The 202631-nt window shown below is 55.9% G+C and carries 158 protein-coding genes and 4 tRNA genes; 111 read left to right on the plus strand and 51 right to left on the minus strand.

The window, feature by feature from the left end:
- Nucleotides 1-197: 197 nt before the first annotated feature.
- From KUV22_RS08580 to KUV22_RS08590, 3 genes are all read right to left on the minus strand, one after another.
- A complete protein-coding gene (locus tag KUV22_RS08580) occupies nt 198-3092 on the minus strand; it encodes a TonB-dependent receptor (RefSeq protein WP_261319278.1) in 2895 nt (964 codons plus the stop codon).
- A gap of 134 nt (nt 3093-3226) precedes the next feature.
- Nucleotides 3227-4282, minus strand: a complete 1056-nt coding sequence (locus KUV22_RS08585) for a FecR family protein (protein WP_222230145.1) — start codon at nt 4280-4282, stop codon at nt 3227-3229.
- Nucleotides 4283-4704: 422 nt separating this feature from the next.
- Nucleotides 4705-5235, minus strand: coding sequence for an RNA polymerase sigma factor (locus KUV22_RS08590; protein WP_222230146.1), 531 nt, complete (start codon nt 5233-5235; stop codon nt 4705-4707).
- 354 nt (nt 5236-5589) lie between these two features.
- Here KUV22_RS08590 and dnaX point away from each other — a divergent pair, with 354 nt between their 5' ends.
- From dnaX to KUV22_RS08640, 10 genes are all read left to right on the plus strand, one after another.
- Nucleotides 5590-7782 carry a DNA polymerase III subunit gamma/tau gene (gene dnaX / locus KUV22_RS08595; RefSeq protein WP_222230147.1) on the plus strand — a complete coding sequence of 731 codons (2193 nt, stop codon included), beginning with the start codon at nt 5590-5592 and terminating at the stop codon, nt 7780-7782.
- A 71-nt stretch (nt 7783-7853) separates the two neighbouring features.
- Nucleotides 7854-8201 (plus strand): YbaB/EbfC family nucleoid-associated protein, encoded by a 348-nt coding sequence (locus tag KUV22_RS08600; protein ID WP_222230453.1) that lies wholly within the window; start codon nt 7854-7856, stop codon nt 8199-8201.
- A gap of 106 nt (nt 8202-8307) precedes the next feature.
- Nucleotides 8308-8931 (plus strand): recombination mediator RecR, encoded by a 624-nt coding sequence (gene recR / locus KUV22_RS08605; protein ID WP_222230148.1) that lies wholly within the window; start codon nt 8308-8310, stop codon nt 8929-8931.
- Nucleotides 8932-10092 carry a ribonuclease D gene (rnd, locus tag KUV22_RS08610; RefSeq protein ID WP_222230149.1) on the plus strand — a complete coding sequence of 387 codons (1161 nt, stop codon included), beginning with the start codon at nt 8932-8934 and terminating at the stop codon, nt 10090-10092.
- The gene (locus KUV22_RS08615; RefSeq protein WP_222230150.1) at nt 10089-10382 is read left to right on the plus strand and encodes a YcgL domain-containing protein; all 294 of its coding nucleotides are present in this window, start codon (nt 10089-10091) and stop codon (nt 10380-10382) included. Before rnd ends, KUV22_RS08615 begins: the two co-directional genes overlap by 4 nt.
- A 30-nt stretch (nt 10383-10412) precedes the next feature.
- A complete protein-coding gene (locus tag KUV22_RS08620; protein ID WP_222230152.1) occupies nt 10413-10865 on the plus strand; it encodes a YcgN family cysteine cluster protein in 453 nt (150 codons plus the stop codon).
- A gap of 121 nt (nt 10866-10986) precedes the next feature.
- The gene (locus KUV22_RS08625) at nt 10987-11349 is read left to right on the plus strand and encodes a hypothetical protein (protein ID WP_224917788.1); all 363 of its coding nucleotides are present in this window, start codon (nt 10987-10989) and stop codon (nt 11347-11349) included.
- Nucleotides 11350-11557: 208 nt separating this feature from the next.
- Complete coding sequence (locus KUV22_RS08630) at nt 11558-12238, plus strand: YEATS-associated helix-containing protein (RefSeq protein ID WP_077401181.1); 681 nt, start codon at nt 11558-11560, stop codon at nt 12236-12238.
- Nucleotides 12239-12388: 150 nt separating this feature from the next.
- Entirely contained in the window at nt 12389-13234 is an 846-nt protein-coding gene (locus KUV22_RS08635; RefSeq protein ID WP_222230156.1) for an AAA family ATPase, read from the plus strand.
- Between the two features lie 9 nt (nt 13235-13243).
- Entirely contained in the window at nt 13244-14425 is a 1182-nt protein-coding gene (locus KUV22_RS08640; RefSeq protein ID WP_222230158.1) for a vWA domain-containing protein, read from the plus strand.
- A gap of 163 nt (nt 14426-14588) precedes the next feature.
- On the opposite strand, the gene KUV22_RS08645 is transcribed toward KUV22_RS08640, so the two are convergent.
- Entirely contained in the window at nt 14589-16070 is a 1482-nt protein-coding gene (locus KUV22_RS08645; protein ID WP_261319279.1) for a peptide MFS transporter, read from the minus strand.
- Between the two features lie 226 nt (nt 16071-16296).
- On the opposite strand from KUV22_RS08645, the gene hrpA reads away from it, so the two are divergent.
- From hrpA to KUV22_RS08680, 7 genes are all read left to right on the plus strand, one after another.
- Nucleotides 16297-20211, plus strand: coding sequence for an ATP-dependent RNA helicase HrpA (gene hrpA, locus KUV22_RS08650; RefSeq protein ID WP_222230159.1), 3915 nt, complete (start codon nt 16297-16299; stop codon nt 20209-20211).
- 307 nt (nt 20212-20518) lie between these two features.
- Nucleotides 20519-20848, plus strand: a complete 330-nt coding sequence (locus tag KUV22_RS08655; protein ID WP_077401193.1) for an HvfA family oxazolone/thioamide-modified RiPP metallophore — start codon at nt 20519-20521, stop codon at nt 20846-20848.
- A 29-nt stretch (nt 20849-20877) separates the two neighbouring features.
- Entirely contained in the window at nt 20878-21759 is an 882-nt protein-coding gene (locus KUV22_RS08660; RefSeq protein WP_222230160.1) for an HvfB family MNIO-type RiPP peptide maturase, read from the plus strand.
- A complete protein-coding gene (locus KUV22_RS08665) occupies nt 21749-22579 on the plus strand; it encodes an HvfC family RiPP maturation protein (RefSeq protein WP_222230162.1) in 831 nt (276 codons plus the stop codon). The genes KUV22_RS08660 and KUV22_RS08665 overlap by 11 nt, the downstream gene beginning before the upstream one ends.
- 141 nt (nt 22580-22720) lie before the next feature.
- A complete protein-coding gene (locus KUV22_RS08670) occupies nt 22721-23683 on the plus strand; it encodes an MlaA family lipoprotein (protein WP_261319281.1) in 963 nt (320 codons plus the stop codon).
- Nucleotides 23667-24941, plus strand: coding sequence for a SpoIIE family protein phosphatase (locus tag KUV22_RS08675; RefSeq protein ID WP_261319282.1), 1275 nt, complete (start codon nt 23667-23669; stop codon nt 24939-24941). Before KUV22_RS08670 ends, KUV22_RS08675 begins: the two co-directional genes overlap by 17 nt.
- A gap of 382 nt (nt 24942-25323) precedes the next feature.
- The gene (locus KUV22_RS08680) at nt 25324-25863 is read left to right on the plus strand and encodes an STAS domain-containing protein (protein ID WP_222230164.1); all 540 of its coding nucleotides are present in this window, start codon (nt 25324-25326) and stop codon (nt 25861-25863) included.
- Nucleotides 25864-25915: 52 nt separating this feature from the next.
- On the opposite strand, the gene KUV22_RS08685 is transcribed toward KUV22_RS08680, so the two are convergent.
- The 5 genes from KUV22_RS08685 to KUV22_RS08705 all read right to left on the minus strand — a co-directional run bounded on the left by KUV22_RS08685 (nt 25916) and on the right by KUV22_RS08705 (nt 30460).
- The gene (locus tag KUV22_RS08685) at nt 25916-26383 is read right to left on the minus strand and encodes a tellurite resistance TerB family protein (protein WP_222230166.1); all 468 of its coding nucleotides are present in this window, start codon (nt 26381-26383) and stop codon (nt 25916-25918) included.
- Nucleotides 26384-26453: 70 nt separating this feature from the next.
- Nucleotides 26454-27398: a transaldolase gene (gene tal / locus KUV22_RS08690; protein WP_222230167.1), complete on the minus strand. Its 945-nt coding sequence runs from the start codon at nt 27396-27398 to the stop codon at nt 26454-26456.
- Between the two features lie 52 nt (nt 27399-27450).
- Complete coding sequence (gene dusA, locus KUV22_RS08695; RefSeq protein ID WP_261319283.1) at nt 27451-28503, minus strand: tRNA dihydrouridine(20/20a) synthase DusA; 1053 nt, start codon at nt 28501-28503, stop codon at nt 27451-27453.
- Nucleotides 28504-28575: 72 nt separating this feature from the next.
- Nucleotides 28576-29784 carry a glycerol-3-phosphate dehydrogenase/oxidase gene (locus KUV22_RS08700; RefSeq protein ID WP_222230168.1) on the minus strand — a complete coding sequence of 403 codons (1209 nt, stop codon included), beginning with the start codon at nt 29782-29784 and terminating at the stop codon, nt 28576-28578.
- Nucleotides 29768-30460 carry a glycerophosphodiester phosphodiesterase gene (locus tag KUV22_RS08705; protein WP_222230169.1) on the minus strand — a complete coding sequence of 231 codons (693 nt, stop codon included), beginning with the start codon at nt 30458-30460 and terminating at the stop codon, nt 29768-29770. The genes KUV22_RS08700 and KUV22_RS08705 overlap by 17 nt, the downstream gene beginning before the upstream one ends.
- An 808-nt stretch (nt 30461-31268) precedes the next feature.
- Between KUV22_RS08705 and KUV22_RS08710 the strand changes: the two genes are divergently transcribed.
- Complete coding sequence (locus KUV22_RS08710; RefSeq protein WP_222230170.1) at nt 31269-31949, plus strand: fimbrial biogenesis chaperone; 681 nt, start codon at nt 31269-31271, stop codon at nt 31947-31949.
- Between the two features lie 11 nt (nt 31950-31960).
- Here the strand turns inward: KUV22_RS08710 and KUV22_RS08715 are convergent, their stop codons facing one another.
- The 3 genes from KUV22_RS08715 to KUV22_RS08725 are packed head-to-tail and all read right to left on the minus strand — an operon-like array spanning nt 31961 to nt 36084.
- The gene (locus tag KUV22_RS08715) at nt 31961-32962 is read right to left on the minus strand and encodes a hypothetical protein (RefSeq protein ID WP_222230171.1); all 1002 of its coding nucleotides are present in this window, start codon (nt 32960-32962) and stop codon (nt 31961-31963) included.
- Nucleotides 32946-35477 (minus strand): TcfC E-set like domain-containing protein, encoded by a 2532-nt coding sequence (locus tag KUV22_RS08720; RefSeq protein WP_222230172.1) that lies wholly within the window; start codon nt 35475-35477, stop codon nt 32946-32948. Before KUV22_RS08720 ends, KUV22_RS08715 begins: the two co-directional genes overlap by 17 nt.
- 55 nt (nt 35478-35532) lie before the next feature.
- Entirely contained in the window at nt 35533-36084 is a 552-nt protein-coding gene (locus KUV22_RS08725; RefSeq protein WP_222230173.1) for a hypothetical protein, read from the minus strand.
- A 324-nt stretch (nt 36085-36408) separates the two neighbouring features.
- Here KUV22_RS08725 and gltX point away from each other — a divergent pair, with 324 nt between their 5' ends.
- The 26 genes from gltX to KUV22_RS08855 all read left to right on the plus strand — a co-directional run bounded on the left by gltX (nt 36409) and on the right by KUV22_RS08855 (nt 69116).
- Nucleotides 36409-37884, plus strand: a complete 1476-nt coding sequence (gltX, locus tag KUV22_RS08730) for a glutamate--tRNA ligase (protein WP_222230174.1) — start codon at nt 36409-36411, stop codon at nt 37882-37884.
- Nucleotides 37885-38106: 222 nt separating this feature from the next.
- The gene (gene galU / locus KUV22_RS08735) at nt 38107-39018 is read left to right on the plus strand and encodes a UTP--glucose-1-phosphate uridylyltransferase GalU (RefSeq protein WP_222230176.1); all 912 of its coding nucleotides are present in this window, start codon (nt 38107-38109) and stop codon (nt 39016-39018) included.
- 185 nt (nt 39019-39203) lie between these two features.
- Nucleotides 39204-39279: transfer RNA gene (locus tag KUV22_RS08740), tRNA-Ala, on the plus strand.
- A gap of 268 nt (nt 39280-39547) precedes the next feature.
- The gene (locus KUV22_RS08745) at nt 39548-40339 is read left to right on the plus strand and encodes an ABC transporter permease (protein ID WP_222230177.1); all 792 of its coding nucleotides are present in this window, start codon (nt 39548-39550) and stop codon (nt 40337-40339) included.
- A complete protein-coding gene (locus KUV22_RS08750) occupies nt 40336-41007 on the plus strand; it encodes an ABC transporter ATP-binding protein (protein ID WP_222230179.1) in 672 nt (223 codons plus the stop codon). The genes KUV22_RS08745 and KUV22_RS08750 overlap by 4 nt, the downstream gene beginning before the upstream one ends.
- Before the next feature lie 30 nt (nt 41008-41037).
- A complete protein-coding gene (locus KUV22_RS08755) occupies nt 41038-42243 on the plus strand; it encodes a hypothetical protein (protein ID WP_222230181.1) in 1206 nt (401 codons plus the stop codon).
- Nucleotides 42227-43912, plus strand: a complete 1686-nt coding sequence (locus KUV22_RS08760) for a polysaccharide biosynthesis/export family protein (RefSeq protein WP_222230183.1) — start codon at nt 42227-42229, stop codon at nt 43910-43912. The genes KUV22_RS08755 and KUV22_RS08760 overlap by 17 nt, the downstream gene beginning before the upstream one ends.
- 148 nt (nt 43913-44060) lie before the next feature.
- Nucleotides 44061-44975, plus strand: a complete 915-nt coding sequence (gene rfbA, locus KUV22_RS08765) for a glucose-1-phosphate thymidylyltransferase RfbA (RefSeq protein WP_222230185.1) — start codon at nt 44061-44063, stop codon at nt 44973-44975.
- Between the two features lie 46 nt (nt 44976-45021).
- Entirely contained in the window at nt 45022-45570 is a 549-nt protein-coding gene (gene rfbC, locus KUV22_RS08770) for a dTDP-4-dehydrorhamnose 3,5-epimerase (RefSeq protein ID WP_222230463.1), read from the plus strand.
- An 11-nt stretch (nt 45571-45581) separates the two neighbouring features.
- Nucleotides 45582-46451: a dTDP-4-dehydrorhamnose reductase gene (gene rfbD, locus KUV22_RS08775; RefSeq protein WP_222230186.1), complete on the plus strand. Its 870-nt coding sequence runs from the start codon at nt 45582-45584 to the stop codon at nt 46449-46451.
- 94 nt (nt 46452-46545) lie between these two features.
- Nucleotides 46546-47670, plus strand: a complete 1125-nt coding sequence (gene rfbB, locus KUV22_RS08780; protein ID WP_222230188.1) for a dTDP-glucose 4,6-dehydratase — start codon at nt 46546-46548, stop codon at nt 47668-47670.
- Between the two features lie 2 nt (nt 47671-47672).
- The gene (locus tag KUV22_RS08785; RefSeq protein ID WP_222230190.1) at nt 47673-49544 is read left to right on the plus strand and encodes a glycosyltransferase; all 1872 of its coding nucleotides are present in this window, start codon (nt 47673-47675) and stop codon (nt 49542-49544) included.
- 54 nt (nt 49545-49598) lie between these two features.
- Nucleotides 49599-50834: a glycosyltransferase family 4 protein gene (locus KUV22_RS08790; RefSeq protein WP_222230192.1), complete on the plus strand. Its 1236-nt coding sequence runs from the start codon at nt 49599-49601 to the stop codon at nt 50832-50834.
- A gap of 68 nt (nt 50835-50902) precedes the next feature.
- Nucleotides 50903-53200, plus strand: coding sequence for a glycerophosphodiester phosphodiesterase family protein (locus KUV22_RS08795; protein WP_222230194.1), 2298 nt, complete (start codon nt 50903-50905; stop codon nt 53198-53200).
- 34 nt (nt 53201-53234) lie between these two features.
- A complete protein-coding gene (locus KUV22_RS08800) occupies nt 53235-53627 on the plus strand; it encodes an adenylyltransferase/cytidyltransferase family protein (protein WP_222230195.1) in 393 nt (130 codons plus the stop codon).
- 171 nt (nt 53628-53798) lie between these two features.
- Entirely contained in the window at nt 53799-54851 is a 1053-nt protein-coding gene (gene galE / locus KUV22_RS08805; protein ID WP_222230197.1) for a UDP-glucose 4-epimerase GalE, read from the plus strand.
- Between the two features lie 69 nt (nt 54852-54920).
- Nucleotides 54921-55919, plus strand: coding sequence for a hypothetical protein (locus KUV22_RS08810; protein WP_222230198.1), 999 nt, complete (start codon nt 54921-54923; stop codon nt 55917-55919).
- Nucleotides 55916-56710: a sulfotransferase domain-containing protein gene (locus KUV22_RS08815; protein ID WP_222230199.1), complete on the plus strand. Its 795-nt coding sequence runs from the start codon at nt 55916-55918 to the stop codon at nt 56708-56710. The genes KUV22_RS08810 and KUV22_RS08815 overlap by 4 nt, the downstream gene beginning before the upstream one ends.
- A 123-nt stretch (nt 56711-56833) precedes the next feature.
- A complete protein-coding gene (locus KUV22_RS08820) occupies nt 56834-59041 on the plus strand; it encodes a glycosyltransferase family 2 protein (RefSeq protein ID WP_222230200.1) in 2208 nt (735 codons plus the stop codon).
- Nucleotides 59042-59065: 24 nt separating this feature from the next.
- Complete coding sequence (locus tag KUV22_RS08825; RefSeq protein ID WP_222230201.1) at nt 59066-60016, plus strand: glycosyltransferase family 1 protein; 951 nt, start codon at nt 59066-59068, stop codon at nt 60014-60016.
- Between the two features lie 44 nt (nt 60017-60060).
- Entirely contained in the window at nt 60061-62079 is a 2019-nt protein-coding gene (locus KUV22_RS08830) for a capsular polysaccharide biosynthesis protein (protein ID WP_261319285.1), read from the plus strand.
- Nucleotides 62080-62095: 16 nt separating this feature from the next.
- Nucleotides 62096-63127, plus strand: a complete 1032-nt coding sequence (locus tag KUV22_RS08835; RefSeq protein WP_222230203.1) for a phytanoyl-CoA dioxygenase family protein — start codon at nt 62096-62098, stop codon at nt 63125-63127.
- A gap of 212 nt (nt 63128-63339) precedes the next feature.
- The gene (locus tag KUV22_RS08840; protein ID WP_222230204.1) at nt 63340-64590 is read left to right on the plus strand and encodes a capsule biosynthesis protein; all 1251 of its coding nucleotides are present in this window, start codon (nt 63340-63342) and stop codon (nt 64588-64590) included.
- A gap of 202 nt (nt 64591-64792) precedes the next feature.
- On the plus strand, nt 64793-66208 hold the full coding sequence (locus KUV22_RS08845; protein WP_222230205.1) for a mannose-1-phosphate guanylyltransferase/mannose-6-phosphate isomerase: 1416 nt from the start codon (nt 64793-64795) through the stop codon (nt 66206-66208).
- Between the two features lie 108 nt (nt 66209-66316).
- Nucleotides 66317-67057 (plus strand): tyrosine-protein phosphatase, encoded by a 741-nt coding sequence (locus KUV22_RS08850; protein ID WP_222230206.1) that lies wholly within the window; start codon nt 66317-66319, stop codon nt 67055-67057.
- A 202-nt stretch (nt 67058-67259) separates the two neighbouring features.
- Entirely contained in the window at nt 67260-69116 is a 1857-nt protein-coding gene (locus KUV22_RS08855) for a DEAD/DEAH box helicase (RefSeq protein ID WP_222230207.1), read from the plus strand.
- A gap of 95 nt (nt 69117-69211) precedes the next feature.
- Here KUV22_RS08855 and KUV22_RS08860 read toward each other — a convergent pair whose 3' ends face one another.
- Both KUV22_RS08860 and KUV22_RS08865 read right to left on the minus strand, forming a co-directional pair.
- The gene (locus tag KUV22_RS08860; RefSeq protein ID WP_222230208.1) at nt 69212-69760 is read right to left on the minus strand and encodes a cytochrome b; all 549 of its coding nucleotides are present in this window, start codon (nt 69758-69760) and stop codon (nt 69212-69214) included.
- A gap of 22 nt (nt 69761-69782) precedes the next feature.
- Nucleotides 69783-70718: a LysR family transcriptional regulator gene (locus KUV22_RS08865; RefSeq protein WP_222230209.1), complete on the minus strand. Its 936-nt coding sequence runs from the start codon at nt 70716-70718 to the stop codon at nt 69783-69785.
- A gap of 114 nt (nt 70719-70832) precedes the next feature.
- Between KUV22_RS08865 and metE the strand changes: the two genes are divergently transcribed.
- Nucleotides 70833-73067 (plus strand): 5-methyltetrahydropteroyltriglutamate--homocysteine S-methyltransferase, encoded by a 2235-nt coding sequence (gene metE / locus KUV22_RS08870; protein WP_222230210.1) that lies wholly within the window; start codon nt 70833-70835, stop codon nt 73065-73067.
- A 58-nt stretch (nt 73068-73125) separates the two neighbouring features.
- On the opposite strand, the gene pepQ is transcribed toward metE, so the two are convergent.
- Nucleotides 73126-74430, minus strand: a complete 1305-nt coding sequence (gene pepQ, locus KUV22_RS08875) for a Xaa-Pro dipeptidase (RefSeq protein ID WP_222230211.1) — start codon at nt 74428-74430, stop codon at nt 73126-73128.
- 177 nt (nt 74431-74607) lie between these two features.
- Here pepQ and purU point away from each other — a divergent pair, with 177 nt between their 5' ends.
- Together purU and KUV22_RS08885 are read left to right on the plus strand one after the other, a co-directional pair.
- Nucleotides 74608-75444, plus strand: a complete 837-nt coding sequence (gene purU / locus KUV22_RS08880) for a formyltetrahydrofolate deformylase (RefSeq protein WP_222230212.1) — start codon at nt 74608-74610, stop codon at nt 75442-75444.
- Nucleotides 75445-75472: 28 nt separating this feature from the next.
- Nucleotides 75473-75865, plus strand: coding sequence for a hypothetical protein (locus tag KUV22_RS08885; protein ID WP_222230213.1), 393 nt, complete (start codon nt 75473-75475; stop codon nt 75863-75865).
- Nucleotides 75866-76093: 228 nt separating this feature from the next.
- On the opposite strand, the gene gcvP is transcribed toward KUV22_RS08885, so the two are convergent.
- A complete protein-coding gene (gcvP, locus tag KUV22_RS08890) occupies nt 76094-78985 on the minus strand; it encodes an aminomethyl-transferring glycine dehydrogenase (protein ID WP_222230214.1) in 2892 nt (963 codons plus the stop codon).
- Nucleotides 78986-79451: 466 nt separating this feature from the next.
- On the opposite strand from gcvP, the gene KUV22_RS17495 reads away from it, so the two are divergent.
- Together KUV22_RS17495 and KUV22_RS08900 are read left to right on the plus strand one after the other, a co-directional pair.
- The gene (locus KUV22_RS17495) at nt 79452-81227 is read left to right on the plus strand and encodes a diguanylate cyclase domain-containing protein (RefSeq protein ID WP_222230215.1); all 1776 of its coding nucleotides are present in this window, start codon (nt 79452-79454) and stop codon (nt 81225-81227) included.
- Nucleotides 81228-81475: 248 nt separating this feature from the next.
- A complete protein-coding gene (locus KUV22_RS08900) occupies nt 81476-81715 on the plus strand; it encodes a DUF2007 domain-containing protein (protein ID WP_222230216.1) in 240 nt (79 codons plus the stop codon).
- Nucleotides 81716-81758: 43 nt separating this feature from the next.
- Here KUV22_RS08900 and argS read toward each other — a convergent pair whose 3' ends face one another.
- Nucleotides 81759-83495: an arginine--tRNA ligase gene (gene argS, locus KUV22_RS08905; protein WP_222230217.1), complete on the minus strand. Its 1737-nt coding sequence runs from the start codon at nt 83493-83495 to the stop codon at nt 81759-81761.
- A 138-nt stretch (nt 83496-83633) separates the two neighbouring features.
- On the opposite strand from argS, the gene sbcB reads away from it, so the two are divergent.
- Both sbcB and KUV22_RS08915 read left to right on the plus strand, forming a co-directional pair.
- Nucleotides 83634-85085 (plus strand): exodeoxyribonuclease I, encoded by a 1452-nt coding sequence (sbcB, locus tag KUV22_RS08910; RefSeq protein ID WP_222230219.1) that lies wholly within the window; start codon nt 83634-83636, stop codon nt 85083-85085.
- 126 nt (nt 85086-85211) lie between these two features.
- Nucleotides 85212-86228 (plus strand): aspartate carbamoyltransferase, encoded by a 1017-nt coding sequence (locus KUV22_RS08915; protein ID WP_222230221.1) that lies wholly within the window; start codon nt 85212-85214, stop codon nt 86226-86228.
- 94 nt (nt 86229-86322) lie between these two features.
- Here the strand turns inward: KUV22_RS08915 and KUV22_RS08920 are convergent, their stop codons facing one another.
- The 3 genes from KUV22_RS08920 to KUV22_RS08930 all read right to left on the minus strand — a co-directional run bounded on the left by KUV22_RS08920 (nt 86323) and on the right by KUV22_RS08930 (nt 90118).
- Nucleotides 86323-87597, minus strand: a complete 1275-nt coding sequence (locus KUV22_RS08920) for an aminotransferase class I/II-fold pyridoxal phosphate-dependent enzyme (protein ID WP_222230223.1) — start codon at nt 87595-87597, stop codon at nt 86323-86325.
- A 234-nt stretch (nt 87598-87831) separates the two neighbouring features.
- Nucleotides 87832-88701 (minus strand): DUF6279 family lipoprotein, encoded by an 870-nt coding sequence (locus tag KUV22_RS08925; RefSeq protein ID WP_222230225.1) that lies wholly within the window; start codon nt 88699-88701, stop codon nt 87832-87834.
- Nucleotides 88702-88759: 58 nt separating this feature from the next.
- Nucleotides 88760-90118: a substrate-binding domain-containing protein gene (locus tag KUV22_RS08930; protein WP_222230245.1), complete on the minus strand. Its 1359-nt coding sequence runs from the start codon at nt 90116-90118 to the stop codon at nt 88760-88762.
- Nucleotides 90119-90601: 483 nt separating this feature from the next.
- On the opposite strand from KUV22_RS08930, the gene nagK reads away from it, so the two are divergent.
- The 4 genes from nagK (at nt 90602) to KUV22_RS08950 (ending at nt 95244) form a co-directional block, all read left to right on the plus strand.
- On the plus strand, nt 90602-91552 hold the full coding sequence (nagK, locus tag KUV22_RS08935) for an N-acetylglucosamine kinase (RefSeq protein WP_222230247.1): 951 nt from the start codon (nt 90602-90604) through the stop codon (nt 91550-91552).
- Nucleotides 91553-91639: 87 nt separating this feature from the next.
- On the plus strand, nt 91640-92683 hold the full coding sequence (gene nagB-II / locus KUV22_RS08940) for a glucosamine-6-phosphate deaminase NagB-II (RefSeq protein WP_261319287.1): 1044 nt from the start codon (nt 91640-91642) through the stop codon (nt 92681-92683).
- A 30-nt stretch (nt 92684-92713) separates the two neighbouring features.
- Nucleotides 92714-93841: an N-acetylglucosamine-6-phosphate deacetylase gene (gene nagA, locus KUV22_RS08945; protein WP_222230249.1), complete on the plus strand. Its 1128-nt coding sequence runs from the start codon at nt 92714-92716 to the stop codon at nt 93839-93841.
- 71 nt (nt 93842-93912) lie between these two features.
- A complete protein-coding gene (locus KUV22_RS08950) occupies nt 93913-95244 on the plus strand; it encodes a sugar MFS transporter (RefSeq protein ID WP_222230251.1) in 1332 nt (443 codons plus the stop codon).
- Between the two features lie 144 nt (nt 95245-95388).
- Here KUV22_RS08950 and KUV22_RS08955 read toward each other — a convergent pair whose 3' ends face one another.
- Complete coding sequence (locus KUV22_RS08955) at nt 95389-97854, minus strand: TonB-dependent receptor plug domain-containing protein (RefSeq protein WP_222230253.1); 2466 nt, start codon at nt 97852-97854, stop codon at nt 95389-95391.
- Between the two features lie 378 nt (nt 97855-98232).
- Complete coding sequence (locus KUV22_RS08960; protein WP_222230255.1) at nt 98233-99282, minus strand: LacI family DNA-binding transcriptional regulator; 1050 nt, start codon at nt 99280-99282, stop codon at nt 98233-98235.
- A 311-nt stretch (nt 99283-99593) separates the two neighbouring features.
- On the opposite strand from KUV22_RS08960, the gene pgi reads away from it, so the two are divergent.
- The 12 genes from pgi (at nt 99594) to KUV22_RS09020 (ending at nt 116807) form a co-directional block, all read left to right on the plus strand.
- The gene (pgi, locus tag KUV22_RS08965) at nt 99594-101327 is read left to right on the plus strand and encodes a glucose-6-phosphate isomerase (RefSeq protein ID WP_222230257.1); all 1734 of its coding nucleotides are present in this window, start codon (nt 99594-99596) and stop codon (nt 101325-101327) included.
- Between the two features lie 46 nt (nt 101328-101373).
- On the plus strand, nt 101374-103206 hold the full coding sequence (gene edd, locus KUV22_RS08970; protein ID WP_222230259.1) for a phosphogluconate dehydratase: 1833 nt from the start codon (nt 101374-101376) through the stop codon (nt 103204-103206).
- A 60-nt stretch (nt 103207-103266) separates the two neighbouring features.
- A complete protein-coding gene (gene zwf, locus KUV22_RS08975) occupies nt 103267-104724 on the plus strand; it encodes a glucose-6-phosphate dehydrogenase (protein WP_222230261.1) in 1458 nt (485 codons plus the stop codon).
- Between the two features lie 46 nt (nt 104725-104770).
- Entirely contained in the window at nt 104771-105481 is a 711-nt protein-coding gene (gene pgl / locus KUV22_RS08980; protein WP_222230263.1) for a 6-phosphogluconolactonase, read from the plus strand.
- 59 nt (nt 105482-105540) lie between these two features.
- Nucleotides 105541-106170: a bifunctional 4-hydroxy-2-oxoglutarate aldolase/2-dehydro-3-deoxy-phosphogluconate aldolase gene (gene eda / locus KUV22_RS08985; RefSeq protein WP_077401371.1), complete on the plus strand. Its 630-nt coding sequence runs from the start codon at nt 105541-105543 to the stop codon at nt 106168-106170.
- A gap of 115 nt (nt 106171-106285) precedes the next feature.
- Entirely contained in the window at nt 106286-107299 is a 1014-nt protein-coding gene (gene gap / locus KUV22_RS08990) for a type I glyceraldehyde-3-phosphate dehydrogenase (protein WP_222230265.1), read from the plus strand.
- A 176-nt stretch (nt 107300-107475) separates the two neighbouring features.
- On the plus strand, nt 107476-108912 hold the full coding sequence (gene pyk / locus KUV22_RS08995; RefSeq protein ID WP_222230267.1) for a pyruvate kinase: 1437 nt from the start codon (nt 107476-107478) through the stop codon (nt 108910-108912).
- Nucleotides 108913-109257: 345 nt separating this feature from the next.
- Nucleotides 109258-111804 carry a TonB-dependent receptor gene (locus tag KUV22_RS09000; protein WP_222230269.1) on the plus strand — a complete coding sequence of 849 codons (2547 nt, stop codon included), beginning with the start codon at nt 109258-109260 and terminating at the stop codon, nt 111802-111804.
- A gap of 116 nt (nt 111805-111920) precedes the next feature.
- Complete coding sequence (locus tag KUV22_RS09005; RefSeq protein ID WP_222230271.1) at nt 111921-112637, plus strand: SapC family protein; 717 nt, start codon at nt 111921-111923, stop codon at nt 112635-112637.
- A 22-nt stretch (nt 112638-112659) separates the two neighbouring features.
- Nucleotides 112660-114225, plus strand: a complete 1566-nt coding sequence (locus KUV22_RS09010) for a tryptophan halogenase family protein (RefSeq protein WP_222230273.1) — start codon at nt 112660-112662, stop codon at nt 114223-114225.
- A 5-nt stretch (nt 114226-114230) separates the two neighbouring features.
- Complete coding sequence (locus tag KUV22_RS09015) at nt 114231-115751, plus strand: tryptophan halogenase family protein (RefSeq protein WP_222230275.1); 1521 nt, start codon at nt 114231-114233, stop codon at nt 115749-115751.
- Nucleotides 115752-115778: 27 nt separating this feature from the next.
- Complete coding sequence (locus tag KUV22_RS09020; RefSeq protein WP_261319288.1) at nt 115779-116807, plus strand: sulfite exporter TauE/SafE family protein; 1029 nt, start codon at nt 115779-115781, stop codon at nt 116805-116807.
- A 98-nt stretch (nt 116808-116905) separates the two neighbouring features.
- On the opposite strand, the gene KUV22_RS09025 is transcribed toward KUV22_RS09020, so the two are convergent.
- The 11 genes from KUV22_RS09025 to KUV22_RS09075 form a co-directional block, all read right to left on the minus strand.
- Nucleotides 116906-116980: transfer RNA gene (locus KUV22_RS09025), tRNA-Gln, on the minus strand.
- A gap of 36 nt (nt 116981-117016) precedes the next feature.
- Nucleotides 117017-117093 (minus strand) — tRNA-Met (locus tag KUV22_RS09030).
- Nucleotides 117094-117221: 128 nt separating this feature from the next.
- A complete protein-coding gene (locus KUV22_RS09035; protein WP_222230280.1) occupies nt 117222-118136 on the minus strand; it encodes a DMT family transporter in 915 nt (304 codons plus the stop codon).
- Between the two features lie 135 nt (nt 118137-118271).
- Nucleotides 118272-119363, minus strand: a complete 1092-nt coding sequence (gene ychF, locus KUV22_RS09040; protein ID WP_222230282.1) for a redox-regulated ATPase YchF — start codon at nt 119361-119363, stop codon at nt 118272-118274.
- A gap of 77 nt (nt 119364-119440) precedes the next feature.
- Nucleotides 119441-120040, minus strand: a complete 600-nt coding sequence (pth, locus tag KUV22_RS09045) for an aminoacyl-tRNA hydrolase (protein WP_010132238.1) — start codon at nt 120038-120040, stop codon at nt 119441-119443.
- A gap of 39 nt (nt 120041-120079) precedes the next feature.
- Nucleotides 120080-120712 (minus strand): 50S ribosomal protein L25/general stress protein Ctc, encoded by a 633-nt coding sequence (locus tag KUV22_RS09050; RefSeq protein ID WP_222230284.1) that lies wholly within the window; start codon nt 120710-120712, stop codon nt 120080-120082.
- A 251-nt stretch (nt 120713-120963) separates the two neighbouring features.
- Nucleotides 120964-121896 carry a ribose-phosphate pyrophosphokinase gene (locus KUV22_RS09055; protein ID WP_261319351.1) on the minus strand — a complete coding sequence of 311 codons (933 nt, stop codon included), beginning with the start codon at nt 121894-121896 and terminating at the stop codon, nt 120964-120966.
- Nucleotides 121897-122115: 219 nt separating this feature from the next.
- A tRNA-Gln gene (locus tag KUV22_RS09060) sits at nt 122116-122190 on the minus strand.
- Nucleotides 122191-122211: 21 nt separating this feature from the next.
- The gene (ispE, locus tag KUV22_RS09065; RefSeq protein WP_222230287.1) at nt 122212-123117 is read right to left on the minus strand and encodes a 4-(cytidine 5'-diphospho)-2-C-methyl-D-erythritol kinase; all 906 of its coding nucleotides are present in this window, start codon (nt 123115-123117) and stop codon (nt 122212-122214) included.
- Between the two features lie 90 nt (nt 123118-123207).
- On the minus strand, nt 123208-123861 hold the full coding sequence (gene lolB, locus KUV22_RS09070) for a lipoprotein insertase outer membrane protein LolB (RefSeq protein ID WP_222230289.1): 654 nt from the start codon (nt 123859-123861) through the stop codon (nt 123208-123210).
- Nucleotides 123845-125803 carry a tetratricopeptide repeat protein gene (locus tag KUV22_RS09075; RefSeq protein WP_222230291.1) on the minus strand — a complete coding sequence of 653 codons (1959 nt, stop codon included), beginning with the start codon at nt 125801-125803 and terminating at the stop codon, nt 123845-123847. The genes lolB and KUV22_RS09075 overlap by 17 nt, the downstream gene beginning before the upstream one ends.
- Before the next feature lie 374 nt (nt 125804-126177).
- Between KUV22_RS09075 and hemA the strand changes: the two genes are divergently transcribed.
- From hemA to KUV22_RS09095, 4 genes are all read left to right on the plus strand, one after another.
- Nucleotides 126178-127494: a glutamyl-tRNA reductase gene (gene hemA / locus KUV22_RS09080; RefSeq protein WP_222230293.1), complete on the plus strand. Its 1317-nt coding sequence runs from the start codon at nt 126178-126180 to the stop codon at nt 127492-127494.
- Complete coding sequence (prfA, locus tag KUV22_RS09085; RefSeq protein WP_222230295.1) at nt 127494-128579, plus strand: peptide chain release factor 1; 1086 nt, start codon at nt 127494-127496, stop codon at nt 128577-128579. Before hemA ends, prfA begins: the two co-directional genes overlap by 1 nt.
- 5 nt (nt 128580-128584) lie before the next feature.
- Nucleotides 128585-129412, plus strand: coding sequence for a peptide chain release factor N(5)-glutamine methyltransferase (gene prmC, locus KUV22_RS09090; RefSeq protein ID WP_222230297.1), 828 nt, complete (start codon nt 128585-128587; stop codon nt 129410-129412).
- A 71-nt stretch (nt 129413-129483) separates the two neighbouring features.
- Nucleotides 129484-130395 carry a cation diffusion facilitator family transporter gene (locus KUV22_RS09095; protein WP_222230299.1) on the plus strand — a complete coding sequence of 304 codons (912 nt, stop codon included), beginning with the start codon at nt 129484-129486 and terminating at the stop codon, nt 130393-130395.
- Between the two features lie 86 nt (nt 130396-130481).
- On the opposite strand, the gene KUV22_RS09100 is transcribed toward KUV22_RS09095, so the two are convergent.
- Both KUV22_RS09100 and KUV22_RS09105 read right to left on the minus strand, forming a co-directional pair.
- A complete protein-coding gene (locus tag KUV22_RS09100; protein WP_222230301.1) occupies nt 130482-131972 on the minus strand; it encodes a succinylglutamate desuccinylase/aspartoacylase family protein in 1491 nt (496 codons plus the stop codon).
- A gap of 174 nt (nt 131973-132146) precedes the next feature.
- Nucleotides 132147-133514, minus strand: coding sequence for an MATE family efflux transporter (locus KUV22_RS09105; protein ID WP_222230303.1), 1368 nt, complete (start codon nt 133512-133514; stop codon nt 132147-132149).
- A gap of 156 nt (nt 133515-133670) precedes the next feature.
- Between KUV22_RS09105 and KUV22_RS09110 the strand changes: the two genes are divergently transcribed.
- Nucleotides 133671-134297, plus strand: a complete 627-nt coding sequence (locus KUV22_RS09110) for an HvfX family Cu-binding RiPP maturation protein (RefSeq protein ID WP_222230305.1) — start codon at nt 133671-133673, stop codon at nt 134295-134297.
- Nucleotides 134298-134472: 175 nt separating this feature from the next.
- Entirely contained in the window at nt 134473-135990 is a 1518-nt protein-coding gene (gene rhlB, locus KUV22_RS09115) for an ATP-dependent RNA helicase RhlB (RefSeq protein WP_222230307.1), read from the plus strand.
- Between the two features lie 62 nt (nt 135991-136052).
- Here rhlB and cysZ read toward each other — a convergent pair whose 3' ends face one another.
- The 5 genes from cysZ to gatC form a co-directional block, all read right to left on the minus strand.
- The gene (gene cysZ, locus KUV22_RS09120) at nt 136053-136958 is read right to left on the minus strand and encodes a sulfate transporter CysZ (protein WP_222230309.1); all 906 of its coding nucleotides are present in this window, start codon (nt 136956-136958) and stop codon (nt 136053-136055) included.
- Nucleotides 136959-136961: 3 nt separating this feature from the next.
- Nucleotides 136962-137258, minus strand: coding sequence for a PA4642 family protein (locus tag KUV22_RS09125; protein ID WP_222230311.1), 297 nt, complete (start codon nt 137256-137258; stop codon nt 136962-136964).
- A gap of 99 nt (nt 137259-137357) precedes the next feature.
- Nucleotides 137358-138821, minus strand: coding sequence for an Asp-tRNA(Asn)/Glu-tRNA(Gln) amidotransferase subunit GatB (gatB, locus tag KUV22_RS09130; RefSeq protein ID WP_222230313.1), 1464 nt, complete (start codon nt 138819-138821; stop codon nt 137358-137360).
- Nucleotides 138822-138832: 11 nt separating this feature from the next.
- Nucleotides 138833-140287, minus strand: coding sequence for an Asp-tRNA(Asn)/Glu-tRNA(Gln) amidotransferase subunit GatA (gene gatA / locus KUV22_RS09135; protein ID WP_222230314.1), 1455 nt, complete (start codon nt 140285-140287; stop codon nt 138833-138835).
- Nucleotides 140288-140357: 70 nt separating this feature from the next.
- A complete protein-coding gene (gatC, locus tag KUV22_RS09140; protein ID WP_222230315.1) occupies nt 140358-140645 on the minus strand; it encodes an Asp-tRNA(Asn)/Glu-tRNA(Gln) amidotransferase subunit GatC in 288 nt (95 codons plus the stop codon).
- Between the two features lie 365 nt (nt 140646-141010).
- Here gatC and KUV22_RS09145 point away from each other — a divergent pair, with 365 nt between their 5' ends.
- From KUV22_RS09145 to KUV22_RS09175, 7 genes are all read left to right on the plus strand, one after another.
- Entirely contained in the window at nt 141011-142045 is a 1035-nt protein-coding gene (locus KUV22_RS09145) for a rod shape-determining protein (RefSeq protein WP_010132216.1), read from the plus strand.
- A 231-nt stretch (nt 142046-142276) separates the two neighbouring features.
- Nucleotides 142277-143074 carry a rod shape-determining protein MreC gene (gene mreC / locus KUV22_RS09150; protein WP_224917982.1) on the plus strand — a complete coding sequence of 266 codons (798 nt, stop codon included), beginning with the start codon at nt 142277-142279 and terminating at the stop codon, nt 143072-143074.
- 4 nt (nt 143075-143078) lie between these two features.
- Complete coding sequence (mreD, locus tag KUV22_RS09155; protein ID WP_222230317.1) at nt 143079-143558, plus strand: rod shape-determining protein MreD; 480 nt, start codon at nt 143079-143081, stop codon at nt 143556-143558.
- Nucleotides 143559-143726: 168 nt separating this feature from the next.
- Entirely contained in the window at nt 143727-144383 is a 657-nt protein-coding gene (locus KUV22_RS09160; RefSeq protein ID WP_222230319.1) for a Maf family protein, read from the plus strand.
- Nucleotides 144384-144390: 7 nt separating this feature from the next.
- Complete coding sequence (gene rng, locus KUV22_RS09165) at nt 144391-145878, plus strand: ribonuclease G (RefSeq protein WP_222230321.1); 1488 nt, start codon at nt 144391-144393, stop codon at nt 145876-145878.
- A 63-nt stretch (nt 145879-145941) separates the two neighbouring features.
- Nucleotides 145942-150045 carry a YhdP family phospholipid transporter gene (locus KUV22_RS09170; protein ID WP_222230323.1) on the plus strand — a complete coding sequence of 1368 codons (4104 nt, stop codon included), beginning with the start codon at nt 145942-145944 and terminating at the stop codon, nt 150043-150045.
- A 205-nt stretch (nt 150046-150250) separates the two neighbouring features.
- Nucleotides 150251-151114: a hypothetical protein gene (locus tag KUV22_RS09175; protein ID WP_222230325.1), complete on the plus strand. Its 864-nt coding sequence runs from the start codon at nt 150251-150253 to the stop codon at nt 151112-151114.
- 141 nt (nt 151115-151255) lie between these two features.
- On the opposite strand, the gene KUV22_RS09180 is transcribed toward KUV22_RS09175, so the two are convergent.
- Together KUV22_RS09180 and ypfJ are read right to left on the minus strand one after the other, a co-directional pair.
- Entirely contained in the window at nt 151256-151537 is a 282-nt protein-coding gene (locus tag KUV22_RS09180; protein ID WP_222230327.1) for a peptidylprolyl isomerase, read from the minus strand.
- Nucleotides 151538-151612: 75 nt separating this feature from the next.
- Complete coding sequence (gene ypfJ / locus KUV22_RS09185; RefSeq protein ID WP_222230329.1) at nt 151613-152518, minus strand: KPN_02809 family neutral zinc metallopeptidase; 906 nt, start codon at nt 152516-152518, stop codon at nt 151613-151615.
- Between the two features lie 188 nt (nt 152519-152706).
- Here ypfJ and KUV22_RS09190 point away from each other — a divergent pair, with 188 nt between their 5' ends.
- The 15 genes from KUV22_RS09190 to KUV22_RS09260 all read left to right on the plus strand — a co-directional run bounded on the left by KUV22_RS09190 (nt 152707) and on the right by KUV22_RS09260 (nt 168668).
- Entirely contained in the window at nt 152707-153282 is a 576-nt protein-coding gene (locus KUV22_RS09190; protein WP_222230331.1) for an LON peptidase substrate-binding domain-containing protein, read from the plus strand.
- An 89-nt stretch (nt 153283-153371) separates the two neighbouring features.
- A complete protein-coding gene (locus tag KUV22_RS09195) occupies nt 153372-156032 on the plus strand; it encodes a DUF2339 domain-containing protein (RefSeq protein ID WP_222230333.1) in 2661 nt (886 codons plus the stop codon).
- Between the two features lie 197 nt (nt 156033-156229).
- Nucleotides 156230-157525 carry a glutamate-5-semialdehyde dehydrogenase gene (locus KUV22_RS09200; RefSeq protein ID WP_222230335.1) on the plus strand — a complete coding sequence of 432 codons (1296 nt, stop codon included), beginning with the start codon at nt 156230-156232 and terminating at the stop codon, nt 157523-157525.
- Nucleotides 157522-158178 (plus strand): nicotinate-nucleotide adenylyltransferase, encoded by a 657-nt coding sequence (gene nadD, locus KUV22_RS09205; RefSeq protein ID WP_222230337.1) that lies wholly within the window; start codon nt 157522-157524, stop codon nt 158176-158178. Before KUV22_RS09200 ends, nadD begins: the two co-directional genes overlap by 4 nt.
- Before the next feature lie 33 nt (nt 158179-158211).
- Nucleotides 158212-158574: a ribosome silencing factor gene (gene rsfS / locus KUV22_RS09210; RefSeq protein WP_222230339.1), complete on the plus strand. Its 363-nt coding sequence runs from the start codon at nt 158212-158214 to the stop codon at nt 158572-158574.
- 36 nt (nt 158575-158610) lie between these two features.
- The gene (gene rlmH, locus KUV22_RS09215; protein ID WP_222230341.1) at nt 158611-159087 is read left to right on the plus strand and encodes a 23S rRNA (pseudouridine(1915)-N(3))-methyltransferase RlmH; all 477 of its coding nucleotides are present in this window, start codon (nt 158611-158613) and stop codon (nt 159085-159087) included.
- A gap of 158 nt (nt 159088-159245) precedes the next feature.
- Complete coding sequence (mrdA, locus tag KUV22_RS09220; protein ID WP_222230343.1) at nt 159246-161168, plus strand: penicillin-binding protein 2; 1923 nt, start codon at nt 159246-159248, stop codon at nt 161166-161168.
- Nucleotides 161161-162306: a rod shape-determining protein RodA gene (gene rodA / locus KUV22_RS09225; protein ID WP_222230345.1), complete on the plus strand. Its 1146-nt coding sequence runs from the start codon at nt 161161-161163 to the stop codon at nt 162304-162306. Before mrdA ends, rodA begins: the two co-directional genes overlap by 8 nt.
- 229 nt (nt 162307-162535) lie before the next feature.
- Complete coding sequence (gene mltB / locus KUV22_RS09230) at nt 162536-163525, plus strand: lytic murein transglycosylase B (RefSeq protein ID WP_261319289.1); 990 nt, start codon at nt 162536-162538, stop codon at nt 163523-163525.
- 264 nt (nt 163526-163789) lie between these two features.
- Nucleotides 163790-164584 (plus strand): septal ring lytic transglycosylase RlpA family protein, encoded by a 795-nt coding sequence (locus tag KUV22_RS09235; RefSeq protein ID WP_315856898.1) that lies wholly within the window; start codon nt 163790-163792, stop codon nt 164582-164584.
- A 97-nt stretch (nt 164585-164681) separates the two neighbouring features.
- Nucleotides 164682-165830: a D-alanyl-D-alanine carboxypeptidase family protein gene (locus tag KUV22_RS09240; protein ID WP_222230351.1), complete on the plus strand. Its 1149-nt coding sequence runs from the start codon at nt 164682-164684 to the stop codon at nt 165828-165830.
- Between the two features lie 187 nt (nt 165831-166017).
- Nucleotides 166018-166299, plus strand: a complete 282-nt coding sequence (locus tag KUV22_RS09245; protein ID WP_010132193.1) for an HP0495 family protein — start codon at nt 166018-166020, stop codon at nt 166297-166299.
- Nucleotides 166299-167021 carry a lipoyl(octanoyl) transferase LipB gene (gene lipB / locus KUV22_RS09250; RefSeq protein ID WP_222230352.1) on the plus strand — a complete coding sequence of 241 codons (723 nt, stop codon included), beginning with the start codon at nt 166299-166301 and terminating at the stop codon, nt 167019-167021. The genes KUV22_RS09245 and lipB overlap by 1 nt, the downstream gene beginning before the upstream one ends.
- Nucleotides 167014-168081 (plus strand): lipoyl synthase, encoded by a 1068-nt coding sequence (gene lipA, locus KUV22_RS09255; RefSeq protein ID WP_261319290.1) that lies wholly within the window; start codon nt 167014-167016, stop codon nt 168079-168081. Before lipB ends, lipA begins: the two co-directional genes overlap by 8 nt.
- A 68-nt stretch (nt 168082-168149) precedes the next feature.
- Nucleotides 168150-168668, plus strand: a complete 519-nt coding sequence (locus KUV22_RS09260; RefSeq protein WP_077401514.1) for an Lrp/AsnC family transcriptional regulator — start codon at nt 168150-168152, stop codon at nt 168666-168668.
- On the opposite strand, the gene KUV22_RS09265 is transcribed toward KUV22_RS09260, so the two are convergent.
- On the minus strand, nt 168665-169984 hold the full coding sequence (locus tag KUV22_RS09265) for a purine-cytosine permease family protein (protein ID WP_222230353.1): 1320 nt from the start codon (nt 169982-169984) through the stop codon (nt 168665-168667). The genes KUV22_RS09260 and KUV22_RS09265 overlap by 4 nt on opposite strands.
- A gap of 285 nt (nt 169985-170269) precedes the next feature.
- Between KUV22_RS09265 and KUV22_RS09270 the strand changes: the two genes are divergently transcribed.
- From KUV22_RS09270 to KUV22_RS09280, 3 genes are all read left to right on the plus strand, one after another.
- A complete protein-coding gene (locus tag KUV22_RS09270) occupies nt 170270-172411 on the plus strand; it encodes a TonB-dependent receptor (protein WP_222230354.1) in 2142 nt (713 codons plus the stop codon).
- A 77-nt stretch (nt 172412-172488) separates the two neighbouring features.
- On the plus strand, nt 172489-173589 hold the full coding sequence (locus KUV22_RS09275) for a DUF917 domain-containing protein (protein ID WP_222230355.1): 1101 nt from the start codon (nt 172489-172491) through the stop codon (nt 173587-173589).
- 91 nt (nt 173590-173680) lie between these two features.
- Nucleotides 173681-174949: a sugar MFS transporter gene (locus tag KUV22_RS09280; RefSeq protein ID WP_315857524.1), complete on the plus strand. Its 1269-nt coding sequence runs from the start codon at nt 173681-173683 to the stop codon at nt 174947-174949.
- Here KUV22_RS09280 and KUV22_RS09285 read toward each other — a convergent pair.
- Nucleotides 174924-175214 carry a DUF1540 domain-containing protein gene (locus tag KUV22_RS09285; RefSeq protein WP_077401530.1) on the minus strand — a complete coding sequence of 97 codons (291 nt, stop codon included), beginning with the start codon at nt 175212-175214 and terminating at the stop codon, nt 174924-174926. The genes KUV22_RS09280 and KUV22_RS09285 overlap by 26 nt on opposite strands.
- Nucleotides 175215-175432: 218 nt before the next feature.
- On the opposite strand from KUV22_RS09285, the gene KUV22_RS09290 reads away from it, so the two are divergent.
- Both KUV22_RS09290 and KUV22_RS09295 read left to right on the plus strand, forming a co-directional pair.
- On the plus strand, nt 175433-175777 hold the full coding sequence (locus KUV22_RS09290) for a DUF4212 domain-containing protein (protein WP_222230356.1): 345 nt from the start codon (nt 175433-175435) through the stop codon (nt 175775-175777).
- 2 nt (nt 175778-175779) lie between these two features.
- Entirely contained in the window at nt 175780-177480 is a 1701-nt protein-coding gene (locus tag KUV22_RS09295; protein WP_222230357.1) for a sodium:solute symporter family protein, read from the plus strand.
- Nucleotides 177481-177519: 39 nt separating this feature from the next.
- Here KUV22_RS09295 and KUV22_RS09300 read toward each other — a convergent pair whose 3' ends face one another.
- The 3 genes from KUV22_RS09300 to KUV22_RS09310 all read right to left on the minus strand — a co-directional run bounded on the left by KUV22_RS09300 (nt 177520) and on the right by KUV22_RS09310 (nt 182645).
- Nucleotides 177520-178068 carry a GNAT family N-acetyltransferase gene (locus KUV22_RS09300; protein ID WP_261319292.1) on the minus strand — a complete coding sequence of 183 codons (549 nt, stop codon included), beginning with the start codon at nt 178066-178068 and terminating at the stop codon, nt 177520-177522.
- A gap of 109 nt (nt 178069-178177) precedes the next feature.
- Complete coding sequence (locus tag KUV22_RS09305) at nt 178178-180421, minus strand: autotransporter outer membrane beta-barrel domain-containing protein (RefSeq protein ID WP_222230358.1); 2244 nt, start codon at nt 180419-180421, stop codon at nt 178178-178180.
- A gap of 238 nt (nt 180422-180659) precedes the next feature.
- Nucleotides 180660-182645 (minus strand): BCCT family transporter, encoded by a 1986-nt coding sequence (locus KUV22_RS09310; RefSeq protein ID WP_222230359.1) that lies wholly within the window; start codon nt 182643-182645, stop codon nt 180660-180662.
- Nucleotides 182646-182779: 134 nt separating this feature from the next.
- On the opposite strand from KUV22_RS09310, the gene arfB reads away from it, so the two are divergent.
- From arfB to KUV22_RS09325, 3 genes are all read left to right on the plus strand, one after another.
- On the plus strand, nt 182780-183196 hold the full coding sequence (gene arfB, locus KUV22_RS09315) for an alternative ribosome rescue aminoacyl-tRNA hydrolase ArfB (RefSeq protein ID WP_222230361.1): 417 nt from the start codon (nt 182780-182782) through the stop codon (nt 183194-183196).
- Between the two features lie 70 nt (nt 183197-183266).
- Nucleotides 183267-184319 (plus strand): Ldh family oxidoreductase, encoded by a 1053-nt coding sequence (locus KUV22_RS09320; RefSeq protein WP_222230362.1) that lies wholly within the window; start codon nt 183267-183269, stop codon nt 184317-184319.
- 470 nt (nt 184320-184789) lie between these two features.
- Nucleotides 184790-187387, plus strand: coding sequence for a TonB-dependent receptor plug domain-containing protein (locus tag KUV22_RS09325; protein ID WP_222230364.1), 2598 nt, complete (start codon nt 184790-184792; stop codon nt 187385-187387).
- 49 nt (nt 187388-187436) lie between these two features.
- On the opposite strand, the gene KUV22_RS09330 is transcribed toward KUV22_RS09325, so the two are convergent.
- Genes KUV22_RS09330 through imuA form a run of 3 tightly spaced genes read right to left on the minus strand, consistent with a single transcriptional unit; the run spans nt 187437 to nt 192858 of the window.
- Nucleotides 187437-190547 (minus strand): error-prone DNA polymerase, encoded by a 3111-nt coding sequence (locus KUV22_RS09330; RefSeq protein WP_222230366.1) that lies wholly within the window; start codon nt 190545-190547, stop codon nt 187437-187439.
- A 35-nt stretch (nt 190548-190582) separates the two neighbouring features.
- A complete protein-coding gene (locus tag KUV22_RS09335; RefSeq protein WP_222230368.1) occupies nt 190583-192088 on the minus strand; it encodes a Y-family DNA polymerase in 1506 nt (501 codons plus the stop codon).
- A 32-nt stretch (nt 192089-192120) separates the two neighbouring features.
- Complete coding sequence (imuA, locus tag KUV22_RS09340; protein WP_222230370.1) at nt 192121-192858, minus strand: translesion DNA synthesis-associated protein ImuA; 738 nt, start codon at nt 192856-192858, stop codon at nt 192121-192123.
- Between the two features lie 195 nt (nt 192859-193053).
- On the opposite strand from imuA, the gene dcd reads away from it, so the two are divergent.
- Together dcd and KUV22_RS09350 are read left to right on the plus strand one after the other, a co-directional pair.
- Nucleotides 193054-193623 carry a dCTP deaminase gene (dcd, locus tag KUV22_RS09345; RefSeq protein ID WP_010132174.1) on the plus strand — a complete coding sequence of 190 codons (570 nt, stop codon included), beginning with the start codon at nt 193054-193056 and terminating at the stop codon, nt 193621-193623.
- A gap of 24 nt (nt 193624-193647) precedes the next feature.
- Nucleotides 193648-194844 carry a BaiN/RdsA family NAD(P)/FAD-dependent oxidoreductase gene (locus tag KUV22_RS09350; RefSeq protein WP_222230373.1) on the plus strand — a complete coding sequence of 399 codons (1197 nt, stop codon included), beginning with the start codon at nt 193648-193650 and terminating at the stop codon, nt 194842-194844.
- A gap of 217 nt (nt 194845-195061) precedes the next feature.
- Here the strand turns inward: KUV22_RS09350 and KUV22_RS09355 are convergent, their stop codons facing one another.
- On the minus strand, nt 195062-197032 hold the full coding sequence (locus KUV22_RS09355; RefSeq protein ID WP_222230375.1) for a S9 family peptidase: 1971 nt from the start codon (nt 197030-197032) through the stop codon (nt 195062-195064).
- A gap of 461 nt (nt 197033-197493) precedes the next feature.
- Between KUV22_RS09355 and KUV22_RS09360 the strand changes: the two genes are divergently transcribed.
- The 6 genes from KUV22_RS09360 to lepB all read left to right on the plus strand — a co-directional run bounded on the left by KUV22_RS09360 (nt 197494) and on the right by lepB (nt 202371).
- Nucleotides 197494-198243 carry an alpha/beta hydrolase gene (locus KUV22_RS09360; RefSeq protein WP_222230377.1) on the plus strand — a complete coding sequence of 250 codons (750 nt, stop codon included), beginning with the start codon at nt 197494-197496 and terminating at the stop codon, nt 198241-198243.
- A 423-nt stretch (nt 198244-198666) separates the two neighbouring features.
- Complete coding sequence (locus tag KUV22_RS09365; RefSeq protein ID WP_222230378.1) at nt 198667-198990, plus strand: hypothetical protein; 324 nt, start codon at nt 198667-198669, stop codon at nt 198988-198990.
- Between the two features lie 694 nt (nt 198991-199684).
- Entirely contained in the window at nt 199685-200041 is a 357-nt protein-coding gene (locus tag KUV22_RS09370) for a hypothetical protein (RefSeq protein ID WP_222230379.1), read from the plus strand.
- Between the two features lie 585 nt (nt 200042-200626).
- A complete protein-coding gene (locus KUV22_RS09375) occupies nt 200627-200833 on the plus strand; it encodes a cold-shock protein (RefSeq protein WP_222230474.1) in 207 nt (68 codons plus the stop codon).
- Nucleotides 200834-201435: 602 nt separating this feature from the next.
- On the plus strand, nt 201436-201690 hold the full coding sequence (locus KUV22_RS09380) for a hypothetical protein (RefSeq protein WP_222230381.1): 255 nt from the start codon (nt 201436-201438) through the stop codon (nt 201688-201690).
- Nucleotides 201691-201864: 174 nt separating this feature from the next.
- Nucleotides 201865-202371 carry a signal peptidase I gene (lepB, locus tag KUV22_RS09385; RefSeq protein ID WP_261319360.1) on the plus strand — a complete coding sequence of 169 codons (507 nt, stop codon included), beginning with the start codon at nt 201865-201867 and terminating at the stop codon, nt 202369-202371.
- The last annotated feature ends 260 nt before the right edge of the window (nt 202372-202631 follow it).

The following is a 202631-nucleotide window of genomic DNA, read 5'->3' on the forward strand; positions in this document are numbered from 1 at the left end:
GGTACAGGCGTGCCAAAAGCGGCGTCAGAAGCGGGGAAAATGGCGAACGAGGTGTGCGTTCGTTGCGTGAAAGTACGGATGAGAAACGTCAGTGCGCGTGGCGCATGGAGAGTGTTTGAGAAAAATATTCCGCGTCAGAAGTGTGCAGAAAAATGGGCGAAGGAAAAATCCGCGGAGAATTTTTTGCGACGTTTGCTTTACATGTTGAAGCTGAAGGTTGTGTACCAATAGCGACCGGCAATGTCGTAAGTGCGAGCGTCAAAATTATCGTTGAATGCGGAAGCTGCAAACGGCGGAGCTTTGTCCATCAGATTATCGACGCCGATCGCAAAACGAAATCCTACGGGTACCGCGTACGCGATTTGAACGTCGTGGGTTGTCCAGCTGTGAATATCCCGGCTAACGAATTCGTTGTCGAGGGTAAAGCTTTCTTCCAGACTGTCTACGTAATGAATGGTGTAGCCGCCTTCCCAGCGTCCCCGCTGCATGTAAACTCCGGTGTTGGCTTTCCATTCCGGGAGCGAGCCGGCACCGCCACTCGCGGCGTCTACGAAGGTGCCCGTCAGGTCCTCAACAGGGCTGCCCGGCGCCAGCTGATTCAGGTAGCGGTCAATGTGGCTGCCATTCATGGACCAGCGAATGAGCCCCAGTTCTTTTGATAAATGCTGGTAGCGCATGGAAGCGTCAATGCCGCGTACTTCTCGTGCACCGATATTGAGTCTTGTGGCGACGATACGCGTGATGTCACCGCCGGCGTCGCGTTGTACGCGATCACTGAAGAGCCCGTTGTTTGCATTTTCGTTGATCAGGTATTGTGGGCTGGTGTCGATCACATCGTTCTGACGGATATCGTACAGGTCGAGGCTGGCGTGGAAGCCGGTAAAGCTGCCCGGTGTCCACACGATGCCAAGGGAGCGGTTATCCGAAGTCTCCGGCTGCAGGCCAGGATTGCCGCCAAATTCTGTCAGGTACTGAATCCGGGACTGGTCCGCTTGCCCGTTGCAGCCGGGGAGGAGGGCCGCGTCGCTATTGGTACAGGGGTCAAACAGGAATTCCTGACTTTGGTAACCAGTCTGATTCATGTCCACCAGGGTCGGTGCCTTGAAGCCAGTGGCATAACTTGCACGCACCAGAAGAGATGGCCGGGGGCGCCAGCGCAAAGCAATCTTTGGATTGGCCGTGGTGCCGAAATCGCTGTAATCCGAGTAGCGCACTGCGCCATCCAACCAAAGTCGTTCAGCGGATAGTGGAATGGAAATTTCTGCGAAGCTTTCGCCAATCAGCCGGTATCCCTTGGCAGCGCCCGAGGAGGCACCACCGATGAACGAGGAGCCCGCGGCATCAATGGAGTGGAAGCTGATTTCCTCTCTGCGTAACTCGACGCCAGCCGCAGCGAGAATGTCACCCGACGCGATTTTGCCCAGCGGACCATCGGCAATGTAAGTTACCGACGCCATTCGGCTCACACCGTCCACGTAACTGGTTGCGCGGATGTAATCCAGTTGCTGCTCGTCAATGCTTCCGGTTGCGCCGAGCAGGTTAACGGGCACACAGTCGCTGTTTTCCGCACAGATGTCCGGCCCCTTGAGAGCGCGAGAAAGGCGGAGAGGGTCGATCAGGTTGGTAAGGCGCTCACGGGCTCGGGTGTAATGCGCGGCCGCAGTTAACTCCCACTGCCAGTCGTCCATCAATCCCTTCAGGCCGGTGTTAAAACGGAAGGTGTCCGTGCCATTGTGTTGCGCGCGCGGACCCAGCTCAATCACCCGCTTGCGCACATCGAGAATATCTTCGCCGAACGGGTTGTATATGTTGTCGCTGGAAATCGTCAGATCGCCATTGTCAAAGCGGGTAAACACCGGTGTAGGTGCCATCGCAGCCTGGGAGCGGGTGCGAACGGCCATGGCTTCCGCGAACGCTTGCGTGTCGCCCTGGAGACGATGGTTGAGCGCCAGATAAACAGATTGGCGTTCCGAGGGGACTAGTGCGGAGGTGTATTCGCGGAAGTTATACAGGTCCTCCATTGTCCAGGTACGGTAGCCGTCGGCGCTATTGGTGACGACCCCATCCTCGAGGGCAATGAATCCTTGTGGTGAAGCGGCGGAGCGCAAGTCGGTACCGCCACGATTACGGTTATCCGCAGAATCCGAAATGGCGCGATCGCGGCTCAAGACTTCACCCTGACGGTAGTCCGCGAGGCTCAGCATCAGGTGTGTATCTTCGTTGCCTCCACCCCAGGTGACGCTGTAGGAACTGGTTTCCTGATCCCCGCGTTCGGCCTGGCCGTAGTAACTGTTCACGGACAGGCCGTCAAAGTCTCTACGCAGCAAGATATTCACAACCCCGGCAATGGCATCAGATCCATACACCGCGGACGCGCCGTCCTTTAATACCTCGATCCGGTCTACCGCGGAGAGGGGAATAGTATTGAGGTCCGCGGCTTCCCCGCCAAAGCCGTTGCTGACGATGCGCCGGCCGTTGATCAGCACCAGGGTGTTGCTGGCAGGCAGGCCGCGTAGTGTGACGGTGGCAGTGCCGTTGCCACCGTTGGTCACCGAAGTGCTGGTGGAGTTGCCGGACACTGCCGGCAGAAATTTCAGCAGTTCGGAGACGGTCTGGGCACCGGTGATCTCAAGCTCCGGTTGCGCCAATACATCGATCGGCGCATAGCTATCGAGCTTCAGGTAGCGCAAATGGCTACCGGTCAGGCTGCGGCCGGTGACGATAACCTCTTCTTCGGGTAAGAGGGGGTCTTCGGCCTCTTGCTGTTCGGATTTCTTCGCTTTGGCCACCACTGCCACAGCATTGGTGCCTGTGTGGGTAAATGTGAGGCCGGTTTTTGCCAGCAGCTGCTTCAAAGCAGGAGCAATACTGCCGTCGGGGGTCTCAAGGTATTGTTTCGGGACTTGAATAGAAGAAGCGCTATCCGCCTGTACTACCAGTGAAATACGGCATTGGCGGCCCAGCGATATGAGTGCTTTGGAGAGGTTGCCGGAGGGGAGTTCAACACCGGATTTCGGGCAGGCGGCAAGGCTACTCTGCGAGAGTACAAGCAGACCCGTCAGCGACAGCGTTGCCCAATGCCGGAAATTCAATGCGACTCATCCCGCCCGTATCCGGCGCGATCGGCGACCAGAAAACACAGCTTATGTTTTAGTTGATGTCGTAAATGGGCGATCGTTTAGCTTATGGCTAAAAAAAGTACGATCACCAGGGCGGGATTTATATCTTACTTATGCTTGGGAGACAAGAGAGTCAGGTTGGGATTGCTCTGGTCCTGGTCGAGGTCCAGGGCGGTCGCAATCGCAGACAGGGTGCTCTCCGGGTCGGCGAGCTCGAAGGTCCCGGACAGGGTGCGGTCACCCACTTTGGCCGCCGCCGCAGCGGGCACATCCAGGTAGCGGTTCAATTCTTCCAGTGCTTCATTAAGTGGGGTGCGGTCGAAAACCAGCTGTCCACGGGTCCAGTCCAGCGCTTCATCGGTCGAGGTACGGCTGACATCGGAGAGGCCGCTACCGGATACGCTGACCTTTTGATTGCGGGTCAATTTCACCGTTTCGGGCTGCAGGCCGCTGGCGGTACGGGCTTCACTCACCGCTACCACACCACCAGTAACGGATACCCGGGTGTTGCTGCGGTTGCGCTCAACATTGAACTGGGTGCCCAGCACGCGAATGTTGGCCTCACCAGCAGCGACCGTGAACGGTCTGGCGGTCTGGCGTGCAACGTCGAAATAAGCCTCGCCGCGCAGCAGCTGGGTGCGGCGCTCATCGCGGCTGAAAGTGACCACCAGTTCAGAGTTTGTATTCAGTTGTACTTGCGAGCCATCCGCCAGTGACACGGTACGCGTCTCACCAACGGCAGTTGCATAAACCTGTTGCGATGCCGGGGCTTGCTGCAGCCACTGATTGCCCACCCAGAGTGCAACGGTCAGGCAGGCGGCAACTGCGCCACCACCGAGTAACCATTGGGGCAGGTTCCAGCCGCTCGTAGAGGCAGAGGCTGACTTGCGAGAGGATTGAGTGCTTGCGGCGGCGGACTGATTGGTCGGCACACTCTCCGGATAGAGTTCATTCAGTGGCATGTGTGAAAAGGCGCCGAGGTCGCCCCACAGCTCAGCCATTTCATCAAAGGCCTGACGGTTGGCGGAATCGTCGGACATCCAGCTGGCAAAGGCACGTCGATCAGCATCGCTGATCGAATCGGAACGCAAGCGAGCGATCCAGGCGCAAGCCTGATCGAGCTGATCTTCCGTTGGTCCTTTTTGTACTTCCTGGAGGTTCACCGCACTAATACCTTTTCCCCGATCTATGAATCGGGCTGACTGTCAGAGTTGTCTTTTGAGCAAATGGTGACTAATAAGTTCCATTTCCGTCTCGCCGCACCAATTTGGTGCTAAAGTTTGGCGCCCAAAGCAACGTGCCTGTTCGTTCTGCGCAATTTTTACGATAAAACGCCGCAAAATTTAGCATATTTTGAACGATTGGTCCGTTCTTTTTCACATGGATGCCCGTGTATACCAGTAAGACGGACTACAGCCCCTTGCCCTCAATACTTTTTTATGTTTTTGCTGCACGGCGGTGCGTTATTGCATGCCATGCTCCAAGCTTGTTCAAAGGTAGACCAAGTCGCAACCAATGTGCGATTAGTGGAGGGGGCATGTGCGATGAGTGGATAAAGTGCTCGGCCGGGGGCGCGCCCTCAGCCTCAGCGCATACCACCGGTCTTTTGTCGACAGACTTTCAGTGCCTGCAGAATGTACTTCTCCACACTGCTGACGGAGATGTTCATTTCCTGAGCAATGTCTGAGTAGGACAGGCCGCGATTGCGGTGCAGCAGGAATGCCTGGCGGCATTTGAGTGGCAGGCTGTCCATGGCCTGGTGGATCGCCTGTAGTTGCTGTCTTGCTGCCAGCACCCGCTCCGGCGATTGGTCAAAGCCGTACTCATCATCGGTGGGGGTGGCGCCCTCAGGGGGTAATTGCTGGCTTACATAGTCGATATGCAGTTTGCCGCGGCGCAGCTGGTCCACGGCCAGGTTGTTGGCAATCTGGAAGAGGTAGGCCCGGGGGTTGTCGAGATCTTTCTCGTCGCTGAGCTTCTGCAGCCGCAAGTAGGCGTTCTGGGCAATATCCTCGGCATCTTCGGTACTTCGCACAATACGCGTGACAAAGCGCACCAGCGCCTGGCCGTGATCGGCAAAAAGAGATTCCAGAAGTGTCTTCCGGGCTTTGCTCATTGGTGGACGGATTCCCCGTGTCGCGCTCGTTATGATTGTTATAAGGCCAACCATGTCAGTTATAACACAGCTGGATAACGATCGACGAGTGGTCGTTTTGGCAAGATAAAGTGACTGAACTTATCAAAATGGTTCTTTTTGGTGCGTCCAGTGGCCGGTTTGATCGTCTTCAGTGGACGCCAGATCGACAAATCGAGTGACCGCGGGCACATACCTATTCCTGCGCGTCGATGCCGGTATAATGGCGGACTTCTCAAATTTCAATGCCAGCTAGGCCGGGAGTACCCCGGATCAGTGGGCAGATATCGACTAAAAGGTGGCGCCCATGTCAACTGGGGCCACGGCGGAGAGCGAATGAGTTACCAAGTACTGGCACGAAAATGGCGGCCGCGGCTGTTTCGGGAAATGGTGGGCCAGGAGCACGTGCTTCAGGCGCTGATCAATGCCCTGGATAACAACCGCCTGCATCACGCCTACTTATTTGCCGGTACTCGCGGGGTGGGTAAAACTACCATTGCACGGATTCTTGCCAAATGTCTGAACTGCGAAACGGGCGTGAGCTCCGAGCCCTGCGGTCAGTGCTCTGTCTGTACCGAAATCGCCGACGGGCGCTTTGTCGACCTGATTGAGGTGGATGCCGCCTCCCGCACCAAGGTCGAGGACACCCGCGAGCTTCTGGAGAACGTGCAGTATGCGCCGACCCGGGGCCGCTACAAGGTGTACCTGATCGATGAGGTGCACATGTTGTCCAATAGCTCGTTTAACGCGCTGCTGAAAACCCTGGAAGAGCCGCCTCCCCACGTCAAATTCCTGCTCGCCACCACCGACCCGCAGAAACTGCCGGTGACGGTGCTATCGCGCTGTTTGCAGTTCAACCTCAAGAATATGAGCCCGGAGCGGGTGGTTGAGCACCTGCGCTTCGTACTGGAAAAAGAGCTGGTGCCGTTTGAAGAACAGGCACTGTGGCATTTGGGCCGGGCGGCCGATGGCAGTATGCGCGACGCCATGAGCCTGACCGATCAGGCCATTGCCTTCGGCGGCGGCAAGATCAGTGAAGCAGAAGTGCGAGCCATGCTCGGCACCCTCGACAGTACCCTGGTGTGGAAACTGGTGCAGGCTCTGTCCGACGAGAACCCGTCCGCATTGTTCGATACCGTTGGCGAGCTTTCCGAACAGGCACCGGATTACAGCGCAGCGCTGGCTGAGCTGGCCTCCATTCTGCACCGTATTGCCATTGCCCAGGTGCTGCCGGAATCCATCGACAACGCCCTTGGCGATGCCGAGTTGCTGCAGCATCACGCGGCGGCAATGGCCGGCGAAAATGTGCAGTTGTTTTATCAGATGGCGTTGCTCGCACGCCGGGACCTGCCTATGGCGCCGGACCCGCGCGGTGGCTTTGAAATGGCGCTGCTGCGAATGCTCGCATTCAAACCGCAGGGCGTTGCCCATATCCCGACCGCTCCGCTTGCAGGTGCAGGGGCCAGTGCGCAATCGGCACCCCAGCAGACTTCGGTTCAGCCTTCGCCACAGCCCATTGTTCCGACTCAGGAAGCGCCCGCAGAGCCAGCGCCGCAACCTTCTCAGCAACCACCGGTGGCAGAGAAGGTGCCGCCCGTTGTGCAATCACAACCAGAAGCGCCAGCGACTTCACCACAGCCCTTTGAGGCTGCAGCCGAAGCGCCCACTGCGCAGCCCCCGGTGGATGATGCTCCCCCCTGGGATGTGGAGCCCCAGTCGGCATCTGGTTCCGAGGAGGTAGTGAATGATGCGGGAAAAAAGCCCGCCCCTGAATTCACCCCGGAGCCTCAGACGAGTGCGCCGGTAACCGAACCTGCGCACCAACCGGCACCCGAGCCCGCGGTGCAGGTGTCGCAGCCACCGATCAACCAGGCAGTAGCCGAACTGCCAGCTCAGTCCAATGTGTCAGAAGCCATTGTAGCCGAGCAACCGGTTGCCGCAGCGACTCAGGCAATTCAGCCGGAAGCAGCGCCGGATGAGCGCACGGCAATGCGTGAGCGACTGCGTCAGCAGGTAGCGGAGGTGCAATCCGCGCCGCCCCAGCAAGTTGTGCAGTCAGAGACTCCGGACCCGGCGGCAACTGCAGGTGTGCCTGAGCAGCAAGCCTCGCAACAGGCGCAGACGCCCGCTGCACGCCTGGAGGCTCTGACTCCCGGTAGTTGGCCCGCCATGTACCCGCAAATGGGGGTGACCGGTATCCTGCACTCCATTGCCGCCAACCTGGAGTTACTGGGACGGCAGGACAATATACTTTCCTTTACCCTGGACCAGACGCGCAGCAGTTTGTACGACGAGGGCCATCAGCGCCGCCTCGCGGATGTACTGGGTGACTTTTTCGGTCAGCCAGTCACGGTGCAGATTCAGGTAGGCGATGTGTACGGTGGCACCCCCGCGCAATTGATTGCGGCAACCAAAGAAGCACAGCTGTTATCTGCCCGTGACTCGCTGAATCAGGATCCGCTGGTGCAGGAGCTTCAATCGGAGCTGGGTGCACAGCTGGTGCCAGACTCGGTCGAATATCTGGGTTAAATGCAGCTCGGTAAAAGTGACCGGGTTAGAAACGAATTAATGAAGTAAATGGAAAATAGGTAATTGCCATGATGAAAGGTTTCGGCGATTTAATGCAGCAGGCGCAGAAAATGCAGGCCGACATGCAGGAGCGCATGGAAAAAATGCAGAAAGATCTGGGCGACCTGCGGGTAACCGGGGAGTCCGGAGCCGGCATGATCAAGGTGACCATGAACGGCCGCCACGATGTGGTGGATGTGAATATCGATGCCAGCCTGATGAGCGAAGACAAGGAAATGCTCGAAGATCTGCTGGCGGCGGCGGTGAACGATACCGTTCGTCGTGTTGAAGAAGCGGTACAGAAAGTGCAGAAAGAGCAGATGGGTAACCTCGGTGCGGGCATGAATCTGCCGGAAGGTTTCAAGTTTCCATTTGGCTGATTGCGCAGGTTGACCACATATCTGGCCAAGTATTTAACACCGGTTTTCGTTTTCCCAAATTTTTGCGGGGCCCAGCGTGGGCCCTTTTTACGTTTAAACAAGAAATATGTTCAGTCCCCTGATTGAAGACCTGATTCGCGCACTACGCTGCCTGCCCGGGGTTGGACCCAAGTCCGCTCAGCGCATGGCTATGTATCTGCTGGAAAAAGACCGCGACGCGGCGGGTCTGCTCGCCAGTTCGTTACAGCAGGCGGTAGAAAAAGTCGGCCGCTGCAGCCGTTGTCGCACCCTGACCGAGCAGGAAATTTGTGCCCTGTGCAACAACACACGCCGCGACCATTCTCTGTTGTGTGTGGTGGAAACACCGGCGGATGTACTGGCAATTGAGCAGGCGGGCAACTATCACGGCCTGTACTTTGTATTGCACGGTCACCTGTCACCCATTGATGGCGTCGGTCCTGCGGATATTGGCTTGGATGTACTCGGCGAACGCCTGAGCGAAAAGCAAAGCAGTGACGAGGGCGCGGAGCAACCGAAGATTCGCGAACTGATTATTGCTACCAACCCAACCGTGGAAGGCGAGGCCACCGCGCAATTTATTGCGGAGCGTGCGCGGGCCAAAGGGGTGGCAGTCAGTCGCATCGCCCACGGTGTTCCCATTGGTGGTGAGCTGGAATACATCGATGGCGGCACTTTGGCGCACGCCTTCAACAGTCGGACGGTGCTGTAAATGGCGGATTTATTTAACGCTGAATCATTCACTGCGGAAAATAAGCAGCTGGTTGATGTCACTCCGATCTGGATTGACAGCGACGAGCAGTTGGCGGAATTGTGCGCGCGCTGGCGCACCCAGAGTGCTATTGCGCTGGATACCGAGTTCATGCGCAGCCGCACTTTTTATCCACAGCCGGCACTGGTGCAGGTGGGCGACGGTAAACACTGTTACCTGATCGATAATCTGGCCATTACCAATCTGGGGCCACTGAAGGAATTGCTGCAAGACACACGCGTGATCAAAATCATGCATTCCTGCAGCGAGGACCTGGAAACGCTGGAGCGTTTGCTCGGCGTTATTCCCGACCCGATTTTTGATACCCAAATCGCCGCGGCAATCAGCGGTATGGGCGCGGGGTTGGGGTATGCAGCAACCGTTAGCCAGCTGCTGCAGATCGATTTGCCGAAAAGTGAAACCCGCTCAGACTGGCTGCAGCGCCCGCTCAGCGATTCGCAAAAAAACTATGCCGCGCTGGATGTGGCCTGGTTGCCGCTGGTGTACGGCATATTGGTAAAACGCTTGCGCGAGCAGGAACGTATCGATTGGCTTTGGGAAGATTGCACGGCCATGGTAGCCGCGGCGCGCCAGCCTGAGTCTCCTGAACTTTACTACTGCAAGGTAAAGGGTGCTTGGCGGCTGCGCCAGAACCAGCTTGCGGTGTTGCAGGACCTTTGTGCCTGGCGTGAGCGTGAAGCGCGCGTGAGAGATATGCCGCGCAACCACCTGATCAAAGAAAATGTCTGCATGGCACTCGCCCAGCATATGCCCAAGTACCTGGCGACGCTGGCGCAACCGGGGCTCGAAGGAAAGACCTTGCGGCGTTATGGCGAGAAATTGCTGGAAATCATTGCTGGTGCGGCCGAACGCGAGGACCTTCCTGCTCGACTGCCGCAGCCTCTCAACCGCGAGCAGGGTGAAGTCCTGAAGCTGCTGCGTAAAAAGGTTACCGAGCTGGCGGAAATGGCGGGGCTGCCACCCGAAATTCTGGTGCGTAAAAAAGAACTGGAAGTACTAGTACAGGCCCAGCAGCCAACATTGGAAGGGCGCCTTGTAGGTTGGCGCCGCGCGGTAGTAGGCGAACCACTACTGCAAGAATTGAAAGAGTTAAAAGTATGAGTAAGCTCCTGTGTGATATTTACCGCAGCCCGCGGGAACAGGAAATGTATCTGTATGTGCAAAAGCAGGAGGGGCTGGCGCGTGTACCCGATAAGCTGCAGGAACTGTTCGGCGAGCCGGTGCATGTCACTACCCTGATTCTGACCCCGGAGCGCACCCTGGCGCGTGCTGAAGCAGAGACCGTTATCAAGCAGTTGCAGGAGCAAGGCTTCTATCTGCAAATGCCGCCGGTAGTGGACGATGAAATGCGGGCGATTGCTGCGCAAAACAGCAAACTGTCTCGCGGCTGATTATTTTTTAACGGTGGCGAGGTAGCGATTGTGGTAAGTCAGCGGCCGTTCTGGCAACGAAAGTCCCTGGCGGAAATGACCGACGCCGAGTGGGAGTCGTTGTGCGATGGTTGCGGGCGTTGCTGTCTCCATCGGCTGCAGGATGAAGAGACCGGCGAAGTTGCCACGACCTGTGTATCCTGCAAGTTGTTGGATAGCCACAGTTGTCGTTGCACTGATTATCCTAACCGCATGCAACAGGTGCCCGGCTGTACCCAGTTGACACCGCAGCGCGCGGTGGATTTTACCTGGTTGCCTGCAACCTGCGCCTACCGGATCCTCGCTGCAGGGGGCGATTTACCGGAGTGGCATCCGCTGGTTTCCGGTGATCCCGAGTCGGTACATCGCGCGGGTATCTCGGTGCGTGACAAAGTCATCAGCGAAACCGATGTAGATGTGGAAGACTACGAGGAATATATCGTTACCTGGGTCGGTGATGAGTAGGCCGGTAATGAATCGGCCAGATATGAATCGCGCGATCAAAAATTTTTAGCGTGTGCCTGTGACTGGGCGAACCAGTTTCGAGGCGCAACGTGTTGGAAGCAATAAAAAGAGCAGAGAAATAGTGGAAGAGTTCAAATTAGCCTGGGCCGTGTATACCGCAGGCGTCATTGTTTTACTGGCGGCGGGCTGGTGGTTTATGCGTAACTGGGGGTGGTCCTGGGTACGCAACCTGATTTTGCTGGAGGCGGCAACCGTGTTGTTGGTACCCGCCCGTGGTGCAATGGCAGATGGCCCGCTGGTGCCAGTATTGCCGCTGTTTGTTTATCAGACCCTATTTGAGGAAGAGGGCGCCACGCCGGAAGTTTCCGCCAGCCTGGTTTTTGCCGCCGCCGGTGCTTTCGCCGTGATGCTGATCGTCGGAATAATCAAGCTGATGTTGCGCCGTCGCAAAGATCGCCCCATGACGGAAAGTGACCAGTACTGACGTCGTATATCCAAATGCGTGCGCCAGTCCGCGACAAAGGCGGTTACTGGCGCACAGATCCTCTTTCCCTTTGGTTCGCCTGAGCCGTCCCCGCTGCTAGCTGCTATATCTACTTAAGCCCGTCGTAAAACAGCTAATCAAAACGTTCTTAACAATCACAAGAAGTGCCTGTCGTGGCGTTTACTGTGCATGGAATGAAGGGACAGGGATGCTCGATCACCTCCTTATATTGACCGCCGTTATGCTGGTCTCCGGAATCCTCGGGGGTCTGGTCAATTACTACCAGATGTTGTTCACAGAAGAGGATCCTGCGGGTCTGGCACGCTGCCTGATCATGGGCCTGTGCGGCGCATTAATGGTGCCGATTTTCCTGAAATTCACCCAGAGCGACCTGCTGATCGAAATTCAGGGTGACCCTTCCCGCCTGCTGATTTTTACCGGCTACTGCCTGCTCGCCGCCATCGCTTCGCGCATGTTTGTGTTCAATGCTGCACGGCGCCAGCTGCGGGATGCCAGTATTGCCCGTGCCCGTGTGGAAAACCTCGAGCAGGAAATTCGCGCCATGCAGCTCGAAATCATGCCACTGCTGGAGCATGAAATCGAAGGCGACCCGGATCAGGGGCCGACCCTGGACTTTAACCAGATTCGCAAGCTCGACGACAATGCGCTGCACGTGCTGAACCTGCTCAACAGCGGCGAGTGCGTATTCCGTTCGCTGGCGGGTATGGTGCAGGAGGGCAATATGGAGACCAATTCCGTCGCCCGCGCCCTGAACAGCCTGCTGGTGCTCGAAATGGTGGGCAAAATCCATAGCCATCTGGGCATTCGCTGGTATATCACCGACAAGGGGCGCCAGGTGGTGCGCCGACGTCGCACCGAGGCCGCCTGAATAGCCCGTTTCTGACTGGCTTCTTGATTCTGGTCGCGCTTTGCCCGGGCGCGGCCGCTGCTGTCATCCATTCTGACCGATTCCGCCTTTGGCCCCCTGTGGGCTTCCTTTACCATGGATACTTACGATTCTCAGGCTTTCGGAGTACACATGAAATTCACCGGTACCGATAACTACGTGGCCACAGACGACCTGCAGATGGCGGTCGATGCGGCGGTAACCCTGCAGCGCCCGCTGCTGATCAAGGGCGAGCCAGGCACCGGTAAGACCCTGCTGGCGGAAGAGGTGGCCAGCAGCCTGGGCCTCAAACTGATTCAGTGGCACATCAAGTCCACCACCAAGGCGCAGCAGGGCCTGTATGAATACGACGCGGTATCGCGTTTGCGGGACTCCCAGCTGGGCGTGGACCGGGTTCACGACATCGGCAACTACATCAAGAAGGGCAAGCTGTGGGAGGCCTTTGAGGCCGACGAGCGCGTGGTACTGCTGATTGATGAAATTGATAAAGCGGATATCGAATTCCCCAATGACCTGCTGGTGGAAATCGACCGTATGCAATTCTTTGTATACGAAACCGGCGAGACGATCACCGCCAAGCAACGCCCGATCGTCATTATTACCTCCAACAACGAGAAAGAACTGCCGGATGCATTTCTGCGCCGCTGCTTTTTCCACTACATCAGCTTTCCCGATCGCGCGACCATGCAAAAAATCGTGGATGTGCACTACCCGGATATCAAGCAGCAGCTGGTTGCCGAGGCAATGGATGTATTTTTCCAGATTCGCGACGTCCCGGGCCTGAAGAAAAAGCCTTCCACGTCCGAGCTGATCGACTGGCTGAAGCTGTTGATGGCCGACGATATTTCTGAAGATGTACTGAAAAACCGCGATGGCAGTTCGGCAATTCCGCCGTTGTACGGCGCGCTGCTTAAAAACGAGCAGGACGTGCATATGCTTGAACGGCTGGCATTTATGGCACGCCGCGAAGGGCGCTAGACCGCAACCATGCTCATCGGATTCTTTTTAAATCTCCGTCGCCACCAGCTCCCGGTGTCCATCACCGAGCTGCTTTCGCTGCTGGAAGCACTCCAGCAGCGTCTGGTGTATGCCAACCTCGATGATTTCTACTTTCTTGCCCGTACCTGTCTGGTAAAAGACGAAAAGCACTTCGACAAATTTGACCGCGCCTTTGCCGCCTACTTCAAAGATCTGGAGTCCCTCGACGATATTCTGGAACAGATGATTCCGGAGGACTGGCTGCGCGCGGAGTTTATGAAGCAGCTCAGCGACGAAGAAAAGGCCAAAATCGAGTCCATGGGTGGGCTCGAGAAGATGCTGGAAGAATTCAAGAAGCGCCTTGAAGAACAGAAAAAACGGCACAGCGGCGGTAACAAGTGGATAGGTACCGGTGGTACCAGTCCTTTTGGTAATAGCGGCTATCACCCGGGTGGCATTCGCGTGGGTGGTCAGAGTCGTAATAAGTCCGCATCCAAGGTGTGGGAAAAACGTCAGTTCCGCAATCTGGATGACAGTGTCAGCTTGGGCACGCGCAATATTCAGGTGGCGTTGCGCAAACTGCGCAAATTCGCCCGCAGTGGTGCCGCGGAAGAGCTGGACCTGGACAGCACCATTAGCTCAACCGCGCGCAATGCCGGCCTGCTGGATATTCAGATGGTGCCCGAGCGTCACAACGCGGTAAAGGTGCTGATCTTTTTTGATGTGGGGGGTTCTATGGATCCCTACGTCAAACAGTGCGAAGAACTTTTTTCAGCCTGCCGCAGTGAGTTCAAACATCTCGAATACTTTTATTTCCACAATTTTGTGTATGAACATGTGTGGAAAGACAATCAGCGCCGCTATTCAGAATCCACACCGCTGGTAGAAGTACTGCGTACTTACGGAAAGGATTACAAAGTGATTTTTGTGGGCGACGCGGCAATGGCCCCCTACGAGATCACCAGTCGTTACGGCAGCGTTGAGCATATGAACGAGGAACCCGGTGCGGCCTGGATGCAGCGGGTCACCGATACCTACGAAAAACTTGTATGGCTCAACCCCACCGGTGAGGAGTACTGGCAGTACACCGCCAGCACCGCTATGACCCAGAAACTGGTTAACGGCCAGATGTACCCGATGACCATTGAGGGTTTGGATAGGGCGATTGCCTATCTGGTAAAAGGGCGTTAATCGAAGTAATTACGGTTGACTGAAGGCGAAGTGCTGGGTGGAAGTTTTCGGGAGCGTCGGCGACAGGGATGTCGCCGACGCAGCGTACAGGGACGTATTTACAGCGGTCCCGAAAACTTCCACCCAGTGCTTTGCCGCCACCGTAGAAGTTTCCGGATTGAGGTTACTCACCAAACTTTTTTTGCGGCGCCACATCGTGGTCCGCAGTAATACCAATTTCTTCCTTGGTGGTCTCATTCACTTTCGTGTGCTCTTCTTCCGCACCGTGCATCCAGTCCACCAATTTTTCGCGGATAAAGAACAGTATGATCCCGGCGGTAATCGCCGCAATGGCGACGCCACCGAAGGTCGCCAGCGGGCCGGTTTCACCAACCAGCTTGCCGATCTCTGCCGCACCTTTGTTGGCAATGCCGATAAAGGCGAACCACAAACCCATCATCAGGCTCAGGTAGCGCAGTGGCGACAGCTTCGTCACCATGGACAAGCCGATGGGCGACAGGCACAACTCGCCAATGGTGTGGCAAATGTAGGCCACTACCAGCCACCAGGGGCTCGCTTTTGCAGTTTCTGAATCGCCGATCTGCAACGCCGCACCCACCATGGAAATGAAGCCGAGGCCGAGGAAGATAAGACCAAGGCTGAATTTTGCCGGCGAAGAGGGTTCGCGGGAGCCGAGCCCTACCCAGATACTTGCCACCACCGGTGCAAGGATGATGATAAACAGCGGGTTTACCATCTGCAGCCAACTTGCAGGGATTTCAAAACCGAAAATATGCAGGTCGGTATTGTATTTGGCGAACAGGTTCATCGAGCCGGCAGCCTGCTCAAAGCCGGCCCAGAAAATAACGGTGAATAGACCCAGAATTAGAATCACCTTGATACGGTCGCGCTCCTCCGGGGTGAGTGGGCGCTTCTTCTCTTCGTCATCCAAATTGGGCTTCAAGCCGAGCTTGGCGGAAGGCTGGTTACCGATTTCGCCGAGCAATTTATCCGACTGGGTGGCCTGCAGGATCAGGCCCAGCAGCATGCCGAGACCGGCGCAGAAGAAGGCCAGCTGGTAGTCCACTTTCTCGCCGATCCAGCCGATGACCAGATAGCCGAGGATAGAACCCAGGTTGATACCCATATAGAAAATGGTGAATGCGGTATCCCGGCGCTTGTCGCCTTCCTCGTAGAGGTCGCCCACCATGGTGGAAATGTTGGGCTTGAAGAAGCCGTTGCCGACGATCATCAGTGCCAGGCCGAGCCACAGCATATAGATCTCGGTGCCGTCCGGCAGCCAGCTGTGGGGGAAGCCCAGCGCAAATTGCCCGAGCATCATCAGCACACCGCCAAACATAATGCAGCGCCGCTGGCCCCATTTGTTGTCGGCCATCCAGCCGCCAATGATGGGGGTCAGGTACACCAGCATCGCGTACCAGCCCAGATAGCTGAGTGCCTTGGACTGCAACTCTGACTGTGACAGCGCTTCCCAGCCGAATACGGCCGCCGTGGTCGCCGAGGTCAGGTAAAACACGAAGATGCCACGCATACCGTAGTAGCTGAGGCGTTCCCACATCTCGGTGCCAAACAGAAGGTATAACCCCTTTGGGTGTCCCATCATCTCCCCGGCACTGGCTGGGGGTCTCGGCTTGAGGTCTTGCATGGAGGCTCCTCGAAGTGGCCGCGGGTGTGCGGCGAGCTTGTCTGCACAGTGATCGTGCGCGGTGGTATTACGCGCCTTTCGCTTGAGTATAGGACAGGCACAGCGGGCGCAATTCTAGGGAGAGCCTGTGGGAGCCCCCAGCGGGTATCCACGGGGTATAATGTCCCGCTTGCCAATCGGGCCGCCCTCAGGGCCTGAACCAACAGTCACTCTATTAAGCCGTTTCATGAGTTCTGAACCCCAAAACCAACCCAGTCCAGAGTCCGTTATCCAGCAGTGCGTGCAGTTGCTACCGCAGTGCATGGGGCGCGACCGCTATCGCCTGAAGCGCAGCCTGAACAATGCGCGGCGGCGCCTGAAAGAGGGCAAACCTGCGGATCGGATGCTGGCGCAACTGCAGGGGCAATTGACGGAGTCGGTGGCTTTGGTAGAGGCGCGCAAGCAGAATTTGCCCAAGGTCGAGTGGCCCGAAGGGCTGCCGGTGGTGGCGCGCCGCGAAGAAATTGCCGAGTTGATTGCGGCTAATCAGGTCGTGGTGGTGGCTGGTGAAACCGGCTCCGGTAAAACCACCCAGTTGCCGAAGATCTGCCTCGAACTGGGGCGCGGCATTGTCGGTCAGATTGGCCACACCCAGCCCCGGCGAATCGCCGCGCGCACCGTAGCCAATCGTATTGCCGAAGAACTCGGGCAGTCCCTCGGGGATTCCGTGGGTTATCAGGTGCGCTTTACCGACCAGAGTACCGAGCACACCCATATCAAATTGATGACCGACGGTATCCTGCTCGCGGAAATCCAGCGGGACCCGCTGCTCAACAATTACGATACGCTGATCATCGATGAGGCCCACGAGCGCAGCCTGAATATCGATTTTTTGTTGGGCTACTTGAAAACCATTCTGCCCAAGCGCCGGGACCTCAAGCTCATCATTACTTCGGCGACCATCGACCTGGAGAAATTCTCCCGGCATTTCGACGACGCACCGATTATCGAAGTATCCGGGCGTACCTACCCGGTGGATATCCACTACCGCCCACCCGCGGATAGTGATGCAGACCTGAACCAGCAGGTAATTGAAGCCGTTGAGGAATTACTGCAGGAGGAAAAATCCTCGCCCCGTCGCGGTGGCGACGTTCTGGTATTTATGAGTGGCGAGCGGGAAATTCGCGAATGTGCCAAGGCGCTGCGCGATGCGCAGCTTCCTCACATCGATGTACTACCACTGTATGCCCGCCTCAGCTTGGCCGAGCAGAGCCGGGTATTCGCACCGCACAAGGGTCGCAGAATTGTACTGGCCACTAATGTGGCAGAAACCTCGATTACCGTTCCCGGTATCCGCTATGTGATTGACCCGGGTACCGCGCGTATCAGCCGCTACAGCTATCGCAGCAAAATCCAGCGTTTGCCGGTGGAGGCTATTTCACAAGCCAGCGCCAACCAGCGTGCGGGCCGCTGTGGCCGGGTCAGTGCCGGTGTGTGTATTCGCCTGTACGAAGAATCTGACTTTGTGCAGCGCCCCGAGTTTACCGATGCCGAAATCCTGCGCACAAATCTGGCTGCGGTGATTTTGCAGATGCTGCAGTTACGCATCGGCGATATTCGTGAATTCCCATTCGTCGATCCTCCGGACCAGCGCCTGATCAACGACGGCTATAACCTGCTGCAGGAACTCAAAGCGGTTGATAGCAAAGGTGCGGTAACCAAAATGGGTCGCGCGCTGTCGCGCCTGCCGCTGGACCCACGCCTCGGGCGCATGTTGCTGGAATCCGGCCCCACCAAAAGCTTGCGTGAGCTGCTGATTATTGTCAGCGCGCTTGCAGTGCAGGACCCACGCGAACGCCCGGCAGAAAAACGCCAGGCTTCCGACGAGAAGCACAAGCAGTGGCTGCATGAGCAGTCCGACTTCCTCACCCTGGTGAATTTGTGGGATGGCTTTGAAACCCAGCGCCAGGAACTCAGCCAGAACCAGCTGCGCAAGTGGTGTCAGAAAAACTTCCTGTCCTGGCTGCGGCTGCGCGAATGGCGAGACATCCACCACCAGCTGCGGGTGGCCATTCGCGATCTGGATTTGAAAATGAATCCGGAGCCCGCGGATTACGCCAGTGTGCACAAGGCGATCCTGCCGGGGCTGCTCGGTAATATCGGTGTGCGCGATGAAAACAAGGAGTTCCTTGGCTGCCGCAATCGCCGCTTTCATGTATTCCCCGGGTCCGGGCAATTCAAGAAGCCGCCGCGCTGGCTGGTAGCTGCGCAGTTACTTGAAACCAGCCGTTTGTTTGCACACACCGTCGGCAAAATCGAGCCGGACTGGGTGCTGGGCTGCTCTGAGCACTTGGTTAAACGCAACTATTTCGAGCCCCACTACAACCCGCGTTCTGGCGCGGTAATGGCGTTTGAGAAGGTGACGCTGTACGGGCTGGTGTTAGTCGACAAACAGCGCATCCACTACGGCAAGCTCGACCCGGTGACCTCGCGAGAGGTATTCATTCGCGAAGCCTTGGTGGAGCAGCGCTATCGCGGCAAGGGCAAGTTTTTCCAGCACTTCAAGAAACTGCAGGAAGAGCTGGAAGACCTCGAAGCGAAGTCCCGTCGTCGGGATATCGTGGTCGACGATGAAGTGGTGTACCGCTTTTTCGACGAGCGCGTGCCTGCGGATATTGTGAATCTGGCGGGCTTTGAAAAATGGCGCAAACAGGCAGAGCAGAAAGATCCACAGCTGCTGTGTATTCCCCGGGACCTGATGATGCAGCAGGATGCGGGACATGTGGGCGAGGCGCAGTTCCCGGATTCCCTCACCAGTGGCGGTATCGAATATCCACTCAGCTATCACTTCGAACCGGGTAGCGTCGACGACGGTGTGAGTATTCAGGTACCGGTAGGCGCGTTGCACCAGGTGCCTGCGGCCCGCCTCCAGTGGGTGGTGCCGGGCATTTTGCGCGATAAATGCATCGCACTGGTGAAAAACCTGCCCAAGCAATACCGCAAACACTTCGTGCCGGTGCCGGCTGCTGTGGATAAAGCCTTGCCGCGTATGCAGCCGGACAACATCCCGCTGTGGCAGGCACTAGCCCATGAGCTGAAGCGCCAGACTGCGCAGGATCTCCCGGAAGACGCCTGGGCCTCTGCCGAGCAGGGTGTCGAAGATTTTTACCGTTTCAATATTCAGGTTCTGGATGAAAACGGCCGCCTGCTGGATCAGGGGCGAGACCTGCCGGAATTGCAGGCGCGTTATCGCGATCGTGTGCAGCAAGAGCTCGCCAGCGCCGGCGATGATTTTGAGCGCGAGGGAATTACCCGTTGGAATTTCGGCGACCTGCCGCATACCCATCAGCTGGATCAGGGTGGCCTGAAGGTGCGCGCTTATCCTGCGCTGATCGCCAACAAAGATAGCGTTGATCTTAAGCTGCTGGATAACCCGGGCGAAGCGGCGCTCTTCACCCGCGCCGGCATTTGCCGTCTCGCGTTGCTACACCTGCCGGAACCGGTGAAATATCTGCGCAAGGAACTGCTCAAGGGCAAAGAGCTGGGGTTGAGTGCCGCAGACCTGGGGCGCCGCGAAGAGGTTGCCGACGATATTCTGATGGCGGCAGCGCGTGAGTGTTTCTGGGTGGACGAGAACTGGCCCCGCAGTGAGAGCGAGTTTGTTCAGGCGCTGGAGAAGCGCGAACAGCTGATCGCCATCGCGCAGGAAATAGGCGAACTGCTGATCAAGGCGCTGGCGCAGTTGGTGCCCCTGCGTAAAAAAATTAAACAACAGAAAAACTTGGCCGTCGCCATGGCGGTGGGCGATATCAACAACCAGTTGGCCGGGCTCTTCCATCGCGGCTTTTTATTCCATACGCCGCTTGAGTGGCTGCGGCAGTACGGCCGCTATCTGAAAGGGATAGAGCTGCGTCTGGAAAAGGCGGCACTAGACCCGAACCGCGATCGCAAGCTCAGCGGCGAGTTCCAGCAGGCCAGCGAGCCCTATGAGGATTATGCCGCCGGGCGCGACCTGCAGCTGCTGTCTGGAGACCCGCGCATACTGCAGTACCGTTGGATGCTGGAGGAATTTCGCGTCTCCCTGTTTGCACAAACCCTGAAAACCCTGATGCCGGTTTCGATCAAGCGATTGCGTAAGACCTGGTCAGAAATTCAGGATTAAGCAGTACCTGAGCTGCTTTTTTGTGCACCGAAAATGGATGACAGCGTTATACCAAAAAAAGTTAGGCTCTTTGTGTAAGAACCACCATTGCCCCTCGACTATTGGGTAACCGCTCAGGAAATCGCGGTTTATTGGGCCAAGTTCACAGTTCTGGAAGCCTGAACACCGGGTATTGAACTCAGATTGTGAACCATTGGTCTGACTTTGAGGGCAACCCGTTCACGGGAAACTATAATCCGGGAGCGGCGGTGTTCGCGCCGCGAGCGTGAAGAGCCTTAAATTTTGGTATTTGATCAGGAGATCTGTCATGAACAAGAAGAATCTGCCTCTCGCAGCGGCCGTTGGTGCTGCTTTTATCGCCTCCGCGACCCTCAGCGTATCCACTGCTGCAAACCCGTTCACCGCGACCGAACTGACCGCGGGTTACAACCTGAAGCTTGCTGATGACCACGGCAAGAAAAAAGAAGGTAAATGCGGCGAAGGTAAGTGCGGCGAAGAAGGTAAAAAGAAAGAAGGTAAATGCGGCGAAGGGAAGTGCGGCGAAGGTAAAAAGAAAGAAGGTAAGTGCGGCGAAGGGAAGTGCGGCGAAGGTAAAAAGAAAGAAGGTAAATGTGGTGAAGGTAAGTGTGGCGGGTAATTCAGCCTGGCACATAAGCTGATAGTCATATGATGACCAATACGCAACGGCAATACCCGGTCCAAGGCGCAGGCCTTGGACTGCGGCGTTCGATGATGGGCGAAACGCTCAATCCCTCCGATGTCGACTTTCTTGAAGTGGCGCCGGAAAACTGGATTGGGGTAGGGGGCCGTTACGGCCGCTGGTTTCGCGAATTCACCGAGCGTTTTCCGTTCGTCACCCATGGACTCTCTCTGTCCATCGGGTCGCCGGCGCCTCTGGATGAGGCGCTGGTGCGTTCAATCAAAGATTTTATAAAGACACACAATATTCGCTGTTACAGCGAGCACTTGAGTTACTGCTCGGATCACGGGCACCTCTACGATTTGTTGCCGATTCCGTTTACCGAAGAAGCGGTGCGCTATGTGGCCGGCAGAATTCGCCGGGTGCAGGATATTCTCGAGCAGCGCATCGCCATGGAAAACGTTTCCTATTACGCCGCGCCCGGCCAAGAAATGGACGAACTCGAATTCCTGAATGCGGTACTGCAGGAAGCCGACTGCGACCTGTTGCTCGACGTCAACAATATTTATGTAAACGCCATTAATCATCGCTACGATCCCGAGCAGTTCCTGCTGGGACTACCTGCGGAGCGTATTCGCTACGTCCATGTGGCGGGGCACTTTGATGAGGCCGAAGACCTCAAGGTCGATACCCACGGCGCGCCGGTGATTGATCCGGTGTGGGCGCTACTGCAGAAAGCCTACGCCGCCTTCGGTCCGATGCCGACACTACTCGAGCGAGATTTCAATATTCCGCCATTGCCGGAATTGTGTGAAGAAGTTGACCAGATTCGCCAGTATCAGACAGCCGCCGGAGCGCACATGCACAGCGCCGAGCCTCCACGGGCGGAGGTCATCCATGGGCGATAGCAAGGTAATTGATGGCTCTGTAGTGGAAAAGGATGCCGGCTTTCAATTAATGCAGCGCTATTTTGCGGCACATCTGCGTGCGCCTGCAGAGGTGGCGGCGCCCGCGGGGATCGAAGATCGTCGTTTGGGCATCTATCGGGATCTGATTTACAACAACATTGAATCCTTTATTTCCGGTGGTTTTCCGGTTCTGCGCAGTATTATCGCGGATGATGTCTGGCATGCCATGGTGCGGGACTTCGTGCAGCGGCATTGCTCCCACAGTCCCTATTTCCTGCAGATCAGTGAAGAGTTTCTGCATTACCTGCAGAACGAGCGCGCGCAGACGCCCGCCAGTGAGCAGGACCCCGCATTTATGTTGGAGTTGGCACACTACGAATGGGTGGAGCTGGCGCTGGATGTGAGTCCTGAACAATTCCCGAAAGACGTGAACGTGGGCGTCTCGCCAGAAGAAATGTTGGATATGGCGCCAATTATGTCACCGCTTGCGTGGAGCCTGAGTTACCACTTTCCGGTGCATCAAATTGGCCCTGTATTCCAGCCTGCGGAGCCCGGCGCCGAGCCTACCTGCCTGGTGGTATATCGCAATCGCGAAGACGACGTTGGTTTTATGGAGGCCAACCCTGCAACCCTGCATTTATTGCAGCTTGTGGAACAGGCCCAGGCTGAAGCCAGTGCGCCACAGAGCACTCGCCAGCTGTTACTGCAGCTCGCGCAGGACATGCAGCACCCGGAGCCAGAGCAATTGCTGGGATTTGGGATGGAATTGGTACAAAAGTTACACCAGCTCGATATTATTGCCGGTTTCCGCGCAGCTTAAGCCCTTTCAGGTATACCGCTCAACGCAATTGACCAAAACTGCCAGCTGCTATGCTGGCATTAATGCCGGTGTTAAGATTGCGCAAACGGAAACAAGAACTCTGGTTTGAATAAACGTCATCTATTTGCGAGGAGCAGGGATTTGCTTAGCCGCACACATATGTCCGCGTGGACCCTGATTTTACTCCTGTCGGCTTCGCCGGTACTGGCGCAAGAATCATCCGATCCTTCCGCGGAAATTTCCAACGAGACCCCTGCAGCTGCACCGGCTACAGATACGCCGGACGCCAGTGATGCGTCTGCGGCAGATCCATTTGCCACCGACGGCGATGCAGCCGCCGCTGCAGGTGCGGGCGATACCGAGTCGACCACCGATGCTTCGGGTGAGTTTGGCGCGGAGTTTGAAGACGAATACGGTTTTGACCCGGCAGATGAGTTTGCCAGTGCGGAAGAGCCGCAAGATCGCGATCCCTGGGAAGGTTTTAACCGCGCCATGTTCCGCTTTAACGATACCGCGGATCGCTGGTTCCTGAAGCCGACCGCGGTCAGTTATCGCCAGATCACGCCGATCTTTATGCAGACCGGTGTCTCCAATTTTTTCTCCAACCTGCGTGAAATCAACAACGTGCTGAATGGCGTGTTGCAGTGGAAATGGGGGCAGGCAAGTAACGACACTGGCCGCTTCCTGATCAACAGCACCGTGGGTTTGGTGGGCCTACTGGATGTTGCCCAATATATGGGGCTGGAACCCAGTGATGGCGAAGACTTTGGGCAGACCCTGGCTGTGTGGGGCGTACCTTCCGGTCCTTATCTGGTGGTTCCTCTGCTCGGACCATCAACGGTACGTGATGTGCCCGGGGAAGTGGTAATGTGGTACACCAACCCGTTGACCTACGTCGATAACAGTTCGGTGGAGTATTCCCTCAAGTTATTGAACGTGGTGCAAACTCGCGCCAGCCTGCTGCAAGCGGAATCCCTGCTGCAGGGTGATCGCGACCGCTATGTGTTAATGCGCGATGCCTACCTGCAGCGCCGAGAGTACCTGATCAACGATGGTGAACAGGAAGACGACTTCGGCGGCGATATGGATGAATACGATTTCTGATACGGCATCGGACACAACCCGGTCCTCCTCTCTGACCGACGCACCCGCTGACGCCGCCGAAAGCGTCAGCGAGCGTCACTGCCTGCTGCTGATCGATCCCGATCAACCCTGCTGCGGCCAATTACAAAATTCTCTCTCGCGACTTGGTTACACGGTAACACTGGTGCATTGCGGCCTGGACGCGATTGCCAGTTTTGACCCGCATAAATTTGAGCTGGTGATCACCGACCTGCACCTGCCGGATATGGGTGGGCTCGAAGTACTGCGCAAGGTGAAGGGGCTGTGCGCCGAAACCCCGGTGGTGGTGGTCGCCTCCGACAGTGCGGTAAATGATGTGGTGCAGGCACTGCGCCTTGGCGCCAGCGACTACCTGTTAAAGCCCATTGCCGATGACGGGGTGATTGATCACGCGATTACTCGAGTTGCCGAATCGAGAAAACTCACCGAGCAGAACCGTGCCTACCGCGAAGAGCTGGAGGACCGTAACCGCGAAATGCAGGAGCATATTGAACTCCTGCAGCGGGATCACGAGGCGGGCCGTCAACTTCAGCAGCATCTGCTGCCACGCAGTCCCTACCAGTATCCTGCGGGAATCGAGGCGGCCTACCGTTTGCTGCCGTCGTTGTACCTGAGTGGTGACTTCGTCGACTACGGCCTATTCGGCGAGCGATTTGTTGCGTTTTACCTGGTGGATGTTTCGGGACACGGCGTGTCCTCGGCGCTGATCACCGCGCTGATCAAGCACAGCATCATGCACCTGTTGCGCGAGCGCCCATTGTTCAGCCAGCTCGACACCATCGATCAGGACATCACCGCCGTTCTGGAAATGATCAATGCGGAGCTGGTGGCCACCAGTCTCGACAAGCACGCGAGTATGTTTGTCGGTGTAGTGGATAGCCGTGCGCGCCAGCTGCACTATGCGGTTGCTGGTCAGGTGCCGATGCCGGCGCTGGTTACAGAAGAAGGGGCACACTGGTTGCCTGGTAAGGGCCGTCCGCTCGGGCTGTTCCACCGCGGAGGTTGGGAGGTGCGCCACCTTGCACTGCCAGCCTGCTGGCGACTGGTGACCTGCTCCGACGGCGTGCTGGAATTGCTGGAGGGCAACCTGCTGGAAAAAGAGGAGGCGCTGCTGAAGATGATCGACACAAGCCGCGGTGACCTCAACAGTCTGTGTGCGGCCCTCAAGGTGGATACCGCCGAATCGCTACCGGACGATATTGCCATTCTTACCATGCGACAGGACCCTGTCGCGGACTAAGCTTTTCTATTGGGTCATATGGCCTGCCGGTCACCACTCGGCCCGGTTATTGCTTCATACTTTCATACAGCCGTTGGTTCTCGGTTCATGTGAGGTTCAGCAGAGCTGTACGAGACTGATCTTGTGGCTTAAATCCCCTGAATAGCCTGATTTTCTGTGGTTACCCACAGGGGGAGTCACACTGGTCTTGTCAGCGCTGTCGGGCAGGAGTAAGCTCCGCCAAACTAAGGGCATTCAATCGGCACGGGCGCACCAAGCATTGGCACCCGTTCGCATTGTTTGCACCAGCGACGCACAAGGAAGCGTGCTGCGGTTAAAAGCCGCAACTTAACCGTCTCGCACCTTCGCCTGGGATCAAGGCAGGGTGTGCTTGAGGTCAACTATGCAGTCCGGGCAGATAATGGTTGGTGACCACCAGGGCATTTATGTCGTCAAACTGGTGGGTGATGTGCGCCTCAATCTGTGTACTTCTTTCGATAACTTTATCGACAAGATGTTTTCGCACAGTGACTTTCGCGGTGTGGTGTTTGATATGCACGACGCGGAAGGCGTCGACAGTACCACCCTGGGTTTGATGGCGAAAATTGCTTTCCGCTGCGAAGCGAGCAACGGCAACAAGCCGGTTGTGCTGTGTGAAGACCGCGGCCTGCTACACCTGTTGGATTCCATGGGCTTTGAGGAGCTGATGGAAATTTCCGGCGACGCCGATAATGATGCCTACCAGGCGAGCCCTGCACCTCTGCAATGCCACGCACCGGATGAGCACAGTGCCCGTGAAATGGTGCTGGAAGCGCATAAAGTGCTGATGAGCATGAACGAGCAGAACGAAGAGACTTTCCGCGATTTGGTGCATGCACTCGAGACCGAGCACGCCACCAAGTCTCATGCGGATACCGAGCAAAAGTCTGCCGCGAACCACTAACTCCTTTCTAATCCTTCTCGCCTCTCTTCGAGGGTAATCTCTTGGAGTTAATCTAATCCGCGTCCAGCTGCGACTCGTCCCGAGCTTCTGCGCGGGCGCGGGTAAACAGGCCATGGGGCAGGTAAATCAGCTCCGCCACCCGTCGAATCAGGTGCTCCTCGAACGCGTCAATTTCCCCGTCGGCAAAGGCCACGACCCACATCTGCTTTACCAGCAGGTACTTGTCCCGTTCACTGAAGTTGTCGTTCACCGTCTGGGTGAATTCGTACAGTGAGGTAGCCTCGTTGCGCTCGGTGAGCGCACGCTCCACCATGTCCTCGGCGGTGGCTTCATCCAGCTGATAGTGGTCCCGCAACAGTCGTACCAGGGCGCTGCGCTCGCGCGCATCTACCTTCTGGTCTGCGGTGGCAATCTCCGCCATGAGCGCAGCGCTGATCATGCGCACATTTTTTTCCGGGCGCACCTCCACACTTTCGCCAGCGCCAATCTGTTCGAACAGTTTGCGAAGCTGATGCAGCATGGTGGTGTGCTCCTGATTGTGTGTCTTGGTTGCAGGGTGCGCGGAAGGGCGCCATGAAGAGCGCGCTGAATTAACGCGCTTCCTCAAGCAGCGCTTCCAGCTTGAGCTGGTCCGCGACAAAGTTGCGGATACCCTCGGCAAGCTTCTCTGTGGCCATGGCATCGGCGTTCAGCTGGTAGCGGAATTCCGCTTCCGACAACGGCTGCTCCGGTTTTGCCTGCGGCACAACGTCTTCATTCAGGCCACTAGCCAGCTCGCCTTCATCGTCCTGCAGTTCCTGCAGCAACTGCGGGCTGATGGTGAGTCGGTCGCAGCCGGCCAAGGCTTCAATTTCTCCGGTGTTGCGGAAGCTGGCACCCATCACGATGGTGGGGTAACCGCGGGATTTGTAGTATTCGTAGATGCTGGCTACCGACAATACGCCGGGGTCATCCTCTGCAGTGTAGTCATCGCGCCCGGTACTGGCCTTGTACCAGTCGAGAATGCGGCCCACGAACGGGGAGATCAGGGTGACGCCGGCTTCGGCACAGGCCACCGCCTGGCACTGGCTGAACAGCAGCGTGAGGTTGCAGTGGATGCCTTCCTTCTCCAGCAGCGAGGCGGCGGCAATGCCTTCCCAGGTGGAGGCCAGCTTGATCAGCACGCGCTCGCGGCCCACGCCTTCCTGTTCGTACAGGGTGATCAGACGGCGGGCGTACTCCACGCTGGCGCGGGTATCAAAAGACAGGCGTGCGTCGACTTCGGTGGAAACCAAGCCGGGGACGATCTGCAGAATTTCCTTGCCGATGGACACTGCCAGCTTCATGGAAGCCTGAGCGATCACATCGCCACCCTGAGATTCCGCCCAGGCCAAGGCGTCTTTTACGTGCTGCTGATACTGTGGCAGTTGGGCGGCTTTCAAAAGCAGGGACGGGTTGGTGGTCGCATCCTGCGGCTGATAGCGGCGGATAGCTTCGATATCGCCGGTATCGGCAACCACCAGGCTGCGTTTCTTGAGTTGTTCCAGTTTGTTCATTTCGTCCCCACGTCCTTATCGTTAAAACCTGTATTCAAAATCGTTCTTGCGCTCAGGCGGCGCTGCTCACCAGGCCAAGCGCCTGCTCCAGTACTTCCGGTCCGGCGCCCGCCTTGTGGGCGCGCTCGCTCAAGTGGCGGCGGAAGCGGCGTGCGCCGGGCACACCCTGAAACAGACCCATCATATGGCGGGTAATGTGTTTCAGGTGCTGTCCTTTCGTCAGCTCCCGCTCAATATACGGCAACATCTGGTGCACGACTTGTGCCGGGGTTGGCCCCGGTTCGCCGCCAAACAGGGCTGCGTCCACATCAGCCAGCAGCGCTGGCGTCTGATACGCTGCGCGCCCGAGCATAACACCATCCAGCAGCTGTAGATGTTGCTGGCACTCTTCAATCGAGTTGATGCCACCGTTCAACACAATTTCCAGCTCCGGATAATCCTTCTTCAGCTGGTACACCATGTCGTATTTAAGCGGTGGTATCTCGCGGTTCTCCTTTGGACTCAGGCCATTCAGCCAAGCTTTGCGCGCGTGCACGATGAAGGTGGTGATTCCGGCCCGGGCCTGTGCTTCCACAAAGCGTGTCAGCCCCGGGTAGTCTTCCATATCGTCGATACCGATGCGGTGCTTTACCGTCACCGGGATCGAAACCGCTCCGCGCATGGCACCCAGGCATTCTGCCACCAGGTCCGGCTCTGCCATCAGGCAGGCACCGAAGCGGCCTTTTTTCACCCGGTCACTGGGGCAGCCGCAGTTCAGGTTCAGTTCGCTGTAGCCCCATTGCTCGGCAATTTCCGCGCAGCGCGCCAGGTCTTTCGGGTCGCTGCCACCGAGCTGCAGCGCAACCGGCTGCTCCTCCACGTTAAAGTCCAGGTGGCTCTGCTGGTCACCAAACAAGATCGCACCAGTGGTCACCATTTCCGTGTACAGCAGGGCATTTTTACCGAACAGGCGCCAGAAGTAGCGGCAGTGGCGGTCGCTCCAATCCATCAGCGGTGCGGTGCAAAAACGATGGGATACCGCAGTGGCGGTGCCGGAGGTCGGGCGCGAGGCCGGATCCGTTACCGTAGGCGAGGAAGATGGGGAAGAAGAGGGTGCGTCGGACATAAACAGCAAATCAGGGGGAAATTCTGCCCGCAGTATAACAGGCAGTAGGGCATCAAGTACCTAGTCAACTACCTAGAGGTTACGCTCCTTGGCTCCTTCCTTGCTGCTCTGTTCCGAGGCCATTGCCGCAGGGCTCCAGTCACGGTTTGACTCCAGTTGCGGTCGCAATTTCTTCAGTACGCTGCGCGCGGTCGCTCGGTAACTGGTGAGTTTGCCGCCTGCCACCGCGACGATGCGCGGGTGCTTGTCATCGTCGCAGCAAATCATGGTTTCGCGGCTGCGTGAAAAGGGGTTGTTATTGGCGCCTGGCAATACACGCAAGCCAGCCCAGCTGTCGCTGAGCTCACTTAACTGCAGCGGGCGGGTTTCCGGAAAGTACTGTTTCAGGGTCCGCAACAGGTACGCCTTTTCCTCGAGCGTCGGTTTTACCTCGGAAGGATTGCCATGGTAGGGGCGCTCGGTGGTGCCTATTAGGGTTTCGCCTTGCCAGGGCATCACAAACACCGCGCGACCGTCTTCTGCTTCCACATAAAAAATCTTATTGGAGATTTTCAGCGGTACCTGAATATGGGTGCCTGCCACCAGCTCCAGTGGCGGCAGCTTGGCGCCGGGGGAGCACTTGCTGTTGGTCTCACTAATCCACGGGCCGGTGCAATTCACCAGCACGCGACAGTGCAGGGTGTTTAACTGCCCCTGATGGAAATAATCCGCACGCACGAAGCGGTCGGTGACTTCCGCGCCGACCAGGCTTCCCGGGCAAATCAACTCCGCGCCACCGCGTTCCGCGGTGCGGATGACTTCCTGGGTTAGCGCTGCATCATCGGTCTGCGCATCGAAATAGCGGTACACCGCAATCAGGTCATCACTATTCAGTCCCGAGAGGGCCTGATGGTCGTGGATACTTATCTTGCGAAAGCGGGATTGCGAAGAAAACACCCCGGCCAGCAGTGCGTACAGGCTTAGCCCGAGTCTGATCTTCCAGGGTGCACGGCGGCTGTGCCGGTACACCGGGATCATAAACGGCACCATATGCACCAGGTCTGGCTTGTGGGTGAGCAGCCAGCGACGCTCGTTCAGGCATTCCCGCACCAGCGAGAGTTGGCCGCTTTCCAAATAGCGCAGTCCGCCGTGGATCAGTTTGGACGAGCGTGAAGACGTGCCACAGGCGATGGCCTCCTGTTCGAGGATGGCAACGCGGAAGCCCTCGGCCGTCAGCGCTTCGGCAACGCCCGCTCCCTGAATACCTGCCCCGACAACCAGAACATCATATTCCGTAGACATTGCTGGCCTCGCGCGAGCGCATTAGCAGCGGCAGGTTGCCGGTGAGAATATGGTGGGCACCCCGGTGGCGCCAGTGCACCGCACCTTGTGTGGTATTGATTTCATGCACCACCCATTGCCAGGGGCCGGGGGGCAGCTCCTGGCAATCCACCGCCGCCTGATCAATCAGCAAGTAATCCGGTGCCAGGGTAACCACTTCCGCAGACAGGCAATGGGACACGCTCGGCACCCGTAGTGCCACAACATCAAAACCCAGATTGCGCGCCAGTCGCAGACTGCGCAGGTCCGAAGTAAGTAGAACGAAATTGTCCGCAGGGCCGTGAATGTCTTCCAGCAGGCGCTCAATGGCCTTCTCTGCGCCGATCTGCGCCAAAGTGTCGGGATTCAGTTCCACAAACCACTCGAGATGGCGGTGGCGATTAGCCCAGTCCACCAGCTGCTGAAAGCTACTGAGAGGCAGAGTCCTGAGGTCTTTATCTTTCAGGCAGCCCAGCGGCGCCGAGATCGCGGCCTGAGGGAACTGCATGCCATCCCCGGTACAGCACCAGGGTGTCAGGTTCTTGCTGAACTGTACTTCGGTAGCGATGGCGCAGGCGCCAAGACCGTGGGCGGCCTCGAAGGCGGCAAGGGTATTTTCCGGATGGTGGATTTTGTCGCCCAAGTGCGCAATCAACATCGATAGGGGTTCCCGCCAGGCGTAGCCTTATTGTGTGGAAAAGGAGGGAGATACCGCAAAATCTCTAATTGAAAAATAGTTGCTGTGTGGCCGCTTGCAAGGAACCGGTGGCGCATGCTTTGACGCCAACTTTCCACTGCGTTATTCCACGATCAAATCGTTCGAGACACGCCGCCTACACTGAAAGAGGCTCGCATCGCTGTGTTAGAGGTATTGAAGTTGGCACTGGCATCTGAAGTCTCATTCGCGAAGGTTGTCCCGTGGAAGAAAACGGCGAAATTATGCTCGTGGCGTAGGGTACTGTTACTGCCTCTTGTAGTATTGGGGCTAGTACTGGGACAGGTATTGGGGGTGGCTGAGTTTGCGGTTGCCAGCAGTGTTGGAGAAACGGCCACAGGAACCGTTCGCATAAGCCTGACACTGCCTCCCAGCGTCACGCTCGAAGATTCAGACTCCCTTGCTGCCAATGCTGAGCGTACATCCGTTCAGTTTTCCGGACATCATGCCGCGACTTCCCCCACGCTGTGTTTACGCCACTTCCCCAGAGCTACCTTTCGGGTAATTTGGCTTGTGTCAGACTCCGAGTCGGCAATGCCAGAGGGCTACCATTCACATCGTTTTTCCGGTGGTAAAACCTGTATCCCTCTCCCCTCGTGGGATGGCGAGCAGCCTTCATCAAAACAAGTGCTTATCGCCGCTGAATAGAGCCTGAATAGCCCCTAAAAAATCCAAAATTTTTCTGGTTGTTTATCCGCACCAGCCCCTTAAAATGGCTAAAAATACGAAAGGATTTAGCTAGTAGCGGATTATGAAAAAGCTTTTGGCAGTTCTGCTTATCTGCGTGGCCGGCCCGGCATGGTCGGCGATGTCTCTGGATAAAATGATCGTCCACATGGACGCGATTCCCAATGCGCGGGAAGACATCGTTGTTTACAACCCCGATCAGGAAACTCTGTATGTCCAGACAGAAGTATTCCGCGTGGATAACCCGGGGACAGAAGATGAAAAGCTTGTCCCTGTTGTGAATCCCGAAGACTTTAAATTGTTGATTAGCCCCAGCAAGGCCGTGATTCCCGCAGGGGCACAAAAGCGTTTTCGCTTGATGAATGTCGAATCTGGAATCGAGCGGGAACGGGTCTATCGGGTGACCTTTAAGCCGGTGGTAGGAGAAATCACCACCGAGGCATCGGGCCTAAAAGTGCTGGTCGCATTTCAGGCGCTGATTTTTGTGCAGCCGGTCGGCGGAACCTATGCATTGCAGCTCGAACACTCTGGCGACCAGATCAAACTGAAAAACAACGGCGCCGTGAATGCGGAAATCATTGGCGTTCAGCACTGTGTATCTGAGCAGCAGTGTTCACCAGTCGAGCTGGCTGGAAGACTGTACCCGGGCGCGGAAAAGCTGATTCCTTTGGATAAAAAAGGTGGCTATTTGGAAGTCCGCGCGTTTGATGGCGATAAATCAGAAACCGTAAAACTGCCGCTGTAACGCGCCGGGCGTTACTCTGGCGTCACCGTAATGTGCAAGGTATCGGTATATTGCGTGTCGACGGCACTCGTCCAGTCAGAGGCCTGTACCGTGATAAAGATGGTCGCATTATCGAGATTGCAGGAAAGGTCGGTTGTGCGGGTGAAGGTACCCGGTACGGTGCCGTCACTCGCAGCGGACGTTCCGCTACCCGCTGAGACTGATCCTGCAAACGCGACCTCGTATGGCATCACATCCGCAGTATTGCTGCCATTGAGCTGAAACGGGTAACTTCCTCCGCCGGTCCCGGTCGTGCCATTTTCACTCAAGAATGACACGTTGTATTCACTGAACCCCGTTCCGCCAACACAAATATCCTCCCGCTGAAAGATCGGTTGGCTGGCACTGGAGGGGCGGGTAAGCGGAATATCATTCAGTCGCCTCACGACAATTTGTGAGGGAATGGTGACGTTTACGGTAAAAGCGATATCGTTGAATTCGGTGCAACCACTGCTGCCACAGCCGCCGGTTTGGCGGGCTGAGAATGTAAATGGTGCGCTGTAAGTGCCGGGAGCCAGTCCTTGAGTAGCGAGCGGATCCACCGTTACGGTAATCGCTACCGCTTGTAAGGTGTTAGTGCCGTTCATTTCCACCTCGCTGCCATCCGCGGGAATGGCAGCGCTGAAATTGGTCGCATCGGTATAAGTGATGGATACCGGCAGCGTAACATTACCGGGGCCTGTCAATAAGAAGTTCGTTCCGTCATTATCTGCGGTAATAGACACGAGATAGGCGAGGAAGTTGGATGGGTGGCAGGCACTCTTGTTGGACTGCCACTTACAGCTTTGCAGTTCAAAATTCAGGTCGGCGCTTTCCCCAGTACCGGTTGCGTACTGTTGATCCAGTGTCCCGCCATCCAGATTGCAAACCCTGAGCGCAAAGTCGACGGAGCAATAGTCATTGGCAAAGGCTTTATTGCCGGACAAGAGCGTTAGCGCTAATAACAGCAGAAATAGTTTAGTGAGTTGACGCAAGTGGCTGCCCCTCCTGGTCAAAATCACAACTTGCCTTGTTCAGATCGATCGTCCCCAGGTTCAGCCAGCTTCGGTCCCCGAGCAGTTTCTCGAGTGGCACTTCGCAATCGTTCCAGATGATATAGGTGAAGTTTCTTTTACCCGGAGCGGCATAATATTCAAGCTGGAAAATGCCATTGTCATCAGTTTTTGTCTTCTGGTCACCAATACGGAAGGTGGCACCCGCGACGGGCTTTTCGTCGCGGACGAGTTTGCCCAGCACCAGTACGAGCGTTTTGATCTCATATTGTGTGCTGGCCATGTTTCCTGGATAGACAGTAACGATCTCGGTGCTATCCAGATAGTCGTAAAAGCCATCGCCGAGTGGTTTTACTGAAATCTCGTAGCTCTCGAATGAGGGAACGCTAATAAGCGATTGCTCTCCACCTTTGGCATAGCCGCGTCGGCTTCCGTTCACCAGTACTTCGAAATTATCTTCCTCTGCGCCATCAATATCGACCAGGACGCTAGTGTTGTAGCTACTTTCTCCACCCCAGGAGAAGTAATCGCCATCGCTGGCAAATGTAGTATTGAAGCCGCCCGTATAGCTCAGTGTATCCGTGACTTCAGACAGGTAATTGATGTTTGAGGTTAAGCTTCCCCTGCGTCCAGAGATGCGAGTCAAACTACGCAGGACGCTGCTGTCTTTGCTGCCTTCAAGGTTTAATTGTTGTTGGACTTCCGCTGGCCATAAATCACCATCGTTCCAGTTACTACTCACGCCCGCAAAGTAACGGTCTTCATCGAACGCGTTGGATTCAGCACGAATATAACTATTGTTGTTCCAATGGCCGGTGTTATAGCGGAACTGGAAGCTCATACTCCAGAGTTCAGCTGCGTCACTTTCGCTGTAGCCAAGCCGAAAATCCCCATTCCAGTGACGATTGCGGAGGATGGGGTGATGAAACTCCAGGGTTTGCAAGCGGTTTCCAGTAAGCGCTCGATCAGGCAAGAGCAACTGCGGGTCGTCAATAGCGACACCTAAATCACGCTCGGTATAGCGGGCGTTAAAACGACCACGTCCAACAGGAACATTGAGCGACGCAGTTCGAAAGTTATTGGTTGAAATGAGCAGGTTGCTCGTATCCGCCCGCTCGGGATTATCTATGCGGGCTTCCTGATAATTCAATGTGGCCCATTGGCTGCGTAAGGTGAAATTTATCCTGGCCCCAGTATTGCCAGAACTGGTGGCTACAAGTTCAGGGGTTACCTCAAAATAGGGTGTAACCCAGCGCCCACCAAGTTCAAATACTTGCGCTTCTTCTGCCGCAGTCACGCCACCAAACAGTCCAAAGTTGTCGGCCAGTCGGCGGCCAAGACCAGCTTGCACGAGCACTTGCTCAGAGAGTTCGGGAATCTGCTGGTTCAGACTGCTTTCTGCAGGTGCGCCCGCCATCAAATTCCACTGCCACTCGCCTGCTGGGGGGAGTCGTGAGTCTTTGGCAAAAAACTGTTCGAACTCATCAAGTGCGCGCCCCTGCTCTGAATAGGTCACCACTCGAATATCGTATGCCCCGGAAGGGAAGCTCGTAGTACTAATGAGCTGGTTCCCCGCCTCTAGCATCTCACTGTGGATCAGGCGTTCTTCCCGGTAGACTTCGATCCTGCCGCGTACCGGCATATGAACTTCGATCGGCGTTCCAGAACTCAGATTTCCATCAAGCCGTGTATTGTCCGAACGATAGAATTCGACACCGTACAGGCTGCCGAATCCTGTAAAGCGGCTGCTGTTACCCATGGGACGAAATAGCCCAACAGAAACCGCCTTGCCACGATAGTCTCTTGTCCAGAACAGATCGGAAATCTGGAGTTGTGATTGCGAATCTGCAAAGTTGGGGTTGTCGCTGTAGGACCAGCTTCCACGCACAGAGGACTCGCCGAAACTGACAATTGAATCCGAGTACAGAGTGTAACTTTGTGTATCCAATCGATTGCTATTACTTGAACTTTGCGAGCCTGACCAATTTCCGGAAAATTGTTGGCTTACAGCAAAGCGATTGGATGCAGGTGGTAGATAAGGATCTTCCATTACCGCATTTGGTGTGAGGTAGTCAGCACCAATGAAAATATCGACCCGGAAAAGGTCTGAATCGTAAATAACTTCCAATACTTCCGCTGGCACTACGCCGCAGCGATCCCGGTTATAGTTTCGACATGCCAAATGACTATTGCTGGTGAGCGTTTGCTTCAAGCGTTGTAGTACGTTGCTTGGCTGGGAAGTTTCGGGGAGCAGTTGGAGAATTTGCTCTGGGTTCTGAAAGGTAATTGTAGAGGGGCTAACCATCGCCTTCTGGTTTTCGCTCAGAAGTCGACCGCCATAGTAAATGTCCACCACTAGCGGAGTGGGTTCAGTAAGATCTTCAAAACCCGATGGTGTAGCGGTTTCCATGGAAAATGTCGCAGCGGCGGCGCAGGCAGGTACAGCACATGCCAAAATCGCAGCGCTACAAACCAACTTCCACAGGACACTTTTCATTGAGGGCGTTGAGGCGCTAGCCTCAGAGCAAAGACTAGCGCACTTCAAAGTCTAATTATTTAGCTGCAACGGTGACAGTCAGGGTGTCGGTGTAGTCTGCTGCTGCATTGTTGGGAATATCAGAGGGCGCAACGCTGATCAAGATCTGGGCGTTGTTGGTATTGCCTGTTCCACCTGCGCCGGTGCAGCCCAAATCATTGAGGGTTACAGAGGTGTAGCTGATCGGGTCATTATGTGTGGCTACAGTGCCATCACTTGCGTCATTATCGTGATCGTAAGACACAGAGTAAGGCACAGGATCGCCACCGGATCCGCCATCGGTAAGTTCGAAGGTTGAGCCGCTACCTGCCAAGGTTACGTCGTAGTTGGTAGTGGCCAGGCCGCCAACGCAGAAGTCACTCACACCTGTGTACTGCAGGGTAGTGGGGTCTTGAGCGAGGACGATGTCATCTAGACCGCCAATGGAAATCAGCTGATCAATTTCCAGGGTGATAAGCAGGTCACCTTGCGAGGTCAGGCCGTTGCTTCCGTCATTAGCAGCAGATACCGAAGTTGAGGCTGCCAGAGCCGCGGCCGCAACGAGAGAGCGAAGCGCAAATTTTTTCATTGTAAATTTCCCTAAATCCCGAAGTGTTATCGTTGTGGGGCGCGCATTTTATGAGCTGGCCCTGGCGTCGGCTACAGCAAATTGGCGGTTTTTTCCCCAATTTCGTCGACTTAGAGGTAATCATACCTTTTTTGTGATCTCAGTCACGGAATTTTCGAGATGAATTTACCTTTAGTGACGCGTCAGTCCTCTTTTGGTCATAAATACGACAAAAAATCGGGCGGGGATCGCACTGTGCGCGTTACCGGCCCGGCGATATAATGCCGCGCCTCAAATGTCTTTCTTTCTTCCTTTATTAGTTATTTGTCCAACATCAGGTTACCAATGACCGTAAGAACCCGAATTGCACCTTCCCCCACCGGCGACCCCCACGTAGGTACGGCCTACATTGCCCTGTTCAACCAGTGCTTTGCCCACGCCCACGGTGGCCAGTTTGTACTGCGCATTGAAGATACCGACCAGGCGCGCAGTACCCCGGAATCTGAACAGGCGATTCTCGACAGCCTGCGCTGGCTGGGTTTGGACTGGCAGGAAGGTCCGGATGTCGGCGGCCCCAACGGTCCCTACCGCCAGAGCGAGCGCGGCGACATCTACAAGAAATATTGCGACGAGTTGGTAGCCAAGGGCCATGCGTTCCATTGCTACCGCACCGCGGAAGAGCTGGACGAGCTGCGTGCGCAGCTGCAGGAATCCGGCAAGGCGACCCTGAAGCCCAGCGACCTGGCACTGCCCGCAGAAGAAGTGGAAAAGCGTAAAGCCGCGGGTGAACCCTACGTGGTACGCATGAATGTGCCCGAGACCGGCACCTGCGTGGTCGAAGACCTGCTGCGCGGCACCATCGAGATTGACTGGGCACAGGTAGATGCTCAGATCCTGCTCAAGTCCGACGGCATGCCCACCTACCACCTCGCCAACGTGGTGGACGACCACCTGATGGAAATCACCCACGTTCTGCGCGGTGAGGAGTGGATCAACTCCGCACCCAAGCACAAGCTGCTGTACGAATACTTCGGTTGGGACATGCCGGTGTTATGCCACCTGCCGCTGCTGCGTAACCCGGACAAAACCAAACTGTCCAAGCGCAAAAACCCCACCTCCATCCTGTACTACAAGCGCGCCGGCTTTATGCCAGAAGCGCTGCTCAACTACCTCGGCCGCATGGGCTGGTCCATGCCGGACGAGAGCGAGAAGTTCACCCTGGACGAAATGCTCAAGCACTTCGACATCCAGCGCGTCTCCCTCGGCGGCCCGGTGTTCGATGTGGAGAAACTGAGCTGGCTGAATGGCCTGTGGATTCGCGAGCTGGAAGACGAGCAGTTGGCAGACCGCCTGCAGAAGTGGCTGCTGAACCGCGACAACCTGCTCAAGGTGCTGCCCCACGCCAAGGGCCGTATGGAAACCTTCGGTGACTTTATGCCGCTGGTCAGCTTCCTCGCCGCCGGCAACCTCGGCCTCACCGAAGAGAGCTTCGCCGGCAATAAGATGGAACTCGATGAGCAGAAGAAGCTGCTGCAATTCGCCCTGTGGCGCCTGGAAGCCCTGCGCACCTGGAACAAGGAAAACATCTTTGCCGCGGTCAAAGAGCTGTCTACCCAGATGGGCATCAAGCTCAAAGACTTCAACGCGCCGCTGTTTGTCGCCATTAGCGGAACCACCGCGTCCTTCTCTGTCATGGACGCCATGGACCTACTGGGCGCCGATCTCAGCCGCGCCCGCCTGCGCCAGGCCATCGACGTGCTTGGTGGTGCTGGTAAAAAGGTGCTGAAGCGCTGGGAGAAGGAATACAACAGCCTGGCCTAAATGTATTTCCTGAAAGGCAGTGGATAAAAAGTGCCGCTCTATGTACAGAGTGGCATTTTTTTTGCCTAACTAATTACTGGATGGCCTTGGTGCCAGAAGTAAAAGGTTCATATCAAAATGAAACATTGTGTGACAGCTGTCACATTTTGAGTGTAGAATCGCGCACGCTTAAGGGGCTAAGGATCTAGCCGAGAAGTAAATTAAAAACACAAGGACACGCTTATGACCGCAGTAAAAAAGGCCGTTATACCGGTTGCGGGTTTGGGGACCCGCATGTTGCCTGCAACTAAGGCAATTCCAAAAGAGATGTTGCCGATAGTGGATAAGCCACTTATCCAGTATGTAGTTAACGAGGCAGTAAAGGCTGGTGTAAAGGAGATTGTGCTGGTAACTCACGCCAGTAAAAACGCCATCACTAACCATTTCGATACTTCATTCGAGCTGGAAGCGCAGTTAGAAAATCGCCTGAAGCGACAACTTCTGGACGAGGTGCGCGCCATTATTCCGCGTGATGTCACGGTAATTTCTGTACGACAGGCCGAGGCAAAAGGTCTTGGCCATGCCATTGCCTGTGCGCGCCCGGTCGTGGGTGACAATCCATTTGCGGTTTTACTGCCAGATGTTCTTGTTGACGAATACGCTGCAGACCTCACTACCTCGAACCTTGCCGCCATGGTGCGTAATTTTGAGCAAACGGGTGCCAGCCAAATCATGGTTGAATCTGTGGAGTGGGAAGACGTCAGTAAATATGGCGTCGTGGACTGCCTGGGGGCCGACCTCAAAGTGGGTGGCGTAGCCAAGATCGACGGCATGGTGGAAAAGCCCAGTGTTGATGCTGCACCTTCCAATATGGCTGTTGTGGGGCGTTATGTCCTTCCTGCGGAAATCTGGACTCTGCTGGAAAAAACCCAGCCGGGCGCTGGCGGTGAGATTCAGTTAACCGATGCCATTGATGAGTTGTTGAAGGTACAAAATGTTGACGCCTACCGTATCGTTGGTCACAGCCATGATTGCGGCAATAAGCTCGGTTACATGAAAGCCCAGTTTGAATACGGCTTGCATCACCCTGAGATTGGTGTGGGGCTGCAGAAGTTTCTGGGGCAGCAGAAAACAAAGGCAGGGGCCGAGGCCTGAGCCGGTTAGGACCGGGCGGGTGTTGGGCCAGCGGCTGACCCAGCATCCATTGAGAGTGGTAGGAGAGTACTCCTCATTACGCTCTAACTAATTGATTGAAAAGTTGTTTTTCTGGTTGACACCCGAAGCGGCGCTGTTAAAATGCGCCTCGCTTTCAGGGGAAACCCAAGTAAGAGAGCAACTTTGGGGCTATAGCTCAGCTGGGAGAGCGCAACACTGGCAGTGTTGAGGTCAGCGGTTCGATCCCGCTTAGCTCCACCAAATTAAAAAGGCCGCATCCGTAAGGATGCGGCCTTTTTTCGTTTGGGTTCTTGAATGTAGTCAATAGGTCTTGTAGTTAAATTACAGGTGATTACACCTTCTTTTTCAGGTAGAGTTCTATGTCACAAAACTAGACGTGCGTCACATTATTTGATTTGTGACATGTAACTTTGAAGACTGTCGCAAGTCTTTACATTTTTCTTTTGGGGGTGGAGCTCCGTAGTGCTTTTTGTGCGGGTTTCCGGGACGAGTAAAACAATACTTAAAAATGCATCCAGCAGTTCAGCGCAGTCCGTGGCAAATTCAGCGGGACGTAATTCACGCGCTATTGATCCGTGAAATGAAGACCCGCTTTGGCAAGTGGCGCCTCGGCTATGCGTGGGTGTTGCTGGAGCCGGCCATGCATATCATGTTGCTGGCCACCATCTTTAGTTTTCTCGGGCGCGAATTCTACCCGGGTATCCCGACCGTACTGTTTATGTTGGCGGGCATCGCCCCGTTCATCTGCTTTAGTCACAGCTTTGGGAAGGGTGCTGTCGCCGTCGAATCCAATCGTGGCCTGTTCAACTACCGTCAGCTGCGCCCGTTTGATGCAGTGTTGACGCGGGTGTTACTTGAATTTGCCATTTATCTTTTCAGTCTCGTTTCTTTGCTCGCTATTTTGGCTTGGTTTGGAATCTCTGCACGCTTCGGGGGCTTCCTTTTGCTTGTCGGTATAAACCTGCTCTTCTTTGGGTTTTGCCTGGGTATCAGTTTAGTAATGTGCGTGGTTGGTACGCGGTTTCCTGAAGTTGCGAAGTTTGCACCGATGATTGTGCGACCGTTGTACTTTATATCCGGCGTGTTTTTCTCTTTGGAGCAAGTGCCGCAGGAATATCATAGGTATCTTTCTTGGAATCCGCTGCTGCATATGATTGAGCTGACCCGAGAGGGGCTCTTTGCAAGCTATCAGGGTATGTTTGCCGACCTGCCATATTTTGCAGCCAGTTGCCTGATGATGCTCGCGTTTGGTTTGCTTGTTTATCGCAGTCAGTGGCGTGATTTGGTACGCAGCCAATGATTGAGCTGCGAAACCTGACCAAATCATTCCGCACGCCTGCGGGGCGCAAGGTGTTATTCCAGAATGTGAATGCTGTTTTTCCTGAAGGTAAGAACATTGGCATTCTCGGCCGCAATGGTGTCGGCAAATCGACATTGCTGCGCATTATGGGCGGGATTGACTACCCGGATTCAGGGCGTGTAGTGACCGATCAGCGGATCTCATGGCCAATGGGGTTGTCCGGTGGCTTCCAGGGGAGTATGACCGGGCGTGAAAACGCGGCGTTTATTTGTGGCATTCATGGCATCTGGGGGGGCGCGAAGCGCAAAGTGCTAGATCGCGTGCAGGATTTTGCTGAGATCGGTGACTACTTTGATGCTCCGGTAAAAAGCTATTCGTCCGGGATGCGCTCTCGCTTGGCGTTTGGCCTCAGTATTTCGGTGGACTTCGACTATTACCTGGTAGATGAAGTGATGTCCGTGGGGGATGCGTACTTTAAGCACAAGTGTGAGCAGGTAATTGCGGAGAAGCGTAAAACAGCCAATTTCATTATTGTGGCGCACAGTATGCCGACGCTGAAGAAAAACTGTGATGTGGGTATTTATCTCGGCCCTTCTGGGTTGCAAATATTTGATACCGTGCAGCAGGCGATCGCACTTTATCAGCAAGGTGTACCCAAGCCCGAATAGGCTGCGGCGGGAAAGTTAATAGCAAGAATTATGGAAACAGCAGAAGAAAAAATGCCGGTAGCGGGTGGCATGAGAGCAAGATCCACCGCGAACAAAATTCTACGAAAGTTGTCTGCGGTGAGCGTTGCGGCTGCGCCAGTGCGCGCGTGGCGGTGGAGTGGTTTACTCTTATTTGTCTTGATGCCTATATTGCTTGTCAGTGGCTATTACCTCTTGTTGGTGTCCGACCGCTATGTCAGCGCCGCGCAATTGATTGTTAAGGACAACAGTAATAGCCAGGGCATGTCATCCTCATTAGGGTTTTTGATACCTGGAATGGGCGGTGACTCCCAAGACGCCTTTCTCGTCGTGAATTACATTCAGTCTCTGGACATGGCTCTGTTCTTGGATGATGAGCTCGGGCTATCGGAGTATTACAAAAGCGACAGTTACGATGTTTTCTCGCGTCTTCCGGCAGATGCTTCGCAGGAAGATTACCTTGAATACTATCGCGCCCATATTGGCGTGGGTTTTGATGAAGTCACTGGCATCATCAGCATCGAGATGCAAGCGTTCGAGCCTGCGTTTGCGAAGCAACTGGTGGAAACGGTTATTCGTAAATCGGAAGACTTTGTCAATGCGCTCAGTAATCAACTTGCGGATAAGCAAGTATCTTTTGTGCGCAGTGAACTAGAGTTGGCCCAAGGAAAATTGCGTGCCAGCAAGCAGGAAATTCTCGATTTTCAAAACCGTAATCAAGTGGTCAGTCCGGAAGAGCTAACGAAAGGTATTAGTGCCATTATTCATGGCTTGGAGACGAAGCTCGCGGAGTTGCGTGCCAAATTAACAGCGGCTGAGACATATTTGCATGCGGGCTCGTCACAGGTTATTTCATTGCGTGCAGAGATTGACTCGCTAGAGCAGCAAATTGATGCGGAGAGAGTGCGTCTGGTCGGAGTATCGGACGAAAACGGTGAGGAGCGGCTTAATAGTTTAAATGCTCACTTTCAGAATATGCAATTAGACCTACAGTTTGCGATGGATGCCTATCAAGCATCTCTCACTGCGTTGGAAACCGCGCGTATGGAGGCCTCTGGTAAGCTCAAACACCTGATGGTGATCAGTCAGCCTTCGGTTGCTGAAGACGCGGAATACCCTCACAAATTGTACAACCTGGTAAGTCTGGCCATCATTCTGTTGTTGCTATTTGGCATCGGAAAAATGCTGGTGGCGAGCATTCGTGACCACCGTGTATAAATCGAAGAATTTAATAAAATCGAGTTTGAAAAGAGTTATGGCCAATAAACCAATAGCAAATTGGATAATTGCACTGCTCGCTGCTGTGGGTATTTGCGGTGGTGCCCAAGCGCTTGATACCCAGCAGCTGGATAGAAAGCAAAAGGTAATGTCCGGTGGTGAGCATCTTCCGGTTTTTGGTGAGTCACTTTTCAAAGGTGCTTTTAAAGATCAACCTTTCCGGGGGTTCAACGGTGGTTATCGAGTTGCAGTAGGGGATCAGATCGCATTGCAACTTTGGGGTGCCTACAGCTTCAACGCCGTACTTACCGTCGATGCACAAGGTAATATTTTTGTCCCGGAAGTGGGGCCCGTACATGTCGCTGGTGTAGAAAATGGCGAGTTGAACACCTTTGTGCTGCGGCACGTAAAGCGGGTATTCAAGAGCAACGTACAAGCCTACGCAAACCTCGAGGCTAGTCAGCCAGTCAAGGTGTTCGTCACTGGGTTTGTGGCAAAGCCGGGCTTGTATCCCGGCTTCTCATCGGACTCCGTTTTGTACTACCTCGATAGCGCTGGCGGTATCAGTCGTCATAGTGGCAGTTATATCGATATCAAGGTCCTGCGCCGTGGTAAGGAATTGCAGCGTATCAATCTGTATCAATTCCTAGTGGAAGGTCAGATGCCGGCACTTCAGCTGCGCAATGGTGATTCCATCGTTGTTGGTCCACGCCAGGGTTTTGTCAGTATTGATGGCGCGGTGCAGGAGTCAGGTCAGGTTGAATTTGTTGGCCCCTCCACACATCTAGGTGAGATGTTGCTGGTTACCAAGCCCGACCCTCAGGCCAACTTTGCACGGATCACACAAATCATCGATAACGAGCAGCAGGCGAGTTATTTGCCTCTGACTGAAGCATTGCGCACGACATTGCATCCAGGCGCACATGTGGAGCTAGTCAGTGAGAGTGACGTAGCCAGTATTTCAGTTCGCGTTACTGGAGAGGTTGATGGGCCGGCTGCACACGTACTGCCCTACGGTGCAACCCTTCAAGACCTGTTGGATAAGCTGCGCTATAGAGACAACGCAGATCCGTTTTCCCTCCAGTTGTACCGGAAAAGTGTGGCGAAAAAACAAAAGGTTGCGTTAGATCGCTCGCTGGATGCATTGGAAATGGAAGCGCTTACCCGTCAGCCAACCACAACGGCTGATCAGGCTTCCATCAAAGACACGGCATCCATGATTCAGAATTTCATTGCAAAGGCACGTTCCGCACAGCCGCGCGGCCAGGTGGTGCTGGCCAACAATGCAGATGCCGGGAAAATGCTACTGGAAGACGGTGATGCGCTGGTCGTGCCTTTGCGTGCATCCACAGTATCGGTGGTCGGTGAAGTTGTGTTTCCAACATCGCTTGTGTTCAACGAGCGCCACACCTTGGAAGATTACATCGAGTTGGCCGGTGGTTTTTCTAATAATGCAAATACCGATGAGTTGGTCGTTTTGCATTTGGATGGAACCATCAGCCGAATTAAATCACGGAAGTTCAATAATCGCTTAAAGGGTGTTTTACGTCCCGGTGATGAAATCATGATCATGCCAGAAATTCGGGCAAGTGAGCTGCAGGTTACCAAAGATGTAACCGAGATTTTGTACCGTATTGCAGTGGGTACTGCTGCAGTCTTGTCATTTTAATTAGTTAACGGTTTTGGCGGCCTGCTACTTCTGGGCGCCGAAGACCAAGGTTTCACGGAAGAAGCGCACTGCAAGTGGGGAGATAATTGGCCTCAAAATTGCAGTTGGATGTCGGCCAAATCTACATAAAGTTTATCGAGGAAGGTGTATGAAAACTGGAACTTCATCACGAAAGGGAATAATTCTGGCTGGAGGGTCAGGTACCCGTCTCTATCCGCTAACAAAAGGTGTTAGCAAGCAGCTGATGGCGGTGTACGACAAGCCGATGATTTACTATCCACTGACCACCCTGATGATGGCCGGCATCCGCGATATTCTCATTATCACCACACCGGATGAACAGTGCCTTTTCCAGAAGCTGCTGGAAGATGGTAGCCAGTGGGGAATCAATATCTCTTACGCCGTGCAGCCTTCTCCAGACGGTTTGGCGCAGGCATTTCTGATTGGTCGTGAGCATGTAGGCAATAACCCGAGTGCATTGGTGCTGGGTGACAACATTTACTATGCAGAGCGATTTGGCGAAGTGTTGAAAAATGCTGATGCACGCACAGAAGGCGCGACAGTGTTTGGATATCACGTCGCGGATGCCCGTGCTTATGGGGTCGCGGAGTTCGATAGTAATGGCAAGGTCATTAGTATCGAAGAGAAACCGGAAAACCCAAAGTCTAACTACGCCGTAACTGGTTTGTATTTTTATGACAACCAGGTGTGCGAATTGGCGAAGGAAATCAAGCCCAGTCCACGTGGTGAGCTGGAAATTACCGATCTCAATAGTATGTATTTGGAGCAAGGCAAGCTTAATGTCGAGTTGATGGGGCGCGGTGCCGCCTGGCTAGATACGGGTACCCATAGCAATCTACTTGAGGCTGCGCAATTTGTGCAAACCATAGAACGCCGCCAGGGTCTGAAGATTGCATGCCCTGAAGAGGTCGCGTTTCGCAAAGGGTTTATTGATGCGGAAACGCTTGAAAAGCAGGCGCAACCGCTGATCAAAAGTGGCTACGGCAAATACTTGATGCAGATTCTCGAAGAATCGAAAACCGACCACGTTTTCGCCCGTTGATTTTTTAAGACTTGATTTGAAGTACCTGGTCGCCAGAAAGATATTTATGAAAATAATTGAAACGAAGATTCCTGATGTAAAAATCATCGAGCCGAAGGTTTTTGGCGATGAGCGCGGTTTTTTTCTGGAAACTTTCCGTCAAGATTTCTTTAGTCGCGAATGCGCCGAGCGCACCTTTGTGCAAGATAACCACAGCAAGTCCAGCCAGGGAATCCTCCGCGGTTTGCACTACCAGACGCAAAGTACCCAAGGAAAACTGGTGCGTGTAACTGCCGGTGAGGTATTCGATGTGGCCGTAGACCTGCGCAGAAGCTCCCCAACCTTTGGTCAATGGGTTGGTGTATTTTTGAACGAAGAAAACAAGCGGCAGCTATGGGTCCCAGAAGGTTTCGCTCATGGCTTCTACGTCACTAGCGAATCCGCCGAGTTCGTTTACAAGTGCACCGACTACTATGCGCCGGAGCACGAACATTCCGTGCGTTGGGACGACCCCGAAATCGGTATCGAATGGCCCCTGATTGACGGTGAGAAACCTCAACTTTCCGCTAAAGACGCGGACGGGAAGCTGTTGAAAAATTCCGTCGTCTTTGATTAGGGGATGTAGAAATGAAAATTTTAATCACCGGCAAAAACGGTCAGCTAGGCCGGCAGTTACAAAAGCAGGCTCCCTCCGGCATAGAGATAGTCGCCCACGGTCGGGAGACCCTTAACATTGCTGATAAAGAACAAGTGTTCGTAGTGCTCAAGCATGAGAGGCCGGAGGTTGTGGTCAACGCTGCCGCTTATACCGCGGTAGACAAGGCTGAATCCGAGGTTGAGCAGGCCCACGCCGTTAATGCACAGGGGCCTGAAAACCTGGCCTTGGCTTGCCATGAGTTGGGGATACGGTTGATTCATGTGTCCACCGATTTTGTATTCGATGGCAAACAGTCGCGTCCATATCAGCCGAGAGCTACTCGCAACCCGGTGAGTGTATACGGTAAGAGTAAGGCCCTCGGGGAAAAAGCTATTGAAGCCATTTTGCCCGATGCCGTCATTGTGCGGACTGCCTGGGTCTATGACAGCGAGGGCGCCAATTTTGCGACTACCATGCTGCGTTTGATGCGTGAGCGGGATCAGCTCGGCATTGTTGCCGACCAGGTCGGTACACCGACGTGGGCCGGCAGCTTGGCTCGTGCGTTGTATGCGCTGGCTCAAAAATCAGATGCAAAGGGTATGTATCACTATACCGACGCCGGTGTCGCCAGTTGGTACGACTTCGCTGTAGCTATTTACGAAGAAGGTAAGGCTGCGGGCCTGTTACAGGAGGCGGCGTGCGTAAAGATATCTCCTATCGCCACCATCGATTATCCGACACCCGCGGCCCGACCTGCATACAGTGTGCTGGATAAAACGCGGCTGGCTAATGACGTCGGGGTTTTGACGGATCATTGGCGACAGGTGCTAAGAGCCGTCCTGGCAAACAACTGCGGTTGATGCGAGCTACTTAAAGCGGCGTTCACGAGAATTAAGAAATTAACCCTGATTATACCGGCGTGCGTCGGAATCAAGGCCAACGGAACTGAATAAAATGAGTAATCTACTCGTCACTGGTGGTGCCGGATTTATCGGTGCCAATTTTGTCCACTATTGGATGAAGGCTTACCCAGAAGATAACGTGATCGTTCTGGATGCTCTTACTTATGCCGGCAATAAGGCCAATCTGAATCCGGTTGCGGAGAACCCCAATTTCGTGTTCTGTCACGGTGATATCTGCGATACCGTATTAGTAGAAACTCTGCTTAGAGAGCATCAGGTCGATACCCTAGTACATTTCGCTGCAGAAAGTCATGTGGACCGTTCCATCACAGGTCCGGATGCTTTTATTGAAACAAATATCATCGGTACTCATAGCCTACTTAAAGCTGCGAAAAAAGTATGGCTCGATGAGAGTCTTCATAAAGAAAATCACCGCTTCCATCATGTTTCAACAGATGAGGTATACGGTACCCTCGAGCCGAATGACCCCGCATTTAGCGAAACGACACCTTACGCACCAAACAGCCCTTACTCCGCGAGTAAGGCCGCCTCGGACCACCTGGTGCGAGCCTATCACCATACTTACGGACTGAATGTAACCACCAGTAACTGCTCAAACAATTACGGGCCCTATCATTTTCCGGAAAAGCTTATTCCTTTGGTAATTACTAACATCCTCCATGACAAGCCGCTACCCATCTACGGCGACGGCCAGCAGATCCGCGACTGGCTCTATGTGGAAGACCATGCCCGCGGAATCGAGTCGGTGATCAAAAAGGGCAGGCTGGGCGAGTGCTACAACATCGGTGGTATTAATGAGTGGGCCAACATCGATATTGTGCAAGAAATCTGCGCAATGGTTGATGAAGAATTCTCCCGGGATCAAAAGCTCGCTGAGACGTACCCAGAAGCGAAAAGCGCAATCGCGGCTCAGTCAGATAGCCTGATTACTTTCGTGAAAGACCGGGCGGGCCATGATCGTCGCTATGCCATTGATCCGGTCAAATCCAATACGGAGCTCGGCTACTCGCCAAAAGAAACATTTGCTACCGGGCTGAGAAAGACTGTCGCTTGGTACCTGAATAATCAGGATTGGTGGCGGGCTGTGATGGATGGCAGCTATCAGAGCTGGGTCGAAGAACAATATCAAATTCCCGAAACCGACGTTGGGGTGTAAGCATGGGGGGTAAAGTGCGTCTGTTTTCTAAAGCATTTACGAATACTGCGGAAGTAGTACTGCCGGATCCGGTCAGGGTGTGGGTGGATGTCTGTGGGGTCGTCAATGAGCGCCATCTGCTGATTCAGGGGTGGGCCTTCCACCCTGGCCATGCAGAGGTGGACTTTGAACTCACACTAGCAGAAGAAAGTGAGTCCTCTCGCAAGCCTAAAGCCACGGCCTTGCCACACACAGTACTCCGTACCACTCGCCTGGATGTGAACAAGCATTTTGAGCTCGAGGGTGAGGGGAGTCAGTGGGGTTTTAGCCTGCTCACAGACTGGCCACATGATCAATTACCCAGCCCCGAGCAGCTCGCCCTTAATGTTGTCGCCGGTCAGGAGCGCTGCGTGGTGGAGCTGAAGCCCTTCTCCACCCTGAGCGGTGAAGAACTGTTCGGCCACTGCACCACCTGGCGCGGTGAAGAGAAGCTCCGGCTGAAGCGCGCTCTACACCGCCATATGGGTAACAAGGTATTCGAAATCCCGGGGCTGCGAAAGCTTTCGGAAGAGCAGCTGAAGCAGAAGGTCAACTGGCACTGGGAGAACCTGCTGAGCGTCCCCGGCAAAGGTCTGTTCCTCGCCGGCTGGTTGCTCGATGGCCAGCAGGAGTTGTCTGCCCTGGTTATCCGCACAGCGGACGGTACTTACAGTCGCAACCTGCTGGAAGATTCAGTTTGCTATCCTCGGCCGGACGTTCTCGAGGCTTTCTCAGGCAGCGTAGATGCCAGCTACCAGCCCGGGCTATACGTATGGGCGGACATGCCGCATTTGATGGAGCGTGCTCAGCTGGAGCTCGTCTTCGTGACTAGAGAAGGCGCGGTGTGCGAGCTGCCGATCCAGCAGAAAGTGGTCGGCCATGACATCACGCTGGCGAGCCAGCAGGTACTGGTGAACTTCCAGATCGGTGGGCGCGATTATGAGAACAACATGCAGCAGCATGTTGGCCCCGCCCTGGCGGCACTGTGGCAGCACCGAAATGCCAGCCTGGGTGAGCTGGAGGTCGAGCAGCTCCAGTTTGGCCCAAAGGTAGAAAGCCCCAAACGCAGTGTTATCGTGCCGCTCTATGGTCGTTACGACTTCCTGTTGCATCAGGTCGCACAGTTCACCAATGACAGTGATTTTGCCGAGACCGAGCTGATCTACGTGCTCGACGACCCTCGGTTGTATAACGAGTTTATCCCCTTCTGCCATGACACCAGCAAGCTGTTCCCTGTCAGTTTCCGGGTGATCTACGGTGGCCGTAACTTGGGCTATGCCGGTGCCAATAACCTCGGCGCACGATTTGCGCAGGCTAATAAGTTGGTCCTGCTGAACTCGGACGTGATACCCAGTGCCCCCGGCTGGCTGTCCCGTATCGAGGAGAAAGTAGAAGGGCTGGATGATGTGGGTGTTGTTGCCCCCAAACTCGTATTCGATGACGGCACCATCCAGCATGTGGGGATCAGCTTTGCCAAAGATCCCCGCTTCGGTGACCTGTGGTTGAATGAGCACCCCGGCAAGGGCAACCCGGAGTGGTTGCTAAAGCAAGAGGCGGTGACCGAGTCGCCAGCAGTAACCGGTGCCTGTATGTTCATCGATAAAGCCCTGTACGACCTGGTTGGCGGGCTGGATGAGACCTATGTGCTGGGCGACTTCGAGGACACTGACCTGTGCCTGAAGCTCCGCAAGGCGGGTTACCGGCACTATGTGCTCGGGGACGAAAAGCTCTATCACCTGGAACGCCAGTCGCAGGACCTGTTCGATAACCGGGACTGGAAGTTCAAGATCACCCTCTACAACGCCTGGCAGCATACCGAGCGCTGGGGTGACCTGATTGAAGAGCTGGTTGCGTAAATTTAATTAAAACAACTGATAACATGTAGTCGGCATAAGCAGTAGGCAGTAGCAATGTCAGAGCAAAGAATTTTGATCGTGTCACACGGTCACCCCGATCATAGTAAAGGTGGCGCAGAAGTGGCTGCCTATAATCTGTTTAAAGAGTTCGAACGCCAAGGGCTAGATACGGTATTCCTTGCGCGCACTGATCAGCCCTCCCATGGTGGCTCCGCATTTTCCACGATCAATACCGATCGTGAGATTCTGTTCCACACCCATATGTCCGATTTTTTCTTGTTCCAGTCGGGAAATAAGAAGCACATCTGGCAGGATTTTCGCGGCCTATTGGAAAAGTACCGCCCAACGGTAGTGCATTTTCATCACTATATTCACATGGGTCTGGAACTAATCCGCGAGGTCAAAAATACCCTGCCGGATGCCCGCATCGTGCTGACGCTGCATGAGTACCTGGCCATCTGTGCCAACAACGGCCAGATGGTCAAGCCCGGTAAGCAGATGAAGCTTTGCTACAAATCATCCCCAATAGATTGTGCCCGCTGTTTCCCGGAGCGTTCGGCGGCGGATTTCTTCCTGCGGGAGAAGTACATCAAATCGGTCTTTGATCTGGTGGATGTATTCGTCTCCCCGAGCCACTTTCTGATCGACCGTTACAAGAACTGGGGCATTCCAGAAGAGAAGATGGTCATGATCGAGAATGGTCAGCCGGAGGTGGAAGCTCCACCTCCGCGCATTCTCGCAGACAGTGAGGTACACGGGCGGTTCGCGTTCTTTGGTCAGATCAACCCTTTCAAGGGGGTTGATGTCCTCCTAGAGGCATTCAAGATTCTCCCGGAAGAGGTGAAGGAGAAAGTGCACCTGGATATCCACGGTGCAAATCTTGAAGGTCAGTCTGAAGAATTCCAGGAGAAAATCCACAAGTTGCTTGAGGAGTTGAGTGACCTGGTGACGCTACAGGGCCCTTATGAGTCCCATGAGGTGGGGCGGCTGATGGAGCAAACTGATTGGGCTGTTATTCCGTCAGTTTGGTGGGAAAATTCACCGATGGTTATTCAGGAAGCGTTCAACCATGGGGTGCCGATGATAGGGAGTGATATCGGAGGCATGAGTGAGAAAATTACTGCGGGGGAAACCGGGGAGACTTTTCGGGCGAGAAGTGCGCTTGATTTGTCTAAAAAGATACAGAAGCTGGTAAGCAATATCACACTCAGGGATGAATATGTGAAAAATTTAAAGGAGCCCCTGAAGATGTGGGATTGTGCCGGTAAGCATGTGGTAGAAATTTACTGAACATGAAGTTTAATGCCGAAATGTATGGTTTTTCCAAAGTTTAGATAATGCAAATGGTGTCAATTGGCATGAAAACTGAAATTGCTTTCGAAGTATTTGAAAATTTGGGTGTGTGGGGGTTGGACGGAACGCCTTTGGAGGTCGTTTGTGGTGAGAACCTTTCAGAACTGGAGCTGTATATAGACTCAGGCTCAAATGAGTTCTTAAATATGCAAGCTGTTGAGGTTATTGGTAGTGATGATCGAGATTTGATCCATTCTGATCTAATTTCAAGTGCGGAGTTGACGTCTAATTACTACCTGAAGTCGGATGGCTCCTGTTGTGTGAAGGCGCGTCTTATGGAACGGCGCCTGATACATAGTAAATTTCAAGTGCGGCCGACACTAAAAATCAAGTTTAAAGAGTGTGTAACCGTCAGATCGGTAAGGTTGTTTAATCGAGCTGATAGCTGCGGCTTGAGGTCCAGGTTTGTTGCTCTGGTTGGTCGTAGAGATGATGATGTGATTTTCACATTTGAAAATGTCTCCGAGTCTTTGAGGCGGGAATTGTATGAAGAGTTGATGTGTTTGCTATCAAAGTCCGAGGGTGAGTTGAGTCTCCCCCGTAATAGTACGTACGCTGCTAAGTACTTAAGGTCAAAGATCTATGATGCTATTAAATCAGGAGTGTTTGTTAGTGAAAAGCTACTCGCTGCGCTCCTTCCTGTGGCGGGTCCTATGCCAAGACTTGATAAACTTTCGGCTCACTATCTGACTAAAGTCATTCATGATCGCTTGAGTATCAAGTCTCATATCAATACCCGGGAGCTAAAAAAGTATAGCGGAATTCTTTGTGACGACGTTTCAATTGATTGTCTGAGTAAATATGCATCAAAGGCAATTAGCAATATAGCTGGCGAAGAAAATAAGGTTGTTATTGCGAAACATCGAGTGCACTACGATACTCTCATTTCAAAGAAAGCTGCGCACTTAGATTTTCTTGATAAGATATTGCTCTCACTTGAGGACGTCGCGGCAACTCCCCTGATAGCATATGGAACTTTGCTCGGTGCATACAGAGATGGTGGTTTTCTCCCGGCTGATGACGATATAGATATTATTCTGTATTGCCCGGATGTTGTGTCTGAGGAAGATAGGCAAGTTAATCAAAATGCGATTTTAAAGTATTTGCGGGATAAAGGGTTTTCAGCAAATGTCCAGGCAGGGTGTCCACATATTACTGTGAACTCTTCGACTGATTCCGTTGGTGTCGATATTTTTTTAGCGTGGGGGTCAGCTACTTCAGACAAAGCAGCTGTTGTAATGGAACGATTAGAGTACCGAGATATTAGATCTGATGTGCTCTTGCCGGCATCAGAAATATCACTTTATGGTAGAAGTTACCCTTGTCCGGCCGATGTCGAAGAGTTTCTTTTCGATAGATATGGCGAAGGATGGCGTCGCAGTAACCCTTATCATGAGTGGTCTTGGCCTATAGAGCGAAGGGTATACTTTAATAATGAGGCGGTCTCCGAGTTGTACGATGCACGTGAAGCTCGTAGAGGCTTGAGGTTTGGAAGCTCACGCACTCAGTTAGTGGCGTGGTCCCAGTGTGTCTTGAAAAATAATAGGCCGCCGAGCAATTCAATCCCTATGGTTTCCCAGGCATTAGATTACGGTTATGACGTTATAGAGCTAGATGTAAGAGTCACTAAAGATGGTGAGATCGTTTTAGCTCACGATGATGTTATTAAAAATGACGAAGGTGTAGCCATATGCCTGTCCGAGTCTACCCTGGCGGAGGCTGAGCAATTCAGGCTAGGTTCTTTTGAGGGCAATGATGTGCATATTGAGACATTGTCCAATGCTTTGTCGCTACTTATTGGGAAGCAAGTCTTATTAGACGCGCGCTTCAAACCGGAAGACTATGCGAACCTGAAGCAGTGCGTGGACTCTGTTGGCTTTGATCCCTCGATGCTTTTATTTTGTGTTTACAATGAGAAACAAGTGTTGGCATTGATGAAGCACTTCCCGGAGAGTTTGTGGTTTTGGAAGTTTTATACGCAGGCTTGGGAAATCGATGAGTTGGCTCTTGATCAGGTAAGGCAGTACGGTGTTGATGGGATTATGTTTATGTATCCGCATCACGATGAAGATATTAGTGAAAGTCTTTACCAAATTAAGCGCCGTAACCTGAAGTCGATGTGCTTTATTCATGGTCAGAAATGGACACATCCTAATTCCTGTGGGTTAAGCCCAGATAATACCGCCAGAGGGGTCGATATTCATGATGAATCTCTTAAGAAAATGGTGGCGGTGGGAATAGAGTACGTTACCACAACTGAGTGTCGATCAGGTGTTTTCTCTGAGCTGGTCTCTGGTGTGTGAGCTTGTAACTTTTAATTGATTGTTTGGGTAAGATATGAAAACTGTAATAACGTTTGGCACATTTGATGTTTTTCACGTTGGTCATGCGAATTTGCTCCAGAGAGCTGCAGCCCTAGGGGATCGGTTGATTGTGGGTGTCTCAACCGACGATTTGAATATTAAAAAGAAAGGGCGTGCACCAATTTATAAGCAAGAAGATAGAATGAAAATAATTAATAGCTTGCGTTACGTTAACTTCTGTTTCGAGGAGGAGACTCTTGAGAAGAAGGCCCATTATATATCGTTGTATGGCGCTGACGTTCTTGTTATGGGCGACGATTGGCTCGGGAAGTTCGATCACCTTAAGACATTGTGTGAAGTTGTATATCTTGCTCGTACTCCGTCAATTTCAACAACAGAGATTATTGAAGTTATCGGATCTGTTTAATCCTCGTTACCGTTGACGGTTCAAATTTTTGGTCTTTAAGGATTTGGTGTGTGGTGTAAATTTTCTGGAAATGTTGGCTGTTAGTGAGTGTCGTAATCTTTTTTAAAGGGTTTATTGCTGGGCGGTTGCGGATTCAATATTAGTGTGAAAAAAATTTACTTTTAGGTTGTTATGGATACAGTGCTAGTGGCGGGCGGCGCAGGGTATATAGGCTCACATACTTTGGTCGAGCTTATTTCAGCTGGGTTGAAAGTTATTGTAATTGACAACTTGTGTAATGGTTCCAAAGTCGCCTTGGATCAAGTGCGGCTTATTACTGGTCAAGAAGTGAGGTTTTATCATGGGGAAGTCCAAGATAGAGCGTTGCTCAATCGCGCTCTGATGGAGAATTCTGTTTCTGCGGTGATTCATTTTGCTGGACTGAAGGCAGTGGGTGAGTCATCGCAGAGGCCGATCGAATACTACCAGAATAATGTCACCGGCAGTCTCGTGTTACTGGATGCCATGCATGAGGCCGGAGTCAAGCGTCTGGTTTTTAGTTCTTCGGCCACAGTTTATGGTAGCGATTCACCGGTGCCTTATGTGGAAAGTCTGGAGACTGGTAATACCAGCAATCCATACGGCACCACCAAGTGGGTGGTGGAACAGGTGCTCAAAGATGCTGTCTATGCGGATCCGGAGCTTTCGGTAGCGCTGTTGCGGTATTTCAACCCTGTTGGAGCGCATCCATCTGGGCTAATTGGGGAAGATCCACATGGTATCCCGAATAACTTATTGCCCTACATCGCCCAGGTTGCTGTTGGCAAGCGCGCTGAGCTCTCGGTATTCGGCGATGATTACCCGACAGCGGATGGCACCTGCGAGAGGGATTATCTGCACGTGGTGGATCTGGCCAAGGGGCACGTCCGCGCACTCGAGTGGCTGGCACAGAACAGGGGGGCTGCCGCCTTTAACCTGGGAACCGGTAATGCCACGTCGGTACTTCAGATTATCCGGGCTTTTGAGGAGGCGTCTGGCGTAACTATCCCTTATCGGATTGCACCGCGACGTGCAGGAGATCTGCCCGCCTTTTGGGCTGATGCATCCAAGGCAGAGCGGATGCTCGGGTGGAAAGCTGAGCTGGGCTTGGCAGAAATGATGGCGGATACTTGGCGTTGGCAAAGCCGTAACCCAAATGGGTATCGTTCAGTGGAGCAAGGGCAGGGCCACCTGGCTATCGCATGACCGGGTCCTACCAGGGTTCTCCGGATAGGTTAAGGGGCTATACGCCAGTAGATACGGTTTGAGAAGTAAATGAATTGTGATGTATTGGTAAACAAAGGGGCAGCGGTTATTTCTGACCCTAGCGAAAGTGCTCCCCGTACAATCGTTGTGGTGGGCGTAGCCCGCGGTGGCACTTCTATTGTTGCGGGCGCATTGACCAAGTTGGGCTTGCCCATGGGCGAGCGCTGCCACGAGCCAGTGTTTGAGGATCTACGGCTGAGCCAAGCGTTTGAAGGTCAGTCTGAAGAAGCATTTGAAGATGTCGTTGCTGCTTACAATGCCGAATACGAAGCTTGGGGTTGGAAGCGGCCCTCGACGATTTCCCAACTAGACAAGTTGGAGCAGTCTCTGCGGAATCCGCATTTTATCTTTGTATTCCGGGACCTGTTTTCGATTGCTAATCGCAACGCTATTTCCATGAAGCAGGATGTGAAGGTTGGCCTGCAGAAGGCGCTGGATGATTATGGCAAGATCGTCGGTTTTCTTCAGCGTTCGCTGTCGCCGATTATGTTGGTTTCTTCTGACAAGGTGGTGCGCCATAAGCGGGGATTTATTGAGCAGTTGACTGGCTTTGCCGGCCTCGAGCCAGGTGGTGAAGAGGTCGAGGCGGCCCTAAAATTTATCTCCCCCGACCCAGCTGACTATCTGGACAAGACTCGCATCACCAAGGCTCGTGGCGCTGTGAACCTCGATGTGCTCCGCAAAGGTGTTCTGCGTGGGTGGGCGCGTGCAGTGCATCATGCTCTGCCCGTAGTGGTTGAAGTAGAAGTAAATGGGGAGGTTCTAGTTTCGACTGAGGCTAGTATCTATCGCGAGTACTTGAAAAAGCCGGGCATCCATCCAACAGGTGAATGCGGTTTTGAGTTGGATCTTAGAGCGCTGAATGTTATCCCATCCGATGTGATCAGTGTTCGTGCTGTAGATGACGTGAGGCCACTGCACGCTAACCCGATCCAGTTCCCGGAGCTGGATCGCTGGATGACCCCGGCCGAGTGGCGGGCGGCGAAGCTGAAGGATGCGTCCACTTGAGCCTGCAGGGTATGGCAACGCCCCAGCCTACCGTAAAGGCGACGCCGGGGCCCGACTTCCTGTGTATTGGTGCCCAGAAGGCGGGCACAACGTGGCTTTATGAAAAGCTCAATGCACACCCGCAGGTCGCCTTCCCTGGCAGGAAAGAGGTGCACTTCTGGGATCTATTTCACGAGAAGGGTAAGGGTTGGTACAGCAACCTTTATAGGGACCTGGCGGGAAATGTAGCGGGAGATATCACCCCGGCCTATGCCGTTCTGCCGCGGCGGATGATCCAGCAGGTGCGCGAGTTCTCTGGGGGCGCGCCGCTAATTTTCATCATGCGTAACCCGATCGAGAGAGCCTGGTCTCTGGCACTAATGAACCTGCGCCAGCTTCAGGAGACGCGGTTCGAGGGCGAAACACTCAAGCCACAGCATTTAACGGATGAGTTCTTCCGTTGGCAGATGAACCTGGAGGGTAATCGGGCAAGGAGCAACTACTTTGCTTGCCTGACGAAATGGTTTGAATTTTTCCCGCGGGAACAGTTTTTGCTGCTGGACTACGAGCGGCTGGTCAGCGAACCGAGAGACGCGCTGATATCTGTTAGCCGGCACATTGGCATTGACAGCCTGTTCTGGGACAACATGGATTCTGGTTTCTTTACAGAGCGCGTGTTTGCCGGTGAAAAATACCCGTTGAGAGAGAGCCTTAGGGAATTTGCAGTAAATACTTATCGCGAAGAGATCGACCAGCTGTCTGCGCTGTTGGGTAAGGATTACTCTGGCTGGTATCGAGCCTATATGGATTAAAGGTATTCGGCGCTGTGCAGATACCGTCCGCAATCTACCCGCTCTACATCTAAAAGCAATCCAAAAATAGTTAAGTAATCGCTTGTGATTGAAGTCTTAAAATCATTTTTTCGCGTGAACCTTATGTCGCGCCTGCGGCCGGCAGGTGACGTAAAAGCTGCCGATGGTGGAGAGGGCTACCAGTGGCGTTCTATGGGTATCGACCCGCAGTTTCAGCTGGCGCGCGGCCGGTTTCCCGCTGGGTGGTACATGCTGGAGGTTCAGCTCGAGTATGAGAGAAGTGACGGGGACGCCTGCCTGTATGTAGACAGTGGTAACGGCTACAGCGAGTCCGAAAAATATTCGCTGCCGCTGAGGGCCGGCAAGATTTCCAAGCGTCTTGTGTATTTACCAAAGGCCGCTCGCGCAGTTCGCTTTGATCCACTGGAGTCCTCAGGGCTGTTCTCGGTCAATCATCTTCGACTGGTCCGGCTGGCATCCTGGTTTGCCCGTGATCGGCTGTTACAGCGCCTGACGAATATGCACATCCGTTACCGCGAGATGAATCGTGGTGAAGTGCTGGCTGAGATAAAGCGGCAGGCTAGCGACGCAGGGCAGGAGTGGCTGCAGTTTGCCTGGGCGCGGTACTGCGAAACTTTCGAGCGCAGGAGACACGGGCGCGACTACCATGAGTGGATTGAGGAAGTAGAGTGTTCCCGCAGGAGCACTCTCGAAGGTTCCAAGGCTACCGGTCCGTTGTTTTCAATCATATTGCCTACTTATAACAGCGATGTTCGCTTGCTGCGCGAGTGTATTGAGTCTGTATTCGCGCAGTCGTACCAGAATTGGCAGCTCTGTATTGCGGATGATGCGTCGCCGAACGCTGACGTAAAGCAGTTTCTGAGAGAAACTGCCGACAAGGATGCGCGAGTCAAGGTTACTTTTCGCGAGGAGAATGGCCATATCTCGGCAGCCAGCAATAGCGCGCTGTCGCTTGCAGATGGAGACTACCTGGTTTTTCTGGACCATGATGATGCGCTGGTGCCGAGTGCCCTGGCGCGGGTGCATGAGGCGTTGGTCAGGAATCCTGATGCGCGTCTTATTTATTCTGATGAAGACAAGATCAATGAGCGTGGTGAGCGTTTTGATCCGCACTTCAAGCCCGCTTGGAATCCCGATCTGTTGCTCTCCCAGAACTATATCTGCCACCTGATGGTACTGAAGGCAGGCCTGGTTCGGCAGATCGCAGGTTTCCGCGAAGGGCTGGAAGGCAGCCAGGATCACGACCTGCTTTTACGTTGTTTACCCCACCTGAGTAGAAACACCGTGGTGCATATCCCCGAGGTGCTTTACCACTGGTGCGCGGCCGAGGGTTCTACGGCACTGACCGGGGCCAACAAGGGCTATGCGATGAAAGCTGGCCTGCGGGCCGTGGCGGATTACCTTGAGTGGGAACAGCTGCCGGCGAGGGTTGAACCGGGTGTTGCTCCGAATACCTACAGCGTGCGCTGGTCGGTTCCCGAGCCTGCCCCACTGGTAAGCCTGTTGGTGCCAACACGTGATCGTGTCGAGATCCTCAAGCCGTGTGTGGATGCGTTGCTTTCACGCACGGATTACCCCAACTTTGAGCTGTTAATTCTCGACAACCAGAGCAGTTGCCCGAAAACCCTCGCCTATCTGGAGCAGGTGAGTGAGGATCCCCGGGTGTCTGTGCACCGCTGGGATCACCCGTTCAACTACTCGGCCATCAATAACTTTGGTGCCCGGTTGGCGAAGGGCGAAATCCTGGGGCTGATCAATAACGATATCGAACCCATCAACGAAGACTGGTTGCGGGAAATGGTCGGCCAGGCCTGCAGGCCGGAGATCGGATGTGTGGGGGCCAAGCTCTACTACCCGAACGATACCGTTCAGCACGGCGGGGTGATTCTGGGGATTGGCGGCGTGGCTGGCCATGCCCACAAATATTTCCACCGCCACGACTATGGTTACTTCTCTCGCCTGCATTTGGTGCAGAATCTGTCAGCGGTCACTGCTGCCTGCCTGTTGGTGCGGAAATCGATTTTTGAACAAGTTGGCGGGTTGGATGAGGAGAACCTGGCGGTGGCCTTTAATGATGTCGACCTGTGCCTGAAGGTGCGCGAGGCGGGTTACCGAAACTTGTGGACGCCGAATGCCGAGCTGTACCACCATGAATCCGTCTCCCGCGGTGCGGATGACACCCAGGCCAAGCGTCGCCGTGCCCAGCGCGAGGCGGAGTATATGCGCCGGCGGTGGGGCCATGTGCTAGATTCTGACCCAGCCTATAACCCTAATCTCACTTTGATCCATGAAGATTTCTCACTGGCCTGATATGAGCAGATTGTAGGGAGTGTTATGAGTAGCCGCTATATTGTGGTGGAAGAAGTCGCAAACCCGTCGAGCGATTACTTTGTATTGCCATATCTTCAGGCGCAGGGAGCAACTGTCGAACGTTACAGATTTTCAGAGCTGCCGGATCCAGCTAGGTTGCACGGGGCTAATGTTCTATTTGTCCGCTATATTCCGGCTGTCTGGCGTGAGCTGATTGCTACGCACCATAATAGGTTGGCGGGTGTCTGGCTTTTTATGGATGATGACCTGTTCAGCTGGCGGTCTTTCGCTGGTATGCCACTCCGCTATCAATGGAAGCTATGGCGGTTGAGCCGGCGGCACCGTTCCTGGCTGCGCGCGATTGATGCAAAGCTCGCGGTATCTACCCCATACTTACAAGCGCGTTATGCAAGTTGGAACCCACATCTACTGACGCCTGAAGTTCCGGCTGCGCTCACCCCTCTTTTGAAACGTGGCGATTCCCCTGTTGAAAAATCCGAGCAAGTAACACTTTTCTATCACGGTTCTGCCTCTCACGGTGCGGATATTAAGTGGCTCCAGCCTGTTATCGCGGAGGTACTGTCCGCGGATAAGCGGATTGTATTTGAGGTAATTGGGAACGGCAGCGTAAATCGCCTTTTTAGAGGGTTGCCTCGTGTGCATGTGCTACACCCGATGAAGTGGCCAGCCTACCAATCATTGCTCCATCGTCCAGGGCGAACCATTGGCTTGGCGCCACTGCTGGACTCACGATTTAATCGCGCACGTGCTCACACTAAATTCCTAGATATTACCCTGGCAGGGGCGGTAGGTATTTATGCGGAAGGGGAAGTATACGGGAAGGTCGTATGCCACCAAAAAAATGGCCTTCTGCTGCCGATGGACCAGAATCGATGGGTAGAGAGTATTTTGCAATTGGCGGCCGATGAACCGACGCGGGCACAGATGCTAGGCGAGGCTCGCCAGTGCCTTTAATCGGATTTTGTTCCCGAGGGTTGAATCGGCTTCCTCATCTTGACATGTTACTGGAAGCGCAGTGCTATTGGTTTGCGCTGCGCCCAGCACAATCTACGACACATATTGCCGGCTGGGGACGCAAGCCCAGTGCAGCACGTGCGCGAAAGATAGCAGTCGAAGCTGGCTTGCCATTCGTGAGCCTGGAAGATGGCTTTCTGCGCTCCTTTGGCCTGGGTGTGCAGGGTGCGCTGCTGCACAGCCTGATCGTGGATTACACCGGTATCTATTACGACGCGACGGCACCCAGTGACCTGGAAAACTTTGTCCTTGCGGCAGATTTCTCGGACGAAGAGTTGGCGCGTGCGTGCAACGGTATTGAGCTACTGCGAGAGCTCCGCCTGTCGAAATATAACTGTGCGCCGGATGCCCCCGTCACCTGGCCGGATGGGCGCCGCAGGGTACTCGTGGTGGACCAGACGTTTGGCGATGCAGCGATTACCTATGGTGGCGCCGACGCGTCGAGTTTTACACAAATGCTGGAAACTGCCATTGCTGACAACCCGGATGCAGAGGTGGTGGTAAAGGTGCACCCGGATGTAATCGCGGGTAAAAAACGCGGTTATCTGCTGGACGCCGCACGTGAGCACGACTGTCGCGTGTGGTCAGAGGACATTTCTCCTTGGGCACTGCTCGATGCGGTGGACAAAGTGTATGTGGTCACCAGCCAGTTTGGATTCGATGCGCTGCTGGCAGGCAAGCCGGTGTGTTGTTTCGGGATGCCATTTTTTGCTGGCTGGGGGCTAACTGAAGATTTGCAGACGTGTGCGCGGCGCGGGCAACACCGCTCGTTGGAGCAAGTTTTCGCGGCGGCCTATCTGCGCTATTGCCGATATATCAACCCGTATACGGGCAAGCGTTGCACTTTCGAAGATACGGCTCGGCTGATTTCAGAGCAGGTACAGCGAAGCCAGCGCCTCGCCGGATCCTGGTTAGGTGTAGATTTTTCACCGTGGAAACGCGGGTTCGTGGCTGATTTTCTGGCCCGCCCTAAGCAGTGCCGGTTTGTGAGAAGGCATTCGAATGCTTTCAGCGAGGTGGAGGCAGAGACTAAGGTGGTGGCTTGGGCAAGTAGCTTGACGGAGCCGGTTGTAACCAAGTGCAGTAACTCCCGGTTACCGCTTTGGCGGCTTGAGGATGGATTCCTGCGGTCGGTGGGTTTGGGGTCCGATCTGGTGCGCCCGCTCTCGTTGGTTCTGGATAAGCAGGGAATTTATTATGACGCTTCCCGACCGTCTGACCTGGAATCTATTTTAAAGGACGCAGAGCTATCTCCATTGCTCTGTGCTCGTGCGGCAGTGCTGCGAGAGTCCCTTGTTAGTCGACAGTTGAGTAAATACAACGTAGGTGAGCAGGGTGTGGCTCTGGATTTGCCATCAGACCGGACCATTATATTGGTGCCCGGGCAGGTGGAGAGTGATGCATCGATCGCCAGCGGCTCCCCTTGGCTCAAAAGTAATCAGCAGTTATTGGAGCAGGTACGTAGAGCGAACCCCGATGCTTATATTATTTATAAACCGCACCCTGATGTAGTCGCGGGTGGACGCATTGGGAAGTTGGTTGACGATGCCGGTGTTCTTTACGATCAGCTGGTAATGGATGCACCAATGCCTGTAGTACTTGCACGAGTGGATGAGCTGCACACGCTTTGTTCTTTGAGTGGCTTCGAGGCGTTACTGCGGGGCGTTAAGGTCGTGACTTATGGCTTGCCGTTTTATGCCGGTTGGGGGCTGAGTGACGATCGTCTTCTTCGCGGGGGCAGTGACGAAATGCCCAATGCCCTCTCGGAGTTGGCAATGGTTCGCCGCTGCAAAAGAGCTCGAGGACGGAGCCGCACACTGGACGAGCTGGTAGCCGCAACGTTGATTCTATACCCCACCTATGTGGATCCGCACCGTGGCGACATCGTGGATGTCGAAACTGCGGTGCAGTTGTTGGAGTCCCAACGACAGGGCTCGTCTTATCTCAGCTGGTGGCGACGTGGGCTTTATCGCATCGTTCGCAACCAATTTTTCAAGAAGTAGTCGCGGGTCATTGCGCGTGAATTCCAGATTTCTCAAGAAAATTTATCTTCTGCCCAAATGGCTCCTCGAATTGGTTTCATGGGGTAAGAGCTTTAAGAACAATCCCATTATTGGCAGTTTCGGGCTCAATCGTTGTGGGCTTCACGTTGCCCGGGTAGTGATTGCGCACGGCTTATTCCGTTTTCGACTGCTCCTGTTGTCACCGCTGATTCCCGCAGAAGATCGCCGTCATTTCCGTAAATACGGCTTTGTCCTCAAACACAGCTTTCTCTCCAGTGACAATTTTGAAAAATTGGCGCATGAATTGCAGAGCTATGAAAACGGTGGCCGGGAGTTTGTTGAGGGCACCACGCTAACCCAGCGAGTGTTTCTTACTGGCGCAGAGCGAGAAAAAATGCCCTCAATTCGTGCGCTTATCGAGAATCCGAAGCTCGACCGATTAATGCGCTATTGCTCGTCCAAGAATCGTCGCCCGCTGTACTATGTGGAAAACCTGTGTAATCACGCGAATGTGGTGCCGCGTCCGGATCCGCAACGGGACATGCACGCAGATACCTTCCATCCCTGTGTAAAAGGGTGGCTGTATCTGGATGCAACTGACGACCTGAATGGGCCGTTTGTGTATGTACCGGGTTCCCACCGGTTGAGTTGGCGCCGCCTGAAGTGGGAGTACCGGCAGAGCCTGGAGGCGAGCAAGCGCGGTGAAGCGCGCGATCCGCAGAGATACTGGGATGGGTCTTTCCGAGTAACTACGGCAGATCTTGAGGAAATGGGATTTGAATCCAAAGCCCTCCATGTACCCGCGAATACGCTTTTGGTCGCGAATGTATACGGCTTTCATCGCCGTGGTGAGGCGCGAGAGCCGTCGCACCGTATGACGGTGTGGATGCAAGCCAGGGACAACCCATTCAATCCATTATTTACCTTGTGGCCGAGCTCGACGGCGGCAGTGTTTGAATGGGGGTGGTCGAAAGTGCTGCAAAAACTGGATAAGGCAAAACTCGCCAGCGGTGAACAGCGCAATTTTGTCGGTAAATTCACCCGTTAGAGTCTCGTTCTAGCTAGCTAAAACAAGACAATCGTCAAATATAAGAGTATAGTTTTGCGCCAGTTATGCGGTTTATATCGCAAATTTTGGCGTATTTTGCTTGTTTTTCGACTCTGCTTGGTCGTTCTTGTTGTTTTTAGGTGCGGGGGTTGCCCGCGCGTGTTTAGTGCCCCGGGGGGCGGCGAGTTTCGCCGTGGGGCTAAGTGGGGAAAATGTCAGGGGTTGTATTTTTGCAGGGGCCACATGGTCCTTTCTTTGCCCGTTGTGCCCGTTATTTCTCCGCACGGGGCATTGAAACTCATAAGATAAACTTCAACGGTGGGGACCGTTTATTCGGCTGGGCCGACCACCAGGTGGACTATGTGGGTGGGCAAGCTGGCTGGCCAGAGTTTTTTGCCGGTTACTTGCGGCGGAACGATATTCGTGCGGTGGTTGTGTACGGCGATTGCCGGTATTACCACCGTAAGGCACGAACAGTTTGCGATGAATTGGGCGTCAGCTTCTGGGCTTGTGAAGAGGGCTACTTGCGCCCTGACTTCGTCACCCTTGAGCAGGGAGGCGTAAACGCATTTTCTGGTGTCGACTGGTCCCGTGATGCCATTGAGCGGTATGTACCTCAAGGCCGCTCGCCCTCGTTAAAAGTCGGTAGGACTTTTTGGCAGAGGGCCCGCTATGCCATTTGTTATTACTTTGCCGTCATTGTCTATGGGTTGCGCTTTAACCATTACCGTCACCACCGCCCAAGGGCTTGGTGGCAGGAAGCTGGATGCTGGTTGCGGAGTTTTTATCGCAAAGGTCTCTACCGCATAACCGAGCGTAACTACACGGAAGCGCTGGTACAGCGTCATGGCGGAGAGTTCTTCCTTTTTCCCTTACAAACTGCGGATGACTTTCAGGTTCGCGAGCACTCTGATGTGCATTCGCTGGAAGATTCGATTAGAGATGTGATTGCGTCTTTCGCTCTTAATGCAGCGAATAAAGATATTCTGGTGATCAAGCACCATCCCATGGATCGAGGCTTTTGCCACTATGGCAAATTGATTCAGCGTGCTGCGCGCGATTCGGGTGTAGATGGACGTGTGGCATATTGCCATGATCTGCACTTACCTACGCTGTTGGACCACGCCAAAGGTGTGGTGACAATTAACAGCACGGTAGGAATCTCAGCACTGTTGCACCGGGTGCCGACGATCACGTTGGGGCGCGCTCTTTACGATATTCCGGGAATGACCCATCAAGGCGAGTTGTCGAATTTTTGGACGGAACCAGAGCCTGTAGATATGGTGCTGTTTCGTGCTTTCCGTACCTACCTGTATGAGCAGACCCAGCTGGACGGTAGCTTTTCCAAACATATCGATTTCACTGTTCCTCAGATGATGGCGCGTATGTTGCCATCACTTAAAGCCGCACAAGCATCTGTTGACGACGCTGTTTCTGTCGATGATGAAGTGCTCGCCGCTTGATTCACCGCAACCCTTGGGGTAGAAAATTGTAAACGGGGAGTGCTACAGCTAGCGCAGCTCAAGTATTCGGGGCGGCTCATTACCGCTCGATGGATGGTCACAAACGACTCCCAAGCGTGACATAATGGGGCTTAAATGCCGCCTCTTTTTATTAGAGTGGTGGGGGTGTCCGTTAGTGCTATTTCTGTAACAGAATAAATTTATGATTTTACCGGTAATAATGGCCGGCGGCTCAGGTTCTCGCTTATGGCCGCTTTCGCGCAAACTTCATCCGAAACAGTTCCTGCCGCTCACGGATGATGCGACTATGTTGCAAAACACCTGTGCGCGATTGGAGGGCATTGAATCGCAGCCACCATTGCTAATATGTGGCGATGATCACCGCTTTATCGTGGCCGAGCAGCTGCGCGAGGTAGGTCAGGCTCATAGTGGGATCTTACTCGAGCCTGCAGGCCGCAATACCGCTCCAGCGGTAGCGTTGGCAGCGCTAAGGGCCATGGCCGGGGGGGCGGAAGATCCGTTGCTGCTGGTATTGGCCGCAGATCACGCAATAAAAGACGTAGCCGCCTTCCAGGCTGCGGTGATGCGTGCGGTTCCTCACGCCGAGGCTGGCAAACTGGTGACCTTTGGTATTGTGCCCTCGGCTGCCGAAACCGGTTACGGCTATATCAACAAGGCAAGGGCCGTAGATGAGGCTGAGACCGCGTTTGTGGTTCAGCAGTTTGTAGAAAAGCCTGACCTAGCTACCGCAGAGAAATACGTGAGTTCTGGTGAATTTTACTGGAACAGCGGCCTGTTCCTGTTCCGTGCCAGTCGTTTCATCGAAGAATTGTCTAAATATTGCCCGGATATCCTTGAGGCTTGTGAGAAAGCCATGCAGGGTGCCACCTTTGATGTCGATTTCGTGCGCCCCGCAAGTGAGGCCTTTCTGGCCTGTACCGATGAGTCTATTGATTATGCCGTTATGGAGCATACCCGCGATGCAGTGGTCGTGCCGATGGATTGCGGTTGGAATGATCTGGGTTCTTGGTCTGCACTTTGGGAAGTGTCTGAGAAGGACGAGCAGGGTAATACGTCGAAGGGTGATGTTATCCTGGAAGATAGCCATAATTGCTATGTGCAGAGCGACAGTAAGCTAATTGCTACTGTTGGCCTGAATGATATTGTGGTGGTAGAAAGTGATGATGCGGTACTGGTTGCCGCTAAAGATCGCGTACAGGATATTAAGAAGGTGGTTGAACGCCTCAAGGCCGAAAATCGCTCGGAAGCGCAATTGCATCGTAAAGTCTACCGCCCGTGGGGCTATTACGACTCCGTTGATTTCGGTGAGCGTTTCCAAGTGAAGCGCATCGTAGTAAGCCCGGGAGCGCAACTTAGTCTGCAAATGCACCATCATCGTGCGGAACATTGGATCGTGGTGTCCGGTACCGCGAGCGTGACCTGTGGTGAAAAAGAGTTTTTGGTGACAGAAAACCAGAGCACGTATATCCCGCTTGGCGTAGTCCACCGTCTCGAAAACCCGGGGACAATTCCGCTGGAATTGATCGAGGTGCAGTCCGGCTCTTACCTGGGGGAGGACGATATCGTCCGCTTTGAGGATCGGTACGCGCGTACCTAATAAGCTCTTTTGTGCTGATTAAGTGCCTCGGTTCGGGTATGCCGGAGTTGTTCAGGTTTGTGTATATGCACACCTTGAATACGTAAAAGAGGACAGCGTAGAGCTCGCATGATCGATCTGCATTGCCACCTTCTCCCGGGTATCGACGACGGTGCCCGGGACCTCGACCAGGCGCTGGTGCTCGCCCGCGCCGCGGTTGCCGATGGCATTACTCACATCGTGGCCACACCGCATATTCACTCCGGCCGTTTTCCTAATACTCTGTCGACCATATCTAAAGCGCACCGCCAGCTGGTCTCCGCGCTGGATACAGCCGAGATCCCACTGCATGTGGGTATGGCGGCAGAAATTCGCCTGTCCGAAGAAATCCTGAATATGGTGATTCTGAAACAGGTACCTTTTTTGGGCGAATGGGGCGACGAAAAGGTCCTGCTGCTGGAACTGCCACACAGCCATATCCCGCCGGGTACCGAACAGTTGATCCGCTGGCTGCGCAAGCAAAAGGTCCGTCCGATGATTGCGCACCCGGAGCGCAACAAGGATGTGATCCGCGATTTCAATAAGGTGATGCCGCTGGCGGACGAGGGTTGCCTGTTCCAGGTAACTTCCGGCGCCGTATCTGGTCATTTTGGCGAGCCGGCACAAAAGCGTTCCATCGAGATGCTGGAGAATGAGCTGGTCACCATACTAGCCACCGATGCCCACCATGAAGTACGCCGTCCGCCAGCGCTGAAGGCAGGCCGAGAGGCTGCGGCTAAGGTAGTCGGTGAAGAGAAGGCCTGGCAGCTGGTGCGCGATAACCCGGGTAAGATCGCTGCGATGCACTTCGCCCATCACAAGACCTTTTGACCGCCACGTCGAGCGGAGATTGGTCGACCACCGGGTTCGCAAGCACGTGACCGACATGTTCAGGTTCTACGGTCTCGAACAAAATCTACCGGTTAAAAAATAAACTGGCCTTCTCGGGCTAAACTGTTAGACTGCGCAGCCTTTTAAAGGCCAATCCGGCCCCTCAAGTACCGGCGTTAGACGCCGCAAGTGATTCCCAAATATGACCGATACCCCCACGGCCACTGGCTTTGACCAGTTGGGCCTGCCTGCTGAAATCCTCGACGCTGTCACCAAACTTGGCTACGAAACCCCATCCCCGATTCAGGCAAAGACCATCCCGTCTCTGCTGGAAGGGCGCGATGTACTGGGCCAGGCACAGACAGGAACGGGCAAAACAGCGGCATTCGCGCTCCCTCTACTGGCGAGTCTGGATCTGAAGAGCAAACGCCCTCAGGCACTGGTGCTGGCACCTACCCGAGAACTGGCCATTCAGGTGGCCGAGGCCTGCCAGTCCTACGCGGCTAACCTCAAAGGTTTCCACGTTGCGCCTATTTATGGTGGCGCCGACTACCGCGGCCAAATCCAACAACTGAAGCGCGGTGTGCAGCTGGTAGTGGGCACCCCGGGCCGTGTGATGGATCACATGCGCAAAGGCACCCTGGATCTGTCTGGCCTGAAGACTCTGGTCCTCGACGAAGCCGACGAAATGCTGCGCATGGGCTTTATCGACGACGTGGAGTGGGTACTGGAGCAGATTCCAGAAGAGCGCCAGATCGCGCTGTTCTCCGCCACCATGCCTCGTGAGATCGCCAAGATTGCCCGCGACCACCTGGACAACCCGGCGGACGTGAAGATCAAGGTCAAGACCGAGACTGCAGAAACCATTCGCCAGCGCTACTGGCCGGTGGGCGGCCTGCACAAGCTGGACGCGCTGACCCGAATTCTCGAAGCCGAGCCGGTAGATGCCACCATCATCTTTGTGCGCACCAAGAACACCACCGTCGAGCTGGCCGACAAACTGGCCGCGCGCGGTTTTGCCTCTTCTGCCCTGAACGGCGATATGGCGCAGAACCTGCGTGAGCAGGTGATCGACAAGTTGAAGGCCGGCAAGCTGGATATCGTTGTGGCCACCGACGTGGCCGCCCGTGGCCTGGATGTGAAGCGCATCAGCCACGTGATCAACTACGACATCCCTTACGACACCGAAGCCTACATTCACCGTATTGGCCGCACCGGCCGTGCGGGCCGCGAAGGTGATGCGATTCTGTTTGTGGCCCCGCGCGAGCGCCGCATGCTGCGCATTATCGAGCGCGCAACCAAGAAGCCGATCGAGCGTCTGGAGCTGCCTACCGCGAAAGCGGTCAACGCGTCGCGTATGGAAAAATTCCGCCAGCGCATTAGCGATACCCTTGGTGGTGAAGGTGACCTGGCTCCGTTCCGCGATCTCGTGGATCAGTTCTTGGCAGACAATGAAGTGGACCCGCTGGATGTAGCTGCGGCACTGGCTGCCATGGCGCAGGGCGACCAGCCGCTGCTGCTGGACGAGCGCGAGCCTAAGCAGCGTGACTTTAATGATCGGAATGACCGCGACGACCGCCGCCGCGATCGTGATGGCGACCGCAAGCGCGAACGCAAAGGTGGTTACGAAAAGGACAAGCGTATGCCGCCGCCCGATGAAGGCAAAGAGCGTTTCCGCATTGATGTGGGCCGCGAGCACGGCGTGCGCCCGGGCAGTGTGGTTGGTGCCATTGCTAATGAAGTAGAGCTGGACAGCTCTTACATCGGCCGCATCGAAATCTACCCGGAATACACCACCGTCGACCTGCCGGAAGGTATGCCGAAAGAGATCTTCCAGCACCTGAAAAAGGTGCGGGTAAACGGCCGCCCGATGAACATTTCCAAGTACGACCCGAATGCGGCGGACAGCGGAAAACCGTTCAAGAAAAGCGGTTCTTTCAAGAAACGCAAGTTCGAAGGTAAGCCTGAAGGCAAACATGGTGGTAAACACGGCGGCAAGCACGGCGATAAGCCGCACCACAAGTCTGGCAAGCCAAAACAGCATCGCGACCGCGACTGATTCAGGCTTACAGGGCAAATAAAAAAGGGCACCAGATGGTGCCCTTTTTCTTTGCCTGCAATATGTCAGTTATTTGACCCTGTTGTTTGGCTGGGTTATTTCACTTTGCCGAACGGCAGCATCTGACGCAGGGTGTTGTCTTTGTTGTACAGGTGATGCCACAGCGCGCCGCCGATGTGCAGTACCAGCAATACCAGCAGGGCGTTCCACAGCAGTTCTTTGTGCAGGAAGGCAAACTGCTTGGCCACATCAATATTCTTTTCAAAGAAGGAAGGCAGGTCGAACAGCCAGAACAGCTTGGTGTCGCGGCCGGCGAACTGGCGCATCAGCAGGCCGGTGAGTGGCATACCGATGATCAGTATGTACATCAGGCTCTGGGTCAGCAGGGAAACTGGCTTCTGGAAGCTGCCGCCGTACAGGTTGGGACGACCGTGGGTAGCACGGTAGTAGAGACGGAACAGGCCCAGGAACAGAACCAGGAAGCCGAGGGAGAAGTGGACAACCATCCACCAACCGCGCATTGGGTCTTCTTTCGCGTACTGCTCGTGGAGTTCTACCGATGCCCAGGCGAACAGGATAAAAAACGCGATCATCCAGTGCAGAGTTTTGAGAGTCTTGCTCCAGCTATTGGGTGTGGAGGCCATACATATCCCCTTGTGTGTTTTATTACTTGTTTATGTTATCGGTCGCGGCAAGCACGCCATTCAGATTGGCGAAGCAGGTATCCCGTGCTGTAGTGAAGAAGTCCCTTAAAAAAGCCTGTTCCAGCATCTCCTCGCGCACCGCAGCGTAGAGTGTACTCCACACGCCGGATTTTCCTAGTCTCAATTGGTTTACCAGCCCCTTTTGTAAATATTCGTAAAGAGCCCAGTTGGGCAGGGCACAAACACCGCGACCACTGACCACCAGTTGTACCATCATCACGGTGAGTTCTGCGGTGCGCACCGCGGCGGGTTCGATACCGGCCGGGTCGAGGAACTTCTGGAAAATATCCAGCCGCTCTCGCTCTACCGGGTAGGTGATTTGCACTTCATTCGCGAGGTCTTGCGGGGCTATCGTCTTCTGTTTCGCCAGTGCGTGTTTGCGGCTGACCGCCAGGCACATCTCAAAACTGAACAGCGGCTCGTAGTGGATACCTTTGAGAGAGGTATCCGGGTTACTGGTAACCACCAGATCCAGGTCACCGCGTACCAGTGCCGGTAGCGGTGCGAAATGGAAACCACTGGATAGGTCCAGCTCGACCTCGGGCCAGTCGTCCCGGTAGGCATCGAGGGTTGGCATCAGCCACTGGTAACAGCTGTGGCATTCGATCGCGATATTCAGGCGACCTGCCTGTCCCGATGCCAGTCGCGCCAGGTCTCTTTGCGCCACCGCCACTCGCGGCAGCACATCGTCTGCCAGCTGCAACAGCCGCAGCCCGGCGCTGGTAAAGCGCAGGGGGCGCGACTTGCGCACAAACAGCGCCTGTGCGTGGCGGTCTTCCATCTCGCGGAACAGGTGGGAAAGCGCGGATTGGGTCAGGTGCAGGCGCTCGGACGCGCGCACCATGCTGCCGGTATCCCGCAGCACCGTCAGGGCGCGTAAGTGCCTCAGCTCAATCATTCTCTATTGCCATCTTTAATTAAATTCATGTTTTCGGCGAAAAATATGAAATTGATTGAACATGCTAAGAGCCCCAGAATCAACCCCGAATTTTACGGACCCAGGGGAAAGGGCATGGCAAAGACACATATTCTCGGATATCCGCGCATTGGCGCGCATCGCGAGCTTAAACGCGCGCAGGAAGCCTATTGGAAAGGTGAGATCGACCAGCAAGCACTTTTGGCCGCTGGCGCACAGGTGCGCAGCCAGAATTGGCAGGCCCAGCAGGCGGCGGGGTTGGCGCTCACTACCGTGGGGGACTTCGCCTGGTACGACCAGGTATTGAATCACTCGCTGCTGTTCGGTGTTATTCCCGAGCGCTTTCAGCATGGAGCGGCAGACAACAAACTGGATCAGTACTTCCGCCTTGCGCGCGGCCGAGCACCTTCCGGCGAGCCGGTGGCCGCCAGTGCCATGACCAAATGGTTTGATACCAATTATCACTACCTTGTGCCGGAGTTCTCGGAAGATCAGCCGTTCACGCTGGATGCGGAATGGTTGCTGGCAGAAATCAAGGATGCACAGAGCCTTGGCCACAATGTTAAGCCGGTAATTATTGGTCCGCTTACCTATCTTTGGTTAGGGCGCGGTGTAGATAACGCGCTCGATTTATTGCCGAGTCTGTTGGCCTGCTATGAGCAGTTACTGGCACAGCTGGCCGACGCCGCCGCGCAATGGGTGCAGATCGACGAGCCAATCCTGGGGCTCGATTTACCGGCCCAGTGGCGCGATGCATTTGCGCCTGTGTATAACACTCTGGCAAAAGCCAGTGGCAGCAAGTTGCTACTCGCAACCTACTTTTCCACATTGCGTGAAAACCTATCGCTGGTATTTGATCTGCCTGTGGATGGAATTCATATCGATGCGGTGCGAGGCGGTGAAGACCTACAGCCTGCGTTTGAGGCGTTGCGTGGAGACCAGACTCTCTCGGTCGGCGTGGTCAATGGTCGCAACGTGTGGAAAACCGATCTGGCCCAGTGGCAGCAGGTTCTAAGAGAAGAAGCGGAAGTGCTCGGCGACCGTTTGTGGATATCTGCCAGCTGTTCGCTACTCCATTCGCCCGTAGATCTGGAAACCGAAACGGGTTTGAGCGAAGAACACAAAAACAAACTGGCCTATAGCCGCCAGAAACTTGATGAATTGCAGAAGCTGCGATCGGCACTCGAACCAGGGGCTGAGACACTTGCAGCTTTCCCTCAAACCGATAGTCGTACTGAGGCGGATGTACGTCAGCAGCTGGAAAGTACCTGGCGCCCACAGAAGTTTTCCGAACGGGTTGAGGTTCAGCGCGAGCGCTGGCAGCTTCCACTACTGCCGACCACCACTATCGGTTCTTTTCCACAGACCGACGTTTTACGTCAGGTGCGTAAGCAGTTTCGCAACGCAGAAATTAGTCAAAAGGATTACCACGATCACTTGCGTGCAGAAATAGCCGAAGCGATTCGCCGTCAGGAAATCCTGGGGCTGGACGTATTGGTACACGGCGAAGCCGAGCGCAACGACATGGTGGAATACTTCGGCGAGCAACTGGACGGGTTTATCCACACAGGTAATGGCTGGGTACAGAGTTACGGTTCCCGCTGTGTAAAACCGCCGATTATTGCCGGTGATATCAGCCGACCCAATGCCATGACCGTACAGTGGAGCGAGTACGCTCAGAGCCTCAGTAAGCGTCCGGTAAAAGGTATGCTCACCGGTCCGGTTACTATTTTGAACTGGTCCTTTCCCCGCGAGGATATTCCGCGCGCGGCAAGCTGCCTGCAAATCGCCAAAGCACTGCGTGACGAGGTTCGGGATTTGGAGGCGGCGGGTATCGGTATTATTCAGGTCGACGAGCCGGCACTGCGCGAAGGTTTGCCGTTGCGCGAGGCGGAGCACAAGGCGTATTTCGATTGGGCGGTGGGCTGCTTCCGTTATACCTGCAGTGAGGTAAAGCCGGAAACCCAGATCCACACCCACATGTGTTACTCGAATTTCAACGCGATCATGGAGGCGATTGTGGCGTTGGATGCGGATGTGATTACCATCGAATCCGCACGTTCGGATCTACGTTTACTGGATGTCTTTGCCGGTGAAAATGGCGGTTATCCGAATGAAATCGGCCCAGGTATCTACGACATTCACTCGCCCAATGTGCCGGAACGTGAAGAGTTGAAAGAGCGATTGCAGCAACTACTCAAAGTAATCCCGAAGGAAAAGCTCTGGGTAAATCCAGACTGTGGATTAAAAACCCGTAATTGGGCAGAAGTAGGTTCGGCGTTGCTGAATATGGTGGAGGCGACGCGCACGGTACGCAGTGCGTTAGTTTGATTCCATTTCGCAGCCAATAAAAAAGGGCCTGTATTCACGCCCTTTTTTGTTTTGAGATTTAGTAGCAATCCCGCGTCATATTTTCCACGCGGTCTTTGTGCACGATCAGGTTGTCCTCGATACGTACACCACCGTAAGGCCGCAGCTTTTCTACCTTGTCCCAATTCACTTCATCCGCCAGCTGGGATTCTTTCAGGTCCGACAGCAGGCTGTGGATAAAGTACAGGCCCGGCTCGATGGTGAAGACCTGATTTTCTTCGATGGTACGGGTGGTACGCAGGAACGGGTACTCGGTTGGTGGTGGGGTGGTGCCACCTTCCGGTGCGGTCTGGTGGCCGCCCACATCGTGTACCTGCAGGCCGAGGAAGTGGCCCAGGCCGTGTGGCATAAAGGTACCGGTGAGGCCAGATTCCACCGCGCTTTCCGGCGAGGTTTTGATCACACCAAATTGCTGCAGGAGTTGGCCGATTTTGTGGTGGCAGTCTTTGTGTAATTCCACATAAGAGGCGCCGGGAAGCAGGCCCGCAACTAGCTCCTGTTCTTTCTCGTGCATCGCCGTTACCAGGTCGGCGAATTCGCCATCGCGGTAGGCATAGGAGCGGGTGATGTCGGCACAGTAGCCGTTGCAGTCGGCACCGGCATCGATCAGGAAGCTGCGACGCTCGCTCTCGGACAGGCGCTGTGTGGATAAGTGCGTGTAGTGCAGGATGGCCCCGTGCTCGTTAAGGCCGACAATATTGCCGTAGGGCATCTGGTTTTCACCCTGGCCGGCGGCGTTCAGGTAGGCCAGGTTAATTTCGAACTCGCTCGCGCCACTGCGGAAGGCTTCTTCCGCGGCCTGGTGGGCACGCACCGCAATGCGGTTGGCTTCGCGCAGGCAGGCGAATTCGTAAGGAGTTTTGTAGGCGCGGGCCCAGTGCAGCTGGTCGATCAGATGCTGCGGGTTGCGCTGGCCGATCTCCCAGCCCTCCAGTTTGCCGGTCTCACCGATAAAGGCCGCGTTCTCGCCGCTGAGGAAGGCTTTGGCTTCGTCCGGTTTGGACAGCAGCTCGATATCGTACTCGTCGCTCCAGAAGGTCTGCGGAGCGGGCGGCACGTAGTGCCAGAAGTCTACCGGGCGGTAGAACAGCAACTTGGGCTTCTGCCCGCGACGATAGATGACCCAGCTGTGTGGGTTGTCGGAGACCGGCACCAGGGCTTTGAACTGGGGGTTAACCCGGAACGGGTAGTAGTTGTCATCCAGGAACTGTACGGACGGCGAACCGCTATACACGTTGAGGGTCTCGAACCCACATTGCTCGAGGATCTCATCGTAACGCTTGCACAGGATGGCAAGGTGTTCACTGAAGAGTTGCTTGTCCATAACGCCCCTTAGTTAGGTAGATAGCTCTGGTAGATAGCTCTGGTAGATAGGTCTGCTAAATAAATGTCGGGTCAAAAGATAACTCGACGAATTGGTCGAAAACCAACCATTGTTGCAGGTGCACGAAAGCACATAGTGTATAGTCACTGTTCTGGATAAATAGTCTGATTTTGGACCATGGAAAAGAAGATACTGCTAACGGACTGCCCCGATGCCAAAGGGCTGATCGCGAAGATCACCAACATCTGCTACAAGCACCAACTAAATATCACCAAGAACGACGAGTTCGTTGACCGCGCGCAGGGCCGCTTTTTTATGCGCACCGCGCTGGAAGGCATCTTTAACGATGATACCTTCCTGGAAGATTTGGATATGACACTGCCCCGAGGGGCAGAGCGACGGCTGGTCGCCAGTGGCCGTAAGCGTGTGGTGCTGATGGTTACCAAGGAATCCCACTGCCTGGGTGATATCCTGATGAAGTGCTATTCCGGCGCTCTGGATGTGGAGATAGCTGCGGTAGTTGGCAATCACAAGGTGCTGCAGCCTCTTGTGGAAAAGTTCGACATCCCGTTCCATTGGGTACCCGCAGAAGACCTCGAGCGTGCCCAGCACGAGGAGCAGGTCATTGAGATCGTGGATCGTTATGAGCCCGATTATCTGATCCTCGCTAAATATATGCGGGTGCTCACACCGCAGTTTGTTGCCCACTTCAAAAACCGTATCATCAATATTCACCACTCCTTCCTACCGGCCTTTATAGGTGCCAAGCCTTACCTGCAGGCGTTTGAACGCGGGGTGAAAATTATTGGTGCCACCGCGCATTTTGTCACCGATGATCTGGACGAGGGGCCGATCATTGAGCAGGATGTGATTCATGTGGATCACTTCTATTCCGCTGACGATATGGCCAGTGCCGGTCGCGATGTGGAAAAACAGGTATTGAGCCGAGCGTTACAGCGGGTTCTCGAAGAGCGTGTGTTTATTCACGGTAACCGTACCGTGGTATTTAAGTAGCTCTCTAATAGCTATCTTTGGGGGAAAGATGAAACAAGCAATTGTTACCGGCGCAGCTCTGTTGCTGATGACGCAATTACTTGGCGGTTGCGCCAGCGAACCGGCGGCACCGAATCCAGGAATCAAAGAGTCTTTCCACACCGAGATTTCTGCCAACGGCTCCAAGCGTTTTACCTACGTGCTGGAAGTCGCCGCACCTGCGTTGCGCGGACCATATACGCAGAGTGCGAGCGAGCGCGCGCGTATGGGCAAGCAGTACGAAGGCTTCGGCCGACCGCGCCGGGTGAACTTCGACCACGCGTTACAGCTGAAACTCCAGGAAACGGGTTTCTGTCGCGACGGGTATTTTGTGATTGATCGGGTGGTTTCGCCGCAAGGTGGTGAACTGCGTGGTGAATGTCGGGAAGGGGCCGAGCGGTAGTGCCCTCTTGCACTACAGAAGGCTGATGAGAAGGCAAAGTGCCGGGTGATATTTTTCGAAAGCGTCGGCGACATGGACGTCGCCGACGCAGCGTACAGGGAAGTATTCACAGCGGTTTCGAAAAATATCACCCGGTGCTTTGCCGCCAGATGACTTTAGATTATCCAAAAAAAATGCCGGAGCATTGCTCCGGCATTTTTGTTTCTGGGCTACTTATTCCTGGCCTAATTAGTCCATGTAGCTCTCAACTGGCGGACAGGAACAGATCAGGTTCCGGTCGCCGTACACATTGTCGATACGATTGGACGCCGGCCACACCTTGTGGTGCTTCAGCCAGGCGGCCGGGCGACCGGCAATTTCGCGGCTGTACGGGTGGGTCCAATCGTCGGTCATCACGTCGTCTTGAGTGTGCGGCGCATTGTGCAGGGGGTTGTCGTCTGCACTGTATTTGCCGCTGGCCACGTCGTCTGCTTCCTGACGAATCGTCGCCATGGCTTGTACAAAGCGATCCAGTTCTTCCTGTGCTTCCGATTCGGTCGGCTCGATCATCAGGGTGCCGGCAACCGGGAAGGACATGGTCGGCGCGTGGAAGCCGAAGTCCATCAGGCGCTTGGCGATGTCTTCTTCGGTAATACCGCTCACTTCTTTCAGCGGGCGCAGGTCGATCAGACACTCGTGGGCGATAAAACCGTTGCTGCCTTTGTACAGCAGCGGGTAGTGTTCGCTCAGCTTCTTGGCCACGTAGTTGGCATTCAGGATCGCGGTTTCGGTGGCGAGCTTCATGCCTTTTTTACCCATCATGCGAATGTACATCCAGCTGATCGGCAGAATGCTGGCAGAGCCCCAGGGCGCAGCAGAAATGGTGCCGTTTACTGGATCGTTGCCCGGTACCTCGGTTACCGGGTGGCCTGCCAGATAAGGCTTCAGGTGTTCTCCAACCGCAATCGGGCCCATGCCCGGGCCGCCACCACCGTGGGGAATACAGAAAGTCTTGTGCAGGTTCAGGTGGGATACGTCACCACCGAATTTACCCGGTGCGGCCACGCCAATCAGGGCGTTCATGTTGGCGCCGTCGATGTACACCTGACCGCCGGCATTGTGGATAAGCTCGCAGATCTCGCGGATGCCTTCCTCGAATACACCGTGGGTGGAGGGGTAGGTCACCATCAGTGCCGCGACGCGGTCGCCGTGCTCTTCTACTTTTGCTTTCAGGTCGGCGATGTCCACGTTGCCGTTGTTGTCACAGGCAACCACCACAACCTTCATGCTTACCATCATCGCCGAGGCGGGGTTGGTGCCGTGGGCGGAGGCCGGGATCAGGCAGATATCGCGCTGGCCTTCACCTTTCGCTTCCAGGTATTTCTTGATTGCTACCAAGCCCGCGTACTCACCCTGTGAGCCGGCATTCGGCTGCAGGCTCACGGCGTCGTAACCGGTACATTCCGCCAGCATGGTTTCTAGTTGGGTGAACATCTCGCGGTAGCCCTGAGCCTGGTCGGCTGGGGCAAACGGGTGCAGCTTGCCGAACTCTGGCCAGGTCACCGGGATCATTTCGGCGGTGGCGTTCAGCTTCATGGTGCAGGAACCCAGCGGAATCATGCTGTGGTTCAGGGCGATATCTTTGGACTCCAGGGTCTTCAGGTAGCGCAGCATTTCGGTTTCGGAATGATGCGTGTTGAACACCGGGTGGGTCATGAATTCACTGGCGCGCTGCAGGCTTGCGGGTACGCCGGCGGGGCCTTTGGCGGCCAGCTCGGCATCCATCGCATTCAGGTCGAGGCCGTGCTCGGCGCCGGTGAAAATGTTCAGCAGCTCGGAAACATCTTCCAGCTTGGTGGTTTCGTTCAGGCTCACACCCAGCGCGTCTGCGCCCACTTTGCGCAGGTTGATCTCTGCGGCAATGGCGCGCTCGAAGATTTCAGACTGCTTGTCGCCCACAGAGACGGTGAGGGTATCGAACCAGCTGTCGTGGGTGAGGCTCAGGCCTTTTTCTTTCAGGCCGGAAGCGAGGATGTCGGTAAGGCGCTGGATACGCGCGGCGATGGTCTTCAGACCTTCCGGGCCGTGGTAAATCGCGTAGAAGGCGCTCATCACTGCCAGCAGTACCTGGGAGGTACAGATGTTGGAGTTGGCCTTTTCACGGCGGATATGCTGCTCACGCGTTTGCATGGCCATACGCAGGGCGCGCTTGCCCTTGCTGTCCACGGAAACACCGATGATGCGGCCGGGCGCGGAGCGCTTGTAGGCTTCGCGGAAGGCGAAGAAGCCGGCGTGCGGGCCACCGTAACCCATTGGGATACCGAAACGCTGGTTACAGCCAACCACCACGTCCGCTCCCATTTCACCCGGCGCTTTCAGGGCCACCAGGCTCATCAGGTCTGCGGCCACGGTTACCAGCGCATTGGTTTCGTGCACCTTGGCAATCAGGTCGGTGAGGTCGCGTACCACACCGGTAGAGCCCGGGTACTGGAACAGGGCGCCGAACAGTTCTTCCGGCAGGTCGGTTTCCGGGTTGCCCACAACCACTTCAAAGCCGAAGTGTTCTGCGCGGGTCTGTACTACCGCGATGGTTTGCGGGTGGCAGTCTGCATCGACAAAGAAGACGTTGGATTTGTTGCGTTTTACCTGGCGCTTACACATGGCCATGGCTTCCGCGGCGGCGGTGCCTTCGTCCAGCATGGAGGCGTTGGCCAGGTCCATACCGGTCAGGTCCATGATCATCTGCTGGAAGTTCAGCAGGCCTTCCAGGCGGCCCTGGGCAATTTCTGGCTGGTAGGGGGTGTAGGCGGTGTACCAACCCGGATTTTCCAGCACGTTGCGCAGGATCACGTTGGGGGTGATGGTGTCGTGGTAACCCATACCGATAAAGGTACGGAAAATCTTGTTGCGGCTCGCCAGCGCTTTCAGTTCCGCCAGCGCCTCCTGTTCGTCCACCGCATCTGCCAGGTTCAGGTCATTGGATTTACGGATGGCGGCAGGCACGGTCTTTTCAATCAGTTCGTCCAGGGTGGCGACACCGAGGGTGTCGAGCATGGCCTGGGTCTGCGCGGCGTCCGGGCCGATATGGCGGCGGATAAAGGCGTCGTGCTGTTCCAACTGCTTGAGGGAAGGCTGGGTCATGGTGGTCGGATTCCTGTAAACGCTGAGGGCACTCGGGGACAAATTCCCGGAATGCGTTAACGCTCAAAAATAGCAAAGTGGATCGGACGAACGGATCCGTATTCATTCTGGGGCGGCGTGGTGGATGACCAGCCGTTCCCGCGTTCGACGTTCAGTAATAATGGTGTGGCAAAGTGAACTTGCCCAATTGCCGGCGCGACACCGTCGTTGTGACCCCACCGAAAGATCGAGTCTGTGGGGGCGCCAGTCGGCGCGCATCTTAGCAACAGCAGTGTTTACGGGCAATTCGCGGGTTTGGGGGGCTAAATGTGCTGAGGTAACCACAAATTTGTGAGATATATCCTGTTTCAGGCAGCTTGGCGCTATTTTTTTCTGTGAGTTGGGCCGTCGGGCGGGCCAGATTGGGGATTTGCGCCATACTCGTTGAATAACTAAATAATGCGACAGGGCCCGAAGGATCGCGGCCGTGCGTATCCACTCCCAGGGAATAAGGGATTTCACCGTGTTGCCACAGGCAAATTTCAACTCGCTGCGCGTTAAGGCCTGCCTTTCCTCGGCAATGCTGGTGGTAGCCGTGTGCCTGTTTTTCATCCTGCTGGGTAACGGCAGCCTGCAGTCCCTGATGTCCAAAAACCGCGAGCAGCGGCACCTTAATTTTCAGTTTCAGGTATCCGGCCTGCTGCAGCAATCCCGCGAGGAGCTGGTGCGGCTCGCGGAGCTGATTGCGCTCAGCCCCCGTGGGCGTATCTCATCCCAGAGCGAATTAGGTAAGGCGCTGGACCGGCAGTGGGAGCTGCTGCAACAAACTTGGGTGCTGCACTCGCTCAAAGTCTATGACGCCGACAGCCAGCTGGTAGACAGCTGGGGCGCGCCGCAGCGCAAGTTGCGCCCGGGGCAGGTGGCGCAGGTTTTGCTGGGCGGGCAGCCATTGGAGCTGGTGCATTGTGACCCTGTGTGTGTGCAAAGCCTGGCGCTGCCTATGCGCGCACGTGCTGGTGACTATGTGTTGCAGTTGGAGCGGCCACTGGTCAAAGCCCTGCAGCGGTTTCGCGAAATGACTGGCACCGACATTGGTATTCTCTCGGCGGTGCGGGAGCAGGCGCCAGCCAATAGCGGCGGTATTTATCTGGCGAACTGGCAGCGTGAAATCCTGTCTCTGACTTCCCGCGAACGGGTACTACCGCTGCTCGATCGGGTTGCCGCGGATGTGCCGAACTTATCCGGACTGAAGCGGGCAAGGGTGTACGAGCTGGATGAGCGCCAGTTTGATATCCGCACCATGCGCATGGATGTGCACGATGAAGGCCCGCAGTTTGTGTTTATTGAAGATGTGTCAACTCAGGTGGAACACATCAGCGAGTCGGTAAAGGTCTTGTTCCTGTTCGCGGTGCTGGGGGCGCTGATTTTCAGTGCGGCGGTGGCGGGGATTTTGTGGGGCCCCATTGTCCGCTTGCGCCGGCTGGCACAGGCGCTGCCGCTACTGACCAACGGGCGCTTTGGCGATGCCCGTCAGTTAATTCGGCCGGTGAAAAAAAATCTGGAAAAGTTCGACGAGCTGGATGTGCTCGATACCACCGGCCATGCGGTGTGTGATCAGCTGGAAGATATGAACGACATGGTCACCCGTAAAACGGCCCAGCTCGAGCAGATCGCTATGCACGACAGCCTTACCGGGCTAGACAACCGGTACAGTTTGATCGAGCAACTGGAGTTCCACCTGGAGCTGGCGCGGCATCAACCGGGTGCCGTGCAACAGTTAGGGTATTTGTTTTTTATCGACCTGGATGACTTCAAACAGGTGAATGACACTTTGGGGCATCAGGGCGGCGATGAGCTATTGTGTGTGATTGCCCGCCGCCTGCTCAGCGTAATGCGCTCTGGCGATATAGTGGCGCGTCTCAGCGGCGACGAATTCTGTGTGTTTGTGCGCGATGCGGAGGGCGATAGTTACCGGATTCTTGCGGAAAAATTGCTGAATACGGTGGCCCAGCCGGTGAAGATTGGCGACAACCTGGTCACCGTCACCATGAGTATTGGCGTGGTCGCGGTCGAAGGTAAGGGGGAGACGCTCGAGGCCATTCTGCAAAAAGCCGACATGGCGATGTACCACGCCAAGCGTCATGGGAAAAACAAATTCCAAATCTACGATGTATCACTGCCAACGCTGGCCGCTGATGTGCAAGGCGATGCCAAAGGTGATGTAGTGCGTCCGCTGGAGCTGGTTAACTCCAATAAAAATTAAACGCAAAGAAAATTGCGTCAGCGCGTGATTAGTGCCACGTATTTCATCCTCCTCACGCGGCGCCTCCTCCCCCTCTAGTCTATCTTTTTATTATGCCATTCCGATTTGCACGCCGGTGCCAGAAAGGGACACTGGATTCCAGGCGAGGAATGGCAAATTCCACGAAATATCATTTCAGAATTTGGGGACGTCTCGTAGCCGGACCAAAAGTCCGCCGAGCAGGTATTGCAAGGTTACTCACTCGCATCATGGCGCGAAAAATTTACACCACGGACGATCAACTACTGGGCAGCTATCTGCAGAATCTTTTGCAGTCTGCCGGCTATTCGGTTTTGACGCAAAAAACCCGGGTGGAGTCAGCTCCGGGTGGGCAGGGATTTGGCGCGGGGAATTTGAATTGGAATTCCGAGCTCTGGCTGATCCGCGATGCGGACCTCGCCAGTGCCCAGCAGGTGTTGCAGCAGGCACTTTCCAGGGAAAGCGCCTGACGCGGTTCTTCTTTATCTTTTTCCTGAGTTACATTTTCTCGCGTTACATCTTCTCAAGAGTCTCGATGCCCAGCAGGCCCAGGCCGGTAGACAGGGTACGCGCCACCAGGTCGCACAACTGCAGGCGGCTCTGCTTCTCTTCTTCTGTCACACCTTCTTTCAGCACCGGGCAGGCCTCGTAAAAGGCCATGTAGGCGCTCGCCAGCTCATACAGGTAAGTACACAGCACGTGGGGGAAGGTGTCTTTCGCCACCTGATCCAGTACTTCACCAAACTGATTCAGTTTGATGGCCAGCGCGCGTTCCGCGTCGGTTCCCAGAGTAATAGCACCGGTCAGCGCGGATGGCTCAATGCCGGCGCGACGGAAGATGCTGCGTACACGGGTGTAGGCATACTGCAGGTAAGGCGCGGTGTTGCCTTCGAACGCCAGCATGGCATTCCAGTTGAATACGTAATCGTTGGTGCGGGTCTTGCTCAGGTCCGCGTACTTCACCGCGCCGATACCAACCACGCGGCCGATCTCGGCCTGCTCCTCGGCACTCAGCTCCGGATTTTTGCCGGCCACCAGTGCAGTGGCACGCTCCACCGCTTCGTCCAGCAGCGCGGCCAGTTTCACGGTGCCACCGCTACGGGTTTTGAAAGGCTTGCCGTCGTCGCCCATCATGGTGCCGAAGGCGCAGTGTTCCAAAGTCTGGCTGTCGGCGATGTAGCCCGCCTTGCGCGCCACGGTAAAGGCCTGCTGCAGGTGCAGGGACTGGCGCGCGTCGACCACGTACAGGATGCGGTTGGCCTTCAGGACGTTGGCGCGATAGCGAATAGCCGCCAGGTCGGTGGTGGCGTAGAGGTAGCCACCGCCTTTCTTCTGGATGATCACTACGCTCGGGTTGCCTTCCTTGTCGGCCATTTCCGGCAGGAAGGCCACAATCGCGCCCTGGTCTTCCACCGCGATACCGCGGTCCACCAGGTCTTTCACCAGTACCGGCAGGTCGTCGTTGTACTGGCTCTCGGCGTATACGTCTTCCCGCTTCAGGGTGACACCCAGCTTCTCGTAGATTTCTTCCGCGTGGCTGATGGAGATGTCGATAAAACGCTGCCACAGCTTCAGGCAGTCGGCGTCACCACCCTGCAGTTTCACCACATATTCGCGGGCGCGGTCGGCAAAGCCTTCCTCTTCATCGAAGCGCACCTTGGCTTCGCGGTAGAAGACTTCCAGGTCTGCCAGGGCTACTTCCGCGTCCTGGTTTTCCATCTGGTCTGCTAGGTGGGCCAGCAGCATACCGAACTGGGTGCCCCAGTCGCCCATATGGTTCTGGCGCACAACTTTGTGCCCCTGGAACTCCAGCAGGCGGGCGAGGGCGTCGCCGATGATGGTGGTGCGCAGGTGGCCCACGTGCATCTCTTTGGCGAGGTTGGGGTGGGAGTAATCCAGTACCACGGTCTCGGGGCTGGCGACGGCGGCGATGTTCAGGCGCTCATCGGCACGCGCAGCGGCCAGGGTTTCGCCCAGCCAGGCTTCCTTCAGATGAATATTGATAAAGCCGGGGCCCGCGACCTCGACCTTCTCGATCATGGGCTGCTCGCCCAGATTCTCGATGATCTTGGCGGCCAGCTCACGTGGGTTAGTGCCCACTTTCTTGGCCGCAGCCATGGCACCGTTGGCCTGATAGTCGCCAAAGCCCGCCTTCTTGGCAGGGGCAACCGCCGGGCTGCACCCCGCGGGAATACCCGCGTTGGTCATGGCGGTCTGGAAAATGTCGTTAAGCTGCTGGCGAATATTCATAAATGGGCGTTATCCCGTGGACGTTCTGGACAATATAGAAGAAGGCGGGATTTTAATGGGCAGCGGTGGCTTTGCAACCTGCGCGGTGCACTCCAGCTGGGGTAACATGGCGCCAATTGAAGGAATCAGGGGGAAGACATGTCCGGCAAACCGTCTGGCACCACGCTGTACTGGCACGATTACGAGACCTGGGGCGTAGACCCGGGTGCGGATAAACCCTCCCAGTTCGCCGGTATTCGCACCGATGAGGAGCTGAATATCGTCGGCGACCCGCTGATGATTTACGCCAAGCCCACCAGCGATTGCCTGCCCCAGCCCATGGCTGCACTGGTAACCGGGCTGGCGCCACAGAAGGCGTTTGCGGAAGGGCTGCCGGAAATTGAGTTTATCCAGAAGATCCTCGATGAGCTGGGTGCACCGGGTACTTGCGGGGTGGGATACAACAGCCTGCGCTTTGACGATGAGGTGACCCGCCACACCCTGTACCGCAATCTGCTCGACCCCTATGAGCGCGAGTGGAAGTCCGGCAACAGCCGCTGGGACATCATTGATATGGTGCGCCTCACCTATGCGCTGCGCCCCGAGGGTATCGTCTGGCCCGAGCGCGATGGTGCAGACGGTACCCGGGTACCTTCTTTCCGCTTGGAGGAGCTGACCGCCGCCAACGGCATCAGCCACGAGGGGGCGCACGACGCACTCTCCGATGTACGCGCCACCATCGATATGGCGCGCCTGATCCGCGACAAGCAGCCCAAGCTCTACGACTATGTGTACAAGCTGCGCCGCAAGCAGGAAGTGGCGAAGATCCTCAACCCGCGCGAGCGCAAGCCCTTGCTGCACATCTCCGGCAAGGTGCCCGCCAGCCACGGTCACCTGACCTACGTGCTGCCCCTGGCTATGCACCCGGTGAACCGCAACGCGGTCATTTGTGCCAACCTGGCCATGGATTCGCAACCGATTCTGGACCTGGATGCGGAGGCGCTGCGCGAGCGCCTGTACACCTCGCGGGATAAGCTCGCGGAAGGGGAGCTGCCCGCGGGCCTGAAGTTGATCCATATGAACCGCTGCCCGGTGCTGGCGCCGGCCAACATGCTGTCGGATGAACGCGCCGCCGAACTCAAGATCGACAAGGAGGCCTGTCGGGCCAACTGGCAGGCACTGCAGGGGCTGGATCTAACAGAAAAGCTTCATCAGGTGTTTCTCGATGGTGAGTTCCCGAAAAAAGATGTGGAGGCACGGCTCTACGACGGCTTTATGAACGATGCCGACCGCGATACCTGCCGGCAGCTGCACAATGCGCTGACCAGTCGAGGCCCGGAAGCGCTGGCGGCAGAGGTGCCATTTTCCGATCCGCGCCTGCCGGAGCTACTCTTCCGCCTGCGCGCGCGCAACTTCCCGCATACCCTGAATGAGGAAGAGCAGGAGCGCTGGGAAGAGTGGCGCTACCAGCGCCTGACGGACCCCCAGTTTGGCGCCAGTATTACCATGGAGCCGTACTTTGAGGAGATTGCGCGCCTGCGGGAGGAGTACCCGGAGCGCAATGCGCTGCTGGATCAACTGGAAGCTTGGGGCGACGCGCTGCTGGGCTAAGTTGTAGCTACTATTCAAGGCGTACTTGTCCAGACGTACTATTCCAAACAGGGCCCGCCGCGTAGAATACCGCCCGCTAAGCCGCCGGCGATCCCGGCGCAAACCTGTGCATAAAGTGGAGCATCAATGGACTTTATCGGCGCCAATATCCTTTCCGTCAGCCAGTTTGAGCGTGGCGACATCGACCGAATCTTTACCGTAGCGGACACCATGGTTCCCTACGCGCGCCGGGAAAAAGTGACCCGGGTTCTCGAGGGCGCGATCCTCGGCAATATGTTTCTCGAGCCCAGCACCCGCACCCGGGTAAGCTTCGGCTGCGCCTTCAACCTGCTCGGCGGCACCGTGCGCGAGACCGTGGGGGTTTCTGCCAGTGCGATGGCCAAGGGCGAGTCGCTGTACGACACCGCCCGGGTTCTGTCCGGCTATTCCGATGTGATCTGTATGCGTCACCCGCAGGCAGGCTCGGTTGCCGAGTTTGCCGCTGCCAGCCGGGTGCCGGTGGTGAATGGTGGTGACGGTGCCAATGAGCATCCCACCCAGGCGCTGCTGGACCTGTACACCATCCGCAAGGAGCTGGAAGGCAAGGGTGGTTCACTGGATAACTTCCGCATCGCCATGATCGGCGACCTCAAATACGGCCGTACGGTGCACTCCCTGTGCAAGCTGCTGTGCCTGTTTAAAAGTGTACAGCTGGTATTCGTTTCTCCGGAAGAGCTGGCGATGCCGCCGGCGGTGATCGAAAAACTGCGCGAGGCCGGCCACCAGGTGACGGTTTCCGACCAACTGGAGCAGTCCATCAAGGCGGTGGATATTGTGTATTCCACCCGCATCCAGGAAGAGCGCTTTGAGTCCCAGGAAGAGGCGGACCGCTATCGCGGGCGCTTCCGTTTGAACCGGGATATCTTCACCCGCCATGCGGAGCCCAATACGGTGATCATGCATCCGCTGCCGCGGGATTCCCGCGCGGAAGCCAATGAACTCGACCCGGATCTGAACGAGCACCCGAGCCTGGCTATTTTCCGCCAGACCGACAATGGTCTGCTGGTACGTATGGCTTTGTTTGCGATGCTGCTGGGGGTGGAAGACAAGGTGGATCAGTACGCGCGGCCGATTACCTGGCAGACGCGGCGGAACCAGATTTGACGTAACCAGATTTAATGCTTGCGTAGAAAATCAGACATAAAAAAACCGGCAATTTGCCGGTTTTTTTATTTTTTATGAAGGGTGCGTTGGGCGATCAAGCGTTGGTCAGCGCCTCGCGCACGGTGGCCAGTTTCACACACAGGGTGAATACCGCCATGGCGGTATCCAGCTCTTCCAGCGGCGGGAAGCTCGGGGCGATGCGGATATTGGTATTTTCCGGATCTTTGCCATACGGGAAAGTGGCGCCCGCTGGGGTCAGCTTCACGCCCGCTTCTGCGGACAGGCGAATCACTTCAGAGGCAACGCCCGGGCGGGTGTTGAAGGAAACAAAGTAACCGCCTTGCGGTTTTTCCCATTCGCCCAGATCGGTGTCGGTGAAGTTTTTGTCCAGGTGCTCGAGCACACAGGCAAACTTCGGACGCAGGATTTCTGCGTGCTTTTGCATGTGTTCTTTCAGCTGGGTCAGCTCCGGGAACAGGCGCGAGTGACGCAGCTGGTTCACCTTGTCCGGGCCGATGGTCATGGCAGACATCTGCTGCTTGATGGAGGCCAGGTTAGCGGGGCTTGCGCTTACAAAGGCCACACCAGCACCGGCGTGCGTTACCTTGGAGGTGGAGGCGAACTGCAGTACCGAATCTGCGGTGTCGTTGCTCAGTGCTGCTTCGCGGATATTTGGCAGGGTTACCTGGTGGTCCAGGTCGTGGATTGCGTACGCGTTGTCCCAGAAAATACGGAAACCCGGGTTGGCAATCTTACCCAGCTGCGCGAGGCGGTTCACGGTGTCTTCGTCGTAGGTTACGCCGGTGGGGTTAGAGAACTTGGGTACACACCACAGGCCGATGATCTGGTCGTCTTCGCGAATCTTCTGTTCCAGCACATCCATGTCCGGACCGGTGGCGGTCATGGGCACGGTGTCCATGGTGATACCCAGCTGCTCACAGATGGTGAAGTGGCGGTCGTAGCCGGGAACCGGGCACAGGAACTTGGGCGCACTCATGTCTTTCCACGGCTGGTTGCCGGCAAAGCCGAACAGGTAGCCGGTGAGCACGGCGTGGTACATCAGGGTCAGCGAGCTGTTGCCGCCGGCGAGCACTTCTTCAAACGGTACCTGCAGGATGTCCGCACCCAGTTCGCGGGATGCGGCAATACCTTCGAGGCCGCCATAATTGCGGGTATCGGTACCATCGGGGGCACGGTAATCACCGGTCAGAATGCCGTCGAGGCTGTCGGAAAGGGAAAGCTGATCTGCCGCCGGTTTACCGCGGGTCAGGTCCAGGCTCAGGTTGTGTTGGCAAATTCGCTGGTACTGTTGATCCAGGTCTTTTTCCCACTGTTGCAGCTGGTCGCGATGAGCGGTTTCGATACGCACGGACTTTCCCCTTCTCTTGCCAAAATATTTGGCGATTAAATTCGGAGCGGGAGCTTATCAGCAGTGGGTGGAAGCCGTCATGCTTTCTGTAATTTTTTTACAGAAAAAACGTCAAAATCCGCGGGGATTCGGCAGAAAATTTGTTGCAGTTGAAACGGACTGTAGCAATGTCCATTCAGTGCCGATTGGCGGAGTTTGGAGTCACTGCTGCCCGTCGCTGAGCAGCATTATTTCTCAGTGTTTCTGGGCTGCCAGATGGCGGAAATCGGAGGCAAATTCCAGCAGGGTTTCTTTCATATGGGCGCGCTGCTCGGGGGTGGTGCTTTCCAATACCTGGGTGGCCAGGGTTCTCGCCTGGTCGCGTAACGCATCCTGCATCTGACGGTAATCTTTTGGCCACAGGGCCTGAGGGTCGATCAGTAATTCACGCAGCGTCTTTTCGTAGCCCTGCGGTTTGGTGCGCAAAGTGTCGAGGAAGGTAGTGGTCCAGAGCTCGCGCTGAGCGATTCGGCGTGCGGGGTCAAACTTGGTATTGGCTACCTGTTCGTCAATCATGGCTTGCTGCCCGGCGGTGAGGTCACCCAGCCAGCGTTCCGCCTGTTTGCGAAACTGCTTCTCGCGTTTGCGCTGTGATTTATCCCATTTCTTTAGCGATTTCTCCCGCTCTTTGCGCGCGTTTTCCGATAGCTGGTTGATCTGACTCTCGTCCAGCTGCACCAGGATGGGCAGCAGCAGGTCGCTCAGCATTACCACGGAGGAATGCCAGAACTCATCGACCTGCTGCTCAATTTTTTCCAGGTTTTCCGGGCTGGCGTCGGGAGAATCAACCTCTGCCGCCAGTTGTTCCATGTAGTCGGCATAGCGCGGCAATTGCGTCTGGCGATGCCAGCGATGGAATTCGTCGACGCGCTGGGAGAGAAGCTCTTTTTGTGGGCCTTCCAGGTCTAGATATTTGTTCAGTGTGCGGTCCATCCACCAGTCGAGGTGACCGTACACCAGGCGCACACTGGAACATCCGGACAGCGACAACAGAAGCAGGGCAAGCAACAGGGTGGCGATGCGTGCGCAGTAGCGGGTTCTGTTTGGCAAAATCGCGGTGGTCATGGCGTTAAATATAGTTGCTGTAGCGTGCCACCGCATTGGCTATGTGCTAAAGGGCCGCCTAATTTATCCAAACTTCGACGCGGCTGTTTTTTACCGGACCCTGCTTACTGTCGGCGGTAAGCGGCGCGAAAGCACCTACCGACATGATCTGGCTGTCTCCCATCTGGTGGTCACGCAGTAATGCCCCCTGAACCTTGAGGGCGCGGAAGCGGGAGATGAGGTCGGAAATCGTTTCATTGGATTTGCGATCAGAAAAACCCACCAGTGTCAGGGAAAGGTCTCGATTTTCCTCTTGCGCCATGTAGTCCTGCAATCGGTGCAGGTCGCGTAATGCGCGATTGTCGAGCTCGGTACTGCCATTGGCAAAGCGGAACGAAATACTGAGGCGCGACCCGCTCTCCATCAGCGCGCGATAATTTTCCGGCGCATTGGCAAACGGTGCCATTTGCAGGGCAACTGGTGTCAAATTGATAAAGCCGATGTCCTCGACGATTTGCTGTCCGGCGTGGGATTCAGCGAAGTGCATGAAGGCGTCAACCTGCGGATTGTAGCGGCCCGGATTGCGGTACAGGTACAGCCGGCGGGTGAGGGGAAAGTCTTCGGTTGCGATGATGCCGCGGTCGGGCACCACCGCCGCCAGTTCCCCGGATTTGATCGCGACCTTGTGCAGGCCCGTGGCATCGGCAAATGGCAGGTAGCCGATGGCGGCTCTGTCCCGCAGTACCAGCCCGCGGGTCTCATGGTTGCCGGATACTTCGTATACAAACGTTTTGGCCGGCCGGCTGCCACCAAAAACTTCACTGTCAAACGTGGCGCGGGTACCGGATTCAATATCCCGGTGCAGCGGCCGAATCGGCAGGTCGTCACCGCCCAGTTGCGCCCAGTTGCGGATTTCGCCCCGGTAAATCTGTGCCAGTTGCGCGAGGCTCAGCCGCTTTATGGGGTTGTCCTTGTGTACCGCGATCACCAGCGCATCCAATCCGATAACATGCTCCGCCTGGGGGCCGGTAAAGTCGCCGAAGCGCGCCAGCATTTCGACCTCTTTCGTTTTAACCCGACGTGAGGCCATGCCGATGTCGGCGGTATCCCCGTTGAGTGCCTTGAAGCCGGTGCTGGAGCCCAGTGCAATAATCGGTACAACCACCCGCTCATTCTGCAGGCGGGCATCGATCCAGTGTTTTTCCCCTTGGGTGCGCTGATTGATATCGGTGGCGCCCAGAGAGCGCAAATACTGTTTTACCAGCGCCGGTGCCAGATCTGCGCCGACGGTGTTGGAGCCGGTCATGCGGAATAGAAGCCGAGCCTCGCTATTGTCAGCGGCTTCCACGAAGCAGGCGGCCAGCAGGCCGGCCAGAGCCGTGACAAACAGCAGCATTACCGCGGCAAAATTTCCCTTGCGTGTCTGACCGAGTTCCATCTTTTCTCCTATCACTTTATTTGGCTCGTCGAAAGACGTACCGCACGACCTACGGTTGCTTGTGGTGAGGTATGTGCGCGCGCTTTATCGCAAATAAATGTGACAGATTTGTTTCAGTCGGGTTGAACTGGAGCACATTTTTTTCTGGCTGGTTTTAGGGCGTTTGAGTGGCACGAAATAACACGGAGTTGTGGTTTTTATGCACCGATGTGCGGTTCTATCTAACGTTCAATCTAACCCTTTCGGGTGAATCAGCGGGTTTTATCACCAATCAGGTGGTAATACAGACATATAATGAAAAGAATCTTTGCAGTTTTTTTGAAAAAAGGCATGACAACGCTGTCATTTGTCTTGTACTATTTCTCCATACACATATTGGTACAGGCGTCACTGGCGTCTCACCGGAATCCCCTGGGGCGCAGAAGATGCGGTGGGGAGGTCCGGGAAGGAAACATAACAATAGAAATCTTAGGGGCCGGTTAGATGGTTGCTTTGAGAGACAGCAGGGACATACTCTTTATTGGCGTCGATGGCGGTGGCAGCAAATGCCGCGCATCCATCTTCGATGCTGACAATCGCCTGCTCGGTACCGGGATCTCCGGGCCTGCAAATCCCCTTCATGGTTACGCTCAAACCATTGATTCAATCGTGCGTTCTGCCGCCCTGGCGGTGACAGATGCTGGCCTGCCTGCCGAAACTCTTGGTGAGTTGGTGGCTGGTGTTGGCCTTGCCGGGCTCAATATGCCCCGTCTCTACAACGAGATGAATGCGTGGGCGCACCCGTTCAAACAGATGTTCCTCACCACCGATCAGCACTCCGCGTGCCTGGGCGCCCATCGCGGCGGCGACGGCGCGGTCATTATTGCTGGCACCGGCTCTGTCGGTTACTCCTGGGTCAATGGCCGCAGTGAGATTATCGGTGGCCACGGCTTCCCTCATGGCGATAAAGGCAGTGGTGCCTGGCTCGGTATGGAGGCGGTGAAGTACCTGCTGATGGCAATGGAAGGTCTCGCCGAAGACTCCATGCTCAAGCGCGAGTTGGAAGCTGCTCTCGACACCAGCGATCCCTACGACGTCATTGAGATGATGGCCGGCAAACCGTCCAGCCAGTACGCCAAGCTGGCCGTGCCTGTGGTGGAGTGCGCCGAGGCCGATTGCCCGGTTGCTGCGTCGATCATGCGCGATGGTGCGGCTTACATCAGTGATCTTGCAGATAAGTTGATGGAAGGCAAGTCGCCTCGCCTGGCCATGATTGGCGGCCTGGCACCGCGCTTGAAGCCCTGGCTGAAGCCACATGTAGCGGAGCAGGTTTCCGATCCGCTGGACCCGCCGGAACTGGGTTGCGTTTATTTTGCGCAGCACTCGCTCGCGGCCTTGGGTAGCGGCGATTCCGGCTCCGGTGATGAGGTTGAGGCCAAAGCGCTCTTTGGATGAGCGCTGTAAGTCGTTAGAACACACAGGTTGTCGGAAGGCTGCAGTGCGTCTGAAGACACGGTCAGATAAAAGTTACGGATAGATTTTATGAGTGCAGTGACCTCTGGTGAGGCCAACAAGGTGGATGCTTCTATGGCGATGACTGTAATGGAACGCGAGGCCCGTGAAGCCCCGAGCCGGGTTGCCGAGCAACTGAAAAACAATGCGCCCATCATGGAAGCGTTGGGTGAGCGTTTGCGTAGCAAGCCGCCGCGTTTTGTGATGATCGTCGGTCGTGGTTCTTCCGATCACGCCGGTGTTTTTGCCAAGTACCTGATCGAAATCGAAACTGGTACCCCGACTTTCGCCGCGGCGCCCTCAGTGTCCAGTGTGTATGGCAAAAAGCTGAAGCTGGAAGACGCACTGGTTATCGTCATTTCCCAGTCCGGCCGCAGCCCGGACATCCTCGCGCAGGCGCAAATGGCGAAAGACGCCGGTGCCTACACTATCGCGCTGGTAAATGATGAGTCTGCACCGATTAAAGATATCGTCGACCAGGTTGTACCGCTGAAAGCCGGTCCAGAACTGGCGGTTGCTGCAACCAAGAGCTACCTGTGCACCCTCTCTGCGGTGCTGCAGCTGGTCGCTAACTGGACGCAGGATGCCGAGCTGATGGCCGGTGTTGAGATGCTGCCGCAGACTCTCACCGATGCGGTTGAATCCGATGTGCAGCTACGCCCGGAAGACCTGGCCGCTGTGAAGAACTTGGTTGTACTCGGCCGCGGCCCTGGCTACGGCATTACCCGTGAACTGGCACTGAAGCTGAAGGAAGTGTGCAGTGTGCACGCAGAGTCTTTCTCCAGTGCGGAATTCCTGCACGGCCCGGTAACCCTGGTGGAGCAAAAGCTCACCGTGGTGAATGTGCCGATTGAAGATGAATCCTATCAGGCGCACAGCGAGCAGATCGCTGACATTATCCGTCGCGGCGGTACCCTGATTAATCTGCATGTGCCGAGTAAAGGTGTGCATCCGCGGGTTGCACCGCTGGCGTTGCTGCAGCGCTTCTATATCGATGTTGCCCACGTGGCGGTGAGCCGCGGTATCAACCCGGACGAGCCGGCAGGTCTGAAAAAAGTTACTCAGACCGTTTAATTGCAGTAATCCAGGACACGGGGCAAAACAGTGGCACAGGCATATATCGCCGAACAGCTTTTTGATGGCGAGCAGTTGCGCAAGGATGTGGCGCTTACCATCGACGGCGGCAAGATCACCTCGTTGGGCGGTGCGCCTGTTGCTGATGCAATCCGCCTGCGCGGATTGCTGGCACCGGGCCTGATTGATGTGCAGGTAAATGGCGGTGGTGGAGCCCTGTTTAACAACGACACCACCGTGAATGCTCTGGGCAAAATGTCGGCCGCCCACGCGCGCTTTGGCACTACCGGTTTTGTGCCCACCCTGATTACCGATCAGGTGGATGTGATGCAGAAGGCCGCAGACGCGGTCAGTGCCGCGCTGAAAGAAGGTGTGCCCGGCGTGCTGGGAGTGCACTTTGAAGGTCCACATTTGAGTGCGCCGAAAAAGGGCACGCACGAAGAGCGTTTCATTCGCCCGCTCAGCGACGAAGAGTTGGCAATTTACGCCCGTGAAGATCTCGGCCTGAAAGTGGTGACCCTGGCGCCGGAAAATGTTGCGCCGGAAGATATCGCCAAACTGGTATCGCTGGGTGTGAAGGTTTGTCTCGGGCATTCCAATGCCGACGGCAAGACCGCTGCGGCAGCTGTCGCCGCTGGCGCGACCGGATTTACCCATTTATACAACGCCATGTCGCCGTTGCATTCTCGTGACCCGGGCATGGTCGGCACCGCACTGATCAGTGATGGTTGCTGGTGTGGCTTGATTGCCGATGGCCACCACGTAAGTGCCGAAGCCATGACGCTGGCGTTGAAAGCCAAGCCGCGCGGCAAGATTATGCTGGTGACCGATGCGATGTCACTGGTTGGCAGTGACGAGATGAGTTTTCCGTTGTTCGATCGCGTGGTGACGCGCGATGGCGACAAGCTGACCTCCACCACCGGTGAGCTGGCGGGGTCCCACCTGGATATGATTGGTGCGGTGCGCAACATTCGTGACTGGTGTGGTGTCGAGCTGACTGAGGCCCTGCGTATGGCAGGATTGTATCCCGCCCAGTTCCTCGGTTTTGACGGCGGACGCATTGCGGAGGGGAGTGCGGCCGATATGATTTTACTGGACGGCGATGGCCAGGTGCGCAAAACCTGGATCAGCGGACAGGAAGTGTTTTCCGCAGGCTGACCACCTGCATACATACAAAAATTGATGACGAAATTTATTAACGCTAGATAACGATAATTAAAGGTGACTCTATGAATACCGCAGTTATTAGCCAGAGCGAAACGCGCAGTAGCGTTTTGCCGATGGTAATCATCGGCCTGCTATTTTTCATTTTTGGTTTTGTTACCTGGCTGAACGGTGCCCTGATCCCGTTCCTGCAAACCATTTGTGAGCTGAGTGCCTTTGAGGCCATGCTCGTGGCTTCCGCCTTTTATATCGCCTATACCGTGATGGCGTTGCCCATGGCTGCGATCATTGAACGCACGGGTTACAAAACCGGTATGGCACTGGGCCTTGCCCTGGTTGCGGTAGGTGCCCTGATCTTTATTCCGGCGGCTTACAGCCGTATGTTCGGTATCTTCCTGCTCGCGCAGTTTGTTGTGGGCTCTGGCCTCACCATCCTGCAGACTGCCTCTAACCCGTACGTAGTAAAAGTTGGCTCTCCGGATACTGCGGCGGTGCGCATTTGCATCATGGGCCTGCTGAACAAAGGTGCCGGTATTGTTGCGCCGCTGGTATTTACCGCGCTGGTGATGTCTGGCATCAGCGGTGTAAGCGACGCAGAACTGGCTGCGCTCGCCGCGACTGCGAAAGATGCCAAGCTGGACGAGCTGGCCGGTCAGCTGGTTACTCCGTACATCGGCATGGCAATTCTCGGATTTATCTTGGCCGTTGCGATGATGTTCGCACCGCTGCCGGATATTGAAGACGAAGCCATCGAAGGCCAGGAAGAGATGGCGGTAAACCTGCCTGCACTGCTGAAGTTCCCGCAGCTGATTCTTGGTTCCATAGCACTGTTCTTCTACGTGGGCGTTGAGGTGATTGCCGGCGATGCGATTGGTCTGCTGGGTAAGCAGGCGGGACTGGATACCGCGGTGGCTTCTGTGCTGACGTCTTACACCATGGTATTTATGGTGTTGGGCTACCTCTGGGGCACCGTTGCCATCCCGCGCTTTATCAGCCAGCAAACTGCGTTGTTGATCTCCGCCGTGCTGGGCATCCTGTTCACCATTGCGGTGATGACCGGTTCTCTTGAAAGCACCGTGATGTCCTCTGCAACCCTGGCCATCTTCGGCCTGCCTGAAATTCCCAACGCAGTTTACTTTGTAGCATTGCTGGGCTTTGCCAACGCCATGTGCTGGCCGGCAATCTGGCCGCTGGCGCTGGATGGTCTGGGCAAGTTCACCTCCAAGGGTGCGGCCCTGCTGATTATGGGTATCTCCGGTGGTGCGATTCTGCCGCCGCTGTACGGCCACTTTGCCGACACCGGTGACGGTCAGCTGGCCTACGCCATCGCCATTCCGGCTTACCTGTTTATTCTTTTCTACGCTCTGAAAGGGCACAAGATGCGCAGCTGGAAGTAACCCTTCCCGCTGTTGTCATCGCAACAGTCAGTTTTATGTTTTCTCTTTGGTTCTCGTCATCTTTGCCCTCCTTGTGAGGGCTTTTTTTTGACCCAAAAAAGCCCGCTCAATGAGCGGGCTGCATCAGGTCGTCAGCTTATTCCGTCAGAATTCGTAACGGGTGCGAAGGTAGTAGAAACCACCTTCAAAGCCGAAAGGCGAGAACTGGCTATAGCGGTTGCCTACACCGCCTGCCGCGCCTGGGTTTTCTTCGGGAGTTTGATCCAGAATATTTTGCGCACCCAAAATGACAGAGGCCTGTTCGTTGAATGCGTAAGATACTTCTGCATCAACAATGACTTCACCACTGTATTTCTGGTCATCTTCCGAATCGTACCAGTCATCGTAATAGCTGGCGCGGGCCAGCAAGCGCCAGTCGCCGACGAAGGTAGTACTGGAGAGATTCCAGCGAGTTTCTGGCAGGCCTTCTTCCAGCTCACGGATTCGTGTCGCATCGATAGTTTCAGGCGTAAAGCTATCTACCGCAGTTTGCGTTTGGTTAAAGGCCAGGCTGATGTCGGTGCTGTCGCCAATGGCATCGGTACCGTAGGTCGCAACAATATCGAAACCTTTGGTGGTGGTATCGAAGTCATTGGTAAAGAAGCGGAAGTTCTGCAGGTTAGCCGCGCTGGTTACACCAGAGGCGACCAGGGTGTCCACTTCCGTCTGGGTGAGTGAGTAAAGCTGCGAAGGTGCAATACGCCCTTCCAGTTCAATGTTGAAGTAGTCGACGGTCACGTCGATAGGACCGGCACTGAACACCGCACCAATAGTCCAGTTAGTGGACTCTTCCGGGTCCAGCGCCTCACCGCCACGCAGCTGCGCAACCGGGTTGGTTGAAGGGATGGTCCCGTTGTTCACAAGGTCATTGAGCGCAACATCAAACTCGGTGGAGACGTTGAATGCATTGGACTGCCCTGGAGTTGGTGCGCGGAATCCAGTGCTCCACGAGGCGCGCAGCGAAACCGCTTCGCTCAGTTCCAGATTGGTTGCCAGCTTTCCGTTGACGGTGGTACCGAAGTCTTCGAAATCCTCAAAGCGCAACGCACCCGCCATCAACCAGCCATCTACGATGTCGGCTTCCATATCGATATATGTCGCCAGGTTGGAGCGGCTCCACTGACCACCAGCGAGAGGACCAAAGCCTGGGAATCCGTTCGACGCCGCGCTAAAGCCTTGTGCGGCCAGAGGGCCAATCTCATAAGACGCCTGGTCGCCAGTGGTAATCTCGAAGGTTTCATCGCGCCATTCGAAACCGGTGGCAACACTCAGCTCAGAAGCGAGGCCAACTTCGAATCCTTTAATCAGGTCGATATTGAAGTTCTTTTCTAGTTGGGTGTAAGCGCCCGGATTGAAGCTCGTCGGGGACTGTGGGCCCAAGGACGCGTTAACGGTGTTGTAGATAAAGAAGTCGACATCGTTATAACCCAGGGAGGCACTTACGTCGTAAGCCCAGCCATTGTCGAGTTCGCCACGAATACCGGCGAGGCCGGACAAATCGGTGACGTCACCACCGAAGCGGGGGGTGAAGCCGCCCGGGAACATTTCCTGGAAGGAAAAGCATTCGTCGCTGGCGATGGCCTGGACGTGGGTGAAGCCGGCACAGCTGTCCAGGCCATTGTCTGGGTTCAGGTCGCCAATAAGCGGGCCTGATCCATCACTGAATACAGCGCTGCGAGTCTCGGGGTTACGGAAGTAGAAACCGCCATCAACAGTTTTGCTGCCATAGTTACCAAAGGCGTAGAACTCTTTGCCACCACCAAGCTCGAGTCCGAGATTAACAACTGACTTAAAGTCGTCTTTGATTTCTGGGCTGCCCCACACTTGTGCCGGCGTGGCTACCGCGGTGTTACCTGCAGCAATCAGCCCAGCGGCGTCATCCCTCTGTACGCTGCGATCGGTATCTTGCTTGCTGCCTGCTTCAAAGCTGACGTTCACAAAGCCCTGGTCGGTAAACGGCATACCGTAATTACCGGCGACGGTGAATTGGCGTCCGTCGCCTTCGTAGAACTGACCCGCTTTGACTTCGATGGCACCGCCGTCGCTGTCATCTTTTAGTTGAAAGTTGATCACCCCAGCAATCGCGTCAGAACCGTATTGTGCTGCTGCACCATCGCGTAGTACTTCAACCTGTTGTAGGGCGATAGAGGGAATCTGTGAGATATCCGGGCCCTGTGCACCGTCAGAAACACCGTTGCCCAGCCAGGCAATTACGGCAGCGCGGTGACGACGCTTGCCGTTGACCAGAACCAGAGTGTGGTCGGGCGCAAGGCCGCGCAGGTTGGCGGGGCGGACCAGGCTGGCAGCGTCACTGATGGGTTGGGTGTTGACGTTGTACGAGGGTACAACGTTGCGCAAAAGGGAATTCAGGTCCGAATCGCCCTGATTGACGAAGTCTTCTCCGGTAATAATGTCGATGGGCACGGCGGAGTCTGCGGCGGAACGGCCTTCGACCCGTGTACCAATGGTGATTACCTCTTCGATAATTTCACTTTCTTCCGCGACAACGGGCGTCGATGCAGCGGCAATAGCGATAGCCAGAAGCGATTGTTTTTTTAGTGTTTCGATCATCTTCAAATGCGTCCTTGAATTATTATTTTGGGCAACGGCCAAAGGGCCTTCCTGTTGCCCGAGAATTTGAATGTAAATCGTTGGTTGTCTCTCCTAGACGCCGATACACGGCGTAATTCCCCTCCCTGTGATCTTGAAAATTAGTGGAGTACTCGCCGGAGCAGTTTGTGTGACTGGCGAGGGGTTCATATTCTCGTAAATTCCGGGTTCAGGTGAGAACTGTGTCACATTGGGTGCGGGGCGACGTTGAAATCATTCTGATGTGACTTAGCTATCAAGGCGGGTGGAAGTTGGGTGGAGAAAGAGAGAAGAGAGGAAGAGGAAGAGGAAGGGGCTTAATAGCCCCAATAGAACTAAGGTAGGCAAGGCTGGGTGGCGTTAGCCTGCTGGTGAATCACCAGTAGAGTCTCGTACCAGCAGTTCCGGCACAAATACCTTGGTGATTCCAGCCTCTTTGTTTGCCGCTGCACTTTCCGCAGCGCCTTTGCTGCGCGCTTTATTCAGTACCAGCGCGGCTGCGCACTTGGCGATTTCATTGTTGGGCTGGTGGGCAGTGGTCAGCTTCGGCCAGGTCTGCCGGGAGAAGGGGCTATCCTCGAAGCCGACGATAGAGAGTTGCTCCGGGATCTCGATATGCATCAGGCGCGCGGCAAACAGTGCGCCCGCCGCCATTTCATCGTTACTGGCAAAGATGGCGGTGGGGGGGGTATCGCTTTCGAGTAGTGCCTTGGCGCCGGCCACACCGGAGTCAAATGAATACTCACCTGGGATGACCAGTTCCGGTGCCAGATTGATGCCAGCCTGCTGCAACGCCTGCTTGTAGCCGTCCAGGCGTCCGTGGGTGGAAACGTGCTCCTCACCGCCGGAGAGGAAGCCGATGCGTTTGTGGCCGTGTTCAATCAGGTGCTTGGTGATATCGAAGGCTGCCGCAGTATCATCCACCTGAATGCAGTTTTCTTCATCGCCCTCGGCTGCGCCGCTGGACACAATGCGCACATAGTCGAGGTCGAGCTTGTTCACTTCATCAATCACCGATTGGGTCTCGGAGAAGGGCGGGGTCAGTACCACCCCGGCGACCTTGGAGTGCTCCACCAGAGCGCGCAATTCGTCGTTGACTGTGTCGGACTTGGAGTTGCTCGGGTGGATCAGCAGCTCGTAACCACGCGCCTTACAGGCCTCGAGAATACCGTTCTGCATGTCGATCACGTAGTAGGCGTTCGGATTGTCGTAGATCAGTGCAATGGTGTAGCTGCGGGTGCCCGCCAGGTTGCGGGCGGCCAGGTTTGGTTGGTAGTGAAGCTCCTCAACCGCATCCATCACTTTCTTGCGGGTGGCGGGCCGTACCGAGGGTTCATTGTTGATTACCCGGGAAACGGTTTTGATCGACACCCCGGCTCGTGCGGCCACGTCGTTGATGGTGCTTTTCATGTCTGGCGTTTTCCTTGTCTTTGCCTAACCCGCAAGTTTAACCGGTTCCGGGCTGCGCGACGATGGCCTGACTGTCATTCACGCTTTTGTTGTGCCTGGCCTGATGTACACCGCTGCGATTACTGTGGAAAAAAACTACAAACCTAATTGACAGCCTTAGCCAACTGTGTGACTCTCTCGCCAATTTGACAGCGTTGTCATTTTGCTCGGTGGTTCTCGCTCAGGGGGTGTGAAAGTCGCGAGCTTAACGGGTAAATAACAATAACCGGTGCCCGCAACCCCAGTGCTGGCGCCACTTTCCGGGGGTCGCTATGCACTCTGACACTTCTTCATCTCAACCACTTGCGCATTCACCTATCTGGCAGGCGCTGCAGGCGCAGGCCGCCAAGTTCAAACAGGCGTCACTGAAGGGCCTGTTTGCCGCAGATCCTCAGCGGGCCGAGCGGTTTTCGCTCGAGCTGCCGGAGTTCTTGCTGGATTTCTCCAAAAATCTGCTCGACCAGGAAGTTTTTGTAAATTTATTACGCTTGGCAGAAGAGGCGGAGTTGCCCCGCTGGTGTGCAGATTTCTTTGCCGGCAAGCCTATTAATGCAACCGAGGGCCGGGCAGTGCTGCATCCCGCACTGCGTGGGGGTTTGAAGACAGATGTCGAGATCGACGGAGTTTCCGTCACGGCCCAAGTAGAGGCTGAATTAGAGCGCTTGAAAAAGTTTGTAGTTTTACTACATAATGGGGCCCTGACTGGCTATCGGGGTAAAAGGTTTACCGATGTAGTCAATCTTGGGGTAGGTGGCTCCCATCTCGGGCCGCAAACCACCATCGAAGCGCTGCGAGCCCATCGGAAGGGCGATGTCGCAGTGCATTTCGTTTCCAATGTGGATGGAGCCCAGCTCACGGATGTGCTGGCCGGCCTGGATGCCGATTCGACACTATTTATTGTCTCGTCGAAGACATTTACGACCAGCGAGACAATGACCAACGCCCGCAGTGCACTTGCATGGTTGCAGCAGGCGATGCCGGAAGTGGATGGAGAGGCGTTGCTGCAACAGCACTTTGCTGCGGTGACTTCCAGTCCCGATAAGGCGCAACAGTTTGGGGTATTGCCAGAGCGGACTTTCCGATTCTGGGATTGGGTTGGGGGGCGCTTTTCACTCTGGTCCTCCATCGGCTTGCCAATTGCGATCGCCTGCGGATTTGAGAACTTCCGCGCGCTACTGGATGGCGCTGCGAGCATGGATAAGCACTTCCGCGAGGCACCGCTGGAAGCCAATGCGCCGGTGATCATGGCGCTGCTGAGTGTCTGGTACTGCACCTTTATGGGTTATCCGGCACACGCCGTGCTGCCCTACGAGCAGGCACTGCATATGTTGCCTTCTTATCTGCAGCAGGCGGATATGGAGAGTAACGGCAAATCAACCACCCGCGCCGGGGTGGCGGTGGATTACCCCACCGGTCCTCTGATCTGGGGGCAAACGGGTATCAATGGGCAGCATGCGTTTTATCAGTATCTGCACCAGAGCCCGGAAGTGGTGCCGGCGGACTTTATTGGCAGCGTGGCACCCGGACACGACCTCGATGGTCACCACGAAATTCTACTGGCAAACATGTTTGCCCAGAGCCAGGCACTGATGAACGGTGTGGATGCCGAGTCAGTGGCTAGCGAGCTGGCAGCCAAGGGGCTGTCGCAAGAAGAGATAAAAAGGCTCACCCCATTCAAAGTACACAGGGGTGGAAAGCCAAGTAACACAATACTCTTGAAGGAGTTGGACCCCCGATCACTGGGAGCACTGATTGCACTCTATGAGCACAAAATTTTTGCGCAGGGTGTGATTTTGCAAATTTATTCTTTTGATCAGTGGGGAGTGGAACTGGGTAAGGGTCTGGCGAATAAACTGGAGCCGAAACTGGCTGCGGGAGATTTGTCCGACGAAGACAGTTCTACGACTCAACTGATCGAATACTACCGCCGGAAAAAGAACGGCGCGGTTACGCCCACGGAGCTACCGGAAGTTGCGGTAGCTGAGCTTGCTGGAGAACAGGCTTAACAACAACGTGTGGCGGGCCGATAAAAAAACGAAGAGTTGATCAAAAATGGCAAACCAAACAGTGGTAAACAGTCGCATACAGGCGGTGACCGACAGGATCATTCGCCGCAGTGAAGAAACCCGGGCCAAGTATCTGGCTCAGGTTGAGCGCGCGCAGGGCAAAGGCCGGGCGCGCCACAATCTCGCTTGCGGGAACCTGGCGCATGCGATGGCGGCTTCCAGCGATCACGATAAAAATCTGATCGCATCCGGACAGGGGCCAAACCTGGCGATCATTAATGCTTACAACGATATGTTGTCGGCGCACCAGCCATACGGCGCTTACCCGGAAATGTTGAAGGCCGAAGCGCTGCGCAATGGCGCAACCGCGCAGGTTGCCGGTGGTGTGCCGGCGATGTGTGACGGCGTGACCCAGGGGCAGCCGGGTATGGAGCTGTCACTGTTTTCCCGTGATGTCATTGCCATGGCCACGGCTATTTCTCTGTCCCACGACATGTTCGATGGTGGCCTGTACCTCGGTATCTGCGACAAGATTGTTCCAGGGCTGGTAATTGGCGCTCTGTCATTTGGTCACCTGCCTGCGGTATTTGTCCCCGCTGGTCCGATGCCTACCGGTCTGTCAAATTCGGAAAAAGTGCGCGTTCGCCAGTTGTATGCCGAAGGCAAGGTAGGTCGTAAGGAACTGTTGGAAGCGGAAAGCGCTTCTTATCACAGTGCCGGTACCTGCACCTTCTACGGCACCGCCAACAGTAACCAGATGCTAGTGGAAATCATGGGGCTGCAGTTGCCGGGCAGCTCCTTCGTGAATCCGGGTACGGAATTACGCGATGCGCTGAACCACTCTGCCGTGAAACAGCTGGTGCAGATTTCCGAGCCCAGCAACTACACCCCGATTGCCAAGATCCTTACCGAAAAAGCATTTGTGAACGGCATTGTCGGCCTGCATGCCACCGGTGGCTCCACCAACCACACCATGCACTTGATCGCGATGGCGCGCGCCGCCGGTATCCAGATTACCTGGCAGGATATGGCCGAGCTGTCTGAAGTCGTACCGCTGCTGTGCCACGTTTACCCGAATGGTACCGCCGACATCAACCACTTTGCGGCTGCAGGTGGTATGCAATTCCTGATTCGTGAATTACTGGGTGCCGGTTTGCTGCACAACGACGTTAGCACCGTGCTCGGGGATTCCGGTATGGAGTCTTATACCTACGACCCATTCCTGAATGATGACAAGACTGGCCTGGTATGGCGCCCGACCGCGGAAGAGTCTGGTAACCCTGACATTATCCGCCCGGCGAACGATCCGTTCTCAAGCCACGGTGGCCTGCAGTTGTTGAAAGGCAACTTGGGTAACAGTGTGATCAAGGTGTCTGCACTGAAATCACCGCAACTGAAAGTGACCGCTCCTGCTGTGGTGTTTAACAGCCAGGATGACCTTCTGGATGCGTTCAAAGCGGGCGAGTTGGAAAAGGACTTTGTGGCGGTCGTGCGCTTCCAGGGCCCGCAAGCGAATGGCATGCCGGAGCTGCATAAACTGACGCCGTCTCTCGGCGTTCTGCAAGATCGTGGCTTCAAGGTAGCGCTGGTTACCGACGGCCGCATGTCTGGTGCGTCTGGCAAGGTACCAGCGGCAATCCATCTGTCTCCAGAAGCTCTGGAAGGCGGCATGGTTGCCAAAATTCAAGATGGCGACCTCATCGAACTCGATGCGGAAGCCGGTGTTCTCAAAGTACATGTAAGTGATGAAGAGCTGGCGGCACGAGCGCCAGCGGAATGCGATTTGTCTGGTAATGACACAGGCATGGGTCGCGACCTGTTTGTCAATATGCGCAAGCTTGCGAGCGGCGCAGAAACCGGTGGCAGCATTCTTTTTTAACTGAAATTCACGCGGGGTCTGTAAAAACAGATGCCCGCGTCTTTGTTTGAGAGCAGAGCAATGGCAAAAGCATTCGACATGGTACTGTTTGGTGGCGGCGGAGATCTGTCACTGCGCAAATTAATTCCCGCGTTGTACCGCGCATTTATCGAAGGTGGCCTCGACAAGGGCACCCGCATTTTCCCGGTATGTCGTCGCGCGGAAGATGCCGATGCTTACATGAATACCGCACAGCAGGCGCTGAAAACCCACCTGCGTAACGGTGAGTACTCGGATAAGCAATGGAAAGCCTTCAGTCCGCTGCTGCGTGCGGTAGCGCTGGATATCTCCAAGCCCGACGAGCAGTGGGATGTATTGGTCGATCTGCTGGGCAACGATATAGAGCGCACCCGCCTGTTTTATCTGGCGATTCCGCCGGCCGTATTTGGTCCCTGCTGTGAAAACCTGTCTGTCAAAGGTTTGATTCACGAAAACTCCCGTGTCGTGGTAGAGAAGCCGCTGGGTTACAACGCCAAAACTTCCGACGAAATTAACAGCAAAATCGCAGAGTACTTCCGCGAAGAAAGTATTTTCCGCATCGACCACTACCTGGGTAAGGAAACGGTTCAGAACTTGCTGGCGCTGCGTTTTAGCAATGTGCTGTTTGAGCACCTGTGGGACGCCAAGACCATTGATCAGATCCAGATCAGCATTAATGAAACCGTGGGCCTCGAGGGGCGTGCCGGTTTTTACGATGATACTGGTGCAATGCGGGACATGGTGCAGAACCACCTGTTGCAGTTGCTGTGCCTGATTGCGATGGAATCGCCCAACAGCATGTCTGCCCGCAATATCCGCTCCGAAAAAATCAAGGTGCTGGAAGCCCTGCGTCCGCTGACCGGCGATGACGTAGATGAAAATATCGTGCGCGGTCAGTACGTTGCTGGCGGCTTGGGTAAAGAGCTGGTACCCGGCTATCTGGAAGAATTGAAGGCTCCGAATAGTACAACCGAAACGTTCGTTGCCATTCGCGCACACATCGACAACTGGCGTTGGACCGGCGTGCCGTTCTATTTGCGCACTGGTAAGCGTATGGAAAAGCGCTGCGCGGAAATCGTTATTCAATACAAGAACGTTTCCCACAGTGTGTATCAGCCGGAAGCCGGAGAGGTATTGCCAAACCGCCTGGTGATTCGCCTGCAGCCGGAGGAGAGCATCAAGATGGTGCTGATGGCGAAGAAGATGGACAGCCTCACCATGGAGCTGCAACCGGTTGAGTTGAACCTGTCACTGTCTGAAACCTACGACAGCTTCAAGAGTGATGCCTACAAGCGCCTGATGCTGGATGCTGCGGCGAATAACTCCGCGCTGTTTATCCATCGCGATGAGGTCGCTGCGGCGTGGGCGTGGGTCGATCCCATCATGGATCGCTGGCGCGAAACCAACAACCAGCCGCAGCTATACCGCGCGGGTACCTGGGGGCCACAGGCCTCCAACCAATTGCTGGCGGAAAATGGCCACCACTGGTTTAACCCTTAATCGAAATAGTTAGTGAAAGAGTTAATTTCAATATCGGTCATAAGACATGGTTGAAGAAAAGTTTTTTGCAGATAGAGAGCGCCTGACACTGGCGCTCGCCAATGAGTGCGCTGCCGCTCTGCACGAAGGTATCAAAGAAAATGGTCAGGCGACGTTCCTGGTGAGCGGCGGAAGTTCGCCCGAACCGGTTTATCGCGAACTGTCTCGTCGACCACTCCCGTGGGAGAAGGTCAACGTAGCCTTGGTGGATGAGCGCTGGGTCGAGAAGGACGAAGCGGGCAGCAACCTGGCATTTATTTCAAATACCCTGCTGCAAAACGAAGCGGCCAAGGCACCGTGTCTGGGTATGAAAAATGCCGCCGCCACGCCGGCCGCAGGTGAGGCAGATTGTGAACGCGCCTTCCAAGAATTGCCGCGTCCTTTCGACGTGTGTGTACTGGGCATGGGTAACGATGGCCATACCGCTTCCTTCTTTCCCTACGCGGAAGGACTGGAAGAAGCGCTCGACCCGAAAAGCGAAAAGCTGTGTAAAGCCATCACTGCCAAGCAAAGCGCGGTCACCGGTGTGCACACAGAACGCATGACGCTGACACTTGCCGCAATTTTGCAGGCAAAAGAAATCAAACTGCTGATCTCCGGTGAAGAGAAGCTGAAAGTATATCGCCAGGCACTGCTGGGCGATGACGTGCTGGAGATGCCAGTACGCAGCATTCTCAAGCAGGGATCGAAACCGGTCACAGTGTACTGGGCACCTTAATGTATCGGGCCCTGGGCCATTTAAATAACAACGAATTAGGCGAGTTTTAGGAATTGACCATGCAAGAGACTCTTGTACCCGTATTGGAACAGGCTGGCGTAGTGCCGGTAATCGTGATCGACAACGTCAGCGATGCACTGCCCCTGGCGCAGGCACTGGTAGAAGGTGGTCTGAACGTACTGGAAGTCACTCTGCGCACTGAAGCTGCGCTGGCTGCAGTAGAAGAAATTGCCAAGCATCTTCCTGATGCGCACGTAGGTACCGGCACCGTATTGAATGCTGGTGACATCCGCCGCTCTGTGGATGCCGGCGCGACCTTTATGGTGAGCCCGGGTGCCACCGACGCTCTGCTGGATGCCGCTGCCGATGTATCGGTACCCATGTTGCCGGGTGCTGCCAATCCTTCTGACGTTATGCGTCTGCTGGAGCGTGGTTATGGCTACCAGAAATTCTTCCCTGCGGAAGCTGCCGGTGGTGTGCCGATGCTGAAATCCATTGGCGGTCCTCTGGGCCAAGTGAAGTTCTGCCCCACCGGCGGCATTGGCCCCAAAAATGCGATGGATTACCTGAACCTGTCCAACGTTGTCTGTGTTGGCGGTTCCTGGATGGCGGCTCCGAAACTGGTAGCAGAAAAGAACTGGGCTGAGATCACACGTCTCGCGAAAGAGGCGTCCCAGTTGAAAGGCTGATTCAGTCTAAACGGATTCGAGAATTTCTAGATTAAGACAAAGCGCTGGGGGGGAATTTGCACTCAGCGTCGCGATACAAAATTCATAAACTTTACAAGACAAAGGGTGTAGCGATATGAAACTCAGAATTGCTATTAACGGATATGGACGTATTGGCCGCAATGTCACTCGTGCAATTTACGAGTCTGGCTATAACGACCGTATCCAGCTGGTTGCGATTAACGATCTGGCACCGGTGGAAGCCAATGCCCACCTGACTCGCTTCGATACCGTACATGGCCGCTTCAATACTGAAGTAGTGGTCGACGGTGAGAACCTGGTTATTGGCGGCGATACCGTGAAGGTTTGCCAGGAGCGCGACCCGGCCGCCTTGCCATGGGCGGAGCTGGAAGTGGATCTGGTACTTGAGTGTACCGGCCTGTTCACCGACAAGGCCGCAGCCTCCAAGCACATGGAAGCCGGTGCAAAAGCAGTACTGATTTCTGCTCCCTCCAAGGATGCCGATCTGACCGTGGTTTACGGTGTGAACGACGACAAACTGACTGCAGAGCACAAAGTTGTGTCCAACGCTTCCTGTACCACTAACTGCTTGGCCCCGGTTGCCAAGGTACTGAACGAAGCGATTGGTATCGAGCGTGGCTTTATGACCACTGTGCACGCCTATACCAACGATCAGAACACCCAGGATGCGGTGCACAAAGACATTTATCGTGCACGTGCAGCTGCAGACAACATGATTCCGACCAAGACCGGCGCGGCTGCCGCGGTAGGTCTGGTACTGCCGGAACTGCAGGGCAAGCTGGATGGCATGGCGGTACGTGTACCGGTGAACAATGTTTCCCTGGTCGACTGCCAGTTTATTGCTAGCCGCGAAACCACTGCAGATGAAATCAATGCGATTCTGCAGGACGCTGCCGGCACCATGAAAGGTGGTGTGCTGTCGTACTGCGATCAGCCTCTGGTTTCTGTGGACTTTAACCACACTGCAGCTTCCAGCCACTTTGACGCCAACCACACCCGTGTAAACGGTAATCTGGTGAAGGTGATGTCCTGGTACGACAACGAGTGGGGCTTCTCTCACCGTATGCTCGACACCAGCCTGGCCATGGCCAAAGCGCAAGGTCTGTAATTACTTCTGTAACAGCAGCCTGATAACGTTTTGTTATCCAGCCCGGGTGAGTGCAAGACTTACCCGGGCCTATTTTTGATCTTGCTAGCGGGTTTGCTAGCAAGGTAAGCGGTCAACGATGACTGCGACCACAATGAATCGGTCTCACTTCACATTCAAATACAAAAACCACCACTATGATTCGCCATACAAAAATTGTTGCCACACTCGGCCCGGGCACTGACAAGCCGCGTGTAATTGACGAGATTATCCGCGCCGGCGTAAATGTTGTGCGCCTGAACTTTTCCCACGGCAGTGCCGATGACCACCGCAAGCGTGTGGAAGAAGTGCGCCGCGCCGCAGCAGAGCAAAACAAATTGGTTGCTGTTCTGGGCGACCTGCAGGGCCCCAAAATTCGAATTGCCCGTTTCGCGGAAGGTAGTATCTTCCTGGAAAATAACGCCGAGTTCACCCTCGACGCCGATTGCCCGAAAGAGGGCGGTAACCAGCAGCGTGTGGGTGTCGATTACCCTTCGCTCATTGCAGACTGCAAGCCGGGTAATATTCTGCTGTTGGACGATGGCAAGATTCGTCTGGAAGTTACTGGTGGCACCAATAGCAAGCTGTTCTGTCGCGTACTGCAGGGTGGCAAGTTGTCCAACAACAAGGGCATTAACCTGCTCGGTGGTGGCCTGTCTGCGCCGGCGCTTACCGAAAAAGACTACGGTGATATCAAACTCGCCGCCGAGTTGGATGTGGATTTCCTCGCAGTGAGCTTCCCGCGCAGCGGGGAAGACCTGGAGATCGCTCGCAAGGCGATGCGTGAAGCGGGCAGTAACGCCGCGATCGTCGCCAAAGTGGAGCGCGCCGAAGCGGTCAACGATGACGAACAGATGGACGGTATTATCCTGGCGTCTGACGTAATCATGGTGGCCCGTGGTGACCTGGGTGTAGAAATCGGTGATTCAGCGCTGGTGGGTGTGCAGAAAAAACTGATCAACCGCGCCAATGAACTGAACCGCGGCGTGATTACTGCGACTCAAATGATGGAGTCCATGATCACCAATCCGACCCCGACCCGCGCTGAAGTGATGGACGTGGCCAACGCAGTTCTGGATGGTACCGACGCGGTGATGCTGTCCGCGGAAACCGCCGCTGGCGACTTCCCGGTAGCAGCAGTAGAGTCCATGGCGGAAGTGGTTGTAGGTGCTGAGCAGTACCTGGGCACTACCTCCCGCCCGGCTGCGGATCGCTCTTCTTCCGAGACCATCGATACCGTGATTGCTCAGGCAGCAATTGAGTCTGCGGCGCGCGTTGAGAACCTGTGTGCGGTAGCGGCACTGACCGAGTCCGGTCGTACCCCGCGTATCATGTCTCGTGCCACCAGCCAGCTGCCAATCTTTGCAATGACCCGTCACTCGCGTGTTGCCCGCCAGCTGGTACTGCTGCGTGGTGTGGAGCCGATCGAGTTTGACCCGGCGTCTGTGCCGCTCGGCCATCTGACCGATGCGATCGTTGAGGTGCTGGGCTCCCGTATCGACCTGGAAAAGGGCCAGCGTATCCTGATTACCCAGGGTGAGCGCCTGAACATGGGCGGCGGCACCAGCTCCATGCGCATCAAGGAAATCGAATAGGGTCGAGTTTGACCTGTCGTTTGAAAACCCCGGCACTGCCGGGGTTTTTTGTGGGTGGTTGCTCAAATTGATCTGTACAAATTTTGTACTGCGATGGCTCGAATTCCGAGTAAATCTCACTTGGAACTGTCACAAATGACAGTTAGTGAGCTTAGAAATACCACAATTACCCAGATATTTTCCCTCCCGAGCGGTAGCTTTTTCTTTTCAGAGTGTGTATTGTCGATCGTGAGAATGACAGCGCTATCAAAGCTATCAAATGACAGCGCTATCATTTGGCGGTACAAGGTGAATAAAAAATTTCTAACCAAACCTTTATATCTATAAAAAAGGAAGGGGAAATCGATGCTTAAGCGCAACAAACTCGCTCTCTCGATCAGTGCGGCTGTACTGAGCGGTGGCCTGATGGCTCCGCTGGCAGTTGCCCAGCAAACTGACGCTCTCGAAGAAGTTACCGTTACTGGTATTCGTGGAGCTCTGCAAGATGCAATCAGCACCAAACGCGACTCCTACTCTATTGTGGACGCGATCTCTGCTGAAGATATTGGCAAGTTCCCAGACAAAAACGTTGCAGAATCTCTGCAGCGCGTTCCTGGCGTAACTATCCAGCGCCAGTTCGGTGAAGGCGCAGCGGTATCTATCCGCGGTGCCGGGAATGACCTGACTCTTACCACGCTGAACGGCCAGAACGTTGCGTCTACCGGTTGGTTTGTACTGGAGCCCGCCAAGCGTAGCTTCAACTATGAACTGCTGCCTTCCGAGCTGGTTGGCAACATCGAAGTGTACAAGACCTCCCAAGCTGACATCGCTGAAGGCGGTGTGGGTGGTACCGTAGTTATCAATACCCGCAAGCCTCTGGATCTTGATCCTCTGACTCTCCAGGCTTCTGTAGAAGCTTCCCGTCAGTCCGATTCCGATTCCACCGATCCGCAGTTCTCTGGTCTGGCTAGCTGGAAAAATGATTCTGAGACCTTCGGTGTCCTGGTTTCTGCCGTTTCCCAAGAGCGTCTGCTGCAGCGTCAAGGTAACGAAGCGTTCTGGGAGTGGGGTGCCGGTCCAGTTGCGTTTGAGCAGGAGCGTAAGCGCTCTGCACTGAATGCTACTTTCCAGTACCAGCCTACTGAAAACCTGGATATCGTGCTGAATGCCATCGATATGCAGATGGAAGCCGATAACACCAACTACGCGCTGTGGCTGACTCAGGGTAACTGTGGCTGGTGTGGCGTTGACGTTGATCCCGCAGACCAGATCAATGGTACTACTGCGCGTGGTCCGTTGAACGTGGCTTACCTGCAAGCGCGTCCGCGTGAAGCGACCATGAATTCCGACGTGGTCGACCTGTCCGTGACTTACTCTGGTGAGGGTTACGAGGCGAGCTTCCAGGCGGGTTCTACTTCCTCTACCGGTGGTACCGATTTTGAAATGGTTGTAGACGACGGTTCCGGCGGCTTTGCACTGGACGGCGCTAGCTACGATTTCTTCGGTGGCGGCCAGTCTTGGGATCTGAACGGATTCGATATGGGCAGCTATGATCCGGGCTCCCTGGTAATGGGTACCGGTGCCAATTTCAATGCGACTCCGAAAACCGACGAAGAAAGCTACTTCCAGGCAGATGTTGAGTTTGATGTAGAGTTTGGTGCGGTCAATTCCATCAAAACCGGTATTAAGACAGCCGATCATAACTCCACCAGCCGTCGTTTTGTGTTCACTCAGGCCGATGGTTTCGATCCGGTAATCTCTACCGACGGTATCATCAACGGTGCTATCGATGCGGGTGCTGGCAGCTACCAGATTCCTCGCATGAACGCTGACGCACTGAAGGCATGGGCCAAATCCTCTATCACCGGCAAGGTTGAGGATCTGGGCTCCTACAGCGAGATTGACGAGACTAACTCTGCAATCTACGCCATGGCTACCTACGAGGTGGGTGATGTACGCGGTAACTTCGGTCTGCGCTATGTAACTACCGACGCTACCTCCACTTACTACATTGATGGTGTGCGCACTGAAACCGATGCTGACTACTCTGTTGTTTTGCCGAGCTTTAACCTGGCATACAACCTGAGTGACGATGTTATTGTTCGCGCTGCCGCCGCCAAAGTAATGGCTCGTCCGCAGTACGTAGACATGTACGTTAACCCGAGCCCCATCGGCGCTAATGACGAAATCGACAACAACCAGTTCTGGGTAGTCGGTAACGTTGGTCTGGAGCCTTTCCTAGCTAACCAGTTTGACCTGGGTGTCGAGTACTATTTTGCTGAAGGCTCCCTGATCTCTGGTGGTATCTTCTACAAAGACGTTAGCAACTTTGTAACCATCAGCGAGTACAGTGCTTCCGCCAGCGAGATTCCGTTCGAGCTGCCTGATAGTGAAGTGCCCTTCGGTTGGACTGTTCAGGAAAAAGACAACGGCGAAAGTGCTGAGATCACTGGTATCGAATTGGGTTACCAGCAAGACTTCGGTAACGGTTTTGGCGCTATCGTGAACTACACCTGGACAGATACGGATACCGATGAAGCAACCTTCACCGATGGTAATCCGTTCCTGAGTGATAGCTCTGAGAACGTGTATAACCTGACTGGTTACTACGAAAATGACATGTTCTCCGCTCGTGTTGCATACAACTGGCGCAGTGAGTATATGATTCGTGAGTCCGGTGCATACGGTAATCGTCTGCACGACGATTTCGGTAGCCTGGACCTGAGTGCTGTTTGGTATGCCACTGAGAACCTGGATGTTAAGCTCGACGTGAACAACCTGCTGGCAGAAGAATCTGTTCAGCTGGGTAACAATGCTGAGCCCGCTCCGGGAAGCGGTTTCACCGGCGGTTTCCCGCTGTATGAGTACGAAACTGCTCGCCGCATCAATATTGGAGCTTCCTACAAGTTCTAATAGCGAAGTAATTTCGTGATGTGACGGAAAAAGGGAAGTTTTTGCTTCCCTTTTTTCGTATGAAAAATATACTAGGCGGGCTTTTTAGAATAACTTCCAATTGAATAAGGTGTTGTATGGCCACTGTAGAAGCCCCAAAAATCGTACCACTGCGCAGTGATGTTCACGGTAAGCTGAAAGTTCGTGAATTGGGGACCTTTGAGCACGTAAAAGAGGCTCACATGGTGCCGGTAACTGCTCATGAGTTCTCTCGTCTGGGTGCTGAATACCCGATCGTTTTCGTGAAGAACTCCGATACTGGACAATTCCAATCTGTTGCGCTTCTGAGTCTGAAAGTAGGCGAAAACCTGTTTGTTGATGGGGAAAACTGGAAAGGTGTTTTCGTTCCGGGCGCCGTGCGCAACCATCCTTTCGTTCTGGCTCCTGCCGGCGAAGATAAAGAGAAACTGATGGTTGGCCTGGTTGAGAACAGCCCGGTTGTCGGCGAAGAAGAGGGTAATGCCCTGTTCGACGACGCAGGCGAAGAGTCTGAGTACCTGAAGGCGAAGAAAGAGTCTCTGGTGGGCTACCTGGAAAGTGATCAGATGACCAAGGCTTTCATTGCGATTCTGGCCGAGAAGGACCTGCTGACCACTCAGAACGTTGCCGTTAATGCTGGTGGTGAGAAGATCAACCTGACCGGTATCTACATGATCGATGAGAAGAAGCTGAACGAGCTGAGCGAAGAAGACTTTGCGGACTTCCGTAAGCGTGGCTTCCTGCCGCCGCTGTACGCGCAGCTGGGTTCTATGCATCAGTTCTCCCGACTGGCCAAAATGCAGGCTGGTGTTTAATTTTTGAACTTAGTTCAATAGCATGACTATCGATAGCAGTGAGCAAATCAAACGTGTATTGATAGTCGGAGGTGGCACAGCTGGCTGGTTGTCAGCTTGCCATCTTGCTAAAAAGCTAGCCTCCTCCTCTCCAGCTGGCGTTCAGGTTACGCTGGTTGAGTCTGAAAATATCCCCACGATTGGCGTTGGCGAAGGTACGGTCCCTGCGATTAGGGATTCTCTCCGTTACCTCGGTATCAGTGAAACCGAATTCGTGCGTGAGTGTGATGCCACATTCAAGCAGGGCATCAAGTTCGCGAATTGGGTCCGCCCCCCCGGCACCCCTGGTGCTGACTACTACCACCATGTTTTTGATTATCCGGATAATCAGTTTGGCGATTTGACACCTTACTGGTTGCAAGGTGCAGCAGACTGTAGCTACGTGGATGCCGTATCGGTGCAGGGTGCTGTCTGTGACAGTGGACTCGGCCCCAAAGATATGACGGTGCCCGAGTATGAGGGGCATACCAGTTACGCTTACCATCTAGATGCGGCGAAGTTCGCGCGCTTACTCACACGGCATGGTGTAGAGAGGCTGGGCGTAAAGCACTTACTTGCCGATGTGCAGAGTGTTTTACGCGAAGAATCTGGAAATATTACTGCGGTTAAAACTGCTGCGGGAGAGCTGCTGGAAGCAGATTTGTTTGTCGACTGTACCGGGTTTGCCTCGCTTTTACTTGGTCAGTCGCTAGGTGTGAAGTTTGTAGATAAGCGCGATGTATTGTTTGCGGACTATGCGTTGGCTGCGCAAATACCCCACCAGAGCATGGATGCCCCGATTCCAAGCTTTACTATATCCACCGCTCAAGAAAGTGGTTGGGTATGGGATATTGGTCTATCTGAGCGTCGGGGTACCGGGTATGTCTACTCTAGCGATCATACGAGTCACGATAGAGCGGAATCCGTTTTTCGGGGCTATCTGGGTGATCAAAAGGGTGATTTATCTATTCGAAAAATCCCGATGCGAGTGGGGTATCGCGAAACCTTTTGGCAAAACAATTGTGTAGCGATTGGTTTGTCCCAGGGGTTTGTCGAGCCTTTAGAGGCAACTGGCATACTCGTTTACGATGCCACTGCGCGTATGCTCGCGGATACTTTCCCGGCAAACAAATCGGTGATGCCGATAGTGGCGAAACAATTTAATCAGGCTGTCCAGTACTCATGGGATTGTGTAATTGACTTTATCAAATTGCACTATTGCATTAGTGGTCGCCGGGATCATGCGTTTTGGGTTGATAACTGCGACGCGCGCTCAATTCCTGATTCGCTTCAGGAAAAGTTAGCTCTCTGGAAGTTTCAGCCGCCTAGCGTATATGATTTTCCGAGTAAATTCGGGATTTTTAATCTGGCAAACTATCAGTACGTTCTATACGGAATGGAATTTGAGACGGCGCTGTCCACAGAATATTCTGGACGGTACTCGCATATGCCAGATGCTTTGAACAGGATTCAAGAAATTTCGATGTTCTCTAAGCAGTTACTAGGTGCGTTGCCGGAGCACCGAGTGCTTATTGAGCGTATTAAAAAATACGGTCTACAAAAAATTTAACACCTATGAAGTCTCGCGCGATCAAAACATTGAATATTGTAGGTGGTGGTAGTGCGGGATGGATGACCGCAATTTACCTCAATCGCTATTTTAATCGCGATATCAAGAACTATCAGATCAATGTCATAGAAAGCCCAGATATTGGAATTATCGGGGTTGGTGAAGCTACCGTTCACAGCATTCGTTTTTTCTTTGCTGCCATGGGGTTGGATGAACGTGAGTTAATGGCAGAGACGAATGCAACCATCAAGTCGGGGATCATGTTCCGTAACTGGATGAAGCCGGTTGATGGTAATACTCATGAATATTTTCATCCGTTTGACCAGCAGCAACCCGGTGGCTCGGTAGATATCTCTACGGCATGGTTCGTCGGCGGACGATCTGACCGGCAGCGCTATGATGAGGGTGTCAGCTTAAATTCTCACCTAATTAAATCGGAGCAGTGTCCTAAAAGTGGCTCCTCTCCCCAGTTTCAAGCCATTGCACCTTACGGCTACCATCTCGATGCAACGCTTTTGGCGCGTTTTCTTCGCCGAAAAGCGGTCGAGCAAGGCGTTTGCCATATTGAAGCAACCGTTCTCGATGCTGAGGTTGAGCAGGGGGAGATTCTTTCTGTAGCAACGGACCAGGGAAATTTTTCTGGGGATTTCTTTGTTGATTGCACAGGATTTCGCGGTTTATTAATCGATAAACTTCAGAAAGATAATTGGGAGTCATTCTCTGACGTTTTGCCTTGCGACAAGGCTGTCGCTATTCAGCGGGAGATGCCAGAAGGTGCGGCTCCGCGTCCGTATACGGTTGCTACAGCGCTATCCAGTGGTTGGGCTTGGCAAATCGATTTGGTTAATCGGCAGGGTAGTGGCTATGTCTATGACAGTAGCCGGCTGTCGCCGGAGCAGGCCGAAAGTGAGTTGCGCAGCTTTTTGGGGGCTGAGACTAGCGTAATCAAATGTACGCATTTGGATATGAAGGTTGGCTGCCGAAAGGATACTTGGGTTGGAAACTGTGTTGCAGTTGGGTTGTCGGGGGGCTTTATCGAGCCTTTGGAGTCTACAGGTCTGCACATGATTCACTTGGGCGTGAGTTTACTGGCAACACACCTGGCGGGCGATGACGGAAGTGCTGTGTTGCGCGCTTCATACAATGAAAAAATGCGGGGCTTCTACCAAGACCTAAAGCAGTTCATCGTCTTGCACTACTGCCTGTCTAATCGTGATGACTCTGAATTCTGGCGCAATGCTCCTGCGACCGTTGAGGGTTGTCACTGGTTGAACTCCAGGTTGCCTCTGTGGAAACACAAAATCTGTGAGTACCAGGATTTTGCGGGTAGCTATGCGAGTATCTTCACGGATACGAACTATCGTTATGTGCTCTACGGGATGCAGCATTATCCCTCTCCCCGTTTTTCCATGTCTGATACGGAAGTTGACACCATATTTGGGCGGTTTGATCAGCTTGTGGATCGTGCGAAAACTGCCTCAATGATGCATGACAAGTTTCTACAGCTTGTGCACGCCCAGCGCTGAGTGTGGGTCAAGTTTATGAAGTGCACCTTGTCTCGTTTTTTACCCTGGCTGCTGTGGCTCGGTGTGTTCTATTCGCTGTGGGCTGTTTACGTCTTCGGCAATGATCTCTGGCCTCTGGTCACCGAACACTGGCCCATGGCACTCTCAATGGCCGTTGGTAGCTACGCTGCCGGTTCTACCCCTATGGGTGGCGGTACAGTGGGATTTCCTGTGCTGGTGCTGCTGTTTGATATGCCCGCGAGTCTCGGGCGAGATTTCAGTTTTGCGGTGCAGTCCATCGGTATGGTCAGTGCCAGTATCTATATATTTTGTCGTCGGCAGGCGCTTGCCTGGGCGATGTTGCGCGGTGCCTTGCTCGGCAGTTTGATCGCTACGCCGCTCGGAATATTGTTCTTTGCTCCGCTGGTGCCGGACTTGTGGGTAAAGCTGACGTTTGCGGTGATCTGGGGAAGCTTTGGCTTGCTGCACCTCTATCGCCTGCGCGAGATTACCGCCCATGACCACCATGGCGATCCCCGCTGTCCCAAGGATTTTCGTATCGGCGTGCTACTGGGGGCGGCTTCTGGGTTTGTCGCTGTGTCGGTGACCGGTGTCGGCATTGATATGGTGGTGTATGCGGCGCTGGTGCTGTTATCCCGCGTGGATCTGAAAGTGGCCATTCCTACTTCTGTGGTCATCATGGCGTTTTCTTCCGTGGTCGGTGTTGCGGTCAAGAGTGTTGCCGGTGACTGGCAGCCCGGAGTGCTCGGCAATTGGCTCGCTGCGGCGCCTGTGGTGGCCCTTGGGGCGCCGTTAGGGGTATTTGTAGTGGGGTTGATAGGGCGCACGCCCACGCTGCTGGTGGTGGCGCTGTTGTGTGTGGTTCAGTTCGTATGGACCTGTGTGTCCGAATGGGGCTCTCTGGGCGCATCTGGGGTGGCGCTGGCGCTACTCGGAATGGTTGCGTGTCTGGCGGGCTTTGAGGCGCTCAGATCGCTCGGGCTGCGCCGCGAGCAGCTTCGCAAGCGCGACTTTACTGGATCTTCCGAGGCTGAGGGTGTTGTTGCTGCGACTTGATAGATGTGAGTCTGGCAGACTCAGATGAGCAGGGCGCAGGTCAGATAGATGACAAATAAAAAAGGCGATTCCCAAGGGAATCGCCTTTTTTATAAAGATGGCTGGGGTGGAAGGATTCGAACCTTCGCATGACGGGATCAAAACCCGCTGCCTTACCGCTTGGCTACACCCCAGTGGTGTTTCGTGGTGCTGGAACCACGAGAAGAAAATGGTAGCAAGGGGGAGACTTGAACTCCCGACCTCAGCATTATGAGTGCTGCGCTCTAACCAGCTGAGCTACCTTGCCACAAACAATCTCGGCTAACCGAGGGCGCGCATTATCGGGCGACCTAGGGGGGCTGTCAACACTTTTTTAGTAAATTAATCAGTAGCTTAGCGCGCAATGCGCTTTTGCCACGGTTTGCCCCGAGTGGATCAGCGGCCACGGCCAATGGCGGCCAGCAGCGAACCCAGCACAACCGTTATCGCGCCAACCCAGCTGATCCAGTTCATCGGCTCCATATCAATGTACCCCGGCCATATTGCGCCGATAATCGTGCTCAATCCGAGGGTCATTAACGGTACCAGCGCGAGCGTCGCGCTCACTCTGGAGGCCTCCCATACCTCCATGGCTTTGGCGAAAGCGCCATAGGCGATGAGGGTGTTGGCAGTGAGGAACAGGAGGAGCCCCCAGCCGAGCCAGTCCAGCTGTAGCGCGGTGCCCGGGTGGGAAATCGGCAGGAAGCAGAGGGTGCCTGCTACATAGATCAGCGTAAGAAGGTTCTGCGGGCGGGACTCGGCGACGATCTTTTTCTGGAAAAGCCCGTACACAGCCCAAGTAATCGCCGCGATTACCACCAGCCCCACGCCAATCAGGTATTCACGATCCTCGCCGGCCCAGAGCTCACCCAGGCGTTGGTTAAAGAACATGAGCAGGCCGGCACAAACCAGAATGACCCCCACCCACTGGCGCGGCGAAAAGCGCTCCCCGAGCCAGAACACGCTGAAGATCACCAGGAGTAGCGGCGCAAGCTGAATAAGGACCTGGAGTGCACCCGGGGTAATGTAATTTAGGCCGGTGGCATAGGTGATGTAGTTCGCGAGCAGGCCGCCAACGGCCAGCACCGTATAGGGGAGAAGCTTGCCGCTAAACAGGCTTTTCAGGTCCAGTTCCTGGCGCCATCCATACCAGACCCCGGCAAACAGTGCGGCACCGAAGAACCGGTACCAGGTGACCGTGGTGGAATCCATGTCCTCGATCAGCCCCTTCATGGCGATGGGCAGCAGGCCCCAGAGAAAGGCTGTGGTGAGGGCGAGTGGAAGACCAACTCTCCAGTTGGATTGGTGCATGGCAACCTTCGGTGTTGGTTATGCTGCAGCCATTGCAGTCGGGGCGCGGGTGGCGAGTTATCCCGGCAGGCGCTTGGGTTAAGTGGTCAAGCGCCCGCCGGAAATTGGCTAGCGGAAGTAGCCGAAGAGAGGGGCTTAAACGTTGAAGCGGAAATGGACTACGTCGCCGTCGGCAACGATATATTCCTTGCCCTCAAGGCGCCACTTGCCCGCTTCTTTGGCACCGGCCTCGCCGTTGTTGTCCACGAAATCGGTGTAGCTGACAACTTCTGCGCGAATGAAGCCCTTTTCGAAGTCGGTGTGGATCTTACCCGCGGCCTGCGGTGCGGTTGCACCGAGAGGAATAGTCCAGGCGCGCACTTCTTTTACTCCAGCGGTGAAGTAGGTGTGCAGGCCCAGCAGCTCGTAGCCCGCGCGGATTACACGGTTCAGGCCGGGTTCTTCCATGCCCAGTTCTTCGAGGAATTCCAGCTTTTCATCGTCGTCGAGTTCGGCGATCTCGGATTCTAGCTTGTTACAGATGGGCACCAGTACCGCGTTTTCTTCCGCGGCAATAGCGGCAACCGCATCCAGGTGTGCGTTACCTTCAAACCCGTCTTCATCCACGTTAGCGATGTACATGGTGGGCTTTACGGTAAGCAGGCTCAGCTCGCGCAGGTCCGCCAGTTCATCGTCGCTCAGGCTGAAGGAACGCAGCGGCTTGGCTTCGTCAAGATGTGGCTGAATTTTCTCCAGCAGCGCTTTCATTTTGATCGCGTGCTTGTCCTGGCCTTTGGCGGCGCGGGTGTAGCGCTGCAGCGCCTTTTCCACGGTATCCAGATCGGCCAGGGCCAGTTCGGTGTTGATCACTTCAATGTCAGCTACCGGGTTTACCTGGTTGGCTACGTGAATAACGTTGTCGTTGTCGAAGCAGCGCACCACATGGGCGATGGCGTCGGTCTCACGAATGTTGGCGAGGAACTTGTTGCCCAGACCTTCACCCTTGGAGGCACCGGCCACGAGACCCGCGATATCGGTGAATTCCATGGTGGTGGGAATTAACTTCTGCGGATTGACGATCTCCGCCAGTTTGTCCAGGCGCGTGTCCGGTACCGGCACGATCCCCGCGTTGGGTTCGATGGTGCAGAAGGGGAAGTTCTCTGCGTCGATGCCCGCTTTGGTCAGGGCATTGAACAGAGTGGATTTGCCCACATTGGGCAGGCCGACGATGCCGCAAGTAAAACCCATGGTCTGAATCCTGTTGGTGTGGCTGGTACGTCTGCGCGTGCCGCCTTTCGTTGAATACGTTTCGCAGCGAAGAGCCGCTACTTGGAGTTGGTGTGCAGTGTTTTCATTGCCCCGTTCCAGTCGCCAGTAGCGGCGGTGGGTAGTACATCCACCGCGCGATCGATGGCTTCCGCCAGCTGGTCCTGCTCGGTGCGGGGCGCGCGCTGCAAAACGTACTTGGCCACATCGCGGGCGTTACCCGGGTGGTCAATACCGAGGCGCAGGCGCATGAATTCACGGTTGTTTCCCAGTGCCGCGATGATATCGCGCAAGCCATTGTGGCCTCCGTGGCCGCCACCTTTTTTCAGGCGCGCGGTACCGCAGGGCAGGTCCAGCTCATCGTGAGCGACCAGAATAGCTTCGGCGGGAATCTTGAAGAAGTTCGCCAGTGGGCCCACTGCTTGGCCACTGCGATTCATATAGGTGGTGGGAATCAGCAGGCGGATATCCTGCCCGCCGATCCGCACGCGGCCGGAGTGGCCGTGATACTTGCTGTCTGGCGCGAGCTGGGTGCCGTGGATACGGGCCAGCTCGGAGACAAAGTCGGCTCCGGCGTTGTGTCGCGTCCGGTCGTATTCCGGGCCTGGGTTACCCAGGCCCACAATCAACTGGATGGGCGTGTCCGGAGCCTTGCTCAAGGTGCTTATCCTGAGAAGAAGTCGACTTGGAGAGTCGGCTTATTCTTCGCCGGACTCTTCGCCTTCTGCAGCTTCAGCGTCGGCTTCAACAGCGCCACGCGGCTTGTGTACAGAGGCAACTACCAGGTCGTGGGATGCACCGTGGGCCAGATCCACAGACTCAACGCCAGCCGGCAGTTTGATGTCGGAAATGTGGATAGTGCCGTCCAGTTCCAGGTCTGCCAGGTCTACTTCGATGAACTCAGGCAGCTTGGAAGCCGGTGCAGTGATGTCCAGCTCATTCAGGGTATGAGATACGATACCGCCAGCCTTAACGCCTTTGCTGCTGTCTTCGTTCAGGAAGTGCAGCGGTACTTTTACGTGTACTTTGGTGTTGGCAGATACGCGCTGGAAGTCAGCGTGCAGCAGGATCGCTTTGGCCGGGTGACGCTGCAGGTCACGCAGGATCACAGTTTCTTCTTTGCCTTCAACGCTCAGGGTGATTACGGAAGAGTAGAAAGATTCGCTTTCCAGGGCCTTGAACAGGTCTTTCTGCAGCAGAGAAACGGACTGCGGCTCAGCTTTGCCACCGTAGATGATGGCCGGTACTTTTGCTTCCAGGCGACGCAGGCGGCGGCTCGCACCTTTCCCTTCGTCGGAGCGGAGGCTGGCATTCAGTTTGAAATCAGACATGGGGTAAACCTCAGGTTGTCTGTCCAGAAGGACCTGCGACCGGAACCTTCTGGCGTTGCTATAAGTCAGGCGAAATCTATTGAAACGCCCAATAGTAAACGCCCGGCAGTGCCGGGCGGGCGCGTATTCTAAGTGTAAGCGCCAGCGAATGCCAGCGCTTATGGGGAGAAGATCGCGGGGAGTCGAGGTCGACTCTTAATAGGTGCTGTAAGGGGGAGTCTTTAGGAGCGGAGCCCTTAAGAGCGGAACCCTTAAGATCTAAACATCGCCGACAGCGATTCTTCGTTGCTGATGCGGCGCATGGATTCGGCCAGCATGGCGGACAGGGTGAGCTGGCGGATCTTGGGGGCTTTCTCCATTTTGTCGCCCAGCGGGATGGAGTCGGTGACTACCAGTTCATCCATTACCGAGTTGTTCAGGTTGTCGATGGCCTTGCCGGACAGTACCGGGTGGGTACAGTAGGCAACAACCTTCTTGGCGCCGTGATCTTTCAGGGCCTTGGCGGCGTTACACAGGGTGCCGGCGGTATCGACCATGTCGTCCACCAGCAGGCATGTACGGCCGCTGACCTCACCGATGATATTCATCACTTCCGCCACGTTGGCTGCCGGGCGACGTTTGTCGATGATCGCCAGTTCGCAGTCGAGGCTCTTGGCTACCGCACGCGCGCGCACAACGCCACCGATGTCCGGGGAAACAACCACCAGGTCTTCGTAGTTTTGGCGCTCGATATCGTCGAGCAGCACGGAGGAGCCGTAAACGTTATCCACAGGTACATCGAAGAAGCCCTGGATCTGCTCAGCGTGCAGGTCAACGGTCAGAACGCGGTCGATGCCCACGCTCACCATCATGTCGGCAACAACTTTGGCGGAAATCGGTACACGCTGGGAGCGAACCCGGCGATCCTGGCGGGCGTAACCGAAGTAGGGGACTACCGCGGTAATTCGGCCGGCCGAGGCGCGGCGCAGTGCGTCAACCAGCAGGATCAGTTCCATGATGTTGCGGTTGGTCGGCTGGCAGGTGGACTGAACGACGAATACGTCGCGGCCGCGCACGTTATCGGTGATCTCCACGGCAATCTCGCCGTCGGAGAAGCGCTTAACCACTGCTTCCCCCAGCGGAATCGCCATATGCTCAACAATCTTTTGTGCCAGTTCCGGGTTTGCGTTGCCGGTGAAGACCATTAAGTCAGCCACTGCGAGTACCTTTTTCGTCGGGATAGAAGATAGTAGTAAAAATTAGCTGGAATGCGGAGCGGGAACTGCTTGCAGGGTGTTGTATTGCCGATTCATTGGGCGACCGTTGTGCAAGTGTCGTGTTGTGGCTGGGTTGCCAATTTTTCCGGCCGGGCCGGAGGCTCCGTCTGTACCCCAAGGTGGTAGGGATACCTATAAATAAGGAAATGGCTGGGGTGGAAGGATTCGAACCTTCGCATGACGGGATCAAAACCCGCTGCCTTACCGCTTGGCTACACCCCAGCAAAGTTGCAGTTAGTCAATTTAGACAGTTGCTGCAAAATTCGCGAGTTGCCGGTGTGAGAGTGATTCATCAGCACCTTTGGCAACAAAACCTTCCCACCCATTCGGTCGTGCTGCAAGCACTTTTCGTGCAGCGGCTTCCGACTCAAATCCGGCAAAAACACAAGCGCCGGTTCCGGTCAAAAATGCGTCTGCATATTGCGCAAGCCACTCTCTGGCTTCGCGCACCTCTGGGTAGAGGTCTTCAACGAGCGGCTGAAAATCGTTACCGGCATATTGGTTTAGCCAGTCGCTGTTCAGCTGCCTGTCGCGAAGGGCCGCTAATGTAATTGCGGCGGAATCTCTTGTCAAACGTGGATTGGAAAAAAGCGCTGCGGTACTGACATGGCAGACGGGTTTGAGCACGAGATACCAGCGGGGCTCGATGGCTACTGGGGTGAGTTTTTCGCCAACGCCTTCGGCAAACGCGGAAGTGCCACGTACAAAGACGGGAACATCTGCGCCCAGTTGCCGCCCCAGTTCCGCCAGCGCCTCCAGGTCGAGTTCGCATTGCCACAGGTGGTTCAGGGCGAGCAGGGTTGTGGCGGCATCGCTGCTGCCCCCGCCGATACCGCCGCCCGCCGGTAGTACCTTATCCACGGTTATCTTTGCCCCGAAGTCTCGCCGGTTACTGAGCTGTTGCAGAGCTGCGGCCTGAAGCAAACGGGCCGCGCGCACGATCAGATTTTGTTCCGGTGGTACGTCGACGCCGGGGCAGTGGAGATGAATTTGCCCATCATTAGTTGGGCTGAATGTCATCGTGTCACCCACGTCCAGTAACTGAAATACCGTTTGCAGTTCGTGATAGCCGTCTTCGCGTCGCCCCAGAATGCGCAACATCAGGTTCAGTTTTGCGGGGGCAGTGAGGGTGAGGGAGGGCGTATTCATTTAGCTGGAGGCAATGTAGAAACCGGCGGCCAGTTTACCAGCCGCCGGTTTTTTTAGCAGGGGCGAAAGTGAAGGTATCGATACCAGCGATTACTTTGGAATCCACTCCTTGACCACAACGGTAACGCTAACCGGGCCGGCGGGGTTCGAGCTGGCCGCTTTGATGCGGCTCGGCAGCTTGTAAGGACCCACTACCTGATAATCGCTGAAGTTCAATTGCCAGCCAGCCTGTTGCAGGCTTTGCAGTAGCCCCTCCGAGTTCTTCTGTTGGCCACTCACTGCACCGGGTGCCGCCAGGCCGCGCACCCAGTAGAACATTTCTGAGACGGGCAGCGGCCAGCCCATGATCTGTTCAGTAAGTTGCGCTGGATTGGATGCGAACACGGCTGGGTCGCTGCCTTTCTGCAGGCTTACACCGTTAGGCGCGCCGGTGATGGTGGTGGACCCGGCACCGAGCGGCCCGCTCAGGTGAATACGGTAATTGGTGTTGGCCTGCTGCCATACCAGATTTGCGCTGCCGTTTTCTCTTGGTGAGCGTACCCCCAGTTTTCCTTTTACTTCCCAGCGCTGAAGCGCCGCCGCCGATTGCTGCTGCGCGGAGTGGGAGGGGGGTTGCTGTGGTTGCGGCTTCTGCGCGCTACACGCGGCGAGAGTAAATAGCAAAGCTGCGCCCAAAAATTTCAGGGCGCGGCGTGCGGTTGCTTCGTATGAGGTGAAAGAGAGAACGTCAGCTTTCCGTAACATGCTGTTCCAGTCTTTGTTGATCCTGTAGCCGCTGCATGGTTTCAGGAATAAGTTTACTTTCCGGGTTTTGCTGCAATCCCTGCTCCCACACCTGCATGGCCTGTTGCCGTTCGCCCAGTGCCCAAAGGGCCTCCCCCAGGTGAGCGACAATTTCGTGGTCTTGCAGCAGACTCAGTGCTTTTCGCAAATAGGTGACCGCTTCGGCGTAGTTGCCAAGGCGATAATGCGCCCAGCCCATGCTGTCGATGATCGCAGGGTCATCCGGGCTGAGCTCAATGGCCTTGGAAATGAGCACCATTGCTTCTTCGACACGGTCGTCATAAGAAAGCAGTTTGTAACCCAACGTGTTAAGCAGGTTCGCATTATCCGGGTCGTGGGACAATAGCTTGCGTAAACCCTGTTCAAAGTTTTTTACATCGCCCAACTGTTCGCTAGCCATAGCGTGAGCATAAATCAGGCGCTTGCTGTCCTCATTTGCTTTTATCGCGTCAGCCAACAGAGTCTGGGCTTCTTCCAAATAGCCATTTTTTGTCAGCAGGTCGGTCTGCATCAGATAAAACTGTTCCTGCTGCTTGGGGTGGCGCTGGCGCAGTTCAGAGAACCATTCGTGCACCGCTTCGGTTTCTCCAAGCTTGCCGAGCAGGGCAGTGCCGCGGGTGATGGCCTGCACATAGTCACTTCCTGGGCGCACCAGGCGGTAGTGAATCACAGCTTGCTGTGGGTTATCTGTTTGTTCGGCAATTCCGCCCAGATAAAAGTGTGCGATGGATTCGTGGTCTTCCTGCTTGAGTAGCTGGTTGAGCAGCGGTATGGCCTTATCGAATTGCTTGGTTTCATAGTGAATAAGCGCCAGGGAGAGGATGAGGTTGCCATCGTTGGGGCGCTGCTTTACCAGCTCGGCAAACTGTTGCTGCGCCAGATCCAGATCCTGGCGAATCAGCAGCCGTGCGTATTGCAGGCGCAGCCGACTCTCTTTTGGGTAAAGCTCTACCAGGTTTTCCAGCAGCCGGCGGGCCTCATTCTCTCGCCCCATATCGATCAGGGCGTGAGACTCCAGCAGGGGCGCATCCAGATTTGATGGGTCGCGCTCCTGTACCTGACGGGTGATTTTTAAGGCCTCTTGCGGGCGCTTGTTTGCGCGCAGCAGCATGGCATAGGCCAGAGACACTTCAGAGTTACCTGGATGCTTCTGGTGGAGCCGTTCAAATTCCGGCAGTACTTTAGCCGCGAGTTCTTCATTGTCTACAGCGGTGGCGGCCACCGATTGCAGTGGCGCGTTGCCGCCAAGTGCCAGCGCCAGTTCCGCATGGTGCAGGGCCTCATCCAGCTTGCCGGCGAGTGTCAGCTCGGCGGTTACCGCCAGTTGTGCGTCGGCACTGTCCGGGGCCAGTTTTACCCACAACTGCGCCGAACGCAGCGCGGCGCGACGCGCGTTGAGATAACGGGCAATACGGGTAGCGCGGGCAGCAACACCCGCGTCCTTGGTGCGCTCGGCCTGAAAGTAGTAGTTGGCCAGGGCCAGGTCGTATTGCTCTCTATTGCCTGCAACCTCGGCTACCAGCAGGGTATAGAGCGTCTCAATGGGGAAGGGTTTGGCTTTCGATTCCGGAGTGGACTGGGCCGTGTCTGCCTGGTCGGAGGCGCCGGAGTTAGCAGAGACTTGCGCGGGCTTCGATGTATCGGTTTCTTCGTTGTCCTCAGTGCGAGTCTCAGCGTCGGCTTCGCTGACGGCTTCGGCCTCCCACTGGTCTCGCCAGTCCCCCTGTGCTTTGTTTTCAACCTGAGGTTGCTGTGCGCACGCGCAGAGAATCGCAAGTGAGGATGCCGTGGCGGCCCCACGCAGGGAGCGCCCAAGGCTTGCCCGCTGGCTGTGAGCAAGCGCGTTCTTGAGTGCCTTGTGGGGTTTGCGGCAGGCGAGCAGAAAGGGAAGGAGCAGATGCATAGAAACGTGTCCGTACGTTCGCGCCTCATGAATGGCGTGTTGCTCACGGTGTAGGTCTGGGCCGCGCGGGGAAAGCGGGGCGCCGCTGGTACTGGGGATTTGGCCAGATACGCGGCAAACCGTGGCAATTTGGCTAAGGAGGCGCCTATTGGCGTATTTTTCCGGGTTATCGCCGTATAATTCTAGTTCTGAATTTGCCCCCCGTAGCCGGCAGGCCGGGTCCGGTGGCAAAGTCAGCATCTATTTAAACTAGGAAGATTTTGTGCGTCGCCGGATTCCGCTTGCACCAGCCGCGGCGGGCCCGGACAATATGCGGCCATTTTTGCACCGCGCTCGCTTGTTGTGTTGGCGCGCGGAAGTAGTGACGAGAATCTATGCCAATCCTTGCCCTGGGAATCAATCATGACAGCGCGCCGGTCGCCGTGCGCGAGCGGGTGGCCTTTGCCCCCGAAGTGATGCCCAGTGCCCTGGCAGAGGCGCGAATTGCCCTTGAATGCCCGGAATTGGCCATTCTTTCCACCTGTAACCGCACCGAAATCTACGGCGAGGTGGCTCCGGAAGCCGTTTTGGCCTGGATTGCCGAGTACCACTCGGTCACTCTGGAGGAGCTGACCAGCTGTTACTACCAGTTTACGGATGAAGCCGCCGTGCGGCATATGATGCGGGTGGCCTGCGGACTGGATTCGCTGGTGCTGGGTGAGCCGCAGATCCTCGGGCAGATCAAGTCTGCCTACGCGGTGGCTCGTGAATCCGGCAGTGTGGGCCCCACATTGCACAATGTTTTCCAGCAGGTGTTCTCGGTGGCCAAGAAGGTGCGCACCGAGACTGCCATTGGTGAAAACCCTGTATCCGTTGCCTTTGCTGCGGTGTCGCTCGCTTCGCGCATCTTTACCGACCTGGCTGAACAGACCGCCCTATTGATCGGCGCCGGTGAGACGATCGAGCTGGTGGCCCGCCACTTGCTTGATAAAGGTGTCAAACGGTTGATTGTGGCAAACCGGACTCTGAAGCGGGCGCAGTCCCTCGCGGAAGACTTTGGTGCTGAAGCGATTTTACTTGCGGACATTCCCGAGTATTTGCCCCGTGCAGACATTGTTATCAGTTCCACCGCCAGTCAGTTGCCGATTCTCGGCAAAGGTGCGGTGGAAACTGCGCTGAAAGAGCGCCGCCATCGCCCCGTTTTCATGGTGGACATTGCGGTGCCGCGGGATATTGAGCCGCAAGTCGGTGAGCTCGACGATATCTACCTCTATACCGTGGACGATTTGTGCGGTGTGATCGATGAGGGCAAACGCCTGCGCGAGCAGGCGGCACAGGCCGCGGATGAGATCGTGAATGTGGCGGCCTCGGCATTTATGCGCGAGCACCGCAGCCTGCGCGCCGTGGATTCCATTCGCAGTTACCGCCAACAGGCGCAGGCGATCAGCAAAGATGAGCTGGAAAAAGCGCTGATTCAATTGCGCGCGGGCAGTGAGCCGGAGCAATTGCTGGAGCAGCTCGCGCGCACGTTAACCAATAAACTGATTCACGCTCCCACCGTGGCCTTGCGACAGGCCACCGCGGAGGGTGATCTGGAACGATTGCGTCTGGCCCGACAGATCATCGGGTTAAGCCCGGATGACGCAGGTTCGGACGCGTCCGCGGGAACCGAGGGTTCCGCGGACAAGCAGGACAAGAAGAAACTCAAGTAATGAAAGCTTCGGTACAAAGCAAACTCGACAATTTGGTGGAGCGTCACGAAGAAGTATCTGCCCTGTTGGGGGATGCGGAAATCATTAGTGACCAGGATAAATTCCGCGACCTTTCGCGCGAGTATTCTGAGCTCGAAGAAGTGGTCAGCTGTTACGGCCGCTACAAGACTCTGCTGGACGATATGGCCGGCGCGCGCGAAATGCTGGAAGAGAACGACGCAGAAATGCGCGAGATGGCCCAGGAAGAATTGCGCGAAGCAGAAGCACAACTGGAGCCGTTGGAAAAAGAGCTGCAGACGCTGTTGCTGCCCCGCGACCCCAACGATCGCAAGAATGTTTACCTAGAAATTCGCGCCGGTACCGGTGGTGACGAAGCGGCGATTTTCTCCGGCGACCTGTTCCGTATGTATTCCCGCTATGCGGAGAAGCAGGGCTGGCGTATTGAAATCATCAGTGAAAACGCCGGTGAACACGGCGGCTACAAGGAAATTATTACCCGCGTTGCGGGCGAAGATGTGTACGCAAAACTGAAGTTTGAATCCGGTGCGCACCGTGTGCAGCGGGTGCCGGAAACAGAGTCCCAGGGTCGTATTCACACCTCCGCGTGTACCGTGGCGGTAATGCCGGAGCCCGACGAGCGCGACGCGATCGAAATTAACAAAGCGGACCTGCGCGTGGATACCTACCGCGCCTCTGGTGCCGGTGGCCAGCACGTGAACAAGACGGATTCTGCGGTGCGTCTTACCCATATCCCCACCGGTATTGTGGTGGAATGTCAGGATGAGCGTTCCCAGCACAAGAACCGGGCCAAGGCGATGGCACTGCTACAGGCGAAGCTCAACAGCGCCCAGGAATCTGCCGCCGCCCAGGAAATCTCCGATGCCCGCCGCAACCTGGTGGGTAGTGGTGACCGCTCCGAGCGCATTCGCACCTATAACTTCCCGCAGGGGCGGGTGACCGATCACCGTATCGGCCTGACCCTGTACAAGCTTGATGAAGTGATGCAGGGCGCGGTGGATGAGGTCATTGGTCCGTTGCGCACCGAGTATCAGGCGGATCAGCTGGCGGCACTGGGGCAGAATTAATCCGTATGGCAACGGTTAAGGAAAACCTGCAACGCGCAATAGAGCTGACCGACAGTGATAGCCCGCGATTGGATCTCGAGGTATTGCTGTGCCACCTGTTAGGCAAGTCGCGGGCCTGGCTCTACACCTGGCCGGAACAACAGTTAAGCGACGACCAGCAAGCCGAGTTTGAGCAGTTACTTGAGCGACGTGTTGCCGGTGAGCCGGTGGCCCACCTGACCGGTAGCCGGGAATTCTGGTCGCTGCCCCTCAAAGTGAATCGCTCTACGCTGATTCCTCGCCCCGATACCGAAGTGCTTGTCGAAACGGTACTGGCCCTCTGCCCGCAGACTACGGCGAGATTGCTCGACCTGGGTACCGGCACCGGCGCCATCGCCCTGGCCCTGGCGAGCGAAAAAAAGCACTGGCAAATTACTGCGGTGGATACCATGCCAGCAGCGGTTGCGCTGGCTGAGGAAAACCGCGGTGCACTCGGCTTTGGCAACGTACAAATCCTGCAGAGTGACTGGTTTTCTACCCTGGGTGATGCCACCTTTGATGTTATCGTCAGTAATCCTCCCTATATTGATACCCAAGACCCCCATTTGCGCGAAGGGGATGTACGCTTTGAACCGGTGTCTGCGCTGGTAGCGGGCGAAAAGGGGCTTGCGGATATTCGCACCATCGCCGCTCAGGCATCTGGCCACCTTTCCGAGAATGGTTTGCTGTTGGTGGAACACGGCTGGGAGCAGGGCAAGGCGGTGCGCAATATTTTTTCCGAGTATGGGTACAAGGATGTGGAAACTCGTCTGGACTATGCCGGGCGGGAACGCATTACTCTCGGTCGAACATAGTCACAGCAGTAGGCCCCCTGTGTTATCGCTGTGGGGAGTGGCCAGTAAGGAAACCGGCTAGGACATCACGCATGCACGACCATGCCCATCATCATCACAGTAGCGGCCGCTTGAAGCCCCTTGTCTGGGGGCTGGTTATTACCTTTCTGTTCGCCATCGTCGAGGCCGTCGGTGGCTGGCTTTCCGGTTCTCTCGCCTTGCTGGGTGATGCGGGCCACATGATTACCGACTCGTTTTCTCTCGCCCTTGGCGCGGTGGCCGCACTGATTGCGCGCAAGCCGGCAAGCCGCGTGATGTCATTTGGTTGGGGGCGTGCGGAAGTGCTCGCAGCAATGGTCAACGCGCTACTGATGCTGCTGATCGTGGTGGGTATTTCAATGGCCGCGTTTGATCGCCTGCAAAACCCGCAGCCGGTTGCCGGTGGCGTGGTTATGCTGATCGCTGCGATTGGCCTACTGGTAAATGTTGCCGTGGCCTGGGTACTGCACCGGGGCGAACAGACCCTGAATATTCGCGGCGCGTTACTGCATGTTATGGGCGACCTGCTTGGTTCGGTGGCGGCGCTGGTGGCGGGTGGGGTGATTTATTTCACGGGCTGGACGCCAATCGACCCGTTGCTTTCCATGTTGATTTGCATCCTGATCCTGATTGCCAGCGCGCGGCTAATCAGAGATGCGGTCGATGTGTTGATGGCGCGTGTGCCCCGTGAATTGAGCTTGCCTATTGTGGCGGAAGCCATGGCGTTAGAGGAGGGCGTGCGCTCCGTGCACGACCTGCATATATGGCGCTTTGATAGCAGCACCATTCTGCTTTCTGCACATATCATCGTCGATGATTTGGTGGCCTGGCCCTCGGTGCTCGAGCGGCTGCGCAACACCTTGAATCAGCGGTTCGGTATTCACCACATTACATTGCAGCCCGAACCATTAAACCTTGATCCTGCCCCTGTGATCGATCGGGTGAGCGGCTCGCCAACGTCTTGATAGCTAGCCGCGGGGGAAATGGGTATCACTGCTGCGGCGGGTAGACGTTAGCGGAACTTTTCAGTTGCTCTTTTCATTCGCTCTTTTCACTCATCCTCTTCACTTTGCTCTTCCGGATCGACGGTTGGTTCGGACTCCGTAGTTTGTGCTGGCGGTTGCACGCTTGTTCCGGTGTCCTGTTGCGGTGTTTCACTGGCGCTTGTTTCCGATTCGGAGGACGCAGGTTCTGCTTCTGCCGTCACTTCCTGCGGGGCTGAAATCTGTTCCTCTGGAGCCTGAATACCAATGTGGTAAGCGGCAAAGCCTGGCTGCACCACCTGGTTCATGGCCATACCGAGAATGCGTCCGTTGTATTGGGAGCGAATTTCTTTGCGCACGTTGGTGATGGGGTTGGTGACCGTGCCGAGCAGGTCGCCTTTGCGCACGGTTGAGCCAAGCTTCACGTTACTGAAAATAATGCCGCCGGTGGTCGCACGCTGCCAGGTGGAGTTGTAATACACCGGCTCCGGGTCACCCCACAGGCTGAATTTACTCATCATGCCCAGCTGATTGAGCAGGGTACGAATACCTTTCACGCTGTGACTGACCGACAGCTCGTCCAGCACCATCGGAGCGCCGGCTTCCAGGGTAACCGTGGGAATGCCTGCCTCTACTGCGGCCCGTCGCAAGGTACCCTTGGCGCCATCGCTGTGTAGTACCACGGTGGAACCAAAACCTTTGGTCAACTTAACGACTTTGGGATCCTTGAGGTCGCCGCGCAGCTGGGGCAAGTTGGTGCGGTAAAACGACCCGGTATGCAGGTCGACGATGGCGTTACAGTGCACCACCACTTCATCAAAAAAGGAGCGCGCGATTCGCGAAGCCGAGGAGCCGCGGTTGTCTCCCGGGAAGTGGCGATTCAGATCGCGGCGGTCGGTCAGATAGCGAGAGCTGCGGTGAAATCCCTGCAGGTTCACGATGGGTACGCCGATGACCGCCCCCTTCAATGTTTCTTTGTCCAAGTTGTACATTACCCGGCGCACGGTTTCGATGCCGTTTAGCTCGTCCCCGTGAATCGCCGCGAATAGACACAGGGTCGGGCCCGTTTCCGCGCCGTTCACCACCAGTACCGGGGTAGCGCTGTAGACGCCTTCGAAATGTTGACGCGGTGACCAGGCCAGGCGCGTGGTGGTTGCCGGAGGCACTTCGGCGCCCAGTAACTGTAGCGGGCGACCGACAGGCTCTTGTTCCTCGACTGCCGGTGTCTCGGCGGGGGCTTCGGGCGGGGCGGTTTCTACCGTGGGGGCAGGCTCTTCACTGGTCGCGGGTGGCGCAACCAATTCGCTTTCGCTCACGGGTTTGTCGAGCTCGACGCTTTTTGCCTTGGGGATCGGCTTTTCCGGCTGGTCGCCGGTGCTGCGCTGCTCACTTTCCTGCAGCGCGCTGTCGGGTGACGGCTCTGCTGGCACGGCTTGCTGGGCTGATGGCTCCTGCTCTGGGGTCTTGTTGCTTTGGTTCGATTCGTCCAGTGCCAGCGAGGGTGCCGCCAGGCAATACAGGGCAAGCAGTAGGGTGGGGCGCAGAGCGCGATGACGCATGAAAAGCTCCGTTTTACTGGAAATCCCGTGTCGGCCAAAGCGATCTGGCCGCGCGCGATGATTCGGATGTCTGGAAACTGAGAGCGCGAGTATAGCCAATCGGTTCCCGGCGAATTGCGCGGCACTTGGCGATTCTACGATTCTGGCCGGTCAGCGCGCAGATCGGCTGGGAAATTAGGCAGACACGGCGGGTGGGGGTGGCAGCGCCTTGTTGCTGGTGCGCTGGAGTCGCCAGAGCAGTAGCAGGGATGCGGTGCCGAGGCCGATACAGATTCCTACCCAGTAGCCGTATACCCCCCAGAACTGCTCGCCCAGCCAGTAAGCGGAGGGCAGGCCAATTAACCAATAAGAAAACAGCTGTATGTACATTGGCACCCCCGTGTCCTTGTATCCGCGCAGTGCGCCCCAGGCCATGGCCTGGGCAACGTCTACCAGCTGGAAGGCGGCTGCCAGCAGCAGCAGATTGGTAGCCACCGCAATGATTTCCGTGTTGCTCGTGTAAGCGAGTACCAACAAATTGCGCAGGCTAATGAGCACCACGCCGGTACCCAGTGCATAGATCAGGCCGCTACCCACGCCAACCATACTGACAAAGCGCGCACGTTTCGGACGCTGCTGGCCCAGTACCTGGGCTGTGCGGATACTGACCGCCTGAGCCAGCGCCAGGGCCACCAGATAAAAAATGGAGCCGATGCTCATACCAATCTGGTGTGCCGATACGATGGTGGCGCCGTAGGAGGCCAGCAGCAAAGTAAGGCTGGCGAAGAAGGTGACTTCGCCGGCGGCGCCAACGCAGATCGGCATGCCGACCGCCAGCAGGTGCTTCAGGGTCGGCCAGTGTGGCCGCTCCGGCAATAACCGCAGTTTCAACGCCCGGTACGCGGGGTCGTTGCCTGCGTGCCAGTAGAGCGCGATGGCAATCGCCCAGCAAACCAAGCTGGTGGCCCAGCCACAGCCAGCGCCGCCCATGGCGGGTATCGGGCCCCAGCCAAACACAAACAGGATATCCAGCGGCACATTGAGCACCGCCGCGGCCAGATAAATACGCATCACCGGGCGCACCTGTGCCATCCCTTCACAGTAACCGCGCAGGGCACTGCCAAAGGCAAAGGGCAGGACCCCGGTGGCTAGGGCCAGCAGGTACTGCACCATGATTTTGCGCACCGGTTCCTCGGTCTGGATCCACTGGCTCCACAGCGGTGCCGCCAGCAATGCGCCCGCCACCAGCAATCCGCCCACCAGCGCAATCCACACCGACTGGCTCATCTGCCGCGCGCAACCCTGTTCGTCGCGGGCGCCGCGCAGATTGGCCACCACCGGTGACACTGCCGCGAGCATGCCGATCAGGGTGACGGCGCATACGGCCCAGATACTCGAACCCAGGGCGAGCCCAGCCAGATCCAGCTCGCCGGAGCGTCCAGCGACGATGGTGTCGGTAACCCCCATGCTCACCACCGCAAGGTTGCTCACTACCAGCGGCCCACCAAGATTGGTGAGGTGGCGTAGCTCGGTGGCTGTGGCGCGTTTATAGATTCGAAACATGGGGTTACGGCGAAGTCTGCTCGGCTTATGAGTTGGGGGCTAAACTGTTCGGGACCAAATTGGGGGGTGAAGTGTAAGCATTTCACGCCTTGCGCGACTACTGAACAGGTTGGATCAAATGGATTCAGTCGCAATACACCAAAACGGGAGCGGATTATGGATGGGGCGCACAGCGGGTTCAATCGATTCTATGAGGGTTTCTTGCGCTTTCTGCGACCGCTGGATGGCTTGGGGCCGCTGGCCTTGCGGCTGTTCCTCGGGCCGATCTTTATTCTTGCCGGCTGGAACAAGTTGATGGGCATTGGTGATGTTGCGGCCTGGTTCGGGAACCCGGACTGGGGATTAGGTTTGCCCGCCCCCATGCTGTTGGCCTGGCTGGCCGCACTCACCGAGTTTTTTGGCGGTATTGCCTTAGTGCTTGGCCTGGGTGTGCGCCTGGCTGCAATTCCCCTTATGTTCACCATGGTGGTCGCGGCGGTTGCGGCGCACTGGCAATATGGCTGGCATGCCCTGCCGGAGCAAACGCTCACCATGCCCTGGGAGTGGCGCAAGGATCTGATTGCGGAAGCCGCAGTGCGCAAGGAAAAGGCGGTCGAGCTGCTCAAGGAGTACGGGCACTACGAGTGGTTGACCGAGGCGGGGAACTTCACCGTGCTCAAAAACGGTATCGAGTTTGCGGCCACTTACTTCATTATGCTGTTGGCCCTGCTGTTTACCGGTGGCGGGCGCTTTGTGAGCCTCGACTACTGGATCGCACGTCGCCGCGGCATGCTGAAGGATTAAGCCGCGCCAGTTACCTGGCGCAGATTTGCGGTGCTCATACGCTGCTTCCCGCGCCCGTCACATATAGATGATATACTCGCCGATTATTTAACCCGTTCTTGTGGCCCAGTGGTCACAGGGGCTACCTGGGATGGCCGGTTTGCGGCTGTGCCGGTGCAATTGAGCGAGCAATCTTTTGATAGGCAAGTTTTTCCGTCGTTCCTCCGACAAATCTGAAAATGCATCCAAGCAGCCGGCTAAAGGCCAGAAGGCTGGCCCGGGTGCCGAAAAGCGTTCTGCGGAGGGCAAGTCCACTTCCGGAAAGGATGGCCGCTCCCGTGGACGTCAGCGCAACCGCCGCCGTGACCAGCGCACAGATGGCCGCAAGGATACTCGCACTAAGGCGCCACAGAAGCCGTGGACACTGGACGACTTCCAGGTGCCAGAGCAGGAAGGCAAGGTGCGCTTCCACGATCTGGATCTGCCTCTGCCGTTGATGCACGCCATTGCGGACCTCGGTTTCCAGTACGCATCCCCGATTCAGGGGCAGTCTCTCCCGCACACGCTCAATGGTCACGACCTGGTGGGTAAGGCGCAGACCGGTACCGGTAAAACAGCGGCCTTCCTGGTTACCGTAATCGATGATCTGCTCAAGCACCCGTTTGACGGCGAGCGCTATGCCGGTGAGGCCCGTGCATTGATCATTGCGCCGACCCGCGAACTGGTGATGCAGATTGCCGACGATGCCAAGAACCTGTGTAAGTACACGGATCTGGAAATCCACACCCTGGTTGGCGGTATGGATTACGAGAAACAGCAGCGGGCGCTGAACGAACGCCTGGTGGATATTCTGGTGGCAACGCCGGGCCGTCTGCTGGATTTCGTCAACAAGCGTGACTGTTACCTGGACCAGACCGAAATCCTGGTGATCGACGAAGCGGACCGCATGCTGGATATGGGCTTTATCCCCGATGTACGCCGTATTGTGCGTCAGACGCCGCGCAAGACCCATCGTCAAACCATGTTCTTCTCCGCCACCTTTACCCCCGAGGTAGACGACCTGGTGGAGCAGTGGACCACCGAGCCGACCATTGTGGAAATCGAGCCGGAGCGCGTGGCAACCGATACCGTTACCCAGCATGTGTATCTGGTTTCAAGTGATGAAAAGTACCCGCTGTTGTACAACATCGTGCAGCAGGATGATGTGGACAGTTTGATCGTGTTTGCCAACCGCCGCGACCAGTGTCGTCGCCTGCACGACCACCTGCTCGCGCATGGCATCAAGGCGGGTCTGCTTTCTGGAGAAGTGGCGCAGAACAAGCGCGTGCGTACCCTGGAAGATTTCAAAACCGGCAAATCCAAAGTGCTGGTGGCTACTGACGTTGCGGGCCGTGGTATTCACATCGACGGTATCAGCCACGTCGTGAATTACACCCTGCCGGAAGAGCCGGAAGATTACGTACACCGTATCGGCCGTACCGGACGTGCGGGCAAGAAGGGCACCTCCATCAGCTTCGCCTGTGAAGACGATGCGATGCGCCTGGAGCCGATCGAGACCTTGCTTGGCAGCAAACTGAAGTGCGAAGTACCGCCGGAAGAGCTGCTGGTTGCACCGCCCAAGGTGGAAGTGAAGCGCAGTAGTGGTGGCGATCGCAATGACCGTGGAGGTCATCGCGGTGGACGTCGAGGTGGTGGTGGCCGCTCTCGCCGCTGATTTTTCAGCGGTTTATTGCGCATAAAAAAACGCGGGAAATACCCGCGTTTTTTTATGCCTGCTTACTGGTCGTCTTTCGGACCCTCAATACCTTTCGGCCATTTCTTTGTTTTCGCAGTCGGTGCCGGGTCGACCGGGAAACTCCGCCCGTTTGGTCCCTTGCCCGGGTCGCCATCGGACCAGATGCGCTCCACCCATAACGCCGTGCCACCGGCAACCGCCGCCGGCATCACAAAAATATTCAAGATCGGCACCATCTTCGCCAGCATCACACTGCCACCAAAACCGAGGGTGGTGAATTTCTTGCGCAGCAGCACGCTCTTCAATTCGCTGAATGAACGCTGGTGGTTATCCAGCGGATAATCCACATACTGAATCGCCATACACCAAGCGCCCCAGAGTGCGCCGAGCAGGGCAGGAATAAATACGGTCCAGCTGGTGAGCAGGGCGATCACAAAGATCACGATACCCCAGCCAATAAAGTACATCAGCTTGCGCAGTTCCCGGCCGAGGGTGCGGAATACCATGCTGTGCAAGGCTTCCGGGGGCGGCGGGTGACCGGTCAACAGTTCTTCGACTTTCTCTGCCAGCAGACCGTTAAACGGGGCGGCAATGATGTTGGTGATAATCCCGAACAGGTAGCCGTACACGAAGAAGAACAGCAGCACGACAACAATGGCGATCAACCAGGCCAGCCACTGGAACACGCTCGCCGCCCAGTCTGCGCCGGTGGCGAGAATGGCGCGCCACCAGGACATGTTGGAGGTGTCTACCGGGGTGTCGGTGAGCAGGCTGCCGATGTAGCGGCCGAGGTCGTCGAACTGGCTGATCATCACGATACCCAGCGCGATAAACAGCACCAGGTTGATGAGCAGGGGGATAATGATGAACGGGCGCAGCTCTTTCCGGGTAAGCAGCTGCGCCCCCCGGATCAGTGCGTGTACGCCATGTGCCGGGTTGGAGGTCATGGGTTACTGCGCTCCCGCGGCCTTCAGGATTTCGCCGTACTCGGCACTCTGCTCGTGCTCGCCAATGCGTGCCAGCAGAGTCTGGCCTTCCGGGCTCTGGCTGTTCAGGTCGAGGCCCTCTTCCTTGAACAGTCGCACGAAGGTTTCAAAGTTTTCTGCTTTCATGCCGCGGTATGCGCGCTCTAGCAGGTAGAAGTCGCGGTTAAACCCTTCCGGGGCTTCACCTTCGAGAAAGCCGGCGATACGTGCATCGTCGAACACTTCACCGAGAACTTTTTGTTTGTCTTTTTTCAGGCTCACTTGTTAATTCCTTGCGTGGTCTGTTGTAACTCTTGTCCGGGCGCCACCGGAGGTGGGGTGATACCACCAATGCCTCCGGTTTCAGCCCCAGTCTTAACCTCAGAGCAGGGCGTCCAGTTTCTCTTTCAGGATCTTGTTGATCATCTGCGGGTTCGCCTGGCCTTTGGAGGCTTTCATGATCTGACCGACAAAGAAACCCATCATTTTGGGGCGCTTGTCCGGATCGGCATTGCGGTAGTTCTCTACCTGCGCCGTGGAGGCTGCAATCACATCGTCCACCAGCTTCTCGATGGCGCCGGTGTCGGAGACCTGCTTCAGCCCTTTGGCCTCAATCACCGCATCCGCGTCGCCATCGCCATTGGCCATCGCCTCAAACACCTGCTTGGCGATCTTTGAGGAAATGGTGCCGTCCTTGATGCGCGCAATCAGGCCCGCCAAATGCTCGGCGTTTACCGGGGACTGCTCAATGGATTTCTCTTCACGGTTCAACAGCGCTGCGAGTTCACCCATTACCCAGTTGGCCGCCAGTTTGGCTTCACCGCTTTTTGCCGCAACCTGCTCAAAGTAGTTTGCCGTGGGGCGCTCCTGAGTCAGCTGGTCTGCGTCGTAGGCAGACAGGCCGTATTCCTTTTCAAAGCGCGCGCACTTCGCGTCTGGCAGTTCCGGCAGGTCGCCACGTATCTGCTCAACGTATTCGTCCGACAGTACCACCGGCAGCAGGTCCGGGCAGGGGAAGTAGCGGTAGTCGTTGGCGACTTCCTTGCTGCGCATGGAGCGGGTTTCGTTCTTGTCCGCATCGTACAGGCGGGTTTCCTGTACCACCTTGCCGCCGTCTTCGATCAGGTCGATCTGACGCTGGGCCTCTACCTTGATTGCCTTCTCGATAAAGCGGAAGGAGTTCAGGTTTTTGATTTCGGTGCGGGTGCCCAATTCTTCCTCGCCCTTGAGGCGCACGGAAACGTTGGCGTCACAGCGCAGGGAGCCCTGGGACATGTCGCCGTCGGAAATACCCAGGTAAGTCACGATGCTGTGGATCTTTTTCAGATAGGCCACGGCCTCGGCGGCACTGCGCATATCCGGCTCGGACACGATCTCGATCAGTGGGGTGCCGGCGCGGTTCAGGTCGATGCCGGACATGCCGTGACCAGTATCAAAAACAGCATCGTGCAGGGATTTGCCCGCATCTTCTTCCAAGTGCGCGTGGTGCAGGCGCACGGTCTTGCTACTGCCATCTTCCAGGTGGATCTCGATCTGGCCTTTGCCGACGATTGGTTGCTCCAGCTGGGTGGTCTGGTAGCCCTTGGGCAGGTCCGGGTAAAAATAGTTTTTGCGCTCGAATACGGAGCGCTTGCCGATTTCCGCGTTCATGGCCAGGCCAAACATCACGGCGAAGCGGAAGGCTTCTTCATTAGGTACCGGTAGAGTACCGGGCATGGCCAGGTCTACCGCGCAGGCCTGGGTATTCGGGTCGGCACCAAACGCGGTGCTGGCGCCGGAGAAAATTTTTGATTGGGTGGCCAGTTGCACATGCACTTCCAACCCGATTACGACTTCCCATTCCATGTCGCGTCTCCTTATTCTGCTGCCGGGGCGGTTTGTTGATGCCAGTCACTGGCTTGCTGGAACTGGTGCGCCACATTCAGCATGCGCGCCTCGTCCAGATAGTTGCCAATGATCTGCAGGCCGACGGGCAGGCCGTGGGCGAAACCGCAGGGGATGGACATGCCGGGCAGGCCGGCCAGGTTGGTGGCGATGGTGTAAATGTCTTCCAGGTACATAGCCACCGGGTCGGCATTTTTCTCGCCCAGTTTGAATGCGGGGTTGGGAGCGGTTGGCCCCATGATGACGTCGACCTTGTCGAAGGCATCGACAAAGTCCTGCTTGATCAGGCGGCGTACCTGCTGGGCCTTGTTGTAGTAGGCATCGTAATAGCCGGCAGACAGGGCGTAGCTGCCGACTAAAATACGGCGTTTCACTTCTTCGCCGAAGCCTTCGCCGCGGGAGCGCATATACAGATCGCGCAGGTCCGCGGGGTTTTCGCAGCGGTAGCCGTAGCGCACGCCATCGAAACGCGACAGGTTGGCTGAGGCCTCTGCCGGTGCGATCACGTAATAGGCCGGTACCGCCAGCTTGCTGTGGGGCAGGCTGATTTCCACCAGCTCGGCACCGAGCTTTTCGTATTCCTTCAGTGCGTCCTGGACGCGCGCGCCCACTTCACTGTCGAGGCCTTCCCCGAAGTATTCGCTCGGCACACCGATCTTGAGGCCGGCGATGGAGTCGTTCAGGTGCGCGGTGTAGTCCTGCACCGGGCGATCCAGGCAGGTGGAGTCTTTCGCATCGGGGCTCGCCATTACCGACAGCATCAGCGCGGCGTCTTCCGCGGTGCGCGTGATCGGGCCGCCCTGGTCCAGGCTGGAGGCGAACGCAATCATGCCCCAGCGCGACACACGGCCATAGGTCGGCTTGAGACCGGTGGTGCCGGTCATGGCGGCGGGCTGGCGAATCGAGCCGCCGGTGTCGGTGGCCGTTGCGCCCGGTGCCAGCAATGCCGCGACTGCAGCGGCGGAACCGCCAGAGGAACCGCCGGGAATGCGTTCCACATCCCAGGGGTTTTTCACTGCGCCGTAAAAACTGGTTTCGTTGGAAGAGCCCATTGCGAACTCATCCATATTGGTCTTGCCCAGGCTGATGGCGCCCGCCTGCTGGAAGTTGTCGATTACGGTGGCGTCGTAGGGCGGCACGAAATTGTCGAGCATCTTCGAGCCACAGCTGGTGCGTACGCCGTTGGTGCAGAAAATATCCTTGTGCGCCACAGGCACACCACACAGGGCCGGGGCGTCGCCCTGCGCCAGGCGAGCGTCGGCAGCTGCAGCCTCATTCAGCGCTTGCTCGCTGGTGACGGTGATAAAACTGTTGAACTGGCTGTCGAGCTGCTGGATGCGTTCCAGATAGTGGCTGGTGAGTTCAACGCTGGAGAATTGTTTGTCGCGCAGGCCGCGGATGATCTCGGCGATGGTCAACTGATGCATTGGAAATCCGGTTTCTTGTCTATTCTGTGGTGGCCCAAGTCGGTGCTTGTTTGGTCGGTCAGGTCGAGGTTCAGTCGATGACTTTGGGGACCAGGTAGAGGCCCGCTTCCGATTGGGGTGCCAGGGCTAGGAATGCTTCGCGGCGGTTGGGCTCGGTTACGGCGTCTTTGCGCAGGACCTGTACCTCATCCAGCGGATGGGCCATGGGTTCAACACCATCGGTATTGACCGCCTGTAGCTGGTCCACCAGCTGCAGCACGTCGCCCAGTCGGCTGCTGACTTCGTCTATGGTTTCTTCGGAAATGGCGATGCGGGCCAGTTCGGCCAGCTTTTCGATGGTTTGCGCGTCCACGGCCATGGGGATAGAGACTCCAGCTTCTCATTGGCTAATTTGCGGCCAGGCCCGGATTCGCGGGGCTGGCGGGAATAGAAGGAGCGCAAATTTACCATACCTGTCGGGGAAACTCTTTATGCTTATTATTTAGCCTTGCCCTTAACCCCCGCCATTGTTAGAGTTTGCCGATTCTGGCCAGGTCACCGTTGTCTCTGGCTTATTCGTCGAAGAGCGGACGAAAACGCCGTCCGGAACACAGAATTGTTTGCGTGGACTAATTATCCTGTGACGCATCTCCAGCTGGGGGCGCTGTTCACACTAGTTTGCGCTCTCGGCACCTGATCCCGCTCGGGTGTTGTACTACAGAAGAATTAAGGTAATCGAATTCCATGTTTAAACGTTTGCGGGGCATGTTCTCCAGTGATCTCTCTATCGACCTGGGTACTGCCAACACGCTTATCTACGTGCGCGATCGCGGCGTAGTCCTCGACGAGCCGTCTGTTGTTGCTATCCGTCACTACAACGGAACCAAAATTGTGGAAGCGGTTGGCGTGGAAGCCAAGCGTATGCTGGGCCGTACCCCAGGCAATATCACCGCGATTCGCCCGCTGAAAGACGGTGTGATCGCAGACTTCCAGGTCACCGAGAAGATGCTGCAGCACTTCATCAAGAAGGTGCACGAGAACAGCTGGATGCGCCCGAGCCCGCGGGTTCTGGTGTGTGTGCCCTGCCAGTCTACCGAAGTTGAGCGCCGCGCGATTCGTGAGTCCGCCCTCGGTGCGGGTGCTCGTGAGGTGTGGCTGATCGAAGAGCCTATGGCGGCGGCGATCGGCGCCGGCCTGAAAGTGGAAGAAGCCAGTGGTTCCATGGTGGTGGATATCGGTGGTGGTACTACCGAGATCGCGATCATCTCGCTGAATGGTGTGGTGTACTCCGACTCCGTGCGCATTGGCGGTGACCGTTTTGACGAAGCCATCGTTAACTATGTGCGCCGCAACTACGGCAGCGTCATTGGCGATGCCACTGCCGAGCGCATCAAAGAAGAAATCGGCTGTGCCTATGCCGGCAGTGAAGTACGTGAGATCGACGTGCGCGGTCGCAACCTGGCAGAGGGTGTGCCGCGTAGCTTCACCCTGAACAGCGACGAGATTCTGGAAGCCCTGCAAGAGCCGCTGACCGGCATCGTGCAGGCGGTGAAGAGCGCGCTGGAACAGTCACCCCCCGAACTGGCCTCGGATATCGCCGAGCGCGGCATGGTGCTAACCGGTGGTGGCGCGCTGTTGCGCGACCTGGACCGCCTGCTGATGGAAGAGTCCGGTCTGCCGGTGATTGTCGCCGATGATCCGTTGACCTGTGTTGCCCGCGGTGGTGGCCAGGCACTGGATATGATGGACAAGAGCCGTCTGTATCTGGTTTCCAGCTGAGATTCCAGGTAATCCCGACACGCAGCTGGTTGCCGCCAGTTTGCGACGGCGGTGCTCATGGAGCGCCGATTGCGTCCCGATGACTTCCTGACGGAATACCCGGGCCGAGCGCCGCCGATTCACCAGCGTACGGATACGCGCACAGACCAATAAGAACATCATTGATGAACAGGTCGATGGGGGCCGCCCATTAAACCGCTATTTACCCGAGGCCCGTCACCGGAATCCCGCATCCTTGCGCTGGGGCTGGTGGCGACGGCGCTGATCCTGATCAATCTCTACACCGACTGGCTGAACCCGGTGCGCGAGCGCCTCTCCAGTTTGGCTGCTCCCTTTTACTGGCTGACCGGAACCCCTTCCAGGGTGGGGGATTGGGCTGGCGAGCAGTGGCGCACCCGCGATGAGCTGCTGGAGGAAAACAGCCGTCTCAAGCACCAAGTGATGCTGCTCGAGCAGCAGGCCCAGTTGCTCGCCGCGGTTCGCGCGGAAAATACCCAGCTCAAAGAATTGATGAACTCCGCCGAGAGCGTGAATCAGCGTGTACTGGTGGCACAGGTGATCGGTGTGTCGCCGGACCCGCTTGAGCATGTACTGATTATCGATAAAGGCCGCAGCGATGGCGTGGTGCAGGGTGCCGCGATCATGGATGCCAGTGGCCTGCTGGGGCAGGTGATTGAGGCCGGGGACTTTTCCAGCCGGGTTCTGTTGATTACCGACGCCAACCACGCCCTGCCGGTGCAGGTACTGCGCAATAGTGTGCGTGCAGTGGCCGAGGGAACCGGAGACCTGTACCGACTCAAGTTGCGCCATTTGGCCAACACCAGTGATATCCGCGAGGGCGACCTCCTGTTGAGCTCCGGGCTCGGCGGGCGCTTTCCCGCGGGCTACCCGGTAGGCGAGGTGATTTCGGTCAAGCGTGATCCCGGGCGTGCCTTTGCCGACGTGGATGTGGAGCCTCGCGGGCGTATGAACCGCAGTCGTTTTGTGTTGGCGGTACTGAATGCGCCCACAGACGAGGGGCAGGACTGAGCGAATGGATGCCCACAATCGCTGGTTTATCCTGTTTACCGTGGTGATTGCGCTGCTGCTAGCGGTGATGCCACTGCCCACCGACTGGCTTTGGTTCCGGCCTGCGTTCTGCGCTCTGGTGGTGATTTTCTGGACGACCCGCATGCCCCAGGAACTGGGGGTGGGCTTTGCCTGGATGGTGGGGTTCGCGGAAGACCTGGTGACCGGGGCCACCCTCGGGGCGCACGCCCTGTCTCTGGCGGTGCTCGCCTATTTCAGTCTGTTGACCTACCGCCGTACCCGCGCATTTAACCCGGGGCAGCAGCTGATGTGGGTGTTTGTGTTGGTGGGGATTAACCAGTTGCTGGGCAACTGGGTGCACAGCCTGGCGGGCAAGTCGGTGCCGGGGTTGACCTTCCTGTGGCCGGCGCTGACTACAGCGGTGTTGTGGCCGGTGGTCACCCCCTGGCTGCACCGCACCGCTTCCAGCCTGCGGGTCCGATAATGCCTCAGTTCCTGGCCTTGCCGCGAACAGTTATCCAAGCCCCGGAATAAAAACTCGAGCAAAATTTGCGTTAAGTAACCTTAAGGGGCGGTTATTTTTCGAGCGTGGCCGCTATAATCAGGCGTTCTGATATTTCGTCCAGCAAATACATAATCATAAGCGTTGCCCGTGCCACAGCCAGACACCCGACAAACCACCTCCGCGCCACGCCTGCTCCTTGCCTCGGGTTCCCCCCGGCGCGCCGAGCTGCTGTCGCAGATAGGGGTTCCGTTTTTCTCTGCTGCCACTTCGGTAGAAGAACGTCGTCGCCCTGATGAGTCCGGGCGGGAATATGTGCTGCGCCTTGCCCAGGAAAAGGCCCGCGCCGGGCTGGCGCAGGCGGAAGTAGAAGAGGGCGCCGCGGTCTGGTCTCTGGGCGCTGATACCCTGGGTATTGTGCAGGATGAGGTGCTGGAAAAACCGCGGGATTTCGCCGATTTTCGCCGCATGATGGCGCTTATGTCCGGCACCGAGCACGCGGTGCTCACCGCCATTTGCCTGACCGATGGGGATCAGTCGTTCAGTACTGTGGTCGAAACCCGGGTACGGTTTCGTGAATTGAGTGATCGCCTGATTGAAGACTACTGGAATACCGGCGAGCCTCGCGACAAAGCGGGTGGTTACGGCATTCAGGGCAAGGGTGCTCTGCTGGTGGCCTCCATCCACGGCAGTTACAGCAATGTGGTGGGATTGCCGCTGGAAACCCTGTCGGGTTTTCTGGAGCGCGCGGGCATCCCCTTCTGGCAGTTTGATCGGCGCGTCGATGCAGGGATGATCGAGGAGTAGCGGCCCGGTGAGTGAAGAATTATTGATCAATGTGGCGCCCATGGAGACCCGTGTGGCGCTGGTAGAAAACGGCGTGCTGCAGGAGGTTTACCTGGAGCGCACCGTTAGCCGCGGTATTGTCGGCAATATCTACAAGGGCAAGGTGGTGCGTGTGCTGCCGGGTATGCAGGCCGCGTTCGTCGATATCGGGCTGGAGCGCGCCGGGTTTATCCACGCCTCGGATATCGCGCCGCTGGATGACGAGGGTATGGAATCCCGCGAGGGTGAGGTGGCCGATATCCGCGCACTGGTGCGCGAGGGGCAGTCGCTGGTGGTGCAGGTGGTCAAGGACCCGATCTCCAGTAAAGGGGCGCGCCTCACCACGCACCTGTCGGTTTCCGCCCGTTACCTGGTGTATATGCCGCAGACCCGGCATATCGGTATCTCCAACCGCATCGAGGATGAGTCCGAGCGTGAGCGCCTGCGCACTCTGGTGGATCTGGCCTCCACCAAGCTGGCGGACGAGGGACTGAGCGGCGATGGCGGCTTTATCCTGCGCACCGTCGCCGAAGGGGTCAGCGAAGAAGAATTACTGCGCGACATTCCATTTTTGTACAGGCTCTGGAATGAGCTGGAGCAGCGTATCAAGGCTGAAAAAGAGCCATCGATCATCTACGAGGACCTGCCGCTGTTTATGCGAGCGTTGCGTGATCTGGCCCGCCCGCACACGGAAAAAATCCGAATTGACTCGCGGGAGGCCCACGCCCGCGCCGCCAAGTTCACTAGCAAGTACGCGCCGGAAGTTGCGCCGCGTATCGAGCACTACCCTGGCGAGCGCCCGCTGTTCGACCTGTATGGTGTGGAAGAGGAAATCCGCAAGGCGCTGGAGAACAAGGTGACGCTGAAGTCCGGGGGTTACCTGATCGTCGAGCAGACCGAAGCGATGAGCACCATTGACGTAAACACTGGCGCGTTTGTTGGGCATCGCAACCTCGAAGAGACCATCTTCAAGACCAATCTGGAAGCCGCCACCGCGATCGCCCGCCAGCTGCGCCTGCGCAATCTCGGTGGCATTATCATTATCGACTTTATCGATATGCAGGATACCGAGCACCAGCGCCAGGTGCTGCGCACGCTGGAGAAGGCGTTGGAGCGCGATCACGCGAAAAGCAGTATTACCGGGGTGTCTGAGCTCGGGCTGGTGGAGATGACCCGCAAGCGCACCCGCGAGTCCCTCGGTCAGATGCTGTGCGAGCCCTGCCCGGTATGTGCCGGCCGCGGTACGCTTAAGACCGCGGAAACCGTGTGCTACGAAATTTTCCGCGAGATCATTCGCGAAGCGCGCGCCTACGACAGCGACAAGATTATGGTGCTAGCCAGCCAGGTGGTCATTGACCTGCTGCTGGATGAGGAATCTGCCAACGTGGCAGATTTGGAAGAATTTATTGCCCGCCCGATTCAGTTTCAGGTGGAGCCTATTTATAACCAGGAGCAGTACGACATTGTACTGGTGTGATCGTCCGACCAAGACTGCGTGCGTGCGCCCGAGCATGGCCTCTCCTCTGGGAGAGTCTGCCTGATGCTGTGGTTGCGCTGGTTCGTCCGCAAGTTCTGGTTACTGGTGGTGGTCTTGGTGATCTCCCTGGCGATCCTGGTGCAGACCGGGCGTATCCTCTCACCTCAAGTAAGCAAGTACAGCCCGCAAATCAGCAGCTGGCTGTCGCAACAGCTGGGCGCGCCGGTGGCGCTCGAGCATATCTCGCTGCGCTGGCAGGCACTGGAAGTTGCCCTGCAGTTGGATGGCCTCAAGATTGGTGAAGAAGGCCAGGTCGCACTGCGCCGTGGCCTGTTCCACCTGGATCTGCTGGCAAGCCTGTGGAATCGCGAACTGATCTGGAAAAACCTCGAGGTTGACGGTTTCTCCGCGGCCCTGGAACAGCGGGCGGAGGGCGGCTGGCAGGTGCGTGGGTTCCCTCGTGCCAGCCAGCCGGCAACCCCAACTACCGATGGCGTGCGTCTGGGCGACCCGGCACGTATTTTCCAGCTCGGCCCCAAGGTACTGGTGCGCGACGCCAGTATTGCGCTCTCTCTTACCGATGGGCAGTCGGCGAATGTCAATCTGAAGGAAATCCAGCTTGAGAACAGTGGTAGCTTCCATCGTTTGGTGGCGCGGGCATTTGTTACCGGTGCAGTGCAGAGCCTGAACAGCGGTGAGGAGAGCCTGCGCCTGGTGCTGGAAGGGCGCGGAGACCCCCGTCGCAAAGAAGCGTTCACCCTGCGCGGCTACGCACAGTTGAATGAACTACTGGTAGACGCAGACCTGATCGGGCTGATGTACCAGTTGTCCCCCCTTCCCGAGAAACTCTACTGGCCCGGCCGCAAACTGGCTGGCGGGCGCCTGTGGCTTAGTTCGGATGCGGAATCCGGTTACAGCCTGCGCGGTAATTTGAGCCTCTCACAGGTTGCGGAGGACGCCGCGTCTGCCGGTGATGCCGACACCCGAAAAGTGCCCGTGGGTGCGCTGGGTACTTTGAACGCCCTGTCGAGCAATATTTCCGGCAACTGGCGCCCCGGCGAAAAATGGGAGCTCGTGCTGCAAGATCTGGGGCTCAACTGGCAGCAGCTGGAAGTGCCGGACGTGAACCTACAGGCAAGCGGCGACCAGCAGGGCAATCTCCAGTTGGCGCTGGATCAGATTGAACTGCAGGCCTGGCACCGAGTACTGCGCGTGCTGGAGCTGATTCCGTCGAAAGCTGACGAGTGGTTGCAGGCGCTGGAACCTACCGGTGAATTGCAAAATGTGCGCCTGTCCCGGGTGAATGGCGAAGTAACCATTTCCGCCAACTTGCACGATGTCGCCGCGGGCGCTCACCGCGGCGCGCCGGCGGTGACCGGCGTCAACGGCTTCCTGTCGCTGAACGGTCAGGGTGGTCGGGTTGAGCTCGATAGCCAGAGCGGCTTCAGCGCGCATTTTCCCATGCTGTATGAAGCGCCATTCAATTTTACCTCCGCCCGCGGCACCGTGGCCTGGGATGTGGATCGCGAGCACGACACCGTATCCGTATACTCGGGTCCTCTTTTGTTGGACGCTGCGGCGGTTGGCCAGCAGGCGCAGGTGCCCGCTGAAGGTGCTTTCCGCGGCCAGTTCCTGCTGCAGATTCCCATCGTTCCATTTACCCGTCCGTCCGACTTTACCCTGGCGCTCGGCTTGCGCAATGTCGCGGTAGCCGAGCAGCGTCACCTGGTGCCGACGGTTGTGAGTGCCGATCTGCGCAAGTGGCTGAATGACAGCATTGGTGTGGATAACACGGGGCGAATTCCCACCGCCGGGTTTATTTATCGGGGCTACAGCTATCGGCAAGGCGAGGATGCGGCATTGCTCGCGTTAGGCAAGAACAAGCAGCGGCAGACAGTGCAGCTGCAGGCCGACATTGCCGACAGCAGTTTGCGTTACGCCAGCGGTTGGCCCGTTGCAGAGCAAGTGAATGGCCACCTCGGGATCAATGATTCGGAAGTACTGGTGGTGGCTCCCACGGCGAAGCTGTGGCAGGTAGATGGTGAAAATGTCGCCGTGCGTATTTCACCCGCGCCGGGTGGCTCGCGCCTGGATGTCTCCGCGAACCTGAAAGGGCCCGCTGCAGATGGTTTGAAGTTGCTGCGTGAATCGCCCTTGCGCGACAAGCTGGGTGATGCCTTTGATCACTGGTCTCTGAATGGTGATATGCAGGGCACACTGAAGATAGCCCAGCCCATGGGCGGGGCCAAATTTGCACCGCTGCAGGATATCGACCTGACGCTTGCCGGGAGCGAGCTGAACCTGCAGAAATTGAACCTGCAGATCGACAAGCTGAACGGCAGGGTGCGTTACCACAGCGAGAAAGGTCTGGAGGGCTCCAGCTTTCGTGGCGCCTTGTGGGGACAGCCGTTACAGGCATCCATTCAGCACCTGGGTGCAGGTGACGAGCGCGATACGCAAGTGGTCGTGAATGGCAGTGCGAACACCGCTGCTATCGGCCGTTGGAGTGGGCGCCCGGAATTGCAGTGGATGGACGGCGACCTCGATTATCAGGCGCTGGTTACCATTCCGTCCAAGTCCAAGGAAAAGCCGTACGGCGCAATTCTGGAAATTTCATCCGATCTGCAACAGGTTGCAGTGGGCCTGCCGGCTCCGCTTGGAAAACCGGCCGGGGAAAAATCCCGTTTTGTTATGCGGGTGCCAATCGGGGATGAAGGCAACCTGTACCACCTCAGTTATGGTGAGCATTTGCAGGGGCAGCTGTGGCAGGTCGACGGTAAGCTGGAGCGCGCCGCCATCGCGCTGAATGCGCCCGCCACGCTGCCAGACTCCCCGGGTATTTCTGTGTTTGGTGATCTGGCGGTTGTGGATTTTGCGCCCTGGAAAGAGGCGCTGGAAATCTATACGGCAAGTCCCGCTGAGCCAACAACCGGGGATGATGCTTCGGCATTACCCATCGTCCTCGATCTCAGTACCGATCTGTTGCGAGTGTCTGAGGCGGTACAGATCGAAAACATCCACGCGCGCGGTCGCGGGTTGGGTGCCGACTGGCAACTGCAGTTTGACAGTGAAACCGCGGCTGGCGAATTGACCGGGCTTCTCAATTCCACCTCGCCGCTGAACCTGAAACTTGCACACCTCCGGCTGCCGGCACTGGCCAAGGCGCAAGCCCAGAGCAGCGACGATGAAGAGGAAACCCGTGAACTGACGGAAACGGCGGTACGCGAGGCGGTGCAGGACCGCTGGCAAGGGTTTGATTTCACCGCTTTGCCGCGGGTGGATTTCTCCACCGAAAACTTGTGGCTCGGAGAGGAAGATATGGGACCCTGGTCGTTCCGCTTGCGTCCTTCCGAGGAGCGTCTGGTGGTCAGTGAGATCCAGGGCGCAATGCGCGGTTTACGCATCGAGGGGCGTGGCGAAGGAGAAAATCGTCTGGGTGCTCAGCTGATGTGGATGCGCGACGCCGATGGCAGCGAGTCCACCCAGTTTATCGGTCGCCTGAGTGGCGATAACCTCGGTGACGTACTGCAGGCCTGGGGGCAGGAAGCGGCCATCGAGAGTCGCTCAGCAGTATTTGATACGGCGTTGCGCTGGAGCGGTTCGCCCGCCATGGTGCGCCCCAACGGTATGAATGGCGAAATCCGCATCGATATCCGCAACGGTCGCTTTCTGCGTGCCAGCGACAATGCCGGCACATCCCTGTTGCGGCTGCTTTCCCTGTTCAACTTCGATACCTGGGCGCGGCGTCTGCGCCTGGATTTCTCCGACCTGGTACAAAGTGGCCTGACCTTTGACCGGGTGCATGGCGAGGTGTATTTCGAAGGGGACGGCGAATTGCTGATCGCGGTACCCATTCAGGTGGAAGGCCCTACCAGTGAGTTGCAGATGGCGGGCCGTGTGAACCTGCAGCGCGAAGATCTGAACCTGACGCTGGTGGCGACCCTGCCCGTTGGTAACAACCTCGCTTTTGTTGCGGCGCTGGCAGGTGGCCTGCCCGCGGCAGCGGGGGTTTACCTGATCAGTAAGGTATTCAAGAAGCAGGTGGACCGTGTCGCCAGCGTCAGCTACCGCATTAACGGTGCCTGGTCTGAGCCAGAGGTGCGCTTTGACCGTCTATTTGACGATGGTGCTTCCGGCCTCGAACCGCAGCGCGCGGTGGCCAACTGAAACAATTTCCGCGTTTGATCCCAGCTTGAGAAATATCGTGCTATGAGGTGAAATTGCGTGCCGGTGGTTGCAAAAACCGAATAATTATTCGATATTGCTGTTTCTTGCGGCAAATCCAACAGTCGCAGGACTCGCAGCTAACCAAGCAACGTGTTCAGACTTGAGTAAGTAACAACAATAATCACGCTATCGAGGTTCTTCGCCAATGTCCGAGGTGGTTTCTTTGGCCGGTCTATCCGCTAATCGCTATACCCTGTTCAAGATTTTTAAGTACGTTGTGTACAGTTTGCTGGCGTACAACGTGTATGCGTTTTTCTTAGAAAACCACGCGGCCGCGGGTACCGTATTCGCCGATGGCATCAGCCTGGGCAAAATTATCGAGGCCTATAACGATTCCATCGATACCCTGGCATGGGTGGTGCTGCTGCTGGTATTCGAATTGGAAACCTGGGTGCTGTCCGACGAGAAACTGAAGGGCGCAACCAAGTGGGCGCTGAACGCGGTGTCCGCGTTCTGTTACGTGTTTATTGTTTACTCCTTCTACGGTTACTTCTCCGAGATGGTGACCGTGACCAATCTTCTCCCTGCGTCGGCGGCAGCCTGTGACCTGGCGGCGAACGGCGGCTGGTCCATGGTGCTGGAACAGGATGACTATGTGGCGCTGACGGCGGCCAATTGTGGTTCGCTGGCGGATGCGAGCCTGCTGCAGCTGGCGGATGCGCAGGTTGTGGGCTCTGCGGAAGTCTGGCGTGAGATTCAGTGGCTGGCTTGGGTAGATGTGATTAACTCCGGTGCCTGGCTGCTGGTGGTTGCGATTCTGACCTTTGATGTTTGGCTGCAGCTGCGTCACCAGCTGTCCGATTCCATCATGCGTTATTCCCAGGTCATCAAAGGCATTCTCTACTTCACCCTGTTGCTGTGCGCGATCTACTGGGGCGTAAATGGCAGCTTCCTGGATTTCTGGGATGCCTTCCTGTGGCTGGTAGCGTTCTTCTTCATCGAGATGAACCTGTTCGAATGGCAGGCTGAGACAAGTACTGAGGCAAGTGTTGAGGGAAGCGCTGAGTAACGGATAACTCGGGGGCGGGTGCTTTGTTCTGGTCCCGGTGGCGGTATCGCCACCGAGGCCAAATTCTGTGAGGCACGGACTAGGCGCCGCCCCTCAACCTAGTATCGGGCATCCGTGTTTTTGATGCCCTGAGCCTTTAAATCAAGCGGTGCGGCTGGTCACTTCCAGCAGGTGATAACCAAACTGGGTTTTCACCGGGCCGTGTACCTTGTTCAACTCATCGTTGAAAACCACCTTGTCGAATTCCGGCACCATCTGACCCTGACCGAATTCACCCAGGTCGCCGCCATTGCGGCCGGATGGGCACTTGGAATACTGCTGCGCAATTTTTCCGAAATCGGCGCCGTCTTCGATTTGCTTTTTCAGGTCCTGACACTGGGCTTCAGTTTCTACCAGAATGTGGCGTGCTGTTGCTCTTGGCACGGGTATCTCCCTATTTATTGGTGATGAAGTGTTTCTTGAGCGGCAAGCTTAGTGCTTAACGATCTCGGGCGCTACTCACCGACCGGACAGCGCAGCAAACGTATTGCACTTGTTCACATCACCGGTACTAAATCCCTGGTTGAACCAGTAGGCCCGTTGTTCTGCGCTGCCGTGGGTAAATGCGTCGGGAGATACGGCGCGGCCGGCGCGACGTTGCAGGTGGTCATCACCGACGGCCGCGGCCGCGCGCAACCCCTCTTCAACATCGCCGGGTTCCAGCATTTGCTTGTCGCGATTGGCGTAAAACGCCCAAACGCCGGCATAGCAGTCTGCCTGTAGCTCCAGCATTACCGACAGCCGGTTTGCGGTGACTTTATCCGCGCGCATGCGCGCCTGCTGTATCTGGGCGGACGTACCCTGGAGGTTTTGCACATGGTGGCCAACCTCGTGGGCAATCACATAGGCGAAGGCGAAATCCCCGGGAGCCCCCAGTTTTTTCAGCTCGTTGAGGAAGCTCAGGTCCAGGTACACCTTCTGGTCACCGGGGCAGTAGAAGGGGCCTACCGCCGCAGAGCTCAAGCCGCAGGCGGAGCGCACCGCGTCGGTATACAGCACCAGCTTGGGCGCCGTGTACTGGGAGCCCGCCTGCTGGAAAATACCGCCCCACACGTCTTCGGTGGACCCGAGTACCACCGCAACAAATTCCGCCAGTTCGTCGGTGGCGCCGGGGGTACCCGGTGCGGTCTGCGAATCCGGGCCGAGGCTAGGGGATTCGGTTGTCTGCATGCCGCTAAACAGGTTGCCGCCAAAGAAGTACAGGGCGGCGAGGGCGGCGAGAATCAGCCAGCCGGTTTTGCTGCGCAGCAGGAATGGGGCCAGCGCGAGCAGGTTGCCCATCCCTCCCAGGCCGCCGCCTCCTGGCGATTGTTCCCCGCGGCGGTCTTCAACATTCGAGCTTCTGCGACCCTGACGCCAACGCATGGTGATACCTCTTGATTCACGATCGTCGATGGGCAACCGCGTTGCTCATCTGCGATTTCACTTCGCATATAGTTCTGAGCATAGATCAGATGGCGCGATTTTTTGTTTGCGCGTCGGGAGATTATTCTTGTGCCATCCGCAGGAGTGGTATCGTTGTCCCATTCACGTTCAACCAGAGAGTCATCACTTTGTCCCTTATTCCGCTCTTTCCCCTCAACATGGCCCTGTTCCCCGGGGTGACGCTGCCGTTACGTATCTTCGAGCAGCGCTATCTGCGGTTGGTGACCGAATCCCTGAAGTCCGACACCGGCTTTGGGGTGGTGTTGATTCGTAGCGGCAAAGAGGTGGGTCCTTCGGAGGTGTGGCCGCTGGGGCTCTATGTCCGTGTGGTGGATTGGAGTCAGGGTGAAGAGGGGCTGCTGCATATTGACGTGGCCGGCGAGTCCCGCTTTCGCGTGCTGGAAACCCATCGCGAGGAGGACGGCCTACTGATGGCGGAAGTGGAGTGGTTGCCAGATGAAGAGTCCCACCCGGTGCCGGAGAGCTGTGACGGCCTGCTTGCGGTACTGAATGAGCTGAAGCAACACGCGGCAAGCCTGGCATTGAAATTTGCGCCGGTTGAGTCCGCGGAGGCCTTATCCTGGCAGCTGGCACAACTGCTGCCGCTGGAGGACGCGGCGCGAGTGGAACTGCTGGCAAGCCACGATCCGTTGGAGCGGCTGGCAAGTATCGCCGCCAACCTGGATCGTTGGGCTAAGGAGTAGCGGCAAAGGCGTCGGGCGTGTAGATCTCATTGTCAGGTCGCAATCGCTATGCGCTGGGAAAACAGAACAATAAAAGCTGATAGAACACTATGGAAAACCTTGTCCTGCTCGGCGTCCTGCTGGTCGTCACCATCATTGTCGGCGCATTCATGGGGATATTTGCCTTCGCCGAGGTAAAACAGCTGCGCAGAGAGGTGCGCAACTTAACTGTGCGGTTGGACGAAGTAACCGGAGCGCAACATAAAGCCCCAAGCCAAAAACCCAGTGCTGCCAGCGACATCGAGGTGCGCTCCACCGCTGCGCAGTTCCCACCAGAAATCGATACGCTCGAACTGAATCTTGATGTGGATCCGCCTGCGCAGGCAACGCAGCGGAAACCCCGTAGCCAGCGCTGGGCCAGGCAACCCGAGAAGCGTTCGCCCGCAGGGCCCACCTCAGGCGGTCGTTTCTTCGCGAATTTGCAGAAGAACTGGATGGTGTGGCTCGGCGGTGCCTGTGTGGCGCTATCCGGAGTATTTCTTGCCCGCTACGGTATCGAGCAGGGAATGCTCGGGCCCAAGGTCAGGGTGGTAATGGGACTGGTAACGGCGCTTGCGCTGTATATTGCGGCGGAAGTGTTGCGCCGTAAAACCGGAGGTACCCACCCGACCTTTGCCGCCCTCGCCGGCGGTGGTGCCATAACCGCATTTGCGGCCGTTCTTTCCGCGGTGCACCTGTATCACTTTATCGAGCCCGGCATGGCGTTTGGTGCCCTGGCGCTGGTGGCGCTGGTGACCATGTGGCTCGCGCGCTTGCACGGCCCGGTACTGGCCGCGATCGGCATGCTCGGTGCTTATTCGGTGCCGATTCTGGTCTCCAGCGATTCCGGCAACGTGCTTGGGGCGATGGTGTACGCGCTTATCATCTCCGCATCGGTATTGCTGCTGCTGCGCCACGTCTATCGCAGTTGGCTCTGGCTTGGGTTGTTGGCCGGCGCACTGTTGTGGTGGCTGGTTTCCCTGGCTGGACATCAGGCCGATGGTTGGCGCGGCCCCTACTTGGCGGTAGTCGCTTACCTGATTTTGGCCGTTATCCCCCGGGACTGGTTACTGCGTTTGCGTATTCCGGATGAGAGTAAGCAGGGCGCACTGGTACTTCCCAGTCTGCTGTTACTGGTTGCCGCGCAGTGCATATCCATTCTGCGTGAAGGTTTTCTGTCTTCGGCAATTTGGGCCTGGAGTCCGCTCGCTATTGTGACCTTGCTGGCCGCACGCCAGACCCCGCGCCTGGCACCGGTGCCATGGGTGCTATTTCTCGGGCAGGTGGCGGCGTGGTTCGCCAACCAGGTTGGCGGTGAGCCCTTGCGCCTGTCGCCATTGGCTCCCGATCTACACAGCCCATTTTTGACCTACCTGCTGGTGAACACGCTGCTGTTTAGTGGCTTTGCCGTTTTCAACTATTTCGCGGTGGGCAGTGGCGAGAGTAAAGAGCGTACGGTCACCGCGGCCTGGTGGGCGTCGCTGGCGGTGATGGCGCCACTGTTGTCATTGTTGTTGGGGTATTCCCTTGCCGCGGACTTCCTGCCGCGGTACCTGTGGTGTCTGTATGCGGCGATATTCGGCGCCATCTTTATGTTCCTCGGCAGTCGTGGCGTAGGTAAACATTGGTCGCGGGGCATGGTGGTGTGGTTGTTTATCGCCGCCCACTTCGCCTACAGCCTGGCGGTGTGCCTGTGGCTGAAACAGGCGAGCCTTACCCTGGCGCTCGCGCTGCAGGCGATATCTCTGGCGTGGGTGATTCGTCGCTTTGATATGCCTGCGCTCGGCTGGTTGTTGAAGGCCGTATTGCTGGTAGTGGTAGCGCGACTGACCTTAAACCCATGGCTACTCAGTTATGAAAACGTCGCTCACTGGTCGCTGTGGACCTATGGCGGTGCGACCTTGTGTGCCTGGATCGCGGCGCGCTTGCTTTCCTCTTCTCAGCCGGCGGATTCGGCGCAGGCGGGCTTGGCACGCTGGGCGGAAGCAGCCGCTCTGCACCTCCTGGTGCTTACCCTGTGGGCCGAGTGCCGTTACTGGCTCTACAGTGGGAATGCGCTCGCTGCCGAGTTTAGTTTTACCGAGGCCGTGATCGATATGTGGCTGTTTACCTGCCTGGGCCTTGTCTATTACCGCAAGAGTTTGCTCAGCGGCCGCTTTGGCCGCTGGTACGACGGCTATGGTCGCGTACTGATGCTGGCCGGGCTGGCCTGTTACGTCGGGATTCTGCTGGCGACCGCATTGAGCTCGCCCTGGGTGTGGCGCGGCATTGGCGAGCGCCCGCTGCTCAATATGCTGATACCGGCGTTTGCCGGGCCCGTGTTACTGGCAGTACTGGCCAGTCGCTACTACCTGCCCAGTGTGCGCCGGTTCGCCGGGCTGTTGGCGGCACTGGCGGCGTTTGTGTGGGTTTCACTTGAGGTGCGACACCTGTGGCAAGGCAGTATCCGCCTCGATGTCTCGGCAAGCACCGGCGAGCTCTATACCTATTCGGCGGTGTGGCTGGCACTGGCGGTAACCGCGATCCTGCTCGCGAGTTGGCGTGGCTGGCGCAGCTGTTATCAGGGCGGAATGGCGCTACTGGCACTGGTAATCGTCAAGCTGTTTTTGGTGGATATGTCGGGCCTTGAGGGGCTGCTGCGGGTGGCCTCGTTTATGGGAATGGGGCTCGCACTGCTGGGGATCGCCTATCTCCACCAGAAATTGGGGGTGAAACCGCAGGATTCCGCTTAACTCGAGCCGATCCAGGCCAAGACAGGCCATTTTTTGGCCGCGCTTGCGGTATACTGCGCGGCCTTTTTCCGGCGGCTTTTTTCCGACAGCTTTCTTTTTTGGCGGGAATGGCGAGTCGCGTCGCCGGTTACAGGACAAAATGACGCGGGGCTGGTAATGGTCCCGGACCGATAGCGTGTAATGCATGGAGATTAGCAGTGAACAGTGTCAGTGCCACCGAGCAGCAGGGCAGTCAACAAAGTACTGAGCAGAAGATGCAGGCCATGGGCCGCGCCGCGCGCGCAGCAGCCCGTCTGATGGCTCGCGCCGACACTGGAGTTAAGAACGCTGCACTCAAGGCCATCGCCGCGGAACTGGATAGCCAGCGACCGCAACTGGCGGCGGCCAACGCCCAGGACATGCAGAACGGCCGCGATAACGGCCTGGACGCGGCCCTGTTGGACCGCCTGGAACTGAACGACGCGCGCATCGACGCGATGATCGAAGGGCTGCTGCAAATCGCAGAACTGCCCGACCCGGTGGGTGAGGTCAGCGACCTCAAGTACCGTCCCAGTGGCATTCAGCTTGGCAAAATGCGCGTGCCGCTCGGGGTGGTTGGGATTATTTACGAATCCCGCCCGAACGTGACCATCGATGCCGCCAGCCTGTGCCTGAAGTCGGGTAACGCCACTATCTTGCGCGGTGGCAGCGAAGCGCTGCACTCCAACGGCGCTATTGCCGTGTGTATTACCGCTGGTCTCAAGCAGGTGGGTTTGCCGGAAGCGGCGGTGCAGGTGGTGGGCACCACCGATCGCGCTGCGGTGGGCGCACTGATTTCGATGCCGGAGTATGTGGACGTGATCGTACCGCGCGGTGGCAAGGGGCTGATTGAACGCATCAGCCGCGAGGCCCGGGTTCCGGTGATCAAGCATCTCGATGGTATCTGCCACGTGTACCTGGATGACCGGGCGGATACCGAGAAGGCATTTAATATTGCGCTAAATGCCAAGACCCATCGCTACGGCGTATGCAATGCGATGGAGACCCTGTTGGTGGCTGAGGCGGTGGCGGCAGAGTTCCTGCCGCGTCTGGCCGCGGCTTACGGTGAAAAAGGTGTTGAGCTGCGCGGCTGCGAAAAAACACGTTCGATTCTGCCGCAGGCATTGCCCGCCACTGAGGAAGACTGGGGTACGGAATATTTGGCCCCGATACTGTCAATTCGTGTGGTGGCGGATATGGACGCGGCGATGGAACACATTGCGCAGTACAGCTCCGGCCACACCGAAGCGATCGTTACCGAGGACTACACCCGCGCCCGCCGGTTTATGGCGGAGGTGGATTCCAGTTCCGTGATCGTCAATGCGTCCACGCGTTTTGCCGACGGTTTCGAGTACGGTCTGGGTGCGGAAATCGGTATCAGCACCGATAAAATCCATGCCCGCGGCCCGGTGGGCCTGGAAGGCCTGACCTCGCAAAAATGGATTGTGTTCGGGGACGGGCAAATTCGTCAATGAGTTCGCACTCGTCAAAAACCCTGGCGCTGTTCGGCGGGACCTTTGACCCGATTCACTTCGGCCATCTGCGTATGGCACTGGAGCTGAAGCAGTCGCTGGGTTTTGACGAAATGCGCCTGCTGCCGTCGCACCAGCCCGCACACCGCGCGGCGCCCGGTGTTACGGCAGAAAAGCGTCGGGATATGCTGGCATTAGCTCTGGAAGATTGTCCGGAGCTGGTGCTGGACATACGCGAGCTGCTGCGTGCCGGCCCCACGTATACCGTGGATACGCTGGAAGAGTTGCGCGGTGAGTTGGGCACTGAGCTGTCGATCTCCTTCTGCATGGGGATGGATTCCCTGCTGGGGCTGCCCAGCTGGCACCGCTGGCAGCGATTGCTGGAGCTGGCCCACCTGGTGGTGGTGGCGCGGCCAGGTTGGGAGATACCGGCAAGCGGGCAGGTCGCGGACCTGCTGGCGGCCCAGCACGGTGAGCTGGCGGACATTCAACAGCAACCGGCCGGCAAAATTCTGGTGCAGGAGCGGCGTTTACTGCCTATTTCTGCCACCGATATTCGCAACCAAATACACAGTGGTCGCTCCCCGCAGTTTTTACTGCCGGAGCGGGTGCTGGACTACATTCAATCTCAAGGGCTCTATCAACAAGAGCGTTAAAACGGTGGAGCACAGGCTCCCGATACAGGTGTTATGACTGATATCAAATCAATTGCGGTAAACGCACTGGAAGACCTCAAGGGCAAAGACATTGTTTCCATGGACGTGTCTGGACTCAGCGATGTGATGGAAACCCTGATCATCTGCACGGGTACCTCTAACCGTCAGGTGAAATCCCTGGCCAACAATGTGGTCGAGGATGGTAAGGAAGCCGGTATTCGCCCTATCGGTGTCGAGGGTATGGACACGGGTGAGTGGGTACTGGTGGATTACGGTGACGTGGTGGTGCACGTGATGCAGGCGGAGACCCGCGGCTTCTACGATCTGGAAAAGCTCTGGTCCATGACCCCGAACACCCGCGAAGATGCGGACGGTTCCGACCCTCACCAAGACTGATCAAGTCAGTTTGTCTCTCGTGAAGATACGATCCTCGTGAAGATCAAAATAATCGCTGCCGGCGGCAAGATGCCCGGGTGGGTGCAGGAGGGGTACAACGAGTACGCCAAGCGCCTGCCGCGGGAACTGACCCTGGAAATGGTCGAGATCCCGCTGGGCAACCGCGGCCAGAAAAACTCCCCCGCGCTGGTGGAGAAAGCCCGCCAGAAAGAGGGGGAGGCGATGCTCGCTGCCATCCAACCTCGTGAACATGTGGTCGCTCTGGAAGTGAAGGGCAAGTCCTGGAGCACGGAGCAGTTGTCTCGCGAGCTGGCGGGCTGGCAGATGGGCGGCGACAACGTATGCCTGCTGATCGGCGGGCCCGACGGTCTGGCGCCGGAGTGCGTGGCGCGCGCGAATCAGAAGTGGTCGCTGTCGGCGCTGACCATGCCACACCCGCTGGTGCGCGTACTGCTGGCTGAACAGCTCTACCGCGCTTGGACACTGCTAGCGGGTCACCCATATCACAAGTGAACCGGTGCCCGTGAGCGGGGTCTCAGTAGCTGGATAACCGTGCCTATTGATGCACTGTAAATCCCTGCAACGAGCAGTGGTTTACTTCCGCAGGGACAGCAAACTTGTGTACACTTCGTGGTCATTTTCGCGCCACCGAATAACCTGTATTCACCAGCATGCCTGAAAACCTGCATTTTAAAGATCACCACACGGAGCAGCGGCTATTCCGCAACCGTATGCTGGTGGCCATCTGCGGGGTTGTGGTACTGCTGGGGGTGCTGGTTGCCCGTTTTTACAACCTGCAGGTGGTGCACTTCGAGGATTACCGTACCCAGTCCGACGAGAACCGTATTCAGGTTCGCCCGGTCCCGCCTACCCGGGGCCTGATCTATGACCGCAACGGCCAGCTGCTGGCCGACAACCGCCCCAGCTACACCCTGTCCATCGTGCGCGAGCGGGTCAGGGACCTGGATGCCACTCTGGAACTGATCGGTCAGCTGGTTCAGCTGAACGACAGCGACGTCGAAAAATTCAAACGCCGCCTGCCGCGGCGCCGTCCATTTGAACCCGTCCCCCTCCGCTACCGCCTCAGCGAAGAAGAAATTGCCCGTATCAGCGTCAATGAATTTCACCTCGTGGGGGTGTCGGTTGAGGCCGAGCTGGTGCGCTATTACCCGGAGCAGGACCTGTTTGCCCACAGCCTCGGCTACGTCGGCCGCATCAATGAGCGCGAGCTTTCCGGCTTTACCCAGGAAGATGTGCGCCGCTATCGCGGGACCCAGAGTATTGGCAAGGTCGGTCTTGAGCGCTCTTATGAAGAGTTACTGCTGGGGGAGGTCGGGTTTGAGAATGTGGAAACCAATGCCCGTGGCCGGGTATTGCGCGTGCTGGAGCGTCAGGACCCCAAGCCCGGTGCGGAGCTGACCCTGCATCTGGATACCCGCCTGCAAGAGGTTGCCACCCGCGCACTCGGCGACAAGCGTGGTGCGGTAGTGGCGATCGACGTGAAAACCGGCGGAGTACTCGCGTTTGTCAGCCAGCCATCATTTGACCCCAACCTGTTTGTGACCGGTATCAGCTTCAAGGACTACAGCGCGCTGAGAGACTCGCTGGATGTGCCGCTGTTCAACCGCGTGGTGCAGGGGCAGTATCCGCCAGGGTCGACGCTGAAACCTATGATGGGGCTCGGTGGTCTGGCGGATGGCATTATTGAAGTAGACAGCAAAATTCGCGACCCCGGTTTCTTTAAATTGCCCAACGACCCGCGCATCTATCGAGACTGGAAGCGCACCGGACATGGCAACCACGTAGATCTAGTGCAGGGCCTCGCGGAGAGCTGCGATACCTATTTTTGGGATATGGCGTCGCGCTGGAGTATTGATCAGATGCACGATATCGCCACCCGCTTTGGCCTTGGCGAGAAAACCGGTATCGACCTGCCTCGCGAATACCCCGGCCTGTTTCCGTCGCGCGACTGGAAGCGCGGTGCCCGCGGCGTCCCCTGGTTCCCCGGCGACAGCCTCAATGCGGTACTGGGGCAGGGCTTTGTGCTGGCGACCCCGCTGCAGCTGGCCGTGATGACCGCCACCATTGCCAATCGCGGTACCCACTATCGCCCGCAAATGGTGATGGCGGTGGACGGCGTCGAGCAGCCACCGGAAGTGCTGCACCACGTGGATGCGCGCCCTGAACACTGGGATGTGGTGTTCGAGGGGATGGAAGCGGTTGTGTATGCCACCAACGGTACCGGCAAGCGCGCCGGCGCCGGCCTGGACTTCAAAGTGGCGGGTAAAACCGGTACCGCGCAGGTTGTGGGTATTGCGCAGGGCGCAAAGTACGACTCGGAAGCCCTGAAAGAGCGTCACCGCGACCACGCCTTGTTTGTCGCCTTCGCGCCGATGGATGACCCACAGATTGCGGTATCGGTGCTGGTCGAAAACGGAGAGGGCGGTGGCCTGGTCGCCGCGCCGGTGGCCAGAGAGCTGTTTTTCGACTGGATGTCGCGGCCACTGGAAGACACCGCGAGTATCCAGCCCCTGTACATTCCGCATTTCGGAGAACAGTGCACAGAACCGATGGGGAGAGCATTTAATGGCTAGTCGCGATTATATGCACCGGCTGCCGGATGCCGGCAGCAGTCTGCGCCGCCCGGAAAGCTTTGCCCGTCGCTGGCATATCGATCTACCCTTACTGCTGCTATTGCTGTTATTGGCAGGAGCGGGACTGGGTGTCCTCTACAGTGCTGCCGGTGATGAGTTTCACTATGTGAAACGTCAGGCCGTGTTTATGGCGCTGGCCTTTGTCGGCATGTTCATTGCCGCGCAGATTCCTCTGGAATTTTACCGCCGCTGGTCGCCTTGGTTTTACGTGGCGGGTTGCTGCTTGCTCGTTGCCGTATTATTGATCGGCGTTGGCGCTAAGGGCGCACAGCGCTGGCTGCAGATTGGTGGCTTCCGCTTCCAGCCATCGGAAGCACTGAAACTGGCGGTACCCATCGCGGTGGCCGCCTACCTGCACAAACGCACCTTGCCGCCTTCATTGTTAACGGTCTTTACTACGCTGGTGATTATCGGCGTGCCGGCGCTGTTGATTGTGCGCCAGCCGGACCTGGGTACCTCCATCCTGATCGCCGCGTCGGGCATCTTCGCGCTCTACCTGTCGGGTCTCAGCTGGAAGTTGATTGGTAGCGCAGTGGTGATGTTATTGATGGCGGCCTGGCCTATGTGGATGTGGGGCCTTAGGGACTACCAGAAGCAGCGCATTCTCACCCTGTTCAATCCGGACGCGGATCGGCTTGGCGCCGGCTGGAACATTTTCCAGTCGAAGGCGGCCATCGGTTCCGGTGGCTGGTCCGGTAAGGGGTATATGCAGGGCACCCAGTCGCAGCTGGATTTCCTGCCGGAGAGTCACACCGATTTCATTATTGCGGTACTGGCGGAAGAGTGGGGTATGCGCGGTGCGCTGATACTTCTCGCTCTGTACCTGTTGATCATTGCCCGGGGCATCTATATTAGTTTTATGGCCCAACATGTATTCGGGCGTTTGTTGGCGGGCAGTATCACGCTGACATTCTTCGTTTATGTGTTTGTGAATATCGGTATGGTCACCGGGTTGCTGCCGGTGGTGGGGGTACCCCTGCCTCTGGTGAGTCACGGCGGTACCTCGGTCATCACCTTGATGGCTGGTTTCGGTATTTTGATGGCCATCAGCACGGAAAGACGCAGAGTACTTTTCTGATCACGTCGCCTGGATTTCGCCACGTTTGCCAATAACGTGAGCCGGTTCAGGCTGACTTTACTTTTTCACGTGTATCGTGCCACTTTTTGGCGCGCTTGTAGTCACAATAGCCAGTGAGATGCCGGGACGGCACGCCGCAGTCAAAGGCGATTGTGATGGATACAGCGATTTACACAGTGAATAGTGAAAAAGTAGTTGGAAGTACTTTATGAAGACAGGAGCGGTTGTTTTGAAGTGGACCACGGGATTGTTGGCTGGCTTGGGGCTGGTGCTTAGCGCCTGCGCTCAGGAGCAGGGGCATGACGAAAATGTCCAGGCCAAAGCCTTCGTGGATTATATGGTCGCCGAGCACAACTTCAGCCGCGACGAACTCGAAACACTGATGCGCGAGGCCAAGCGCAAAGACTCCATTCTCAAGGCCATCAAGCGCCCTGCAGAAAAGGCCAAGCCCTGGTACGACTATCGCAACATCTTCATCACCGATGCCCGTATTCGCGGTGGCGTCGAGTTTTGGGATAAGAACGCGGAAGCGCTGAAAGCCGCAGAAGAAAAGTACGGTGTGCCACCGGAAATTATTGTGGCCATTATCGGTGTCGAAACCCGCTACGGTGGCAATATGGGCAGTTATCGGGTGATCGATGCGCTGTCCACGCTCGCGTTTAATTACCCCCGTCGCTCCAAGTTCTTTACCAAGGAGTTGGAAAACTACCTGTTACTTACCCGCGATGAGAAGATCGACCCAACCAGTCTGAAAGGTTCTTACGCCGGTGCCATGGGATTCGGGCAGTTTATGCCCTCCAGTTATCGCTTTTATGCGGTGGATTTTAACGGTGACGGCCGCGTAGACATCTGGACCGATACTGAAGATGCGATTGGCAGTGTGGCCAATTACTTTGTGCAGCACGGCTGGAAGACCGGTGAACCGGTTGCCGTCATCACCAAACCGCTGCCCAACGCGGATATGACCATTGTTAACGACAGCCTGAAGCCCAAGTGGACGGTGGGTGAGGTCGAGGCGAAAGGCTTTCCGACCACGGCTCAGGTAACCAAGGAAATGCCGGCCAACGTATTCTCGCTGAAAACAAAAAATGGCGAGCAGTTCTGGATCGGATTGAATAATTTCTACACCATTACCCGCTACAACCACAGTCGTATGTATGCGATGGCGGTGTATGAACTGGGGCAGGAAATCATCAAGGCCCGTGGTGGTCGTTCCTGAAACGACTTAGCCCGAAGTGACTTGGCCCGAAGCCAAATAGATTGCAAGGCGCAAGAGTGCGCCGCAATATTGCACAGTAAATAATTAACCGTAAAAAACGGAACAGATCGATAAAAAACGGTAGCGAAAGCGGTTATCTCGCACCGGGGGGAAATCATGATAAAACCACTGTCTGGGTGTTCGACCCGAATCGGCGCTGCTTGCCTGTTGGCTCTTGTGTCCGCATGTAGCACGGTTCCCATAGAGCAAAAGCGAACTTCCAAGGTGGAACCGGGTGATATTCCTTTTGATCAAGTGCGCGATAGCGGCCCTGCGGTACCGGTAGATATGCTGGCCACCCCGGAAGTGACCCCCGTACGTGAACCTATTGGCGTCGCGGGCAACAAGTCCCCATACGTGGTAAATGGCGTAAAGTACCGGATTCTCGATGGCGTGAAGGGCTATCGCGAGCGTGGTCATGCTTCCTGGTATGGCACCAAGTTCCATGGCCGCAAAACCGCCAATGGCGAGGTGTACAACATGTACGCCATGTCTGCTGCGCATAAAACCTTGCCGCTGCCCAGTTACGCAAAGGTCACCAATCTGGATAATGGCCGCAGTATCATCGTACGTGTGAACGACCGCGGTCCGTTTGTGCCCGGACGCATTATTGATTTGAGCTACACCGCGGCGCAGAAGCTCGGATATATCGACAAGGGGGTTGCCCGCGTTGAGGTAGAAGCACTGGATCCCGCGAGCCTGCCAAGCGCGATGGAGACACTGGCAGTCGAAAAAGATGCCGCTGCGCGCAATGGTTTGCCGGAAGATGCCAGCTTCAAGTTGCCCGACAACACCTTCCTGCAAGTGGGTGCTTATAGCTCATCTTCGCAGGCCGAACAGATTCGTGCGCAGCTGGCCGCCACATTCGGCTATCCTGTTACCGTAAGCCCGGTAAACCGTGGCGGAAAGATGCTATATAGGGTACGAATTGGGCCGATAGAGCAGCAGCGCGCGCTGGTTGCGCTGCGGGAATCCGTTGAACAACAGAACTTCGGTCAACCCCAAGTGGTTGTGGATTGAGCCCAGTCATTACGGATTAAGTACAGTATCGACACTGTATTCTCCCGGTGGAAGTCGGGATTTGACACTTTTAGAACGCAAGGAATAAGAGATACCCATGTTCAAACGCTTATTTGCCTGTCTGCTCCTGTTAGTCGGCGCCAACGTCGCCCAGGCCAATAAACCGCTAATTCCCGCGCCGCCGCAACTCGCGGCTTCAGCCTATATCCTGGTCGACGCGCACACCGGCCAGGTGCTGGTGGAGCACGATGCGGACAAGCAGATTCCGCCCGCCAGCTTGACCAAAATGATGACCAGCTACATCGTTTCCGAGGAACTGGAAAAAGGTGTCATTAAAGAGCAAGACATGGTGAACATCTCTGAGAAAGCCTGGCGTAAAGGCGGTTCGAAGATGTTTGTTAAAGTCGGCGACAAGGTGCCGGTGATCGATCTGTTGCGGGGTGTAATTGTCCAGTCCGGTAACGACGCCAGTATCGCGTTGGCCGAGTATGTTTCCGGCAGTGAAGAAGTCTTTGCCGAAGTGATGAACCAGCAGGCCGAGCGTATGGGCATGCAGGACACCAACTTCGTCAATGCCACCGGCTGGCCAGCCGATGGGCACCTCACCACCGCCCGTGACCTGAGCACACTGGCGCGCGCGCTGATTAATGATCACCCAAGCCACTACGCGCTGTACTCGGAAAAATATTTCCGTTTCAACGGTATTAACCAGCCCAACCGCAACCGCCTGCTGTGGCGCGACCCCGCGGTAGACGGCATCAAGACCGGTCATACCGAAGAAGCCGGCTACTGCCTGGTAGCTTCTGCGGTGAAACGCGGCATGCGTTTGATCTCGGTGGTTGTTGGCACCGATAGCGATGAGAAGCGTGCGGCGGAGACCCAGAAGCTTCTCGCCTATGGCTTCCGCTACTTCCAGACCCATAAGGTATACGGCAGCGATGATGTGCTGCAGACCGAGCGCGTATGGGGCGGTAAGGCTGACTCTGTGGGTATCGCCGTATCCCGCGACGTGTTTGTAACCATCCCACGCGGTGGCGAAGAGAACATCAAGGCCGACCTGATTATCGATGGTGAGCTGAAGGCGCCGCTGGCCAAAGGTCAGCAGGTGGGCAAAGTGGTTGTGAACCTCGATGGCGAGACGGTCGCGGATGTTCCCGCGGTGGTGGCCGAAGATGTGGAAGAGGCCGGCTTCTTCAAGCGCATGTGGGATTCCATCAAGCGCTTTGTCATGTCTTTCTTCAAGTAAAATCCTGATATAGCCCGGCGAATGCTGTCGCCGGGCTGTTTTACCGCCCTCCCAAAGCAGTTTCGTCTGCAATCTTTCCTCCCTGTCCAGTGCTCCATCGGCACTGTATAATTCCCGCCCGGCCGCAACCCTCGCCGGGCAGATACCGGCAAATCCACCATCTGACCTGCGGCCATGTGAGTGTGGTATGACCCAGGATTCAGAGCAGCAGCCTCCAAAGATCGAATTCCCTTGTGAAGACTACATGGTCAAAGTGGTGCGTGACGCCGATGACCAGGTGCACGATTTTGTAATGGATGTGATGCGCCGGCACGCGCCGGGCTTCGATGAAAGCAAGTTGAAGCACAAGCCCAGCCGCAATGGGAAATTCAACTCGGTGACCTTCTACATCCTCGCCACCGGCGAGCCACAACTGAAGGCGCTGTTCGAAGAATTGAAGGCCCACCCGGGCGTGCATATGGTGCTGTGATGGCGGGTTCGAAGCCGGTCATCTGCAACCTGGGCCGGCGCGACTACGAAAGCGTATGGCGCGCCATGGCCCATTACACCGACACCCGCGGCAACGACGCCGTAGACCAGATCTGGTGTGTCGAACACCCTCCCGTATTTACCCAGGGGCAGGCCGGTAAGGCCGAGCACCTGCTCAACACCGGTGATATCCCGGTGGTGCAGGTAGACCGCGGTGGCCAGGTGACCTATCACGGCCCCGGCCAGCTGGTGGTGTACCCACTGCTGGATTTACGTCGCAGCAAAATCGGCGTGCGTGATTTGGTGACCGCGCTGGAAGAAGCGACCGTAGCCATGTTGGCGCAATACGGCATCAGTGCCGCGCCCCGTGCCGATGCTCCGGGCGTCTACCTGACCGAAGGCCCGCGCGCGGGTAATAAGATTGCGTCCATTGGCCTGCGCGTGCGCCGCGGCTGCAGTTTCCACGGTATCGCCATCAATATCGATATGGATCTCGGCCCCTTCCTGCGCATCAATCCGTGCGGTTACGCCGGTATGCAAATGGTGCAGATGGCCGAAGTGATTCAGCCCACACCCGCGTGGCAGGATGTAGCGGAAAAATTTGTTGCAGCGCTGCAGCAAAAGCTGGGGTTGCCGGAAGCCAGCTGGCACCCGCTGGATGAAAACGTATTTGAGGTAGCCGCACAGGCGCAGGCTGCCGAACCAGGAACAAGTAATGTCTGAACGATTTGACGCCGACCAGTCTGAAGTGAAGGCGACTGAAGTAACGCCCGCTGAGGTAAATCCAGCCGAGACCGGCAAACCGGATCTCGTGCCAGTAAAACGCACCCGTCGTTTGCAGCAGGGCGAAAAGCTGCGCGATGGGGAAAAGGTTGAGCGTATTCCAGTAAAGGTAATCGCCAGCGACCAGACCCTGCGCAAGCCAGACTGGATTCGTGTGAAGGTGCCTTCGGTAAAGGCCTCCAAGGAAGTGGAGCGCATCAAGAGCATCCTGCGTTCGCAGAAACTGGCCACCGTATGTGAAGAAGCCAGCTGCCCCAACCTGGGCGAATGCTTCAGCGGTGGTACCGCCACCTTTATGATCATGGGTGAAATCTGTACCCGTCGCTGCCCCTTCTGCGATGTGGGCCACGGCAAACCCAACCCGCTGGATCCAGACGAGCCGCAGCAACTGGCTGAAGCCATTGCAGCCATGAGCCTGCGCTACGTGGTAATTACTTCGGTAGACCGCGATGACCTGCGCGACGGTGGTGCCGAACACTTTGCCGAATGTATCAAGCAGTCCCGCGCGCTATCGCCAAACCTGCAGGTGGAAATCCTTACCCCGGACTTCCGCGGCCGTATGGACGTGGCACTGGATATCCTGGAAGCCGAGGCGCCAGACGTGTTCAACCACAACCTGGAAACCGTACCGCGCCTGTACCGTGAATCCCGCCCGGGAGCCAACTACAAGTGGTCTCTGAAGTTGCTGCAGGAATACAAAAAGCGTCGTCCGGACGTCCTGACCAAGTCCGGTCTGATGGTGGGCCTGGGTGAAACCAAGGAAGAAATCTTTGAAGTGCTGGATGATATGCGTGCCCACGATATCGACATGCTGACCGTTGGCCAGTACCTGCAGCCGAGCAAGGAGCATTTGCCGGTGCAGCGTTACGTGCACCCGGACGAGTTTGAAGAGTACCGCGTGTATGCGGAAAAAATCGGCTTCAAGCACGCCGCTTGTGGACCGATGGTGCGCTCTTCTTACCACGCCGACAAGCAGGCCCACGGCGAAGAAGTTAAGTAGTGCTACGTTAGCAGTGGGTGAGGGAATAAACCCGCTGCTGCCAGTTCCCCGATCGCGAGTGTGGATGCATGGACAAGTCGGATTTCAAGTTTGATCGCGTGAGCAAACGGATCATCCAGGAGCTCCAGAAAAATGCGCGTATCAGTAACCGGGATCTGGCGGAAAAGGTCAACCTTTCACCGAGCGCCTGCCTGAAGCGCACCAAAAAGCTGGAAGAGCAGGGGTACATCCGGCACTACACCGTTGAACTGGATCTTAACCGCGTCTGCACCAGCGTGATGGCCATGGCGCAATTGGCTATCGGCGACAACCGCGGGCGTGCAGCAGAAGTGAATATTGAAGCCGCTATTCGCAAGCTTCCCCAAGCGGTAGAGTGCTTTAAAACCAGCGGCGAGTATCAGTATCTCGTACACTTTATTTGCCGCGATCTCGAAGAGTACAACGAGATCAGTAACCGCCTGCTGGAACAGGACCTGGGTATCTCCAGGATTTCCAGTAATTTCGTTCTTTCCACGCCCAAGCCATTTCAGTCCTACCCCCTCGGCGAACTGGAGTGGTTAAACGATATGGACGAGCGCGGTAGTTAGCGCCCGCGCTGCCTCTTCGTTACCTCACCGAGTTTTATCAGTACCACATAGGTCAGTGCCGATGTAATTAGTGCATCGAATGCGGGGATTTGTGTAAGTAGCACTTTTTCTTGGCTGGTAAGAAACGCTACACCCATGCCGGCGAGCCACGCCAGCATCGCCGGCCAAGAGAACCTGGTCGGCCCCTCAATCTGCGATCCTTTTGCTCCAACTAATCGCTCACTTTTCACTTCCAGAATATAGTGTGCGGTATAGATCGCACCGATTGGCATAAAGATGATCCCGAGCGAAAAAATAAAATCGATAAAGTGATCGGAAATCCCCGCAAAGGCGACGCCGGTTCCGGCAATGCCGGAAAAGATCACGATCTGCCACTCTTTAAAGCGCGGCACAATCGCAGCAATACTCAGCCCACAGCCATACAGGTTTACCGCATTGGTAATCGTGCTGGAAAAGATCACAAATACCAGTGCCAAAATGCCAAGGCCGGCTGCATGTAGCATGGCGAGCACGTCGGTCTCCGATAGCCACACCGCGGTAGCTGCGCTGATGCAGTACACAAGCGTGGCACTGCCGAGAAATGGCAGGATAGAAGCGATCGCAGCATCCTTGGTGGATCTGCCGTAGCGCGTGAGGTCCGGCATCACCAGCGCGGAAACGATAAAACTCCCCACGACCGCGGAAACGGCTTCGCCGAGCCCCATACTGGCCGTGCCGCTGGCTGAGAAAATGTCTGTCAGGCTTGCCTGGTCCACGAGTTTGTACAGCAACACACACAGGACGAGCAGCTGTATGGGCACGATGATGGCGGCGAGTTTCTGGATCGACTTGAATCCGAAGATGGCCGATGCGGTCATCAGCGCACCCCCGCATACCGGGGCCAGCCAGTGGGGCAGGGTGATATCGCTAATGTCTGCCAGCAGGTATTCCATGGCGGAACTGAACAGCACGATGTTCACCCCGAACCAGCCAAACATGGACAGGGCAATACATAAATTTACGATATTCGCCCCGCGGCTGCCGAACGAATCTTTGATCAGCATATAGGAGCTGACACGTTTGCGAACGCCAACAATTCCCGTGGCGAAGCCCACCAGAGACAGCGCAAGGCCGCCCAGTAAAAATGCCCACAGCGCGGTCGCCATACCCGCCTCTGCCACTACGACAACCCCGGTCATTACACCGGGCAGGGAGAAGGCGAGGGCAGAGTTTACTTCGGAGATCTTGCCCCCACTGACGCTGATATGTGCAGGAACTGGCTCGGTCGCATAATCCTGCAGCAATTGCTCCAGATCGGTGTTGGGTTGATTGTGCATACGTCGACTACCTGTTCGCCCAGCTTGCTCATCTGGCGGTATAGCTCGATGAGTGTTGCCCCGGGGTGGCACTTGGCCATTCTTATCATTCAGCCCTAACTATACCTCCAATGCCCGGAAACATTGTTTCCCCCAGAGTGGGTAGATGTTCATAAAGTTTCGTCTCGGGCGGCTCCGTCGCGCAAAGGTTTCCCGCCCTGCATGGTAATTTTTTGAGCAGGGTTCGGGGGCAGCTGGTACACGCTCTCCGTCGCTAGATTTCGAATAACGATTAAGGAGCGGAAGATGCCAGAAGGCAAAAAATGGCTGCGGATGTTCAGCTTGACCATTCTCGGGGCGGCCATCGCGGCCGAGAGCTACGCGGACTACACCATTGAGGAAGTCCAGGTTACCGCGCGCAAGCGTGCCGAAAGCCTGCAGGAAGTGCCGGATTCCATCACCGTGCTGAGTGCTGCACAGATCGAGTCCGCCGGCATCCGGGATCTGAAAGGTGTTGCGGCACTGACGCCAAACCTGAGCATGGACGACAACTACCGTCCAGGTACTGCTCGCATCTCCATCCGCGGCATGATCACCCCACAGGTCGGCGATGCCCCCCTCGCATACGTCGTTGACGGGGTTACCGCCCCAAGCATGGATTTTATTAACCAGGATCTGCACGCAGTCGAGCGCATCGAAGTGATCAAGGGCCCTCAGGGCGCGCTCTACGGTAAGGGCGCAGTGGGTGGAGCGATCAACATCGTCACCCGGGAACCTACCAATGAAACCGAAGGCTCATTCATGGTTGGCGCAGGCAATGGCGAGAGCGTCAATGCCGAGGGCTTCCTCTCCGGTGCGCTGGTTGAGGACTCACTGTATTACCGCGTGGGCGCCAAACACTCCGATAGTGCGGGGTTTATTGAAAATGAAGTGACCGGACAAATGGTGGATGCCAGCAAAGTCTCCACGGTATCCGGCCTGCTCTCCTACCAGCTGAGCGATCAGGGCAAAGTGGACCTGCGGGCGCGCTACTCCGACAATCAGGCCGGGGTGGGTTATTACAGCGTGGTTGATTCCCCGGACGCGATCGGAGACGACGTTTGGTCCCGCCAGTCGTCCAATATTCTGGGCGGCAGCAACCGCGAGCTACTGGAATTGTCCGGCAAGTTTGAATGGTCTGCGGACTACGGCGATCTGTTGTTTGTCGCGGGCTACAGTGAAGTAGACGACCTGTCTTTTTCCGACTCGGATTACACCGGAATGCCGAGTGACTTCGACCTGTTGTTCGCCGGCGCGCAGGAAACCCAATACGGTGTAAAAGCCTATACCTCTGAACTGCGTTTCACCGCGCCTGCTGATCACGCAGTGCAGTGGCAGGCCGGTGCCTACTATCAATTGCGAGAAGTCGAATCCACGCTGCATCTGTGGGATGACTTCGACGGTGTAGGTGTGCGCACACGGGATAGCTTCGATATTCCCAACGATGAATTCATCGGTAGTAACCTCGACCCGGATTTTTTCACCGAATATCTGTATTCCATCGTAGATTCCAACACCAGCGATGCATGGGCAATTTTTGGCCAGGCGGCATACGACTTGACTGATACACTGACGGCCTCTGCCGCGCTGCGTTACGACATGGATAAACGGGAATCCTACGATTGGCGCGATGTAGAAGGCACCTTTGCCAAGCGCGATTTCTCCGAACTGCAGCCAAAATTCCAACTGTCATACGATTTATCGGAAGACTTACTGACCTATGTGTCTGTTTCCCGCGGCTTCCGCAGTGGCGGCTTCAATGAACCGCACCCCGATGTCGAACGCGTCTTTGATCAGGAAATTTCTGACAATTTCGAGATTGGCTTCAAGTCTGATTTTCTGGATCAGAAACTCGTGCTGAACGGCGCTGCGTTTCATGTGAATACGCAAAATACCCAGTATACGCAGTTCAATGTCGAGACCTTTACCTTAGAAAACCTGGGCATCGATCGCTCCATTTCTCAGGGCCTTGAGGCGGACTTCCAGTATCTGGTGAACTCTTCTCTGCGCCTGCACGGTGGTGTTGGTATGGTGAAGTCGGAAATCGATCAATACGATGCGAATCCGGATCTCGAAGGCAATCGCGTACCCGGTGTCTACCGCTCCAATATCAATCTTGGTGCTGAGTATGTACGTGCACTGCAAAGTGGTTCCGAGCTGGAGTTCCGGGTGGACTACCTGCGCAATGGAGCCATCGCCTGGGACCTGGAAAACAGTCTGGAAAGCGGTGCTACTAATATTGTGAATGTGCGCGCGAGTTACATCTTCGATCAAAGTCGCATTACTTTGTTTGCGGAAAATGTCACCGATGAAGCGACCATTTCTGACGCATTTGTATTGGACTACGGATATGGCCGACAGCCGGGGCGCCCCCGCTACTACGGCGTGCAATTCGGATATTCCTTTTAATTTTTGACTTTATCCATATTAGGGCGCCGCTCGGTTACCGGGCGGCACCTTGTGTATCTGTAGTGCGAGACTGAACAATGCGAGTACTGACAAGACAGAATCTGCAAGACATTCTGTATGGATGTGCGATCCTCGGAACCGGCGGTGGCGGCGAGTTGGATGAGGGTTTTGAACTCATCGACGAAGCGTTGGCGCTGGGCAAGGAGTTTGTGCTCGCAGACCCATCGGAAATTCCTGACGAAGCGATGATTTGTACTCCCTATATGCTCGGTGCTATCTCAGAGCTGCCGGCGGGAGAGGAGGATAAGTACGCGCGTTTGCCTACCGGTGAAGTGCGACCCATTCTTGCAGCTTACCAGCGTATGGAGGCTTACAAGGGAACCAAGTTCAGTGGCACCGTAGCCTGTGAACTGGGTGGGTCAAACACGGCAATGGCGTTTTACGTTGCCGCCATGACCGGTGGCTACATCGTCGATGGTGACCCGGCCGGTCGCGCCGTCCCGGAAATTACGCATTCCACGTATTACCTGAACGACCTGCCGGCGGCCCCCATTGTGACTGCCAATGCCTTTGGTGAGTGCATGGTTATTGAAAACGTGGTTGATGACCTTCGCGCAGAGGAAATTGTCCGCGCGCTATCCATGGCGAGCGGCAATGATATTGCTGCAGTCGATCACGCCCTGTGTATGCAGGAACTACGCGGCGCGCTGATCGGCGGCACCATCACCAAAGCGCTGGAACTTGGCAGAACCTGGCGCGCCACCAAGGCAGACGGCGGCGACATTGCAGCGAATATTGCGGCGCAAGGTGGCGGCGAAGTGGTGTTCCGTGGAGCTATCTCCACGTGCGACTGGAAGACCGCTGAGGGTTTCACGCTTGGCAATATCTCTATTTCCGGAGATGGGGATTACGCTGGCTCGGATTACGCGATCTGGCTCAAGAATGAGAATATGATTGCGTGGCGCAACGGTGAAGTGCACGCCACCATACCGGACCTGATTTGTCTTCTGGATATGGAAACCGGTGAGCCGGTAACCAACCCCAATTATCGCGTGGACCAGAAAGTGGCCGTGGTAGTTCTTCCCGCACCCAATGCATTTCTGAGTGAGAAAGGACTGGAAATTTTTGGTCCCAAGTATCTTGGTTATTCCTTCGAATACCGCAGCGCGGTGGCGTAAAATGCCCTTTTCCGAGTATTTTCTGTGATGCGCGGATTCGTCCTCCGACTGTCTATGATGAATAGAGGGGTTGCCTGAAGTTGGGGGATCTGTGTCAGGAGCGAAGTCGACACACGACAGTAAGGGCCAAGGTGGCGTGCAGGAGAATCACCGGTTTGCTCTGACCGCACTGACCATTCTGTTTTTCATGTGGGGCTTTATCACCTGCCTCAATGACATCCTGGTGCCGCACCTCAAGGCGGTATTTGACCTCAGCTACACCCAGGCCATGCTGGTGCAGTTCGCCTTCTTCGGCGCTTACTTCACGATTTCGCTACCCGCTGGCGCCCTGGTGCGCCGTATCGGGTTTAAGTACGGTATTGTATGCGGGCTACTGGTGGCAGCGCTCGGTTGTTTGCTGTTTTATCCCGCTGCAGAGGTGCAAACCTACCCGCTGTTTTTGGGTGCTCTGTTTGTATTGGCATCCGGTGTCACCCTATTGCAGGTCTCTGCCAATCCCTATGTCACGGCTTTGGGGGATCCTGCCACGGCGTCCAGTCGCTTGACCCTGACGCAGGGCTTCAATGCCTTGGGTACCACCTTGGCACCATTTTTTGGTGGAGCACTCATCCTTTCGACCGCGGTAACGGCGCTTCCCGATCCAAGCCATTCCGCGAAGTCGGTCCAGCTTCCCTACCTGATTCTTGCAGGCACGCTCGTGCTACTTGCGGTGACCTTCTACTTACTGAAATTACCGCGTGTTTTGCCCGAGTACACCGGCAAGGTAGTGGGGGAAAAGTCCATCTGGTCGCATCGGCATCTGGTGCTCGGGGCGCTGGGAATATTTCTGTATGTTGGCGCGGAAGTGGCTATCGGCAGTTTTATGGTCAACTTCCTGGGTTTGCCGGAAGTCATGGGGATGGAGGAAGCGCAGGCAGCGAACTACATCGCGATCTACTGGGCCGGTGCCATGGTGGGGCGGTTTATCGGTGCTTTCGTTATGCGGGTGGTACCACCGGGAACGGTACTTGCGGTAAATGGGGCCGCTGCGATTGTGCTGATATCGGTGGCAATGTTCACCAATGGGGTCGTCGCCATGTGGTCTTTGTTGCTGGTGGGGCTGTGCAACTCGATCATGTTCCCGACGATTTTTAGTCTGGCACTGCGGGGGATGGGAGTGCAATCCGGCCAGGCATCGGGACTGCTGTGTCTGGCCATTGTTGGGGGGGCTTTGGTACCGCTGCTTCAAGGCGTGCTCGCGGACGCGATTGGTCTGCACCACTCCTACTTCATACCAGTGATGTGTTATCTCTACATTGTGTATTACGGCGTATTGGGGTGGCGCGCAGAGTCGCCTAGTGCGCGTAAGTCAGGCAGTTAACCGTATCGCCGCTGTAGCCCAGTTCAATCTTGTCCGCGCTGCATTCAAAATCGATGTTGTGGCTACAACCGGTTACCTTGCAGGCGCCAACACCGGCGTTGCGTTGACGGCTGGTGTGGTGGCTGTTGCTGAAAAAAGTATCGCAGTCCGGGTGTTCACCATCGCCAACGGTGATGGCACGTGCGTGGCATGAGGAATCGGTGTTGTAGGCGCACTCCGTTGCAGCGCAGCTGGAAACTTCAGGCATATCGGTGGCGATGATCATGGCGTGATTCTCTGCGGTTTATTGTAAATAGACCAAACTCCCGCCTTGAGCCTAGTACAGACCTATTGCTTGTCAAACGCAGGACCGGTCAAACATCGAATCAAACTCAGTTACCGGTCACGAACGGATACATAACCGCCTTGTCGCTTTTTCGTACGCGCGGATCAGGGTAGAGTAGTCCTTTCGAATAAGAATAATTTGACGTTAGGAGTCGTGCGATGAGCTTTGCCAATCGGCAACAGGCCGCCCGTTACTGGAAAGAAAATATTCGCCTGATGCTCAGCTTGCTGTGCGTCTGGTTTGTGGTGTCTTTCGGTTGCGGAATACTGTTTGTAGAAGAACTGAACCAGATCCGATTTGGTGGCTTTAAGCTGGGATTCTGGTTTGCCCAGCAGGGCGCTATCTATGTGTTTCTGGGTTTGATTTTTTTCTACGTCTACAAGATGAATCAGCTGGACAAGAAGTACGGTGTGTATGAAGGCGATGAGTCGGCGCCTTCTGTGGAAGATGCCGAGCCAACTGCAGGAAATACTGCAGCTCAGCAACTTGAAGGAGGGCAGTGAGCATGGATGTACAAAGCCTTACCTTCCTGATTGTTGGGGCCACCTTTGTCCTGTATATCGCCATCGCCCTCTGGGCCCGCGCGGGCTCCACTAACGATTTCTACGTGGCAGGCGGCGGCGTGCACCCGGTTGCCAACGGTATGGCCACGGCAGCGGACTGGATGTCGGCGGCCTCGTTTATTTCCATGGCCGGCCTCATTTCCTTCATGGGTTACGACGGTGCGGTATATCTGCTGGGCTGGACCGGTGGCTATGTGCTGCTGGCCCTGTGTCTTGCGCCCTACCTGCGTAAGTTCGGCAAGTTCACCGTGCCCGATTTTATCGGCGATCGCTATTACTCCCAGGCGGCGCGCACGGTGGCAGTGATTTGTGCCATTTTTGTCAGCTTTACCTATGTGGCCGGCCAGATGCGTGGCGTGGGCGTGGTGTTCTCCCGTTTTCTGGAAGTGGATATTGCCACCGGTGTGATGATTGGCATGGGGGTAGTGTTTTTCTACGCAGTGCTCGGCGGTATGAAGGGCATTACTTACACGCAAGTGGCCCAGTACTGTGTACTAATTTTTGCCTACATGGTGCCGGCAGTTTTTATTTCCATCATGATGACCGGCCATGTTCTTCCCCAGGCGGGCTTTGGTGGCCTGCTTGCCGATGGCACCTACCTACTGGATAAGTTGGATGGGTTATCCACAGAACTTGGATTTGCCGAGTACACCTCGGGCAGTAAAAGCACTGTGGATATGTTTTTCATTACCGCAGCGTTGATGGTTGGTACCGCGGGCCTGCCCCATGTAATTGTGCGCTTCTTTACCGTGCCCAAGGTGCGCGACGCGCGAAAATCTGCCGGTTGGGCACTGCTGTTTATTGCCCTGCTTTACACCACTGCGCCGGCCATTGCCTCGTTTGCCCGGGTCAATATGATCGACACCATTAACGGGCCGGATGGGCAGGGCACACCGCACGCGGAAGCCCCGAGCTGGGTTGCCAACTGGGAAGAGACCGGCTTGATCCAGTGGGACGACAAGAATGCGGACGGCAAGATGTTTTATTCCGGTGACGAACGCAATGAGATGCAGGTAGACCGCGACATTATGGTGTTGGCAAATCCGGAAATCGCCAACCTCCCTGCGTGGGTAATTGCACTGGTTGCTGCCGGTGGCGTGGCTGCGGCCTTGTCTACTTCTGCCGGGTTACTGCTGGTAATATCGACGTCCATTTCCCACGACTTGCTCAAGCGCAACCTGATGCCGCGCATTACCGAAAAGCAGGAGTTGGGTTATGCCCGTGCTGCCGCGGCAGTTGCCGTTTGTATCGCGGGTTATCTCGGAATTAATCCACCGGGTTTTGTCGCCCAGGTGGTAGCTTTTGCCTTTGGGCTTGCGGCCTCATCGTTCTTCCCGGCCATCATCATGGGGATATTTTCCAAGCGGATGAATAAGGAAGGTGCGATCGCCGGCATGCTGTCCGGAATCCTGTTTACCGCGGTGTATATCGTTTACTTCAAGTTTGTGAACCCGGCAGCGAACACGCCGGACAACTGGTGGTTTGGTATCTCGCCGGAAGGTATCGGAACCCTGGGCATGCTGCTGAACTTTGCCGTGGCGATTGGCGTGGCGAAATTTACCCGTAAGACGCCTGACGATGTGCAGGAAATGGTGGAAAGTATTCGTTTCCCGCAAGGCGCCGGTACAGCCAGTGCACACTGAGTGTTGGTGATGTAGAAAAGCGAGCCACGGCTCGCTTTTTTATTGTTTGTTCGGTTCGCGTTTCTGGTTCCAGGCGAGGAGCGCGAGTTCTTCGTTGGTCTCCGGGAATATGAAAACGTCTTCCTTGCTCAAACCGAGTTTTTCCAGCAGCTTGATGGAGGCATGGTTCTCGGGCGTGGCGATGGCGAGAATGCGCGTTAGACCGAGTGATTCTTTTCCCCATTGCATGGCCGCGGTGGCCGCCTCCAAGGCATAACCTTGCCCGCGATACTGGGGCAGATAGGCGAAGCCGACTTCGACATTATCCAGTTCGGCGCGGCGCATCAGTCCAGATTGCCCAATGGGGGTTCCATCTTTTAGTTCTACACAATACATTCCGAGCCCGTGGGATGCATACATGGCTATGGGACCGCGCAGGATATACTGACGCGCATCCTCGAGCGTGCGCACACCGCGGTCACCAATATAGCGGTGAAAGTCCGGGTCGTTCAGCAGCTCCAGAGTGAATTGCGCATCTGCATCGCTGTCGGTGAGCTGGCGCAGGCGCAAGCGTTCGGTGGTGATTGTGGGCACTGGGGAGCTAGACATTGTATGAGGGCACTTCAGGTTATCGCTGAGTAGAGGAGAATACCCAGCTTTATCCACAAATAAAAACGCCCACCGAAGTGGGCGTTTTTATGCGGCTAAGCGCTTTTTATCAGAAGCGGTAGGTTACATTGATGGAACCGTGCTCCGAGTTCGGGCGCGCGGTAAGGTTTGCACTCACCCCGATAGCCTCCGCCGCTTGCCAACGCAAGCCAACCAGTGCGCCGGCACCATCTTCGAAGAGTCCGGTGTCTTTGCTGGCGTAGCTCGGCATTGCATTCATGTTGCCAGTCATGGACTTGACGCCCACTTCCAGCATGTCGTTTTCGGTACCGGTGGTGTCTTCGTACCACAGCTGTGCGTGTGCACTCACGTCACCCCAGGCTTTATCGGCGAAAGCACCGAAACGCATGGTGGTGTAGCGGCGCTCCTGGCTGCCGAAGTTCATACCGAACGGGTCAGCCTGCTGGTTGTCGGCACTGGCATAGGTGAACCCATCGATGGCAGCTTCGGTGTAGCCATCCACATCGGCGGTCACCTTGGTTACGCCGGCGAATGGACCAAAGCGCGCTTCACCGCGGGAAATGTTGAGACCGGCGGTGAGGTCCAGAGTGGTGTTTTCACCGCTTGTTTCGCCGTACAGGGTATCCGAGAACTGATCACCCAGCTGGAAGTGACGACCGATTCGATCGTAATCCACATCGGTGATGGTCGCGCTGGCGTCAACGAAGAAGCCATTGGCGTGGTAGCGGGTGAACAGGCTGTAGTTGGTCGAGGTGGACTCGATGTCGCTCTGGTTGTTTTCCAGGGACAGGTCAGAGCGACTCACCGCGAAGCCCAGCTGCAAGTTATCGCGCAGCGCGTAACCGGCACCGATCAGGCCGCCGTTGCCATCGCCACTGGCGGAGGGTGCCAGGTTGTTGTCGTAATCGCTGCTACCGAATACGCCGCTCACAAACACGCCGCTTTCCGCAGTGCGGTAGCGGCTGCTGGCGAAGCTTTCTTCCAGCGCGGCGGTGTGGCTGCGAGAAGCCTGTACGCCCATGTCGGGCAACTGGCCTGCGACCTGCGCGGCGTTAACCACAGAGGTGTAGTAATCCGCGAGCAGTTCCTGGGCGGCCTGGGTGGGGTGTACGGAATCGTTAAACAGCAGCTTGCTGGCGTCCGGTGCGCTGCCGTTTTCGCCGTATACCGGGTGAGGGATACAGTCATTGCCGTTGTAGCACAGTGTGCTTTGGTCAAACTCATCGGAGAAGCCCAGCGCAGCGGCATTTTCCATGGCAATGGTAACTACGCCTTCCATATCTACCATCAACACGCCGTCGATATCGCGGGCCTCCGCCAGTAGGGTGCTATTGAACAAGGTAACGGCATCGCTGGCTTGTGAAAGGGTGCCGTCGATGGCGGCAGCGAGCTGGGCGTCAGCTTCTTCCTGGGTTAGCAAACCGCCGGCAACCGCATTGGCAAGCTGTGCGGCTTCCGGGCTCGCCGCCACCGCCTGGGCAACGGCGGCATACATGCCGGGGGTTTTGCTGATGTCAGGGACATTGGAAACGAGAATATAGTTGGCGCCGGCATCCGATAGCGCGCCGGCACTGTCGGCCAGCATATTGGCGGCGAGGCCAGTTTGCGCACCGAACTGTTCTGCAGTGATGGCGCCACTCAGAGAGGCAGTAAACCCACTCAGCAGATCGTTGCCACCACCGTTAACCCAGTACAGCGCTTTCCCGTCGGCGCGGCCGCGTGTGGTTTCGAGATAACCCAGGCCCAGCGGGTGTGGATTACCGGTAATGCCGGAGTCCGCAACGATTGCGCCAAGCGCATTCGGGTCGCCGGCTAGATACGCGCCGAGTAGGTTCAGATCGGGGTAGAGACCGGTGTCAGTCTCACGGGTCGGGTCCGGCAGCAGGGCACTGACAAAACTATGTGTGTTCACATCGAGGGTGAGCCCTTGCTCGGCGAGGTATTCCATATAGCCGCGGGTACCCAGTATATTCAGCAGTACGTCCGCGGCGCGGTGGCCACCGACGGCCCAGCCGCCGCCGACGTTTGACAGTGACGCGCGCACCTGATCTTCGGGGCTAACAGTTGAAGTAACATCGGGAAGGCACAAGAACAGGCCGGCACAAGACGGGGTGACCGGTCCGAGGCCGAGCTGTTGCGAGAGAATGTCGATGGCTGCTTGCTTGTCGTCACCGCTGGTGAATACACCGGCGTTACCGACATCGGTGAGGCTGTCGCCGAAAGCAACCACTTGAGAAAATGGGGACTCGTCGGCAAGGGCGGTGGTGCTCAGACCGCTGGTGATGGAAGCAAAAGCTATCGCGGCCGCCAGGTTGCGCTTGGCGTTGGGCATGGTTATCTCCTAGCATCGCTACGCGCAGCGCAATCGCTGAGTTTTGTCAGCGTAAGACCTGTGCGTGCATCATTATTTTTATCTGTTAGTAGTCCCAGAAAAACCAGAACTCGTCCGATACTAACCGAGGAAAAATACAGAGTGAACGAAAAGTCGAAACTAAATCTGTCTGATCGGTCACGGCTTGTGGCGCGTGTATCTCGGTAACATCTATGAGGGTTTGAGGGGGCCTACATAGCTAGCGCAGCGTGTGCAGGAACTGCATATGGCGCTCGTACTGGGAGACCATGTCGGTAAGTATCTGTTCAGAGGTCCAGCCCATCACATCGTAATCCTGGCCGCCCTCCTGAAGGTGTACTTCTGCCCGGAAGTAGACATCGTCCGAATCGTCATCAAGGTCGTTATCCAGCTCGCGCTCGGGATGGGCGGCATCTGGTTTCAAGGTGGCCTTGGGGTGCAACCCGTAAATAAAGCTGACCTCGCTTCCTTGCGTTACTTCCAGCTGAATCACGTGATTTTTGCGTTCGGTCACCGATGCCTGGTAGCCATTTTTTTGCATTTCAGCGGCAAACTCTTCCAGCGCCGGTTTACCCGTGTTGTCGATAAAGGCCTGAACCTGGGCCAGGGTGGAAAGCTGTAATGCATTTTCCAAACGCTCCTGCCAGGCCACAGGATTGCGCGCGCTGATGGGGGCCACCGGTGCGTGCTGGCTAATACGTTTGGCACTGTCGGTACGCAGGGCAGTGATCAGCCCGTACATGGCGATCAGCAATATGGCGGAAAAGGGCAGTGCGCTTACAATCACCGCGGTTTGCAGCGAGCCCAGCCCGCCCGCCAGCAAGAGTGCAATGGCCACGGCGCCGATCAGGAAGCACCAGAAGATTCGCTGCCACAGTGGGGTCTCATCCCGTCCATGGGAGGACAGCATGTTGACCACCATTGCCCCCGAATCCGCCGAGGTCACGAAGAACACAATGACCATAACTACCGCGACAAACGAAAATACCGAGGAAAATGGAAACTGCTCGAGGAACTGGAACAGGGCGACGGACTGATCCTGGGAGACGACCTCGCCTAATTGGGTAAGCCCCTGATCGAGGATCATGTGAATGGCGGAATTTCCGAAGAAGGTCATCCACATCATGGTCACCAGCGCCGGTACCAGCATCGCGCCGATCACAAACTCGCGAATGGTGCGTCCGCGGGAGATACGCGCGATAAACAGCCCAACAAACGGTGACCAGGACATCCACCAGCCCCAGTACAGAATGGTCCAGCCCCCCAGCCAATCGGTAGGGGCGTACGCATAGAGGTTGAACGTCTTGTTGATGATTTGCGAGAGGTAACTACCAAAGTTCTGCACAAATGCCTGTAACAGATATACGGTGCTGCCCAGCAGGAGCACCATCAGCAGGAGCAGGACCGCCAACACCATATTGAGTTGTGAGAGCCGCTTGATCCCGGTATCCAGGCCGGTAACCACGGACACGGTAGCGAGTAGAGTGGTCAGCACGATCAGTGCAACCTGCACACCGTTGCCAATGGGCAACCCGAACAGATGATTCAGTCCGGAATTGATTTGCAGTACCCCGTAGCCCAGAGTGGTCGCCACCCCGCACACGGTGCCGACGATGGCAAAGACGTCCACAGCATGGCCCATAGGGCCATAGATACGCTCGCCAATCATTGGATACAGTGCCGAGCGCAGGGTGAGTGGGAGTTTATGCCGGTAGCTGAAGTAGCCAAGTATCAGCGCCACAATCGCGTAAATGGCCCAGGCATGAAAACCCCAGTGGAAGAAGGTGAGTACCATCGCCTGGCGTGCCGCGGTAACGGTACCGGTATCGCCCACTGGTGGGTCCAGGTAATGCATCACCGGCTCGGCGACGCCAAAGAACAGAAGACCAATACCCATGCCGGCAGAAAACAGCATGGCGAACCAGGAAAGAAAGTCGTAATCCGGCTCTGCGTGCTCGGGCCCCAGCTTGATCGCACCAAACCTGGACATGGCAATGGCGATAGTGCCGATCAGCACGATGGCCACGGCGAGTACGTAATACCAGCTCATGTGCTCGACAACCCACGTCTGCAGGTATTTAAACGTGGCAGTGGCGTTATCCGGGGCAAGGACCGCGTAGGCGACGATTAAAAGAAGCACAGCGGTCGCCGAGTAGAAAACCGGTGGGTTGAAGTGCGCCAAGTGTTTACTGCTGTTTCGGCTCATGCCTGACTCGTGTCGCTCTTCGATGAGTTTTTTGGGGATTTAAGGTGTGAGTTTGGTATTATTTTTTCTGTGCTTCGAATAAGCATAGACGAATTTTCTTGGTATAAATGTGCGGAATATAGAAGCACCTTCTTATGTTGTTTATTTCTCGTAACCTGGCACTCCCGCTTGATGAAGTGGAAATGCACGCGATGCGCTCCGGTGGTGCCGGTGGTCAGAACGTCAATAAAGTATCGACCGCTATCCATCTGCGTTTTGATATCGGTGCATCCAGCCTGCCTGCTCCGGTGAAACAGCGTTTGCTGGCGCTGCGCGATCAGCGCATTACCGACGAAGGTGTGATCGTGATCAAGGGGCAGCGGTTTCGCACCCAGGAGAAGAATCGCGCAGATGTGTTGGAAAGACTGCGGGAACTAATTGCCAGTGTTTTGGTAGCACCCAAGAAGCGTATTCCTACAAAGCCCACCAAAGGCTCCAAAGAGCGGCGCCTCAATAGCAAAGCCCGCCGCGGCAAAATTAAATCCATGCGCGGCAAGGTTTCGGATCACTGAAAGTAATACGCAAAAAGCTCACTCGAAAGCACGAACAGAAAGTACAACTAACGCATTACTAAAAAGCACCATGAGCATCCGCTACAACGCGCAAGCGCTAAAAAAATTTGCCAGTACGTTATTTGCCTCAACCGGAATCGCGTCCGACCGGGCCGATATCATGGCGGAAGTGTTTCTGGAAGCCGATCTTATGGGCTTCACCACCCATGGTCTGAATCGGGTAGCGTCCAACCTGCATTGGTTGCAAAGCGGTGCGTCGCGGCTTGCGGGCGAGCCACACGTCTTGCTGGACCGGGGCAATTGTCTGAATTGGGATGCTGAGTTCCTTCCCGGACCCTGGGTCGTTTCGCAAGCGGTTGATGAGGCGCTCGCGCGGGTAAAGCAATATGGTGTTGTCAGTATTGTGATACGTCGTAGCCAGCACATCGCTTGCCTGGCAGCGTACCTTCCTAAAATTCTCGAACGCAATTGTGTCGGGCTGCTCACCTGTTCTACTCCAGCTGAGCGCACCGTTGCCCCTCAGGGCAGTAAAACGCCGCTGTTTTCCGCCAATCCAATCGCCTTTGGTGCGCCCGCTGGCGATTATCCTCTGCTGTTTGATATCAGTATGTCGGCGACCGCTGGCGGCTATGTCGCACGCGCCGAACGGGAAGGAAAAAAGTTACCACATGCCTATCTGAAGGATTCTGCGGGTAATCCCAGTGACGATCCGGCTGCGTTTGCCAATGGCGGCAGCATTCTGCCTGTGGGGGGCATGGATCACGGTTACAAGGGCGCGGCTCTGTCGGCGATGTTGGAAGTGTTGAGTATGGGGCTTGGCGGATACGGGCGAGCGGATGAGGTCGCGCAAGACGACGAAGCCAACTCCGTCTTTATACAGGTTATTGATCCGCAAGCATTCGGTGATTCACAACACTTCTTGCGACAGACTTCGGCCCTTACCGCATTGTGGTCGTCCTGCGAAGCGGATGGCAACGGTGAGATACGTGTACCGGGCAAGCGGGCCTGGGGTTTGCGTCGCGAACAATTACAGCTAGGTGTTTCTCTGTATCCATTGATTGAGCAAGATTTGAAGGTCTTGGCGCAAACATACGATATAACATTTCCCAGTCCAGCAGGCTGATTGTCTTCGGTTATGCATGCGTGATTGCTGCGGACGAAAGTGTGGTGCGATTTTTGAACAGTTTGTGCTGTAAATAGGTGAAACCGAGTGTGGTAGTTTGGAATAAACCGCATGTTTCTATTGGCTCGCCTATCTATATGTTTCGCCACTAGGACACTTCTTTCCCTTCCAGCTTTTATTCAAAACATTTGTTTCCTGATTTTTCGTCATCGAAATGGTTTTTGGCTTTTGTTTGGCGCTATTTTCATTGTGTGCACGATTCGTTGATGCGGCTATCAATTTGCCCTACTCTGGTGCGGCTTTTGTTTTGCGAATAAAAATTGAAGCAGGGTCACACCATTTTTTCCTCGTGTGAGGCGCTGGTGATGGAAGGGTTCCGCTATCGAAATACTGTTTTTCTGTCAGCCATAAGCAGTAACTGAACCCCGATCGATCCCGCTTTCATATAAATAACTAGGAGAGGGACATTCATGCGCGTATTTAAAATTAATGCACTGACCTTGGCGATGGCTGCGGCAACCGCACTGCCAGCGTCTCTGGCGTTTTCCCAACAGGAAGCAGAGCCAGCGAGCGACCAGGAGGTAATGGAAGAAGTTATTACCACCGGTACTCGCAAAGAAGGTGTGGCTCCCACCGAGACTTTGTCGCCGGTCGATGTACTGGGCGGCAATCAATTTTCTGAACAGGGTAATTTTGACCTTACCGAATCGCTGGCCAAGATCGCACCGTCGTTCAACACTCAGCGTTTTCCGATTGCCGATGGTACTGCTTTTATTCGCCCAGTAACCCTGCGCAATCTCTCGCCCGACCAGACCCTGGTACTGGTTAACGGCACCCGTCGTCACCGTTCTGCACTGGTAAACCTGCAGTTGGCCCCGCTGGGTACCACCAACCAGGGTGCGCAGGCCGTGGATTTCGCCGCGCTGCCCTCCATGGCCATCGAGCGCGTTGAAGTACTGCGTGATGGCGCTTCCGCCCAGTACGGTTCCGACGCTATTGCCGGTGTGGTGAACGTAATTTTGAAAGACGATGCGGAAGGCTTCGGCTTGTCTGCCCAGACCGGCGAATACTTTGAGGGTGACGGCACGCGTACCACGCTGGCGGCGAATGGTGGTTTTGCTCTCGGTGAACAGGGCTTCCTGAACGCTACCATCGAACATTCCTCCGCGGATAAAACCTGGCGCGGTGAAGCGCGTCCGGATGCGGTCTATGTTGGCAGCATCGTGGGTAAAGAAAATGTCCCCCTGGATGGCCTCGGCCAGCGCTGGGGTGACCCGGAAGTGGAAGCGCTCAAGTTCTTTGCTAATACCGGCTACGCGCTGAGTGACACTACCGAGCTGTACGGTAACTTCGGTTACTCCAAAAACGAGACCATTTCTGATTTCTTTTACCGTGGTCCGGTACTGGATCCCTCCGCGGAGTTTGGCGCGCGTGAAACATTGCAGGCCGATGGCGACGGCGATTTTATGCCAGACCCCGCACCGCAGTCCCTGGTGGACGATATTATCGCCCAGGGCTTAAACCCGGCTGACTATCTGATGGCGGATAGCAGCAGCACCAGTGGCTATGTACTGCGTAACCCCATTTATACGCAGTTCCCCGGTGGTTATAACCCGTCCTTCGGCGCAGACATTACCGATGTTTCCGCCGTGGTTGGTGCCCGCGGAGAGTGGGACAATGGCATTAGCTGGGATCTGCGCGCACGCACCGCCGAGAGCGAAGTATCCTATGTGCTGGAAAACTCCATTAACCCGAGCCTGGGCATCAACTCGCCGTTGACCTTCAACCCGGGTACCCTGACGCAGGCCGAGACCAGCGTAAATGCGGATTTCGTTAAGCCGGTAGATGTTGCCGCTTTCTCCTCACCATTGAACGTGGCGTTCGGTATGGAATGGCGCGATGAGACCTACAAGATTGGCGCGGGTGACGAAGCCTCCATTGCGGTAGGCCCGACTGCTGCGGTATTTGGCGTGGGCTCCGATGGTTTCCAGGGCTTCCCGGTGGAAGCGGCTGGTGAGTACAGCAGCACCAGTACCGCGGCGTACGTAGATCTGGAAGCGGATGTAACCGACAAACTGCTTCTCGGTGCGGCACTGCGTTTCGAGAATTACGACGAGTTCGGCTCCACCTTTGACTGGAAATTGTCTGCACGTTACGACTTTACCGATAGCTTCGCTCTGCGTGGTACCGCGAACACCGGCTTCCGTGCACCCACTCCGGGCCAGGTGAACACCCTGAACGTCACTACGACTTCTGACTCTTCTGGCAACCTGATCCCCAACGGCACTTACCCGGTAAATCATCCGGTGGCCATGACCCTGGGGGCCAAGGAGCTGACTCCGGAAGAGTCCACCAGCTTTACCCTTGGCGCAGTGTGGAGCCCGTTGGATAACACCAGCGTGACCATCGATTACTACAACATTGCCATCGAAGATCGGCTGGCCCTGCGTAACAACACTATCGGTGCTGCCGATGTGGCTCTGTTGGAAGGTGCTGGCGTAGAGAATGCGGCACTGCTGGAAGGCAGTAACGCCAACTACTTCGTCAATGCATTTGACTCCGATGTGTCGGGTATTGATCTGGCGGTAACCAGCGATTTTGAAATTGGCGGTGGTTCCCTTGTTGTGGATCTGCGCCACAATCACAACAACCAGGATGTGAGCAAGGTTGCGCCTAACACCATCAACGCTTCCCGCGTTTTCGACCTGGAAAACCAGGTGCCAAGCGACCGTACAACCCTGACCTTTGATTATGACGCCGGTGACATGTTTAACGGCTACCTGCGTCTGAACCGTTACAGCGGTTGGGAGAGTACTTTCGGTCTGTTCGGCCCGGGCGATGCTTCCGATGCATCTTCCTACGGCAGCGAAATTCTGGTGGATATCGAAACTACAATCACCCTCGCGGACAACTACAAGGTATCTATCGGTGGTGAAAATATTTTCGATGTTCAGTCGGATGATGAAGCCGATCCGACCCTGCAGTTCCTCGGCGTACGTCAGGCGCTGACGTCACCGTTTGGTTTTAACGGTGGTTTCTGGTACCTGCGCGCGAGTGCAGAATTCTAAGTCTGCAGCTTGCAACAAGGCCTCCCTCGGGAGGCCTTTTTTATTTCTCTCAGTGAAAACTTCGCACCCGCTGGATTTCTTTCCAGGCTAAGCAGTCGAGCTTTTTCCCGATCAGATGGATAACCGAGAGCTGCTGGGTTTCGGCGTCCCGGCTGATCTGCAGATTGCCTTCAATCAATAGCATTTTTCCGCGCAGGATCTCCTTGCGGTAACGCTCCTGTACCTGCTTCCACAGCACCACATTGATTACCCCGGTCTCGTCCTCCAGTGTGAGGAACAGCACCCCGGCAGCGCTGCCCGGGCGCTGGCGGCAGGTAACCAGGCCGAGCACTTTGATTCGTTCGCCATCCCTGAGTGCATCAAGGTCACAAGCGCGTGCCAGGTTGTCAAAACGGCGTTGCTTGCGCAGTAAGGAGATCGGGTGCTCGCGCAATGTCAGGCCGGCGGTTTGATAATCGCTATAGATATTGTCCGATTGGCTGGTTTCCGGCTGGTATTGTGGCGGTGCGGTATGCTCCAACTGGCTGTTTAAAGCCTGCCAGGTACTGTGGAAACGGTTCTCCGAAATACTGTAAAAGCAGTTGGCGTGCGCCAGCACGGCGCTTTGCGCCCGCGGGATATCCACCCGCCGGGTAAAGTCCTGCTGCGATTGAAAGTCGCCTTCCAGCCTCTCGGTCTCGATGGCTTCGGCGGTTTCCTCGGCCAGTCCTTTTACCAGTCGCAGGCCTAGGCGAATGGCTGGTAAAGAATGTTTTGTCAGCGCCAGGCTGTGGTGCCATCCACTGTGGTTCACATCCAGTGGCAGTATTTTTACATTGTGCCGTTGAGCGTCGTACACCAACTGGGCTGGGGCGTAGAAGCCCATCGGCTGGCTGTTCAGCAGGCTACTGTAAAAGGCCGCAGGGTGGTGACATTTAATCCACGCGGAGAAATAGGCGAGCAGGGCAAAGCTGGCGGAGTGGGATTCCGGAAACCCGTAGGAACCAAAGCCTTTCATCTGCTCAAATAATTGCTCCGCCAGACTGTGTTGGTAACCATTCGCCAGCATGCCGTCGATCAGCTTTTCGCGGAATTGCATCAGGTTGCCGTTTTTTCCCCAGCTGGCCATGGCCCGGCGCAGGGAGTCTGCCTGGCCGCCACTGAAGCCTGCGGCAACCATGGACAGTTTGATCACCTGTTCCTGAAAAATGGGCACACCCAGGGTGCGCTCCAGCACCGGGCGCAAATTCTCGTGTGGATAAGTGATCGGCTCCAGTTTCTGTTTACGGCGTAAATACGGGTGTACCATGCCGCCCTGGATCGGCCCCGGGCGCACGATGGCGATCTCGATAACCAGTTCGTAAAAACGGCGCGGTTGCAGGCGTGGCAACATACTCATCTGCGCGCGAGATTCAATCTGAAAAACGCCCACCGTATCTGCTCGACACATCATGTCGTATACCGCCGGGTCGTCTGCGGGAATATCCTGCAGGCGCATTCGGCGCCCATACAGCGCCATATAGTTGAGCGCTTTACGCAGGGCGGTGAGCATGCCGAGGGCGAGGATATCGACCTTCATCAGCTTCAGATCTTCGATATCTTCCTTGTCCCACTGCACGATGGTGCGGTCTTCCATGGCCGCATTTTCAATAGGCACCAGTTGGCTGAGCGGCAGCTCGGTAATGACAAACCCACCCACGTGTTGTGACAGGTGGCGCGGGAAGCCATAGATCTGTTCCAGCAGCTTGGGCAACATGCGCCCGGCGACACTGTTGGGTGCAATGCCTACTTTTTTTAACTGATCGGGGAAGTCTTCCAGCTTGTCCCACCAGCTGCGCTCTGCCTGCAGTTGTTCAATGGTTGCCGCGCCGAGTCCCAGTGCCTTGCCGAGGTCGCGCAGGGCGCTTTTGAAGCGGTAAGTGATCTTGGTGGCTGCCAGACCTGCGCGCTCACGACCGTATTTCTGGTAGATGTATTGGATGATTTCTTCGCGCCGCTCGTGCTCGAAATCCACATCGATATCCGGTGGCTCGTTACGCTCGCGCGAGATAAAGCGCTCGAACAGTAAACCGATTTTGTGTGGGTCAATTTCCGTAATAAACAGGCAGTAGCACACCACCGAGTTGGCCGCAGAGCCACGCCCTTGATAAAGAATGTGCTGCTTGCGCGCGTACTGGACGATGTCGTAAATAGTGAGAAAGTAGTGCTCGTATTTCAGCTCTGCAATCAGCGCGAGCTCGATTTCAATTTGCCGGCGGATACGCTCTTCCGGCCCTTTTGGCCAGCGGATCGGTATGCCGGTTTCCACCAGTTCCCGCAGGTATTCACCGGCGGTTTTATCCTTCGCGATCACCTCCGCGGGATACTGGTATTGCAGTTCACTCAGGCTAAAGGCGCACTGCTCGGCAATGCGCAGGGTATTGTCAATCGCACTCTGTGGATAAAGTGCCGCGATTTCTGGCAGGCTGCGCAGGTAGCGCTCGGCATTCTGTTGCAGGCGATAGCCCAGCTGATCCAGGGTGCAGTTGTGGTAGTTTGCGTTCAGTACATCCTGCAGCGGTTTGCGGCTGCGACTGTGCATTAACACCGCATTGGTGGCCACCAGTGGAAGCTGTTCGGACTTGGCAAAGGCGATCAGTGCCTGCAAGCGCTGGTTTTCACCGGGCAGTAAATGGTGGTGCAGCGCGATATACAGGCGCTCACCAAAATGCTGTTTCAGTTCCCCGGGGATCTTCAGCGGTACTTTTTCTTGTGTACGTTGTTGCGTAATTTGTTGCGTAGTTTCTGGTGGCAGCCACAGGCACAGTGCGTGTTGGCATTGCTGGATGATGTCCGCGAGAAAAGTCTGGTACTGGCCTTTCTCCGCGCGCAGGCGCGAGTTGGAAATCAACTGGCAAATTTCACTGTAGGCCAATCTGTTCGGGGCCAGTAACACCAGTTGCTGGTGCTCTTTTTGCAGGCGAAACAGGCTGCCGCAAATTAACTGGAACGGACGCTCGTGCTGTTCAGCAAGATTTTGCAGTTCGGAGTAGGCGCGCACCACGCCCGCCATGGAGCACTCATCGGTAATCGCCAGCGCGCGATAGCCGAGCTTGTACGCGGTCGCCACCAGTTCCTGTGGATGGGAGGCGCCCTGTAGAAAGGAGAAATTACTCTGACAGAAAAGTTCGGCGTACTGCATACCGATACGTGTCCGCTATGGTGTTACCGGCTTGCTCAGGAATAAACCCCGTGCAGAAACCAGCTTTCTGAGGTCAGGTCCTGGAAGACCCAGTAGAGGCTGCCGTGGCTGCCACGGGCGATGTAATAGTCGCGAGCGTGGCGGCGCTGTTGCCACCAGTAGCCATCGATTCGTTCCGGGCCCTGCAGCAAGTGCAACTCGCCATCGTAAAACAGTTTGTGATCGCGCTGCTGGATACGGTCTGGCCTCGGCAGCAACCAGTTGGGGCGGGGCGCCCGGACCGGGGTGAGGTGATGACCCTTGGCTTTGCTCTGCAAGGTGAGGCTGTCGGCGTTTTGCCAGGCTTGCTCCGGTAGATAGCTTTCTTTCAGGGTGACACCGGAGAGTGCCTGATGCCCAAGGCGCGCCTTGAGCTTATCGATCAGCTGGTAACTTTCGTTGAGCTTGCTGCCCTCGTCGAAGAAATCTTCGCGCAGGTTCTGGTTTTCAATCGGTTGCAGCTGCTGGCACTTGAGTGTCAACGCCTGTACCGGCTCCTTCAATTCCACCCGTTCAAACTGCAGCTTGGTCAGCGCAATCAAACGCTGTGGGTCGAGCAGTGGGCGGGATACCTCCACATTGACCTGCTGCTGGCCGCGGCTGCCGTAATCCAGCACCCAGCACAATTGCTGGCTGTACAGTTGGCGGCGCTGCAGTTGCCGGCAGAGTTCACGTATCAGGCGGCCGGCGGGGAAGAGCAGCTGCTCGCTGTTATCCAGTGGGCTGGGGAAAAACAATTCGTTGTGAAATTCCGCCGGCGGTTCAAAACTGGGCACCGGGTCCGGGCGGGTGCCGTTCAGTTGCGCCAGGTAGCTGATGAAGTTGCGGCCGAAGCGGCTGCCCACTTCCGACAGTGGAATTGCCAGCAACTGGCTGACTCGCTTGATACCCGAGGCATACAACTTGGCAATCGCCTTGTGGTTGCAGTCGAGCAATTTACTGGGGGCAAAGCTGATCCATTGGCGCCACTGCTGTGGGGTGGGGGCGTGTTTGGTTTCGGCCAACCACTGGCGGTGTTCGGGCAACTGGCTCAACAGGTGCGCCGCACTGGGGCTGTGTCCCAGTCCCATAAAGTGGCTTATGCGCATCTTGCGCAGCTCTTTACCCAACTGTTGCAGTAGCGGGCGCAGACCGTGATGCGCCTTGAGGCAGCCACTGATTTCCAGGTACAGGCAGGCAAACTGGTTGTCTGGCTGGTTGTGCTCGCGCTCGGCGCTGCGCGGGGAGACCACCGGGGTAAAGCTATAGGCCCACTGCGCCAATTGCTGAAGGAGCTGCTCTTCCCGCTCCGCATCCCGCTCCAGTAGTTGCAGGCCTGCACAGTAAGCACAGGCGGTAGCAATGCTGAGCCCGGGTTCCACATTCTGGCTATTGGCGGCCTGGTTGGCCTCAATAATCAAACTGCTCTGAGCCACTGCCAGAGGAGTACTGTCACCGGCACGGTGTGCTCGGGTCAGTGCTTCAAGAGGCAATTTGGGGAGCTGGATACAGAGCCAGAGCATGGGTGGTTCCTCTTTGTCTTAAGCCGGGGCGGTCAGTGCAGTGGCTGATCGCGGCGCACCAGATCCGGGTTGCGCGCCAGATGCACGCGCTGGCCGGACTTGCCGCTTAGCTGCTTGAACAGGTGCAGCGCCAGCTGTTCGCCGTCGCTCTTCAGTTGCAGGCGCAGGGCCGCCGGCGACGGTGTTTTTACACAAGAGCCGGGACGGAAGTGGAAATGCAGACAATCACCATCGCGGGCGGCGACCTGCAGGCGACGCAGGTCTTTGTCTGCCGGGGTTTCCTTGCCCTGCCACTGGATCAGCGCACCGCAGGCACCGGACTGCAGAGACTGTTCCGCTGCCCACAGCTGGTCCCGTTGGCCGCGGGGGTGCAGAACCAGCAGTTTCTCCAGCTGTACACCCGCCTGTACCAGTGCTGGGGCGTAGGGAATCAGCGGTGGATTCACCAGAATCACCATCTGCCCCTGGCGGGTGAGCTCGGCCAGGGTTGGCAGGATCAACGACATCTCGCCGATACCCGCCTTGTCGATCAGTAGTTCGGTAGAGGCGGCGCGCGGCCACCCGTGCCCCGTGAGCAGCGCATCCAGGCCGCGGTAGCCAGTACTGATACCGGTACGGCTGCGGCCCTGGCCGCTGGCCAGTTGCCAGATGTCCGGGCGCGTTAGCAACTGCTGCAATGGCTGAGCCTGCTCTTGCCCTGGAGGTAGGGGCTCGTTGTTGGCCTGTTTAGCTAACTGCTTGTTTTGCAAAAAGTTTTCGGCGCTGTTCACGATTGGCTCGCTCCACACGGGTGGTCTGTCGGTGTTGAACTGTATGTGTATACAGTTGTTACTGGCAATTTATACAGTACTCATCCAGTATCGGCAAGCCTGTACCAAGTGAGTTGACACTTTTTTGCACAGGGCAAAACCGCTATGATTCGGCCTCTTTAATGACCGCCAGATATGAACAAGTGAGGGGGCAGGGTGAGTATCAAATCCGATAAGTGGATTCGTCGTATGGCTGAGAATGAGGGCATGATCGAGCCCTTCGAGCCGGGCCAGGTACGCCACGGGGCCTCCGGCGACCGCCTGATCTCCTACGGCACCTCGAGCTACGGCTACGATGTACGCTGTGCCAGTGAGTTCAAGATCTTCACCAACGTGCACTCCGCCACCGTGGACCCCAAGGCCTTTGATGAAGACAGCTTCGTCGACGTCGAGGGTGACTACTGTGTAATCCCGCCCAACTCCTTTGCGCTGGCGCGTACCGTCGAGTACTTCCGCATCCCGCGCTCGGTGCTGACCGTGTGCCTGGGTAAGTCCACCTATGCGCGCTGCGGCATCATCGTGAACGTGACCCCGCTGGAACCAGAGTGGGAAGGGCACGTGACCCTGGAATTCTCCAACACCACCAACCTGCCGGCGAAGATCTACGCTAATGAAGGCGTGGCGCAGATGCTGTTCTTCGAGTCCGATGAAATCTGCGATGTTTCCTACAAGGATCGCGGTGGTAAATACCAGGGCCAGCGCGGCGTAACCCTGCCGAAGACCTGATTCGACTCCTGATTCGACTGAAGAATGACAGACCTCCCCACCCAGGCCGATGTACTGATCATCGGCGCCGGCGCCGCCGGCCTGATGTGTGCCTCGGTGGCGGGCAAGCGTGGCCGCAGCGTGCTGGTGCTGGACCACGCCAACAAGGTCGGCAAGAAAATCCTGATGTCCGGCGGCGGCCGCTGCAATTTCACCAACCTGTACACGGCGCCGGACAACTTCTACAGCGAAAACCCGCACTTCTGTAAATCCGCGCTGGCCCGCTACACCCAGTGGGACTTTATCGCGCTGGTGGAAAAGCACGGTATTCCCTACCACGAGAAAACCCTCGGCCAGCTGTTCTGCGATAACAAATCCCGGGACATTGTCGACCTGTTGTTGACGGAATGCCGCGAAGCCAAAGCGCAGATCCGTACCCGTTGCGATATCCAGCGAATCGAACCCCTCGAGCCGCAGGGCTTTGCCGTGCACACCTCTTTGGGCAAGGTACTTTGCACCTCGCTGGTGATTGCCACCGGTGGTTTGTCGATTCCGACCATGGGCGCCACCGGCTTTGGCTACGAGCTGGCACGTCAGTTTGGCCACAACGTTATTCCCACCCGCGCCGCCCTGGTGCCCTTTACCCTGAATCAGCGCGCATTAAACCGGCAGCAGGAGTTACCGGGCACCTCACTTGCGGTAAACGCGAGTTGTGCACAGGGCGCCTTTCAGGAACAAATGCTGTTTACCCACAAGGGGTTGAGTGGCCCAGCCGTACTCCAGATTTCCAGCCACTGGAAAGAAGGCATGCCGGTGACCTTTGATCTGGCTCCGGGAGTGGATCTGTCCGATTGGCTGGCGGAGCAGCGCAGCAACAAGCCGGAGACTTCCCTGCATACGGCACTGGCGGAACTGTGGAGTAAAAAACTGGTGCAGTTTTTTCTGCACAGAAACGGCCTGCAAACGAAGCCGCTCAAGCAATACACAGATAGCGAACTGCGCACGGTGGCAGAAAAGCTGCAAACCTGGACGCTGATACCAGAAGGCACTGAAGGGTACCGTACTGCAGAAGTTACCCTCGGTGGTGTAGACACCAATGAGGTGTCATCCCGCAGTATGGAAAGCATGAAACAGCCGGGACTGTACTTTATCGGCGAAGTGCTGGATGTAACCGGTTGGCTCGGCGGGTTTAACTTTCAATGGGCCTGGGCGTCCGCTCATGCTGCTGGCGGTGAGGTTTAATGCTCGTCTCAGTGTCTTAACGTCAGTACGCCTAAATGACGTTAGTGAATGAGCCAACAACTCGATGCACTTGAAGCCCTTATTGGGTTTAAAGCTAAAACAAGTTGCTCATGTTCGTTGTCGATTCCCTTATTAAATTGGGGCGTTTACTCCGGAAGAATTTGGACAAAAAAATAGCCCGCAAATTGCGGGCTATTTCATATCTTGTGCCAGTGAATTACATCTTTTCGCTTAGCGGAAGGTGCTCATTCAGGAAGCTTACGTACGCTTCTGACGCAGTAATACGGTTGGCTTTTTTACGGAAACCGTGGCCCTCATCAGGAAACAATACATACTCAACCGGCACGTTATTCTTGCGAATGGCCTCAACCATTTCATCGCTTTCAACCTGCAAAACGCGCGGATCGTTTGCGCCTTGTACTACCAGTACAGGGTTGTCGATTTTGTCGGCATGAAACAGTGGGGAAATGCGGCGATGGCGCTCGGCATCTGTTGCCGGGTCACCCATTTCATCATATAACGCCTTCTTGAAAGATTCCCACCAGGGCGGAATGCTTTGCAAGGTGCGCTCCCAGTTGGTAACGCCGAAAATGTTGATCCCCGCTTCGAATTCATCGGTAAACGCCATCGCTGCCATCGTCAGGTAACCGCCATAGCTGCCGCCTATCACTGCGATCTTGTCCTGGTCAACCCAGTCCAGGGACTGCAGGTACTTCTTGCCGTAGACAATATCCTGCAGATCATCTTCCCCATGCTTTTTATCATCAAGGTGGAAAAACGTCTTGCCGTAACCGGATGAACCACGGTTGTTGACTGCAAACAGCGCATATCCCTGGTTGACCAGGTGTTGCTTGGCAGCGCTGTAGCCAGTGCGGGACTGACCACCGGGGCCACCGTGAATCCAGATCAAAGCCGGGGCTTTATTCTCAGCACTGGCACCCTGCGGTTTGTACAGAAGACCGGGAATTTCAAGCTCATCAAAACTCGGGAAACGCACCACATCACTGGCAACCAGGTTTTGCTCACTGATTTCCGGGTTAAGGGTATCTGTCAGTCGGCTTACCTTGTCTGCACCAAACTCGTAGCTATACAGGTTTGAAGGTGCAGTATCGGAGTTCACGTAAAACACCATGGACTTGCCATCATTGGCAAAGTTCACACCGCGCAGATCCCCGGCGGGCAGGTGCGGCAGGCTTAGGGCTTTGCCTGAGCGCTGGTCGACAATATCCAGTTTGGTCTGCGCATCTTCATTGGTACCGATTACGCGGAAATTGCCATCTTTGGAGTAGTAAACGAAGGATACATCCCAGTCTGCACTGAACAGTGGGGAGCGCTCTCCGGTAGCAATATCGTAACTCCATGCCTGGCGATACTCGGTAGCCTCATTGGTACCGTACACCAGCTTGCTGCTGTCTGGCGTAAACGTATAGGCAGAATACTCTACGTTGCCTTCATGCGGGGTGATATGCACTGCAGTTTTCTCTTCCGATTGGAGGTCCACCAGGAAGAGGTCAGAGTCCGCATTGCTGTTCGCCTTCGTCATGACCAGCCAGCGCCCATCGCGGCTCACTGTATCTAGGTTCAGTGTGTCTGTATTCTCGAATACACGGGCTCGCTCATACCCGTCTGTGGAATAGGCATAGAGATCGAACGCGCGCTCGTCTCGCTCGTTAGTCGCAACATAGAACTGCTTGTCGTCCTCATGCCAGCTGAAAAACTGGGCCTTGAGCTTGTCACCGGGCGTGAGATCTTTCGCTTCACCGCTTTTTTCCAGAACGTACAGGTGGTTCAGCTCATTACCACCCTGGTCTGCGGTATACAGAATTCGCTCATCCTGTGGAAACCAGCTCACACCGAAAATTGTGTCCTTGTCAGACTGAGTTAGTGCCACAGGCGCTGATCCATCCAAAGGATAGCGGTAAGCGTTGAATACTCCGGACTCATCGCTGCTGACCAGCACCGCCGAATTGTCATGGTTGATGGACGAACCGAAAACCGTAGTGGTTTGGAAAAATTGCTCTGCGGAATAACGCTCAAAAGAAGCGGTAGACCCGGTGGCATCAGTAACCGTGGTGGCTTCAGCCCCCCCGGTATCTGCTTTATCCGTGACATCGGGAGAATCTGGCGTACAGGCCTGGAGGCAAAACAACAACGCTCCAAGAGATATGGCATTAAGAGTTGTTTTCATTGTGAAGCTCGGTGGATTGAAGTGAGTTATTAAGGTTAACAAACAAGTGTCCGAAAAATGTGATGGGGCTCACAAAGGGTTGGCGGTATCGAATGGGTCAAGAGGCATGAGTATTCTTCACAATTAATTAAGCTATGTATCCCGTTGCTCGTGTCTTATCCCGCCAGCATTGCATCTATAAATGGCTGTAAGTCACAGGTTTTCTTTTTTCAGTCGAAAACTCCGCCATCAAATCGATTCCATCCCCTTTTTCCTCTTGCAGTGATGACACGAGCGCACGTATAAGAAAGATATATTGATATGTAGATATGTTGTTATATCAATATATTTTTATATTGGTTGTAGCGCCCGTCATTTCGCAGCTCTGTTAACTCAGGAATTTAATCGTCTCCCTTAATTCGGGGCGGCAACGGCTTGATGTGGTGTTCATAAAAATAATCAGCAGTCTCCAGGAGAATATTGTGATTTTGACCAAATTGATCAGAGGTTTTGTATTCGCGAGTGTTGTGTTTTCTTTCCATCAGTCGGCAGTAGCCGATGCCCAGAGCGAAGTGGATGCTGCGATGACCTCATCGCCGTCCGTCGCGGTTTTCCAGAAACGCAACTTTGTGGGCGTTTCCCTGTTCTTTGGCTTTGAGCCGATTGCCCCGATTTCAAACCGCGGCGTGATCGTGTATCCCGGTGCATTCCAGGATCCCCGCGCCTATGCGCCGATTGCCCGTCACTTTGCTGATCAGGGCTACTACGCTGCTGTCGTTACTCCACCATTTAACTTTGGCTTCCTTGGCACTCACTACGGTACCTATGTGAAGAATCACTGGCGCGATGATGTTGCGGATTGGGTTGTGGCTGGACACTCGTTGGGCGGTACAGTGGCTGCTCTATGGGTAGACAGCAACCGAGCGCCCTCCGATGGTATTGCCGGGCTGGTTCTGCTTGCTGCATATCCGGATGCATTAACCAACCTGTCTGATATACAAATTCCGGTAACTTCAATCTGGGGCAGTGTGGATGGCCTCACTACTGAAAGCGATATTGAGGGCAGCAAGAACCAGTTACCGGCCAGTACCAACTACGTACGTATTGAAGGCGGCAACCACACACAGTTTTATTACTCCGATACCCTGCAGAATAATGACAACCCAGCACAGATCTCACGAGAGGCACAGCAGCTGATCGTCGAGCGTGAAATCGCCGCGATGCTTAACTAAATCGCTGTGTAGAAGTGAATAAAAACCAGTGCTAGGCACCGGTTTTTTTATGGAACAGCAGACGCAGACATTAATTCCATTAGTATTCGTCGTTATAACTCTCAGACCAGACGCCTTCTATTGACCCTAGTCTAGGGGAAATGCACCGAATTAATGAGCCAAGGCTAACATCTAAAGAAAATCTGCCCTAAGTTGTTGATTTATATAGGGGGGGAGATCGTGTTCAAGAGCCGTCGGTTGACTGGAGCGACTTGAGCCAATGGCTTGCTATTTCTGGTTGCGATTTGATCAAAAAACTGTAACCTGTTGGAAATTAAGAAATTATTATCGAGCCTGACGTATCCCGAGCTGGAAATAGTAGCCAGGTAGATATAGAGCCAGTGGCTCATGAATAAACTGTTAAGTGAGTCTGGAGTAGTGATCATGGAAAGACGTGTAAAAGTCACAATTGGAGCGTTGGCTGTCTTGCTATCAATTGTTGCCTACTATTTTGGTGCGGCCGTGTTTACTCCTGCTGTACTTCTGTCTTTGGTATCAGCACCATTAGCGGTATTCTCATTATTTAATGGAGTGTGGCGGCTTGGTTTCTTAGCATTATATTTTTCCATCGGTGCAGTAGTAATATCGCCCGCTATTGGGCTTTCTGCGCAAGTATCAGATAGCTTATTTGTCATCACGTCATGCGTAGGTTTAATAATTTCTGTGGTCCTTTGGGTCAGCTGGCGTCGCAGCAATAAAGTCACTTAACAAGGCCAGGCAAATGGCTCCGGGCCTATGGCCCTCCGCGGGACAACCTACCTTGTGCACCTTTTGCGCAGGTCGCTTTGCTCCCATTATTGCGCAAAACGCGCACAAGGTAGGCTGCCCCTGCTGGCGGCGTTAGGCATTCGGAGATTTGAAATGGACTTCCGAGTATTGGCTTCAATATTACCCGTTACACCTATGTTACTTATAGGTGCCCCAGTTGTGCTCAAGTTCGCGGAGCAGTTAATGAGGGGGTACAATATCTGGCAAAATAACCTAATAATTATTTGCTATGTTTTTGGTTTCGTAGGCGTAATTGGTTTAGTTTTTGCCAGTCTAGAGCGCACTTACACTGATCCTGTTCGCGCTAAACGCACTTTGAAGCTTTTAGTTTTTGGGCTAGCTTCGGCCGTGTTGAGTGTCATCCTGGTTCTGACCGCAGGGATAGGTAATAGGTTGGTTCCTATTGTTGTAATATTTTGTGTGGCGAGTCCCTTCGTGACAGGAATATACGTATTTTTCAAGCTCCGTCAGGTTGCCCATGCCTAACAAACGCAAGCAAGATGCTCCGGCCCTTTGGGCCTCCGCGGGACGCCCAACGCTATGCACATTTTGTGCGGGTCGCTGCGCTCCCAGTTTCGCACAAAATGCGCACAGCATTGGTCGCCCCTGTTGCGGGCGTTATGCGTAGAAGCAGATGAATGCACATCGAGTGAATATTGTTGGATTGCTGCAGCTGATCGCGAGCGAAGAGGAGCAGGAAAGGTACCAAGAAGAAGTTCCGTTTGTTAGCGTTCCAAACGAAATGTGCTGTCAATGGTTTGATGACTTTTATCATCCTGATTTCAATGAGTTCGTAGCTGAGTTTACCGAAGAAGAGCTTCGGTCATTCAGTGAGTTCAATGAACTTTATGAAAAACATGTTGATTCATTACCGGAAATTTTGGATGACTTAAAAAAACATAGTGGCTGGGTAGAAGTCTCAGCGTTGGCAAATGAAATTGTTCAGTTATATGGCTGGAAGAATTTGACGCTTGAGTATGATCCAGAGTAAAACGCATAACAAGCCGCTGCACACCGACAAATACTGCTACGCTCGTTTTTGTGTGTCGCTGTGCTCCACTTTACACAAAAACGCTCTCCGCAGTTTTTGCGGGTGAGCGGGGCGTTATTGGTGCCGGTCGGTATTTTTTTGTTTTTCGTGGTTGCTGAAATTTCAGTGCCACTAAATAGCTTCCAATATTGAGCCGTTTTGGTCGGTTGCTATTCAATCAGTTCCGTTCTTAGAGTGTTCGGTCTGTTTCAGTAGAAGAGGGCAGTCCGGAGTTATCTTTTGGGGTGCCAGTAAGATGGAAAATAGTTGGGGAAAGTGCGGTATTCTTTCCTCGTAAATTTTAGGCAGTGGCCAGCCAAGTCGTGGCTGGCATAGTGCTAGTAGCTGGTTCAGAGTGCGGCCGCAATAACCAAGCTAGGCAAGATCGCCCAAGGCCCCTGTGGGGCCCCGGGCTGGACAGCCTACGCTGCGCTCCGGCTGCCCCTGCTAGCGGCGTTATGTGTCTTTTAGAATTCAACACCTGATTCCATGATGGTGATAGTGGAATCAGGGATTTATGTTTCACCAATTACATTTGTGAATATTATGAGTACAGGAACCGTAAAGTGGTTTGATTCTGAAAAAGGCTATGGCTTCATCTCTCCAGAAGATGGAAGCAAAGATCTTTTTGTCCACCATTCAGAAATTCAGGCCGGCGGTGGCTATGCGAGCCTAGAAGATGGTCAAAAAGTCGAGTACGTAGTTGGGCAAGGCCAGAAAGGCCCATGCGCTACTAAAGTTGTAGCTCAGTAGGTCGCAACACATAACAAGGCCGGGCAATTTGCTCCCGGCCTTCGGCCCTCCGCGGGACAGCTTACCTTATGCACCTTTTGCGCTGGTCGCTTTGCTCCCATTTTTGCGCAAAACGCGCATAAGGTAAGCTGCCCCTGCCGGCGGCGTTACAAGTCCTATCGAATCCGGAGATTAAAATGAGCTGGTGGGCATTGATTGTTGGGGCTGGCATGATTTTGGTAGGACTAAGGTGGTGTGTTACTAAAAAAATAAAAAGAAGTCTTTTCCCTTTCAGTAGGGATAGTCGCTACCTTACTGGCGTTCCGGCTTTTTCTTGCGGTGTTATTGCTATAGCAAATGGCATGCTCGTTATCTTAGTCAATTCAGAGTTCATGCAAGTAGATAGGTGCCTAGACCTAGGCGGCAATTATAATTATGAGAGCCGTAGTTGCAGCTTCGCTAGTGAAAACTTGTAACAAGGCCGGGCAACTTGCTCCGGGCCTGCGGCCCTCCGCGGGACAGCTTACCTTGTGCACCTTTTGCGCAGGTCGCTGCGCTCCAATTTTTGCGCAAAATGCGCACAAGATAAGCTGCCCCTGCCGGCGGCGTTAGGTGTACTAGAAATGAGTGCATTGCTAGATGATTTCATTCGCCACGAGCTTTCTGATCACTTAGTTGGGCTGATCAAGGCCACGGTTGCAGAGGCTCAGATTAATCCGGAAATAGCGCTTCGAGAATTTAATGGAAACGTATTTGATCTTGCATTTAATTTTAAAAGATCAGAGGTCATCATAACCAACATCCTAGAAACGGATTCAGAAGGGGTAGAGAGTCTTTCAGTCGATCAGTTTCTAACAGCTATAGGCGCGAAGGTTTGAGCCTCGTATCACCTAACAAGGCCAGGCAGGTAGCTCCGGGCCTCTGGCCCTCCGCGGGACAACTTACCTTGTGCACCTTTTGCGCAGGTCGCTGTGCTCCCATTTTCGCGCAAAAGGTGCACAAGGTAAGCTGCCCCTGCTGGCGGCGTTAAGTGAGAATAGACATTGAGAATATTGAAATTTCTTGGAGTCTTCTGGGTATTTATTTTATCTATATATATCTGGAATCCGTCGAAAACTAATACTTATGATCCTAGAGCAAGGCTACTAGGATTTATGTTTTTCCATATACCGTCTAGTTCGATGTATCCGAGCATCGAAAAGAATAGTTACGTTTTCGTGACGACATTCTCGTATCTATTCTCAGAGGTAGGTGGCGGTGAGATAATCGTGTATAGGCCCCCGAACGCTGACACGCAATTCCTGGGAAGAGTTATGGCCGTTTCAGGTGATAAGGTTGAAGTTAAAAATTCATCTGTCATTTTAAATGGTGAGGCTCTAGAAGAAAATTATATAAATGATGAAGTTACAAAATGCTTGTATAGTGAATTTTCAGAGACAACTGTGCCTGACGGTTATATGTTCGTGCTCGGTGATAATCGCTGCAATAGTTTGGACTCTAGGTCGTTTGGCTTTGTTTCAGAAAAGAATTTGGTTGGCAAGGTAACCGCGAGCATCTAAGTCCAGTTGTGGTACCCTCACTTAACAAACGCAAGCAATGTGCTCCGCCCCTTCGGGCCTCCGCGGGACGCCCAATGCCATGCACCTTTTGTGCTGGTCGCTGTGCTCCCATTTTTGCACAAAACATGCATAGCATTGGTCGCTGATCTGAAACCACTTTCGTGGACGGTATTTTTATCCACGAAAGAGGTCCAGTATGGGACAAACAAAAAAGCGTAATTACGATCGTTATACTCTGGCTTATAAGCTTCAAGCCGTTA

Origin of the sequence: Microbulbifer agarilyticus, assembly GCF_019800665.1 — a bacterium.
GTDB classification, from domain to species: Bacteria; Pseudomonadota; Gammaproteobacteria; order Pseudomonadales; family Cellvibrionaceae; genus Microbulbifer; species Microbulbifer agarilyticus_C.

Coding starts and splice junctions, on each gene's coding strand:
- KUV22_RS08705 (WP_222230169.1), bottom strand. CDS start 30,460: ATGTTGATTGCGCACTTGGGCGACAAAATCCACCATCCGGAAAATACC.
- KUV22_RS09055 (WP_261319351.1), bottom strand. CDS start 121,896: ATGGTCTTCACCGGCAACGCAAACCCGGAACTGGCACAAAAGATTGTT.
- KUV22_RS09320 (WP_222230362.1), top strand. CDS start 183,267: ATGAGCATCCGCTACAACGCGCAAGCGCTAAAAAAATTTGCCAGTACG.
- lipB (WP_222230352.1), top strand. CDS start 166,299: ATGGCGGGTTCGAAGCCGGTCATCTGCAACCTGGGCCGGCGCGACTAC.
- KUV22_RS09145 (WP_010132216.1), top strand. CDS start 141,011: ATGTTTAAACGTTTGCGGGGCATGTTCTCCAGTGATCTCTCTATCGAC.
- KUV22_RS08660 (WP_222230160.1), top strand. CDS start 20,878: ATGATGACCAATACGCAACGGCAATACCCGGTCCAAGGCGCAGGCCTT.
- KUV22_RS08885 (WP_222230213.1), top strand. CDS start 75,473: ATGAAACAAGCAATTGTTACCGGCGCAGCTCTGTTGCTGATGACGCAA.
- KUV22_RS09110 (WP_222230305.1), top strand. CDS start 133,671: ATGGATGGGGCGCACAGCGGGTTCAATCGATTCTATGAGGGTTTCTTG.
- cysZ (WP_222230309.1), bottom strand. CDS start 136,958: ATGACCTCCAACCCGGCACATGGCGTACACGCACTGATCCGGGGGGCG.
- galE (WP_222230197.1), top strand. CDS start 53,799: ATGGATACAGTGCTAGTGGCGGGCGGCGCAGGGTATATAGGCTCACAT.
- KUV22_RS09240 (WP_222230351.1), top strand. CDS start 164,682: ATGTTCAAACGCTTATTTGCCTGTCTGCTCCTGTTAGTCGGCGCCAAC.
- KUV22_RS08680 (WP_222230164.1), top strand. CDS start 25,324: ATGCAGTCCGGGCAGATAATGGTTGGTGACCACCAGGGCATTTATGTC.
- KUV22_RS09305 (WP_222230358.1), bottom strand. CDS start 180,421: ATGCCCAACGCCAAGCGCAACCTGGCGGCCGCGATAGCTTTTGCTTCC.
- KUV22_RS08700 (WP_222230168.1), bottom strand. CDS start 29,784: ATGTCTACGGAATATGATGTTCTGGTTGTCGGGGCAGGTATTCAGGGA.
- ychF (WP_222230282.1), bottom strand. CDS start 119,363: ATGGGTTTTACTTGCGGCATCGTCGGCCTGCCCAATGTGGGCAAATCC.
- KUV22_RS08630 (WP_077401181.1), top strand. CDS start 11,558: ATGCTCGATCACCTCCTTATATTGACCGCCGTTATGCTGGTCTCCGGA.
- recR (WP_222230148.1), top strand. CDS start 8,308: ATGTTCAGTCCCCTGATTGAAGACCTGATTCGCGCACTACGCTGCCTG.
- KUV22_RS09015 (WP_222230275.1), top strand. CDS start 114,231: ATGAAGTCTCGCGCGATCAAAACATTGAATATTGTAGGTGGTGGTAGT.
- KUV22_RS09300 (WP_261319292.1), bottom strand. CDS start 178,068: ATGTCTAGCTCCCCAGTGCCCACAATCACCACCGAACGCTTGCGCCTG.
- rsfS (WP_222230339.1), top strand. CDS start 158,212: ATGACTGATATCAAATCAATTGCGGTAAACGCACTGGAAGACCTCAAG.
- rfbA (WP_222230185.1), top strand. CDS start 44,061: ATGAAAACTGGAACTTCATCACGAAAGGGAATAATTCTGGCTGGAGGG.
- KUV22_RS08960 (WP_222230255.1), bottom strand. CDS start 99,282: ATGAAAAGCACCATCAACGACGTGGCCGCACGAGCCGGGGTGTCGATC.
- nagK (WP_222230247.1), top strand. CDS start 90,602: ATGGTTGCTTTGAGAGACAGCAGGGACATACTCTTTATTGGCGTCGAT.
- KUV22_RS08640 (WP_222230158.1), top strand. CDS start 13,244: ATGCTCATCGGATTCTTTTTAAATCTCCGTCGCCACCAGCTCCCGGTG.
- KUV22_RS09075 (WP_222230291.1), bottom strand. CDS start 125,803: ATGCATCTGCTCCTTCCCTTTCTGCTCGCCTGCCGCAAACCCCACAAG.
- dnaX (WP_222230147.1), top strand. CDS start 5,590: ATGAGTTACCAAGTACTGGCACGAAAATGGCGGCCGCGGCTGTTTCGG.
- pgi (WP_222230257.1), top strand. CDS start 99,594: ATGCACTCTGACACTTCTTCATCTCAACCACTTGCGCATTCACCTATC.
- KUV22_RS08900 (WP_222230216.1), top strand. CDS start 81,476: ATGGCGCGAAAAATTTACACCACGGACGATCAACTACTGGGCAGCTAT.
- KUV22_RS09265 (WP_222230353.1), bottom strand. CDS start 169,984: ATGCACAATCAACCCAACACCGATCTGGAGCAATTGCTGCAGGATTAT.
- KUV22_RS08800 (WP_222230195.1), top strand. CDS start 53,235: ATGAAAACTGTAATAACGTTTGGCACATTTGATGTTTTTCACGTTGGT.
- gcvP (WP_222230214.1), bottom strand. CDS start 78,985: ATGACCCAGCCTTCCCTCAAGCAGTTGGAACAGCACGACGCCTTTATC.
- KUV22_RS08720 (WP_222230172.1), bottom strand. CDS start 35,477: ATGAAAAGTGTCCTGTGGAAGTTGGTTTGTAGCGCTGCGATTTTGGCA.
- KUV22_RS09355 (WP_222230375.1), bottom strand. CDS start 197,032: ATGAAAACAACTCTTAATGCCATATCTCTTGGAGCGTTGTTGTTTTGC.
- gap (WP_222230265.1), top strand. CDS start 106,286: ATGAAACTCAGAATTGCTATTAACGGATATGGACGTATTGGCCGCAAT.
- prfA (WP_222230295.1), top strand. CDS start 127,494: ATGAAAGCTTCGGTACAAAGCAAACTCGACAATTTGGTGGAGCGTCAC.
- KUV22_RS09365 (WP_222230378.1), top strand. CDS start 198,667: ATGGAAAGACGTGTAAAAGTCACAATTGGAGCGTTGGCTGTCTTGCTA.
- KUV22_RS08915 (WP_222230221.1), top strand. CDS start 85,212: ATGGACTTTATCGGCGCCAATATCCTTTCCGTCAGCCAGTTTGAGCGT.
- lipA (WP_261319290.1), top strand. CDS start 167,014: ATGTCTGAACGATTTGACGCCGACCAGTCTGAAGTGAAGGCGACTGAA.
- KUV22_RS09050 (WP_222230284.1), bottom strand. CDS start 120,712: ATGTCTGATTTCAAACTGAATGCCAGCCTCCGCTCCGACGAAGGGAAA.
- KUV22_RS08590 (WP_222230146.1), bottom strand. CDS start 5,235: ATGAGCAAAGCCCGGAAGACACTTCTGGAATCTCTTTTTGCCGATCAC.
- zwf (WP_222230261.1), top strand. CDS start 103,267: ATGGCAAAAGCATTCGACATGGTACTGTTTGGTGGCGGCGGAGATCTG.
- KUV22_RS09095 (WP_222230299.1), top strand. CDS start 129,484: ATGCACGACCATGCCCATCATCATCACAGTAGCGGCCGCTTGAAGCCC.
- KUV22_RS08795 (WP_222230194.1), top strand. CDS start 50,903: ATGAAAACTGAAATTGCTTTCGAAGTATTTGAAAATTTGGGTGTGTGG.
- KUV22_RS09350 (WP_222230373.1), top strand. CDS start 193,648: ATGACAGACCTCCCCACCCAGGCCGATGTACTGATCATCGGCGCCGGC.
- nagB-II (WP_261319287.1), top strand. CDS start 91,640: ATGAGTGCAGTGACCTCTGGTGAGGCCAACAAGGTGGATGCTTCTATG.
- argS (WP_222230217.1), bottom strand. CDS start 83,495: ATGAATATTCGCCAGCAGCTTAACGACATTTTCCAGACCGCCATGACC.
- KUV22_RS08810 (WP_222230198.1), top strand. CDS start 54,921: ATGAATTGTGATGTATTGGTAAACAAAGGGGCAGCGGTTATTTCTGAC.
- prmC (WP_222230297.1), top strand. CDS start 128,585: ATGGCAACGGTTAAGGAAAACCTGCAACGCGCAATAGAGCTGACCGAC.
- KUV22_RS08860 (WP_222230208.1), bottom strand. CDS start 69,760: ATGGCCTCCACACCCAATAGCTGGAGCAAGACTCTCAAAACTCTGCAC.
- pyk (WP_222230267.1), top strand. CDS start 107,476: ATGATTCGCCATACAAAAATTGTTGCCACACTCGGCCCGGGCACTGAC.
- KUV22_RS08745 (WP_222230177.1), top strand. CDS start 39,548: ATGCATCCAGCAGTTCAGCGCAGTCCGTGGCAAATTCAGCGGGACGTA.
- KUV22_RS08685 (WP_222230166.1), bottom strand. CDS start 26,383: ATGCTGCATCAGCTTCGCAAACTGTTCGAACAGATTGGCGCTGGCGAA.
- KUV22_RS09370 (WP_222230379.1), top strand. CDS start 199,685: ATGAATGCACATCGAGTGAATATTGTTGGATTGCTGCAGCTGATCGCG.
- ypfJ (WP_222230329.1), bottom strand. CDS start 152,518: ATGCGTTGGCGTCAGGGTCGCAGAAGCTCGAATGTTGAAGACCGCCGC.
- KUV22_RS08615 (WP_222230150.1), top strand. CDS start 10,089: ATGAGTAAGCTCCTGTGTGATATTTACCGCAGCCCGCGGGAACAGGAA.
- rfbB (WP_222230188.1), top strand. CDS start 46,546: ATGAGTAATCTACTCGTCACTGGTGGTGCCGGATTTATCGGTGCCAAT.
- lolB (WP_222230289.1), bottom strand. CDS start 123,861: ATGTTACGGAAAGCTGACGTTCTCTCTTTCACCTCATACGAAGCAACC.
- gltX (WP_222230174.1), top strand. CDS start 36,409: ATGACCGTAAGAACCCGAATTGCACCTTCCCCCACCGGCGACCCCCAC.
- gatB (WP_222230313.1), bottom strand. CDS start 138,821: ATGGAATGGGAAGTCGTAATCGGGTTGGAAGTGCATGTGCAACTGGCC.
- pepQ (WP_222230211.1), bottom strand. CDS start 74,430: ATGGACAAGCAACTCTTCAGTGAACACCTTGCCATCCTGTGCAAGCGT.
- KUV22_RS08600 (WP_222230453.1), top strand. CDS start 7,854: ATGAAAGGTTTCGGCGATTTAATGCAGCAGGCGCAGAAAATGCAGGCC.
- KUV22_RS08725 (WP_222230173.1), bottom strand. CDS start 36,084: ATGAAAAAATTTGCGCTTCGCTCTCTCGTTGCGGCCGCGGCTCTGGCA.
- KUV22_RS08830 (WP_261319285.1), top strand. CDS start 60,061: ATGTTACTGGAAGCGCAGTGCTATTGGTTTGCGCTGCGCCCAGCACAA.
- KUV22_RS09100 (WP_222230301.1), bottom strand. CDS start 131,972: ATGCGTCATCGCGCTCTGCGCCCCACCCTACTGCTTGCCCTGTATTGC.
- KUV22_RS09175 (WP_222230325.1), top strand. CDS start 150,251: ATGTCCGAGGTGGTTTCTTTGGCCGGTCTATCCGCTAATCGCTATACC.
- arfB (WP_222230361.1), top strand. CDS start 182,780: ATGTTGTTTATTTCTCGTAACCTGGCACTCCCGCTTGATGAAGTGGAA.
- KUV22_RS08710 (WP_222230170.1), top strand. CDS start 31,269: ATGAAAAAGCTTTTGGCAGTTCTGCTTATCTGCGTGGCCGGCCCGGCA.
- KUV22_RS08855 (WP_222230207.1), top strand. CDS start 67,260: ATGACCGATACCCCCACGGCCACTGGCTTTGACCAGTTGGGCCTGCCT.
- KUV22_RS09335 (WP_222230368.1), bottom strand. CDS start 192,088: ATGCTCTGGCTCTGTATCCAGCTCCCCAAATTGCCTCTTGAAGCACTG.
- KUV22_RS08955 (WP_222230253.1), bottom strand. CDS start 97,854: ATGATCGAAACACTAAAAAAACAATCGCTTCTGGCTATCGCTATTGCC.
- dusA (WP_261319283.1), bottom strand. CDS start 28,503: ATGTCCGACGCACCCTCTTCTTCCCCATCTTCCTCGCCTACGGTAACG.
- rnd (WP_222230149.1), top strand. CDS start 8,932: ATGGCGGATTTATTTAACGCTGAATCATTCACTGCGGAAAATAAGCAG.
- KUV22_RS08950 (WP_222230251.1), top strand. CDS start 93,913: ATGAATACCGCAGTTATTAGCCAGAGCGAAACGCGCAGTAGCGTTTTG.
- KUV22_RS09270 (WP_222230354.1), top strand. CDS start 170,270: ATGCCAGAAGGCAAAAAATGGCTGCGGATGTTCAGCTTGACCATTCTC.
- KUV22_RS09290 (WP_222230356.1), top strand. CDS start 175,433: ATGAGCTTTGCCAATCGGCAACAGGCCGCCCGTTACTGGAAAGAAAAT.
- KUV22_RS09000 (WP_222230269.1), top strand. CDS start 109,258: ATGCTTAAGCGCAACAAACTCGCTCTCTCGATCAGTGCGGCTGTACTG.
- KUV22_RS09105 (WP_222230303.1), bottom strand. CDS start 133,514: ATGTTTCGAATCTATAAACGCGCCACAGCCACCGAGCTACGCCACCTC.
- KUV22_RS08655 (WP_077401193.1), top strand. CDS start 20,519: ATGAACAAGAAGAATCTGCCTCTCGCAGCGGCCGTTGGTGCTGCTTTT.
- ispE (WP_222230287.1), bottom strand. CDS start 123,117: ATGAATACGCCCTCCCTCACCCTCACTGCCCCCGCAAAACTGAACCTG.
- sbcB (WP_222230219.1), top strand. CDS start 83,634: ATGTCCGGCAAACCGTCTGGCACCACGCTGTACTGGCACGATTACGAG.
- KUV22_RS08820 (WP_222230200.1), top strand. CDS start 56,834: ATGTCGCGCCTGCGGCCGGCAGGTGACGTAAAAGCTGCCGATGGTGGA.
- KUV22_RS08790 (WP_222230192.1), top strand. CDS start 49,599: ATGTCAGAGCAAAGAATTTTGATCGTGTCACACGGTCACCCCGATCAT.
- KUV22_RS09330 (WP_222230366.1), bottom strand. CDS start 190,547: ATGCAGTACGCCGAACTTTTCTGTCAGAGTAATTTCTCCTTTCTACAG.
- KUV22_RS08925 (WP_222230225.1), bottom strand. CDS start 88,701: ATGACCACCGCGATTTTGCCAAACAGAACCCGCTACTGCGCACGCATC.
- KUV22_RS09260 (WP_077401514.1), top strand. CDS start 168,150: ATGGACAAGTCGGATTTCAAGTTTGATCGCGTGAGCAAACGGATCATC.
- galU (WP_222230176.1), top strand. CDS start 38,107: ATGACCGCAGTAAAAAAGGCCGTTATACCGGTTGCGGGTTTGGGGACC.
- KUV22_RS09275 (WP_222230355.1), top strand. CDS start 172,489: ATGCGAGTACTGACAAGACAGAATCTGCAAGACATTCTGTATGGATGT.
- KUV22_RS09245 (WP_010132193.1), top strand. CDS start 166,018: ATGACCCAGGATTCAGAGCAGCAGCCTCCAAAGATCGAATTCCCTTGT.
- KUV22_RS08785 (WP_222230190.1), top strand. CDS start 47,673: ATGGGGGGTAAAGTGCGTCTGTTTTCTAAAGCATTTACGAATACTGCG.
- KUV22_RS08840 (WP_222230204.1), top strand. CDS start 63,340: ATGTCAGGGGTTGTATTTTTGCAGGGGCCACATGGTCCTTTCTTTGCC.
- KUV22_RS09195 (WP_222230333.1), top strand. CDS start 153,372: ATGGAAAACCTTGTCCTGCTCGGCGTCCTGCTGGTCGTCACCATCATT.
- KUV22_RS08850 (WP_222230206.1), top strand. CDS start 66,317: ATGATCGATCTGCATTGCCACCTTCTCCCGGGTATCGACGACGGTGCC.
- hemA (WP_222230293.1), top strand. CDS start 126,178: ATGCCAATCCTTGCCCTGGGAATCAATCATGACAGCGCGCCGGTCGCC.
- KUV22_RS08665 (WP_222230162.1), top strand. CDS start 21,749: ATGGGCGATAGCAAGGTAATTGATGGCTCTGTAGTGGAAAAGGATGCC.
- gatC (WP_222230315.1), bottom strand. CDS start 140,645: ATGGCCGTGGACGCGCAAACCATCGAAAAGCTGGCCGAACTGGCCCGC.
- KUV22_RS09005 (WP_222230271.1), top strand. CDS start 111,921: ATGGCCACTGTAGAAGCCCCAAAAATCGTACCACTGCGCAGTGATGTT.
- KUV22_RS08755 (WP_222230181.1), top strand. CDS start 41,038: ATGGAAACAGCAGAAGAAAAAATGCCGGTAGCGGGTGGCATGAGAGCA.
- mrdA (WP_222230343.1), top strand. CDS start 159,246: ATGCCTGAAAACCTGCATTTTAAAGATCACCACACGGAGCAGCGGCTA.
- KUV22_RS09380 (WP_222230381.1), top strand. CDS start 201,436: ATGAGTGCATTGCTAGATGATTTCATTCGCCACGAGCTTTCTGATCAC.
- KUV22_RS09375 (WP_222230474.1), top strand. CDS start 200,627: ATGAGTACAGGAACCGTAAAGTGGTTTGATTCTGAAAAAGGCTATGGC.
- KUV22_RS09170 (WP_222230323.1), top strand. CDS start 145,942: ATGCTGTGGTTGCGCTGGTTCGTCCGCAAGTTCTGGTTACTGGTGGTG.
- purU (WP_222230212.1), top strand. CDS start 74,608: ATGGAAAAGAAGATACTGCTAACGGACTGCCCCGATGCCAAAGGGCTG.
- KUV22_RS09035 (WP_222230280.1), bottom strand. CDS start 118,136: ATGCACCAATCCAACTGGAGAGTTGGTCTTCCACTCGCCCTCACCACA.
- KUV22_RS08825 (WP_222230201.1), top strand. CDS start 59,066: ATGAGTAGCCGCTATATTGTGGTGGAAGAAGTCGCAAACCCGTCGAGC.
- KUV22_RS09285 (WP_077401530.1), bottom strand. CDS start 175,214: ATGATCATCGCCACCGATATGCCTGAAGTTTCCAGCTGCGCTGCAACG.
- tal (WP_222230167.1), bottom strand. CDS start 27,398: ATGAACAAACTGGAACAACTCAAGAAACGCAGCCTGGTGGTTGCCGAT.
- mreD (WP_222230317.1), top strand. CDS start 143,079: ATGGATGCCCACAATCGCTGGTTTATCCTGTTTACCGTGGTGATTGCG.
- rfbC (WP_222230463.1), top strand. CDS start 45,022: ATGAAAATAATTGAAACGAAGATTCCTGATGTAAAAATCATCGAGCCG.
- gatA (WP_222230314.1), bottom strand. CDS start 140,287: ATGCATCAGTTGACCATCGCCGAGATCATCCGCGGCCTGCGCGACAAA.
- hrpA (WP_222230159.1), top strand. CDS start 16,297: ATGAGTTCTGAACCCCAAAACCAACCCAGTCCAGAGTCCGTTATCCAG.
- pgl (WP_222230263.1), top strand. CDS start 104,771: ATGGTTGAAGAAAAGTTTTTTGCAGATAGAGAGCGCCTGACACTGGCG.
- KUV22_RS08865 (WP_222230209.1), bottom strand. CDS start 70,718: ATGATTGAGCTGAGGCACTTACGCGCCCTGACGGTGCTGCGGGATACC.
- KUV22_RS08645 (WP_261319279.1), bottom strand. CDS start 16,070: ATGCAAGACCTCAAGCCGAGACCCCCAGCCAGTGCCGGGGAGATGATG.
- KUV22_RS08750 (WP_222230179.1), top strand. CDS start 40,336: ATGATTGAGCTGCGAAACCTGACCAAATCATTCCGCACGCCTGCGGGG.
- eda (WP_077401371.1), top strand. CDS start 105,541: ATGCAAGAGACTCTTGTACCCGTATTGGAACAGGCTGGCGTAGTGCCG.
- edd (WP_222230259.1), top strand. CDS start 101,374: ATGGCAAACCAAACAGTGGTAAACAGTCGCATACAGGCGGTGACCGAC.
- KUV22_RS08635 (WP_222230156.1), top strand. CDS start 12,389: ATGAAATTCACCGGTACCGATAACTACGTGGCCACAGACGACCTGCAG.
- KUV22_RS09310 (WP_222230359.1), bottom strand. CDS start 182,645: ATGAGCCGAAACAGCAGTAAACACTTGGCGCACTTCAACCCACCGGTT.
- KUV22_RS09295 (WP_222230357.1), top strand. CDS start 175,780: ATGGATGTACAAAGCCTTACCTTCCTGATTGTTGGGGCCACCTTTGTC.
- rodA (WP_222230345.1), top strand. CDS start 161,161: ATGGCTAGTCGCGATTATATGCACCGGCTGCCGGATGCCGGCAGCAGT.
- KUV22_RS08845 (WP_222230205.1), top strand. CDS start 64,793: ATGATTTTACCGGTAATAATGGCCGGCGGCTCAGGTTCTCGCTTATGG.
- metE (WP_222230210.1), top strand. CDS start 70,833: ATGGCAAAGACACATATTCTCGGATATCCGCGCATTGGCGCGCATCGC.
- KUV22_RS08930 (WP_222230245.1), bottom strand. CDS start 90,118: ATGGAACTCGGTCAGACACGCAAGGGAAATTTTGCCGCGGTAATGCTG.
- KUV22_RS09010 (WP_222230273.1), top strand. CDS start 112,660: ATGACTATCGATAGCAGTGAGCAAATCAAACGTGTATTGATAGTCGGA.
- KUV22_RS08675 (WP_261319282.1), top strand. CDS start 23,667: ATGAATACGATTTCTGATACGGCATCGGACACAACCCGGTCCTCCTCT.
- KUV22_RS09325 (WP_222230364.1), top strand. CDS start 184,790: ATGCGCGTATTTAAAATTAATGCACTGACCTTGGCGATGGCTGCGGCA.
- nadD (WP_222230337.1), top strand. CDS start 157,522: ATGAGTTCGCACTCGTCAAAAACCCTGGCGCTGTTCGGCGGGACCTTT.
- rfbD (WP_222230186.1), top strand. CDS start 45,582: ATGAAAATTTTAATCACCGGCAAAAACGGTCAGCTAGGCCGGCAGTTA.